Origin of the sequence: Cohnella sp. GCM10027633 (assembly GCF_042675445.1) — a bacterium.
GTDB lineage: Bacteria > Bacillota > Bacilli > Paenibacillales > Paenibacillaceae > Cohnella.
In genome coordinates this window covers 115344-340018 of record NZ_JBHTGV010000003.1, presented here as the reverse complement: position 1 = coordinate 340018, position 224675 = coordinate 115344, and the positions used below count along the sequence as shown (strand labels likewise).

Annotated in this window: 226 protein-coding genes, 4 tRNA genes, 1 pseudogene and 1 riboswitch (1 of these 232 only partly in view); of the genes and pseudogenes, 189 read left to right on the top strand and 42 right to left on the bottom strand. The window is 57.1% G+C overall.

Annotation, left to right across the window (positions count from 1 at the left end; translation table 11 throughout):
- Positions 1–1741, top strand: a 1741-nt coding sequence (locus tag ACFQZG_RS10765) for an S-layer homology domain-containing protein (RefSeq protein ID WP_378152226.1), incomplete at its 5' end; no start/stop codon positions are given.
- A 242-nt stretch (positions 1742–1983) separates the two neighbouring features.
- Here the strand turns inward: ACFQZG_RS10765 and nagZ are convergent.
- Complete coding sequence (nagZ, locus tag ACFQZG_RS10760) at positions 1984–3315, bottom strand: beta-N-acetylhexosaminidase (RefSeq protein WP_378152224.1); 1332 nt, start codon at positions 3313–3315, stop codon at positions 1984–1986.
- An 85-nt stretch (positions 3316–3400) separates the two neighbouring features.
- Entirely contained in the window at positions 3401–5101 is a 1701-nt protein-coding gene (locus tag ACFQZG_RS10755) for a glutamine--tRNA ligase/YqeY domain fusion protein (protein WP_378152222.1), read from the bottom strand.
- A 189-nt stretch (positions 5102–5290) separates the two neighbouring features.
- Here ACFQZG_RS10755 and ACFQZG_RS10750 point away from each other — a divergent pair, with 189 nt between their 5' ends.
- From ACFQZG_RS10750 to ACFQZG_RS10705, 10 genes are all read left to right on the top strand, one after another.
- A complete protein-coding gene (locus ACFQZG_RS10750) occupies positions 5291–6067 on the top strand; it encodes an ABC transporter ATP-binding protein (RefSeq protein WP_378152220.1) in 777 nt (258 codons plus the stop codon).
- Positions 6030–7133, top strand: a complete 1104-nt coding sequence (locus tag ACFQZG_RS10745; RefSeq protein ID WP_378152218.1) for an efflux RND transporter periplasmic adaptor subunit — start codon at positions 6030–6032, stop codon at positions 7131–7133. Before ACFQZG_RS10750 ends, ACFQZG_RS10745 begins: the two co-directional genes overlap by 38 nt.
- A 3-nt stretch (positions 7134–7136) precedes the next feature.
- Positions 7137–10043, top strand: coding sequence for an ABC transporter permease (locus tag ACFQZG_RS10740; RefSeq protein ID WP_378152217.1), 2907 nt, complete (start codon positions 7137–7139; stop codon positions 10041–10043).
- 3 nt (positions 10044–10046) lie between these two features.
- Positions 10047–10937: an ATP-binding cassette domain-containing protein gene (locus ACFQZG_RS10735; RefSeq protein WP_378152216.1), complete on the top strand. Its 891-nt coding sequence runs from the start codon at positions 10047–10049 to the stop codon at positions 10935–10937.
- Positions 10934–12586, top strand: a complete 1653-nt coding sequence (locus tag ACFQZG_RS10730; protein WP_378152215.1) for an extracellular solute-binding protein — start codon at positions 10934–10936, stop codon at positions 12584–12586. The genes ACFQZG_RS10735 and ACFQZG_RS10730 overlap by 4 nt, the downstream gene beginning before the upstream one ends.
- A gap of 158 nt (positions 12587–12744) precedes the next feature.
- The gene (locus tag ACFQZG_RS10725; protein WP_378152214.1) at positions 12745–12909 is read left to right on the top strand and encodes a hypothetical protein; all 165 of its coding nucleotides are present in this window, start codon (positions 12745–12747) and stop codon (positions 12907–12909) included.
- A 109-nt stretch (positions 12910–13018) separates the two neighbouring features.
- On the top strand, positions 13019–13198 hold the full coding sequence (locus tag ACFQZG_RS10720) for a YycC family protein (protein ID WP_378152564.1): 180 nt from the start codon (positions 13019–13021) through the stop codon (positions 13196–13198).
- A gap of 66 nt (positions 13199–13264) precedes the next feature.
- Positions 13265–13341: transfer RNA gene (locus ACFQZG_RS10715), tRNA-Met, on the top strand.
- Between the two features lie 21 nt (positions 13342–13362).
- Positions 13363–13439, top strand: a tRNA-Ile gene (locus ACFQZG_RS10710).
- 206 nt (positions 13440–13645) lie between these two features.
- A tRNA-Leu gene (locus ACFQZG_RS10705) sits at positions 13646–13734 on the top strand.
- Between the two features lie 133 nt (positions 13735–13867).
- Here ACFQZG_RS10705 and ACFQZG_RS10700 read toward each other — a convergent pair.
- The 3 genes from ACFQZG_RS10700 to ACFQZG_RS10690 form a co-directional block, all read right to left on the bottom strand.
- Positions 13868–14530: a DUF4352 domain-containing protein gene (locus ACFQZG_RS10700; protein ID WP_378152212.1), complete on the bottom strand. Its 663-nt coding sequence runs from the start codon at positions 14528–14530 to the stop codon at positions 13868–13870.
- Between the two features lie 335 nt (positions 14531–14865).
- The gene (locus tag ACFQZG_RS10695; RefSeq protein ID WP_378152210.1) at positions 14866–15627 is read right to left on the bottom strand and encodes a sensor histidine kinase; all 762 of its coding nucleotides are present in this window, start codon (positions 15625–15627) and stop codon (positions 14866–14868) included.
- Positions 15624–16403, bottom strand: a complete 780-nt coding sequence (locus ACFQZG_RS10690) for a LytR/AlgR family response regulator transcription factor (protein WP_378152208.1) — start codon at positions 16401–16403, stop codon at positions 15624–15626. The genes ACFQZG_RS10695 and ACFQZG_RS10690 overlap by 4 nt, the downstream gene beginning before the upstream one ends.
- A gap of 338 nt (positions 16404–16741) precedes the next feature.
- Here ACFQZG_RS10690 and ACFQZG_RS10685 point away from each other — a divergent pair, with 338 nt between their 5' ends.
- The 31 genes and pseudogenes from ACFQZG_RS10685 to ACFQZG_RS10535 all read left to right on the top strand — a co-directional run bounded on the left by ACFQZG_RS10685 (position 16742) and on the right by ACFQZG_RS10535 (position 44805).
- Positions 16742–17113 (top strand): hypothetical protein, encoded by a 372-nt coding sequence (locus tag ACFQZG_RS10685; RefSeq protein ID WP_378152206.1) that lies wholly within the window; start codon positions 16742–16744, stop codon positions 17111–17113.
- Positions 17106–17651, top strand: a complete 546-nt coding sequence (locus tag ACFQZG_RS10680; protein ID WP_378152204.1) for a hypothetical protein — start codon at positions 17106–17108, stop codon at positions 17649–17651. Before ACFQZG_RS10685 ends, ACFQZG_RS10680 begins: the two co-directional genes overlap by 8 nt.
- Positions 17652–17667: 16 nt before the next feature.
- The gene (locus tag ACFQZG_RS10675) at positions 17668–18687 is read left to right on the top strand and encodes an SAF domain-containing protein (RefSeq protein ID WP_378152202.1); all 1020 of its coding nucleotides are present in this window, start codon (positions 17668–17670) and stop codon (positions 18685–18687) included.
- Complete coding sequence (locus ACFQZG_RS10670; protein ID WP_378152200.1) at positions 18687–19259, top strand: hypothetical protein; 573 nt, start codon at positions 18687–18689, stop codon at positions 19257–19259. Before ACFQZG_RS10675 ends, ACFQZG_RS10670 begins: the two co-directional genes overlap by 1 nt.
- Positions 19256–20053, top strand: coding sequence for a CpaE/TadZ family protein (locus tag ACFQZG_RS10665; RefSeq protein WP_378152198.1), 798 nt, complete (start codon positions 19256–19258; stop codon positions 20051–20053). The genes ACFQZG_RS10670 and ACFQZG_RS10665 overlap by 4 nt, the downstream gene beginning before the upstream one ends.
- A gap of 18 nt (positions 20054–20071) precedes the next feature.
- Positions 20072–21898 carry a pilus assembly protein CpaF gene (locus ACFQZG_RS10660; RefSeq protein WP_378152196.1) on the top strand — a complete coding sequence of 609 codons (1827 nt, stop codon included), beginning with the start codon at positions 20072–20074 and terminating at the stop codon, positions 21896–21898.
- The gene (locus tag ACFQZG_RS10655; RefSeq protein WP_378152194.1) at positions 21898–23895 is read left to right on the top strand and encodes a hypothetical protein; all 1998 of its coding nucleotides are present in this window, start codon (positions 21898–21900) and stop codon (positions 23893–23895) included. The genes ACFQZG_RS10660 and ACFQZG_RS10655 overlap by 1 nt, the downstream gene beginning before the upstream one ends.
- A gap of 116 nt (positions 23896–24011) precedes the next feature.
- Positions 24012–24596, top strand: a complete 585-nt coding sequence (locus ACFQZG_RS10650) for a hypothetical protein (protein ID WP_378152192.1) — start codon at positions 24012–24014, stop codon at positions 24594–24596.
- Between the two features lie 85 nt (positions 24597–24681).
- On the top strand, positions 24682–25128 hold the full coding sequence (locus ACFQZG_RS10645; RefSeq protein WP_378152190.1) for a hypothetical protein: 447 nt from the start codon (positions 24682–24684) through the stop codon (positions 25126–25128).
- Between the two features lies 1 nt (position 25129).
- Positions 25130–25510, top strand: coding sequence for a hypothetical protein (locus tag ACFQZG_RS10640; protein WP_378152188.1), 381 nt, complete (start codon positions 25130–25132; stop codon positions 25508–25510).
- A 3-nt stretch (positions 25511–25513) separates the two neighbouring features.
- Positions 25514–25951: a hypothetical protein gene (locus ACFQZG_RS10635; protein WP_378152186.1), complete on the top strand. Its 438-nt coding sequence runs from the start codon at positions 25514–25516 to the stop codon at positions 25949–25951.
- 15 nt (positions 25952–25966) lie between these two features.
- Positions 25967–26416, top strand: coding sequence for a hypothetical protein (locus ACFQZG_RS10630; protein ID WP_378152184.1), 450 nt, complete (start codon positions 25967–25969; stop codon positions 26414–26416).
- A 7-nt stretch (positions 26417–26423) separates the two neighbouring features.
- Positions 26424–27407: a hypothetical protein gene (locus tag ACFQZG_RS10625; RefSeq protein WP_378152182.1), complete on the top strand. Its 984-nt coding sequence runs from the start codon at positions 26424–26426 to the stop codon at positions 27405–27407.
- A 31-nt stretch (positions 27408–27438) separates the two neighbouring features.
- The gene (locus ACFQZG_RS10620) at positions 27439–28398 is read left to right on the top strand and encodes a M23 family metallopeptidase (protein WP_378152180.1); all 960 of its coding nucleotides are present in this window, start codon (positions 27439–27441) and stop codon (positions 28396–28398) included.
- A gap of 19 nt (positions 28399–28417) precedes the next feature.
- Positions 28418–29056, top strand: coding sequence for a hypothetical protein (locus ACFQZG_RS10615; RefSeq protein WP_378152178.1), 639 nt, complete (start codon positions 28418–28420; stop codon positions 29054–29056).
- Positions 29057–29078: 22 nt separating this feature from the next.
- Positions 29079–29342 (top strand): hypothetical protein, encoded by a 264-nt coding sequence (locus ACFQZG_RS10610; RefSeq protein WP_378152176.1) that lies wholly within the window; start codon positions 29079–29081, stop codon positions 29340–29342.
- On the top strand, positions 29332–29715 hold the full coding sequence (locus ACFQZG_RS10605; protein WP_378152174.1) for a hypothetical protein: 384 nt from the start codon (positions 29332–29334) through the stop codon (positions 29713–29715). The genes ACFQZG_RS10610 and ACFQZG_RS10605 overlap by 11 nt, the downstream gene beginning before the upstream one ends.
- Positions 29716–29751: 36 nt before the next feature.
- Positions 29752–30210, top strand: coding sequence for a hypothetical protein (locus tag ACFQZG_RS10600; RefSeq protein ID WP_378152173.1), 459 nt, complete (start codon positions 29752–29754; stop codon positions 30208–30210).
- Positions 30211–30230: 20 nt separating this feature from the next.
- On the top strand, positions 30231–34841 hold the full coding sequence (essC, locus tag ACFQZG_RS10595) for a type VII secretion protein EssC (protein ID WP_378152171.1): 4611 nt from the start codon (positions 30231–30233) through the stop codon (positions 34839–34841).
- On the top strand, positions 34834–35085 hold the full coding sequence (locus ACFQZG_RS10590) for a ubiquitin family protein (RefSeq protein WP_378152169.1): 252 nt from the start codon (positions 34834–34836) through the stop codon (positions 35083–35085). The genes essC and ACFQZG_RS10590 overlap by 8 nt, the downstream gene beginning before the upstream one ends.
- Positions 35086–35111: 26 nt before the next feature.
- Entirely contained in the window at positions 35112–35414 is a 303-nt protein-coding gene (locus ACFQZG_RS10585; RefSeq protein ID WP_378152167.1) for a WXG100 family type VII secretion target, read from the top strand.
- A gap of 39 nt (positions 35415–35453) precedes the next feature.
- Entirely contained in the window at positions 35454–35756 is a 303-nt protein-coding gene (locus ACFQZG_RS10580) for a pore-forming ESAT-6 family protein (protein ID WP_378152165.1), read from the top strand.
- A gap of 78 nt (positions 35757–35834) precedes the next feature.
- Entirely contained in the window at positions 35835–36179 is a 345-nt protein-coding gene (locus tag ACFQZG_RS10575; RefSeq protein WP_378152163.1) for a hypothetical protein, read from the top strand.
- A 68-nt stretch (positions 36180–36247) separates the two neighbouring features.
- Positions 36248–36877: pseudogene (locus tag ACFQZG_RS10570) on the top strand (serine/threonine protein kinase); the annotation flags it as partial.
- A gap of 255 nt (positions 36878–37132) precedes the next feature.
- On the top strand, positions 37133–37927 hold the full coding sequence (locus ACFQZG_RS10565; RefSeq protein ID WP_378152562.1) for a vWA domain-containing protein: 795 nt from the start codon (positions 37133–37135) through the stop codon (positions 37925–37927).
- A gap of 2 nt (positions 37928–37929) precedes the next feature.
- Entirely contained in the window at positions 37930–38769 is an 840-nt protein-coding gene (locus ACFQZG_RS10560) for a protein phosphatase 2C domain-containing protein (RefSeq protein WP_378152161.1), read from the top strand.
- Positions 38766–40541, top strand: a complete 1776-nt coding sequence (locus tag ACFQZG_RS10555; protein WP_378152159.1) for a serine/threonine-protein kinase — start codon at positions 38766–38768, stop codon at positions 40539–40541. The genes ACFQZG_RS10560 and ACFQZG_RS10555 overlap by 4 nt, the downstream gene beginning before the upstream one ends.
- Positions 40538–42460 (top strand): hypothetical protein, encoded by a 1923-nt coding sequence (locus ACFQZG_RS10550; RefSeq protein ID WP_378152157.1) that lies wholly within the window; start codon positions 40538–40540, stop codon positions 42458–42460. Before ACFQZG_RS10555 ends, ACFQZG_RS10550 begins: the two co-directional genes overlap by 4 nt.
- 17 nt (positions 42461–42477) lie before the next feature.
- On the top strand, positions 42478–42771 hold the full coding sequence (locus ACFQZG_RS10545; RefSeq protein WP_378152155.1) for a hypothetical protein: 294 nt from the start codon (positions 42478–42480) through the stop codon (positions 42769–42771).
- 38 nt (positions 42772–42809) lie between these two features.
- The gene (locus ACFQZG_RS10540; protein ID WP_378152153.1) at positions 42810–43574 is read left to right on the top strand and encodes an enhanced serine sensitivity protein SseB C-terminal domain-containing protein; all 765 of its coding nucleotides are present in this window, start codon (positions 42810–42812) and stop codon (positions 43572–43574) included.
- 22 nt (positions 43575–43596) lie between these two features.
- Entirely contained in the window at positions 43597–44805 is a 1209-nt protein-coding gene (locus tag ACFQZG_RS10535) for a TNT domain-containing protein (protein ID WP_378152151.1), read from the top strand.
- A gap of 1236 nt (positions 44806–46041) precedes the next feature.
- Here the strand turns inward: ACFQZG_RS10535 and ACFQZG_RS10530 are convergent.
- Positions 46042–46239: a helix-turn-helix domain-containing protein gene (locus tag ACFQZG_RS10530; RefSeq protein WP_378152149.1), complete on the bottom strand. Its 198-nt coding sequence runs from the start codon at positions 46237–46239 to the stop codon at positions 46042–46044.
- Between the two features lie 69 nt (positions 46240–46308).
- Between ACFQZG_RS10530 and ACFQZG_RS10525 the strand changes: the two genes are divergently transcribed.
- The 36 genes from ACFQZG_RS10525 to ACFQZG_RS10350 all read left to right on the top strand — a co-directional run bounded on the left by ACFQZG_RS10525 (position 46309) and on the right by ACFQZG_RS10350 (position 75831).
- The gene (locus ACFQZG_RS10525) at positions 46309–46533 is read left to right on the top strand and encodes an Imm74 family immunity protein (RefSeq protein WP_378152147.1); all 225 of its coding nucleotides are present in this window, start codon (positions 46309–46311) and stop codon (positions 46531–46533) included.
- Between the two features lie 339 nt (positions 46534–46872).
- A complete protein-coding gene (locus ACFQZG_RS10520) occupies positions 46873–47427 on the top strand; it encodes a hypothetical protein (protein WP_378152145.1) in 555 nt (184 codons plus the stop codon).
- Positions 47428–47472: 45 nt separating this feature from the next.
- Positions 47473–47859, top strand: a complete 387-nt coding sequence (locus tag ACFQZG_RS10515) for a hypothetical protein (RefSeq protein ID WP_378152143.1) — start codon at positions 47473–47475, stop codon at positions 47857–47859.
- Between the two features lie 88 nt (positions 47860–47947).
- Positions 47948–48208 (top strand): Imm59 family immunity protein, encoded by a 261-nt coding sequence (locus ACFQZG_RS10510; protein ID WP_378152141.1) that lies wholly within the window; start codon positions 47948–47950, stop codon positions 48206–48208.
- A 42-nt stretch (positions 48209–48250) separates the two neighbouring features.
- The gene (locus tag ACFQZG_RS10505) at positions 48251–48658 is read left to right on the top strand and encodes a hypothetical protein (protein WP_378152139.1); all 408 of its coding nucleotides are present in this window, start codon (positions 48251–48253) and stop codon (positions 48656–48658) included.
- 367 nt (positions 48659–49025) lie between these two features.
- The gene (locus tag ACFQZG_RS10500) at positions 49026–49412 is read left to right on the top strand and encodes a hypothetical protein (RefSeq protein ID WP_378152137.1); all 387 of its coding nucleotides are present in this window, start codon (positions 49026–49028) and stop codon (positions 49410–49412) included.
- Between the two features lie 47 nt (positions 49413–49459).
- Positions 49460–49852 carry a hypothetical protein gene (locus ACFQZG_RS10495; RefSeq protein ID WP_378152135.1) on the top strand — a complete coding sequence of 131 codons (393 nt, stop codon included), beginning with the start codon at positions 49460–49462 and terminating at the stop codon, positions 49850–49852.
- Positions 49853–49871: 19 nt separating this feature from the next.
- Positions 49872–50099, top strand: coding sequence for an Imm74 family immunity protein (locus ACFQZG_RS10490; protein WP_378152133.1), 228 nt, complete (start codon positions 49872–49874; stop codon positions 50097–50099).
- A 52-nt stretch (positions 50100–50151) separates the two neighbouring features.
- The gene (locus tag ACFQZG_RS10485) at positions 50152–50358 is read left to right on the top strand and encodes a hypothetical protein (RefSeq protein WP_378152131.1); all 207 of its coding nucleotides are present in this window, start codon (positions 50152–50154) and stop codon (positions 50356–50358) included.
- A gap of 34 nt (positions 50359–50392) precedes the next feature.
- The gene (locus tag ACFQZG_RS10480) at positions 50393–50800 is read left to right on the top strand and encodes a hypothetical protein (RefSeq protein WP_378152129.1); all 408 of its coding nucleotides are present in this window, start codon (positions 50393–50395) and stop codon (positions 50798–50800) included.
- A 493-nt stretch (positions 50801–51293) separates the two neighbouring features.
- Complete coding sequence (locus ACFQZG_RS10475) at positions 51294–52571, top strand: hypothetical protein (protein ID WP_378152127.1); 1278 nt, start codon at positions 51294–51296, stop codon at positions 52569–52571.
- On the top strand, positions 52561–52899 hold the full coding sequence (locus tag ACFQZG_RS10470; protein WP_378152125.1) for a hypothetical protein: 339 nt from the start codon (positions 52561–52563) through the stop codon (positions 52897–52899). The genes ACFQZG_RS10475 and ACFQZG_RS10470 overlap by 11 nt, the downstream gene beginning before the upstream one ends.
- A gap of 575 nt (positions 52900–53474) precedes the next feature.
- Positions 53475–54626 (top strand): copper amine oxidase N-terminal domain-containing protein, encoded by a 1152-nt coding sequence (locus tag ACFQZG_RS10465; RefSeq protein WP_378152123.1) that lies wholly within the window; start codon positions 53475–53477, stop codon positions 54624–54626.
- 21 nt (positions 54627–54647) lie between these two features.
- Positions 54648–54863 (top strand): hypothetical protein, encoded by a 216-nt coding sequence (locus tag ACFQZG_RS10460; protein ID WP_378152121.1) that lies wholly within the window; start codon positions 54648–54650, stop codon positions 54861–54863.
- Between the two features lie 179 nt (positions 54864–55042).
- The gene (locus ACFQZG_RS10455; protein ID WP_378152120.1) at positions 55043–56182 is read left to right on the top strand and encodes a copper amine oxidase N-terminal domain-containing protein; all 1140 of its coding nucleotides are present in this window, start codon (positions 55043–55045) and stop codon (positions 56180–56182) included.
- Between the two features lie 1227 nt (positions 56183–57409).
- Positions 57410–62257 (top strand): glycine rich domain-containing protein, encoded by a 4848-nt coding sequence (locus ACFQZG_RS10450; protein WP_378152118.1) that lies wholly within the window; start codon positions 57410–57412, stop codon positions 62255–62257.
- Positions 62258–62463: 206 nt separating this feature from the next.
- Entirely contained in the window at positions 62464–63210 is a 747-nt protein-coding gene (locus ACFQZG_RS10445) for an S-layer homology domain-containing protein (protein ID WP_378152560.1), read from the top strand.
- A 24-nt stretch (positions 63211–63234) separates the two neighbouring features.
- On the top strand, positions 63235–64506 hold the full coding sequence (locus tag ACFQZG_RS10440) for a hypothetical protein (RefSeq protein WP_378152116.1): 1272 nt from the start codon (positions 63235–63237) through the stop codon (positions 64504–64506).
- A gap of 17 nt (positions 64507–64523) precedes the next feature.
- Entirely contained in the window at positions 64524–64874 is a 351-nt protein-coding gene (locus ACFQZG_RS10435; RefSeq protein ID WP_378152115.1) for a hypothetical protein, read from the top strand.
- Between the two features lie 214 nt (positions 64875–65088).
- Positions 65089–65340, top strand: coding sequence for a hypothetical protein (locus ACFQZG_RS10430; RefSeq protein WP_378152113.1), 252 nt, complete (start codon positions 65089–65091; stop codon positions 65338–65340).
- Between the two features lie 500 nt (positions 65341–65840).
- Entirely contained in the window at positions 65841–66704 is an 864-nt protein-coding gene (locus tag ACFQZG_RS10425) for a hypothetical protein (protein ID WP_378152111.1), read from the top strand.
- Between the two features lie 3 nt (positions 66705–66707).
- Complete coding sequence (locus ACFQZG_RS10420; RefSeq protein ID WP_378152109.1) at positions 66708–66980, top strand: hypothetical protein; 273 nt, start codon at positions 66708–66710, stop codon at positions 66978–66980.
- A 352-nt stretch (positions 66981–67332) separates the two neighbouring features.
- Positions 67333–67614 carry a hypothetical protein gene (locus tag ACFQZG_RS10415; protein WP_378152107.1) on the top strand — a complete coding sequence of 94 codons (282 nt, stop codon included), beginning with the start codon at positions 67333–67335 and terminating at the stop codon, positions 67612–67614.
- 272 nt (positions 67615–67886) lie between these two features.
- Positions 67887–68099: a hypothetical protein gene (locus tag ACFQZG_RS10410; protein ID WP_378152105.1), complete on the top strand. Its 213-nt coding sequence runs from the start codon at positions 67887–67889 to the stop codon at positions 68097–68099.
- A 100-nt stretch (positions 68100–68199) separates the two neighbouring features.
- Entirely contained in the window at positions 68200–68727 is a 528-nt protein-coding gene (locus ACFQZG_RS10405; protein ID WP_378152103.1) for a hypothetical protein, read from the top strand.
- Positions 68728–68848: 121 nt separating this feature from the next.
- Positions 68849–69211, top strand: coding sequence for a hypothetical protein (locus ACFQZG_RS10400; RefSeq protein WP_378152100.1), 363 nt, complete (start codon positions 68849–68851; stop codon positions 69209–69211).
- Between the two features lie 504 nt (positions 69212–69715).
- The gene (locus tag ACFQZG_RS10395) at positions 69716–70222 is read left to right on the top strand and encodes a hypothetical protein (protein WP_378152098.1); all 507 of its coding nucleotides are present in this window, start codon (positions 69716–69718) and stop codon (positions 70220–70222) included.
- A 117-nt stretch (positions 70223–70339) separates the two neighbouring features.
- Positions 70340–70624 carry a hypothetical protein gene (locus ACFQZG_RS10390; protein WP_378152096.1) on the top strand — a complete coding sequence of 95 codons (285 nt, stop codon included), beginning with the start codon at positions 70340–70342 and terminating at the stop codon, positions 70622–70624.
- Between the two features lie 64 nt (positions 70625–70688).
- The gene (locus ACFQZG_RS10385; protein WP_378152094.1) at positions 70689–70976 is read left to right on the top strand and encodes a hypothetical protein; all 288 of its coding nucleotides are present in this window, start codon (positions 70689–70691) and stop codon (positions 70974–70976) included.
- A 538-nt stretch (positions 70977–71514) separates the two neighbouring features.
- The gene (locus ACFQZG_RS10380; RefSeq protein WP_378152092.1) at positions 71515–71733 is read left to right on the top strand and encodes an NUDIX hydrolase; all 219 of its coding nucleotides are present in this window, start codon (positions 71515–71517) and stop codon (positions 71731–71733) included.
- A 144-nt stretch (positions 71734–71877) separates the two neighbouring features.
- Positions 71878–73428, top strand: a complete 1551-nt coding sequence (locus ACFQZG_RS10375) for an S-layer homology domain-containing protein (RefSeq protein ID WP_378152090.1) — start codon at positions 71878–71880, stop codon at positions 73426–73428.
- The gene (locus tag ACFQZG_RS10370) at positions 73403–73714 is read left to right on the top strand and encodes a hypothetical protein (RefSeq protein ID WP_378152088.1); all 312 of its coding nucleotides are present in this window, start codon (positions 73403–73405) and stop codon (positions 73712–73714) included. Before ACFQZG_RS10375 ends, ACFQZG_RS10370 begins: the two co-directional genes overlap by 26 nt.
- A gap of 150 nt (positions 73715–73864) precedes the next feature.
- On the top strand, positions 73865–74134 hold the full coding sequence (locus ACFQZG_RS10365) for a hypothetical protein (RefSeq protein ID WP_378152086.1): 270 nt from the start codon (positions 73865–73867) through the stop codon (positions 74132–74134).
- Positions 74131–74589 (top strand): GNAT family N-acetyltransferase, encoded by a 459-nt coding sequence (locus ACFQZG_RS10360; protein ID WP_378152084.1) that lies wholly within the window; start codon positions 74131–74133, stop codon positions 74587–74589. The genes ACFQZG_RS10365 and ACFQZG_RS10360 overlap by 4 nt, the downstream gene beginning before the upstream one ends.
- A 70-nt stretch (positions 74590–74659) precedes the next feature.
- Positions 74660–75523: a polysaccharide deacetylase family protein gene (locus ACFQZG_RS10355; protein WP_378152082.1), complete on the top strand. Its 864-nt coding sequence runs from the start codon at positions 74660–74662 to the stop codon at positions 75521–75523.
- A gap of 98 nt (positions 75524–75621) precedes the next feature.
- Positions 75622–75831 carry a hypothetical protein gene (locus ACFQZG_RS10350; protein ID WP_378152080.1) on the top strand — a complete coding sequence of 70 codons (210 nt, stop codon included), beginning with the start codon at positions 75622–75624 and terminating at the stop codon, positions 75829–75831.
- 86 nt (positions 75832–75917) lie between these two features.
- Here the strand turns inward: ACFQZG_RS10350 and ACFQZG_RS10345 are convergent, their stop codons facing one another.
- Positions 75918–76004 (bottom strand): putative holin-like toxin, encoded by an 87-nt coding sequence (locus ACFQZG_RS10345; protein WP_378152558.1) that lies wholly within the window; start codon positions 76002–76004, stop codon positions 75918–75920.
- A 236-nt stretch (positions 76005–76240) separates the two neighbouring features.
- Here ACFQZG_RS10345 and ACFQZG_RS10340 point away from each other — a divergent pair, with 236 nt between their 5' ends.
- From ACFQZG_RS10340 to ACFQZG_RS10330, 3 genes are read left to right on the top strand one after another with little or no spacing between them, the layout of a single operon-like run.
- Positions 76241–76786 carry a GNAT family N-acetyltransferase gene (locus ACFQZG_RS10340; protein WP_378152078.1) on the top strand — a complete coding sequence of 182 codons (546 nt, stop codon included), beginning with the start codon at positions 76241–76243 and terminating at the stop codon, positions 76784–76786.
- The gene (ung, locus tag ACFQZG_RS10335) at positions 76774–77484 is read left to right on the top strand and encodes a uracil-DNA glycosylase (protein ID WP_378152076.1); all 711 of its coding nucleotides are present in this window, start codon (positions 76774–76776) and stop codon (positions 77482–77484) included. The genes ACFQZG_RS10340 and ung overlap by 13 nt, the downstream gene beginning before the upstream one ends.
- A complete protein-coding gene (locus tag ACFQZG_RS10330) occupies positions 77481–78284 on the top strand; it encodes an SPL family radical SAM protein (protein WP_378152074.1) in 804 nt (267 codons plus the stop codon). Before ung ends, ACFQZG_RS10330 begins: the two co-directional genes overlap by 4 nt.
- 12 nt (positions 78285–78296) lie before the next feature.
- Here ACFQZG_RS10330 and ACFQZG_RS10325 read toward each other — a convergent pair whose 3' ends face one another.
- The 6 genes from ACFQZG_RS10325 to ACFQZG_RS10300 form a co-directional block, all read right to left on the bottom strand.
- Complete coding sequence (locus ACFQZG_RS10325) at positions 78297–79232, bottom strand: S-layer homology domain-containing protein (RefSeq protein ID WP_378152072.1); 936 nt, start codon at positions 79230–79232, stop codon at positions 78297–78299.
- 141 nt (positions 79233–79373) lie between these two features.
- Positions 79374–79622 carry a PLDc N-terminal domain-containing protein gene (locus ACFQZG_RS10320; protein ID WP_378152070.1) on the bottom strand — a complete coding sequence of 83 codons (249 nt, stop codon included), beginning with the start codon at positions 79620–79622 and terminating at the stop codon, positions 79374–79376.
- Positions 79623–79757: 135 nt separating this feature from the next.
- Positions 79758–80381 carry an FMN-dependent NADH-azoreductase gene (locus ACFQZG_RS10315; RefSeq protein WP_378152068.1) on the bottom strand — a complete coding sequence of 208 codons (624 nt, stop codon included), beginning with the start codon at positions 80379–80381 and terminating at the stop codon, positions 79758–79760.
- A 181-nt stretch (positions 80382–80562) separates the two neighbouring features.
- Positions 80563–80856, bottom strand: coding sequence for a hypothetical protein (locus tag ACFQZG_RS10310; RefSeq protein WP_378152066.1), 294 nt, complete (start codon positions 80854–80856; stop codon positions 80563–80565).
- Positions 80857–80956: 100 nt separating this feature from the next.
- Positions 80957–81032 (bottom strand) — tRNA-Val (locus ACFQZG_RS10305).
- A gap of 232 nt (positions 81033–81264) precedes the next feature.
- Complete coding sequence (locus tag ACFQZG_RS10300) at positions 81265–82023, bottom strand: MBL fold metallo-hydrolase (RefSeq protein WP_378152064.1); 759 nt, start codon at positions 82021–82023, stop codon at positions 81265–81267.
- A 186-nt stretch (positions 82024–82209) separates the two neighbouring features.
- On the opposite strand from ACFQZG_RS10300, the gene ACFQZG_RS10295 reads away from it, so the two are divergent.
- The 3 genes from ACFQZG_RS10295 (at position 82210) to ACFQZG_RS10285 (ending at position 83643) form a co-directional block, all read left to right on the top strand.
- Complete coding sequence (locus ACFQZG_RS10295; RefSeq protein ID WP_378152062.1) at positions 82210–82407, top strand: hypothetical protein; 198 nt, start codon at positions 82210–82212, stop codon at positions 82405–82407.
- A 231-nt stretch (positions 82408–82638) separates the two neighbouring features.
- Positions 82639–83223, top strand: a complete 585-nt coding sequence (locus tag ACFQZG_RS10290) for a copper amine oxidase (protein ID WP_378152061.1) — start codon at positions 82639–82641, stop codon at positions 83221–83223.
- A 117-nt stretch (positions 83224–83340) separates the two neighbouring features.
- The gene (locus ACFQZG_RS10285) at positions 83341–83643 is read left to right on the top strand and encodes a DUF1292 domain-containing protein (protein WP_378152059.1); all 303 of its coding nucleotides are present in this window, start codon (positions 83341–83343) and stop codon (positions 83641–83643) included.
- 77 nt (positions 83644–83720) lie between these two features.
- Here the strand turns inward: ACFQZG_RS10285 and ACFQZG_RS10280 are convergent, their stop codons facing one another.
- The 3 genes from ACFQZG_RS10280 to ACFQZG_RS10270 all read right to left on the bottom strand — a co-directional run bounded on the left by ACFQZG_RS10280 (position 83721) and on the right by ACFQZG_RS10270 (position 87005).
- The gene (locus ACFQZG_RS10280; protein ID WP_378152057.1) at positions 83721–84140 is read right to left on the bottom strand and encodes a DUF1885 family protein; all 420 of its coding nucleotides are present in this window, start codon (positions 84138–84140) and stop codon (positions 83721–83723) included.
- An 83-nt stretch (positions 84141–84223) separates the two neighbouring features.
- Positions 84224–85396 carry a stalk domain-containing protein gene (locus ACFQZG_RS10275; RefSeq protein ID WP_378152056.1) on the bottom strand — a complete coding sequence of 391 codons (1173 nt, stop codon included), beginning with the start codon at positions 85394–85396 and terminating at the stop codon, positions 84224–84226.
- A 136-nt stretch (positions 85397–85532) separates the two neighbouring features.
- Entirely contained in the window at positions 85533–87005 is a 1473-nt protein-coding gene (locus tag ACFQZG_RS10270) for an aminotransferase class I/II-fold pyridoxal phosphate-dependent enzyme (RefSeq protein WP_378152054.1), read from the bottom strand.
- Between the two features lie 239 nt (positions 87006–87244).
- Here ACFQZG_RS10270 and ACFQZG_RS10265 point away from each other — a divergent pair, with 239 nt between their 5' ends.
- Positions 87245–88429, top strand: coding sequence for an MFS transporter (locus ACFQZG_RS10265; protein WP_378152052.1), 1185 nt, complete (start codon positions 87245–87247; stop codon positions 88427–88429).
- A 71-nt stretch (positions 88430–88500) separates the two neighbouring features.
- Here the strand turns inward: ACFQZG_RS10265 and ACFQZG_RS10260 are convergent, their stop codons facing one another.
- Genes ACFQZG_RS10260 through ACFQZG_RS10250 form a run of 3 tightly spaced genes read right to left on the bottom strand, consistent with a single transcriptional unit; the run spans position 88501 to position 90993 of the window.
- A complete protein-coding gene (locus ACFQZG_RS10260) occupies positions 88501–89184 on the bottom strand; it encodes a TetR/AcrR family transcriptional regulator (protein WP_378152050.1) in 684 nt (227 codons plus the stop codon).
- Positions 89185–89209: 25 nt separating this feature from the next.
- On the bottom strand, positions 89210–90241 hold the full coding sequence (locus ACFQZG_RS10255) for an ABC transporter permease (protein ID WP_378152048.1): 1032 nt from the start codon (positions 90239–90241) through the stop codon (positions 89210–89212).
- Positions 90238–90993: an ABC transporter ATP-binding protein gene (locus ACFQZG_RS10250; RefSeq protein ID WP_378152046.1), complete on the bottom strand. Its 756-nt coding sequence runs from the start codon at positions 90991–90993 to the stop codon at positions 90238–90240. The genes ACFQZG_RS10255 and ACFQZG_RS10250 overlap by 4 nt, the downstream gene beginning before the upstream one ends.
- A gap of 338 nt (positions 90994–91331) precedes the next feature.
- Between ACFQZG_RS10250 and ACFQZG_RS10245 the strand changes: the two genes are divergently transcribed.
- Both ACFQZG_RS10245 and ACFQZG_RS10240 read left to right on the top strand, forming a co-directional pair.
- Entirely contained in the window at positions 91332–94346 is a 3015-nt protein-coding gene (locus ACFQZG_RS10245) for an efflux RND transporter permease subunit (RefSeq protein WP_378152044.1), read from the top strand.
- A gap of 130 nt (positions 94347–94476) precedes the next feature.
- Positions 94477–95022 (top strand): RDD family protein, encoded by a 546-nt coding sequence (locus ACFQZG_RS10240; protein ID WP_378152042.1) that lies wholly within the window; start codon positions 94477–94479, stop codon positions 95020–95022.
- A gap of 55 nt (positions 95023–95077) precedes the next feature.
- Here the strand turns inward: ACFQZG_RS10240 and ACFQZG_RS10235 are convergent, their stop codons facing one another.
- A complete protein-coding gene (locus tag ACFQZG_RS10235; RefSeq protein ID WP_378152040.1) occupies positions 95078–95728 on the bottom strand; it encodes a YktB family protein in 651 nt (216 codons plus the stop codon).
- Positions 95729–95984: 256 nt separating this feature from the next.
- Here ACFQZG_RS10235 and ACFQZG_RS10230 point away from each other — a divergent pair, with 256 nt between their 5' ends.
- Positions 95985–96584, top strand: a complete 600-nt coding sequence (locus tag ACFQZG_RS10230) for a hypothetical protein (protein WP_378152038.1) — start codon at positions 95985–95987, stop codon at positions 96582–96584.
- 120 nt (positions 96585–96704) lie between these two features.
- Here the strand turns inward: ACFQZG_RS10230 and ACFQZG_RS10225 are convergent, their stop codons facing one another.
- The gene (locus tag ACFQZG_RS10225; RefSeq protein WP_378152036.1) at positions 96705–97679 is read right to left on the bottom strand and encodes a hypothetical protein; all 975 of its coding nucleotides are present in this window, start codon (positions 97677–97679) and stop codon (positions 96705–96707) included.
- A 460-nt stretch (positions 97680–98139) separates the two neighbouring features.
- The gene (locus ACFQZG_RS10220) at positions 98140–98670 is read right to left on the bottom strand and encodes a YceI family protein (RefSeq protein ID WP_378152034.1); all 531 of its coding nucleotides are present in this window, start codon (positions 98668–98670) and stop codon (positions 98140–98142) included.
- Positions 98671–98838: 168 nt separating this feature from the next.
- On the opposite strand from ACFQZG_RS10220, the gene gndA reads away from it, so the two are divergent.
- On the top strand, positions 98839–100254 hold the full coding sequence (gene gndA / locus ACFQZG_RS10215) for an NADP-dependent phosphogluconate dehydrogenase (RefSeq protein ID WP_378152032.1): 1416 nt from the start codon (positions 98839–98841) through the stop codon (positions 100252–100254).
- Positions 100255–100307: 53 nt separating this feature from the next.
- Here the strand turns inward: gndA and ACFQZG_RS10210 are convergent, their stop codons facing one another.
- Positions 100308–100607, bottom strand: a complete 300-nt coding sequence (locus ACFQZG_RS10210) for a hypothetical protein (RefSeq protein ID WP_378152030.1) — start codon at positions 100605–100607, stop codon at positions 100308–100310.
- Between the two features lie 127 nt (positions 100608–100734).
- Here ACFQZG_RS10210 and ACFQZG_RS10205 point away from each other — a divergent pair, with 127 nt between their 5' ends.
- Entirely contained in the window at positions 100735–101259 is a 525-nt protein-coding gene (locus ACFQZG_RS10205) for a shikimate kinase (protein ID WP_378152028.1), read from the top strand.
- A 16-nt stretch (positions 101260–101275) separates the two neighbouring features.
- Here ACFQZG_RS10205 and ACFQZG_RS10200 read toward each other — a convergent pair whose 3' ends face one another.
- On the bottom strand, positions 101276–101581 hold the full coding sequence (locus ACFQZG_RS10200; RefSeq protein ID WP_378152026.1) for a rhodanese-like domain-containing protein: 306 nt from the start codon (positions 101579–101581) through the stop codon (positions 101276–101278).
- 95 nt (positions 101582–101676) lie between these two features.
- Between ACFQZG_RS10200 and ACFQZG_RS10195 the strand changes: the two genes are divergently transcribed.
- The 6 genes from ACFQZG_RS10195 (at position 101677) to ptsP (ending at position 107949) form a co-directional block, all read left to right on the top strand.
- Entirely contained in the window at positions 101677–102057 is a 381-nt protein-coding gene (locus ACFQZG_RS10195; RefSeq protein ID WP_378152024.1) for a fluoride efflux transporter FluC, read from the top strand.
- Positions 102054–102428: a fluoride efflux transporter FluC gene (locus tag ACFQZG_RS10190; RefSeq protein ID WP_378152023.1), complete on the top strand. Its 375-nt coding sequence runs from the start codon at positions 102054–102056 to the stop codon at positions 102426–102428. Before ACFQZG_RS10195 ends, ACFQZG_RS10190 begins: the two co-directional genes overlap by 4 nt.
- Before the next feature lie 22 nt (positions 102429–102450).
- A complete protein-coding gene (aroA, locus tag ACFQZG_RS10185; protein WP_378152021.1) occupies positions 102451–103743 on the top strand; it encodes a 3-phosphoshikimate 1-carboxyvinyltransferase in 1293 nt (430 codons plus the stop codon).
- Between the two features lie 32 nt (positions 103744–103775).
- Complete coding sequence (locus tag ACFQZG_RS10180; protein ID WP_378152019.1) at positions 103776–104204, top strand: CoA-binding protein; 429 nt, start codon at positions 103776–103778, stop codon at positions 104202–104204.
- A gap of 104 nt (positions 104205–104308) precedes the next feature.
- The gene (locus tag ACFQZG_RS10175) at positions 104309–106198 is read left to right on the top strand and encodes a glucose PTS transporter subunit IIA (protein WP_378152017.1); all 1890 of its coding nucleotides are present in this window, start codon (positions 104309–104311) and stop codon (positions 106196–106198) included.
- The gene (gene ptsP, locus ACFQZG_RS10170) at positions 106195–107949 is read left to right on the top strand and encodes a phosphoenolpyruvate--protein phosphotransferase (RefSeq protein WP_378152015.1); all 1755 of its coding nucleotides are present in this window, start codon (positions 106195–106197) and stop codon (positions 107947–107949) included. Before ACFQZG_RS10175 ends, ptsP begins: the two co-directional genes overlap by 4 nt.
- Before the next feature lie 99 nt (positions 107950–108048).
- Here the strand turns inward: ptsP and ACFQZG_RS10165 are convergent, their stop codons facing one another.
- Positions 108049–108567, bottom strand: a complete 519-nt coding sequence (locus ACFQZG_RS10165; protein ID WP_378152013.1) for a type 1 glutamine amidotransferase domain-containing protein — start codon at positions 108565–108567, stop codon at positions 108049–108051.
- A gap of 115 nt (positions 108568–108682) precedes the next feature.
- On the opposite strand from ACFQZG_RS10165, the gene ACFQZG_RS10160 reads away from it, so the two are divergent.
- The 5 genes from ACFQZG_RS10160 to ACFQZG_RS10140 all read left to right on the top strand — a co-directional run bounded on the left by ACFQZG_RS10160 (position 108683) and on the right by ACFQZG_RS10140 (position 112072).
- Positions 108683–109108 carry a VanZ family protein gene (locus ACFQZG_RS10160; protein WP_378152012.1) on the top strand — a complete coding sequence of 142 codons (426 nt, stop codon included), beginning with the start codon at positions 108683–108685 and terminating at the stop codon, positions 109106–109108.
- A gap of 74 nt (positions 109109–109182) precedes the next feature.
- Entirely contained in the window at positions 109183–109593 is a 411-nt protein-coding gene (locus ACFQZG_RS10155) for a hypothetical protein (RefSeq protein WP_378152010.1), read from the top strand.
- Positions 109594–109695: 102 nt separating this feature from the next.
- A complete protein-coding gene (gene ytxJ, locus ACFQZG_RS10150) occupies positions 109696–110058 on the top strand; it encodes a bacillithiol system redox-active protein YtxJ (RefSeq protein WP_378152008.1) in 363 nt (120 codons plus the stop codon).
- 129 nt (positions 110059–110187) lie between these two features.
- A complete protein-coding gene (gene ccpA, locus ACFQZG_RS10145; protein WP_378152006.1) occupies positions 110188–111198 on the top strand; it encodes a catabolite control protein A in 1011 nt (336 codons plus the stop codon).
- Positions 111199–111370: 172 nt separating this feature from the next.
- On the top strand, positions 111371–112072 hold the full coding sequence (locus ACFQZG_RS10140) for a 5'-methylthioadenosine/adenosylhomocysteine nucleosidase (protein WP_378152004.1): 702 nt from the start codon (positions 111371–111373) through the stop codon (positions 112070–112072).
- Positions 112073–112293: 221 nt separating this feature from the next.
- Here ACFQZG_RS10140 and ACFQZG_RS10135 read toward each other — a convergent pair whose 3' ends face one another.
- Positions 112294–113484 (bottom strand): acetoin utilization protein AcuC, encoded by a 1191-nt coding sequence (locus ACFQZG_RS10135; RefSeq protein WP_378152003.1) that lies wholly within the window; start codon positions 113482–113484, stop codon positions 112294–112296.
- 20 nt (positions 113485–113504) lie between these two features.
- The gene (locus ACFQZG_RS10130; RefSeq protein WP_378152001.1) at positions 113505–114137 is read right to left on the bottom strand and encodes a GNAT family N-acetyltransferase; all 633 of its coding nucleotides are present in this window, start codon (positions 114135–114137) and stop codon (positions 113505–113507) included.
- A gap of 207 nt (positions 114138–114344) precedes the next feature.
- Between ACFQZG_RS10130 and acsA the strand changes: the two genes are divergently transcribed.
- On the top strand, positions 114345–116072 hold the full coding sequence (acsA, locus tag ACFQZG_RS10125; RefSeq protein ID WP_378151999.1) for an acetate--CoA ligase: 1728 nt from the start codon (positions 114345–114347) through the stop codon (positions 116070–116072).
- Between the two features lie 131 nt (positions 116073–116203).
- Here the strand turns inward: acsA and ACFQZG_RS10120 are convergent, their stop codons facing one another.
- Positions 116204–119299 (bottom strand): transglycosylase domain-containing protein, encoded by a 3096-nt coding sequence (locus ACFQZG_RS10120; protein ID WP_378151997.1) that lies wholly within the window; start codon positions 119297–119299, stop codon positions 116204–116206.
- Between the two features lie 92 nt (positions 119300–119391).
- Positions 119392–121020: a response regulator transcription factor gene (locus tag ACFQZG_RS10115; protein WP_378151995.1), complete on the bottom strand. Its 1629-nt coding sequence runs from the start codon at positions 121018–121020 to the stop codon at positions 119392–119394.
- On the opposite strand from ACFQZG_RS10115, the gene ACFQZG_RS10110 reads away from it, so the two are divergent.
- Positions 120988–121296 carry a hypothetical protein gene (locus ACFQZG_RS10110; protein ID WP_378151993.1) on the top strand — a complete coding sequence of 103 codons (309 nt, stop codon included), beginning with the start codon at positions 120988–120990 and terminating at the stop codon, positions 121294–121296. The two genes, ACFQZG_RS10115 and ACFQZG_RS10110, sit on opposite strands and share 33 nt — an antisense overlap.
- Positions 121297–121380: 84 nt before the next feature.
- On the opposite strand, the gene ACFQZG_RS10105 is transcribed toward ACFQZG_RS10110, so the two are convergent.
- The 3 genes from ACFQZG_RS10105 to rpsD all read right to left on the bottom strand — a co-directional run bounded on the left by ACFQZG_RS10105 (position 121381) and on the right by rpsD (position 122922).
- Positions 121381–121887 carry a ferritin gene (locus tag ACFQZG_RS10105; protein WP_378151991.1) on the bottom strand — a complete coding sequence of 169 codons (507 nt, stop codon included), beginning with the start codon at positions 121885–121887 and terminating at the stop codon, positions 121381–121383.
- A 65-nt stretch (positions 121888–121952) separates the two neighbouring features.
- Positions 121953–122177, bottom strand: coding sequence for a DUF1450 domain-containing protein (locus ACFQZG_RS10100; RefSeq protein WP_378151989.1), 225 nt, complete (start codon positions 122175–122177; stop codon positions 121953–121955).
- A 145-nt stretch (positions 122178–122322) separates the two neighbouring features.
- Entirely contained in the window at positions 122323–122922 is a 600-nt protein-coding gene (gene rpsD / locus ACFQZG_RS10095; protein ID WP_378151988.1) for a 30S ribosomal protein S4, read from the bottom strand.
- 339 nt (positions 122923–123261) lie between these two features.
- Here rpsD and ACFQZG_RS10090 point away from each other — a divergent pair, with 339 nt between their 5' ends.
- The 5 genes from ACFQZG_RS10090 (at position 123262) to ACFQZG_RS10070 (ending at position 128244) form a co-directional block, all read left to right on the top strand.
- The gene (locus ACFQZG_RS10090) at positions 123262–125238 is read left to right on the top strand and encodes a diguanylate cyclase (protein WP_378151985.1); all 1977 of its coding nucleotides are present in this window, start codon (positions 123262–123264) and stop codon (positions 125236–125238) included.
- Between the two features lie 335 nt (positions 125239–125573).
- The gene (locus tag ACFQZG_RS10085; RefSeq protein WP_378151983.1) at positions 125574–126305 is read left to right on the top strand and encodes a hypothetical protein; all 732 of its coding nucleotides are present in this window, start codon (positions 125574–125576) and stop codon (positions 126303–126305) included.
- 43 nt (positions 126306–126348) lie between these two features.
- Positions 126349–127464, top strand: coding sequence for an aminopeptidase (locus ACFQZG_RS10080; protein WP_378151981.1), 1116 nt, complete (start codon positions 126349–126351; stop codon positions 127462–127464).
- Positions 127465–127548: 84 nt separating this feature from the next.
- A complete protein-coding gene (locus ACFQZG_RS10075; RefSeq protein ID WP_378151979.1) occupies positions 127549–127788 on the top strand; it encodes an HPr family phosphocarrier protein in 240 nt (79 codons plus the stop codon).
- 165 nt (positions 127789–127953) lie between these two features.
- Positions 127954–128244, top strand: a complete 291-nt coding sequence (locus ACFQZG_RS10070) for an Fpa/YlaN family protein (RefSeq protein WP_378151977.1) — start codon at positions 127954–127956, stop codon at positions 128242–128244.
- A 44-nt stretch (positions 128245–128288) separates the two neighbouring features.
- Here ACFQZG_RS10070 and cax read toward each other — a convergent pair whose 3' ends face one another.
- The gene (cax, locus tag ACFQZG_RS10065) at positions 128289–129347 is read right to left on the bottom strand and encodes a calcium/proton exchanger (RefSeq protein WP_378151975.1); all 1059 of its coding nucleotides are present in this window, start codon (positions 129345–129347) and stop codon (positions 128289–128291) included.
- Between the two features lie 183 nt (positions 129348–129530).
- Between cax and ACFQZG_RS10060 the strand changes: the two genes are divergently transcribed.
- Complete coding sequence (locus tag ACFQZG_RS10060; RefSeq protein WP_378151973.1) at positions 129531–129908, top strand: Asp23/Gls24 family envelope stress response protein; 378 nt, start codon at positions 129531–129533, stop codon at positions 129906–129908.
- A 79-nt stretch (positions 129909–129987) separates the two neighbouring features.
- Here the strand turns inward: ACFQZG_RS10060 and ftsW are convergent, their stop codons facing one another.
- Both ftsW and ACFQZG_RS10050 read right to left on the bottom strand, forming a co-directional pair.
- Entirely contained in the window at positions 129988–131145 is a 1158-nt protein-coding gene (ftsW, locus tag ACFQZG_RS10055) for a putative lipid II flippase FtsW (protein ID WP_378151971.1), read from the bottom strand.
- 16 nt (positions 131146–131161) lie between these two features.
- Entirely contained in the window at positions 131162–131509 is a 348-nt protein-coding gene (locus tag ACFQZG_RS10050) for a YugN family protein (RefSeq protein ID WP_378151969.1), read from the bottom strand.
- A 376-nt stretch (positions 131510–131885) separates the two neighbouring features.
- Between ACFQZG_RS10050 and ACFQZG_RS10045 the strand changes: the two genes are divergently transcribed.
- The 10 genes from ACFQZG_RS10045 (at position 131886) to ACFQZG_RS10000 (ending at position 141207) form a co-directional block, all read left to right on the top strand.
- Positions 131886–133055, top strand: coding sequence for a M20 metallopeptidase family protein (locus ACFQZG_RS10045; protein ID WP_378151967.1), 1170 nt, complete (start codon positions 131886–131888; stop codon positions 133053–133055).
- Between the two features lie 75 nt (positions 133056–133130).
- Positions 133131–133880: a thermonuclease family protein gene (locus ACFQZG_RS10040; protein ID WP_378151965.1), complete on the top strand. Its 750-nt coding sequence runs from the start codon at positions 133131–133133 to the stop codon at positions 133878–133880.
- A gap of 68 nt (positions 133881–133948) precedes the next feature.
- Positions 133949–135667: a DNA repair helicase XPB gene (locus tag ACFQZG_RS10035; protein ID WP_378151963.1), complete on the top strand. Its 1719-nt coding sequence runs from the start codon at positions 133949–133951 to the stop codon at positions 135665–135667.
- Positions 135664–137616, top strand: a complete 1953-nt coding sequence (locus tag ACFQZG_RS10030) for a helicase-associated domain-containing protein (protein WP_378151961.1) — start codon at positions 135664–135666, stop codon at positions 137614–137616. The genes ACFQZG_RS10035 and ACFQZG_RS10030 overlap by 4 nt, the downstream gene beginning before the upstream one ends.
- A 76-nt stretch (positions 137617–137692) precedes the next feature.
- Positions 137693–138175, top strand: a complete 483-nt coding sequence (locus ACFQZG_RS10025; RefSeq protein ID WP_378152556.1) for a YlbF/YmcA family competence regulator — start codon at positions 137693–137695, stop codon at positions 138173–138175.
- Positions 138176–138206: 31 nt separating this feature from the next.
- Positions 138207–138470 (top strand): YlbG family protein, encoded by a 264-nt coding sequence (locus ACFQZG_RS10020; protein WP_378151959.1) that lies wholly within the window; start codon positions 138207–138209, stop codon positions 138468–138470.
- Positions 138471–138673: 203 nt separating this feature from the next.
- Complete coding sequence (locus tag ACFQZG_RS10015; RefSeq protein WP_378151957.1) at positions 138674–139111, top strand: hypothetical protein; 438 nt, start codon at positions 138674–138676, stop codon at positions 139109–139111.
- 107 nt (positions 139112–139218) lie between these two features.
- The gene (locus ACFQZG_RS10010; protein ID WP_378151955.1) at positions 139219–140121 is read left to right on the top strand and encodes a LysR substrate-binding domain-containing protein; all 903 of its coding nucleotides are present in this window, start codon (positions 139219–139221) and stop codon (positions 140119–140121) included.
- The gene (locus ACFQZG_RS10005; protein ID WP_378151953.1) at positions 140114–140998 is read left to right on the top strand and encodes a PHP domain-containing protein; all 885 of its coding nucleotides are present in this window, start codon (positions 140114–140116) and stop codon (positions 140996–140998) included. The genes ACFQZG_RS10010 and ACFQZG_RS10005 overlap by 8 nt, the downstream gene beginning before the upstream one ends.
- Positions 140995–141207 carry a cysteine-rich CWC family protein gene (locus ACFQZG_RS10000; RefSeq protein WP_378151951.1) on the top strand — a complete coding sequence of 71 codons (213 nt, stop codon included), beginning with the start codon at positions 140995–140997 and terminating at the stop codon, positions 141205–141207. Before ACFQZG_RS10005 ends, ACFQZG_RS10000 begins: the two co-directional genes overlap by 4 nt.
- On the opposite strand, the gene ACFQZG_RS09995 is transcribed toward ACFQZG_RS10000, so the two are convergent.
- The gene (locus tag ACFQZG_RS09995; RefSeq protein ID WP_378151949.1) at positions 141200–142918 is read right to left on the bottom strand and encodes an Rqc2 family fibronectin-binding protein; all 1719 of its coding nucleotides are present in this window, start codon (positions 142916–142918) and stop codon (positions 141200–141202) included. The two genes, ACFQZG_RS10000 and ACFQZG_RS09995, sit on opposite strands and share 8 nt — an antisense overlap.
- A gap of 188 nt (positions 142919–143106) precedes the next feature.
- Between ACFQZG_RS09995 and ACFQZG_RS09990 the strand changes: the two genes are divergently transcribed.
- From ACFQZG_RS09990 to ACFQZG_RS09930, 13 genes are all read left to right on the top strand, one after another.
- Positions 143107–145902 carry a calcium-translocating P-type ATPase, SERCA-type gene (locus tag ACFQZG_RS09990; RefSeq protein ID WP_378151948.1) on the top strand — a complete coding sequence of 932 codons (2796 nt, stop codon included), beginning with the start codon at positions 143107–143109 and terminating at the stop codon, positions 145900–145902.
- A gap of 124 nt (positions 145903–146026) precedes the next feature.
- On the top strand, positions 146027–147187 hold the full coding sequence (gene purT / locus ACFQZG_RS09985; RefSeq protein WP_378151946.1) for a formate-dependent phosphoribosylglycinamide formyltransferase: 1161 nt from the start codon (positions 146027–146029) through the stop codon (positions 147185–147187).
- Positions 147188–147308: 121 nt separating this feature from the next.
- The gene (gene dapF / locus ACFQZG_RS09980) at positions 147309–148142 is read left to right on the top strand and encodes a diaminopimelate epimerase (RefSeq protein WP_378151944.1); all 834 of its coding nucleotides are present in this window, start codon (positions 147309–147311) and stop codon (positions 148140–148142) included.
- 887 nt (positions 148143–149029) lie between these two features.
- Positions 149030–150910 carry a bifunctional homocysteine S-methyltransferase/methylenetetrahydrofolate reductase gene (locus tag ACFQZG_RS09975; protein WP_378151942.1) on the top strand — a complete coding sequence of 627 codons (1881 nt, stop codon included), beginning with the start codon at positions 149030–149032 and terminating at the stop codon, positions 150908–150910.
- 100 nt (positions 150911–151010) lie between these two features.
- Positions 151011–151271 carry an extracellular matrix/biofilm regulator RemA gene (gene remA, locus ACFQZG_RS09970; RefSeq protein ID WP_027084220.1) on the top strand — a complete coding sequence of 87 codons (261 nt, stop codon included), beginning with the start codon at positions 151011–151013 and terminating at the stop codon, positions 151269–151271.
- A 13-nt stretch (positions 151272–151284) separates the two neighbouring features.
- A complete protein-coding gene (gmk, locus tag ACFQZG_RS09965; protein ID WP_378151940.1) occupies positions 151285–151911 on the top strand; it encodes a guanylate kinase in 627 nt (208 codons plus the stop codon).
- A 16-nt stretch (positions 151912–151927) separates the two neighbouring features.
- The gene (rpoZ, locus tag ACFQZG_RS09960) at positions 151928–152125 is read left to right on the top strand and encodes a DNA-directed RNA polymerase subunit omega (RefSeq protein ID WP_378151938.1); all 198 of its coding nucleotides are present in this window, start codon (positions 151928–151930) and stop codon (positions 152123–152125) included.
- 65 nt (positions 152126–152190) lie between these two features.
- Positions 152191–153426, top strand: coding sequence for a bifunctional phosphopantothenoylcysteine decarboxylase/phosphopantothenate--cysteine ligase CoaBC (coaBC, locus tag ACFQZG_RS09955; protein ID WP_378151936.1), 1236 nt, complete (start codon positions 152191–152193; stop codon positions 153424–153426).
- The gene (gene priA, locus ACFQZG_RS09950; RefSeq protein ID WP_378151934.1) at positions 153423–155903 is read left to right on the top strand and encodes a primosomal protein N'; all 2481 of its coding nucleotides are present in this window, start codon (positions 153423–153425) and stop codon (positions 155901–155903) included. The genes coaBC and priA overlap by 4 nt, the downstream gene beginning before the upstream one ends.
- 47 nt (positions 155904–155950) lie before the next feature.
- Complete coding sequence (gene def, locus ACFQZG_RS09945) at positions 155951–156436, top strand: peptide deformylase (RefSeq protein ID WP_378151932.1); 486 nt, start codon at positions 155951–155953, stop codon at positions 156434–156436.
- A gap of 3 nt (positions 156437–156439) precedes the next feature.
- Positions 156440–157393, top strand: a complete 954-nt coding sequence (gene fmt, locus ACFQZG_RS09940) for a methionyl-tRNA formyltransferase (RefSeq protein WP_378151930.1) — start codon at positions 156440–156442, stop codon at positions 157391–157393.
- A 420-nt stretch (positions 157394–157813) separates the two neighbouring features.
- Positions 157814–161620, top strand: coding sequence for a fibronectin type III domain-containing protein (locus tag ACFQZG_RS09935; RefSeq protein ID WP_378151928.1), 3807 nt, complete (start codon positions 157814–157816; stop codon positions 161618–161620).
- 17 nt (positions 161621–161637) lie between these two features.
- Positions 161638–161973, top strand: a complete 336-nt coding sequence (locus tag ACFQZG_RS09930) for a hypothetical protein (protein ID WP_378151926.1) — start codon at positions 161638–161640, stop codon at positions 161971–161973.
- An 11-nt stretch (positions 161974–161984) separates the two neighbouring features.
- On the opposite strand, the gene ACFQZG_RS09925 is transcribed toward ACFQZG_RS09930, so the two are convergent.
- Complete coding sequence (locus tag ACFQZG_RS09925; protein ID WP_378151924.1) at positions 161985–163424, bottom strand: aminotransferase-like domain-containing protein; 1440 nt, start codon at positions 163422–163424, stop codon at positions 161985–161987.
- A 278-nt stretch (positions 163425–163702) separates the two neighbouring features.
- Here ACFQZG_RS09925 and rsmB point away from each other — a divergent pair, with 278 nt between their 5' ends.
- The 7 genes from rsmB to spoVM all read left to right on the top strand — a co-directional run bounded on the left by rsmB (position 163703) and on the right by spoVM (position 170979).
- The gene (rsmB, locus tag ACFQZG_RS09920; RefSeq protein WP_378151922.1) at positions 163703–165091 is read left to right on the top strand and encodes a 16S rRNA (cytosine(967)-C(5))-methyltransferase RsmB; all 1389 of its coding nucleotides are present in this window, start codon (positions 163703–163705) and stop codon (positions 165089–165091) included.
- Between the two features lie 139 nt (positions 165092–165230).
- The gene (gene rlmN / locus ACFQZG_RS09915; RefSeq protein ID WP_378151920.1) at positions 165231–166319 is read left to right on the top strand and encodes a dual-specificity RNA methyltransferase RlmN; all 1089 of its coding nucleotides are present in this window, start codon (positions 165231–165233) and stop codon (positions 166317–166319) included.
- A 5-nt stretch (positions 166320–166324) separates the two neighbouring features.
- A complete protein-coding gene (locus ACFQZG_RS09910) occupies positions 166325–167092 on the top strand; it encodes a Stp1/IreP family PP2C-type Ser/Thr phosphatase (protein ID WP_378151918.1) in 768 nt (255 codons plus the stop codon).
- Entirely contained in the window at positions 167089–169176 is a 2088-nt protein-coding gene (gene pknB, locus ACFQZG_RS09905; RefSeq protein ID WP_378151916.1) for a Stk1 family PASTA domain-containing Ser/Thr kinase, read from the top strand. The genes ACFQZG_RS09910 and pknB overlap by 4 nt, the downstream gene beginning before the upstream one ends.
- A 40-nt stretch (positions 169177–169216) precedes the next feature.
- Positions 169217–170116: a ribosome small subunit-dependent GTPase A gene (gene rsgA, locus ACFQZG_RS09900; RefSeq protein WP_378151914.1), complete on the top strand. Its 900-nt coding sequence runs from the start codon at positions 169217–169219 to the stop codon at positions 170114–170116.
- Positions 170117–170118: 2 nt separating this feature from the next.
- Positions 170119–170763 (top strand): ribulose-phosphate 3-epimerase, encoded by a 645-nt coding sequence (rpe, locus tag ACFQZG_RS09895; protein ID WP_378151912.1) that lies wholly within the window; start codon positions 170119–170121, stop codon positions 170761–170763.
- A 135-nt stretch (positions 170764–170898) separates the two neighbouring features.
- Positions 170899–170979, top strand: a complete 81-nt coding sequence (gene spoVM, locus ACFQZG_RS09890; protein ID WP_019639080.1) for a stage V sporulation protein SpoVM — start codon at positions 170899–170901, stop codon at positions 170977–170979.
- A 146-nt stretch (positions 170980–171125) separates the two neighbouring features.
- On the opposite strand, the gene rpmB is transcribed toward spoVM, so the two are convergent.
- On the bottom strand, positions 171126–171314 hold the full coding sequence (gene rpmB, locus ACFQZG_RS09885) for a 50S ribosomal protein L28 (protein WP_378151910.1): 189 nt from the start codon (positions 171312–171314) through the stop codon (positions 171126–171128).
- Positions 171315–171516: 202 nt separating this feature from the next.
- Here rpmB and ACFQZG_RS09880 point away from each other — a divergent pair, with 202 nt between their 5' ends.
- The 15 genes from ACFQZG_RS09880 (at position 171517) to coaD (ending at position 185650) form a co-directional block, all read left to right on the top strand.
- Positions 171517–171876, top strand: a complete 360-nt coding sequence (locus ACFQZG_RS09880) for an Asp23/Gls24 family envelope stress response protein (protein ID WP_378151908.1) — start codon at positions 171517–171519, stop codon at positions 171874–171876.
- A gap of 69 nt (positions 171877–171945) precedes the next feature.
- The gene (locus tag ACFQZG_RS09875; protein WP_378151907.1) at positions 171946–173763 is read left to right on the top strand and encodes a DAK2 domain-containing protein; all 1818 of its coding nucleotides are present in this window, start codon (positions 171946–171948) and stop codon (positions 173761–173763) included.
- A gap of 31 nt (positions 173764–173794) precedes the next feature.
- Positions 173795–174646: a DegV family protein gene (locus ACFQZG_RS09870; protein ID WP_378151905.1), complete on the top strand. Its 852-nt coding sequence runs from the start codon at positions 173795–173797 to the stop codon at positions 174644–174646.
- A gap of 23 nt (positions 174647–174669) precedes the next feature.
- Positions 174670–176721, top strand: coding sequence for an ATP-dependent DNA helicase RecG (gene recG / locus ACFQZG_RS09865; RefSeq protein WP_378151903.1), 2052 nt, complete (start codon positions 174670–174672; stop codon positions 176719–176721).
- Positions 176722–176822: 101 nt separating this feature from the next.
- Positions 176823–177110, top strand: a complete 288-nt coding sequence (locus ACFQZG_RS09860; RefSeq protein ID WP_378151901.1) for a stage VI sporulation protein F — start codon at positions 176823–176825, stop codon at positions 177108–177110.
- A gap of 62 nt (positions 177111–177172) precedes the next feature.
- Positions 177173–177286, top strand: a riboswitch (TPP riboswitch).
- A 116-nt stretch (positions 177287–177402) separates the two neighbouring features.
- Complete coding sequence (locus ACFQZG_RS09855; RefSeq protein ID WP_378151899.1) at positions 177403–178407, top strand: ABC transporter substrate-binding protein; 1005 nt, start codon at positions 177403–177405, stop codon at positions 178405–178407.
- Between the two features lie 26 nt (positions 178408–178433).
- Positions 178434–178736, top strand: coding sequence for a thiamine-binding protein (locus tag ACFQZG_RS09850; protein WP_378151897.1), 303 nt, complete (start codon positions 178434–178436; stop codon positions 178734–178736).
- Entirely contained in the window at positions 178726–179511 is a 786-nt protein-coding gene (locus tag ACFQZG_RS09845; RefSeq protein ID WP_378151895.1) for an ABC transporter permease, read from the top strand. Before ACFQZG_RS09850 ends, ACFQZG_RS09845 begins: the two co-directional genes overlap by 11 nt.
- Positions 179508–180299: an ABC transporter ATP-binding protein gene (locus ACFQZG_RS09840; RefSeq protein WP_378151893.1), complete on the top strand. Its 792-nt coding sequence runs from the start codon at positions 179508–179510 to the stop codon at positions 180297–180299. Before ACFQZG_RS09845 ends, ACFQZG_RS09840 begins: the two co-directional genes overlap by 4 nt.
- 392 nt (positions 180300–180691) lie before the next feature.
- Positions 180692–181396, top strand: a complete 705-nt coding sequence (locus ACFQZG_RS09835; RefSeq protein WP_378151891.1) for a glycoside hydrolase family 73 protein — start codon at positions 180692–180694, stop codon at positions 181394–181396.
- A 117-nt stretch (positions 181397–181513) separates the two neighbouring features.
- A complete protein-coding gene (locus tag ACFQZG_RS09830) occupies positions 181514–183118 on the top strand; it encodes a Kelch repeat-containing protein (RefSeq protein WP_378151889.1) in 1605 nt (534 codons plus the stop codon).
- Between the two features lie 214 nt (positions 183119–183332).
- Positions 183333–184031: a hypothetical protein gene (locus tag ACFQZG_RS09825; RefSeq protein ID WP_378151887.1), complete on the top strand. Its 699-nt coding sequence runs from the start codon at positions 183333–183335 to the stop codon at positions 184029–184031.
- A gap of 215 nt (positions 184032–184246) precedes the next feature.
- Positions 184247–184555 (top strand): hypothetical protein, encoded by a 309-nt coding sequence (locus tag ACFQZG_RS09820; RefSeq protein WP_378151885.1) that lies wholly within the window; start codon positions 184247–184249, stop codon positions 184553–184555.
- On the top strand, positions 184516–185148 hold the full coding sequence (gene rsmD, locus ACFQZG_RS09815; RefSeq protein ID WP_378151883.1) for a 16S rRNA (guanine(966)-N(2))-methyltransferase RsmD: 633 nt from the start codon (positions 184516–184518) through the stop codon (positions 185146–185148). Before ACFQZG_RS09820 ends, rsmD begins: the two co-directional genes overlap by 40 nt.
- Complete coding sequence (gene coaD / locus ACFQZG_RS09810) at positions 185123–185650, top strand: pantetheine-phosphate adenylyltransferase (RefSeq protein ID WP_378151881.1); 528 nt, start codon at positions 185123–185125, stop codon at positions 185648–185650. The genes rsmD and coaD overlap by 26 nt, the downstream gene beginning before the upstream one ends.
- A 278-nt stretch (positions 185651–185928) precedes the next feature.
- On the opposite strand, the gene ACFQZG_RS09805 is transcribed toward coaD, so the two are convergent.
- Positions 185929–187161: a nucleoside recognition domain-containing protein gene (locus tag ACFQZG_RS09805; RefSeq protein ID WP_378151879.1), complete on the bottom strand. Its 1233-nt coding sequence runs from the start codon at positions 187159–187161 to the stop codon at positions 185929–185931.
- Between the two features lie 90 nt (positions 187162–187251).
- Entirely contained in the window at positions 187252–188508 is a 1257-nt protein-coding gene (locus ACFQZG_RS09800) for a nucleotidyltransferase (protein ID WP_378151877.1), read from the bottom strand.
- A 188-nt stretch (positions 188509–188696) separates the two neighbouring features.
- Between ACFQZG_RS09800 and ACFQZG_RS09795 the strand changes: the two genes are divergently transcribed.
- The 29 genes from ACFQZG_RS09795 (at position 188697) to ACFQZG_RS09655 (ending at position 214891) form a co-directional block, all read left to right on the top strand.
- The gene (locus ACFQZG_RS09795; RefSeq protein WP_378151875.1) at positions 188697–189218 is read left to right on the top strand and encodes a YceD family protein; all 522 of its coding nucleotides are present in this window, start codon (positions 188697–188699) and stop codon (positions 189216–189218) included.
- Positions 189219–189254: 36 nt separating this feature from the next.
- On the top strand, positions 189255–189428 hold the full coding sequence (gene rpmF / locus ACFQZG_RS09790) for a 50S ribosomal protein L32 (protein WP_378151873.1): 174 nt from the start codon (positions 189255–189257) through the stop codon (positions 189426–189428).
- A 155-nt stretch (positions 189429–189583) separates the two neighbouring features.
- Positions 189584–190153, top strand: a complete 570-nt coding sequence (gene fapR / locus ACFQZG_RS09785; protein ID WP_378151871.1) for a transcription factor FapR — start codon at positions 189584–189586, stop codon at positions 190151–190153.
- 15 nt (positions 190154–190168) lie between these two features.
- Complete coding sequence (gene plsX / locus ACFQZG_RS09780; protein ID WP_378151869.1) at positions 190169–191173, top strand: phosphate acyltransferase PlsX; 1005 nt, start codon at positions 190169–190171, stop codon at positions 191171–191173.
- Positions 191170–192156, top strand: a complete 987-nt coding sequence (locus ACFQZG_RS09775; protein ID WP_378151867.1) for a beta-ketoacyl-ACP synthase III — start codon at positions 191170–191172, stop codon at positions 192154–192156. Before plsX ends, ACFQZG_RS09775 begins: the two co-directional genes overlap by 4 nt.
- A gap of 12 nt (positions 192157–192168) precedes the next feature.
- Entirely contained in the window at positions 192169–193098 is a 930-nt protein-coding gene (fabD, locus tag ACFQZG_RS09770) for an ACP S-malonyltransferase (protein WP_378151865.1), read from the top strand.
- A 60-nt stretch (positions 193099–193158) separates the two neighbouring features.
- A complete protein-coding gene (gene fabG, locus ACFQZG_RS09765) occupies positions 193159–193905 on the top strand; it encodes a 3-oxoacyl-[acyl-carrier-protein] reductase (protein WP_378152554.1) in 747 nt (248 codons plus the stop codon).
- Between the two features lie 157 nt (positions 193906–194062).
- The gene (gene acpP, locus ACFQZG_RS09760) at positions 194063–194296 is read left to right on the top strand and encodes an acyl carrier protein (protein WP_378151863.1); all 234 of its coding nucleotides are present in this window, start codon (positions 194063–194065) and stop codon (positions 194294–194296) included.
- 102 nt (positions 194297–194398) lie between these two features.
- On the top strand, positions 194399–195637 hold the full coding sequence (fabF, locus tag ACFQZG_RS09755; protein ID WP_378151861.1) for a beta-ketoacyl-ACP synthase II: 1239 nt from the start codon (positions 194399–194401) through the stop codon (positions 195635–195637).
- A gap of 105 nt (positions 195638–195742) precedes the next feature.
- Positions 195743–196456, top strand: a complete 714-nt coding sequence (rnc, locus tag ACFQZG_RS09750) for a ribonuclease III (RefSeq protein WP_378151859.1) — start codon at positions 195743–195745, stop codon at positions 196454–196456.
- A 395-nt stretch (positions 196457–196851) separates the two neighbouring features.
- Positions 196852–200421, top strand: coding sequence for a chromosome segregation protein SMC (gene smc / locus ACFQZG_RS09745; protein ID WP_378151857.1), 3570 nt, complete (start codon positions 196852–196854; stop codon positions 200419–200421).
- A gap of 38 nt (positions 200422–200459) precedes the next feature.
- The gene (ftsY, locus tag ACFQZG_RS09740; RefSeq protein WP_378151855.1) at positions 200460–201464 is read left to right on the top strand and encodes a signal recognition particle-docking protein FtsY; all 1005 of its coding nucleotides are present in this window, start codon (positions 200460–200462) and stop codon (positions 201462–201464) included.
- Positions 201465–201834: 370 nt separating this feature from the next.
- On the top strand, positions 201835–202152 hold the full coding sequence (ylxM, locus tag ACFQZG_RS09735; protein WP_378152552.1) for a YlxM family DNA-binding protein: 318 nt from the start codon (positions 201835–201837) through the stop codon (positions 202150–202152).
- Between the two features lie 37 nt (positions 202153–202189).
- A complete protein-coding gene (gene ffh / locus ACFQZG_RS09730; protein ID WP_378151853.1) occupies positions 202190–203572 on the top strand; it encodes a signal recognition particle protein in 1383 nt (460 codons plus the stop codon).
- Between the two features lie 94 nt (positions 203573–203666).
- A complete protein-coding gene (gene rpsP / locus ACFQZG_RS09725) occupies positions 203667–203939 on the top strand; it encodes a 30S ribosomal protein S16 (protein WP_378151851.1) in 273 nt (90 codons plus the stop codon).
- 26 nt (positions 203940–203965) lie between these two features.
- Positions 203966–204199 carry a KH domain-containing protein gene (locus tag ACFQZG_RS09720; protein WP_256761457.1) on the top strand — a complete coding sequence of 78 codons (234 nt, stop codon included), beginning with the start codon at positions 203966–203968 and terminating at the stop codon, positions 204197–204199.
- Between the two features lie 114 nt (positions 204200–204313).
- The gene (gene rimM / locus ACFQZG_RS09715) at positions 204314–204835 is read left to right on the top strand and encodes a ribosome maturation factor RimM (protein ID WP_378151850.1); all 522 of its coding nucleotides are present in this window, start codon (positions 204314–204316) and stop codon (positions 204833–204835) included.
- Between the two features lie 3 nt (positions 204836–204838).
- On the top strand, positions 204839–205612 hold the full coding sequence (trmD, locus tag ACFQZG_RS09710) for a tRNA (guanosine(37)-N1)-methyltransferase TrmD (RefSeq protein ID WP_378151848.1): 774 nt from the start codon (positions 204839–204841) through the stop codon (positions 205610–205612).
- Positions 205613–205761: 149 nt separating this feature from the next.
- Positions 205762–206106: a 50S ribosomal protein L19 gene (gene rplS, locus ACFQZG_RS09705; RefSeq protein ID WP_115990952.1), complete on the top strand. Its 345-nt coding sequence runs from the start codon at positions 205762–205764 to the stop codon at positions 206104–206106.
- A gap of 164 nt (positions 206107–206270) precedes the next feature.
- On the top strand, positions 206271–206927 hold the full coding sequence (gene lepB, locus ACFQZG_RS09700; RefSeq protein WP_378152550.1) for a signal peptidase I: 657 nt from the start codon (positions 206271–206273) through the stop codon (positions 206925–206927).
- Positions 206928–206974: 47 nt separating this feature from the next.
- On the top strand, positions 206975–207865 hold the full coding sequence (gene ylqF / locus ACFQZG_RS09695) for a ribosome biogenesis GTPase YlqF (RefSeq protein ID WP_378151845.1): 891 nt from the start codon (positions 206975–206977) through the stop codon (positions 207863–207865).
- 140 nt (positions 207866–208005) lie between these two features.
- A complete protein-coding gene (locus ACFQZG_RS09690) occupies positions 208006–208521 on the top strand; it encodes a thiol-disulfide oxidoreductase DCC family protein (protein WP_378151843.1) in 516 nt (171 codons plus the stop codon).
- Between the two features lie 31 nt (positions 208522–208552).
- On the top strand, positions 208553–209230 hold the full coding sequence (locus ACFQZG_RS09685; RefSeq protein ID WP_378151841.1) for a ribonuclease HII: 678 nt from the start codon (positions 208553–208555) through the stop codon (positions 209228–209230).
- Between the two features lie 153 nt (positions 209231–209383).
- Complete coding sequence (locus tag ACFQZG_RS09680; protein ID WP_378151839.1) at positions 209384–211255, top strand: hypothetical protein; 1872 nt, start codon at positions 209384–209386, stop codon at positions 211253–211255.
- Positions 211252–211548 carry an EscU/YscU/HrcU family type III secretion system export apparatus switch protein gene (locus tag ACFQZG_RS09675; protein WP_378151837.1) on the top strand — a complete coding sequence of 99 codons (297 nt, stop codon included), beginning with the start codon at positions 211252–211254 and terminating at the stop codon, positions 211546–211548. The genes ACFQZG_RS09680 and ACFQZG_RS09675 overlap by 4 nt, the downstream gene beginning before the upstream one ends.
- 49 nt (positions 211549–211597) lie before the next feature.
- The gene (locus ACFQZG_RS09670) at positions 211598–212008 is read left to right on the top strand and encodes a YraN family protein (protein ID WP_378151835.1); all 411 of its coding nucleotides are present in this window, start codon (positions 211598–211600) and stop codon (positions 212006–212008) included.
- Between the two features lie 171 nt (positions 212009–212179).
- The gene (gene hflK, locus ACFQZG_RS09665) at positions 212180–213241 is read left to right on the top strand and encodes an FtsH protease activity modulator HflK (protein WP_378151833.1); all 1062 of its coding nucleotides are present in this window, start codon (positions 212180–212182) and stop codon (positions 213239–213241) included.
- Positions 213238–214104, top strand: coding sequence for a protease modulator HflC (gene hflC, locus ACFQZG_RS09660; RefSeq protein ID WP_378151831.1), 867 nt, complete (start codon positions 213238–213240; stop codon positions 214102–214104). Before hflK ends, hflC begins: the two co-directional genes overlap by 4 nt.
- Positions 214105–214144: 40 nt before the next feature.
- On the top strand, positions 214145–214891 hold the full coding sequence (locus tag ACFQZG_RS09655; protein WP_378151829.1) for a GTP pyrophosphokinase: 747 nt from the start codon (positions 214145–214147) through the stop codon (positions 214889–214891).
- Positions 214892–214939: 48 nt separating this feature from the next.
- Here ACFQZG_RS09655 and ACFQZG_RS09650 read toward each other — a convergent pair whose 3' ends face one another.
- Complete coding sequence (locus ACFQZG_RS09650) at positions 214940–215815, bottom strand: LysR family transcriptional regulator (RefSeq protein WP_378152548.1); 876 nt, start codon at positions 215813–215815, stop codon at positions 214940–214942.
- Positions 215816–215921: 106 nt separating this feature from the next.
- Here ACFQZG_RS09650 and tkt point away from each other — a divergent pair, with 106 nt between their 5' ends.
- Positions 215922–217964: a transketolase gene (gene tkt / locus ACFQZG_RS09645; RefSeq protein WP_378151827.1), complete on the top strand. Its 2043-nt coding sequence runs from the start codon at positions 215922–215924 to the stop codon at positions 217962–217964.
- A gap of 72 nt (positions 217965–218036) precedes the next feature.
- Here tkt and ACFQZG_RS09640 read toward each other — a convergent pair whose 3' ends face one another.
- Positions 218037–219599, bottom strand: a complete 1563-nt coding sequence (locus tag ACFQZG_RS09640) for a YifB family Mg chelatase-like AAA ATPase (protein ID WP_378151825.1) — start codon at positions 219597–219599, stop codon at positions 218037–218039.
- Positions 219600–219876: 277 nt separating this feature from the next.
- Here ACFQZG_RS09640 and ACFQZG_RS09635 point away from each other — a divergent pair, with 277 nt between their 5' ends.
- The 5 genes from ACFQZG_RS09635 to sucD form a co-directional block, all read left to right on the top strand.
- Positions 219877–221190 carry an extracellular solute-binding protein gene (locus ACFQZG_RS09635; protein WP_378151823.1) on the top strand — a complete coding sequence of 438 codons (1314 nt, stop codon included), beginning with the start codon at positions 219877–219879 and terminating at the stop codon, positions 221188–221190.
- Positions 221191–221300: 110 nt separating this feature from the next.
- Positions 221301–222185 (top strand): carbohydrate ABC transporter permease, encoded by an 885-nt coding sequence (locus ACFQZG_RS09630; protein ID WP_378151821.1) that lies wholly within the window; start codon positions 221301–221303, stop codon positions 222183–222185.
- Entirely contained in the window at positions 222182–223021 is an 840-nt protein-coding gene (locus ACFQZG_RS09625) for a carbohydrate ABC transporter permease (RefSeq protein WP_378151819.1), read from the top strand. The genes ACFQZG_RS09630 and ACFQZG_RS09625 overlap by 4 nt, the downstream gene beginning before the upstream one ends.
- A 389-nt stretch (positions 223022–223410) precedes the next feature.
- Positions 223411–224571, top strand: coding sequence for an ADP-forming succinate--CoA ligase subunit beta (sucC, locus tag ACFQZG_RS09620; protein WP_378151817.1), 1161 nt, complete (start codon positions 223411–223413; stop codon positions 224569–224571).
- Between the two features lie 31 nt (positions 224572–224602).
- Positions 224603–224675, top strand: the beginning of a protein-coding gene (gene sucD, locus ACFQZG_RS09615) for a succinate--CoA ligase subunit alpha (protein WP_378151815.1). Its footprint extends 854 nt past the window's final position; the window shows 73 of its 927 coding nt (coding positions 1–73); its start codon is at positions 224603–224605; the stop codon falls past the right edge of the window.

Here is a 224675-nt window from a genome sequence, read left to right as displayed (position 1 = left end):
CAAGACGGAAGGCGAGAACGTGGCATTGACCGTCTCGGCGACGGATGAGGACGACGATACGCTGGCGTACAGCGTGTCCGGCCTGCCGAACGGCGCGAACTATACGATGAACGCCGGCACGGGCGCGTTCACGTGGACTGCTCCGGCAGTAGGTACGCATACGTTGACGTTCACTGCAAGCGACGGAGAAGATGACGGAACCGATTCGGTGACGATAACCGTCACGGTAACGGCAGCGACGTTGCCTAACCACGCGCCGATCATTAGCAGTCCGGCGAACGGTACGACGGTTAGCAAGACGGAAGGCGAGAACGTGGCATTGACCGTCTCGGCGACGGATGAGGACGACGATACGCTGGCGTACAGCGTGTCCGGCCTGCCGAACGGCGCGAACTATACGATGAACGCCGGCACGGGCGCGTTCTCGTGGACTGCTCCGGCAGTAGGTACGCATACGTTGACGTTCACTGCAAGCGACGGAGAAGATGACGGAACCGATTCGGTGACGATAACCGTCACGGTAACGGCAGCGACGCAGAATCCGGATCAGTCGGGTACGGTTGTCGTCATCCCGCAGGAACAACGCCCAGTCGTCATAACGGGTGGCGGGATTGAAGTGAACATAAAGCCGAATAATCAAGGCCAAGCAAGCCTGGAATTGTCCTCGAATGAAGTGAAGCAAGCAGTCGCGAATGCGACTGGCGAATTGAAAATCAACGTAGTCGGTTCGGATGGAGCAGATAGCGTTAGGTTGGCTCTGCCTGCCAAAGAACTGGCGCAGCACGGTTCCGGCGCATTCGCGCTAACGATCGACACCGGACTGGCAGCGGTCACCGTGCCGGCAACGACGCTTGCGAACGTGATTGGCGACAGCGACGCGAAGCTAGAACTGACCGTGTCTCGCATCGAAGGATCACGGCTTCCAGAGGAAGCCAAGCAGCAAGTCGGCAGACATCCCGTATTCGATCTTACGATTACGCTCGGAGGAGTGAAGGTGAGTCGCTTCGGTAACAACGGGGAATCCGTAGAAGTAAGAATCCCTTATCAACCGACGCCTAACGAGGAAGCGCATGCTATTATCGTGTACTACATCGCTGACGATGGCACGCTTACCGTAGTGAACAACGGTAAATATGATGCGACAACCGGAACGGTGACGTTCCATACGAATCATTTTAGCCAATACGCGGTCGCTTACGTACCGGTCTCGTTCGAAGATCTTGTCGGCTCGCAATGGGCGAAGCAGGCGATTGAGGCGTTGGCAGCCCGCGGCATCGTGAAAGGTTTCGAAGAAGGCGAGTTCCGTCCGCAAGGTAACGTCACACGGGCAGAGTATCTTACGATGCTCATCGGGGTACTCGATTCGGTTCAATCGGCAAGAACGAATACCGACGCTGCGTTCACCGACGTAGCTCCAGGTGCATGGTATGCCGAGGTCGTGAACATCGCATCCGAACTCGGAATCGCTAAAGGTCGCGGTGACGGTACGTTCGGTCCGAACGACCGGATTACGCGAGCCGAAATGGCAATCCTGCTCGCGCGGACGCTTAAGCTGTCCGGCGCCGGAAGTTCCGCTACGTTCGCGGATATCGCATCTTTGTCCTCGGAGGCGAGAGAGGCGATTACTAACGCCGTTGCTGCAGGTCTGCTTGAAGGGTTCTCGAACGGCTACTTCAAGCCGGGGGCGACCGCGACGAGAGCGCAAGCAGCTGTCGTCATCTATCGGGTATTGAATCGGTAATTGAATGGCAAGCGACCGTCGGCGTTTAGCCGAACGGTCGCTTTTTCCTTTTGAATGAAATCCCCTTCGCTCAGAACGGCGCAGGTGCCGCATAACTGAGCAAAGGGGATTTCTACATATAAAGAAGAAAACACGTGTTGTACGAACAACTGAGCGAAGGGGATATCGTCAAAAAGGGCGATTATGCGTATCCCAATGCTACCTGAGCGAAGGGGATATCGCCCCAAAAGGCGGGCGCGACCTTACTTCGCCGCCGCCAGCTTTTTCTTCCATTCCCGGATCCGCTCGTTCGGCAAGTCCGCCGCGCTCGGGATCGGAGTCGGATCGTCCGACAGTTCGTACTTGAGCTTCAGCGTCAATATGCGCCGAACGCTCTCGTCGATGCGGCTCTCCTTGATGCGACCGTCCTTGACGGCCTTCAACAGCTGATCGTACACGGACCGCATCTTGTCGTAGCCGTGGGCGATCATCAAGATGTCGCTGCCGGCTTCGACGGACTTGAGAGACGCGTTCACGATGCCGAAGTGGTTGGCGATGGCGCCCATCGTCATCTCGTCGGTGATGACGACGCCGTCGAAGCCGAGAGTGCCGCGAAGCTGATCGCCGATGATGACCTTAGAGAACGACGCGGGAGCATCGTTATCGATTCGCGGGAACAGGATGTGCGCGACCATGACCATGTCGGCGCCTTCGTCGATCGCCGCCTTGAACGGAACCCATTCCATCTGCCGCAGCTGATCCAATGTCTTGCGTACGACCGGAAGCGTCAGATGGGAGTCGACCGACGTATCCCCATGACCCGGAAAATGCTTCACCGCGGTAATCACGCCGCCGTCCTGCATCCCTCTCATCTCGGCGACGCCCATCTCCGCGACGAGCTCGGCGTCGGCGCCGAACGAGCGAACGCCGATGACCGGGTTGTTCGGATTGCTGTTCACGTCGAGTACGGGAGCGAAGTTCACGTTGAAGCCCATCGTCCGTACCTCGGCCGCCAGCAGTCCGCCCATCTCTTGGGCGAGGTCCGCGTTCCCGGACTTGCCGACCGATGCGTTGTCGGGGATCTTCTCGAAGTCTTCCGGCAATCGGCTGACTTTGCCGCCTTCCTGATCGACGCCGAGCAGCAGAGGCGCATCGTTGTCGGCGTTCGCGGCTTTGAGCGCGTTAATGAGCTTGACCGATGCGGACAAGCCGTCGATGTTTTCTTTGTAGAAGATGACGCCGCCGATATGCCGGTCCTTGATGAGGGACGAGGCGGTCTCGTCCAACGTCGTGCCGTCGATGCCGATCGTGATCATCTGGCCGATCTTCTCTTCGAGCGTCATATCGGCCATGAGCGCCGATACCGGATCCGACTCGGGCGATGAAGATGGCGACGGGGTAGGAGTCTCTTCCGGTGCGGTCGTTCCGGAAGAGGAAGAGGTCGGGGACGGAGTCGCGACCGCCGTCTCCGTACCGATCGGCGGCGGGTCGGCCGGCGCGTTGCCGTTATTCCCGTTGCTGCATCCTCCGGCGAACGCGATTAACGCCGTTAAGGCTCCTAGTAAGATGATATTGCGCGAACGAATATTAGTCATGCCATTCACATCCTTTGATCGAAGTAGCAAAGGACGCTCCGGGGACCCGGATGGGTCGCGTGGAGCGTCCTTGCGATGCGAGCGATTAAATTTCGAAAGAGCTCTTAAGAGAGACGATGCGGTTGAGCACCGGTTGCTCCGGCGTAGAATCCTTCGGATCGACGTTGAAGTAGCCGTGACGGAACAGCTGGAACTTATCGCCGCCGGCCGCGTCCTTCAAGCCGGCTTCGACGAAGCCTTCCTGAACCGTCAGCGAGTTCGGGTTAATATGGTCGAGGAACGACTTGCCGTCTTCCTCGTCGCCGTCCAGAATGAGCGGCTCGTAGAGACGGAACTTGGCCGGTACCGCTTGGCTCGCTTCGACCCAGTGGATCGTGCCTTTGACCTTGCGGCCGGTGAAGCCGGATCCGCTCTTCGTCTCCGGGTCGTACGTGCAGCGAAGCTCGACGACGTTGCCGTTCCCGTCCTTGATCGCTTCCTCGCACTTGATGAAGTACGCGCCCTTCAGCCGCACTTCGTTACCGGGGAACAAGCGGAAGTACTTCGGCGGCGGCGTCTCCATGAAGTCGTCCTGCTCGATGTAGATCTCGCGGGAGAACGGAATTTTGCGGTGGCCCATCTCCGGATTCTCGGCGTTGTTCTCGATGTCGAGCCATTCCGTCTCGCCTTCCGGATAGTTCGTGATGACGACCTTGAGCGGCTGCAGCACGGCCATCGTGCGAAGCGCCTTGAGCTTCAGGTCTTCGCGGATGAAGTGCTCGAGCATGCGCTCGTCGACGACGCCGTAGTTCTTCGATACGCCGGTCTCGCGACAGAAGGAGCGGATCGCTTCCGGCGTATAGCCTTTGCGCCGCATGCCGGAGATCGTCGGCATACGCGGATCGTCCCAGCCGTCGACGATGCGCTCGGAGACGAGCTGGCCGAGCTTGCGCTTGCTGGTGACCGTATTGTTCACGTTCAGGCGCGCGAACTCGTACTGACGGGGTACGTTCGGCATTTCGCACTCGCGTACGACCCAATCGTAGAACGGGCGTTGATCTTCGAACTCGAGCGTGCAGATCGAGTGGGTGATCGCTTCGATCGCGTCTTCGATCGGATGCGCGTACGCGTACATCGGATAGATGCACCACGCGTCGCCGGTGTTATGGTGATGGGCGTGAACGACGCGGTAGATGACCGGGTCGCGCATGTTGATGTTCGGCGACGCCATGTCGATCTTCGCGCGGAGCACTTTCTCGCCGTCGGCGAATTCGCCTTGCTTCATCCGTTCGAACAGATCGAGGTTCTCCTCGGCGGAACGGCCGCGGTGCGGGCTCTCGGTTCCCGGCGTCGTCAGCGTGCCGCGCGTCTCCCGGATTTGCTCCGCGTTCTGATCGTCCACGTAAGCGAGCCCTTTGCGGATGAGCAGCACCGCTCTATCGTACATTTCGCCGAAGTAGTCGGAAGCGAAGAACAGTCCGTCCCATTGGAAGCCGAGCCAAGCGACGTCCTGCTTGATCGATTCGACGTATTCGATGTCTTCCTTGACCGGGTTCGTATCGTCGAACCGCAAGTTCGTCTTCCCTTTGAACTCGTCGGCGAGCTCGAAGTTCAAGGTGATCGACTTGGCGTGACCGATATGCAAATAGCCGTTAGGCTCCGGAGGGAAGCGGGTGACGACTTCTTTGACCTTGCCCGAAGCGAGGTCCTCGATCACGATGTTTTTAATAAAGTTTGATGACGGCGTCTTCGTTTCCAATCCGATCAGACCTTCCTCGCAGCGCGTTTTGGTATATCTTCTAATCATACACAAAACAACCCCTTCTTATAAAGAGCTCCGACCAAAAATGTTCGGCGATGTTGCTTCAATCCATCTGTTAAATGAGACTCTTCTCCTATTTCTCTAAAAAAATGATAAAGGTTTAATTTTTATCGTAACTTTTGTTGTCAAACGCTCGTTATAGTTGATGAAGAGATTGGCAAGGGAGGAAATCGCATGCTGTCATGGCTGCGCCGCGAACCGAAGTCCGATTCGCCGCGCGATCCCGCCCAAGAACCGGCCTCGGGGCAGCCCGACGCGATTCCGGCGGCCGCGCCGGGGAAGCCTTTGCTTACCGTACGGGGAGTCGAACGCTCCTTCGACGTCGGCGGCAACAAGCTTCGGGTTCTGAAAGGGATTAATCTATCGTTATATCCGAACCAGCTTATTATGTTGAGAGGCCGTTCCGGTTCCGGCAAGACGACGCTCATGAATCTTATGGGAGGTCTCGATACGCCGTCCACGGGCGAGATCATGTTCCGGGATCAACCGTTCCACGAATGGGGCGACGACAAGCGAACCGAGGTTCGCCGCAAAGATATCGGATTTATTTTCCAAGCGTACGCGCTTATGCCGTTATTGTCCGCTTACGAGAACGTCGAATTGTCTCTCCGGATGGCGAAAGTGCCGCGAGGAGAGTGGAAGTCGAGGGTGACGTCGTGTCTGGAGCTCGTGGGGCTCGGGAAACGGATGCACCATCGGCCTTTCGAGCTGTCCGGGGGCGAGCAGCAACGGGTAGCCATCGCGAAGGCGATCGCGCATCGGCCCAGCCTGCTGCTGGCCGACGAACCGACCGCGGAGCTGGATAGCCAGATGGCGGCCCAAGTAATGCAAGTATTCAAGGAAATCGTCGCCACGCAGAACGTCACGATCTGCATGACGACGCACGATCCTACCATAATGGAGGTAGCAGACCATGTCTATGAAATGGTGGACGGCGTATTCGTCTCCTAACGATTCTTCGCGACACGCGCGCTCTCGCGGTCGACTTCTATCTTCGATGCTAGCGACGCTGGCGTTATCGGTCGCGATCTCCGGCTGCAGCCTGTTGCCGGACGAACCGGAAGAGGAAGATCTCTCCGCGATCGAACTACCGAGAATCTCCGAAAAACCGACATACGAAGTAACGACGAAAACGCTGGAAAGCAAGGTTCAAGGCTCGGGCAAGATGATGTCGCTGCAAGAGAAGACGTTGTACTTCACGCTCGACGGCAGAAGACTCAAGAAGCTGTACATACAGCCCGGCCAAGTCGTCGAGGAAGGCGCGACGATCGCGGAGCTGGATGTCGACGATCTGAAGAAGACGTTGCGGAGCCAGACGCTCTCGTTCAGGCAGCAGGAGCTGCAGATGAAAGAGACGCTGCGCAAGCAAGACGAGATGGACCCGATCGAATTCGAGCAGGCGAAGCTCAACTTCGAGCAAGCCCGCCAAGCGCTCGTCGACATGCAGGAAGACATCGACAAGGCGGTGCTCGTCGCGCCTTACGGCGGCACGGTCGTCGGGCTCGCCGTCCAGGAAGGCGCCCAGATCAAGGCGTACGACGCGATCTGCGTCATCGCCGATCCGAGCAACCTGATCGTCGCCGCCACGCTGTCGAAGGACGACTTGACGAAGGTCGCGGTCGGCATGGAAGTGCAGGTGGACATTAACAACGCCGGCCAGGTAAAGGGCACGATCAAGCAAATGCCGCAAGCGCCGACGACAGGGAACAACGGGCAAGGCGGCCAGAATCAAGGGCCGGAGCGGCTCGACCAGTACATGCTCGTCGAAGTGAAGGATTTGCCGAAAGAAGTCACGCGCGGCACGCCGTTATCGGTGGCCGTCATTACGAATCGCAAAGAGAACGCGGTCGTCATCCCGACCGCCACGCTTCGGACGATCGGCGCCCGCACTTACGTGCAAGTAGCCGAGGCGGACGGCAGCAAGCGCGAAGTCGACGTCGAGATCGGCCAGCAGACGGCGACGGACGTCGAAATCCTGCAGGGCTTAACGCCGGGGCAGAAAGTCGTAGGCCGATAACCGATGGCGCTCATCCGATTCCTATTCCGCAAGATGTGGAACACGCGCTGGCTCACGCTCAGCACGCTCGCCGGACTGTTCGTCGCCGTCGCCTTCACGACGAGCATTCCGATGTACGCTGACGGAGCGCTCAAGCGCGTCGTATCCCAATCGCTCGCAGACAACAGCGAAGGCTTGCCGGCCGGCGCGATGCTGATCAGCTATCAGTCTACCGACGGCAAGACCGACATGAACGGATTCGACAACGTTAACGCCTATATCGAGAACGACGTCAGGTCCGCGATCGGCTTCCCGGTCGACGCCTCTCAGCGCAGCTTGACGCTTCGCAGCGCCGAGGTGTATCCGGAGGATCCGACGAAGGTCGACGCGAGCCGGACGCGCAAGCTTACGGTCGCGGCATTCAGCGATCTGCAGGCGCACGCCGACCAAGCGCAAGGCAAGTGGTTCGCCAACAAATCGGATCCAGACGGAACGATCCAGGCGATCATGCTGGACGAGGCGATGTTCCGCAACGATCTTCACGTCGGAGACGTGCTCTTCTACCCCGTCTCGGGCGGCCGCGAGCTGCGCGTGCAGATCGTCGGCTCCTTCAAGGCGAAGGACGCGACGGACGGGTATTGGTACCAAGGCTTCGAGGGTTTGATGAACAGCTTGTTCGTCGCGGATAACGTGTTCGTGAACGAGCTGAACAAAGGTATGGGCTTGCCGATCCAGATCGCGAACTGGTATTCCGCGTTCGATCTTCGCGAGATCAAGACGAGTCAGCTGTCCCCGCTGTCTAGTACGCTCAATCGCGTCGACATCGAAGCGTTCAAGCGGCTCACAGACACGCATCTGACAATATCGTTCGCCGAGATGCTCAAGGAATTCCGCCGCGACAGCATTCAGTTGCAGACGTTGCTGTTCACGCTGGCGGCGCCGATGATCGCGATGGTCTTTTACTTCATAACGATGAACGCCCAGCAAGCGCTGGAGAAGCAACGCTCGGACATCGCGGTGCTGCGAAGCCGCGGGGCGAGCACGAGGCAGATTTTCCTCTTATTCCTGTTAGAAGGTTCACTACTAGGCATCGTGGCGCTCGTCGCCGGACCGTTCTTCGGCTGGTTCATGGCGAAGAGCATCGGCTCGGCCAGCGGATTCCTCGTCTTCGTAGACCGGAAGTCGATACCGATCGGCTTCTCGACGGACAGCATCATCGCGGGAGTAGCGGCGGTCATCGTCGCGATCGGCGCGGCGGTCATCCCCGCGATCGTGTTCACCCGCACGTCCATCGTCGACTACAAGCGGCAGATGGCGCGGACGGAGCGCAAGCCGTTCTGGCAGAAGTGGTTCTTCGACGTCGTCTTGCTCGGCGTCGCCGGATATGGCTGGTATCTGTTCAACGAGCGCCAGATGGTGTCGTTCGCCACCGGCGTTACGACGGATCAACTGAACGTGCAGCCGTTCCTGTTCTTCGTGCCGGCGATCAGCATTTTCGCGGCGGGACTCGTGTTCCTGCGGTTGTTCCCGCTCATTCTGAGACTGCTCAACGCGATCTGGAAGAAAGTGCTGCCGGTTCCGCTCTACTTGACGTTGACGCAGCTGTCGCGTTCGTCGAGATCGTACTATCCGCTCATGATCCTGCTCATTCTGACGCTCGGGCTCGGCGTGTATAACGCCTCGGCGGCTCGTACGATCGGATTGAACTCGGAAGAGCGAACGATGTACAAATTCGGTACCGACGTCATCGTGAAGTCGGTGTGGGAAGGCACCGCGGAGTTCGCTCCCGTCGACACGTCCGGCGGCGGTCAAGGCGGCGGCGGTCAAGGCGGCGGCCAAGGAGGAGGCGGCTCCGGCGGTGGTCAAGGCGGAGGAGGCTCTGGTGGCGGCGGCGGTGGCGGAGGCGGCGGTCAAGGCGTCGTGCCGACCCGCATCAACTATAACGAACCGCCGTTCGAGGTGTTCCGCACGCTGCCTGGAGTCGAGCATGCGGCGCGCGTCCTGCAGACGAAGGGCAGCCTGACGATCGCCGGCAAGTCGGCCGGCCAAGCGACGATCATGGGCTTCGACAACGTCGACTTCGCCCGCGTCGCCTGGTTCCGCCAAGACTTATACCCGGTTAGTCCGTTCAAGTACTTGGAATGGATGGGCGATTATCCGGAAGGGGCGTTCATCTCCTCCAACGTCGCGAAGAAGTTCGATCTGAAGCGCGGGGATATCGTTCGCACGGTGTTGCAGGAGCAATCGATCGAGTTCGTCATTCTCGACATTCTCCCGTATTGGCCGAGTCAATATCCCGACCAGTCGCCGTTCCTGATCGCGAACCTCGACTATATCTACGATCAAGTGCCGATGATTCCTTACGACGTCTGGCTGAAGATGGATCCGGACGCCAAGACGGCGCCTATCATTCCGGCGCTGCAAGGCGAAGGAATCGAGCTCGCTTCGATCGACGACATGCGCAGCGAGCTCATCTCGCAGAGCAAGCACCCCGCGAGGGGCGGCGTGTTCGGCATTCTGAGTCTCGGGTTCATGGTGACGATCATCGTCTCCTTGTCGGGATACGTCCTGTTCTGGTTCTTCAACCTGTCGAGGCGGGTCGTCCAGATCGGCATCCTGCGCGCGATGGGCTTGTCGCGCAAGCAGCTGACCGGCATGCTTCTCTTGGAGCAAGTGTTCACGGCCGGCTTATCGATCGGGCTAGGGATCGGCATCGGCAAGGCGACCAGCATGCTGTTCCTGCCGTTCCTGCAGACGACGGACAATTCGGCCAACCAGATTCCGCCGTTCCGCGTCGTGTTCGAAGCCGCGGACACGAACCGGCTGTACGTCGTCGTCGGCGTCATGATGTTCATCGGCGTCGCCTTGCTCGTGACGCACATTCGCCGTCTGAAGGTGCACCAGGCCGTCAAGCTGGGAGAGGAGCGCTAACCGATGATCACTTGCGAAGGGTTAGTCAAAATTTACAAAGCCGACGATCTCGAGGTCGTCGCGCTCCAAGGCCTGAATCTTAGCGTGAAACCAGGCGAGATGATGGCGATTATCGGCAACAGCGGAAGCGGGAAGTCGACCTTGCTGAACATTCTCGGCGGACTGGACCGTCCGTCCGCCGGACAGGTGCAGGTCGGCCCTTGGAACTTGCTTAAGGTGAGCGACGAGGACCTCGTGAAGTATAAACGCGATACGGTCGGCTTCATCTGGCAGAACAACGCGCGCAACTTGCTGCCGTTCTTGTCCGCGCTCGAGAACGTCGAGATGCCGATGATGTTCGCGGGCAAGCTGGACCGCCCCTACGCGAAGCAACTGCTCGAGTGGGTCGGCCTCAAGGACCGGATGCACAACAAGCTGCAGCAGCTGTCCGGCGGCGAGCAGCAGCGCGTGGCGATCGCGATATCTCTCGCGAACCGCCCGCAGTTGCTGCTTGCCGACGAACCGACGGGCTCGGTCGACACGCGCACCTCGGACGTTATCATGGATATTTTTCGCAAGTTCAACAAGGAGCTCGGCCTTACGATCGTCATCGTCACGCACGACCTGTCGCTCGCCGGCAAAGTCGACCGCGTCGTCGCGATCCGCGACGGCTTGACGAGCACGGAATTCATTAAGCGCAATCCGAATCTCGATCTGTCGTTGCCGCTTAACCAAGGGGAGTCGCTCGAGGAAGTTCATGAAGCTTACGTCGTCGTCGACCGCGTTGGACGGATGCAAATTCCGAAGGAATACTTGAAGGCGCTGGCGATCGGAGACAAGGCGACGATGGAATTCGACGGCGACAAGATCGTCATCACCGCACCGAAAACATTAGAGGGGGAAGAAACCGCATGAAGATGAGAAATTCGGTTCCGAAATGGGTCAAAATCAGCATGTCGCTTACGCTGCTCGTTCCGATTCTGGCGGCATGTAATTCGGGCGAGGAGGCGGACGATCCGAACAACCGCCACACGCTCCGCATCGGAACGCTGTACGGCAGCACGCAGGACGATCAATACTTCCGCCAGCAGTATACGGACATGTTCGAATTCGACCACGACAATATCGACATCGAGATCGTGCCGGCCATCGATTATAACGAGATGCAATTCGAAGACCAGTCGAAGCCGCAACAGCAACCCGATCCGATGGAGAAGGTGAAAGCGATCATGACCGGCGACAATCCCGTCGACGTCATGATCTTCGATCTGGGCTTGCTCGGCCAGCTCGTGAACGAGAACATGCTGAAACAGCTCGATCCGCTCCTGAAGGAAGACGAGATCGACACGACCGCGTTCGTGCCGACGGTTATCGACGGCATCAAAGAACAAGGCAACAACTTCATCTACGCTCTGACGCCGACGTTCACGCCTTCCGCGCTCTATTATAATAAGAAGCTGTTCAGCGCCCAAGGCGTAGACGCTCCGACCGACGGGATGAGCTGGGAGGAAGTGTTCAACCTAGCGAGACGGATGAAGAAGGGCGAAGGGAAGGACGCCGTGTTCGGCTTCTCCTTGAACCAATGGGGCGCGGGCGACAGCTTCTACGACATGCAGAGCTTCATTACGCCGCTGCAGCTTCGCATGTTCGACGACAAAGCGGAGACGATGACCGTCAACACGCCGCAATGGGAAGCGGCATGGAAGATGATCACCGATCTGAACAAGGATCACATTACGCCGAAGCAAGAAGACTTGCAGAACATGTACGAACAGCCGGCGACGGACGGACCGATTCGCTATAATCCATATCAAGGGCAATTGTTCCTGAACGGCAAAGTCGCGATGACGGTCGGCGATTACAGCATGATCAGCCAAATTCAGCAGATGAACGCGAACGCGGAGAAGCTGAAGATGGATAAGCTGGAATGGGACGTCGTCACGATGCCGTTCTTCTCCGACAAAGTCGGTATCGGCGGCAATATCTATCTGAACCAACTGGCGGGTATTAACGCCAAGGCCGCTAACCCGGACGACGCATGGGAGTTCATCAAGTTCATGAACGGCGAGAAGTCCGCCAAGTTCAAGTCCCGCAGCACATACGAGATGTCTTCTCTGAAAGAGTTCGTCAAAGTGAAGGAGGGCATGGACCCTTACAACATCGATGCTTTCACGAAGATGAAGCCTGCGCCGATGTCCCAATCGTCGCTCAAGGACCAAGCGCTTTACCGCGAGAAGCCGAACCTGAACATGGTTAACGAGTTGGGCAACCAAGCGTACCAGAAGGTCATTCAAGGCACGAAGACCGTCAAGGAAGCGCTCGAGGAATGGCAGACGCGGGGCAACGACCTGCTGCAGAAGATCAAGACGAACCCGGACGGCCCGATCGAGGGCATTTACGACGACGTCTACGGTGGTGGCGGAGCCATCCCTCTCGAGAAGATGAGATTGATGGAAGCGGCCGGAGAATCCGTGACGGTTACCGAGGAGTCCGCGGTTGCGGAAGAAGCGCCTTCGGTAGACGAACCGGCGGAAGCGTCTACCGCGCCGGAAGTCGCGGAATAAGGATAGGATGTTGCAAGGAGGAACGCACCTCGGTAGAACCGGGGTGCGTTTCTTTGCATACGCGGGTCGCTTACGCTTTTCCGGCGGTGTCGAACGTTTCAAATTCCGATCCTCCGTGCATCCTAGAAGCATACACCCAAATAACGGAGGGATAAGCGTTGAAATGGATATACTGGTCCAGGCTGTACGACAGCAAGTTCCAAGCCGGCTGCCTCGTGCAGCGGATGGAGCATGACGGCTGGGTGTTCGGAATCGACCTTCCTCGCGAAATCGAAGTGTATCGCTCCCGCAAAGGGCGCTACGGCGTTCGTTATTTGCCTTGAACAGGTTCTGGTCTTGGGCGGTGCTCTTCTCCGTCTTGGCAATCGTTCGTCGCTGTGATAAGCTGAGACGGACGTCTGCGATGCAAGGAGAGGATTCACCGTGAGACCGATGCCGATATCCGCGGAGACGGCCCTGAAGCTGTCCGCGTTCATGAAGGTGCCGCTGGAGCATCTCATGCACATGCCGCAGCACTTGCTGCTGCAGAAGCTGGGCGAGATGGCGATGGCCGACGCCGGGGGCATGAACGCCGACAACGCGGAGAAAAAGAAAAACGAAGATAACAGTTGACACGAGGCATGTAAGTAAGGTATATTATTGTTTGTCGCCAATAACTGGCACATGCAGATTCAACGACGCGGGGTGGAGCAGCCCGGTAGCTCGTCGGGCTCATAACCCGAAGGCCGCAGGTTCAAATCCTGCCCCCGCAACCAACTTTCTCGGGACCGACTCGAGGGCCTTTAGCTCAGTTGGTTAGAGCGGTCGGCTCATAACCGATTGGTCGCAGGTTCGAGTCCTGCAAGGCCCACCAACCAACTGTAACGAATTGAACTACATACGATAACATCCGCAAGACCCCAACGCTCCTCGGAGCGTTGGGGTCTTTTTCCATGCGATTCGTCCCGCGGGAGTTGGATAAACTGGATAAGTTGACCTTGCTTATGCAGGAGCATCCGTGGTATTATATTATCTGTTGTCACCGCTCGGTGCTCGTATCCGCAGCGCTCAACATAACGTGCCGGGGTGGCGGAATTGGCAGACGCACAGGACTTAAAATCCTGCGGTGGGTGACCACCGTACGGGTTCGACCCCCGTCCTCGGCACCATTACTTACTTAAATGAATGTTAATCCGTTTAGCCTACGTCCAACCAGACGTTTGCAAGACAGCGATTAAAAACGAACAAGGCGCATCCGGTTGGATACGCCTTGTTTTTTTTCAGTAGAGCGTCCAGTGCGCCTTAGTCTACTTTCAACTTAATCTTCTTACCTGTGAAACCGCCTCGTGCTTCCAAGTATAACCCTTTAGCGTCTGTCGGTACATCGAATACGATAACGCCTTGGATTTGGATGCCTGGATTCACTTTCTCTAAGAACAACGCCTTAACATTATCATTGCCCATGAACGCCATTTGTCCATTCGTAGAAGCCGAGAATTCGCGACCTTGATCGTCAAACAGTTTGTAGCTATTCGAATCAACCGTAATAGCGTCTTTCTGTCCGTTCTTGATGCTCAGGGATATGACCTTGAATACGCCTTGAGCTTTAGTCTCCGTAAATTGGTTATCGCCAACCTTATCGGTTGTCTCTACGTTATCGACGCGGATCGCAACGTTAGAAGCGACACCTTCATTACTCAGCGGAACGTCTTCACTCGAACTGGTCGTCGTGCCGTTGCTTGCCGAATTGTCGTCGTTACCGCCCAAGTTAGCTAGAATTGCTATGACAACGATGATTACGACTAAGCCGACGAAAAATTGCATTCCTTTTCCCATATGCAACTTACCGCCGCAATTCGGGCATTTGCGTGCTGCACGAGCTACGTCATGATTACAATGCTTACATTTGACGAGCTTCTTGTTAACGATCGGTTTCTGTTGCGGTTGTGTTGGTTGCGATTCCATTAAAATGAATACCCCTCTCCTATATCACCTATTATATGCCAATTAAGTCTATCATGAGGCGATAGTCACCCACAATGATTTTCCGCAAAAATGCGTATATTTCGTCGGAATAAGACGAAATAGTACGGAATACCTAAGCTTTGTTCAAATCATAGCGCTTGTATCCGGCTCGGATCGTTCAAAAAACCGTCAGTAGTACGACTTAAAACCCGCGGTGGGTGACCACCGTACGGGTTCGACCTCCGTCCTCGGCACCACCTATATAAACGATAAACCTCCTTGTCGCTCGGAACATTCCCAGGCGGCAAGGAGGTTTTTTTGTCATGCTCGCGCTATTAACGAGCGATTAGCTTCATCGGAGCGGCTGCTTGCTGCTTCGACCACGGGATATCTAAATGAAACGTAATTTGACCTCCTTTGTTCCGATAATAAACGCTGCCGCCGAGCTTGCCGGACAGCTCTTGGACGATCGACAACCCGTAACCCGAATGGCTCTGTTTGGTCGTGAACCCGGTATCTAGCATCCGGCTGGCGGTTCTCTTGGGCAGCTTACCGGGATTAACGACGAGCGTTCGAAGCATGCGGGCATCCATGTCGATCTCGACCCGGACCCAGCGCTCGTCGGGCGGACCGGCGGCCGCGCAATCGATCGCGTTGTCGACCAGGTTGCCGATCATTCGCACGAGATCCACGGGCGAGAGCGTGAACTCCGCCGGCTTCCGCCGTTCGATCTTATAGGTCAGCAGCACGTCGCGCCTATCGGCTTCGTCTTGCTTGGTTAGAAGCAACGCGGCTAAGATCGGGTGGCCCGTATCGTCCTTCTCGAACGCGCACGCGATATCTCGCGTCCAGCGTTCCGTATAGGCGCGAAGCTCGTCGTACTCCTTCATGCATGCGAGCGCATGAATGGTGTTAACGTGGTTCAGCAGGTCGTGCTTGTGCGCGCGCAGTTGATATTGTTCTTGCTTCGATTCTCTAATATGTTCCTCGTAGAAGCGAACGCTTCTTCTCAGACGGTGCTCGGAGCGTTTCATGGCGACTATCCACGCGCTCAAGAGGAGCAGAATACCGATTCCGATATAGGCGGCGCCATTCATACCCATTCCCCCCGTTGCCGCTTCTCCAGCAGTTCCGAGAACGGAGCGACCTGCGCTCGTCCGAGCGGCGCGGTTATGGCGCTGTTACGGAACATAATGGTAAATCTTCGGATTAATCCCGTCTTCGGAGAGTCCGCCTCTCGCGAGAAACCGGACACGTGCCTCATATTAACCAGAACGCCACGGATCGTCTCGAACAGGTAAGGCGCCATCATTTCCTTGAGCTGCTGCAGCGTATACAGACTGCGGATGCGTTCTCCGTTCGTCAAGAAGATCGTGACCGACTTCTTGGAGGGGAGCTTCTCGATCATGAGAATCATGCCTTCCGAGATCGCGAAAGATTGCTTGGAGCGGGAAGCTTCCGTCAGCAGATCGTGCGATTCGGCAAGCGCTTGGACTTGAGCCGCGGATGCGAACTTCTCTTTAATCTTATCGATCGCGAGGCTCCACCGGTCGGTCGTTACCGGCTTGACGACGTAATAGGCGCCGATCTCGTTCACCGCCATCATGACGTTGTACGGGTCCGTCGAGCCGGTTACGAACACGAAGATCAGGTCGGTCTCTCCCAATTCGCGCAGCCGCATCGCGGCATCGATCCCCGACATTTCCTCCAATTCGATATCCAGAATGACCATGTCCGGATGATACTTAAGCACCAACTCAACGAGCTCTAGTCCGGAATGCGTCTCGGCAATGACGTCGATCTCGCTGGTTGAACACAAAGACCTAATTTGTTTGCGTACGTGTTGTACGTCTTCCGCGATGATTGTCTTCATGCTACGCCCCATCTTCTTCCTTCTATACATAAGGATTTCCATACCATATTAGCAGAAGAAAGGCATTTTTCACCACCATTCGCCACAAAATTACACAAATTTATTTTGTCAAGCACTTTTCAAGGTCGAAATCTGACGTTTCGCGGCTCGAAAATGCCACTTTCCTATCGGTTCTGCCATTTCGAAGCGGTTATCTTACATTTCGCGGAAACCATATTTCAATGGTGGATGGGCTTCCATATACTTGTAGAAGATTTCCCGTACGAGATTCTAGAGTCGCAGTACGAACTCGTCGTCCGGGAAGAAGGCATATGACAGGAGACATAAGGGGATCGCCCATGTACAAGACGTCAGTCCTTATCGCCTTGATGATCGCGATGCTTCTCGCGGGCTACTGGTGGGGACAAAAGAAGGACGCCGAGATCGATCCGGTTCTCGAGCGCATCGTCGCCGATTATCGGGGAAGCAGCGGAACGATCGAAGACCCGACGAATTCTCTCGGCCTCGAAGGAGCGGACAGCGTCGGTTATTCCTTAGACGGATCCGACATGACCGTATGGTACGGCAAGCAGCAATTCAATGTGAACCTCTCGGCATCGGACGCCAAGGTAACGGAATATTTGAGAGCGCTAGGGTTGACCGTCCGAACGTCTGCGGGCGGAGAGCCGAGACTGTGGTATATGGGCGAAGAGGCGCAGCGCTATGAGTAAGCTCGCGCCGACTCTGTGGATCGCCGCCGCGTTAGCGGTTGCGGCGTTGCTGCTGATCGGATGGAAGACGCTCGAAGACGCCGATCCTTCTCGCGCGGCGGCCGAAGAAGCGGAATCGCCGACGATCGTCATCAAAGAAGCGATCGTGCGCGGCGACGTATTCCGATTGACCGTGCTCGCGACCGAAGAAGGCGCGAAGGCCGCGATCGAGCTATCCATTACGGAACCGGCGGAGTCGTTCGCTTACTTGCCGGACACTACGATCATCGATCCTGCTTCGATCGGAGCGGGAATCGAACCGGACATTCCGTATACCTACGCTTCGGAACTAGAGAAGACCTCGATCTACCTCGCGACCATGATCTCGGACGGCTGGAGCAACATCGGGACGTATCGCGACGCGGCATACGCGGACCTGTATCTCGCCAAGAACGGCATCGTCTGCAGAGTGATCGCGATGCCCGACTTCATGAAAGTGTTATACCCGGTACGATCCGAATTGCCGGATCCCGAGCGGTTCATTAACGGTACGACTTGAGGCGGAGGTTGCGAGCATGCACGTGGAGTGGAATTGGAAGACGATTGTGATCGCGGCGGCGACGGCGCTGCTGTTCGTCGGAACGAACGTCGGACAATATTACGCGATATGGAAGCCGAAGCAAGAGAAGACGCGAACGGAATACGAGGGGCGGATCGCCTCCCTTCAACAAACGATCGACGCGATCGGACCGATGGTCGACATCTGGACGATACGGGAGGGAGCGGCGTTATTCCCCGGCAAAGAGATCGCGTACGAAGATTTGGAGACTCGCCGAATACCGGAATCGTTGCTCGTGCCGAGCTTGGTGCTGGAGCCGGAAACGGTCGTCGGCAAATTCTACCGGGTGTCGCTGGCGGCAGGAACTCCGCTTAGCCTGGATCTGGTCATGGAGGAACAAGTGGACGACACGACGAGGGAATACGACGTCGTCGCGGACATTCTGCCGATCGGCATGCGCGTCGGCGATTATATCGATTACCGCATCGTCTATCCGTACGGCGAAGATTACATCGTCTTGCCGCACAAGCGCATCGAGGCGATCAACCAGAAGACGATCAAGCTGACGCTGAACGAGAGGGAAATTCATTTCTACCAAGCGGCCCTCATCGATTACTTCTTGAATTCGGACAAGGGCGCGACGCTCTATCTGACCAAGTATCTCGAGCCGGGCATCCAGAAGCCCGCCACGCCGTATTACGCGATTCCGAAAAACATCCAGGCGATCATGCTGGCCGATCCGAACATCCTGGAGCGGTTGAACGAACAGATCAACGATCCGTTGCGCTCGATGATCGATACCGGAATATCGGCGGTGACCGAGGACAAGGGAAGCAAAATATCGTCCGGACGGAACGAGATCGAAGGCGTCATCGAAGGCGGCGCGGACGCGGCGGCCCAGAGAGAGCAAGAGGTGCTCGAAGCGCTGGCGTCGGAAGCGTCCGAAATCCAGCAGTCTTCTCCGCCGGCCGTAGACGGCCAGACGCCCGCGGAAACCGGGCAATCATTGAACATCGAGAAAGGTGTCGTGGAGTAATGCGGATCGGGGTGTACGGCCATACGGACAAGCGACCCGTCATTTACGCCTTGTTGAAGCTGCTGCAAGCGACGGGCGACGTCGCGTTGCTGACGAACAATAGGCACTACAATCGGTTGCTGGAGCCGGGCGAGCGGCAAGGACATTTCGCGAACGTCATGGTCGCCGTGACGGACGCGACGCCCGACGAGGTATTCGAAGAGATCGGGTACGCGCCGGACGATTTCGACCATGTCGTCTTCGATCTGCAGGACACGATTCCGGACGAGCTGCACGCGGCTCTTCACGTGAAGGCGTTCCCCCCGTCCGAAGACGAGCAAGCGCTGCTCGGCATGCTGAACGCGCCGGTTACGGTGAAGATGACTTACGACGGCAAGCGCGAGAAGAACGCGATCCATGTCGCGCCGGCTTCGCTCGTATGGAAGACGACGGAACGGATCGAACATTACCGCATCCTCGAGCCGGTACCGTCCAAGGAGCTCAACGTCGGATTCGCGAAGCTTCTCGCGCCGCACTTGAGCATGAAGCCTAAGCAAGCGCTAGCGATATTGACGAGGAGGTGGAGCAGATGAAGATCGCCGTGATTTCTCCGGACCGCAGGCAAGGAGGGACGACGGTAAGCGCGCTGCTCGCCCTCGGCATCGCGCAGACGCAGAACATGACGACTTGCCTGGCTTATACAGGCAACGACGGGCGTTCGATGAGCGGATTTCTTGGTATTAAGCCGCAAGAGGACAAGACGAGGAACTTGACCCAAGTCATCAAGCTGCTGGAAGCGAACGCCATCGCGGGGGACGAGATCGTCGATTATTGTCTTAAGGTACCAGGCGTGCCGAACTTGCAGCTGATCGAGACCGCATCCGACACGATATCCGGCGAAGACAATACGAAGCTGCTGAAGTTCGCGATCCAGAACCTTAGCCACGAAGTCGTCGTGACCGACGTCGCGACGGAAATCTACGACGAAGCCTCTCTAGCCGTAATCGAGCAATCGGACTTGGTGGTCATGGTGCTCACGCAGTCCAGGGACGTCTGGAATAAGCTCAAGGACTGGGATCGGGCAGGGGTGCTCGGCGGCCTGAACGGCAAAGGGCTCGTCTACGTGTTCAACCAGTATGATCCGTACGTCGAGGCCTTCCGGGATACGACCAAACGTCTCGGGCTTCGCCACAGGCGCTGCGCCAAGCTCAGCTATAACCCTTTTATCCGCAAATCGAGCAATACGGGCAAGCTGCAGACGATGTTGCCGTTCATTCTGAATCGCGATCCGCGGGTGATCGAGCTGAATAACGATCTGAAGGAATGTCTGATGGTCGTCCTATCCAACTTGGGAAGAAGAACGGCATGGCCGCAAGGAATGGCATAACGGCTGGAGGGAATCGCATTGAGCGTGAATACATTGCTCGTCGTCGCGACGTTCCTGGGAATCGCGGCTGTCATATCGGCACTGTACTGGAAGGCCAAGCGCGAGAAGCCGGACGCGGAGCAATCGGACAAGCTTACGCTCGACCGGCTGCTGGAGATCGTCAAGTATAGCCTGGCCGATCTCGTGAAGGACGAGAACTTGGCCGGCATGTCCGACGAGGAGTTCGAGTCGATGTACAAGCGGAAAGCCCGCATTCAGGACGCGATGCAGAACTGCGTGTACGGCATCGATTCCGCGAAGCTGATCGTGCAGGATCTCATTCGAAGCATTATCGCCGATCAGCTGAAGACGGAGGAAGAGATCTTGCAGGTGTTCGACTTCCGAGGCTATGTCGAGCCGCGGATCAAATTCGAGATCTTGATGTACTTCTACAAGAAGACGCACGGCAAGGACGCTCTCGCGGAACTCGTTCGCGAATATCGGCTCGATCGGGAACGGTACGAGATCGAAGACAAGTCGCAAGCCTCTTACCTCGTATCCGAGGAAGACATCGATACGATCTACGCGGATAAGGCGTTCGAGCTCGGCTACCATGTCATGCTCGACATTCTCGCGATCATGATCTATCAGCGGTACAAAGGGTTCGGCATTATCGATACGCTGCGCGAAATGAACATCAACGGGTTCAACTGCGGAACGTCGGGCTCCATCTTGAGCGCGCTGCTCAATAAAGAGAAGAAGATCCTGACGGCGCCGAAATCGGTATGGCTGTATCTGAACGGCAGGTACATCCATCTGCGGTTCCTCTCCTTCCATACGGAAGAGGAGCTGCGCCGGGTCGTGCAATTGCTGTGCCGCTATAACAATCCCGGTCCGTTGACGGAAAAGCGCGGTTATCTGGTCAACACGATGTACGACAAATCCCGCGTGCTCGCGCTCCGGCCTCCGGCCGCGGAATATTGGGCGGTGTTCGTCCGGAAGTTCACGCTAAGCGACTCCTCGTTGCCGGCGCTGATCGCCAAGCCGTACGTCAAGAACGCGCATCTCGCGATCGAACTCATCAAGTATCTCATGATGGGACAAGTGACCTGCGGCTTCACCGGACGGCAGGGCGCCGGCAAGACGGTCATGATGACGGCGGCCGTCAAGTACATCGATCCCCGATACACGATCCGGGTTCTCGAGATGGCTCCGGAGATGTATCTGCGCGAGCTGTACCCCGAGCGGAATATCTTGTCCGTGCAGGAAACCGAGTTCATATCGGCGACGCAGCTTCAAGACGCCTTGAAGAAATCCGACGCCGCCGTTTCGATCGTTGGCGAAGTCGCGACGGACGCGATCGCCGCCCGAATGATCCAGATGGGGCAGGTGGCGTCGATCTTCACGATCTTCTCCCACCATGCCAACTTGGCGGATCAGCTCGTGTACGCGATACGGAACTCGCTCGTTAACGCCGGCGGATTCACGGGCAATATGACGACGGCGGAGCAGCAGGTTATCGACGTCATCCGGGTCGATATTCATCTGAACTATACGACGGACGGCCGCCGGTACGTCGAGCGCATATCCGAGATCGTGAAGCTGGACGAGAACGTGCCTTATCCGGATTACGATTCCGGCAACCCCCTGCATTCGATGAATCGGATTACGCAGGAGTACTATTCCCGGATTACGGACCGCAAGACGTTCGCGACGCGCGACGTGCTGAAGTACGACCTCGACACCGACACTTACGAGACGCAGGACTGGTTCACCACGGAGTTGACGCAGAAGATGCTGGGCGTAATGCCGCCGGACAAAGTCAAGGAATTCAAGTCGTTCATACTCGACAACTGGAGGCTCTGATGGTCTTTCTCCTGATCGCGATCGTCTTGACGGCCATATTCGGCATTTCCTGGGTTGTCGTCTCCGACCGCAAAAAGGCGAGGGCGAGAATGTCGGGCATCCGCGTCAAGCGCAAAGGCCTCATCCCGTTGACGACGTATCTCAAGTGGTTTAAACGGCTCGACGACTCGTTCTTGACGAGAGGAAGCTTCAAGAAAGTCAAGACGCGCATCGCCGACCTCTCTGTCTACTCCGCGCAGGAAATCCAAGTGAATTCCGTTCGGGTGTACGCGATCTCGGTCTCTTGCTCGGTCGCTTTGCTGGTCGTCGGAGCGCTCATCTTCAAGGACGTGTTCTCGACGCTGCTCGTGCTGCTGTACGCGCTCGTCATGAACAACGTCATCGTCGGCAAGCAGGTCGACAGCGTGCACTTCCGGTTGCTCAAGCAATTGTCGACGGCGCTGTCTTCCCTGCGCCAGAACTACTTGCGGTTGAACTCGATATCTCAAGCGGTCGCGGAGACCGAGGCGGGCAGCTCGCTTCACCGGGCGTTCGAGGACATCTCGGCGATCTTGTCGGACGTCGACGGGAAGAAGAAGCTCGACGAATTCTACGCCAAGACGCCGTTCAAATTGCTATGCACGCTGGCCGGAGTCTGCTACATCCTGAACAATGCGGGAGATTCCAAGCTGCGCGACGGTTCCTCGAGCTTCTTACAGGCTATGGGGATGCTAGCGGACGAGGTCAACTTGGAAATCCGGCGCATCTCGATGCAGAAAGCCAGATTCGGCATGCTCGAATATTTGCCGATCGCGCCGCTGCTCGCGATCGGGGTGATCGAGAGCTTCTTCACTTCGATCATTCCGGGAACGTCGGTGCTCTACCACGGAACGCTCGGCTACGTGTCGCGGGTCGTCATCCTGCTGGCGTCGATACTCGGGTATACGGTCATCGTACGGGTCAACAGCGCGGTATCGGTCAAGAAGGACGATCGGAACCCGATCGTCATGAGGGCGCTGAAGATGCCGTGGTTCGCGAAGATCGTCGACGATCTGATTCCTAAGAAATCTTACAAGCGAGCCCGCAAATTGCGAACGATCAAAGGCGCGCTAAGCATGACGAACTTACGGCACATGTACGGCAGTAAAATCCTGTACGCCTCGATGGCCTTCCTGTTCGCGATCGTCAGCTTCTTCTTCGCGGTACAGCTCGGGAAGCAGTTCGTCTACGACAACGTGCGCGAAGTATCGCTCGTGGGCGGCGAGAAGCTGACGGCGAAGGACATCCGGATTCGGCAAGAGATGGACCGTTATTACCTGTCGCTGCCTTCGCTGCCCTCGGACAACGATACGAAAGCTTTGATCACGCAACGACTGCCCGATCTGCCGCCCTTCGACCAGGACGCCCAGTTCAAACGGCTGAAGGAGAAGTACACGAGTTATCACGGCGCTTACTTCAAATGGTGGATGCTGGCGATCTCGTTCGGCATCGCGTCCGCGTTCTTCTACTTGCCGGAGCTGATGCTGCGAGCGCGAGCGATGTTGCTCAAGACCGAGAGCGAGGAAGACGTGCTTCAGCTGCAGACGCTGATCTCGATACTCATGAATACGTCGTGCGATACGCTCGAGACGCTCTATTGGCTGATGAAGCAGAGCCGGGTGCACAAGAACGCTCTCATCGACGCGTTCCACGAGTACCCTTCGAATCCGGATCTCGCGCTGCATCGGCTCAAGGCCAAAGCCGTCTTGCCGGGCTTCCGCAGAATGGTGGACAAGCTGTTGCTTACGATTCACCAGATTCGGCTCGACGAGGCGTTCAGCGATCTCGTCACCGAGCGCGACCACGTGCTGCGCATCCGCGAAATCTCGCAGACGACGACGCTCGGCAAGAAGCGGGCGATGGTCAGTCCGCTGGCGATGGCACCGCTCGTTCTGACGGCGATCCTGTATATTCTCGTGCCGCTCGGCATCCTCGGTTTCAGAGAGTTCAAGACGGCGCTGGAACATATGAACATGTAGGGAATCGGATTACATTCCTCGAGGGAGGTGACGCGAGCGGCGAAGCGCTGCCGGAATTGCGCGTCGGGAGATATTGTCTGCAGTCTATTACATTCAAAACGGGGAGTGAGTAAGCAATGGAAGGCGAACTCGGATCAGGCGCGCGAATAGCGATCGCCCTCATCGTCATCGGCGTTATCATTTCGATTATTTTCGTTATCTTGGGCTTTACGCGGGGAACGACGAACCAGGGGATCTCGACGGTATCCGTCTCGATGGACTCGATGTCCCTGGCAAGGTTCGACGACTATGACCAGAAGCTCATCTCGGGCACGCAGGTCGTATCGGCAGTGAAACTGTTCGAAGGACAACCGGTTGCTTCCGTCGTAAGAACGCTGGCTACTTTGGACATCTCCGCTACGGACACGAGCAGTACCAATCAGGGTAACAACTACGGAGCGTTATTGGAAGGTTCGACTAAAACAGGTACGCATGACTACTATGACACAGCCGCAATTGTGCGTAACGCAACTCAAGCCAATGATTCTCATTACACATTGAATCTCAATACGTCATCCGGAATCAAGTACAACATGATCTACACCCCGATGACGGATTCCGGTACGGACACGTTCGTACGCCCGACGGCGAAGTTCCTGGCCGAGCTGATCAAGGACACGACGGGCCAGATCGTAGGCGTCTGCTTCACCCAACAACTTTAATACGTGCTGTTAAGGCCCGCGAGCTGCTTCGCCGCGGCTCGTAGGCACTGCTAGAGTACGGAATTAACGGAAAGGAGAGGGTCCCGTGAACGAATGGTCGGCCACGATCTGGGCGAGCTTGAGCGCGATGGCCGCGGCGATCGTCATCTCTCTCATCGTGCTGCTAGGCTCGATGGCCCGGGAGAGCGCGAGCGTCCTGCATGAGCAGGATACCGCCGTCGCGATCTTGAAGGAGCACCGCAAGTACAGTCCGTACGACGACGCCAGCGGCTTGTACGCGCAGGATCTCGTCTCCGTCATCGCGGAGACGGGCGGGTATCCGGCCATCCGGGTGTACACGGGATTACCTGCTCCCGACCAGGTCTGGTCGTGGGAACGGCAGGCCGGAGCCGGCATTACGCCCGATCCGTTCTCCGTATCGACGCTGACCGAGAAGTTCGACGTATTCCCCGATTCGGCAAGATTCTCGTCGGCCCTCGTTCGAGAAGCGAACGGCGGAATCGGGACAATCGAGTTCAGGAGGCAGCCGTGACATGGACAACGAAGTCAGCACCAGCGTCATGGGCACCGTGCATCTCGTCGTCGTTGCCGTCATTGCCGCCATACTCGTCGTCTTCAGCGTGATGTCGCAGGATTTCGGCAGACGATCGGTGAACGATATCGCCCAATCGCAGGAAGCGTCATACTCGCAAGAGCTCAGAGACGTCGCCGGTTACGGCGCGGTACCGGTGCCGACGCTGTACGCGTTATTGCTGAAAAGCGCGAGCGCCGCGATCGTCGCGGACGTCGTCGTGTACGGAGTGAGCGTGAGGGAAACAGAGGATCTTGCCGATCCGAGGCTGCTCGGCAAGAAAGTCAGAATCGAGCTAACGCCCGAGGCGGATCGATTCGAGGTCGAGATCAAGGAGGCATGACGGATGGAAGAAGCGGAAAGCTCGTTCGATCTCATCACGGTCATTCTCGTGCTCGCGTTATTCCTGCCGATCGGAATTCCGTTCATCGTTCCTTACCTGAAAGGCGACGTCGGCGGATTCGACGTGCAGCTCGAGAAGACGGCGCGAGTTACGGCAAGCGAGCTTCGATCGGAAGACGAGAACGCAACTCAGAGATACGACTCCGGAGACGCACTGCTCATGTTGGTCATTGCGGACGAGAACGTTCCGCAGCCGCGCAAGGTCCGGATCGACGCGAACGGCACGCCGGTCGAAATCGAGCTGGACGAAGATTTCTTCGCGAACAGGGAGTATTGGCTGAATCAGGCGTGGACGGCCATGCCCCTGAACGCGGACGTCGATATGCGGCTGCATGCGGGACCGGACGGCATGCGATATTGGAACTTCGGCTTCGCGCCGTGAGAGGAGCTCTAAGCCTTGACCGATCTGATCAATAAAATACTCGGCGTTCTTCTCGCCTTCGCGCTGCTGATCGGAGGACCTCTCGTCATCAACACGATGAGCGACGATCTCACGATGAACCGCAGCGTGTTGAACGAGATGACGAACTTCATCGACAAGATCACGGATAAAGGAACGCTCTCCGAGCAGGACTTGGCCGACTTCTACATGGGCATCTCTTCCTATGGAGTCTCGATGGACGCGACGATCAAGCGTTACATGAAGGTCGTCAACCCGGACGGAGCCGGCGGCACTTATGCGTCTTACATCTATAGCGACGATACATCGGCATGGAACGCGGGCGACATTCTCCAAGTTACCGTCCGCGCCATCGACTATACGGGAGCGCAGCGGCTTCAGAATCGTATTTTGCGCATGACCCCGTCCAAATTCGATCAGACGCTAGCCGGCATGATCAGGAAGTAGGTGCGAGATGAGCCGTTTTTTCTCCTTGGTCAACTTGGCTTCGCTGTTATTCTTCGCGGCGTTGATCGCCGGATACATGATCTACGCGCAGAAGGAGAAGGACGAGATCGAGCGATTGAAGCTATCCTACGCGATCGATTACTCGACGGACGCGGGCATTCGGGCCATGCTGCTCGAGACGAACGATCTCGGCCTGGATTACGCCTACGAGGACAAGTTCACGCTGGATCCGGACATCGCGCTTGACGCGTTCCTCGACGTGTTCGCCTTCAATTACGACGTGCCTCCGACGGAGGAGCATAAGCGCTTGATCGCGGAATACATCCCGGTCGCGGCGGTCGCGACCTACGACGGCTATTACCTGGCGGAGCATCGCGTGACGGGCAACCGGCCGGGGGTATACGCGGGAGCGGGACAACCGGACGACGCGGATTGGGAGCTGTCGTTCGGAATGAAGCTTCCTTACGCCTACGAGAACGGGACGACGAAATACGCGCTCAATATGGGCATGGCGGACACGGTTGCCTTCGACGGATCGTCGTTGTCCAAGCTGGACGGCTTGCCCCCGACTCCGTCGGGAGCGGCCATGAAGCGGGAGGAAGCGTTCCGGATCATTAACGATGCGGTGTCGAACCACATGGGGCTTGCCATCGAGAAGCTGAACGAAGCCAACTATTCGTGGAGCAACCGCTTCTTCGTTCCGAGCCGGCTCACGGATCGCGTGGGCGTCAACTCGATCGAAGGTCCGAGCTTCCTCGTGCTCGTGCAGAATCTGCAATACTTCTCTACCGCGGGCAAGCTAAGCGGCTTCAGCGTAGCGGGATCGAGCGTCTCGGCCGCGCGGCATGTCGCCGGGTATACGAAAGGCGGTCAACGCTACTATGCGTTCGCGGACAAGCTGCCGGCCTCCGTCGTACCCGAAGCGCTGTTCGAGACGATGGACGAAGCGGCGGAAGCGGGTTACCGGTTCGATGTCGCGTATATGCGATAGACGAACGAACATCCGGAAGGGAGGGAAGTCGATGCGCGCATTCATCAAGCTTGCGTCCGTGTTAACGGCGCTGGCGTTTCCTGCGGCGGTCGCGCATGCGGAGGATGCCTCGGTACTGCTGCGAATGTATGGCGCCACGGTTCTTGATCCAGCCGCGGAGGAAGAGAGGCTCCATCGGCTGGAGGAGCAATACGAATGGGACGTTCGGGACGTTAGCGGCAGAACGATGTTCGATACCGCGAAGGCGCTGGAACGCGCGTACGATCATGATCGGCTGGCGGAAGCCGACCGGATCATCTACGCGTTATCCGATCGTCTGGACGCGCTCAAAGCCGAGATGGTCCGCGAGTCGGGAGCGGAGATCGGAACGATCATGCGGCTTGATGCCGAATACCGGGATACGGCGAGCCTTCTCCTCCGGAACCGGGAGGATCGGAAGGCGATCGCGAGCGAAGCGCCGCCGATACCGGTTCGGGACGCGGAGTTAGCCGGCGACAAGCGTAACCTCGACGACTTGCTACGCGACGTGGAGCGCCAACGGGAACGGGTGAAGACCGCGGCCGAATACGCCGAGCTGGGCGACGTTGCCGGCTTCCGTTCCCCGCTCGCGATTCCGGTACGGATTACGTCCCCCTTCGGAGAGAGGCTGGATCCGGTGACGAGAGACGAGATCACGTTCCACGCCGGTCTCGATATGGAAGCGCCGATCGGCACGCAGGTACTCTCCGCGTTCCATGGGACGATCGCGAAGACGGGCGAGAGCGAGGAATTGGGCTTGTACGTATGGGTCGATCACGGCAACGGCATTAGAACGGTATACGGGCATCTATCTTCCGTGTCGGCGGTCGAAGGTCAAGCCGTGAGGCAATACGAACCGATCGCGCTGTCCGGCAACACGGGTAACCGCACGACGGGCGAGCATTTGCATTTTGCCGTGGCCGTGCACGGTACGGCGGTCGATCCGGCGGCGTTCGTCAAGGAGTCAAGATGATGGAGGAGGCGAATCGCCCGTGATCGTCGCGTCGAAAGAACGTTACTTGCCAACGATGGTCAACACGATCGTATTGGCGCAAGGCGAGTGGTATTACTACATGCACAGGGACGTATACGATCAAGCCGTCGTGCTGACCGATCGATACGATGGCTACGAATCGCTGGCGGAAGCGATCGGATGCGCGCGCGGGGATAACGGCGGCGCCGCCAAATGGTTCTACGATGCCGCGCCGAAGCCGCTTCGCGTGCTGGCTCCTTTCCTGAATCTGGTCGACGGCCCGTTGGAGGAAGACGTCGAGCTATGCTGCGGAGTGCTTCATGTCGTTACGGCGATGATCAACGTCAAGGGATTTCCCGGCAAGCCGCCGGAAGTCCGCAAGAGCGTCGCGTTCTCCCTGACGATCCGCGAAGAGTACGAGTGGGCGTGGGAGCGGTTCTTCCAATCGGCCATCCCTTACGACAGTCGACATACGGCGTTCGGTGCCGGCTTGGCGGAATCCTTGCCGACTCGGCCGGTCGTCGCCGTGACCGACACGGTTCCTTTGTTCCCGTCTTACGCGGCGTTCGAGGAGGATGCGCGTGGGAAGCCGGAATCGGCGCCCAAGAAGGCTTCCACCCAGGAAGAGAGAAGCGCGACGCGCAGCTTGTTGATCTGATCCGAGAGGAGCGATGGAACTCATGGAACAAAGCGGCGGAGAACAACTCGTCAGACGTTCGCTGGACGCGATCGGCGAACAATTGCAGGCGTTGCTGGCCGGCGCGGCGCGGCTTCGCGCGATATACGGAGAAGCCGCGATCGCGAGCGATCTGACGTTCGTCAAAATATTGGAGGATCAATACCGCAAGCTGTACGAGGATCTCGGCGCGTTGACCGCGGAAGTCGGCAAAGCGCAAGCCGGGTTCCTCGAGGTGGAGAAGGAGGCGGTCGCGCATGGGCGGTAAATCGATGCTGCTCGATCCGAAGCTGCTCGAGAAGCTATTCCAGGAGAGCCGAAGCTTCGAACGCGTCGCGGGCGAATGTCTGAACGCGATCCATGCCGAGCTATCGAAGCTGAACGATCTCGCGCTCATTCGGACGCTTCCCGGCGAGCGCGGGGAACAGGCAAGATCGACGATCGTAGGCGTAACCGAAGCGGCGGGTCTGCTCAAGCAGGACCTCGACGAGACGAAGAGCTTCGTCGATCGCAAGCTTGCCGGAGCGGCGAACAGCTTCGGCCATGCCGCCGCGACTCCGGGACGCGGGACGCAGCAGCCGGAGACGGGCTTCGCGGGATCCGTCCTTCGGCAGGCGGCGCTCTCTTCGCTTCGCAAATAAACGAGAGATGATTCGCGAAGGAGGCGGGCGCGACAGGTGATTCTATCAACGATTCTATTCTCCGTATCCGCCTTCGGGCTCCTATGGATCTACTTCTTCATGAAACGCAGGGAGCTGCGCGGAGTCGTCCGCGGAGACATCCCGATGCCGGACGAGTTATACCGGTTTCTCGAATACGCGGACGACGGTTATATGCTGGCTCACGAGACGAATCACATCGAGCACTTCAGTCCGTACGCCTCTCCCGCCGTCTGTCATGACGTATTGGAACGGATGCGCCAATATTCGCCGAAGCTGTTCGGAACGCCTTCGCACAGAATCCGTACTTGGCGCGTCGACAAAGCCGGCGAAGGCTATTACTTGATCGGCAAGCACATCGCGCATCGCGCCGTTTCGGCCGGTTACGGCGTGCGTATCGCGCTCGGCGACGTGATGGAAGAGACATGGCGGGTATCCGTCATCCCCGGCGGCTATCGCGTCGAAGACGTCAAATAAAGTGGAGGTTCGACCGACCGATGCAGCTCTCATTGCTCCAAGATAACGAATTATCGTCGTGCGTGCTTCCCGAGAAGCGCAAAGGGCAGTTCTGGATCACTCATCGCAACGATTACGGCAAGGAAGAACGGCTTATCGGCATCGAAGGCGTCGACGGCCGATGGATCATGAAGTCGAACAGAAACGCGCAGATCGTCGGACCGGACCGCACTCCGATCAAAGAGGTCGCGATCGATGCGCCGAGCTTCTATACGCTGTCGCTCTCGAAGGGACAGCGAACGGCCATGCTGTACGCGGAGCCGGTGTCGGAAGACCGTCGGAGGTTCCGCAAGGTGAAGCTGCCCGCGCACGGAAGCGTGTCGATCGGCCGGGCGGAATCCAGCGATATCCGTTATGCCAGCGCTCACGTATCGTCCAGGCACGCGGAGCTATCGATCGTTCGCGAAGAAGTCTCGATCGAGGATTCCGGAAGCGCGAACGGCCTGTTCGTGAACGGCGAGAGGGTGCGCCGGCGTACGCTGAAGCCCGGAGACGTCGTCTACGTTCTCGGCTTGAAGCTCGTATTGGGCAAGGATTTCATCGCGATCAACAATCCGGACGGTCTCGTAACCGTACGAACGGATCTGCTTCCGCCGTACGGGAAACATCCGGCGTCCGCCGAAGAGGAAGACGACGATCCGGAGGAGTGGACGGGACATTCGTTCTTCCGTTCTCCGCGGTTCAAGCGGGACATCCGTCCCGCGGAGATCAGAATCGATCCGCCGCCGGCCATGGGCAATCACGAGCCGACGCCGCTCATGCTCATGCTAGGGCCGTCGATTACGATGGGCATGTCCGCCGCGTTCGTGGCGATGATTACCGTCCAGAACTCGATGAATGCCACGGGAGGTATTCGCAACGCGCTTCCGTCGCTCGTCATGTCTTCGAGCATGCTAGTAGGCGCCTTCCTGTGGCCGCTGCTGTCGAGGAAGCACGAGAGCAAGAAACGGGATGACAAGGAACGGTTACGCCAATCGAAATACGCCGCGTATTTGAAAGACGTCGGACGCGAAATCGCGGGAGAGTGCGCGAAGCAAAGCGAGATTCTGCGAGAGAACCACGTCGGCGTCGACGATTGCGTCCTTCGCATCCGGATGCGGCAACGAAACTTGTGGGAGAGGGTGCGCGGGCAGAACGACTTCCTGAACGTCAGGCTCGGCATCGGCACGCTTCCGCTTCGGGCGGATATCGATTATCCGGACAAGTCGTTCGCGCTCGAAGACGATAATCTGCGTGAGGAGCTTTACAGGCTTGCGGAAACGCCCAAGCTTCTCGAGCAGGTTCCGATTACGCTATCTCTCGATAACGACTGGATCAGCGGCGCCATCGGCAACCGGAGCAGCGTCGCGGACATGGTCAAAGGCATTCTATGGCAACTGACGGCGCTGCACAGCTACGACGAGCTCAAGCTCGTCTTCCTCTACGACAAGAGCGAGGAAGAGACGTGGAGCTACGTCAAGTGGCTGCCGCACGCGTGGTCCGCGGATTCGGGCTCGAGATACTTGGCGACGGACCCGAGCGAAGCGAAGGCGCTATCGGCCGCGATGGAGAAAGTGCTAGCCGCGAGAGAAGAACGGAATTCGGCCGAACCGGGCGATGCAGGACCTCATTACGTCGTATTCGCGATGAACAAGGAATTGGCCTCGAAGGCGGACTTCCTGCAGCGGATCTACAAGTCGAAGACGAGCTTGGGGTTCAGCGTCTTCCATCTCTACGACGAATTGAAGCATCTGCCCAAGGAGTGCTCGATGGTCGTCGAGTTCGGCGGCACCGCCACGATCTACGATAAGGACGACACGACGGGCGAGCATATCGCGTTCCAGCCCGATTTTTACCTGAAACAAGACGATCACGAGCTGGCCGCATGCCTCGCGAACACGATGCTCGACTCGTCCGCTTCCACGTTCGCTCTCCCGGCGATGATGACGTTCCTGGAGATGTTCGGGGTCGGGAAGATCGAACACTTGAACGTCATGACGCGTTGGAAGGAGAACGATCCGACGTTGTCGCTCGAGGCGCCGATCGGAGTAGGCACGAACGGAGAGCTGTTCAAGCTGGATTTGCACGAGAAGTTCCACGGACCTCACGGCTTGATCGCCGGGATGACGGGCTCCGGCAAGTCCGAATTCATCATGACGTTCATTCTGTCGCTGGCCGTCAGCTATCACCCGAACGAGGTCGCCTTCATTCTCATCGACTACAAGGGCGGCGGCATGGCGAATGCGTTCGAACGGCTGCCTCATCTGGCCGGGACGATCACGAACTTGGACGGCGCGGCCGTGAAGCGTTCGCTCGTCTCCATCCAGAGCGAGCTGAAGCGCAGGCAGGCGATATTCGGGGAGACGGGCAAGAAGGTCGGCGCCAGCAACATCGACATCTATAAGTACCAGAAGCTGTTCCGCGAAGGCCGGGTGCAAGAACCGCTGCAGCATCTGTTCATTATCTCGGACGAGTTCGCCGAATTGAAGTCGCAGCAGCCGGAGTTCATGGAGCAGCTCGTCAGCGCGGCGCGAATCGGGCGGAGTCTCGGCGTGCATCTCATTCTGGCGACGCAGAAGCCGTCGGGCGTCGTGGACGATCAGATCTGGAGTAACAGCAAGTTCAGAATCTGTCTGAAGGTGCAGGAGAAGGCGGACAGCATGGACGTAATCAAGCGGCCGGACGCGGCGGAGCTGTCGGTTACCGGGCGTTATTACGTACAGGTAGGCTTCAACGAGCTGTTCGAGCTCGGACAGTCGGCGTGGGGAGGAGCTCCCTACGAGCCGGCCGATCGGATCGCGAAGAACCGAGACGACAGCGTCTCGATCATCGACAATCTGGGGCGCGTCGTGAAGCAGGCGAAGCCGGACAGACGCAGCAGGGCGATCGCGAATCCGCCCAAGCAGATCGACGAGATCAACAAGTACTTGGCGCAGATCGCGGACGAAGAGAACATCCGCGTCCGCAAGCTGTGGCTGGAGCCGATTCCCGCGATCATCGTCCTGGACGAGGTGCGGAGGAAGCATGGCGTCTCCGGCGCCGGAGGCTCGTGGCTCGAACCGGTCATCGGAGCGTACGACGATCCGGAGAACCAGAGACAGGCGCCGCTCGTCTTCCCGATCTCGCGAGACGGGAACGCGATCGTGTACGGCTCCGCGGGCAACGGCAAGACGACGTTCCTGACGACGCTGCTCTATTCGTTGATCAGCGGACATACGCCGGCGGAAGTGAACTTGTACGTGCTGGACTTCGGGGCCGAGACGCTTCGCGCGTTCGCCAAGGCTCCGCACGTGGGCGACGTTCTGCTCGCGGACGACGGAGAGAAGATCGCGAACCTGTTCAAGATGCTGGCGAAGGAAGTCGACAGCCGGAAGAAGCGGTTCGCGGACTATGGAGGCGATTTCCATTCGTTCTCGAAGTCGTCGGGGCAATCGGTGCCGTCGATCGTCGTGGCGATCCACAATTACTCCGCTTTCGCGGAAACCTATGAATCGCTGGAAGAGACGTTCGCCTACTTGACGAGAGAAGGCGTCAAGTTCGGCATCACCTTCGTCTTGACGGCGTCGGCTTCGAACGCGGTCCGTTACCGGCTGCTGCAGAACTTCAAGCTAACGTACGTGCTGCAGATGAACGACAAATCGGATTATGCGGGATTGCTAGGCAGAGTGGACGGCATCGTGCCTTCGAAGTTCAAAGGCAGGGGCATCTTCAAGTCCGATCAGGCTTACGAATTCCAGATCGCCCATATCGTGCCGGACGCGGAGAGAACGTTCGAGCATGTCCGCGCGATGGCCGATCGGTCGGCCCAGGAATGGACGCAGGCGCCAGCGGCGAAAATTCCGGTGCTGCCGGAACGCGTCGATCCCGAATTTTTCGCGGACGAGCTGCGGCGCGTCGGACCTCGCGGCTTACCGATCGGCATCGAGAAGAGCAGTCTCGCGACGTCCTACCTCGGCCTGGCGGATGCTTATATTCATCTGGCGCTCTCGCAGCGGAACGATAGTTCCGCCTTCCTGCAGGGCTTCGCGGAAGCGGCGCAGGCCGCGTTAAGCGCTGGCGAGACCGTCGTCTTGGATCCGGCCGGGCTGTTCGTCGACGCGGAGCGAGCGGGATATCGGTATTGCAAAGACAAGCCGAAGACGGAAGAGCAGGTCGTTCGCTTGTTCATGGAGCTCGTCGCGAGACACAACGCGTTCAAGGACGCCTCGGACGAAGGTCTCGAACCGCCGCGTTACGAACCGATCGCATGCTTCGTCAGCTCGCTGTCCGGGTTAACGTCGGCGCTGTCCGAAGACGCGCAAGACAAGCTGAAGGTCATGCTGGAGAAGGGACAAGCTTCGTACGGCGTGACGTTCATCTTGGCGGAAGCCGTATCCGCTCTGTCTTCGATCTCCTACGAGCCATGGTTCAAGAAACACGTATCGATCGCGGACGGGATCTGGATCGGAGACGGGATATCGGACCAATACCAAATCAAGCTGTCGAATTCTTCGAGCGAATTGCACAAGGAGATCGGAGACGAGTTCGGCTACCGGATCGTCAAAGGCAAGGCAACGCTCATGAAGCTGTTGAGATCCCGTACCGCCGAGCTGGAGGTCGCCGCGCATGGATAGAATCTTGGTCGAAGTGTACGTCCCCGCCTTAGGCAGGACGTTCGACGCCTACATCCCCGCGGCCAGCAAGCTGCGGGAAGTAGAGTCGTTATTGGCAGGAGCCTTGTCGGAGCTGTCCGACGGGGCCTTCGTGCCCGCCCCGGATACGTCGCTCTGCGAACGCAAGTCCGGATCGGCGCTCGATATTAACCGATCAGCCGTAGAGTTGGGCCTCATGAACGGCACCAGGCTGATGTTAATATAAATTACTTATCGAAGGGAGCTAGCGGCATGGCAAAGAAGATCGTAGTGGATCCGGCGAAGCTGGAATCGGCAGCCGGCAAGATGGAAGAGCAATCGAGGGAATACGAGCAATTGTACAGTCAGCTCTTCAACGCCGTCGACGGACTGGGCTCCGCTTGGAAGGGCAAGGACAACGTGGCGTTCTGCGAACGCATCAGGGAATTCAAGCCGGACATGGACACCATGAAGAAAAACATGGATCTCTACGCCGACTTCCTGAAGAAAAGCGCGAAGCAGTATCAGACGACGCAGGATACCATCGAAGCGAACGCCAAAAAGTTGGCCAACTAGCCCGCGGGGCTTCATTAACGATCATGGGGAGGAAATGGAATGGCAGCTATCGGAATCGATATTACGTTGGATCAATTGACGCAAACCGCCACGAATATCAACAAGCTGAACGAGCAACTGACCGATCGTCTCGAATTCATCCGCAAAGAGATGAAGGACCTGTCCAACAGCTGGCAGAGCGAGGCGGCGGAAGAGCTGCGCAAAGACTTCGAATCTTACGTTCCGAAGTTCGAGGAGTACCGGAAAGTCGTGGAGTCGTACGCGACGTTCCTGACGGAAACGGCGCGTCTCTACGATGAGACGGAGACGCAATTGAAGTCCAACGCCAATCTGTTCAAGTAACGGGAAGACCGGTCTCCGGCGATGGCGGCATGCGCCTAAGCCGGAGATTCGGCATGCCCGGACCGGGAGGGAATGCGCATGGGAATCAGCGTCAGCTCCGCTCAATCGCAAGCGAACAGCTTACGCGCGCAAGCGACGGCGATTCGCGACTTGGCGAACAGCCTGCACAACGAGAAGGGCGATCTGAACGTCGCCTGGCAAGCGAGCGAGATGAAGTACGTGAACATGGCGATCGAGCGCATCGTCATCGAGCTGCGCGACCTGGGGACCGAGATCGATTCGATCGCCGGGGACGTCGTAAGCGTCGCATACGAGATCAAGGCGGAAGAAGACCGCGCGAGGGAAGAAGAGGAACGCAGGGCGCGCGAAGCGCGGGAAGCGGAGGAGCGCGCGAAGGCGGCTTCGAAGGCTTACGGGCGTTAGCATGACCTGACATGACGGCATGACTGGCATGACTGGTATGAAAATTGACGAATGGGACGGGTGATGACGTGCTGCAACCGGGAGATTCGCTAGGAGATCGTTATCGGATCGAGTCGCTGCTGGCGAAGGGCGGGATGGGGGCCGTATACTTGGCAATCGACGAGAAGCTAGGGGCCAAGCCGGTCGCCATTAAGAGGATAACGATGTCCGATACGCGGACGTTCATAGAGGAAGCCCGTATTCTGTCGGCGCTTAATCACCCGAACATTCCGAAGATAACGGATTATTACGAGCCGGACGAGGCGGGAGCTTGCTATCTCGTCATGGATTACGTGCGCGGCTCGACGCTTCAGCAACGATTCGACAACGAAGGCCGCCGTCTTGCGTTAACGGCGGTATTGACATATGCAAGCCAATTATGCGACATCCTCGCGTATTTGCACGGCCAACCGACGCCGATCGTCTTCAGGGATCTGAAGCCTTCGAACTTGATGATCGACGAGCACGATCGCGTGCAATTGATCGACTTCGGCATCGCGAGACGTTACGGGGACGCCAAGTTGACCGATACGACCCAGATGGGCACGATCGCGTTCGCGGCGCCGGAGCAATTCGATAATCGGCAGACCGATGCGAGAACCGATATATACGGCCTTGGATCCTTGCTCTTCTATTTATTGTCCGGAGGTAACTACGTCTATCAGAACCGGGAGCCGATCGCAGCAGCGCTGCCCGGCGTACCGGGGGGCATCGCGAAGGCGATAGAGCGGATGCTCGAACCCGAGCCGGAGAAACGTTATCGGAACGCGGCGGAGGCGAAGGAAGCATTAAGCTTGACGGCCCTCGTCCAGTCTTCCGACGTTCGGGAGGCTTCCTCCTACGACCGGACGGTGAGCTTGAACGGGGCGTCTTGGTTGAACGCGCCGACCGAAGTCACGCCTGTACCGTCCGTAATGGCGACTGCCCATCTCGGCGCGCTATCGTTGGGCGCGAATGCTACGCATACGGCGAAGGCGACGCAATCTCAGCCGGCGCTCATTATCTACCTGCTAGACGCGAGCGGATCCATGGATCTGATGCTTGGAGGGAAGCGGAGGATCGACGTCGTCTCCGAATCGCTGCACGTCGCTCTTCGGCAGATGGTGTTCCGGTCGACGAAGGGAAGCCGGATCGCGTCCCGCTACCGCGTCGCGATCATCGCGTACAGCGACGATACGAGGGATCTGCTAGGCGGACCGAAGAACATCGACGAGATCATGAGCGCCGGCATGCTGCCGTCGCTGGGCACGTTCCGGTTCACGGATACCGCGCAAGCGTTCCTTCACGCGGAGCGCCTGTTGAAGGACGAACTGCCTCGCATCCAGGACGGTCCGGCGCCGCTCGTCTGCCATATGACGGACGGCGTCTACACCGGCGAAGACCCGGAGCCCATCGCGCGACGCATCATGGGCATGAGCGTTCGGGACGGCAACGTGCTGATCGAGAATATCTTCATCTCGGACGATCTTCTCGCGCAGCCGATCGACCAACCGAAACGGTGGCCCGGCGTGCGGGAGGACACGGCGTTCCGGGACGACTACGGACATAAGCTGAAGCGCATGTCGTCCGTTATCCCGGAGAGCTACCGGAGCATGATCCGCGAATCGCAGTACAATCTGTCCGCCGGCTCGCTGCTGATGTTCCCGGGCACGACGCCGGACCTGGTGTCGCTCGGCTTTCAGATGTCCGCGGCGACGCCGATTCACTGACGATGGATACGAGAATCGGATTGCCGCAGGACGCGGAGACGAAGCCGAGGACGATCGAGTGCGGAGAATGGACGTACCGTTACGGCTATATCCGGTCCAGCGATTGCAGATCGTCGGGCGATACCGGCCAAGATTACTTGGCGTTCGCGGACAAGGGCGGCTCTCTTGCCTTCGCCTTATGCGACGGGGTCAGCATGTCCTATTACGGCGACATCGCCGCGAAGTTCGTCGGAGAGAAGCTGCTGGACTGGCTGTCCCGCGAAGAAGACGCTCTCGCGGACCGTATGGATGCCATAAGAGATTCCTTGGAGCGAACGCTGCAAGACATGGCAATAGAAGGTAGGGAGCTGGTCGCGCGGCATCGGTTGCCGGCCGCTCTACCCGAGATGCTGCGTGACGTGCTTGAATCGAAAAAAAAGCGAGGCAGCGCGACCGTGTTCGCGTGCGGGCGTCTCGATCCACCTTGCGAACGGTTCCCGGGGGGAAGGTTGCTGCTTGCTTGGATGGGCGACGTGCGCATCCGAGCGTGGGGGAAGCGAGGCGAGCTGACGTTCCGCGACCCGGGAACGATCGATACCCGGCATCAATGGAACAGCTCGGCCGGACCGACCGGAGGCGGCCCTTGGATACACAGGGAGGAAGGATTGGGCGATGCCGGGCGATACGGCGAGCTGCTCGTCTACACGGACGGTCTAGCCGCGCTGGACGAGTTCGGCAGCATCGACACGCAGACGCTGGACCACGTCGTCGACCGGGAAGCGCGCAACCCCTCCGGCGACGATCTTAGCTTCATGCACGTACGCTGGGCTTTTAATCTGGAACGAGGAGCAGGATCGGCATGAGCTTTCAACCCGAAGCGGGTACGCCAATCGCGATCGGCGGCAACGCGTACGTAATCGGAGCACATCCGAACGCGCCCAGCTTGCCGTACGGCCAAGAAGGCCGGCAAGGAACCGTGTATTTGCTAGAGAGCGAGCACGGACGGAAGAAGAAGGCAATGAAAGTATTTCGCGGATCGTTCGTCAATCCGTCGCTCGCGCACCATTCCCGGCAAATCGCCAAGTTCTCGGACGTCTCGGGATTGTCCGCGTGCGAACGCGTAATCGTGACGCCGCAGAGCGATGCCGATACGCTTCACCGGGAGCCTGATCTGCTATATGCGGTCGTCATGCCATGGATCGAAGGGCCGACCTGGATGGACGTCATGCTGAACAAGCGGGCGCTCGCGCGCAAGCAAGCGTTCTCCGCCGCGTTCGCGTTCGTGCAAGCGCTCGTAGGCATGGAACAGCGCGGACTGGCGCACTGCGACTTATCGGGTCCGAACGTGATGCTGCCGATGCTCGGCGAGCGTTCCATGGGCGTCAAGCCGGTCGATTACGTGCAATTGATCGATCTGGAGCAGCTGTATGCTTCCCATCTCGAGCGGCCGGAGCATATTCCCGTAGGCTCTCCGGGCTACGCGCCGATTCACTTGACGGCAAGCCAGTCATGGAGCAGCCTCTCGGACCGCTTCGCGGGGGCGGTGCTGATCGCCGAGATGCTCTCCTCGTGCTTCGACGCGTTCTACGCGGAAGCGTGGGGTGAAAGCTACTTCGCTCCGGAGGAGCTGCAACGCAATGGAGAACGCATCGCCGCGATGGTCGAACGGCTTCGGCGAGAGTGGGGCGACGGAATCGCCGCGTTGCTGCTGCGCGCATGGGAGAGCACGGAGCTCGGCGCATGTCCGACGTTCGGCGAATGGAGCATCGCGCTGTCCAAGAGCGAGCATCTCGCGGCGCCGACGCCCGTGCCGGTTCGTTCGCCCGATTCTATGGTTGCGCCGCAGGAACATGCTGCTCTCGCTACCCCAGGCTCCGCGGCTTCTGCCGGTAAGGAAGATCGCATTCGAAGAGCGAAGCAATACGAGGATAAGGGAAAGTTCAAGGAAGCGCTGGAGCAGTACCGCGCGGCGAAACGGGAAGGTCTGCATCCGAGCATCTCCCGCGAGATCGACATCGCGATCGCGGAACTTGAAGCGAAGGCCGGGGCAAGCCAAGAGAAACACCGCGAGCAAGTGGCGAAGCTGGGAAGAGCGGCGAAGAAGGGCATCTTGACGGCGACGATCGTCGCCGCCGTCGGCGCGGCGGGTTATTTCGGTTACGTCAAGTTAAAGGATGTCGACTTCGGGGGAGGGGAGAGAGCGGCATCGACGACGCCGGAGCAGTACGAGTCGAAGATCGACGGATTGAAGGCGCAGCTCGCGGAGAAGGACACGAGGATCGCGCAGCTGGAGAAGCGATCCGAAGAGCTGGGCAAGCCGATGGACGAGAAAAGCGAGACGATGCGCGCGAAGCTGTCCGAAGCTTACGAGAACGTGTTGACCGCGGCGTCCGCGGTAGAGAAGGACGTTACCGCGGCGCCGAGCCGCACGTTCAAGGCATCCGAAGCGTATATGAACGCGCTATACGCTTCGCTGGCATCCTCCTACAACCTGGACGAATATTTCGCGGAGCAAACGAAGCTAGTAGCGGCGTACTACTACCCCTATCTCTATAACGAGAATCGGAACGCGCAGTTGAACGTCAAATTTTACGAAGATTATAAGTCTCGATTCGAGGGGGGCGGCGCGGAATGATATTCGGAGCCTCGATCGGACCGTTCCTTAAGAAAGCGCTCGGTGACCGGGCGTTCCAGACCAGCGTCGCCAAAATCGCCGAAACGCTGCAACTGCCCCCGGAACAATCGAACATGGATGCGGTCGTGCTCGGTCCGAAGGACGCGCGCGGCGCCGGGGCGGCCGGATTGCTCGAAGCGCTCGGCAGCAAGCCCGAATCTATCGCCGTCCTCTACGTCTATCAACACGACAAAGAAGCGGATTATGTGCAAGCCGGCAACGTGACGAAGCTTCATGTTCCCGTATTGTCGCCCGCCGCGATCGGCGAAGCGGTGGCGCGCGAGATCGACCTGTCCAAGATCGGAAGCGACGACCGGACGCTCGAATCGACGGACGCGAAGTTCGGCGATCGGAATTGGCTCGATCGCCCCGCCATTGCGGAGACGGCGGCGAGCGCGGAAGCGTCCGTACCGGAGACCGCGGTTCAACCCGCGGAACGGGAGCTGCCGAAGTCGTTGGCGGATCGGTTGCTCGAGCTCGGCAAGTTCGCCGACTACGCTTTTTTCAGAGAAGCGTTGGAGCAAGACAACGTATTGAAGGACCTGTACGAGCAGAACGCGCAGTATGCTGCCGTTATCCGCATGCTGGACGCCCTGGATGCGGACATCGAGCGCGTGTTCTTGGACGGGACGCTGTCGGTCGAGGAACGCTTCGAGCGAGTGAAGGGCATCGGCATCGAACGGGCGACGTATGCCGGGTTGGAGCACTCCCTCATCGCCGACAAGGTGATCTCGCTCATGGACGCGATCGTCGTATCCGTCGAAGCGACGGTCGACTCGCGAATCGAGCGTATCCGGCAGGCGCTCGGAGCCGTGACCGACGCGAAGCTGCTTCACGAGGATTTCGAGCTGCTGCAGAAGCGGGTGGACGCGAGGATCGCCATTCAGGCGGATCTGATGGACATGTCCAGAGAGATTATCGAGCTCTACAAGGCGATGGATCAGACCGTCGGCGACTGGGTCGATCGGATGGAAGCTTCGCATGCTTCGGGGAACGCGTTCGTGAACGAGGCGCTGAAGGAGGCGAAGCCGTACTTCGTTCCGCAGAACATCGCCGCCGTTACAAGCCGGCTGATCGGGGACTTGCAACGCAAGCGCGTAACGATGTCGATCGTGGAAGAGAAGATCAGGAAGCTGATCGAGCTCGTGTTCCGGCTGTGCGAAGAGGACGCGTCGATCATCGATCATCAGCAACGGTTGATTAGGCTGCTGCGAGCGCAGCGAATCGAAGACGTCGTCGTCGTGGACAATCTGATCAAGCATTCGCTGCGAATTTTCGTCGGGCCTTCGGAATCCGGCAGAACGGCGACGGCGTTGATGTGGGCGGGGATGATGTCCAGAAGGCATAATTCGCTGTTGATCGATCTGACCGGTCAATCCAAGGCGCGTCAGTACGGGGTGGAATCGGTTTCTCTGGACGAGTTTCTTACGAACCGAATCGAACGCTCCTTCGTATGCGCGGAAGGAACGATTGCCGCGAACGAAGAAGCTGTTGCTCAGCTCGTGATCGAGCTAAAACGGCGGCTGCACTATTACCCTTACGCGACGATATTGCTGGATACCGAACAACTGGAGCTGCTGAATCTGTTGGCGAAGTCGGCGCTGACCGTGCACTTCGTGTCCGATTGCTCGCCGCGAAGCACGGAGCGGCTCCGGAAGACGATCGAAGCGTTCGAGGAGACGAACGTCGCGACCAAGGTCGTCTTGATCGATCCGCCTCTCGATCCGTTCCGGCATATGGCGGATATGGCTGTCGATCCGTTGCGAGCGAAGCTCGTCCTTTTGCCCAGGATCAATGAGTTACGGGTATGCGCGCTTCAGCACAAGAAACCGTACGAACAGAACGAAATCTCGGCTATCTTCGAGGAAGCCTTTCGATAGCCGGAAGGAGCGCGCAGGTGTCGGAAATCGCAATCGAATTGGATGACGTGGCAAGGAAAAGCAAGGAGCTGTACAAGCTGTTCCGGAAGCTGGACGTGATGAAGCACGAGCTATCGTCGGTCGGTTCGCGAATAGATGCGGGCATCGCCTCTCGCCGAAGCATAGATTGGAGGCTTAGAGACAATCGGGCCAAGCTCAGGATGCTGGAAATCCGGCTATCCGAATTGGAGCAGTTCATGCGCGAGTCCATGGAGAAGTATCGGGAGACGGACTCGGAAGCGCGAGACGGGAATAGATGGATTCAAGTCTAGCGGAATCGACCCTATCGAATACAGAGGAGTTGTTGGCGATGACGATCGCTCAATCGGACCGAATGGATGCGCTTCTATCTGCCGCGATCGAGGACCCGGCGCAACGGTATGCTTTTTACGAGTCGCTGTTGGAACTGGAGCTCGTGGTTATTGGCACGGTAGCGGATGAAGCTACCTTGCATCTGAAGTACATCGAGATGGACGGCGAACGGGTTCTCCCTGTCTATACGAGTTGGAGCAAGTACGATTCGGTCTATGCGTCGCGCTACCCCTATGTCAAGATTCCGGCGCGCATGCTGCTCGATATGGTGGAGTTGTCCGATGCATGGGTTCTGAACCCGGGGTTCGAGCCTTGCAAACGACTCGTTCCCGAAGAGCTGCGATCGCTCCAAGACGGAACGATCCTCGATTATTACTGGGAACAGCTGAGTCCGCAAGAGATGAGAACCAGGCTGGAAGAACAGACGACGGCGATATCCGATCAATCGCTGCAGACGCTTACGCGGTGCCTGCAAGCGTTCCCTTCCATTCGGGCGGCTTACCTCGCGCGCGTCTATAAGCCTTCCGACCCTGACAAGCCATATCCGTTGGTCGGTCTCGAGATGGATGCCGAGGACCGGGAAGCGGCTCGCCTGCGGATCAAGGTGATCTATGAAACGGTCCGGCAGCAGCTTCGGCTTGAACCCGCCATCGAGTTTATGCTGCTCGACGACGCGATCTCGATGTCCCGGTCTATGAAAGAACGTCTTCAACCTTTCTATACGAGATCGCCAGTTGAAGATATAAGATCGTTGTTCCACTAGCCATGGGAGGGAGGTTACCGACTTGTCGCAGATTAGAATCGACGTGAACGGCGTGCAGACCGAACACCGAAGCTTCAAGCGCGCTTATCGTAAGATCAAGGACGAGGAACAGCAATTATCGTCGTCGCGGCAACGGATCGACGGACGCATCTCAGCGCGAAGAAGCATAGACTCGCGGATGGGCCGAGCGGGTTCGAGACTAATGGGGGTAGAAAATCAGCTCGAAGCGTTGTATGATTTTATCGAACATGGATTGCAGTCTTACATACAAGCGGACGACAAAGCCAAGGAGCATCCCTTCGAGAAAAAGAAGAAAAAGTCGATCTGGGACAAGATCGGCGACGGCCTACAGGCAGCGGCGCATGGCGTAACCGGGTTCATGGAAGGCACCGCGGAGGCGGTGATCGGTACCGTCGAAGGACTATGGACGATGGTTACCCATCCGATCGAGACGGTGCAGGGGCTCGTCTATGTCGTGAAGCATCCGCTGCAGACGGCGCAAGGGATATGGAAGGCGGTATCCGATTCCTGGACGAACGAAGTCGTGAACGGAGACGCGGATAGCCGCGGCAGATGGTTCGGACGGATGATCGGCGAAGTCGCGCTATCGGTCGTCGGGACCAAGGGCGTCGATAAGGTCGCGAAGCTGGCGAAAGGAACGAGGATCGTCAGAGAGGGCGGAGGCGTACGGATCGTACGCTTGGACACTCCGGAGAGAGTGCAGGGACAGCCGGATCTTCCTAAGCCGCCGAAGCCGGAAGGGGATACACTGACTAAAGGATCTACAAAAGAACGAAAGCCTTCTAAATGGATAAATGATGTAGAGGGTGCGGCTAATCTTGGGAAAGATGAACTAGTCGTTGCTGATAAATCTTTCCTAAACTCCCAAGGAAGAATTGATTGGGATGCACATGCGCCAAACGGAGGTTATGTAACTGGTACTAGGGTTGACGGGGCAAGACTAGAAGAGGGCACATTAATTGATAGGTACGGTAATGAGAGAGGTAGCTACACTTCACCATTAGGAACAGGCTACGGAGAAAGAGCATTGCCGTATGTCGAAAATTCAAACGCTTATCATCAATACAAAGTTGTTAAACCTATTGATGATGTTAGTATGGGTGAAATAGCCCCTGCATTCAAACAATCAGGTGGGGGAATTCAGTATGAACTGCCGAATTCAATAGAATATCTAAAAAGTAAAGGATACTTGGAGGACTATATTAAATGAACAGAGATTCCTTAAAAGCAATTCTTATAAAGAATAATGTGCCAAGTTATTATTACAATCTTTATGGAGTAGGAGAAACTGACCAACGAGTATGTCTTGAATTTGACAACGGGAATTGGATTGTCTTTTATAGTGAACGAGGTAAAACTTTCGACCTTAAACAGTTTTCTACAGAGGACGATGCATGTCAGGATGTTCTAAATAGATTATCTTAATATCTCGACCTTGATTGGCTTCATGCCAGTCAAAGTTTCCTTTTTTTAGGTGGGAGCTGTGGGGGCTACCCAGTGTCGAATGATCCCAGCATTCAACCAATAACACATCTAATCCATGTAATACCCGTATAAAGATTTCTCGAACTCTCTGTACGCACGTCAATGCTTTAATTTTTTACCTTAAATAACGCTATGCCGATACATCAAACAGGTCGATTATGGTCAGATACCACCACGATTGACCTGTTTTTTGTTAGCTTCGTTTTCTGCGGTTTTTTTCAAAATTCATCGCAACTGAACAATACCCTATCTCGATATAGACACTGAGAAGGCAACCTAAGAAAAGTCATCGAAACTAATCGGAGGGATAGACCGACAACTATACTGTCAGGACTTAATTGAACATTCTATAACGGGAAGGTCATGTGTTAATGGCTAGCCACCTGCCCTCTAATTAAGCCCGAAATTCATCAAAAAGTTCGGGAGGGGGAAAGAGGATTTCAATATCGCATCAGAATCAATACGGGAGAACACTTCCTGCATATCTCCTACAAGCTGATATTCGCTCCGAGAACACATAAGAATACGCTGAGGATTGAAGCCTACCCGAAATCCCTAGTCTACTTCCGTCAATGGCTCGAACAAATCCGAGACTATGCAAAGCAGGTGTTGTTCGTGCGATGCGATGTTGCTTATAACATCCCTGCTCCTATTCAAGAAGTTTTCACAATGTCTAAGACGGTGCGAAGGTTAAGACTGTTAAAAAGCACTCGTTATTACAATGGGAAGCATCAGAGCCAGGAGGACGGTTATTGTCTGACATACGACAAGAAGCGGGAATTAATGGAGAGAAGGCGGCAGACCATCAAGGGGAGCGGACTAGGATGGAGATTGTTTATGCACCAAAGGAAAAGTTGCCGCTCGCTACTTTGGTTCAGCACCCGCCACAGTTTAACAGCAAGTATCTATGTGCGGTTCTGACAGACTCATCCCAGTTTACTACTAAGGTCGAGCTGTTCGTTCAGGAGATTTCAGCAAGGAATGATGCTAAATTCACTCTATCAACCTCATTGGAGCATAGATGGCTAATCGTATTGGGGCGCAAGTCTGTAAGCCTAGCCAATTCACGCTGAGACATGTATTTCTCGGCAAGAATTTCTTTTAATCGAACAACGACATGCAACTTTGAAGAATAGATAGTTTGAAAAATGATGAGCATAAAATCTGTATCTATTATTGATTCAGACGGTCATAAGAACAAAATATATGAAAGGGAGTGAATATTTTGGTGAAAATTACGGGAACAAGGTCATACATCGATGTTGTAATTGATGAAAAGGAAATAAGAATCTTTGGCGAAATGATCGTTGGTGGGTTTGTGGCCTATAAAGATTCTATAAAGGTATGGGATAAACCAACTGGAGAAACTATTGATGAAGATACTAAAAATGATATTATTCGGAAAGTGACTGAGAAAACAAAAAACTCACACATGGTTATTGTTTTTGAATAAAAGGGAATATGTTAGTGAAATCAATTAAAATGAAAGCCGCTTACTCAATATAATTAAAACCATAATACTTTTTAGAACAGATTCACAGGTTCAGTACGGTTAAACTTTGCCGCAGCGGATCTGTGTTTTCATGTTTAATAGTAACCGAAAATAATCATATTGTCTTGCTAACTAGATTAACGAATCGACGTTTTGAGGACTAAGTCTAGGATAATGTAGGAAACCCACTTATAATGGAGATATTTGGTGCATTGTGGAAATCTCTCGAATCATTCTGTAATCGCTTGTGTACCTGAGGATAGTTGTTACCGTAAATAAGCCTGGATTGAGGTGACAAGAATGAGTTTTGAAGAATTCAACTGGGATAGTAAAGCACAATGCGTGTCTTGGCTTTTTGAAGGTATTTTAATAAGTTCGAAGTATCAAGATGCTTATCTTGCCTCTGTAGATATTGTGAATCAGCATGTAATTGTTGAGGCGGGTAAAAACTACTCACAAGATCAAGTTTACTTTTTGACTACATCAGGTGAGCAAATTTTTAAACTCGATAAAATAAACAACATTGTTCTTTGGAAATTACAAAATCAATCAGTAGAGCTAAGCTGTAATAATATTTTGAACGGAAAATTCTACGTACAACATAGGATATGCATCGTTATATCGATTGAGAATGACAGTGAAGTCTTAAAAGGATTCGCACTTGATGGAACTTTATTATTTATTAATCATCCTCCGAAAGGGTTTAAGTTAATATACTTATCAACTTATAATGGCCAACCTTCAGTTGTATGTGATGCAGATGAAGTGAATAGTGATCAATTTGGAAGGAACAGGTGGCACTTGATTATTAATAAGATAACTGGCGCTTTGGTAAAAGCGGATTTAGCTTATTGATGAAGTGGTCCGAAAAGCTGAAAATCTGAGTAGGAGTGTGTTGGTATGATAAGAAGAGGAGAATATGCGGTTTATAACAAGAAAGTATACTCAGTAGGGAAAAAGAGCGATGACTGGGTGAACTTAATTAGCCATGATCCGAATGACTTATTTGATGGATTTAATTCGCACCCATTAGATAGTACTGTATTTGTAAAGAAAGTAAAAACTCAAGATTTAGATCAAATATATTTTATCGAGACTTCTGCGGTGTACCAAGGCGTCCAACTTAGTGTTGGGGATGTGAAAGACGAGAAGGTTTTACTAGGCACAAGTGAATTGAAACTAGTCGAACACTTAGATTTTGATAAGACTGATAAATATTATTACGAAAAATGGGTCGATATCAATGATGTTCAATTTATTGAAGAAAAGAAATCAGCTGTTTTATAGGTCATAAACATTCGGGGTAGGAATCGCACAGATCGAGGTTGGATAATGTGCGGACTCTGGTCGACAATATTATAGGGGGGGAGCCCACATGACAAGAAATGAAGCGATAGAGATTGTGAAAGGTGAACAGTTGAAACATTATAATTGGTACGAAGAACATGATATAAATTCAAATGAAGTTGGCATTAAGGAACAAGTAAACAAATGGTTTGTATATAGTTCGGATGAGAAAGCAAATCTAATTACTGAGAATGAATTCCATTCTGAAAGCGAAGCGCTAGAGAACTTTATCAAACGATTGAGAGCAATGAATAAATTAATTGATTGGACAAATGATGTCTCAAGTTAGTTTTTTGAGTGGGCTACCAAATCAAATTTCAGAAAACATTGCATGCTAAAAAATCGAACAGGGGTTGTTGGTTTGAAAAATGGTTTGTATGCATTACACAACGGACAAGAATTTAAATTAGTGGAAATGTCAGATGGAGATTATGAATTAATATCCAATGACAGTAATGACATTTCTCTAGGATTCTCTTTCTATAAGGAAGATGTATATACTAAGAAGGTATTGAAATATGAATTAGATGAAGTATATATTATCGATACATTTGCTCTGTATTATGAAGTTAAGTTCAAAGTTGATAGTGAGAAAGACGGACACGTTTTACTCGGTACGAGCCAATCTCAAATGGCAGAAAACTTAGGTTTCGAGCGGACCGATAAATATTTATATGAAAAATGGGTTAATATCGCGGACGTTCAATTATTTGAGGAGAAGAAACTATACACAATTTAGTTAGTTAACTAGTTTGCTGAATGAATTTTCCATCTTAAACGTAGCATCCTTCTCATTATCCGCATAATACGTTCCTACATCATTAAAACAGGTCCATACGGCCGAGCATTGCCGTAATAGATCTGTTTTTTCATGTTAAGGACTACTAATTGAGCAAATAGAAACGATTGGAAGTCGAATGGAGATGTTGAGTGGACCTCGACTAGTATGCTGTTGGAAATTCTCATATAATGATGTTTACTGGTTCATTGTGGAAATTGAGTCAAGGATGTTGGTTAATGATTAGAAAAGGTGATTTTACGGTTAACTTTGGAATTTTTCATAATTGTAATGAAAAAAATAATTGAAGAAGGCGGTACAATAGCGGATGGTTGTAATTCGAAAAGGGCGTTATGCCCACTATAAGGGCAAAGAATATAGGGTTTATCCACATCAATATGGTGGCTATAGTCTAGTTTCATGTGACGAAGCAGACTTAGAATTAGGGTTTATTGAAGAAGACCCATCGACTTATACAAAACATGTTAACGAAGGAGAACTTGATGGCCTACACAAGATAGCGTCTTATGCAGAATATAACGGAGAAAAGTTTGATGTCAGCATTCATATTCAAGATGGTAAGGTTAACTTAGGAACATCGAATGCCGCCATTGCAGAATCACTGAATTTTCAAAGGACAGATAAGTATTTCTATGAAAAGTGGGTTTCATTAGATGAAGTGAGACTGATAGAAGAAATAGAAAAAGATACTTAGATTTTAAAGATGAACGTGAAAAGATAAAGCGAGTAGGGGGAAATACTGTGTTAAGAACACTTGGGAAATTCGCAATCTACAATGAGGAAGAATATATTTTTCTGGCACGTTCAGATGACTCATTTGCACTAATCTCATTTGATTCAAAGGATTTAGAAAAGGGATTTAACAAAACCGGAGATACCAATGAAACAAGATATATTAAGGACGTCCAACTTGAAGAGTTATCATTTGTATATCACAAATTTACAGAGGTAACCTATCAAGGAGACGTGTTTATCGGGTCAATAATCGAGAACAATACAATAATGCTTTACACCAGAGACGTCCTATTAGGTAAAAAACATAATATGATCATGAGGGATAAAGACGAATATTATCTTTATGTACACCTTATGGAGATCGATGAGATAAATCAGAAATGGAAACCGTATCGATAAAATAAGAGGCGGTGAATATATGGTGAAGATAACAGGGACACGTTCGTATATTATTGTTGAAATTAATGGGAAAACCGTAAAAATTCCAGGTGAAATGATTGTGGGAGGATTTGTCGCATACAAAAACGCAATAATAGAATGGGAAGAGCCATTCCGCGAGCCTATAGATGAACAAACGAGGGCAGCGTTGATTAGCGAAGTCGTAAATAAGACAAAAGATTCAAGTATGGTAATAGAATTTTTGTAATCAATTCAAAGTTGATGTACTAAGAAGTCGAATATTTCAAAAGGGGATTCTCATGAATAGAATATTTACAGGCAACGGGATTGAGATTGTTATTAGAGATGATAAGTATTTTTTGATTTATGATGCCGGTGAAATTAGCGATCGGATTGAAGAGATCCAAATTACTGAACAGGAAGTGGAACTTGCAAAACAGAGTTCCATGAACGCCTATCAAATTGTTATAAAATACCAAAATGAAGTTAATTTCGGGAGGAAGTAATAGATAATTAAGTATGTGAAAGGGAGATGATTTGTTGCTAAGAACTTTAGGAAAGACGGCAATTTATGAAGACAAAGAATATGAATTTATTGACCTTGATGACGGTACATTCGCATTAATTTCAAATTCAATTGATGATATGAAATTAGGTTTCGAGCAAGTAAATAAGTCTAATAGCCGATTTTTGAAAAAGGTCCGGCTCGAAGAGTTGGCATTCGTATTTCACAAATATACGGAAGTAACTTATCAAGGCGATTTATTCATAGCATCCGTTATCGAGAATAATACTATAATGCTCTATACAAGAGACGTGCCTTTGGGGAAAAAGCATAACATGAACATTAGAGATAAAGACGAATATTATCTCTATGTCGAGTTAAAAGATATCGATGAAATCAATCAGAAATGGAAGCCGCTTACTCAATATAATAAAAAAGAATAATTCGTCCTACAACAGTTAAACAGGTCTATTACGGTTGCACTTTGCCGTAATGGATCTGTTTTTTCATTTCTACTAGTAACCGAAATTGATCGCATTTTCTTGCTAACAGATTAACGAGATTGATGGAAGATCTTTAATTACTGTTGCCGCTAGAAGGTAACGTCTAGTTGCAGATCTGGTCTATTACGGACTTCATTCGCCGTGATAGCCCTCTTTTTGCTACGATCTCCCTTACCACAAATCTTGATCATTGTCCAAATCATTTTGAGGCGAAAAACTCACATTTCGAAGCCTATGAATTGACACTTTAGAGCAATAGTGACGTTTCGCGGTCGAATACCGACCTTTCGCGGATGATGCCTAGGATACTATCGAAAAATCTATTAATATGGGCATAAATGGTTCATCGAGGCCGATTGTCGATACGCTTATTTAAATTGTGTTATGTGGTGGATTGATGGACATACATGCATGGAAAGGGGAGGTTACCGACTTGTCGCAGATTAGAATCGACGTGAACGGCGTGCAGACCGAACACCGAAGCTTTAAGAGCGCTTATCGTAAGATCAAGGACGAGGAACAGCAACTATCTACGACGCGGCAACGGATCGACGGACGCATCTCAGCGCGAAGAAGCTTAGACTCGCGGTTGAGCCGAGCGGGTTCGAGACTAATGAGGGTAGAAAATCAGCTCGAAGCGTTGTATGATTTTATCGAACATGGATTGCAGTCTTACATACAAGCGGACGACAAAGCCAAGGAGCATCCCTTCGAGAACAAGAAGAAAAAGTCGATCTGGGACAAGATCGGCGACGGCCTACAGGCAGCGGCGCATGGCGTAACCGGGTTCATGGAAGGCACCGCGGAGGCGGTGATCGGTACCGTCGAAGGACTATGGACGATGGTTACCCATCCGATCGAGACGGTGCAGGGGCTCGTCTATGTCGTGAAGCATCCGCTGCAGACGGCGCAAGGGATATGGAAGGCGGTGTCCGATTCCTGGACGAACGAAGTCGTGAACGGAGACGCGGACAGCCGCGGCAGATGGTTCGGCCGGATGATCGGCGAAGTCGCGCTATCGGTCGTCGGGACCAAGGGCGTCGACAAGGTCGCGAAGCTGGCGAAAGGAACGAGGCTCGTCAGAGAGGGCCGGGGCGTGCGGATCGTTCGCGTGGACGGGCCGGAGAGAGTTCAGGGACAGCCGGATTCTCCAGATCTGCCGAAGCCGGATGGGGATACACAGTCTAGAATATCGACAGAAGTGCATGTGCCCCCAAACCGGAATAGAGAGGGGGAGGGGACGGGAAATGTTATTGATGGACTTGAGGTTATTGACGGCAAGGTATTAGGTAAAATTCCACTAGATGAATTTACAAGAATTAGAATAGAATCAATTGCTAATCCAAATGCAGATTCAATTGTATTGGGTAAATATACTCCCACATTTCAGAATGATGTAGCAAATTGGACAATTCCTGGGCCTGACTCATATGTTTCAAGAGCGGGCGGTGAATCAAGCTACTTCTCATTAGGAAGCGATTGGGATAAAATCAAAAAAACTTATGAATTAATGGACAAAGATATGTTCAAATTATTTAATGTCCCTGCACTTGATGATGCTGTTTTAAGTGGAAAGACTATTAAGTTTTCTCATGATCCTTCTCTCGAAATATATGAAGGAAGTGCATTAGCTGATGAATGGATTTATTTGCAAATGAAATTTGGATTTTCAAGACTAAATCAAATAGGAGGTTTTTGGATTGCAAAATAACGCGGAAAATATTGAAGATTTTATAATAACTGAGCTTAATAATCGTTTTATTGGAAAAGTGGAAAACTTCGTAGTGTCAGGAAGTACTGACACTCCTTATACCATGACGAGTATAGTTTTTAGAATGTATAAGTATTTCCATGTCAGGTTTAACTACGATAGAGGAAGATTTGGTTGCGCGATAATTAATGGTGAGTATGGAATTAGTATTGAATCAAGCGAAAAATGGTATGAAGAAGCGGACTTCGATAAGTATTTCAAAGACCTGCAAGAACAAATTGAACTAAGAATTCCAGATAAATTTCTGGAGTATCATGGTTGGAAATAGCTCTTAAGGTCTTGATGATGTGGTGCAACTAAGGGAGATTTAGCGAAAATTCCAATTCGTTGCTATATAGGGGATGTGCTCTGAGGAAAAGCATAGCAATCATGAGAGATAAAGACGAATATTATCTCTATGTCGATTTAAGAGATATTGATGAAATGAATCAGAAATGGAAACCGCTAATTCAATATAGTAAAAAGCACAATACGTTCCAATAACAGTAAACAGGTCCATTACGGTTATCTTTACCGTAGTGGATCTGTTTTTTCATGATTGCTAGTAACCGGAATTGATCGTATTTTCTTGTTAACAGATTAACGAGATTGAAGTACTTACTATCACAAATCTAGATCAATGTCCACATTATTTCGAGGTCGAAAACTCACATTTCGAGGCTTGTTAGGAACCAAGATGGAGCACTAATAGCAATTGGAGGTCGAAAACCGACGTTTCGCGGACTTAGTCTAGGATACTGTCGGAAACTCACTTATAATGGAGATATTTGGTGCATTGTGGAAATCTCTAGATTCTTGAATTCTGTGATCTCTAGTTCACATAACTGAGGAGAAGATAATCCAATGATCAAGCAGCCGATGGTATCCATCTTAGCAGCAACAGTGCTACTCAGTAGCGTATTTACGAGTCCCGTGTCCGCAAAACCTGGAAAGGATCTAAAGATCATTCCGGTAATCGTAAACGGACAAAAAGTTCGCTTCCCCGATACCGAGCCTTATATTAATACGGATGGCCGCACAATGGTCCCGGTACGATTCGTCAGTGAGAAACTTGGTGCGAAAGTAGATTGGGAACCGGATACCGAGACAGCCGTCATTCGGTATGGCGAGAAGGAGATACACATGCCCGTTGGCTCCACTATGGTAGAAGTCAACGGAGAATCCGTCGAATTGGACACGGCAGCCGAGAAATATGATGGCCGCACGATGGTTCCTCTACGATTCGTCAGCGAAGTAATGGCATCCAAAGTTGAATGGGATGAAGATGCTCATGCAGTTAAAGTAACAGATACAGCGTATCAAGCGAAGATTGACGCTGGCGAAGTAACCCTAGACCCTTGGGGGCGCGAGTATAGTAAGAAGCAAGATGAGTATTGGATGAGGTTAACTGATCTTGAGAGCACGAAGTTCTATAGCTTCTACAAGAATAGTCCAAGCAGGGCTTTCCTTGAGCCAAGGTATTATGATGATGTTGTTGTTAGACTTCATAGCGATAGCATGGCTCAGAAGATTCGTAATTATTATGAAGCTCAGCTAAATATTGATTATAGGACTGTCGATGCGGAACAATTTGCTAAAAAGTTTATTGAAAACTCTTATATGATCGATGACCTTTTTAGAGTTGGTCAACAGAAGGCTCTGATCAAAGACTACGTTGCATGGGTGAAGAAGAATAAAGTAATAGCCAAAGGCTATGCAGATCCGGAACTGTCTACATTGTATAGATCTGGGGATCTCATGTGGGTACCTACCCGGTTTAAGTTTATGATAATCTCTGCAGAGGATACCTCACAGACATTCTTTGATAATTACAATGTATCTGAAGTAGCTGATTCATTCAAACTTAAGAAAGGCATTTGGTACGATGGCTACTCAGAAGTGAGCATGACTTCAAATGTCGCTAACCAGGCTTGGGGAAGGTACTACGGAATTCGCCATGGTGAAAATATGTTCTATAAAAACTCATATTTTTACAACATTACAACTAATCAATAAGTTATTGAAGGTGGCTTCATTGTGAAGAGATGGTCAATGTGTGTTTTAGTATTGCTCTTATATGTTACCGGAATTCCAAACTTGCAAGTCCGCCATGCTCAGGCAGCAAATAATCCAAACGATCAATATACATACCGAACGGGCGCATGGGTTGAGGATGGAAAAGTAGTCTTTGTTGCGCGTAACAAAAAAGCAACCGCCAATATTCGCTATGGTACTAAAGCATTCTTTATATGAAAAGATATGACAGAGATGTAGGAACCAATAAGCTAGTGGATCCGAACTCCCCCTATACCATGCTAAGTAACTAATAGACTAGTACATTTATTTCCTCTTAACTTACTTTGTATTTCGTTGTTAATCATTAGGGAGGACATAAATAGTCACATACTAATGGCTGAGGAGAAGATTAAAGAATGATTAAGAACTCTATGGCATTTATCTTAGCTATAACTGTACTACTCTGTGGCGATTTCACTACTTCAGTATCCGCAAAACCCGGTAAAGATCTTCGCATTATTCCGGTAATCGTTAACGGACAAAAAGTTCGTTTCCCCGATACCGAGCCTTATATAAACACGGATGGCCGCACAATGGTCCCGGTACGATTCGTCAGCGAGAAGCTTGGTGCGAAAGTGGACTGGGAGCCAGCGACTGAAACTGCCGTCATTCGGTATGGCGAGAAGGAGATAAAAATGCCCGTTGGCTCGACTACTGTAGCAGTCAACGGAGAATCCGTCGAACTGGATACTGCTGCCGAGAAGTTTGAAGGGCGCACGATGGTCCCGTTGCGATTTGTAAGCGAAGTTATGGAATCTAAGGTCGATTGGGACGAAGGAGCTCATGCGGTTAAAGTTACCGATGCTAAATACCAAGCGAAAGTGGATGCCGGCGAGGTGAAGCTCGACCCTTGGGGACGTGAGTATAGTAAGAAGCAAGATGAATATTGGATGAGGCTAACTGATCTTGAGACTACAGGATTTTACAACGTCCATTATAAATCTAGTAATAGAAAGTTTTTTGAAACGAGGTTGTATGATGATCTTGGAAAGACGTATGTCGACGAGTGGGCGACTCACATTCGAGATTATTATGCAGCTCAACTTAATGTTGATTATCGGACAATAGACGCAGAGAAGTTCGCTAAGACTTTAATTGCAAATATGCGAGGCATGAGCACTTATGATAGGCAGGGGTTTTACGAGTGGTTCTTATATTATGTCGAATGGGTCAAAAAAAATAAAATTATTGCAAAAGGCTACGCAGACCCGGAAAATTCGCAAGTAATGGGCGGTTCAAGCGAAACTGCAGAAATGAGAGTTTACTTTAAATTTATGATTATCTCTGGTGAAGATACTTCTCAAACCTTCTTGGACAACTGGCAAGTATCCAGAACTTCAGACTCATTTAAGTTAAAGAAGGGCGTATGGTATGGAGGATATGCATCCGTTGTTCTGAATACAAACATAATTAATGCGAGATTTTCTGGGTTTGCAGTGGATCATTATGAAAATATGTTTGGAAAGATGTCGTACCAGTATAAAGTGTTGAATTAATACGCGAACATTGTTCGCGCAAGGGGTAATTCAATGTCACATTTCAGAATTATACTGCTAGTTTTATTGATATTTATCATAGGTATACCGTCTGGTCTGAATGTAAAATCATATGCTGTACCTGCACCAACCGAAAAGAAGGATTATGCAACAGGTGCTTGGTTTGAGGATAAACAACTTATATTTGTAACACCCAATAAGAAGGCAAGTTCAAGTATTCGTTATGGAACGAAAGCATTCATTATTAGACTGGATCAAACATGTACGGATAAGAATGCAGCAGTGCAGGATCCGCTTGGGGCTGAGTGTAGACCGACTTTAGGAACTTCAGAAAATGATTATGTGCGAATTGATCTCTATAATAGTTCAGGTACTTATAATAGAGATATGTGGGATGTTGATGATATAGCGGAGTGCGAGTACCTCAGCGATAATAGTACAAAGGCAGCATATAGAGGTATAGAACCAGAGACACTTCTTAAATGGGGTGCCTGTGATGAGTCTGTTGTGGTCACTAAATTTATAACTAAGGAAAAATCTTTTACGAATAAACTAGTTGATCATCCAAACGAGAAGTTTCAGAACATTCAAGATGGAGCTACCGTTTACTTAAACTCAATTTTTTTGGTTAAAAGCGGAAATGAGATCTATCTAACACCTGAATATGAAACATTGGATAAGATCAGGGATGCGAAACCATGGGCGAATAAGTCCTATTTTCGGCGATACTATGACGTTTCGCTAGAATATAAAGGGTCATTCCCTGTTTACGTACAGTATTTAAACCAATCAACGAGATCCTCCATTAAAGCTCAAGTACAGATAAAAAGTACATACGGTCCTAAAGAAAAAGACGGCTATGAACTAGGGATGTGGCCGGCATGGAACTACGATGCATCGAAAACGAAAGATGGCAATGGTATTTTGCTCGATGAAAAGATTACTGGGACTGACGGCAATACCTATTATTTAACATGTTCTTATATTACAAGATATGAGGATCCTAAGACAAAAACTTGTAACGATACCGGAAATGAGCCTCACTGGGTCAGGGGAGTTGAGTTAAAAGAGCGTAAACCTGCCGTCTATGTAGGCGGTACCTATGTAATCGCTTTGTATACGGACAAACCCGACTGCAAATGCTTCACCAGCGCTACAATCCCCAACAAAGAGAAGATCGAAGGCGAGATTCCCGCGGATAACACCGTCATCGGACAGAAGGTTACGATGCAGGTAGATCTGCAGCAGACGGATCAGAAGGATATCGCGGACTGGGAGAAGTGGGTCGCCGACAAGACGGATTTCAAAATTCGGATCAAAACGTATCGATCCGATCAGACTGATGCCGGACTGGATAATACCGGGGCGAAAGCGATATGGACCAAAGGTAGTGCGCTGGAACCTGCGCCGGATGCAAACCCCAATCTAGAGAACGCGGTTACGAAGAATCAACTGTTAGCTTACTTGAAAGGCGGAGCGACGAGCAAAGTTCTGTTTCATGACGATCTTACGAACTATGCGATTCCCGAAGGCGGCAAGGTGAGCTTCAAGTACAATGCAGACGTGAGCATTATCGCTAAGGATAAGTCAGGTAATATCATGGAAAAGAAATGCGGACGTTCCGATTCCATCGAAATGACCTGGTTCCGCCCTATGAAAGAGAAGGAGAACATAGGAACCTACTTCAGCGTGCCGAAGTATTTCTCGGAGATCAAAGAAGGTTCACCGCAGCTATCCGGCACCGGTTCGAACGAAACGTTCGACGCCATGTCCGGAACGCCTACGACGAGGAGTCTGTACTTCGCTTCCGGCGGTTCGGAGTTTATCGTGGACATCGAGACGGAATACGTGCCGAAGGTTACGCAAACCCGGACGTATACCTCTGAGTATAACGCGGTCGTTAACGGATGGGCGATGAGTCCGATTACCGGCGGCGTAGGTCATGATAGCGTCCCGTCTCGACCGTCGGCGAGGACGAAAGTCGACGCATCCGGAGCATCGTACACGGAAGTCGTCTCGCAGAAGTCATCGAAGCACGTCACGAAAGCGGCAGTCCCTTGCAGCGGTACTCCCTGCACGGGGGGATCCCCGGAAGAGTCGCATACCGACTACTGGTGGGTTCAGGAAGGATACGACTCCCACACGGTCGGAGGCTACGTCGACACTTGGACGCAGACGGTAACCTTCGATTATATGCGAATCAACAAAGCCGTCGTATGGAAGCTCGATCGCTCCAAAGTTAACGGCATGGCGACGCTCGTGGGGACGAACGAAGTAACCGCAACGGTCACGCAAGGCGATCCGAATGTGTTCTATAACTTCGCTCAATCCAACACGAGCGCCGCTGGCCGGCTCCGCTATTCCCTGGAGACGAATCAGCACGATCATGTCTATTGGAACGAAGGCAATTCGGACAACTCGTTATCGAACTCGAAGATCGGTCCGGTCAACGAGCAGCAGAAATTCGACGAACGCAGAGCGATGACGACGAACGTGACGGCGATATCCGATTTTCTAATCTTACAGACGTCTCAAGGCGATCAGTCCGTCATGTACTTCCAGAAAGCATCGAATACGGCGAAGGTGACGGAGCAGTTGGACGTGCCCACGACGGACTTCGATACGATGTGGACGAACAATCCGCAGTCTGCGGCGAAGTGGGATCCTAAGGATACGATTCGCGTCGGATCGTACAACGGCAACTTCGGCTCTCCGACCTACAAGTATTCGGGCGGATCAACGGGAACCGTATCGACGATCTTCGATTCGATGCCGGCCGGACTGAACCGACCCGCTCGTCCGGCTCCGTTCATGAGAGTAATGACGACGGGATTGGATGTTCCCAACGCACTGCCGAACGGGGAGTACGTGACGGGTTCATCTTCGGTCTTCTATCGGCTGATGTTCAGTCCTTACAATCCGTTGAGTCGGCCTGTTACGTACAATACCGGATCCAATAGCAAGTATGGGCTGCAAGGTCAGGAATTCGCGTCGGCATACTCGAGCATCCATCAGAAAGTCAACGACGTCGTCATCCATAATCCGGTCTCGGTAGAGGACGCCTTGGTGATATCGCTGCCGAGCGCCTTGGATCAGCGGACACCGGCTTCTAGAGCGCTCGGCGGCAACAAGCAGGAAGGAATCGCGGAGTACGAGCGCGTACTTGATCCCGATTACCGGCAGAACATCATCCCGAATCCGGATGCGGAGATTGTCAACGCCGACGGTACGGTGGCCGGGTGGAATACGTGGGTATCTTCGGGAAGCGCGTCTAACCTAACGTTTACTCACCGATCGGGCGATACGTGGGTAATCGGACCCGGAGCCAAGACGTTCGAAGTGCGTTCGGCTGCCTCTAGCGGCACGACGGGCGGGTATTGGCAAGACATTCCCGTTAAGCCGAACACGCAATACCGATTCGAAGGAGATATCAGCTGTCACCGATGCGTCGGTTACTTCTTGCTCGACTTCTATTCCGCCGGATGGTCTTCGCACTTAGGTTCGGTTGGATCCGGGGATCCGAGTAACAACGCCGGAATTCAGCATAAGACGATCACCTTCACGACGCCGGCGAATACGTCGTACGTGCGAATTCATCTCAAGAAGGGCAATAATGTCTCGACTTCTAACGCTTACGACTATTTATTCGTCGATAATCTCTCATTGAAAAATATGAGCGTGCAGGAATTCGTAGCGGTTGCGCCTGTATCCGTCACGCAAGAGGTTCCGAATCCCGACTATATCCCTTCATCGACCGGGGCGTCTCTCTCGTTCGATTATACCGGAAGCGAGCAGACCTTCACGGCGACGACTAACGGTACCTATACCATTGAAGCTTGGGGGGCGCGGGGCGGTATCGGCGGAGACTCGACGGTGCCGAATCGAGGAGGTTACGCCAAGGGCTCTATCTCGCTTAATGCCGGCGATACGCTGAAGCTGTACGTCGGAGGCAAAGGCGGGGATCGTACCGGCGGAATCGACGGCTGCGATTGTTACAATTCCAATGGAGGATTCAATGGCGGAGGCTCCGGAGTAGGAACGGCTGGGCCGGGAGGCGGAGGCGCGTCCGACGTCAGAGACTCTACGGGCGGGACCTCGAGCAGAATGCTGGTAGCCGGGGGAGGCAGCGGGGCGAGGAGCGCCAGCTACCCGAGCTGGGGCGGTACGGATCAGTCGACGAGCACGCTCTTCCAAGGCCAGAACGGCGATACAGGGAGACACTCCAGTTCGTATCCGAACGACGAGGGCGGAGGCGGAGGCGGATACTATGGAGGAATGGTTATCCACGGCGATGATCCGGGAGCGTCTTATGGCGGGACATCGTATGTATCCGGGACCTTATCGGGCGCACAGACGATCCCGGGGAATCAATCTATGCCGGCGCCTGCCGGCGGAACGCAGACCGGCCAGGACGGAGACGGCGCGATCCGTATAACGGTTCCTCCGCAAGCTGCGGTAGGGAGTCCGACTCGCATCATCACGACGCTAGCCGGCGGTTCCGATACGTCGCCTCCGTCCGAGGCGTATATTCTGATTCCCAAGCAGACGAATCCCGCCACGCCGGCGGGAGGATACTCTCCGGGCAACTTCGTACTGCTAGATCATGGCTTCCAACTCTACTACCCGAATACCGGCGACTTCTACGGCAACGGACAATGGGGATGGGCGCAGACGACGAGCCTTAGAGGCAAGGGTTTCATCGATAACATGGACACCACGGAGTGGACCAAAGAGAAGTACGTAAAGTTCGACTTCAATGTCATCTACAACAATGTCTTATACTTGGCTAACGAGTGGATACCTCTCAACGTTGCGCAGACGGCGTTCGACTTCTATGTACCGCTTGCGAACAGGGAAAAAGTAAGCGCGATGGTAGAGTGGAAGAGCATTGCGATCAACGCGGTATCCGAAGATAGCGATATGCCGACCAATAGGGTTCGCTACGGCAATTATGCGGCCAATCATAGTACGTTGAAGAAGTATCAGGTCGACGTCGTAGGGCGTATCGGGAACATGATCATCGAGGACACGGGCGACTTCAGGTTCTCCAACTTGTTCAAGCAGCCTCTCACGCCGACCGAGTGGCTTGTGCCGAACGTCGTTAGACGGGTGAACCCGAACGTACAGAACAAGATCATGGGAGACTTCTTCACGATTCGCGGCGACGCCGTTACCGCAGGAACGAACTACTTGAATACATGGGGAATGCTGGGACACTTGGAGCAAGATCCGATTCGGTTCCCGCTCGTACCGTCGAAGAATAATATCCCGGCTCTTCAGAATCAACCACTGCGTTTAGGTTATGAAGTGCTTACCGACATTCAGACGATGGGCAACTACTACGGAAACCTGCAAGTCATTCCCTACTACTACCATCTTAATCTGAAGAACGGCTCGATTACCCCAGTGGACCTGTACATGAAGTCCGACGGGGGTTATAAGCTCATTAACAAGAACGGCGGGGTTTTCCCAGGTTGGAATCCGGCATCCGTGTACGCGAATTCCGTAAGTCTGAACTGGGGCGAACAGGCCAGACGCCGCAACGTGACTTCCGATGAGAGCGGACAGACTTCCAGAATTGCCGCGTTGTTCGCGGAATCCGGAGGGGATAGCGCGACAGGCAAGGCGGCCGAACCGTTCGGCAGCTATCCGTATGGCACATCTCAACTGTTGCAACTGACGGGAAGGAATCGGACGTACATCGGCAGGGACGAGACTTACGGCACGGACAGAAATCCGGGCAATAAACTGTCCATGCTCGAATACGCGATGCAAGCGCAAAGATGGCATTATTCGTACGTAATGCCGTCTTCGACCGTGGCCGTTCGATCGGGACAGCCCGCCACGAAAGCCAATATCGACGCGCTTCGGACGAACACGGGAGTAATCGTATTGGCTGCGGACATTAAGGCCGTAGGGGATACGTATACGCTTCAGTACGACAACGGAGGAAACGGTACGGTAAGCATTGCCGGCACGTCCTGGTCGTTGGCCGGTATTCCGCATCCGGTCGTTGCCGTCTATTCGGCATCGAAGTCTTCCGCGGACGATCTGGATATTTCCGGGACTCATTAGCAGCAAGGATAACATCGAGGGAAGCCGATTGCGCTTCCCTCTGTGTTTTTCAACCGAAGGGGAGGATGCAGATGTTGGTTGGATTGTCACGAATATCGATCGTTAGCGTTCTCTTAGTAGCTCACTTAAGCTTAGGAACTAGCGTCCAAGCCGCAGAGCCGTCCCGAGAAGGTCCTTCCGGTTGGGCGAAGAACGACGTGGCCTACATGATTAAGCAAGGGTTAGTGCCGGAGGACCTTCAGCAAGGATACAAGTCCAATATTACCCGGGCCGAATTTACGAAGATCGCGGGGCTCGTACTCTCGGCGATCGTCGGGAAAGCCGCAGACGAGAAGCTTCCGATCGTACTGACCGAACAGCGGTTCACGGATACGTTCGAAGAGCATGTATACAAGGCATACAACTTCGGCATCGTGAACGGCGTGTCGGATTCGTTGTTCGAGCCGGATCGCCCCATCGTACGCAAAGAAGCCGTCGTCATGATGGCGAACATACTCACGACTTTAAAGGTTAACGGCTTAGCAACGGACAAAGCCCCATACACGGATTATGCCGCCATACCTTCGTGGGCGAAGAGTTCCGCCAATCTGACTTATCATGCCAAGATTTTCACGGGAAGCAATGCCGGCATGGAACCCGATAAGCCCTATACGCGCGAGCAATCTATCGTCACGATGAGGAGACTATTGAATTATGCGAAAGACATCAAAGGGATCTCGTATAGAGGCAAGGTGCATATCGCGTTCGAGAAGATCGACGATGTAAGGGTAGGGAAAAATTACGTCAAGCTTGGATCCCCTAAGCGGGAAGCGGATTTCTTATCCATGTGGAATTCCATTGCAAGCAACTTCCCGAATATTGATCTTCCGGTCGAAGGTTCGCAATCGGTGACGAGCGGCGAATATCGGATTCAAACGCGCGGCGAAGATTATTTGATCCAAGTGAGTTGGTAAGGGGAGAAGAGGAGGTTATCCGGCATGTCGCAGATTAGAATCGACGTGAACGGCGTACAGACCGAATACCGGAGCTTCAAGAGCGCGTATCGTAAGATTAAGGACGAGGCACATCAACTGTCGTCGTCGCGAACGCGAATCGACGGCCGTATCGCAGCGAGAAGAAGCATAGACTCGCGGTTGAGCCGAGCGGGTTCGAGACTGATGAGGGTAGAAAATCAGCTCGAAGCGTTGTATGATTTTATCGAACATGGATTGCAATCTTACATACAAGCGGACGACAAAGCCAAGGAACATCCCTTCGAGAAAAAGAAGAAAAAGTCGATCTGGGACAAAATCGGCGACGGCTTGCAGGCAGCGGCGCATGGCGTAACCGGGTTCATGGAAGGCACCGCTGAAGCGGTGATCGGTACCGTCGAAGGACTATGGACGATGGTAACCCACCCGATCGAGACGGTGCAGGGACTCGTCTATGTCGTGAAGCATCCGCTGCAGACGGCGCAAGGGATATGGAAAGCGTTGTCCGATTCTTGGACGAACGAAGTCGTGAACGGAGACGCGGATAGCCGCGGCAGATGGTTCGGCCGGATGATCGGCGAAGTCGCGCTATCGGTCGTCGGGACCAAGGGCGTCGATAAGGTCGCGAAGCTGGCGAAAGGAACCAAAATCGTTCAGGAGGCCGGGGGTGTAAAGATTGTACGCGTGGACGCGCAGGAGAGAGTGCTGGGACAGTCGGAACCTCCTAATATGTCTCCGAAGCAGAAAGGGGATACACTGCCTAGAATATCGACAGAAGTGTATTTGCCTCCAAAACTGAAAATAGATGGTGATGGGCCTGTAAAAGATAGATTACCTGACAACCTGTTAGGAAAGAATGATGCTGATCCGTTTAGGGAAATTTATGGTCCAGGTCGTCTCTCTCATCCCGAAGAATGGAATAGTATTATTAAGCGAGCTCAAGAAGCAGGAGTTGAAGTAAGAATCCTGGATCGTGATATTATGGCATATGCACCTAGAGGAAGTAATCCAGGGCAATTGAACATATATGAAGATGCTTCAATAAGTGCGCTAAGACATGAATATCAACATTTCCTAGATGATAAGGCAAGAGGCTATCCCAAATTGGATGTTACTTATGAGTTCAAAAATAGAATTATTATGGAGCTCAGAGCGTACATGGTTGAAATTAAAGAGGCTGATCGAATAGGTAACAAGGCTCTTGTTGAGCAACTGTGGAATAACTATAGAGCAGAACGGCAGTATCTGATAAATACCTTTGGGCCTGTAAATGAATAATGGAGAGGTGATAAGAAATGAAGCCTTTAAGTTTATCGAAGGAAATAAGAGAAGGAAAATTAAACGATCTTGAACTTATCCAGTGTCTAAATATTCATCATAATCAGGTCTTAGTCAGTGCTATGAGTCAGATTGTCAGCAGAAAACTCTGTAACGAAGAGATTATTTCTAAACTTTCTTACATCAGTAAATTCAGGGACCCGAACGTAAATAAACTCTTTGGGATTGACACTATAGGGCACTACAGTATAGCGGCACTTATGGTTATTGGTACTCCCGAATCGATAAGCAAGTATGGAGAATTAATGGCTAATCTTGATGATTGGGATAAAGAGATTGTAGAAAGAATTGCAGAAGGCATGAGTTAGTTATGACCAGTGGTGGGTTGGATAACGAAGCCAAGCATATTCAATTTTTCATGCCTGAGCGAAGATTTATCCGAATGGGTAAATCATCCAAATTGAGTGGCGAGATGCGTTAATATTTGAATCCAAGTTTGAAGGAATATTAAAACGTATTATAGAACGGCACATGATCCAACTGAAAAACAGGTAGAATTTGGAGGCCATAGGAGGAGTATAAATGGCGTCTTTTGTACTTTTACTTAAAGAATTTGAAGATGACGAAAAGGTTGTTTACAGATTCGGACCGAATGAAGATTTAATGGGGAAAATTGAATTAAATAAAGAGAAAGAGACAATTCAAGAAATCGAGCCAGTTCTGGATGCTAATAATGAATCGAAATTTTACTTCGATAGAGCAGCACAAAAATTAGCTAGGTGTTTATACAATGAGGGGGGACAGTTTCCTGCAGTCACTACTTTCGAATCATAGTAACGATTTCTAATATTATTTATCCTCTCTGCGGTAAACAAATTATGTTTCAAGGAAATCTGACTTCATATAGAAATTCATATGAAGATATAGATTATATTAGCATGACGGCTAGGGGTACGTTTTTCAATCAAAGAGGAGGTCGCAGCTGATGTATGGAACATCAGCTTTTTGATAATTATCGTGATTTTCTCTTTCGTTCTTTTCTCCTTAGCCGGCGTCCATGCCGCAGAGCCGTCCCGAGAAGTTCTTTCCGGTTGGGCGAAGAACGACGTGGCCTACATGATCAAGCATGGGTTAGTGCCGGAGGAGCTTCAGCAAGGATACAAGTCCAATATTACCCGGGCCGAGTTTACGTAGATCGTGGGGCTCGCACTCTCGGCGATCGTCGGGAAAACCGCAGATGAGAAGCTTCCGATCGTACTGACCGAACAGCGGAGAAGAAGAAAAAGTCGTTCTGGGATAAAATCGGCGACGGCTTACAGGCGGCGGCGGACGACGTGACCGGGTTTATGGAAGGCACCGCGGAAGCGGTGATCGGTACCGTCGAAGGGTTATGGACGATGGTAACCCATCCGATCGAAACGGTGCAAAGGCTCGTCTATGTTGTGAAGCATCCGCTGCAGACGGTGCAAGGGATATGGAAAGCGGTGTCCGATTCTTGGACGAACGAAGTCGTGAACGGAGACGCGGACAGCCGCGGCAGATGGTTCGGACGGATGATCGGCGAAGTCGCGCTATCGGTCGTCGGGACCAAGGGCGTCGACAAGGTCGCGAAGCTGGCCAAAGGAACGAGTATCGTTCAGGAGGCCGGGGGCTTAAGGATTGTACGCGTGGACGCACCGGATAAAGTGCATGCTCAGCTGGATCCTCCTATGCGGCTGAAGCAGGAAGGGGATTCACTGCCTAGATTATCGCCATTAGAATATTTGCCTCCAATACTGAAAAATGATGCTGAGGGTGCGGGAAATGCTCTAAATCGAATAGATAGCGGTTCGGGGCACATCCCAATGGACGCAAATAAGTTCAATGCGATGAAAAATGCTTTTGAAAAGCAAGGTGGTCTCATAGTAAAGGAAGAAGAAGCACTTCCGCTATTGAATTATCATGGTGTTGAAGCATCAACTTTAGATGCAACAACAATAGCATTTAGATCGAATCCTTCAACTTCTGCGGTATTTGAAGAATTTATACACGCAACTCAGTATAGAACTGGGAGAGCGAACGGCACTAATATTATCGAAATGGAGATTGAGGCTAAGGAAAAGTTGATTAATTTCAGAAAAGCGTATGGTATCCCGAATTCTGAGACTAGAGATACAATTCAGCAACTTAGAGAATATAGACAAATATTGGAGAAATAAAAGGTGGTGAAACATATGTTTTCTATAAATGTTGAGTTTTCGATGTATGTAGGGAGTGCCAATGTTGTAGTAATAACTGGAAAATATTCAGGCGTACTTACAGGCGATTTACTAGTAGACTCAAATGATATTACAAGGGAATTTGTGATAAATAATGTGGTGCATATGGGATATAAAAATCCTCAAATGAATAAAAATACTATCTCCTTAAATCTTAAACCAAACGGATACAATGCAGAAGAATTAGTGGGTAAATGCTTGATAAGTCTCGATTGACTTTCCAAGAGCTATCATCATTTAACTATTTGTAATCTTCGCGAGCACGTTACCATTCAATATCCATAGTATCATCGCGAGTAATTGGTCCTCGTATGGATTACAATTCCATTTGGGGCTTTTTTATTTTCAGAACTCTAAGTACTAAGGCTGGGCCAAGCTCCAGGGGAAATATTAGAAATCAAAAGATGCATTTCAGTATACGAGGTAGAGGTGTCAGCCGGACACATCCCATTACCTACCGCATCGCGGCCGCCCTTCGGGCTTAAGGTTGTAAGACGTCGTGAATACATGAACGCTCTGTGCAATTCATACAAGGACATAAAGATTACTTAATAAAGGGGGATAATAAATGAACTATCGAGACTATAAACGAATTAAACTAGGGCAATATCAAAGTGTCGGAATGTTTTCTGAATATTATGCTTATGAGGTGCTTACGGGCTTTGCAGATGTTCCGGAGTATTATCAAATTACTAAAGATGAGTTTGAATCTTTTGAACTGTGGCAGAATAGCGAATCCTTTGTAGTTGGTAAGATTAAAAATCGAAAATGTATTTGTAGTGCATATAAAGATCATGCAGACATCAAGATGGAAGATTTTTTATCAGAGGAAGAACTATTAAAAGCTTAATGGGTAAAGTTATTCCTTTTGGACAAGACAAAAAAGAATAATAGAGACTTTTTGTAAAGCAGGATATCTTTAGAGGTCTTCGTTCGGCGCTACTATAATGGAAGAAATATAATATCACGCATCGGGTATTCACCCCTCGGTCCGACACCGGCTAATTGCATCGTGTCCGGACTCTGGCGGGTCCTTAAGTCGGTGGGACGTATAACGTTTCATTATGCCCGTTTCCTGGACGAAGAGAGTCGATACATAGTAAGCTCGGAGGGAGATATCACATGGATGCTAATAAAATAGATGAAGTTCTTGATGATGGAAAAGCGGAGATGGATAATGTAGATAGAGCAGCGGAGGATTATCTAGAATATGGGGCCACAGACAGGCGTTGTTTGCGTTGTGGAACAAAGCTCATTCTTGATGATCACGGCTCCGGATATATAATTAAATGTGAAACAACTGATTGTTTATATGTTACATTTAGAGGCATTTAGACGGTTAAAAGGTTGTTGATTGCATCTGAATCGTTAATAATTCGTTGATGCTGAGTTTTGGCGGAATTAGTGACACTATGTAGGAGGCATCAGCTTAAATATGGATACTAAAAAACATATTTATATATGGGTAACAAAAGCCGAACCATTTGAGGGTGCAAATTTTTTATTGGATGGAATAGCTTTTGATGGAGATTTTGGTTTTGGCGATAAAAATTCTAGGAGTTATTCTGGACAAATTATAATGATATCATTTGATGAGTCAGTGATTTCGAAAGGCGAAATTAGTACCATTCATATTTCACGAAAAGGGTTTAAGTGGGTACTAGAATCAAATCAAACGGTTGCTACGCCTTTTTTATTAACGAATAATCTTACTTTGAAAAAAAGCTATTCTGGCATGGTTAGTGCAAGATTAACTGATTTTTTCAAAATGGTATTTGAGAGAGCGGGTACGGGGGTTTACCCTGTCATTGCTTCGAATTTCCTAGGTATTCTTCATTATGATAACGCCTCATTATACTTACGAGCATATTCTGCAGAAGATCTAAAGATTAAAAATGAAAAGCTCTTTTTTAGCGAGTGGGATATGGAAATTGGAATCGTAGAGGGTTACTCAGAGAGTTAAATGTACAACTTGCTTTGTAACAAGAATTACTTTTTTAGATTCGGACCGAATGAGATTTTATGGGAAAAATTGTAATGAGTAAAGAGTATGCTGGACGTTGAAATTCTGGGGAGGTAAGTGCATGGACGATATACAACAGACAATTAATAAGATAAAAAAGAACGAAATATCAAAAAAAGAACTAATTGAATGTTTGGATGATTCTAATATATTAATTATAGCTAATGCGATTTTTCAAGTTGTAAAGTTGAAAATACATGATGAGATCACTTTGGATAAATTGGTTCATCTAGCTAAAGGAATTGAAGATAAGCCTAAGGTTCTAGGGCAATACAATAATGCCCACTTCGCCTTGGCAGCATTATTTTGGCTAGATACAGAGAAATCAGTGAAAAAATTTGACGAAATTGCAGGTCATATTGCAACAGAGAAGTGTATTATATTAACAAAACTTATTGAGGAAAGGCCGTATCTATATTTATAAAACAAACTTACCTTAAATGGCTAATGCCTTTCAAAGATGTCCGACTTATCTGTGTTCTCCGCAAATTCTGTTTACATGCCGTTTTGCCTACGGTGCAAAAACAATCTGGGCGGGGATGTCTAGATGAGAAGGATGGTATTTTCCTGATAATCTGACATTTGAACCTTTAAAAGTTGAACCTTGATTGGCATTTTGCCTCTCAAGGTTTTCTCTTTGGTGGGGGCTACCTAGGGTCGAACGAACCCACCATTCAAGCGATAACACCTATAATATCCATATCATTTAAAGGTCAAAAACTCTCATTTCGAGGTTTGTGAGGAGCATTAATTGAGTATTAGTAACGATTCGAAGTCGAATACCGACGTTTCGCGGATGTTGTCTTGGATACTGTTGGAAATTATCATATAATGGATGTAATTGATTCGAAGTGGAAAACTCTTGAACATTTCCCGGATACGAGGAATAGTACTTTAAAAATCTATTTCAATAAGCGAGGTGGCAAGTTTGGGCGCATTTTTGAATCATGCTGTAGATCGCATTTCAATAATAAAGTTTGAAGATGCGGGGAGTAAGTCCGAATCTCATCATATTTTGATAAGTGAGTATTTTAGAATAATTAACAACTTTCTAGATAAATTATCTGTTTCTGTTGAAAATTATCCTATTGTTCGTGTTGCTAGTGTACTTGGAAAAGTTACAGCTATAGATATTATTAAGGCTTGTCCTGCACTAAAAAATATTCAAAATGTGTACATTAAAGCAATATGCTACAGTTATTTAGAAGTATCAGCATTAGCAGATGAGGGAGTAGTAGAGGTAATAGAATATATGGACTTGTACGAACCAATGTTAAAGTTTCTGGAAAGAGGCGGTAGGTTTAGACTTATTCAAGGCGAATTGCTTGTTGAATTATCTGCATATCCTCTGAGCTATTGGCGTGGGCTAAAAATCGCAAAACAAGATATCAGTGATGATCATCTAGACATTATAGACCGAGATACAAATTATTGAAGAGACGGGTTACCACGCGGTTATCGTGAAGCCCATGGGTTACACTGACGGACAAAAGTTCTGCAGTGCTCTTATTGCTATATCCCCAAGACAACTTCTATGAAAGGTAGGGTATTAATGAATTATGAACAGATAATGCAGGTCGGCTTAACTTTAAATAATAATTTGGGTTCTATAATCATTGGAGCCAATCCCAAGATTTCGCTCAATACAATGAACAGACTTGACGTAGCTGATAAAGAGATAATGGTGAAAACATTTTCAGAAGAACTTAAGTTCAAAGTCAAGAAAGTAGATATTTCAACTTCGATTTCTGGCAGCATTAGTATCGGTATGATTATCTATGATTCAGATGACTTTATCAAAGTAAAAGCAGGAGATGAGGTATATAAGATCGTGTGAGTCTAATTTCTGTGTCTTCGATCTTTTCTCATGTATATAGTTCAAGATATCAGGAGTGATATGTTTGAAGTTATTCACGATTACTGGTTATTTCAAAGTCGAGAACATCGGCATCGTAATAGGTGGAGTAAATCCAGAATTTGATCATATGAGTCATAGGGAAATTAAAGCGTTAATCGGAACGTCGATCCTAGTGATTGATTCTGATAATAACAAACATATTTTCGATGTTGTATCTTCTCAAATATCTACTTCAATCGTAAATAAAAAGAATATAGGTATATGTGTTGGATTCCCTGATCGAATAGATTTCTTAGAAAAAGGCGGTATTGTATATCGTAGTTCATCTTAGAAAGTAGATTCATTGATATAGGTGACAAGCTTAATATCGCAGGTATTGATTACAGGATCATTAAGTTCTGACTACCTAAGTGAGAGGTCCTAAAATAGTATATGAAAGAGATGGCGCATGGGTTTACCCTGTAAATATTTTGTATTTCGTAGATATTTTCGAATATGATAACGTTTATTATTTCAAAACAGATTATTTTATTTGGAGGATATAGTATGGGTACAAATAAGCAAGTAACAAATGAGAATGAACGCAATTTATTATACAGGGCTGTCGAAGATTATATTGAAAACGGAAGTACAAAAATTGTATGCCCACGATGTGGAAAACAACTAAACTTTCAAGGGAGTTTGACTACATATAGGATAGCTTGTGAAGATAGAGATTGTATTAGCCTATCTGCTAGAGGGATATAGGTTTTATAATGAATCTAACTAACCTTGATTGGCTTATGCCTTCAAGGTTTTCTTTTAGTTACATTATCAACAAGATGGAGTTATGAAAAGAGTTATAATAGGGATATAGAGGAGGCAATATCTTGCAACTACTCAGAAGCATCACGGACCACGACGTCCAAGGCGGTCCGCCCGAATATATACGCAAGGTATCCCGTTATGCCGCCAGAGGCATTCTGCTCAATGAAGATAACCAAGTCGCGATGATGGAGATGTCCGCGCTCGGCCTGTTCAAGTTGCCTGGAGGCGGCTTAGAGGGAGCCGAGGAGAAGGAAGCGGCTTTCGTGCGCGAGATTCGCTAAGAGACGGGTTACGATGCGATTATGCAAGTGCAAAGATGGCATTATTCGTACGTATTGCCGTCTTCGACCGTGGCCGTTCGATCGGGACAGCCCGCCACGAAAGCCAATATCGACGCCCTTAGGACGAACACGGGAGTAATCGTATTGGCTGCGGACATTAAGGCCGTAGGGGATACGTATACGCTTCAGTACGACAACGGAGGAAACGGTACGGTAAGCATTTCCGGCACGTCCTGGTTCGTGCTCTCGGCGATCGTCGGGAAAGCCGCAGATGAGAAGCTGCCGATCGTACTGACCGAACAGCGGTTCACGGATACGTTCGAAGATCATGTATACAAAGCATACAACTTCGGCATCGTGAACGGCGTGTCGGATTCGTTGTTCGAGCCGGATCGGCCTATCGTACGCAAAGAAGCCGTCGTCATGATGGCGAACATACTCACGACTTTAAAGGTTAACGGCTTAACTACGGACAAAGCCCCATACACGGATTATGCCGCCATACCTTCGTGGGCGAAGAGTTCCGCCAATCTGACTTATCATGCCAAGATTTTCACGGGAAGCAATGCCGGCATGGAACCCGATAAGCCTTATACGCGCGAGCAATCTATCGTCACGATGAGAAGACTATTGAATTATGCGAAAGACATCAAAGGGATTTCATATAGAGGAAAGTCGATCTGGGACAAGATCGGCGACGGCTTACATGCGGCGGCGGACGGCGTGACCGGGTTTATGGAAGGCACCACGGAAGCGGTGATCGGTACCGTCGAAGGGCTATGGACGATGGTGACCCATCCAATCGAGACCGTGCAAGGGCTCGTCTATGTCGTGCAGCATCCGGTGCAGACGGCGCAAGGGATATGGAAGGCGGTGTCCGATTCCTGGACGAACGAAGTCGTGAACGGAGACGCGGACAGCCGCGGCAGATGGTTCGGCCGGATGATCGGCGAAGTCGCGCTAGCGGCCGTCGGCGCCAAGGGTGTCGACAAGGTCGCGAAGCTGGCCAAAGGGACTAGGATCGTTCAGGAGGCCGGGGGAGTAAGAATCATACGCGGGGACGCACCGGTGAAAGCGCATGCTCAGCCGGATTCTCCTAAGCTTCCTACGAAACCGGTAGGGGATACACTGCCTAGAATAACGCCAGAAGAGTACTTGCACCCAAAACTAAAAACAGTCGGTGCGGGTTCGGAGAATTATCGTCAAATCTCTTCAGGTGGATTAAGAAATGAAATGGAATTAACCAATGCACAAAGAAGTGAAATGGTTAATTATGCGAAAAGTTTAGGATTCTCTGAAGATAATATTGTATTCAGGGACGGTTGGAATACGGGGATGATGTATGATAGGCTTTATATAAATACAGATGTACTACCTGCTAAATCCCCCGGAATCGGAACTTTAAGTGCAAATAGTCGTGTTTCAGGTAAGGCGACTATCGCCCATGAAATTGTTGGACACTATGAGGCGTATATAAATGGAAAAGCATATATTCTTTATGATGTTGATCCTGCAACATTAGCAAGAAACTTTGCTTTAGATGAAGCTCAGGCTAGTATTAGGGCGGCTAGGTATGCTCCCGACTTAACTTCAACTGAAAGAATGACATTACTAAGGGATGCAATTACTAGATTGAAGAACGGTGGGCTTCGTATTCGAGACGTTAGGGATGAATTATTTATTCAAAGTAGATAATAAGGGAGCCATTCCATTGCAAAAAATTATGGAAGTTGAGGATGTGTTTGAATCCAAAGAATATGGGACGATTATAGTTGGACTTAATCCTACTCTCGACTCATTAGACAGGATTGGGGACAATGTTGTTGTTCGGACACCTGAATACAATGAATTAGATTTAAAAGTTGTTTCAGTTCAAGTATCTAATTCACCCACTGATAAAAAGATGGTAGGCATATGTCTTGGAAAATCAATAAATCCCAAAGATATACCCTTAGGGTCGGTAGTATATACTAATTCATAGTTTTCTATAATTCTTATCGTGAAAAAAGAACCTTGATTGGCTCAGCCTTTCAAGGTTTCCTTTTGGCTGCACTACCAACAAGATCGAGCTGGGGGGAGCTTTAGTATGGAACGGTTAGGAGGCAGCTCATGCAACTCCTGAGTAAGCATCATGGACCACGACATCCAAGGGTATATCGACGAGCACAAAGTGAGCAATCGCTTCATGCAACGTTCTTACTGCTATATCGCGAAGGCGACGTCCGGACGAGACAATCTCTCTTTATCGGATAACGAACTGGAGCTTGGCATGCGGATGAGGTGGATGAACATGAAATTCTCGTTAGACCATTGCACGGATTACTCCGACAGATTCATGCTGCTACGGGATCTGTCGATACTCGAGCACGCGGTACCGCTCATCCAAGGAGGCGGCATATGAACATCCGACAAGCTGCGGAACACGATATCGAGGCGCTTACGCTCATGCGCTGGGAGTTCACCCTCGAGCATCAGCCGGAGGTGCGGGAAGATTACGAGCTCTTCGCAACGGAGTGTCGAGCGTTCCTGGAGCAAGCCATTCGCGGGGAACGTTGGCACATTTGGGTCGCGGAGGCGGACGGGGTCATCGTATCGCATATATACATACAGTTGATCGACAAGGTGCCGCGCCCGGGGCGGATTACGTACCCGTTCGCTTATCTGACGAATGTGTATACGGATCCGGCATACCGGTCCAGAGGGATCGGCACCCAAGTGCTCCAAACCGTACGCGGATGGGCGATCGAGAACAAGTACGAATTCATTATCGTGTGGCCAAGCGAGGAGAGCAGAACGTTCTACGAGCGCAACGGCTACTCGACGTGCAACGACCCGATGGAGCTTCGCCTGAACTGATTGATATTCCAGGAGATTATTGGAGAAATTAACCTTGATTGCGGTACGCCGCACCAAGGAGGGTATTCTCATGTACAAGCTCCGACTATTGCTCCTATCGTTCGTATGCATGATGCTGGTCTCCGGCTGCGGAGGACGATCGGCGCCAGAGGCGAGGTCCTCGGAACCGTCGACCGCGCCGCTCAGAGCGTTGACCGCAGGCGATCCCGCCGCGGCAACCGCAGCGGGCGAGCAGTTGGCCGGAGGTCCCGAATCCGCCGGGCGCAGCCTGAAGCCGGAAGATAACTACGTCCTGCAGAAGAAGTACCCCAACGTTCTCGCACTGGACGGACCGCCGAAGGATAACCGGATCGCGTTCACGTTCGACGATGGGCCGGACGCGAGGTTCACGCCGCAGGTGCTGGATATTCTCAAGAAACACGGCGTCAAGGCGACGTTCTTCGTCATGGGATCCCGGGTAGCCGGTCACCCCGACATCGCGAAGCGTATACACGAGGAAGGCCATCTGCTCGCGAACCACACCTATTGGCATCCGAAGCTGTTCAAGGAGAACATCGACCGAATGAAGTGGGAGGTCAAGGAAACGGACAAGCAGATCCAAGCGGTAGTCGGTTACTCGCCGAAGCTGTTCCGGTCTCCGTACGGCGGATTGAACGACGAGCTCGTGAAGACGCTCGGCGAGCTGCATTACAGCGTCATCGGCTGGACGGTCGACTCGTTGGACTGGACGCAAGCCGATTCGGAATCGGTCAAGAACAACGTAAGGAGCCGACTGCATCCCGGTTCCATCGTGCTCTTCCATAGCGGGGGCGACTGGACGCAGGACTTGTCCGGCGGGATTCAAGCGCTCGACGAGCTCATTCCGCAGTTGAAGGAAGAGGGGATGCAGTTCGTTACGGTATCGCGGCTGCTCGGAATTCCGGATAGCAAGTAAGAGGAAGCTCCGCTTGCGGGGCTTTTTTTTCATGCACATAGAGGGCTCTTGTCCGACGTACTTATGTAATAGGTACGCATGAACGGAGGGGCTCTTATATGGAAAATATGACCATTCTAACGGTGTGGCTGATCGGCTTGTTCGGCATACTCGGCATTGTATTGGCAGCGCTTACGAAGATGGTGAAGACGGATACCACGACGTACGACAAACAGTTCACTTGGAAGACGTACCCGCATTGGGAGCAATACGCTCGCGCCGCGGAACGAACGGAGTCCGTGCGCCCCGGCGCAGAAAAAATGGATTAGATCATAAGGCGATCTAACCCAGCAACTTGATTCGGCGGCTCTTTGTCAGTATGGTTCACCGCGACATGAACCGATCGGCTTACCGGTTACTTCCTCTTTTCGATATACGTAAGCAAAGAAATGAGGAATAAACCAAAAGCGAAGATGACTGAAAGAGCTTGAAACACTTCCATCACAGACTCCTCCTTTCAAGGAGATCTGTCCGCCTTCCTGCAAGTTGCCTCTTCAATATATAATCGTATGGGTATTATTGTAAGTTGATAGCGCACTATTTTTCCCCCGGCATTCGACAGGTATTGGAACTCGGATATCCCGAGAATGTTCCCGTTTCCCTGCCCGAAAATGCGATTGTCACGCATCTGTTCATCTGGTAAGCTAGTCAGAATAGAACGGGCAGGGGGACGCGCTTATGGTACTTGAGACCGATCGGTTAATCTTGAGAGATTTCGTTCTCGAGGATATGGCGGATGTGCATGCGTACGCGTCGAACGAGGTTGTCGCGACCTATATGATCTGGGGCCCGAATACGGAAGATGAGACGCGGGCGTTCATCGGACTTACGATTCAGATGCAGCAACAAGAACCGCGCGTTGATTACGAACTGGCGGTCGTCTTGAAGGAGAGCGGCAGGCTGATTGGCGGCTGCGGGTTGCGAGTGACCGAGCCGCTTACCGGCGAGATCGGTTACTGCTTCAATCCGTCGTATTGGCGGCAGGGCTACGCGTCGGAGGCGGCGGCCGCGATGCTCCGGTATGGATTCGAGAAGCACGGGCTGCACCGCGTCTACGCGACGTGTCGGCCGGACAACGTCGGCTCGGCGTCCGTCATGCGGAAGATCGGGATGAGGTACGAAGGCCATCTGAGAGAGCATATGCGTTATAAGGACAAGTGGCACGATTCGTATGTGCACGCCATATTGGAAGACGAATGGAGAGCCATCGCATGCAAGCCGTGAAGCAAGTGAATTCGCTCGATCGCGAGTGGCAAGAGGTAGTGGAGGCGGAACATACGCAACCCTATTATGAAGCGTTAATGAAGAAGCTCGACGAAGCTTATGCAGAGCGAACTGTCTATCCGCCCGCGGACAGCGTCTTTCGCGCGCTCGAGTTGACGTCGTTCAACGACGTGAAGGTCGTCATTCTTGGACAAGACCCTTATCACGGAGCGGGACAAGCGCACGGGCTCAGCTTCTCGGTGATGCCTGGCGTGAAGCTGCCCCCTTCGCTGCGGAACATCTATAAGGAGCTGCAAGAGGACATCATCGGATTCGAGCCGCCTTCGCACGGCTGCCTCGCGCACTGGGCGAGGCAAGGCGTGCTGCTCCTCAACAGCGTGTTGACGGTCGAGGAAGGGCAGGCGAACGCGCACCGCAAGCTGGGCTGGGAGACGTTCACGGACAAGCTCGTCTCCGCGCTCAGCGCCCGCGAGCGGCCGATTGCGTTCGTGCTCTGGGGCAAACAGGCGCAGGAGAAGGGCCGCCATATCGATCGATCCCGCCATCTCGTCATCGAAGACGTCCATCCGAGCCCGTTGTCCGCGTACGCGGGCTTCTTCGGAAGCCGTCCGTTCTCCCGTTGCAACGAGTTTCTGGCGAGCCATGGCATCGCGGAGATCGATTGGCGATTGCCCGAGCGGGAAGACGGCGGGCTATGAGCGGGACGAGGTGGCTGACGCCGACTTCCGGTTTCCTGTCCGGCTATTCGCACACGCTTAATCCGTACGTCGGGTGCACGTTCGGCTGTTCTTATTGTTACGTGAGGCGGCTGCCGGTCGGCTTGTTCCGGGGAGAGCCTTGGGGAACGTGGGCGGAGCCTAAGCAAGCCGACCCGGGCAAGCTCGCGAGAGAGATCGCCGCGGCGAAACGCAAAGGGCCCGTAACCGTCTTCTTCTCGTCGGCTACGGACCCTTATCAGCCTCTCGAAGCGAAGGCTGGCTTGACACGCGCGTTGCTGGAGGCGATGACAACGGAAAGACCGGACTTCGTGCTGCTCCAGACGCGCAGCCCGCTCGTGATGCGCGATGCGGACGTGCTCGCGCGCTTGGGCGATTCGGTGCGCGTCAGCATGACGGTCGAGACGGACCGCGACGAGATGAGGCGCTTGTTCACCCCGTCGGCGCCGCCGATCGCGGCTCGCTTACGCGCGCTTCGGACGCTGCGCGAAGCCGGTATTGCCACCCAGGCGGCGGTATCGCCGCTCCTGCCGCATACGCCGGAATTCGCCGAGCTGCTCGTCGATGTTGCGGCTCGAATCGTCGTCGACAATTATTTTCAAGGGGACGGCAGCGGCGGTAAGAGGAGCGAGTCGCTTGGCATGCGTCGAATGTACGCCGAGCACGGGTTGTCCGAATGGTACGATCCCGCGGCTAGCGAACGTCTGGTCGACCGACTGCGGCACATCGCTCCCGGACATAAAATAGGCGTGAGCGCCCAAGGATTCGCGCCCACGCCTTAACGGCAAGCTGTGTTATTGAACGGGAGACGATGCCGCGCCGTCATTGCCGCTAGTTCCGCCGCCGGCGCTATCCGCTCTCGGCTCGGAGAGAACCTGTTCGCCGAGCATCGCCTTCGAACCTGTGGGAACGTAGACGTAAGCTTTCACTTCCGTGACGACTTGCGCGTAGAAGGCTGCCGGATCAGGCTGCACGACGCGGTAGTCCACGACGGCAACGCCCTTCACGAACCGTACGCCCGCGATATCGAGGCCGTAGCCGCGATGCGGCACGAGCGCCTTGACCGTCAAGCGGTCAACGCCTTCCGCCCAATGCTCCGAGCTCAGCTTCACTTCCGACAGAATGCCGATTTCCGGATTTTCCGGTTGCGTCGGATTGTTTTGCGCCACGAATTCGGCCGCCTTCTTCACCATTCTCTCCGCTTGCGCCTTCGTTACGTTCATTTTCGGCCAGTACCGGTTGTTGCTATCCATCGAAACGATTTTCGAGATCAGCAGCTTCTGGATGCTGTCCATATACCCCTTGGATACTTTGTTCGCATCCTTCACCTCGATATACAGCTCGATCCATGCGTAATTCCCCGTCGAGTTAAGGCCGCCGTACAGCCATTTCGCGAACTGCTCACGATTGACGGTCGCGTTCGGGTTAATATCCTTCGGCAGCTCCAATCCGTTGAACTGCGCGATGATGAAGTCGCCCGCGTAAGGCGCCGAATCTTTTACCTTCGTGTAATAGTCGCTCGCCTTAGGTTCCTTGAAGAAGTTGATGTTATCGATGTTCAGCTTCAATCCCTTGACGATCATCGTGACGGCTTGGGCGACGGTAATCGAGTTCTTCTGCACCGGCTTGCTAGTTGCGGCCGATTGCGCGTAGACGGCACCGCTGGCCAGCATGCTGAACATCGCGATCATGGCGAGCAGCAGCAGCGGTTTCTTCATTGCTTGTTTCATTATTATTTCCTCCCGTGTTTACGTCTTATGATTCGCCTTTCGTACCCCCTAGACGTCACCGTCGTGGAAAATGTTGCACCTGTCCGCATGTCAAACAAAAAACGGCCGCCGACATTCGTCGGCAGCCGCTTGCTTTGCCATTCAGCGTCCGTATCGGGAATTGCCGGCATCGTTGCGGATGAGCAAGTATACGATAAGGCCGAGCACCGGGAAGAAGAACAGGGCGATGAGCACGAGCAGCGCGAACTCCGGGCTTCTCCCTTTGCGCGTCGCGTCGCGGTAAGCCCATACGCACAATGCGATATGCAGAACGAACAGAACAACGGAAATGAGCAGAAACACGATAATGAGGCCGCCGAACCCGGCGCCAACGTCGTCGATCGTAACCATGATTACACTCCCTTTATCTGGAACGGCGTACATTAGATTGATACGCGGGAGGAGGGCGGAGGTTGCGGTCGGCATCGGAAAAAGCTCCCCGCATCCAAAAACGATGCGAGGAGCTTCAACGGAGATCAACTTATCTTAGAAACCGCTAGCGGCTTTCGCCGTCGCTTCCAAGCCTTCGGCGAGAATTTGAGCCGTCCGGTCTTTGAATTGGTTGTGGCCTTCGATAACGAGCTCTTGCGGCTGGATGCCGAACATGTTCAGCGTTGCCCGGATCGGACGAACCGCCGATTCCTTCGCTTCCATCGGCTCCACGGAGTAGACGCCGCCGCGCGCGGACAGCAGCGCGACCTTCTTGTCGCCGGCGAGGCCGACAGCGCCCTCCGCCGTATATTTGAAAGTCTTGCCCAGTTGCGCCAAGTAGGAGATGTAGCTGATGAGCGGGGAAGGGGCGGTGTAGTTCCACAGCGGGAACGCCATCACGACTTTGTCCGCAGCCAGGAATTGGTCGAGATAACGGGCCGCGACGTCCGCCGCGCTCTGTTCATCTTCGGTAAGCGGGAAGCCTTGGCTCGCCTTATATAGAGCGGTCATCGTGGTGCTGCCGTAATGCGGGATGTTCTCGGCGAACAGGTCAAGCTCGACGATCGTATCGTTCGGGTTCGTTTCTTTATAAGCGCTTAGGAACGCATCGTACATCTGTACGCTTACGGCTTGGTCGGCGGGGCGGTCGTTGGCTTTGACGAATAGAATCGTGCTCATGTTGAATATTGCTCCTTTTCGAGTGGCTTGGATTACTTACTGTGACATTATTGGCACAGTAAGTTGGAATAAAAGAGTTGCAACGCTTATGGCTAATTGCAACTATCATGGGCTCAATTATATTACAAACCTATTGGTTTGAAAAGTGGTAATTTATAAAATCGATCAAAAGTCCGATACGTTAGATTGTGAAGCCTTTCAGCTTATCGATATCCGCCTTCGAATTGCCTAGCTTCGGAGGAGAGGAGGGGGGCGCGTTCTTGAATACTTCTCTCTCTATCGCGCGCACGCGTTCCCACGTATCTTGCGCGTATTCGAGAATCAAGGATAGCGCATAGAACAATACGGCCGCTATCGCGCCGCTTACTAGCCAGGCGAGCGCGAATCCATATTCGTCCCTCGCGAATTGAACGACCGTTCCGATTAACGCGACGAAGGCGTTGAAGTAAGAGATGCCTCTAAGAATTTGTACCATGATGATCCTCCTTAGCGATTCGGTTGCGACTGTATATAGAAGTGTAACGGAAGATACAACAAAAAAGAAGCCTCGTTAAAGGCTTCTCTAGATCGCGTTATGGTGATCTGAACAGGGATCGAACCTGTGACCCCCACCCTGTCAAGATGGTGCTCTCCCAGCTGAGCTATCAGATCAAGTAGACCAATTCGTTAACAGCGACATTTAATATCTTACCAAGATCGTTCCGAGAAGTCAACACTTTTTCTCAAACATTTTTATTTCGTGTCTTCGTCGTCTTCCCACTTGCGGGAGTACGCTTTCTTCGTGACCGCCAGCACGAGCCAGATCATGATGACCGCGATAATGCCGGCGATGATGAACGTAGTCAACAAGGCTGAACATCCTCTCTTGCGCGTTGCTCATTCATTATAACCGCTTCAGCTCGAAAGTAACAGGATCGATCTGGTAATTCACGTGCTGTTCGACGAATTGCATGAGTCCGGTGCGACCGACGAACTCCGGGTGGTCGTCCCCGTAATGCATCAAGTGCGTGAGACGCTGGACGGAAGGAGGCAACGTCAGCAGCTGGGACAGGCTGGCGTGAACGACGCCCGGGGGATGCAGCTGGCAATCGTGGAATATGAGGCCGATGCGCTGCTCCTCGACGAGCGACAGTAGAAGATCCTGATCGAACACGGTATCGCCGGAATAGAAGAAGCGATCGTTGACGATCAGCGAATAGTTCGGCTTGTTCGGGATGTGCTTCGTGGCGAGAAGCTTGATTCGCAGCCCTGGCAACACCTCGACGTCCGTTCCTTCGGCGATCGGATGCACGTCGAAATAAGACGACAGCGTCGGGTTCTCGTCTTGATACAGGCCGCCCTTAAGAGACGATTCCCATAGCGTGTCCGCGAGCGTGTCCGCGATATACAACCTAGGCTTGCGCCCGTAGATGAACTTCATCTGGAACGCGAACTCCTCGAGTCCGCCGATATGGTCGGCGTGAATATGGGTAATCAGTACGGCGTCGATCTCGTTGAAGGTACGTCCGAGATCGTGCAACGCTCTCGGTGCCGTAATGCCGCAATCGACCAGCAATGTCTGGCCGCCCGTAGTGAATAATGCGTTATTATTGTAATTCGCTTTCGCGAACGCGCTACCGGTCCCCAGCATGAATACGTTCAACTCAGTATGCCTCCCCAAACGGCGCCGATGGTGCAATCGTAGTGTTACGTAATCATTAATGTACCATAATTTACCGCGGTTTTAAAAGCAAATTCTTTCATTCGGCGCCACCGGCGAGTGGCGTCCCATACGGTTGTCGCATAGGCTGTGGGAAGTCTATCGCAGGGCAACTGGAGGGTGCTATGTATGGCGAAAGGGAAATTGAAGAAGAAAACCTCGGCTTCGGATTCGAAACGGCCTCAGATGAGAATCGTAACGTCCGACGTATGCGCGGTATGCAAAACCCCATGCGCGAGAGGGCTCGCGTACTTGGAGAAGATGAGCCGGCCCGGCGAGCAAGGGACAGGCGTACCGTGCGTTCTAACGCTGCCGGCGCGCAAATAAAGTAAGGTAGGGCGCGCGACGATCGCGAGGCGGCACGAACGCCGATTTCCCGGGCAAGCGCAAGCTTCGCCACGTTACGACAGCACGGCGCGAATCGCGCGAAACGTTCGATTACGGACAACCGCTACGATGCAAGAAAAAAATGCCGCGCGCGCGCAACTTTCCGTTCGAATGTCGGTATAACCAAATACAGACAGGAAAGCGAGTCGGAAGGGGCGGCGATGGGTAGCGATGAAATTACGCAAAATCATGATCGCGACGGTTATAATTGCTTTGCTTGGCGGTACCGCGGCGTACGCGGCGGATACGGGGCTGCAGAAGCTGCGCGTCTGGATCAATAAGAAGGAAACGGACGAAGCCGGCGTGCTCGTGGACGGCAAACCGTACCTTTCGTTGAAGGCGGCGAGCGAGAAGCTTGACGGCATATTCATCTATGACGATAGCACGAACCGCGCGTCCGTATATAAGCCGAACGTAAACATGTTCACGTTCCGGAGCAACGATATGTTCAGCTACGTGCCGAAGGGCTCGAAGGTGAAGTTCAACGTCTTCTCCCAGATCGACAGCCTGAAGATCGATATCAGCGCGTTCAAGGTGACGATCGACGATCCGTACGGAGACAGTACTTGGATCGACGGTCGCGACAGCGAGGATAAGGAGTTCTCGGACGTCGTCAAGGAGGACTTCACGTTCGGTACGAGGGAGATTACGTATACGTTCGAGAGCACGGGCAGATACGTCATTCGCTTCTGGATGAAGCCGGCCGGAGAAGGCAGCTACCAAGCCGTAGCCGAGAAGATCATCAACTCCAAATAAGCGTGATCCGAAGCGCCTTCGTCCCTTGGGACGGGGGCGCTTCTCGTTTGACCGGCGAATAGGGAAGTGATACGATACGTGAGTAGGAAAATTCAACCGATTGAACGGAGGTTGTCCATGAGCGACCATATCCATGACGAGAATTGCGACCATGATCATGACGAGATGGTATTCGTCGTAACGGACGAAGACGGCAACGAACACGAGATGGTGCTTGTATATTCATTCGAGTCGGACGGCAAAGCCTATGCCGTATTGCTCGACCGCAACGATCCCGAGGATGACGGCGTCATCTTCCGCGTCGAAGAAGAAGGCGACGAAGAAGTTCTCGTGAACATCGAGGACGACGCGGAGTGGGAGAAAGTCATGAAGGTGTACGAGGAGCTTGCGGCGCTTGAGAACGAGAACGGACAAGGCTAACGTCCTTCCGATCGCGCATGCAATAAGGGGCTCGTCCGCAGGTGTACGAACACCGTCGGACGAGCCCCTTCGTCTTGTTATTTGCGAGGATTGAAGTAGATCGTTCTTCCGTTGAACATCTTGACTTCGGCTAGCAGCTTGCGACCGATCCACTTGCATAGCTCGTTCGCCTTGGCCTTATCGCCGTGCGTCGAGCCGTCCGGCAGAACCACTTGTATGTAGGGAACGGAAGAGCCGTCTTCCTCCCGCTTGCCGGTGCCGAACACGATGTATCGATAGCTTGGGTTGTTGCCTTTCAAGTAGAACCATTGATCTTGAGCTTCGGGTTTCGTCTCAATGCCGTATGGGAACGCCGCTTCCGCGTAATCCCAGCCGAGCTGTCTGCCGGTGAGCGACACTTGCTCCTTATAATGAAGCAGTTGCTCCTTGACGCCGTTCAGATCGATATCGGCCAACGCGGAGCCTTGAACAAGACTGATGTAAGCGCTTTGACTCATCGGATCCACCCCCACGCCCATCATAGCATCCGGCCGTTGCGTTGGCAACGATTGCCTGTGCAAGGCGGACCGGCTGCGGATACTCAATTCGTTGCGTTCGAGGGCTCAAGCTCGAAGCGGTGAATGACCATGCGCTGTTCCTCCGAGACGTACGGAGCTTCGTTGCGGAACAAGAGGGCGTCTCCTTCGCGTTTCACGAAGGTTAGGTAATCGCCGGCGCCGACCATCGGTTGCGTGTAGGTTTCCGTAATTTCGAACAGACTCGGGTTGAGCAGTTCCTTGTACAACAGCACGACTTCTTGCGTACGCCGGTCGTACAGCTTCAGCATGCCGGACTTGTTCGCCCGCAGCAGCAAGAAGTCTTCGTCGATTCCTTCCACGAAGTAGTTATCGTTCTCTCCGCCGATCTTCGTAAGATCGATCTTCTCCAGCACGTTCCCCGTACCGTCCTCGATCAGTCGCAGTTGCTTGCCATTCGTCAATACGATCGTGTTGCCGTACGAGATATCGATTCTCGGACCGCGTTCATGGAAATAGGCGGATGATTGGCGAATAAGCCCTCCGTTCTTGAGCACGATCTGGAACAGTTGATTATGGATATGCGGCTCGCCGTAATCATCCATTATCGTGAGCAACAATAGGCCGCCTTCGGTTCGACGGAACTCGTAGGACATGCTACCGCGTATCGGCATGCCGAGCTCGGCGAGCTTACGTTCGGACCCGTCGGCGTTATTCCCTCTCGTTAGCGTGCCGGTCTCGTAATCGATCGCGATGCCGTAAGCGATGCGGGCACCGGCATCCTTGCGCAGACCGGTCGCCGTAACGACGCGTAGCTTCGGGTCCCAGGCCAACTTCGTTCCGCGAAGCGCTTCGAGCAAGAACGAAGCCGGGACGTAGATGTCCTCGCCGATCTTGAACGGAGCGCCGGCAAGCGTTACGGGCTTGCCCCCGATATCGGCGGCCAGCTTGCCGATCGAGATCGTGAAGTCCGTTCGGAAGCCGTCGTACTTGACCTTCCGCTCGTTCAACCAGATGACGCGGCTGAAGATCATGGTCTGAACGATCGCTTCCATGCCGATGTAAGAGACGCCGTTCTTGACGGCCGCGGCGCCGGTCAGCACCGTGCCGTCGGTCCACTCGAACCGGTACGTCGCGGCGGACGGAGAAGTCGAAGCGTTATTCGCGGCGGAAGCCGTTGCCGGCAGGGCAACGAGCGAAGCCAATATGAGCAGGACTAGCGTACGTAATGGTTTCATAAGAGGGCCTTCATCCTTTCAAGCGGGCAGCAGAGAATCGTTCGTTATCAGTTAGACGTGCTTAAGGAGGGGAAGTTGCACGATAAGGCAAAAAATAGCCCCGTTTCCAAATTAACGGAAACGGGGTTGCTGCCGGTCAAGAAATCGCGGTTTCTTCCACGATAACCTTCACGTATTCGATCGAGCGGTCTTCCGGTCCCTTAACCGGCAAACCAACCTCGATATGGTCGATGATGTAGTCGATGTTGTCCTGCGAGATAACCTCGCCCGGGAGCAGAATCGGAATGCCCGGCGGATACACGTAGATGAACTCGGCGATGATTCGATCCGCGGAATCCCGGAAAGGCACGAGCTCCGTCTCGCCGTAGAACGCGTCCCTAGGTGTAAGCATAAGGTGCGGGATTTCCGGAATCTTCACGACGACTTCCTGCACTTCCTTCGCTTGCGCCAAGTGCTCGTCGGCCAACATCCGCAGCGCGTCGATCAGGATGGCGATCGTGCTCTCGTCGTCCCCGGGCGTAATGAGGCAGAGGACGTTGTACATGTCGCTCATCTCGACCTCGAGGTTATAGCGCTCGCGCAGCCAGTTCTCCGCGTCGTAGCCGGTAATGCCCAGCTTGCGAACGTGAACGGTCAGCTTCGTCGGATCGAAGTCGTACGTCGCTTCCTCGCCGAGCAGCTCCTCGCCGAACGAGTACAGCCCTTCGATGGCGTTGACGGCATCCCGGGCCTTGCTCGCGAGGGCGACGGTGCGCTCCGCCAGCTCTTGTCCGCGCAGCGCGAGCTGTCGGCGCGCCGTGTCCAGGGAAGCGAGCAGCGGATAGGACGTGGACGTCGTCGTCAGCAAGCTCAGAATCGTCTGCACGCGCAGCGGGTTCACGAGTCCCTTGCGCAAATTCAGGATCGAGCTCTGCGTCATCGAGCCGCCGAGCTTATGCACGCTCGTCGCCGCGATGTCGGCGCCAGCCTGCATCGCGGACAGCGGGAGCTGGTCGGAGAAGTGGATGAGCGCGCCGTGCGCTTCGTCCACGAGCACCGGAATGTCGTATTCGTGCACGAGGTCGACGATTTCCTTCAAGTTCGTGCAGATGCCGAAGTACGTCGGGTTGATGATGAGCACGGCGGCCGCATCCGGATGGCGCTCGAGCGCGCGGCGCACGGATTTCGTCGTGACGCCGTGGTCGATGCCGAGGTTGCGGTCGCGCACCGGAGACAGGAACACCGGGCGCGCGCCGGCGAAGATGATCGCGGACAGCACCGATTTATGCACGTTGCGCGGGACGATGATTTTATCGCCGTTGCTGCAGACCGACAAGATCATCGCCATGATCGCCGTGCTCGTGCCTTGCACCGAGAAGTAGGTGGCGTCAGCGCCGAACGCGTCCGCCGCCAGGCGCTGCGCTTCCAGGATGACGCCAACCGGCTGGTGCAGATCATCGAGAGGCGCGATGTTGATGAGGTCGATGTTCAGTACGTTAGGGCCGATATATGCGCGAAATTCCGGGTCCATGCCGGATCCTTTTTTGTGCCCGGGAATATGGAATTGTACGGGGTTGTGCTCCGCGTGCTTGCGAAGAGCGTCGAATAACGGGGTACGCGAATGATCCAAGTTGATGCCCCTGCCTTTCCTCTCGACTTCTATAGAAGAGAACGATTGCTGTAATTGCAAACAAGCATGAGTATAACAAAAATAGGGGGGAAATCAATGTTTGTCTATCCGAAGCGGGACTTGTCACCAAAACGTCATCGAATCGCATTTGGAACATCGGTTCCCGTGTGCTACCATCTAGTATATATTGAGGCGCCGCAAGCGTGCCTGTTACCGCCCGCACAGAGGAGAGAACAGCTTTGAAAAGCAAATTGGCAATCGTCGGACTCATGCTCTTCACGATATTCATCGGCTTCGGCATCATCATTCCCGTACTGCCCCAGCTCGTGTCGGACGTCAGCGCCGACTCCGATCTGGCGAAATGGCACACGGGCGCGATGCTGGCGATCTACTCGCTCATGTCGTTCCTGCTCAGTCCCCTGTGGGGCAAGCTCTCGGAATCGGTCGGCCGCCGTCCGGTCATCATGACCGGGGTGCTCGGCTTCAGCCTCAGCTTCCTCTTGTTCGGACTGTCGGGGGACAACCTCGTACTTATGTATGCTTCGCGCCTGCTCGGAGGGTTATTCTCCGGCGCCGTCGTCTCTTGCATCGTCGCCTATGTCGCGGACGTGACGACGGAGAAGGAACGCACGAAGGGGATGGCGGTCGTGGGCATGAGCATCGGGCTCGGCTTCACGTTCGGACCGGGCTTCGGCGGCCTGTTGAGCGACATCTCCCACCATGCGCCGTTCTTCGCGGCCGCCGCGCTGTCGTTCATTGTGTTCGTCGCGGCGTTCCTGAAGCTGGAGGAGTCGCTGCCTCCCGAGAAGCGCGCGAGCAGGGACCGGGGAGCGAAGCCGTCCCGCTGGATCGCGTTCCAAGGACCGCTTAAGGCGCTGTACGTTCTTGCGTTCTTCGTCACGTTCTCGCTCGCCATTCTCGAGTCGACGCTGCAGCTGTACGGCATGGACAAGTTCGACGTCACGCCGAAGCAGATCGGACTCATGTTCTTCTTCTGCGGCATCGCGGGCGCGCTCGTTCAGGGCGGTATCGTGCGCAGACGCGTGAAGCAAGGGCAGGAGGGCGCCTATATCGCGCTCGGACTCGTCATCTCCGCGCTCGGCTTCTTCCTGCTGCTGACCGCGAACAGCTGGGGCATGGCCACGGTGTACTTGTGCGTCTTCGGCATCGGCAACTCGCTCATCAAGCCGTGCGTCACGTCGCTTATCACGCAGAAGACGACGGTCGGCCAAGGGCTCGCCTCCGGGCTCAGTTCGTCGATGGACAGCTTAGGCCGTATCGTCGGCCCGCTGCTCGGCGCCGGTTTGCTCGCGATCACGGGCTGGCTGCCGTTCGTCGTCTCCGGCGCCCTGTCGCTCGCGGCGCTCGGTCTGCTCGCTCAGTTCCGCAACATGGACAAGCGCGCGGCGAAGGCCGCTTCGTAATACGAATAACTAAGACGAAACCTCCGGTATCCCCTTCGTTCAGGAAGGGAGTGCCGGAGGTTTATTGTTGCCTACGATTCGGCGGGGGAAGGCGTCCCCGGATCCCTGTATCCAAGTCCGCGAAGCAAGTATCGGATCGTCGCTTCCCGTTCGACGGCGTCGTCCCATCCCTCTGGCGCGATCAGGAATCGCGCGATCAAGTAGCCGAACAACGCGGAGCCCGCGAGCCGAATCGTCGTCATCGCCGGCAACGGGTCGATCTGGCCTTGTTCCCGGTAATGCTCGAGCGCCCGAGTTATGCGGGGCAGCATTCGCTGCGAGACGATCCCCAGGAACCTTTCGCGCAGCTCGGGGTGGAAGGGTACCTCCTGCAGCATGATCCGCAGCACTTTGATGTTCTTCTCGACGAAGGCGATCCGGTTGTTCAGAATCGATCTCACGAAGCCTTCGAACGTCGGATGAGGCTCGTCGAATAACGGGTATAGCTCGCGCAGCACGAACGGCTCGACGAGCCGGGCGACGAAGGGCGACACGATCGCGTACAGCAAGTCCTTCTTCGTCTTATAGTGCCGGAATATTGTTCCCTCGGCCACCTCGGCGCGCTGCGCGATCTCGCTCGTCGCCGCGCCGGAGTAGCCTTTCTCCGCGAAAACCTCGATGGCGGAGCGCAGGATCCGGATCTGTCTCTCGGTCATCCGCCCGCCGTCGTCTTGCTTCAGCAATTGTTCCATCCAAGCTTCAATCGGGTCTTTCATTTCGCGTCACGCTCCAATCGGATACCTATATTCTACGATGTTTGCGAAGCGCGAGCACGTTCAATGCCGCGAACAGGGCGGAGAATCCGACCAAAGCGAGGGCGTCCGTCCATATCTCGCTCCAACCTGCGCCGCGGAGCATGACATCTCGAAGCGCATCCGCGCCGTAGTAGAGCGGCAAGGCGTGGCCGACCGCTTGCAGCCATTCGGGCATCGATTCCAATTCGATCAACCCGGCGAAGAAGATCTGGGGCACGACGACGAGCGGGATGAATTGGAAAATCTGAAATTCGTTGTGCGCGTACGCCGACATCAGCGTGCCGAGAGTCAACGCCGTGATCGCGAGCAGCAGGTTCATGAGGAGCACGAGATAGAGCGCACCTTCGAGAGCGATGCCGAGCACGCTTGTCGAGTACCAGGCGATGAGCGTCGCCTGCAGCAACGTGAAGATGCCGAAGCCGAGCAAGTAGCCGACGACGACTTCCCAGCGGCGAAGCGGCGTCGCGAGCAGCCGTTGCAGCGTGCCCGTCGTCCGCTCCCGCAGGAAGGAGACGCCGGCGATCAGGAACACGAAGAAGAACGAGAAGAAGCCGACGAGTACCGAGCCGTAATAGTCGAAGATGTCGACGTCGCCCGTTCCGTGCAGGAACGCGATCTTGGGCTGCGCTCCCGCGGCGGCTATTCCGCCGAGCTGCTTGAGCGCCTCTTGGATGGCGGACATCGCGTTCCGGTTATCGGTCGGGCTGCTGCCTTCGAGCATGATGCTCGGCCGTCCGTCCCGAAGCGATACGATCGCATCCAATTCGTCGTCTCGGAGGGCGCCGATAGCGGCGTCCGCATCCTCGTATGCGGTTACGTCCGCTCCGGCAGACGACAAGGCCGCGATTACGGGGGCGGGCACTTGTACCGTGCCGATCCTCGGATCGACGGATTGACCGTCGAACACGAGCTTCATTAAGGTAAGCACGAGCAACGGCGCGACCAGCATGAGCGCCAGCGTGCGTCTGTCTTTCGCGAATTGCCGGATAATCCGGACCGCGAGCGCGCGAATTCTCATCTCGAACCACCTCCGTAAGCGACGAACGCGTCTTCCATGGTCGCAGCCCCCGAAGCCCGCTTCAATTCGTCCGGGCTGCCCGAAGCGATGACGAAGCCGTCGCGAATCATCGCGAGCCGGTCGCACTTCTCCGCTTCGTCCATGACGTGCGTCGTCACGAGTATCGTTACGCCTTGCTTGCGCAGGCCGTCGAGCTCTTCCCAGATCGACTTGCGCAGCACCGGATCGATGCCGACCGTCGGCTCGTCGAGCACGAGCACCTCCGGCTCGTGCATGAGCGCGATGGCGAGAGACAGCCGGCGCTTCATGCCGCCGGAGAACAGGCCGACCGGCTTCTTCAGCTCGCCGGACAGGTTCACGAGCTCGGCGACTTCGTTCATTCGCCGTTGCAGCTTCTCGCCCTTCATGCCGTACAACGACGCGAAGAAGGCCAGATTCTCCCGCGCGGTCAGCTCCCCGTACAACGCGTCCGATTGAGCCATGTAGCCGATTCGGGATAGCAGGCTCAGCTTCGGCATCGGTTCGCCGAGAAGCGTAACCGAGCCGGCGTCCGGTACGTCGAGGCCGGTAATGAGTCGCACGAGCGTCGTTTTCCCCGATCCCGAAGGACCGAGCAAGCCGTATATTTCGCCTTTCCCGACGGAGATGGATACGCGGTCGAGTACCGCGCGCTTGCCGAATGCCTTGGAAGCCCGGTCGACGAGAATGCACGTATCGTGCGGCGCGACGGCCGCGATGTCCGATATGGCCATGCGGAACATCTCCTTTATCCATTTTATTCATAATGAGTGATTACTCACTTACATTATAGAGCATCCTATGGCCGTGTAAATATTAAATAAATCTAAACGTGTCCAAACTTTTACGAAATATGGTAGTATAGTTTGCGCTCTGTTCATTTTCCGTTCATATTGGTGCATTATCGTAGCTCTAGGGCCTATAGAGAGACTTCAGCCGTAAACGGACTCAGACCTGAGTCTAGGTACAAATCCGGTCTGGAGCCGTTGTTGCGCCGATCGTTCGACCCGTAATATTAGGAATGTGAGAATTTACAGCAGAAATCAAAGGTTCGGAAGGGGAAAACATTACTGTGAGGTCATTCATTCAAGGAGCATTTCGCAATAAGTCGGCCATCAGCATCCTGATCGTTATGGTGCTCGGCCTAGGGATCTTCAGCTACTTCAAGCTCCCGATGGAGCTCGTGCCGGAGGCGGATAATCCGCAGGTAACGGTGTCGGTCATCGGGCCGGGTTACGACGCGTCTTCGATGGAGCAGTCGGTTACGAATCCGCTCGAGCAGGCGCTGTCCGGCATTAAGGGAAAGACGAACACGTTCTCGACTTCCGGGGACGGCTTCTCCCAAGTCAACCTGAACTTCGATTCCAGCACGAACATGAAGGAAGCGAAGCTCGAAGTCGAGCGCGCGGTGAACGCGGTTCCGCTTCCGGAGCGCGTATCTCCTCCGTACGTCATCCAATTCAACACTTCGATGATCCCGATCTCGTTCGTGACGTTGACGTTCAACGACGGCGTAACGGAATCGCAAAAAGAAAAACTGGAGCAGCTCGTCGGCGATACGTTCCGCGGCATCGACGGCGCCGGCGAAGTCCAGCTGTCCGGTAAGTCGCAGCCTAAGATTACGGTAACGCCGGATCTCGCGAAGCTGTCCGATAAGGGCGTGCCGCTGCAAGCGTTGTACGGCGTACTGCAAGGGCGCAGCGCGTCCGCTTCGGTCGGCGAAAGCACGATCGACGGCCAGATCGTCAATCTGAACGTGCAAGGCAACCTGAGCGACGTCGAGTCTCTGAAGAAGCTGCCGGTCGCCCAAGGCGTCGCCCTTAGCGACGTAGCCGAAGTTCAGCTGCTCGACAACAAAGAGAGCGTGAACCGGATCGACGGCAAAGACGCGCTCATGCTCGTCGTCTCCAAGAGCGCAAGCGCCAATGCCGTTAAAGTCGGCGACGGCGTCCAAGACGCGATCGATAAGCTCAACGCGGAGAATAAAGAGATCGACTTGCGCATCATGATCAGCACCTCCGAGCAAGTCGTGCACTCCGTTAACAGCATGATGCAAGAAGTGCTTATGGGCGCGTTGTTCGCGACGATCGTCATCCTATTGTTCATGCGCAACGTTCGCGCGACGCTCGTGACGATTATCTCGATTCCGCTGTCGCTCGGCATGACGCTCTACTTGCTCGACTTGTCGGGCATCACGCTCAACATTCTCACGCTCGGCGGCGTCGCGGTAGCCGTCGGCCGTCTGGTCGACGATAGCATCGTCGTTATCGAGAACATTTTCCGCAGGCTTCAGAAGGAGAAGTTCTCCGTAGACGTCGTTATCGACGCGACGCGCGAAGTGTCCAGAGCGATTACGGCGTCCACGCTGACGACGGTTGCCGTATTCCTGCCGATGGGCTTGCTGCGCGGCGGTCTCCAAGCATTCCTGTTGCCGTTCGCCCTTACCGTTACGTACTCGCTTCTGTCCTCCTTGCTCGTGGCGCTGACGGTCGTACCGTTGCTTAGCGCAGGCGTGTTGAAGAACTCGACGATCAAGGAACATAACCCGAGCCAACGCTTCATGAATTTCCTGGCTTGGAACTTGCGCCACAAATGGCTGCCGATCCTCGTCGCTTTCATTCTCCTCATCGGTTCGATCGGTACGTACATGTCGATGCCGAAAGGCGCGCTCGATCAGTCCAGCGCGGAGACGCTTACGATCACGCTCGAATACAAGCCGGATACGCCGGTAGACGAAGTGTTCGAGAACGGCAAGAAGCTCGAAGCGTTCCTCATGCAGCAAGAGGAGCAAGAGTGGGTCAACATGTCGATGGGCAATAGCGCGGACGCGGCCAAATACGGCTCCGTGCAATCGCCGACGCTCGTATCCTACATGGTACAGATCAAAGACGGCGCGGATGCCGAGAACATCATCGACGCGGTGAAGGCCGAGCGCGCGAACTATCCCGAAGCGGATCTGAACGCCGGCGCGGGCAACTTCTTCGGCGGCAGCGGCGGAACGCAAGTATTCGTCGACGTTACCGGCAGCGATCTCGAGCAAATCTCGAAGACGTCCGAGGAAGTCATCGCGAAGATCAAACCGATCAAAGACGTCCTGAAAGTCGAGAGCAATCAAGACGAGAAGAAAACGAGCTACACGCTTCAAGTCGATCCGACCCAAGCGAAGGCGGGAGATATCTCGACCCAGCTCCAAGGCATGTTGAACCCGATGCCGATCGGCACGATCAATAGCGGCGGTCAATTGCTGTCCGTCGTGCTCGAGCCGGCGCTGAAGCCGCAATCCGAGAGCGATCTCGCGAACTTGACCGTCATGACCGACGATGGACCGAAGTCGGTGTCCAGCATCGCGGAATGGGTGAAGGAAGAGAAGGCCACGCAATTCTTCCATAAGGACGGCAAGAGCTATGTACGCGTATCGGCAACGGTCGATCCTGCTCAACTCTCGATCGTAGGTACCGAGATCGATAAAGCCATGAAAGAAATTACGCCTCCGGAAGGCGTGAAGCTGAACGTCGGCGGCGCGCAAGCCGACCAAGCCGCGGACTTCATCGATCTGTTCATCATGGGTCTCGTCGGCATCGCCGTCGCGTACCTGATCATGGTCGTCACGTTCAAGACGCTCCGCGCTCCGCTGGCGGCGCTCTCCACGATCTTGTTCGTTCCGATCGGCGCGGTGCTCGGCCTTATCATCGCCGGCATTACGCCTGACTTTACGGCCATCTTCGGCGTCGTTATGCTCATCGGCGTCGTCGTCACGAACGCGATCGTATTGCTCGACCGCGTCAGACAGAACGAAGCGAACAACATGACGATTCGCGAATCGCTCATCGAAGCGGCCGGCACGCGCATGCGTCCGATTCTGATGACCGCGATCGCCACGATCTGCGCGATGCTTCCGCTCGTGTTCGGATCGTCGGAAGGCGGCAGCATCGTCTCGCAAAGCCTTGCGGTCGTCGTTATCGGCGGTCTGGCCGTCGCGACGTTGCTCACGCTCGTCATCGTGCCTTGCGTATACGAGCTGCTGTTCTTCCGCAAGTCCCGCAAGCAGCGCAAGGCCGCGGCGGCTCAAGCGAACGCGGCAGCGTAATCGCGCTATAAGTTGATCGAACGGCGCCCCGGATGGGGCGCTGTTTTTTTGCATTCGACGGCAATGAACAAGGAAATCGTTAGGAGGCGAGAGAAGTATAATAGAACAAGACGAAACGGGAGGTCATACGATGGAGTGCGAACGCTGCGGAAGGAAGAACGAAGACGACGCGCGCTATTGCAACGGTTGCGGAGCCGCGTTGAAGGGAGCCGGCGGATCGGAACGTCCGGCTACTTACCGGGCGTTCAGTCCTTACGAATCGGGGGACAGGAACGACAGCCTGTTCATGCCCGATTACGCCGGATTCTGGAGGCGGGCGTTGGCGGTGCTCGTGGACGGTCTTATTCTGCTATTGCCTATCATGCTGCTCTCGCGAATATTGCTCGGGCCGGATGCCTCGGACGATAACAACTGGGTCGAATTCATCGTCATGTTGCTGTACAAGTCGCTCATGGAATCGTCCGCCAAGCAAGCGACGCTCGGCAAGATGCTCATCGGAATCAAGGTGACGGACGAAGACGGAGGGCGCATCTCGTTCGGACGCGCGGCAGGACGCCATCTCGCGTCCATCCTCTCCGGGATCATCCTGTTCATCGGATTCATGATGGCGGGATGGACGGAGAAGAAGCAGGCGCTCCACGATCTCATCGCCAAGACGCTCGTCGTCAAGTCTTAACGCGTCAACGGCCGCGACTCCCGAGGAGACGCGGCCGTATTCAATCGTTAGCCTTTTACGCCCAGGCCATCTTGTACAGCGGCATCAACGTACGGAACGTGTCTTCCGCCAGGCGGACGAACGCGTCGCCGTCCATGCGCAGCGTGTCGTCGCGCTGGATGTGGATGCCGCACGTCAATTCGGCCGCTTTGACCGTCTTCAGACGGTCGAACAGCTCCGCAAGCCCGGCATCGGGCAAGTCGCCGTGGACGATGCCGGCCGGCACCATATGGTCCTTCGACCAGACGTAATGCGCGGGAACGGACCGGCGGACCGAATCGAGCTCCGTCAGTGCGCGCTCCGCGAAAGCCGACTTGCCCGGGCATTCGTAGATGATGGCGAATTGAACGAATACGTGTGTCGACCATAGTCCGATCTGGAAGTGCGGATACGCCTTGTATCCGCGCTTATTGTTCGCATAGGCTACCCATGTGTCGTGGGGCGGATTAATCGTCCGTCTGGCGTGCTTCGCGACGTGCGGGAACATCGGTTCCCCGCACAGTCCTTCGAGATATTCGGCGACGAGGTCGCCGAGCTGATGAAGCTTGGGGCGCACGGTCGCGATGAGCGCCTCCATGCGCGGCTCCAAGCCTTCGATTTCGAACACCGCGAAGTCTTCCTTCGCGAACCCCCGGAACGGGGACGTGGCGGTACTGGTTGGACTCATCCGGTTGGTGTCTCCTTACGTTCGCTAATATTGTCGAAGATAGCAATGAACTCATTATACCATTGTTGCCCGCACGGCTGTCACCTTCGGCGTCGAACGGCCATTGGGTAAAAATGGCCGTCCGCTTCCTCGAAAATAGTCAAGAAACCAAGTTGCCATAACATAAGATGGAGTATAAGATAAGAGTAAGTAAGAATATTCAGACAATTCGGTCAACAACTCAAGCCGTGCGATATGCGCAGGAGGGGGGATGGCCGTGAACCGCAGTCACGAAGTGGAATATTGCAATCTCGAGCTTCGATTCGACCGTCGCCAAATCCAGAATCTGATCCGCGAGCTGATCCAGCAGGGGTATTCGCTGTATTGGAACGAGAGCGAGCACTTGTTCGTCGTATCGGTGCGAACCGGGCGCAAGCTGCTGAAGCTGAAATTCCAGCGGGTGCTCAACCGTTACAAAATGATCGGGGATTACTTGGTCAAGGATGAGAAGTTGGCGCAGTGGATCGAGAAGCTCATCGGCGATTCCCGCGGTCACGCCATTGTGAAGAGGTTCCGCGACCGTCAAGTGCTCGTCATCGAGAACATCATGTTCGGTGAAATTATCCGTCTCGTGGAGGTGTCCGGCATGGAACATCGGATTATTTTTCAGAAAAGGCCTCAGATTACGGTAGAAGACATGGTTCAAGCGTTCAAATCCAAGCGGGCCGAGCATCGTGCGGGCGTGCTTCGCTTAGAAGTGGACTATGAGCTGGCCGTGCTTCACGAGGCGCTAACGGAAGGGCGTACGGAGGACGCGGAAGCGTCCAAAGAGAAGCTGAGGGGCATGCGAGTCGAAATGCTGCTGTTGGAGCTGTGAGCTCTGCGTCGTATAGAAAAGAGTAAGAAGCATCCTTGCCGAATCGGCGGAGGATGCTTCTTCTATGTAGAGCGTGCCCGAAGGCACGCTTAGGAATGGCGAATGTCGGAGACGGATGATTCACCGCATTCTCATGATGATGATCGACGCGCTTTCCGTCGGCGTGCCTCCGGCGATCTCGCTCCTCAGCAAGACCGCGCCGTTGTTGTCGTCGATCCGGTTCAGCGACAAGAAGCCGCCGTTCGCTAATCTCGTTATGACTTGGCCTTGATAGGGAACGTCGCTCTGGACGGATCCGTAATTGCTGCCTTGGATAAGCGTCGCGATACCGGAACCGGGAGGCGTGAAGAACAAGCCGAAAGCGGTATCGCCCGCAGCAGGAAACACTTCCCAGCTGATATAGTAGATGCCGTTGTTATTAATCCGAATGAGCGACGGATCGTCGACCGTAACGTTGCCGCCTTCGATCATGGATTGGTTGAACAGGACGGCGCCGCCTTGAAGACCCGGTGCAGCCGCGCTGTCGACGAATTGTTGAACGGAACTGCCCACGTAGCTAATCTCGTTCCGGCCTCGGGGACCGCGTCTTCCTCTTCTCCCGCGATCGCCTTGTTCTCCCGTTCTGCCTCGCGGACCTTGCGTTCCCGGAGGACCTTGCGTGCCTTGCGGTCCTCGCAGCCCTTGAGGACCTTGCGTGCCTTGGCCTTGCGCGCCTTGCTGTCCTTGAGGACCCGGAGGACCTTGCGTGCCTTGCGTGCCTTGCGGACCTTGAGTGCCTTGAGTTCCTTGGGGACCTTGAGTGCCTTGACCGGCAGCTCCTTGGCCGCCTTGCGGCCCCTGAGGACCCTGGTTGCCTTGGCCGTAAGCGCCTTGCGGCCCTTGCGGTCCTTGAGGTCCTTGAGGTCCTTGCGGTCCCTGAGGACCTTTGAAGCCGTGACCATGGGCGCCTTGCGGACCTTGCGGACCGGCCGCGCCAGCGGGGCCGGGCGTACCTACCACCCGGTCGTCATGATGCGCATGGCTGAATTCATGGAACCTGAAGCGCCTGACGACTTTTTTTCGCTTCTTGCGGACGACGCGCGTTTTGCGGCACACGACGATTTTGCATGCGATTTTCCGTTTGGGTTTGCATTTCGGAGCCGCTTTCTTCGCGCATTTTCTAAGTCGACGCTTCTTGGGCTTCTTCTTGCACGCCGCAGTTTTCGGGGTAGACGGCTGACCGATGGCGCGGATCGTCGGCTGCTTCGGGTAGAAGATGGTCGTGCATGTTTTCGGAATATAGACCGTCGATGTTCCCGTGGACGTTTCGCACGATTCTTTCGCGCGGATTAACCTATCGATTGTACCCACCTCCCCTGAAGATAGACTACATCTTACGCCGCGGGTGCATTTGGCGGATGTACATACGCCTAGCAATCTATTGGACGAACGTCTATTTTGTCAAAAAAAGGCAGTAGCGGAGCAGTTCTTGTCCATGTCCATCCAATCCAAACGAAAAAACCCCCGATCTCTCCCTAAGGAAGATCGAGGGTCCGTATGGATGATATCGCGGGAATTACGCTTGCGCGAATTCGAGCTCGATGTGCACTTTGATCGCGTCGCCGACGAGCAAGCCGCCGGTTTCGAGCGCCGCGTTCCAAGATAGCCCGAATTCGGAACGCTGAATGACGCCGTCCGCGACGACGCCGAGCTTCACGTTGCCCCACGGGTCTTTGGCCGGTCCGGAAATTTCCGTGTTCAGCGTGACGGATTTCGTGACTCCCGCGATCGTAAGGTCGCCGGTCAGCGCGTAGTCGTCGCCGCCCTTGGAGACGAGGGACGTCTTAGCGAACGAAATTTGCGGGAATTGCTCCGCGTTGAAGAAGTCGGGGGACTTCAAGTGGCCGTCGCGGCCCGCGTCCTTCGTGTCGATGCTGTTCACGTCGATCGTCAACGTCGCCTCGAGGCCGGCCAGATCGGCAGAGTCCGCCGATAACGTCGCGCCGAATTCGTTGAAGCTTCCCCGTACGTTCGTGATCATCATATGGCGCACGCTGAACGTAATTCCGCTGTGCGATTTGTCCAAGTTCCATTGTGTTGCTGCCATGTCATCCATCTCCCTTAAAGTTTTATAGTTACTATTAAACAGTAAGTAAAATGAAATTGCAAGCATTTATTACGACATAAATAAAATTAAAGGTGGTTTTCTTATTCGCGGAAAAAGAGTACAATAGGTTTATTGTGTAAAATTTCGTATTAAAGGATGAAGAAAACCATGACTACTGCAAACATCGGCGTCGTCGGTCTAGCCGTAATGGGACGCAACCTCGCTCTTAACATCGAAAGCCGCGGATTCACCGTAGCGGTTTACAACCGTTCCGCGGAGAAGACGCACGACCTGCTCAACACGGACGGCCAAGGCAAACGCCTCGTCGGCACGTTCTCCGTCGAAGAGTTCGTCAATTCCTTGGAAAAACCGCGCAAAATCCTGATCATGGTACAAGCCGGCGCGGGCACGGACGCGACGATCGAGTCGTTGATCCCTTACCTCGACAAAGGCGATATCATCATCGACGGCGGCAACGCCTACTTCCCTGATACGCAACGCCGCAGCCGCGATCTGACGGCTCAAGGCTTTAACTTCATCGGTACCGGCGTATCCGGCGGCGAAGAAGGCGCGCTGAAAGGCCCGTCCATCATGCCGGGCGGCCCCGAAGAAGCTTATCGTCTCGTAGAACCGATCTTGACGGGCATCTCCGCGAAGGTGAACGGCGATCCTTGCTGTACGTACATCGGACCGGACGGCGCGGGCCACTACGTGAAGATGGTTCACAACGGCATCGAGTACGGCGACATGCAGCTCATCTGCGAAGCGTACCAATTGCTGAAAGACGTGCTCGGCGTCTCCACGGACGAGCTGCACGAAATCTTCAAAGAATGGAACAACGGCGAGCTCGACAGCTACTTGATCGAGATCACGACCGACATCTTCGCGCAAAAAGACGCCGAGACCGGCAAGCCGATGGTCGACGTCATTCTTGACGCCGCGGGACAAAAGGGCACCGGCAAATGGACGAGCCAAAGCGCGCTCGACCTGGGCGTACCTTTGTCCATCATTACGGAATCCGTCTTCTCGCGTTTCCTGTCCGCGATGAAGGAAGAGCGCGTCGCCGCGAGCAAAGTGCTTAGCGGTCCGAAGACGAAGCCGTTCCAAGGCGACAAAGCGGCGTTCATCGAGAGCGTGCGCAAAGCGCTGTTCGCTTCCAAGATCTGCTCTTACGCGCAAGGCTTCGCGCAAATGCGCGCCGCTTCCGAGGAGTACGGCTGGAACCTGCGTTACGGCGACATCGCGATGATCTTCCGCGGCGGCTGCATCATCCGCGCCCGCTTCCTGCAGAACATCAAGGACGCTTACGACCGCGATCCGGAGCTTCGCAACCTGCTGTTGGACGAGTACTTCAAAGGCGTCGTCGAATCGTACCAAGACGCGTGGCGCGAAGTCGTGCAGACGGCCGTCGCTTACGGCATCCCGGTTCCTTCGTTCGCCAGCGCGATCGCGTACTACGACAGCTACCGTTCCGCGCGCTTGCCGGCGAACCTGCTTCAAGCGCAACGCGACTACTTCGGCGCCCACACGTTCAAGCGCGTGGACAAAGAAGGCACGTTCCACCACAACTGGCTGAACGGCTAATCGCGTCCCGCCGTGCTTCCTGTTCGGAAGCGTGGCTGAACGGCTAATCCATTTTATCGCCCGGAGGGCGGCTTCTGCGGAAGCAGCTCTCCGAGCATCGACCGGAAGCAGGCGGTTTCCTTGTCGCTCGGATTGCGGCGATGCAGGAGCAACAGCGCCATGTCCGCGAAACATACGAAACGCGCAAGCAGCTGTGGCCGATCGAGCCCCGTCCATTCGGGTGCGCCGTCGGCCACTTTTTTCTTCATATAGCCGAGCGCGGACTTGACGTCGTCCCTGCACAGCGGATAGGCGGGGTCGAGCAATCGTCTGAGCGGTTCGTCGGCTTGGGTGGGAACGAGATCGGGATTCAAATGGAACCATCACCTTTGGCTGGAATGGCGTACACTATCAAACTTACGGTAAAACGCGTCGATTTATACCCTCGAGCCATTTGTGATATAGTAGAACAAGCGGAATGCCAAGGAGTGGGAACCGGGAGTGGACGGACGGGACACGAGCCGCAACATCGTCATCGTGGGATTCATGGGGACGGGAAAATCGACGGTTAGCCGGTTGTTATCCGAGCAGCTCGGATGGGACCGGATCGATACGGACGAAGAGATCGAGAGGCGAGCCGGCAAGCCGATACCGCAGCTGTTCTCGGAAGAGGGCGAGGAAGCGTTCCGCGACTGGGAGAGCCGGGTGCTGGAGGACGTGCTGGGCGGCAGCCGCCGGGTCGTCGCCACGGGCGGCGGGGCGGTGCTGCGAGAGCGCAATCGCCGCGCGATGCTGCGCGGCGGCTGGGTCGTCTCGCTTACGGCCGATCGCGACAGCCTGGTCCGCCGCGTGACGAGCGCCGCCGCGGCGGGCACGAGGCCGCTGCTCGCGGGCGACGCCGAAGCGAAGGTCGCCGCGTTGCTGGAAGCGAGGAAGCATGCGTACGATTTCGCGCACGCGACGATCGACACGAGCCGGCTGGCGCCGGCCGACATCGCCAAGCTGATGCTCGGATGGATGCGCTGATCGGCTATCGCGGGGGTTAGGGCAGGCTCGCCCATGCGAGCATGCCGCCCACGAGGTTCGTCGCGCCCTTGAAGCCGAGAGCGGACAAGTATTGGCAGGCATTGTCGCTGCGGTACCCGCTGCGGCAGATGAAGATGACTTCCTCGTCGCGAGGAATTTCGTCCAGCCGTTGCGGCACTTGTCCGAGCGGCATATGGATGGCGCCTTCGATCATGCCGTGCGCGACTTCTTCGTGCTCGCGGACGTCGATCAGGAGGGGCGTCTCCCCGGCATCGAGTCTTTGTTTCAATCGTTCTACGGTAATGGTCGCTGTCTCGCTCATCTGGGGCAACATCCTTATCTATGGAATGATAGGTCCATCATAAGGAACGGCATGTACCGCTGTCAAATGGACGGCGGGACTGCGGGGAGGCGCTTATGATTATCGCAATCGCGGTCGCGGTCGCCGGGTTCGCCGGCGCGGTGTCGCGCTACGGGGTGGGACTTGCCATGCCGGCTTACGACGATTCGGCGTTCCCTTGGGCGACGCTGTGCGTCAACCTGGCGGGCAGTCTGCTGCTCGGCTTGTTGATCGGTCTCGCGGCGAGGCGCAATCTGCCGAGCTGGTTCAAGGAAGCGGCGGGAACGGGCTTCCTGGGCGCGTTCACGACTTTCAGCGCGTTCAACGGCCAGCTGTGGGTGCTCTGGAAGCACCACGCGTACGGCGCGGCGATCGCATACGCGCTCGTCAGCGGCATCGGCGGCTGGTTGATCGCGGCCTCGGGCGTCGCGGCGGGAAGCGGGAGGAGAAGCGCATGAACGTGCCGACGGTATTGCTCATCGGGCTTGGCGGAACGATCGGGACGCTGTTGCGTTACGGCGCCGGCGTATGGGTCGCCAAGCAAGGGAAACCCGGGTTCCTCGCCACGCTGGCCGTGAATCTCGTCGGAAGCTTCGCCATCGGACTGTTGCTCGGTCTCGGCTGGCCCGACCGGCACGAGGAGGCGTACGCGTTCGCTGCGACCGGAATACTCGGCGGATTGACGACTTATTCGACATTGAACGTACAGAAGGCGACGCTGCGCAAGACGGCGTCCCGCAAGACGATCGTTACCTACTTGATCGCGACGTATGCAGGCGGAATAGGCTTCACCGCGGCGGGCGTAGGCGTCAGTTATCTCATTACATAGATTCTAGGAGCGTGCTTACACAATGGATATGATCGTAACGCCGACGGGCAGGCTGCAAGGCGAGATCCAGGCATTATCTTCGAAAAACTATACGACGCGCTACTTGCTCGTCGCCGCGCTTGCCGAAGGCACGAGCACGATTCTGCATCCGGCGCACAGCGAGGACGGCGAGGCGATGCGCCGTTGCATCCGCGATCTCGGCGCCGTCGTCGAAGAGGACGACGAGAAGATCGTCATTACCGGTTTCGGGCGCAACCCGCATCCGGCGAAGGAACTGAACGTGGGCAACGCGGGCGCGGTGCTGCGCTTCGTGATGTCGATCGCCGCGCTGCTGCCGGAAGTGCGCTTCGTTAACGCGTATCCGCAATCGCTCGGCAAGCGCCCGCACGACGACCTTATCGCGGCGCTCGAGAGCATGGGTGTGCAGATCGACCATGAGCAAGGCAAGCTGCCGATGACGATTCGCGGCGGCAATCCGCGCGGCGGCAAGATCCAAGTGTCCGGCAACGTCAGCTCCCAGTTCCTGAGCTCGCTCTTGTTCCTGACGCCGCTGCTCGACGAGGACAGCGAGATCGAAGTGTTGCACGACTTGAAGTCGAAGGTCGTCGTCGGCCAGACGCTCGAGGTGCTCGCGCAAGCGGGCATCGTCATCGAAGCTTCCGACGATCTGATGCATTACCGGATTCCCGGCAAGCAGAAGTACCGCGCGCAGACGTACGTCGTGCAAGGGGACTACCCGGGCTCGGCGGCGATTCTCGCCGCGGCGGCCGTGACGGATTCCGACGTCGTCGTCCACCGCCTGATGGAGAACAGCAAGCAAGGCGAGCGCGCCGTCGTAGACGTGCTGAAGGCGATGCAAGTGCCGCTGACGCACGAGAACGGCATCGTTCACGTGAAAGGCAACGGCAAGCTGGTCGCCGGCGAATTCGACGGCGACGAATTCACGGACGGCGTTCTCGCCATGGTGGCGGCGAGCGTGTTCGCGGAAGGAACTTCGCGATTCTATAATGTCGAGAACTTGCGTTACAAGGAATGCGACCGCATTACCGATTACTTGGCGGAGCTTCGCAAAGCGGGGGCGCGAGTCGAGGAGAAGCAGGACGAGATTATCGTTCACGGCCGTCCGGAAGGCGTCGAGGGCGGCGTCGAGATCGACGCTCACTTCGACCACCGCGTGATCATGGCGCTGACGATCGTCGGCCTTCGCTCGAAGCAGCCGATCCGAATCAAGGACGCGCACCACGTCGCGAAGTCGTATCCGCATTACTTCGATCACCTGAAGGCGCTTGGTGCGCAGGTGGAATGGGTAAGCTAAACGATCCGATACGTTGAAGGAGAGTGGCTCAATTGGCATTCGAGAATCCGTCGCGCGAGCAGATCAAGGAGATCTTGCAAGGCGCGAACAATATCGCGGTCGTCGGCTTGTCCGACGATCCGTCCAAAGTGTCGTACATGGTATCCGAAGCGATGCAACGCAAAGGCTACCGGATCATCCCGGTTAACCCGAAGGCGACGAGCATCCTCGGCGAAACCGCTTATGCGTCGCTCGCGGACGTTCCCGACCCGATCGACATCGTGAACGTGTTCCGCCGTCCGGAGCACACGCCTCCCATCGCGCAGGAAGCCGTGGCGGCCGGCGCGAAGGTACTGTGGCTGCAGCTCGGCATCGCGAACGACGAAGCGGCGTCGATTGCCGAGGCAGGCGGGTTAACGGTCATCATGGACCGCTGCATCAAGGTGGAAGATTCGATTCTGTTGCCTCACGGCAAGCAATAAGCACGTTCGCGGAATAGTAACGGTCCTCGCGCCGTTACTATTCTCTTTTTGACAAAAGACGCTGGTCGGGCTTACCATCGAGAGAGAGGAGGGGGAACGGACGTATGTTCGGTGTCGGCTATCTCCAACGGCTAGGACGGGCGATGATGCTGCCGATGACGGTGCTGCCCGCGGCCGCGGTATTCATCCTGCTATCGAGATTGCCGTGGGACGCGATCGGCTGGACGCAGGCGCAAGAGGCGCTCTACGCGGCGGGAATCGAGATTTTCGGGTACGTGCCCTTCGTGTTCGCGGTCGGCATCGCGCTCGCCATGTCCGGACAGACGGCGGCCGCGGGCATGGCGGCGCTTACGGGCATGTTTATTTTCCATGCGGTCACCCAGGCATACGATCCGAACGGCGTGCAATCGTCGATGTTCGCCGGTGCGGTCATCGGGATCGCTTCGAGCTGGGCGCATGACCGGTTCAAAGGGATACAGCTGCCTGAATCTCTGCAATTTTTCGGAGGCTCCCGGTTCGTGCCGCTGTTCATGAGCGTCTTCTCGCTCTTGTTCGCGTGCCTGATGATCTTTACGGGAGAGAGCATAAGGAGCTTCGCGGAATCGTCGGGGACGATCGTCGTCTCCGCGGGCGGCTTCGGCATTTTCCTGTACGGCTTCCTCCATCGAATTCTCGTCGCGTTCGGGCTGCATCATCTGCTGAACCATCTGTTCTGGTTCCAGATCGGTCAGTACGAGGCGTCGGACGGGTCGGTATACTTCGGCGATCTGCCGAGGTTCTTCGCGGGAGATCCGACGGCGGGCTCGTTCATGGCGGGACTGTACCCGACGATGATGTTCGCGCTCCCCGCGATCGCGTTCGCCATCATTCACGAGGCGCGCGAGGACTTGAAGCCGAAGACGCGCAGGCAGTTCCGCGTCGCGGCGCTCAGCTCGTTCCTGACGGGCATTACGGAGCCGATCGAATTCGCGTTCCTGTTCGTCGCGCCGTATTTGTTCTTGGTTCACGCGCTCATCTCGGGCGGCATCATGTGGCTCGTCTTCGAGCTCGGCATTCATCACGGTTTCACGTTCTCGGCGGGCGCGCTCGAATATTTGGTCAACATGCCGCTCGCGACGAAGGGCTGGCTGCTGCTGCCTCTGGGTATGGCGGTCGGCATCTTCTACTATATTTTATTCCGTTGGAGCATTCGCCGCTTCCAGCTCACGACGCCGGGACGCGAAGACGCGACGAAGCTCGACGACTGGGCCGGCGACATTCCGTACCGCGCGCCGCTCATTCTGCAGGCGCTCGGAGGCAAGGAGAACATGGTTCGGCTCGAAGCCTGCATTACGCGGCTGCGGCTGACGCTCGAGGACGACGATCGCAAGGTCGACGTTCAGGCGCTTCGCCACCTGGGCGCCGCCGGCGTCATCCGCCTCGGAAGCGGTCACGTGCAGGTCGTGTTCGGCACGTATTCCGAGCTCATCCGGGAAGAGATCCAGAAGCTCATGCAGCAGGACGTCCAACAGGTGCAATTCCATGCGCCGGTGCAAGGCCGGATGATTCCGCTCGAGGAAGTCGACGATCCGATCTTCGCCCAGCGGCTCGTCGGCCGCGGCGTCGCGTTCATCCCGGAGAGAGGCGAGCTCGTCGCGCCGGTGAAGGGCACCGTGATACATATTCATCCGTCGTTGCACGCGATCGGCCTGCAGACGGACGATGGACTCGAGGTGCTGCTGCACGTCGGCATCAATACGTCGCAGATGGAGGGCAAAGGCTTCACCGCCCTGGTGAAGCACGGCGACGAAGTGGCGCCCGGCCAGCCGTTGCTCAGGTTCCATCTGCCGACGCTCAAGCAGCATGCGAAGTCGCTGGCAACCCCGATGGTCATCACGAATTCGGATATCGTGAAATCTTGGCGCTTCGCGCCGTTCAAAGCGGTTAAGAAAGGTCAAGCGGCGGTCATGTCGGTCGTCGTTCACGAGAGAGAGAACAAGGGGGCGGGGAAATGATACAAGCTTTGGGAGCATCGGACGGCATCGCGATCGGCAAAGCGTTCGTTCTGCCGCATTGGGAGTGGGAGCTGCCCGATCAGAAGCTGGACGTCGCGGATCTGGCCAAGGAATTCGACCGGCTCTACGAAGGCATCCGGCGCTCGAAGACCGAGATCAACCGGATGAAAACGGAACTGGACGAAGCGGTCGGAGCGGAAGAGTCGAGCATATTCGACGCGCATATCGCCATCCTGGAAGATCCGGTATTCATGAACGAAATCCAAGGGATCATCCAGCGGCAGTACAAAGTCGCGGAGGTGGCGGTCAAGGAAGCGATCGACCATTTCGTGACGATGTTCGACCTGCTCGACGACGAATACATGAAGGAGCGGGCGCTCGATATCAAGGACGTCGGCAACCGGCTCTTGAAGCATTTGCTCGGCGTGCCGGAAATCGCCATGCCGGAAGATTCGCAGCCGTTCGTGCTCGTCGTTCGAGAATTGTCTCCGTCCCAGCTCGTCCATCTGAAGCCGGAGCTCGTGCTCGGCGTCGTGACGATGATCGGAAGCCCGACGTCGCACGCGGCCATCATGGCGCGCGCCTTCGGCATTCCGATGGTCATGGGCGTGGAAGGCAAGCTGGAGGAGCCGATCGCGACGGGCGACCTCGTCATCGTCGACGGCGGCGGCGGACTGCTGCACGTCGATCCGCTGCCCGACACGGTGTCGAGGTATACGGAGATGCGCAAGCGGCAGTCGGAGGACAAGGAACGGCTCCAGACGTTGGCGGAAGTGCCCGCGATTACTCCCGACGGCGTATCGCTCACGCTCGCCGCGAACATCAGCTCCTACAAGGAGCTGCAGGCCGCGCTGGCGAACGGTGCGGAAGGGGTAGGCTTGTTCCGCACGGAGTTTCTGTACATGGACCGCGACCGGTTCCCGTCCGAGGAAGAGCAATTCTCGGCGTACAAAGCCGTCGCCGAGAAGCTGAACGGCAAGCCGCTCATTATTCGCACGCTCGATATCGGCGGGGATAAGCAGCTCGACTATTACGAGCTGCCGTCGGAAGAGAATCCGTTCCTCGGCTTCCGGGCGATTCGGTTCAGCTTGGACCGCAAAGACTTGTTCAAAATCCAGCTGAGAGCCATCCTTCGCGCGTCCGTCTACGGCGACGTGCATATTATGTACCCGCTCATCGCGTCCGTAGAAGAGTTCCGCGAGGCGAACGAGGTGCTCGATTCGGCTCGCCGCGAGCTTGAAGCGGAGGGGCAGCCGTTCGCCGCGGACATTAAGGTCGGCATCATGATCGAAGTGCCTGCGGCCGTCGCGATCGCGGACTTGCTGGCGGAGGAAGTGGCATTCTTCAGCATCGGCACGAACGATCTGATTCAGTTCACGCTCGCGGTCGACCGGATGAACGAGAAGATTAGCCATCTGTACGAGCCGTTCCACCCCGCGGTGCTGCGCATTCTGCGCACGGTCGTCGGCGCCGCCCATAAGCGCGGCATTCCGGTCAACGTCTGCGGCGAATTGGCCGGGGACGTTCGCGCGCTGCCGATCTGGCTCGGTCTGGGCATCGACGAGCTGAGCTTGTCCGCGCAAGCGATCTTGCCGGTCAAGGAGACGATGCTGCGGACGAAGGCGACCGACAGCCGCAAGCTGCTCGAGGAGCTGTTCGCTTACCGTACGGCGGGAGAGATGAGGGCATGCGCGGAGCGGTTCCACGCGGCGCGTCTGATGACGTCCAGAGCCGACCGCTTTCAACCGTAACGCGCTCGGAACGAAGAAGAAGGATACCCCGCGAAGAGGTATCCTTCCGTTCTGTTGCGATATGCGGTTAGAAGGCTCGTCGTTCAGTCCTCTTCGGCATTAACGGCCGAACAGCAGGTCGCAGAACGCCTTCGCGTAAGGCGGCAGATCGGGCGGCCTGCGAGCGGAGACGATGTTCCGGTCGATGACGACCGCTTCGTCGATCCACTGCGCGCCAGCGTTCTCCATGTCGTCGCGGATACCCGGCGTCGACGTCACGAACCGGCCTTGCAGGATTTTCGCGGAGACGAGCACCCAGCCCGCATGGCAGATCTGGCCGATCGGCTTCCCTTGCTCGTCCATCTTCCGGATGAAATCGAGCACGCGCGCGTCGCGCCTGATCTTGTCCGGCGCCCAACCGCCCGGAACGAGCACGCCGTCGAACCGATCCGCGTCCAAGTCTTCGTAGCCGATGTCCGCGATGGCAGGGACGCCGTATTTGCCGATATGCTTGCGGCCCTTCTCGGGTCCGGCGTACAGCACTTCCGCGCCTTCTTCGCGCGCGCGGTAGACCGGATACCAGAGTTCTAAATCTTCGAATTCGTCGTCTAGCAAACATACGACGCGTTTCAATGTCATGGGGATCGACCTCCGATTCGTAATGGCTTGTCATCGTAACGTTGAATTCCTCCGTCATTGTATCAAATCTTGGCCGATCATTCACGCGGATAGGCCGCGAAAGGCGTGTATTCTCATGAAATATTGGCGCTATGTTCCCGCAGTCGCGATCATGGTCACCATCTTCGTCCTCTCGTCGCGGACCGGCGATCAGATGGACAGCTGGCTCCCTTGGGCGCAGCGTTATGCGCCGTTCCTGAGCGACTTCAATCCGATGCATTACGTCGCTTACTTCGGCTTGGCGCTGGCGATCGCATTCGGCCAGGGCGCGAGCGCCCTGACGCTGGGAGGCGCGCTGCTGAACGTCACGATCTGCGTCGCGTACGGCCTCTCCGACGAATGGCACCAATCGTTCGTGCCGAGGCGTTCGCCGGACGCCGACGACCTGCTGCACGACGCGATCGGCGCTGCCGTCGCGGCGGCGCTCGTCTATGCGATCGGAAGCTGGTTCGTTTACCGGAGATCCCGCCGCTCCGGCGGTTCCAGAATTTACACCCGTTAACGAAGAAGGAATTCAAGCCGCATAGGCCGAATTGAGTAGGGCAAGCTCTTTTTTTTCGTAAGGAGAGAGACCCGTTGCTTAAAATGTGCTCATGCGGCGAACAGATGGCTTTATCGCTGCGTACCGTTATTTTCGCGAAAAAAGTGAATATCACGAACGTCCCCGTCTACAGCTGCTCCCAATGCGGACGCAACGACGTGTTCCACGGCGTGAAGGACGACGTCGGACGGCTCATCAGCCAGCTCGGAGCCGTGTCGGATTCCCGAAGCATTCCGTTCGACGAAGTGCACGAGTGGGCCGGCGTGCTGACCGGCATGCGGACGCAGTTGAAAACGCTGCAACCGTCCGATGTCGCGCGGGCGACCGAGGAACGAACGAACCAGCTATTGGATTTGCTTAACTTGGCGACGGCGCTCGGCGACGAAGCGTGGAAGGAAGAGCTTCGCTCCCGTCTGTCCCAGCTAAGCGCGCAATACATATCGTAGCACCGGTCGGGAAGGCGATACGCGCCTTCCCTTTCGTTTTGCTTCGCTGCTTCTTTTCTGCTACGATTGTTGAATACGAACAGTTCAGAGGAGGTTGCCGACATGGCAAGTTTGCAGCAGTTGACGAGCTTGGAGCAATGGGAGCAAGCGTTGCAAGGGACGTCGGGATCGGGGAAGCCGCTGCTCGTGTTCAAGCACAGCACGACCTGTCCGATCAGCGCGGGCGCCCATGAAGAATTGACGAAATACGTCGAAGACGCCCATGGCGGACCTGTCGATTTCGCGCTCGTGCGCGTCATAGAGGAGCGGCCGGTGAGCAACGAGATAGCCGAACGGCTCGGTGTGAAGCACGCATCGCCGCAGGCGATTCTCGTGAAGGACGGCCAGGCGGTATGGAACACATCCCACTGGCACATTACTTACGCGGCGCTGTCGGAACAGCTCGGCGAGCCGAAGCAAGGCTAATCTAGCGATTTACATCTATTGAACCTCATGTCAGATTGCTAAACATGAGGTTTTGTCGTATGATTACCTTATTAATCCACGATCGGACAAGCGTTACCCCTCCGGTCCCGAACATTGGAGCGAATACTTGTGACGGTAACCATTTACGACGTAGCGCGCGAAGCCGGCGTATCGATGGCGACGGTATCCCGCGTCGTCAACAACAATCCGAACGTCAAACCGCAAACGCGCAAGAAAGTATACGAAGCGATCGAACGGCTCGGCTATCGGCCTAACGCGGTCGCGCGGGGATTGGCCAGCAAGAAGACGACGACCGTCGGCGTAGTCATTCCCGACATCGCGAACGCGATCTTCGCGGAAGTCGCCCGCGGCATCGAAGATATCGCCAATATGTATCACTACAATATTATTCTCTGTAACGCCGATAAGCGGAAGGACAAGGAGATTCGCGTCATCAACACGCTGCTCGAGAAGCAGGTTGACGGACTCTTGTTCATGGGCGGCGCGGTGACGGACGATCACGTGCAAGCGTTCAAGACGTCTAACGTGCCGATCGTTCTGTGCGCCACGACGGACGAGAAGGGCGTCATCCCTTCCGTGGACATCGACCACGAAGCTGCCGCGTTCGACGCGGTGAACCGGTTGATCGCGGAAGGACACCGTTCCATCGCGATGATCAGCGGCACGCTGCAGGATCCGGCGAACGGCTACGCGAGATACCAAGGCTATAAGCGCGCCCTCGATCAAGCGGGCATCGCTTATCGCGAAGATTACGTGCGCGTCGGCAACTACCGGTATGAATCCGGCATCGACGCGACGCAATACTTCCTCGGCTTGTCCGACCGTCCGACGGCGATCTTCGCCGCGACGGACGAGATGGCGATCGGCGCGATTCACTGCATCCAGGACTCGGGCTTGTCCGTCCCAGAAGACGTATCCGTCATCAGCGTCGACAACAGCCGCATCTCTTCGATGGTGCGTCCGCTGCTGACGACGGTCGCGCAACCGATGTACGACATCGGCGCCGTGTCGATGCGTCTACTGACGAAGCTGATGAAGAAGGAAACGGTCGAGAACGCGAAGGTTACGTTGCCGCATGAGTTGATCTTGCGCCGCTCAGTCGCCGCTCCGAGAGCGTAATGTAATTACGAACATGCCCTGCGCCGGATTAACCGCCGGCGCGGGGCTTTTGTATGAAGTTAAGTCGCGTCCCGCGGGGTGCGGCATTTGGGATTCATGCAGTGAGAGTTAGTCTAACTGCAGGCGAGGAATACTGATAGGGGTTCGTCATATAAGGGGAAGGAAGATCATCGTGTCTTACGCAACGATCGGCATCATCGGTGCCATGCAAGAGGAGATCAAGCTGTTGCTCGCGCACATGGGCGACTCGCAATCGGAGCAGCGCGCGGGCTTGACGTATTATCGCGGTACTTTCCACGGGCGCAATGTCGTGTTGACGCAGTCCGGCGTCGGGAAGGTCAACGCGGCGGTATGCACGCAAATCTTGATCGATAAGTTCGGCGCGGACGTCGTCTTGTTCACCGGCGTCGCCGGAGCGGTCGATCCTGAGCTGAACATCGGAGATATCGTCATCTCGTCGAGCAGTCTGCAGCATGACGTGGACGTTACCGCGCTCGGCTTCCCGCGCGGGACGATTCCGTACCAAACGGTGTCCGAATATGCCGCGGACGAAGGACTCGTGAGGCTCGCCCAAGCGGCGGGAGAGAAACTGTTCCCGGGACGGCTGCGTACGGGCAAAGTACTGTCCGGAGATCAGTTCATCGCAGACCGCGAGGTTGTAAGAGGATTATACGAGGAATTAGGCGGCGCATGTACGGAGATGGAGGGCGCTTCGGTTGCCCAAGTGTGCCATATGAACGGGATTCCTCATGTCATCATCCGCTCGATGTCGGATAAGGCCGACGGATCCGCGCACGTAAACTTCTCCGAGTTCACCGTCGAAGCCGCTGACCGGTCGTTCGCGATCGTCAGCGAGATGGTACAAGGGATGTAAGATACATAGGAACGCAAGACAAGCTGCCCGCGAGGGCAGCTTGTTTGGATTCGCATATGATTGCTGTTTGCGATAGAAGTGACTCGCCGCGACCGCGCTACAACGTGTCTCGATCGTAATTTCGCCTCAGCAACTCGCCTCCGCGCTACAACGCGCCTTGATCGAAATTCCGCCTCAATAACTCACCGCCAACGCCCTATTGCGCTGCAAACCGCCGCATGTCACCCCAGATGCTGAAGCGCGATGTCCAACATCGCCTTGTTCTTCTCGGTAATCTCCGTCCGACGGGGCATCGGCGTCCAAGCCGCGACGTCGTCGAGCCACGTGCCAGGCAGGTCGCGAGGGCGGCTCGGCCCGTCGATCGACGGCCAGCCGTCCGGCAACCGTCCGCCCAGAGGCGACCGGTCGATCTCCTCGAGCAGCGGATGCTCGGACATCTCCAGCCACAGCAAGCTCCACGCTCGCGGGACGACGCGCCAATGGTCGTATCCGCCGCCGCCGAGGGCGATCCACTTGCCGCCTGCGTGCCGGTCGGCCAGCTCGCGGATGAGGCGAGGCATCTCCCGATAGATGCGCATGCTGCAATGGACGTGGGCGAGCGGGTCGAACGCGTGAGCGTCGCAGCCGTGCTGGCTGACGATGACGTCCGGCTTGAAGGCGCTTACCGCTCGCTCGACCCCGATGCGGAACAATTCGAGCCACGAGTCGTCCTCGGTGTAAGGCTCGACCGGCAAGTTCAAGCACGCGCCGTAGCCGGACGAATGGCCGCGCTCGTGATGGAAGCCGGTGCCGGGGAACAGGAATTTGCCCGTCTCGTGGATCGATAGCGTGAACACGTCGGGATCGTCGTAATAGAACCATTGCACGCCGTCGCCGTGGTGTACGTCCGTATCGATGTACAAGACGCGGGCCCCGTAACGTTCGCGAATCCGCGAGATCGCCGCAGCCGCGTCGTTGAACACACAGAAGCCGGCTGCCTTGTCCGGGAACGCGTGATGGAGTCCGCCCGCGAGATGCAGCGCCCTGTTCGTCGCGCCGGACATGACGGCCTCGGCCGCCGCGAGCGAGCCCGCGACGACCTGAAGGGACGCGGCCTCCATGTCCTCGAAGGAAGGCGTGTCGCCGTCTGCGTCTAAGCCGTACTTCGCGGCGTCGCGTAACGCTTCTGCACTAGGAGAGCTTGCGCTCAGCGCCGCGACGGCGTCGACGTAGTCCGTCCGATGAATGCGAGAGACGATCTCCCGCGCTTCTTCGATGCCGGCGGGAGCCAGCGCCCGCGAGACGTCCAGAGCGCCGCTCATGCGCAGCAGTTCTTCCGCGAGCGCGAGACGAATCGGGTGGAACGGGTGCTGCTCGGAGAAACGATAACGCCCGGAGGCGGTGTTGTCGATCCATAAGGCTCTGGCACTCAAGTGTGTCGCCTACCTTTCCGTTAATACATGAAGCGCTGGCGGAACCGGACGCGGTCGAACTTCTCCGCGGAGGAGAGCGGTACGTCCTTGCCGATCCGCACCATAAGGCAGTTCGCTGGATGCGCGCATATTTCCGGGTCGTCCGTCGCGAACCAGACCATGCCGACGGACTTCATCAGCTTCTCCATCATTTCGCGGTATTGCCATACGTTCAGGCCGCTGCCTTCAAGGTCCCAATGCCAATAGTACTCCGTCGTGTACACGATCATATTGTCCAGCTGGCCATGCTCGAAGGCGGACATGATCATCGTCTTGCCGAGGCCGAAGCCGCGGTAGGCGTCGGCGACTTCGATGGCGCCGAGCTCGACGAGATCGTCCATGCCGCCTTCGGACCAGCGTTCCATCTCGTCCGGGTAATGGAACGTGACGTAACCGACGATCAGATCGTCCTCCCGGGCGACGATGATTCGGCCTTCGGGCAATTCGGCGATCTCGATGAGCGCCTTCTTCTGCTCGGCCGGCCTGCGGAAGGCGTCGAGATCGGGATGCATCTTCCAGTCTGCGAGCGTGCCGGCGGGGACGGGGCCTTCGACGACGAACGAGCGCCCGTCGCGTTCGATCTGGAGCCGGACGTATCTTTTGATGTGTTCCATGCCGAGCTCCTTTCCGTATAACCGGTCGTTGATACGTCAATTGTAGCATATTTTAACCCTAGATTTGCTTAATTTCCCCGATATGCGCTATGTAGAACGACGGTTGTCTATGTTATAATGACTGTGGCAAAGGGGAACATCGCGATTCTCCGATTCATGTAAGCGCATTCGTTATCGAATGTCTGCAACCCAATGGGAAGGTGATGGATGGTGACACTGCAACAAGACGAGAAGTTGCCGGTAACGGCGACCGTATCCAACATGCAATCGTACGAGGAAGCAGTAAAGACTTTTTCATGGGCAGACATCGAGAAGCAGTTCTCTTGGGCGACGACCGGCAAGGTGAACATGGCTTATGAAGCGATCGACCGTCACGTCGAGAACGGCAAAGGCGACAAGATCGCGCTCCATTACAGCGACAACAACAGAGACGAGAGCTATACGTACGCGGAGCTGTCGAAGCAATCGAACAAGTTCGCCAACGTGCTGCGCGGACTCGGCGTGAACCAAGGCGATCGCGTCTTCATCTTCATGCCGCGCACGCCGGAGTTGTACTTCGCATTGCTGGGCGCGCTGAAGATCGGCGCCGTCGTCGGGCCGTTGTTCGAAGCGTTCATGGAGACGGCGGTGCGCGACCGACTGCAGGACAGCGGCGCGGTGGCGATCGTCACGACGCCGGCTCTCGTCTCGCGCGTACCTCGCGCGGAGCTTCCCGAGCTGAAGCACGTTATCGTATACGGCGACAACGTGGAGGCGGGTGAAGGCACCGTCGACTTCCGTCAGGCGATGGCGGGCGCTTCCGAGGTAGCGGAGCTTGCGTTCGTAGGTCGCGAGGACGGACTTATCCTACATTATACGTCGGGTTCCACGGGCAAGCCGAAGGGCGTATTCCACGTGCAGAACGCGATGATTCAACATTATCATACGGGACGCGTCGTGCTCGACCTGCGGGAAGACGACGTCTACTGGTGTACGGCCGACCCGGGCTGGGTTACGGGCACGTCCTACGGCATCTTCGCGCCATGGTTGAACGGCGTGACGAACGTCGTGCGCGGCGGACGCTTCAGCCCGCAAGATTGGTACGCGACGCTGCAGAAGTACAAGGTTACCGTCTGGTATAGCGCGCCGACCGCGTTCCGCATGCTCATGGGCGCCGGCGACGACGTCGTGAAGGGCTTCGATCTGTCGAGCCTGCGCCACGTGCTGAGCGTCGGCGAGCCGCTGAATCCGGAAGTCGTCCGTTGGGGCAACAAGGTGTACGGCCAACGGATCCACGATACGTGGTGGATGACGGAGACGGGCGGTCAGCTCATCTGCAACTATCCGAGCATGCCGATCAAGCCGGGCTCGATGGGCAAGCCGATTCCGGGCGCGCAAGCGGCCATTATCGACGATCAAGGCAACGTTCTGCCGCCGCTGCGGATGGGCAACCTCGCCATTCGTACGCCATGGCCTTCGATGATGCGCAAGATCTGGAACAATCCGGCGAAGTACGAGGAGTACTTCCGAATCCCGGGCTGGTACGTCTCCGGCGACTCCGCGTACATGGACGAAGAAGGCTACTTCTGGTTCCAAGGCCGCATCGACGACGTCATTAACACGTCCGGCGAGCGCGTAGGGCCGTTCGAAGTCGAGAGCAAGCTGGTCGAGCACCCGGCCGTAGCCGAAGCGGGCGTCATCGGCAAGCCCGATCCGCTTCGCGGAGAGATCATCAAGGCGTTCATCTCGCTTCGCGAAGGCTACGAGCCGTCCGACGAGCTGAAGGCCGAAATCTCGAAGTTCGTGAAGGAAGGGCTGTCCGCGCATGCTTCGCCGCGCGAGATCGAATTCAAGGATAAGCTGCCGAAGACGCGCAGCGGCAAGATCATGCGCCGCGTGCTGAAGGCTTGGGAGCTGAACCTGCCGACCGGAGATCTATCCACGATCGAAGATTAAGGCATATTCCATTCCGATAACGCAGCCAAGGAGCAGGGCCTAAGGGCTCTGCTCCTTTTTTACCTGCCATCTCTACGAACAAGGGCTGCCGCCGGTCGATACGCGACCGGGCGACAGCCCTATACGACGTTCTATTCCACTTTGGCTTGCACCGCGCCGGACGGCGCGGACGTTGCGCCCGATTCGCTTACGGCGGTAATATAATACCAGCTGTTCGCCATCGGGGACAGGAGCTCGAGTCCCGTCGAGTCCGTCGTTCCGAGCAGCTTGTATTTGCCGTCGGCGGTCGGGCTGCTCCACACTTGGTACTGCACGATGTTGTCGCCGGACGGATTGGCGTTCCACGTCAACGTGACGGTTACCGCAGTCCCTTGCGCTTGAAGTCCTGTCGGCGCCGCAGGGGCCGTCACGTCGGGGTCGGTACCCGGCATCGGAATGTCGCCAGGATCGGTCTCGTCCGGCGGCAGGTTCGGATCGACCTCCGAAGGCAGTCCGTCCGCCGTCTGCGGTTCGCTCGGCGCCGATTCGTTGCCGGCGACGTCGACCGCGGTGACGTAATAGCTATAGCCGATGCCCGGCGTAATGTAGTTGATGAACTTCGGTTCTTCTCCCGTCGGAACGGAAGCTTCGACCTTAGCGTAAGGTCCGCCGTTCATCGAACGGTACAACCGGTAGCCCGCGACGTCTTCCTGCTGGCTCGGCGTGAACGTCACGCGGACCGTTCCGTCGCCGAGCGACTCGACCGCGATTTGCGAGACCTGCGCCGGCGGAGCGCCGTCGTCGACCCGAGGGTCGGTCTTCGAAGGCGCGCTCTCCGATGCATCCTTCGGCAGGTAGTATCCAAGCGGCTTGCGGGTCGCCTTGTCCGTCTTCTCGATCTTCACCTTCAGATCTTCCATCAACGCGTCCAACGGCACTTCGCGTTTCACCATGACCGCTTCCCGAAGCAAGTCTTCAGGCGTCGTCGGGAGAGGCAAGTAATTGACGCCGTTATACGAGATGTACTTCAGCTTCACGAGCGCGTCGTCTTCTTCGGTCGGAAGGAACTTCCGGTTGAAAATATCCGAAACGAGCTTGCCCGCCTCCTTGGTCAATTCGGTCGGAAGCTTGCCGCTGACGCTCGAGACGGTCATCGTCACGAGGCCGTCCGGCTTCTCGAACGCTTCCGTCTTGAGTAATTCGGGCTTCTTCTCCATGACGGCGTTCATGATGTCCGCCCAGATGACTCTCGCGCGGCTGCGGCTGTCCTGGGACAGCGCGTTCGTCGCTTTCTCGTAGCCGATCCAGACGCCGAGCGTCACGTCGGGGGTATAGCCTTCGAACCAGACGTCGCCCGCGATCTGCGTCGTACCGGTTTTACCGACGATCGGAATTTTGCCGTAACCCTTGAATTGGGTTTTGAGCGATTTACCGGAGCCGTCCTTGACGACCGTTCGCATCATGTCCGTCATCTGGTAGGCCGCTTGCTCCGAAGCGACGCGCTGCGGATCCGGCTTGTGCTTGAACACGATTTCGTCGTTCGGGTCGCGGATTTCCTCGATCAGATACGAATCGTTGAATACGCCTTGGTTGGCGATCGCCGCGTAGGCGTTCGTCAGCTCCTCGACCGTCGTTCCGTACGTCAGACCGCCGATAACGCCGGTCTGGGCCGAGTTGTCTCGATCGACGAGAGTCGTGATGCCGAGCTTGCGGACGTACTCCCAGCCTTCCTGGATCGTCAGCTTGTTCAGGAAGATCTTGATCGCGGGAATGTTATAAGAGTTGTTCAGCGCGTCGCGCGCCGTTACGAGACCCGAATACTTGTCGTTGAAGTTTTTCGGAATATGATAGCCGCCCGTACCCGTCGACAAAATGACCGGCGAGTCGTCGATAATGCTGGCGGGTTGAATCAAGCCTTTGTCCAGCGCCGGCAAGTAGGCGGCCAGCGGCTTCATCGCGGATCCCGGCTGGCGCGTCATCTGGGTCGCGTAGTTCATCTGCTCGATATGGAAGTCGCGGCCTTCGATCATGCCGAGAATGGCGCCCGTCTTCTGGTCGATCATGACGCTGGCCACTTGCTCGACGCCCTTGGTCTTATGATCCGGCGCGAAGTTGTCCGGATTCTCCGCGATTTCGTGCATGAGATCGTACACTTTCTTGTCGATCGTCGTCGTGACCTTATAGCCGCCGCGAAGAAGTTGGCCGCGCGCGTCCTCGATGAGGGCGGCGTTCTCTTTGTCCTTCAGGTCTTCCTTCGTCAGCTCCGGATTTTGCAGCAGGACGAGTTGCTCCGCCGCTTGGCGCTCCGCTTCGAGCATCAAGTACGGATACGTGTTGTAGGCTTTCTCCGTCGGCTTGGCGAGAGAGCTGTACAGATCGAAGGCGAGCGCTTCCTCGTACTCCGCTTTCGTGATTTTCGATTCCTCGAGCATCCGGCGGAGGACGAGCTTCTGACGCTCGACGGCGCGCTTGAAGTTCCTCTCGTTGAATTCTCCCTTGCCGTTGAACGCCGAGTAGACGGAAGGGAGCTGCGGAACGCCCGCGAGGTAAGCCGCCTGCGCGATGTTCAGGTCGTCCAGCTTGTCGACGTCGAAGATGCCCTTCGCCGCCGATTTGATGCCGTAGACCTGATAGCCCGACGAACCGTTGCCGTACGGAATTTTATTTAAGTAGGCCGTTAGAATTTCTTCTTTGCTAAGGAACCGTTCCAAGCGCATCGACAGGAAGATTTCCTTCGCCTTCCGGCTGGACGTCTGGTCCAGGCTCAGGAAGACGCGGCGCGCGACTTGCTGGGTAATGGTGCTTCCCCCGGTTTGGACGCTTTCGTTCAATAGCTGTTGCTTGACCGCGCGGAACAAGCCGTTCGAATCGACGCCGTTATGGGTGAAGAAGTTTTTGTCCTCGATCGCGATGACCGCGTCTTCAATCGTCTTCGGAATTTGATCGTACGTGATCGGGGTCCGATCTTCTTCCGTGCGCAATTGGCCGACCGGCGTGCCGTCGTTGAAATAGACGTATCCGGTTATGGCGTTCTCGGAAATTTTCTGTTCGATGATGCTGCGCGGCCGAACCGGGTCGTCTTTGACGAGCGAAGCGATATATCCGGTTACCGCGCCCGCGGCGACCAAGCCGCCGAGCAAGCCGAAGAACACGAGCCATAGCACGGTGAAACCGGCGATTTTGCCCGCTGTCGCGAAGCCTTGTCCCTTGCGAGGCGACGGTGGCGCATGTTGTTTCGTATCTGACATTCGGGTAGCCTCCTTCAACAAACAGAACTATTATAGCACATTTACCCAACGTGTGAATTGTTCCGAGGGGAGGAGGGACGTACGCGAAGGCGCTAACGGTTGTCTCCGTAAGCGAGCTTCCGGTATTCGTTCGGCGAATGATCGGTCAGTTTCTTGAACACTTTGCTGAAATATTTCTCGTCCTGGAAGCCCAGCCTCTCGGCGACGAGCGAGATCCGGAGCTGCGTGTCGGCAAGCAGCCGCTTGGCTCGATCGACTCGGACGCGCGTAATGTAATCGGTCAGATTCTCGTTCATCTCTTGCTTGAATTTCCGGGAGATGTATTCCCTGCTTAGGAAAAAACGGTTGGAGATGTCCTGGAGCGACAGTTCCTCGTGAAGGAATTGTTCGATGTACTTGGCGATCGCCCGCATCGCGCTCGGCTGGTTCCCGTCGTCCGATGCGAGCCGCTCCATAAGCAATTCGGATTCGTCGAGGAAACCTCGCTTCCATTGGACAAGGTTGAAGTCGAGACTTTCGTTAAGCACGGCCGGCATGTTCCATTCGTCGGCATCCCGGCGGGAGACGTCGCCCGGCGACGTATCGTTCGTCCACATCCTGCCCGCCAGCCGGAATTCCTGCCACCATTGGCGCAGTTGGTCGAGCGTAATGGATTCGGCCTGTTCGATCGCCTTGAACCAAGGCTCGTAGGCGCTCGCCAACTGGTCCTTGTCGCCGCTCTGAACGGCATAGCGCACGCGCTGCTCGTACTCGGCGAAGAAGACGGCGCTTCTGGCAGCCCCGTCTTCCGACGGAAGGGATACGAACGCTTGCACGAGGCTCCGACTCTGCAGCAGGTTGCGCTGCCGGATGCTATGTCTCGCGCTTCGATATGACGCGTCAAGCTGCGCGGGGAAAGCCGCCTCCTCTCCGAGGCCGATGGCGAACCGGGCATTCAGCGCCTTATGGATGCCTTCGTTGATCTCGTGCAGCAGCGCTTCCGCTCGGTCGAGCCGGTCCCATAGGACGATGGCGATCTCGTTATCTTGTCCGCGGTAACGGAACGCGTAGCCCGCGTTGACGGATCGAAGGAACTCGTTGCATACGTTCGCCAGCGAATAGTAGAGCAAGTCGCGGGAAGACGAGAACTTGGCGCGAATGGACGGAGGGCCGAGCTCGAGACTGAGCACGGCGACCCTTGCGCGCGCGACCGGCTCGCGAATGCCGAAGTGCTGCTCGAGCGTCGCTTGAATCGAGGCGTACTCGGCCGGCTCGCCGATCAGCTTGGAGAAGTATTGATCCAAGTAGACGGGCTTCAGCCGGTTCATCTCCATGTTCCGGTTGCGTTCCGCGCAGCGCGCTTCTTCCTCGGAAGTCCAGTCGCGGATCGCCTTCGTCAGCGCTCCGAGCAGCTGCGATTCCTCGATCGGCTTGAGCAAATAATCGCGGCCGCCATACTTGACGGCATGCCTGACGTACGCGAAGTCGTCATGGCCGCTGATCACGATCACCTTGCTCGAAGGCGCGTGGAGCGCCGTCCATTCGAGCAGTTGCATGCCGTCCATGTTCGGCATCATCATATCGGTGAAGATGATCTCGGGGCGTTCGGCCCGGATGAGATCGATCGCGGATAAGCCATCCGTCGCTTCCAGCACGAGCGCGACGCCGAGCCGCTCCCAGGGCACGAGCAGCTTGATCGCCTCGCGAACGTGCCATTCGTCGTCTACGAGCAGTACCTTCATGATGTCGTCAGCTCCTCTTCGAGCGGGATGCGCAAGCTGACGCGCAAGCCAGTCGGTTCGATGTTGGCCAGCACGATCGGCGCGATCGCGGGAGACTTCTCGTTGTTCGCTCAAGCGAATCCGGCGCAAGTCAAGGGCTGGCATTGGGATCGCTTCCCGGACGGCATCACGCAGCAATGGGGCGTCGCGATGCAAGCATATCTCGGCAAGCACTCGTCCGCCGACGATCTGCTCGGCAAGCTCGACAAGGCTGTGGCGGACATCGTGAAGCGTTAAGCTAAGCGATACCCCGATTAACGCAACGAAGGCTCTCCCCGTCATCCAAGGATGAAGGGAGAGCCTTTACTAATAGAAGTAACGTTATTCGGCCGCCGGCGGCGTGAAGGTGCGTTGGGCGAATTCGGCGTCGAGCATGAAGAAGGCGTTGCTGTCCTTGTCGATGCGCTTCAGCTTGTTGATGATGCTATCGAACATCGCTTCTTCCTCGACTTGCTCGTCGACGAACCACTTCAGGAATTGCATCGTCGCATGCTCGCGGTCGTTGAGCGCGAGGTCGGACAGGTGATAGATGCGCTTCGTAACTTCTTTCTCGTGCTCGTAGGCGTGCTCGAACGCGTCCAGGATGGAGGCGTATTCGTTGTTCGGCGTCGGCATGCCGTCCAGCGTCGCGCGCTTGCCGCGATCGTTCAGGAACTTATAGATCTTCATGCCGTGGAATTTCTCTTCTTCGGCTTGAACCATGAAGAAGTTGGCGAATCCGTCGAGGCTCTCGCCGGAGCAGTAGGCCGCGATCGCGAGATAGACGTGCGCGGAGTATAACTCGAAGTTCATCTGTTCGTTCAAGGCTTGGCTTAACGAATCTTTCATGGTACGTGCACCCCTTCGCGGATATTGTCGGAACATCTATCCGCATTGTACCATAAATCGCCATGTCATCCTATTCGCTGCTTCAGCTTCTCGTACAGCGCGTCGGGCGTCGGGGCGACGATGACTTCGGCTTTGCCGATCTTGACGATGCATTGTTTCGTGCACAGCCTGCATTCTCCCAGACAATCTTTCTTCTTCTGTTTCATCTCGGGGAACTCGGACTTCAGCGTCTTATAGACCGCCTTGGATCCGTGCTTGAAGTTCCTGCAACAGAACTTGATCTTCCGCACGGGCGCACCTGCTTCCGGGTCGAATTTGCATTCCATTGTCAATGATAGTAATTCTCATTCTCATTGTCAACGGCCGAACGAGCCGGATAGCAAAAAAAAACCACCCCGACGGCGTCGGGATGGTTTCTCGGAATGACGGTTGCGATTAACGGCTGTAGAATTCGACGATTTGCTTCTCGTCGATGTCTTGGGACAGCTCGCCGCGGTCCGGCAGGCGAAGGAACGAGCCTTCGGAAGCGTTCGCGTCGAAGCTCAGGTAGCCCGGCAGGTGATGACGGCCTTCTTGCGCTTCTTTAATCGATTTCATCGCGCGGCTGCGCTCGCGCAGACCGATCTTATCGCCGACTTGCACCGTGTAGGACGCGATGTCGACTTTCTTGCCGTTGACCGTTACGTGGCCGTGGGAGACGAGCTGGCGCGATCCCGCGCGGGAGTTCGCCCAACCGAGACGGAACACGAGGTTGTCCAGGCGGCTTTCGAGCAGGAACATGAAGTTCTCGCCCGCTTTGCCTTCGAGCTTGGAAGCACGATCGAACAAGTTGCGGAATTGTTTCTCGTTCAAGCCGTACATGTGGCGAAGCTTTTGCTTCTCGGCGAGCTGCAAGCCGTAGCCGCTGATTTTGCGACGCGTGTTAGCGCCGTGTTGTCCCGGAGGGAAAGGACGTTTCAGTTCTTTGCCGGAACCGCTCAGGGAAATGCCGAGGCGGCGGCTCAGTTTAAACTTAGGACCTGTATATCTTGACATGTTAGAAAGCTCCTTTTTCAAAACGAGTTTGTTTTTTGAAAATGGGGTTCCATTGCGCGAATTTCTCCATAACCGATCGGGATCGATTCCTGGCAGGGATGTTCAGCCGCAGCCCGCAGGCGGGAAATTCGAGAGGGTGTCACAAAGTCAAGACCCGCAATAATCAACAACTAATATTATAAGAAATTACGGGCTGAAGTCAAGTGAAAACGTTCCGAGACGACGACTGAAAAAATAAGCCTTTTGACCATGGACTTACGATCTATTTAGTGCAAAAATCATGATTTCATTGTATAGTTAAAGTAATTAGGACATCGGTATCGGCTGGAGGTGTCGGGATTGGCCCATAATCGCAAATCTTCTCAACTTACTGGTCTGGCGCAACTCGACATTCCATCCCGCACCCGGCAACAGCTGCCCGGCTGGCTGCAAAAACAAGACTTAACCGAGGCGGACATGCCTTATTCGCACGCCTTGCTCGCCGGCAGCTTCGAAGATTGGCTCGAAGAGGTCGACGGTTTCCCTTGGCTCGGAGGACAGATCGCCTTGATTCATCCGGACGGGACGACCGTTCACGTTATCGGCGACGAAGAACAGGGGACCCATCCATTCGCGCGCCGCGCGGACGCGCACGGCACGAACGCGGCGACCGTCGCCATCGAGACGTGCCGCCCGACGCTCATGCGCGGCGAAGAGCATACGACGAGCGCGCTGAAGCCGTACGACTCCATCGCGGTGCCGATCTTCACTCGCTCCACGGGCATTCCTTGCGCTTTGATCGCTTGCTTGCTGCCGGCGGGAGAAGCGCACGCCGGAGAGCTGAAGCTGCTGCAAGCGGCCGCGCTTCATTACCGCAATTGCCTCTACCGGCGGTTCGAGAACATCTTCGTCGGCGGCATGCTGATCGAGCAGAAGCTCTCGCAGAAGGAAGAACGCAGGCGCGATATTCTATTCGACGTCATGAGAAGGCTCAACGACCATATCGACGTCGAGAACGTGCTGTCCGAGGTGCTGGACAGTCTGGAGCAATTGTACCCGATCTGCAGGGCGGACCTGTTCCTCTCCCAAGATTATAATAGCCATAACGAGAAAGTTAAACCGCTCGCGTTCCACCTCACGAACATGGATCTATGCAAGCAGGCGTTCCTGGAAGGGCAGATTCGCGATTCTGTAGCGGACGGGCGCCATCAGCTGGCGATCCCGTTATCGGGCAAGCAGGGCGTCTACGGCGTCCTTCGCCTGGACTTGCCGGAGAACGAATTCGACGATGCGGACATTCGCTTCCTGTCGCTGCTCGCGGCGGCGGCCGGCACGGCGTTCGAGAAGGCGAAGCTGCACGAGCAAGCGAACGTGCTGATCGGAGAGCTGCGGCTTATCAACGAGCTGACCCAGCGGCTGAACCGAAGCTTGAAGCTGACGGATACGATGCAATTCGCTTCGACCGAGCTGCTTAATATTTTCCAATCGGACTTCTGCTGCATATACCAGTACGATATGGCGAGCAACCGATTCGTCGTCATGTCGTCGAACGTGCCGGAGATGACCGGGGAGTCGTATCCGATCGATAACGGCTTCTGCGGCGTGCTCTGGTCGACGAAGGAGCCGATCATCCTGTCCGACTACCGGTCGGCGACTCCGGTCAGCTCGCAGCTGATGGAGTTAACGGGCTCGCGGTCGCTGCTTGCGTCTCCGCTGCTGCTCAACGGCGACGTTATCGGCGCGGTCATGATCGCGAAGCGGGAACCGAATCATTTCTCGTACGACAACTATAAGCTGCTGCAAGTGTTGTCCGCCCACCTCGGTCTGGCGATGTCCAACGCGACGTTGCACGCCGAAGTGCGCAGGATGGTCATTACCGACAACTTAACCGGCTTGTTCGCTCGCCATTACTTGAACGAGCGGATAGGCCGCAAGCAGCTTCGCGATCATTCCGGCTCGCTCATCGTCGTGGACATCGACCACTTCAAGCGGGTGAACGATACGTACGGCCACCAAGTCGGAGACGACATTCTTACGCAAGTAAGCGGCATTATCCGCTCCTCGATCAGGGATAGCGACATCGCGGCGCGGTGGGGCGGCGAGGAGCTGGCGATTTACTTGCCGCTGCTCAGCCTGGAACAGACCGAGCGCGTGGCCGAACGCATCCGTCATAGAGTCGAGAGCGAGACGAACCCGCAAGTAACCGTCTCGTGCGGCATCGCCGAATGGCGGTCCACGGACGATAAGGTCAGCGTCGAGTCGCTGTTCTACAAGGCGGACATGGCGCTCTACGACGCGAAGCATCAGGGCAGGAACCGGATCGTGGTTAGCGCGTAATATGGATTAGATTGTAGGCCGGGCGGCGTAAGCTGCCCGGTTTTTATCGTCGTTGGGGGGAACTCTGTCGCCGCTCGCGGGTTCGCGGCCGGAATAACGCCATGACATAACGCTAATTCGCCGCTCGCGGGTTCGCCGCCGGAATAACGCCATGACATAACGCTAATTCGGCGCTCGCGGGTTCGCGGCCGGAATAACGCTATCACATAACGTTAAATTGCCGCTCGCGAGTTCGCCGTCGGAGTAAAGTCGGTTCGTGCAGTTCAAAGACGCGCCGCTTCCCTTGCATAACCCCCCGACGCCGGGACACGATACGTGACAGGAGGTGATCGGCCATGCGCCATCCCGTAATGTCCCGCCTTGCGCTCTCCGGAGCGGCGCTCCTCTGCCTGCAAGGCTGCCTGGCCGCCGAGCCGGGCAACATGCCCGCCGACGAGGCGTTCGCCTTGTCCGCATCCGCGCTGTCCGGGAGCGAGAGATACGGACTGTCCGGCGAAGTGTCGGTGCTCGACGCGAGCGGACTCGTCGCGAATCGCTTGTCTTACGAAGGCGAAGTGACCGAGCACGACAATGTCACGGTGCAATGGAAGAACGTGAACGCGAAGTCGGCCCAAACCGGCCAAACGAACAGCTACGAGCCGCTTGAATTGTTGGAAGCGATCAAAGGCAAATCGGCGTCGATCGCTTACCGGAAAGCCGAGGTCGGCGGCAACGCGGACGAAGTGAGGTTCGCGATCAAGCTGGACGGCGACGTCGCCAAGCGCCGGATCGCCGATCAACTGCGCAAGGAGCTGACCGCGATAGGGGAAGACAAGATGCTGCTGGGCCGCAAGCCCGAGCAGTCGGCGAACGTGTTGAAGGAAGCGAAGGCGACGCTTGAGAACGTCCTCGGCGGCTTGAAGGTAACGACGGAATGCCAGTGGACCGCGAACAAGCGCACGTGGTTTCCGACGCGGCTTCAGGAAGATACGTTGCTCGAATACGAGTGGAAGGGAAAGCCGTACAAGGAGAAGCGGCTATCGGTTACGAATTTTCGCGCGGGCTCGCGAAATGGTACAATGGATTAGCAACTTAGATTAACGATAGATGACGAGGAGATGGATTGATCCCATGCGCGATCCGCGATTCCAGAAGCTGGCGGCCAACTTGGCCGGATACTCCGTCAAGGTACAACCCGGAGACAACGTGCTGATCGAGATGATCGGCTCCGAGAGGGAGCTGTTGAAAGCCCTTATCGAGGAAGTCGCGAAGCTCGGCGGCCGTCCGTACGTCGAGATCGAAGACCGTTCCGTGCTGCGCACGCTGCTTAACAACGCGACGCCGGAGCAGATCGAGACTTGGGCGGCGTACGATCTGGAACGAATGAAGCAGATGCAAGGCTATATCGGCATTCGCGCCGGCGAGAACGCGAGCGAGCTCTCGGACGTGCCGTCCGACAAGATGAAGCTGTACGACAGAGGCCACCGTCATCCGGTACATATGGAGCAACGAGTCAAACGTACGAAATGGGTCGTCCTTCGCTATCCGAACACCGCGATGGCGCAATTGGCGAATATGAGCACGGAAGCGTTCGAAGACTTTTACTTCGACGTGTGCAATCTCGACTACGCCAAGATGGACAGGGCGATGGATCCCTTGCAGGAGCTCATGCAGCGGACCGACAAGGTTCGTATCGTAGGGCCGGGAACCGACCTGTCGTTCTCGATCAAAGGCATCGGCGCGCAGAAGTGTTCCGGCGAGCGCAACATTCCGGACGGCGAAGTATACTCTTGCCCGGTGCGCGACTCCGTCAACGGCAAGATCTCGTACAATACGCCGAGCGTCTACAACGGATTCACGTACGAGAACATTTCGTTCGCGTTCGAGAACGGCCGCATCGTCGAAGCGACGGCGAACGATACGGACCGCATCAACTCGCTGCTCGACAGCGACGAAGGCGCCCGTTATATCGGCGAATTCAGCCTCGGCTTCAACCCGTATATTTTGCATCCGATGAAAGATACGCTGTTCGACGAGAAGATCGCCGGCAGCCTTCACTTCACCCCGGGGCAAGCGTACGAAGTGACCGACAACGGCAACCGTTCCTCTATTCATTGGGACTTAGTGCTAATCCAACGACCGGAATACGGCGGCGGAGAAGTGTACTTCGACGACGTGCTCATCCGCAAAGACGGCCTGTTCGTCGTGCCCGAGCTGGAAGGACTTAACCCGGAAGCATTGAAATAAATGGCTTCTCCCCCTTGCACGAGTTCGCCTGATCAAGGTATGATGGGGAAGAGATCGAACAGCCTATATCCTGGAGGGATTCCCATGTCTAACAACGCGGCAATTGTGGAACTGTCCCAAACCGCTAACAAGTTCCGTTCTTCCATCGTTCTGCAAGCCGAGAACAAGTACATCGATGTGAAGAGCATCCTCGGGTTGTTCACGACGCTCGTAGGCAATCTCGCTTATGAACTGCACGTTCACGGGCCGGATGCGGAAGAAGCGAAGGAAGCGCTCGGCGCCGTATTCGCGAAGCATAACCTGAACGTTAAAGTCGTGGAATAATAACTACGTTCGGATACGAACCGGAAACCCCTCGTCCAATTCGGGCGAGGCGGTTTTTTTCGTTGTATGGATGAAAATAACGGATATGCTCCACCTGTCCTTGTGCTTCCGCTCAATATCGTCTAATATGAAAGGGATGGTAGTTAGGGCACAGGGGGAGTGGGAATGGCTTCATCGGACACTATGATTCACCTGAACCAGAAGGCGCAGCGTCTGCTTCAGGAAGATGCCGACAAAATCGAAAAGTTGATCGCCATCCAGATGGAAAATCTGGCGACCCGCAAATGCCCGCTGTATGAAGAAGTGCTGGACACCCAAATGTACGGCTTCTCGAGGGCGGTCGATTTTGCGGTGCGCACCGGATTGATAGAGGAAGGCGCAGGCAAGCAATTAGTTAGCCAGCTCGAACGTAACCTGGCTCTGCTATACGAAGCGATGGAACGCAAAGAAGAGTAGCTCGCGCTACTCTTCTTTTTTTTGCCTATGGGGCGGTTCGCCGGTTAGACGAAGTAGAACGAGACGCCGAGTATGGCGTATACGATCAAGAGCAGCTTGCCCTCGTACCAGGTCGTCGAGCCGTCCCTGGAGATGGAAGTCGCGATGAACGCGGCGACACCGATCGCGGCGAGCTCGATCGTCGTGAAGATGAGGTTCATCTGGTCCTCGAACAGCAAGCTGACGAAGACGAGCACCGGCGCGACGAACAAGGCGATCTGCAGGCTGCTGCCGACGGCGATCTCGACCGCCGCGCCCATCTTGTTCTTAAGCGCCAACATGACGGCCGCGCTATGCTCCGCGGCGTTGCCGACGATCGCGACGACGAACGCGCCGACGAACAAGTCGGACAAGCCGAAGCGGGACGAGAACGTGTCGAGCGTATGGACGAGCCATTCGCTGATGAAGGCGACCATTACGGTGGCGACGACGAGCAGGATGATCGACATGCCCTTCGACCATTCCGGCTCTTCGCCGTGGTCGGCTTGCGTGTCGACGTGATCCTCGAGCATGTCCTTGTGCGTGAACATCGAGTAGATGAGCCAGCCGATGTAAGCCAAGATCAAGAAGCCGGCGACGATCAGGCTGAGCGTCATCGTGTTGTCGTCGGAGATGTGCTCGGTCTTCACGAAGATCGCCGGGATGAACAGGGCGATGACGCCTAGCAGCATCAAGGAAGCGTTCTGGCCGGCCAGATGGACGTTGAACTTCTGCTCCTTGTACTTCAGGCCGCCCGCGAACGCGCTGACGCCGAGCACGAGCAACAGGTTGCCGATGATGGCGCCCGTCAAGCTCGCCTTGACGATCTCGAACAACCCTTCCTTGATCAGGAAGATGGAGATGATGAGCTCGGCCGCGTTGCCGAACGTCGCGTTCAGGAAGCCGCCCAGACGCTGTCCGGCGTAATGCGCGACCGACTCGGTCGCCTTGCCGAGCAAGCCGGCCGCGAATAGAATCGCCAAGCCCGCGAAGCCGAACTCGACCGCCGCGCCCCAATGCGCGTAATGGGAGATGGCGCTTAGCAGGAAAGTCGCGATCAATAGCGGGAAGAACAGTTTTTTCAAGTGCGTGCACCTCGACCGTTAGAGTGTAATCTTCATTATTTCCAATCCCTACTATAACTAATAGGGCGCGATTCGTAAACCGAATCTGAGCCGAATGGGGATAGCTGGAAACGCAGACGGTTGATTTATTGCGTGGACTTCCATTACAATGTAAGCATTACAGGTTCGGGAGAGTGGGCCGCCATGACGGAAGAGCAGCAAGGATTAATACGGATTTCGGACGACGTAGTCGCCACCATCGCCGGGTTAGCGGCACTGGAGACGCCGGGAGTGGCCGCGATGTCGGGCGGGATCTCCGAAGGGTTGGCCAAGCGTCTGAGCGGGCGCAACGCGCAAAAAGGGGTGTCCGTCGAAGTCGGTCAGCTCGAAGCGGCCATCGACTTGCGTATCGTCGTACAATACGGCATTCCGATCCAAGAGGTCGGTCGCCGTCTGCAAGATAACGTTCGCGAAGCGGTAGAGAACATGACCGGCCTTCGCGTCGTCGAAGTGAACGTGAAGGTGGAAGGCGTCGCGTTCCGCGATGAAGAGACGGAAGAAGCGGCGCATCGCGTCAAATAATGAAGGCATTAAGACCAAAAAACGTGATCGGCGATTGTGCGCCCGAATCACGTTTTTTTGGTCTGTAGCGATAATTATACTAGGATGCCTTGTGAACGCGGTTATATTCCCTGGAGATGCTAAGCAGAACGCCCATCGCCATCAGCATCATGAGCATCGACGATCCGCCGTAACTGATGAACGGCAACGTAACGCCGGTGACCGGGATGGCGCCGCTGACGCCGCCCATATTGATGAGCGCCTGAATCGCGATCAGCGATACGATGCCGATGCCGACGAGCGTACCGTAGATGTCCGGGCAGCGCAGCGAGATGATCAGCGCGCGCCATAGGAATAACAAGTAGAAGAGGACGAATATCGTCGTTCCGATGAAGCCGAGCTCCTCGCCGATAACGGCGAATATGAAGTCGTTGTATGCGTAAGGCAAGTAGAACAGCTTCTGCACGCTGTTGCCGAGACCCTGGCCCGTCAGGCCGCCGTGACCGAACGCTTCCAGCGAGCGAGTCAGGTGGTAGCCGATCCCTTGCTGGTCCGCCAGCGGATCCATGAAGGAGAGGAAGCGGTCGAAGCGGTAGCCGCCGTCGAAGTCCGGGTTGAACAGCAGGTACACGCTTGTCCCTAGCGCGGTCAGACCGAGCATGATCGCGGCCGACATCATGATGTGCTTCAGGTTCGAGCCTCCGGCGATGACGATCGCGGAAGCGCATAGAACGAGGATGACGCATGATCCGAAATCCGGCTGGAGCATGATGAGGAAGGCGAAGAAGCCGACGACGATCATGACCGGAAGCAGCCCTCGCTTGAATTCGCGGAATTTCTCGTCCTTCTTGGCGATGATCGCCGCGAGGTATAGAATGACGGCGAGCTTGGCGAACTCCGTCGGTTGGATGCCGAAACCGCCGATGCCGATCCAGCTGCGCGCTCCGTTAATGTTGTCCGCGGTGAAAGGGACGATCATGAGCAGCGCGAGCGTCCCGAAGAAGAGGAGAACGAACAGCTTCTTGTAGCGTTCGTAATGGATGTTCATCATGATGAGCATCAATAACGTTCCGAGTCCGGCCCACATGAGCTGTTTCTTCGTGAAAAACAAAGCGTCGTTGCCAAAGTCCTTGTCAACGACGGTCATGCTGGAGCTCGCGCTGAAAACCATGACTAGGCCGAAGCCTACGAGCAGGAGCGTAAGTATGAGCAGCAAAAAATCTGGCGTGCCTCGCGTGCCGCTGGACGGGGTACTCATCCCTGTCTCCCCCGAATCATTTGGATAGCAGCGTCTTCAAGTCCTGAACGCGTTGCGTCGCGACGTTCAGAATCGGTTGAGGAATCGGCGACTCGTAGTCGAGTCCGTGCGGGAACGTCGCGCGTCCGATGTAGACGTGCTCGATCTCGAGAATCGCGTCGGGGTTCTCGAGCTTGCCTTCGATCGCGCGCGTCGTGATGCGCAGGAAGTAGTCTTCGCCTTTGGCGCGGTCTTGCAGCTTCAGATCATATGTAGCGCGATAATATTCCCACTGCCAACGCACGAAGCCGAGCTTCTCGGTCGATTCGTCGAGGTGGCCCAAATCGCTGCGTACGCCGATTAATCCCGTATTGTCAAGTAACATCTGTAAATCCTCCTTCGGAAGGTCGCAAACAAGCTTTATTCCCTTCCATGATAGTCGGTTTGCAAGTCTTCTGCAAGCCCGCCGACGGTCGCAAGTTCGAACGTTCATTGACAAAGTTCTCCTGCGCGCCCAATCCCGCGGTTACGGAGGAGGCCGCTATCTGTTACAATAGTACAAATGGTTAGAGTTCAGAAATCCGGTTATCAGCACCGAGAAGGTTGAAAGAAGCCAGGGAATGAGGATCGGAGCGTAGGCAAACCTACGTGAGAACCGGAAGGCCCGGCTGAATTCAAGATTCGATGTCGAGTAACTTCCTGTTATACTTCGTGATCATAACCGGACGATAGAGATTACGGATAGGGGGGGCGCCTACGCGATGCTTAACGATCAAACGCTGCAGTCGCTCTATGGAGATATGGTCGAATGGCGCCGTCATTTGCACGCCAATCCCGAGCTTTCCTTTAAAGAATTCGAGACGTCCAAGATGATCGCCGGCCTGCTGTCGTCCTGGGGGCTGGACGTGCGAACGGGCGTCGCCGGCACGGGCGTCATCGGGACGCTAGTCGGCGGCAAGCCCGGCAGAACGATCGCGATGCGCGCGGACATCGACGCGCTGCCGATCCAAGACGAGAAGGACGCCGCGTACAAGTCGACCGTTCCCGGCGTCATGCACGCTTGCGGCCACGACGGCCATACGTCCGAGCTGCTCGCGGTGGCCAAGTATTACAGCCTGCGCCGGGATGAAACGGAGGGCACGCGCGTCTTCCTGTTCCAGCCCGGAGAAGAATTCCTGCCGGGCGGCGCGACGGCGATGATCGCGGACGGCGCGCTGGACGGGGTAGACGCCGTCTACGGAGTCCATCTATGGTCGCCGATGCCGTACGGGTTCGCCGGAACGAGGCCCGGGCCGTTCATGGCATCGCCGGACGAGTTCGAGATCGAGATCGTCGGACGCGGCGGGCATGCGGGCTTGCCGCACGAAAGCAAGGACGCTCTCGTGGCGGGAGCGGCGCTCGTATCGGCGCTGCAGACGGTCGTGTCGCGCAACGTGAATCCGCTCGAATCCGGCGTGCTGTCGATCGGCAAGTTCAATTCCGGCACGGCGTTCAACGTCATCGCCGAGCGCTGCCGCATCGGCGGGACGATCCGCACGTTCACCCCGGAGCTTCGCGCCTTCATGAAGCGGCGGTTAGAAGAGATCGTCAAGCATACGTGCGAGCTGTACGGCTGCGAATACGAATTGAACTTCGTCTTCGGGTATCCGCCCGTGGTCAACGACGAAGCGGAGACGAGGAGATGGTTCCGGGTCGCCGGAGAGATCATGCCCGAAGGCGTCATTCGCTCGGAGATGATCATGGCCGGGGAAGACTTCTCCTACTACCTGCAGCATAAGCCGGGATGCTTCTTCTTCGTCGGGGCGGGAGCGCCGGACCGCTCGTCCGCCCAGCACCATCACCCGCGGTTCGATATCGACGAGCGCGCGATGCTGAACGCCGCGAGGCTGCTCGTATCGGTTGCGGACGACGCCGCGGCGGATCGATCTTAAGAGGCGAGGGCTCGCGTTCGGCGTATGCCGAAGGCGGGCTTTTTTAATGCGATGGCAGTGGGGGGTATCATGAATATGCGTTATTCGACACTAATTCGAACGAGGCTCGTCGGGCTATTCGCGCTATTGCTGCTAATCTCGACGGGATGTTCGAATCGCGCGGCGCCGGCGAACGCGAACGCCGATCTGGAAGCGATCTATGCGAACTACCCGGAGCTGGCGGGGCGAACGGTCGAGCAAGCCGTCGTTATACGCGTGGTGGACGGCGATACGTTCGAGACGGACGGCGGCGACAAAGTGCGGCTCGTCGGCGTGAACACGCCCGAGAAGCACGGCCAAGCCGAATATTACGGCGTCGAGGCAAGCGCCTTCTCTGAACGGATGCTGAAGGGGCAATCCGTCTATCTGTTCAAGGACGTCAGCGAGACGGACAGATACGGCCGACTGCTCCGATTCGCGTTCATCCGGGGAGTGACCGAGATGTACAACGAGAAGCTGTTGCGCGAAGGATACGCGAACGTCATGACGTATCCGCCCGACGTCACGTTCGCCGGCAAGTTCCTGAAGCTGGAGCGCGCGGCCAGAGACGGCGGCGTCGGCTTATGGAACGAAGGCGGCGAGAGCGGATCGCCGGGGGACGTCGTACAGGAAGATACCGCGCCGGGCTGCGCCGATCCGACGATCAAAGGAAACGTGAAGTCGGACGGCAAGGAGAAGATCTATCACGTGCCCGGCGGCGCGAGCTATGAGCAGACCAAGGCAGAGGTCATGTTCTGCACGGAAGATGAGGCCGTCGCGGCGGGCTTTCGGAAAGCTTCGAGATAACCGCGTACGGCGCCGAGTCATGAAACGCGCCGAAGAAGGGAACGCTGTACAGTCAAGGAGGGCTGTACATGACGATATCCAGACCGCTATTCATTCAATCCGACGGGACGCTGCTGCTCGACGAGCGCCATCCGGATTACGCGGCGACTCGCAATATGGTCCGGGAGATCGCCGAGCTGCGCAAGCGGCCCGGCTTCTTCCATACGTACCGGATATCGCCGGTCACGCTGTGGCATGCGGCGGCCTCGGGATGGACGGCGGAGCGGGTCGTCGAGCGGTTGGCCGCGCTCTCGCGCTTCGGCCTGCCGACGTCCTTGGAGGATCGGATCCGCTCCCAGATGGGCCGTTACGGCGTCCTGCGTCTTATCCAGGCGTCCGGAATGTTGCTGTTGGTTAGTAAGACGCCCGGATTGCTGACGGAGCTGAATGGGCGCGCCGAGGTGGCGCAGGCGTTCGAAGGACGCCCGGCGGACGATTCGGTCGCGGTCAAGCCGGAGGCGCGCGGCTGGGTCAAGCGGAAGCTGGCGGAGCTCGGGTATCCCGTCGTCGACGAGGCCGGCTATCGCGACGGGAAGGCGCTGGACGCGCGGCTGCGGCAGCGATCGGCGACGGGCGAGCCGATCCGGCTCAGGGACTATCAGGCGGAAGCGGTGGAAGCGTTCCTCGGCGACCGAAGCGACGGCGGAGGCAGCGGCGTCGTCGTGCTGCCGTGCGGCGCGGGCAAGACGTGGGTCGGCATGGCCGCGCTCGCGAAGCTGAAGCGCGAGACGCTTATCTTGACGCCCAACCGCGTATCCGTATCGCAATGGATCGAGGAGATCGTCCGCAACACGACGCTGACCGAAGCCGACATCGGGGAATATACGGGAGAGACGAAGAACGTGCGTCCCGTCACGGTGGCGACCTATCAAGTGCTCACGCACCGCCGGTCGAAGGAAGACGATTATCCGCATTGGCAGCTGTTCGTGAACCGGGAGTGGGGCTTGATCATCTACGACGAGGTTCATCTGCTCCCCGCTCCCGTGTTCCGGATGACGGCGGACCTGCAGGCGACCCGAAGGCTCGGCTTGACCGCTACGCTCGTGCGGGAAGACGGCAGGGAGGAAGACGCGTTCGCGCTCATCGGACCGAAAAGGTACGAAGTGCCTTGGCGGACGATGGAGGAGAAGGAGTGGATCGCCGAAGCCGTCTGCACCGAGGTGAGAGTGCCGATGGACGAACGATCGTTGGTCGATTACGAAGCCGCGCCGAAGAAGCATCGCCATCGCATCGCGGGGCAGAATCCGATGAAGACGGCGGTCGTACGCACGCTGCTGAACCGCCATTCCGGCACGCCCACGCTGATTATCGGCCAGTATCTGGACCAATTGCACGAGCTGGCGGACGAGCTGTCGCTGCCGCTCATTACCGGCGAGATGCCCCATCGCAGCCGGAAGCAGCTGTTCCAACGGTTCAAGGACGGGGAGATCGGGGTGCTCGTCGTCTCGAAAATCGCGAATTTCGCCGTCGACTTGCCCGATGCGGCGGTCGCGATCCAAGTGTCTGGCAGCTTCGGTTCCCGGCAGGAGGAAGCGCAGCGTCTCGGCAGAATCCTGCGGCCGAAGGCGTCGGGAGTTACCGCTTCGTTCTACTCCGTCGTGAGCGACGGGACGGACGAGATCGAGTTCTCCCGCAACCGCGGACGGTTCTTGCTGGAGCAAGGCTACCCGTATACGGTGGACCGCTGGGGACTCCAAGAATCGCCTTCGCCTTCGAAGCGGGCGCACGCAGAGAAGGTGAGCACGTGAACGTCCGCGATTCGGTAGCGAAACTGCCCGAACCGATCTACGGCCTGATCGCCGCGTCGCCTTGCGTTCGCGAGCATCTCGACGCCGGCGTCGGGCTGGCGGACGTTCTCCGCTCGCGAGGGTGGGCGTCGCGCTTGAGCGCTTCCGCGGATGCGGATACCGTACGGTTGCTGCGAGCGATCGTCTTGCGTTACGCGAGCGCGCCGTTCGAATGCGAGCAGCTCCAGAAGGCGCTCTCGCCAGACGGATTCACGGGCGCGGAAGTTCGCGTAGGCATCGCCAAGCTGCGCCGGGACGGGGCCCTGTTCGCCGTCCGCAAAGCTTGGGGGGACCGGATGTACTACGTGCCGACGGACGCGGTGCCGGTCTGGCAGCCGCTACTGTTGCCCGTCGCCGTCGATCCGTTGCCGATGGATTCGGAGCGCCGGCCGATCGCCTCTGATAAGTCCTACAGGCTATCCTTGTCGCTCGAGCTATTGCTCGCCTGGCATTCGCTTCGGAATCGGCCGATCGGCTTCACCGGGAAGGGCGCGCTGAACCGCGCGGCGATCGCGAAGCTCGTCCAGCCGATGCGCCTGAAGCCGGAAGAACTCGAGCCGCTCGCCTTCGCGTATCCGGACGCGGAGCATCTCCCGCGTCAAGCCGCCTTCGCGATCGATATGGGGCTATGCGCGGGAGTGCTTCTTCGCGCTGACGATTCGATCCGCATAGACGAGCGAGGCTTGCGCAACTGGTTAGCCTTATCGGTGGGCGAAGCGGACGCTCGGCTCCATGAAGTGCTATTGGAACGATACGCTTCCGCGAACGCGCGGTTGCACCTCGTCGCTTCGGCGTGCGCGCGCCTGCCGGGCGAGACATGGTTGGCCGAGCGAGTCTTCGCCCCGCTCGCGCCGGAGCGGGAAGTCGGCGCTTGGCTCGGCTTGCTGGAGAGCTTCGGTTGGCTGGAGCGAAGCGAGGCTGCGGGAGAAGCCGTCTTTCGCAAACGGCCGGAATATCCGTTCGGCGAAGAAGACAGCCTAATCCAACGGGAGACGGAAGAGGGCATATTCATCGTGCAGCCGGACGGAGAAGTGATCGTCACCCCCGAAGTAGGACTGGCCGCGAGATGGACGCTGGAGCTCGCGGCGGAGCGCTGCGTCGCGGACACGCTGTTCGTCTATCGGCTGACCCGCCGCGCCTGCGCGGAAGCCTACGATGCCGGATTAACGCTGCAGGCGATGATCGAATTTCTAGAGCAAGGCTCGGCTGATCGGCTGCCCGAGCAAGTCGCGGACGCCCTGATGGATTGGTACGGCCGACTGGGGATGGCGAAGCTCGAGGAAGCGTTGCTGCTTCGCGCAGCAACCCCGGAGCATGCGAAGCTGCTGCGGGAAGATCCGGAGCTCTCCGCTTTGAAGCTCGAGCAGGTCGGCGACCGTGACTTCATCGTCGAGGCGTCCGCGCGCCGAACGGTCGAGGCGAGAATGGCGAAGCTCGGGTACCCGCTATCGAAACGCGGCGGGGGAGATGCCGTTCCGTCCGCGGACGCTTCTGACGGAACGGCATCCGTTGCAGCGGGCAATCGGGAAGATCCGGGATGGATCTATCGCCCGCATTCGCTGCGCCATTACGATACCGAGCCTTCGATTCCGGAGCTGGAGGAGCTGTTCCCGGGCGTGTCGGACATCCCGGCGGCCTGGCTGCGGGAGCCTCGGCCGTATCATGCTTCCACGCGGGAGGCGCTGTTCCGGCGCGCGATCGACTGGCAAGCTTCCGTGCTCGTCAAGCAAGAAGGACGGGCACGGCAATTCGTGCCTAGCGCAGTCGAACGCGCGGGTCCGGATTGGAACGCGATCGGCCATTGGCGAGAAGAATGCGGTTGCAACCCCGAGCCGGCGAAGATCGGCGGCGGAACGTTCGCCGAAGTGATGATCGTCTTGCCGCGGATGGACGAGGACGCGACGAATTGACGACTTGTCGCCATTGTGTGGTATGATAGATGAGGATCGCATAGCCGAAAGGTGAGGTGAAGCCAGGATGGCTGGCATGGTAGACACGCTCCCTGCGGCGCAAGGCGTTACGGCGAATGATGCGCCTGCCGATCTGGCATCGCTCATATCCCGCGCCTTCGAGCTGGGGGATTGCATTAAGCATTCCGCTTACGCGGCGGAATACGCGTATTGGAAAGAGCAAGTTCATCAAGACGAGGAAGCGCGGCTACTGACGAAGCAATTCGCCAAGGCGAAGGAGAAATTCGCCGAGTGCGAACGGTTCGGACGGTTTCACCCGGATTATAACGCGGCGCTGGAGGAAGTGTACGCGGCTCAAGCGGCGCTAGACCGATTAGAGTCCGTCAGCCGCTACAAAGCCGCGGAAGCGTCGCTAGATGAGCTGTTGTACGATATATCCCGAACGCTTGCCCATGCGGTGTCGGACACGATCAAGGTGCCCGACAACGATCCGAATCCGAAAGGATCGGGCTGCGGAGGCGGCGGAAGCTGCTCCTGCGGAAGCGGCGGGTGCGGGTAAGTTCACTAAGGTTGAATCGCGGAGGTCAGTCATGTTTGCCGAACGGACAGGTTATATCGTATGGTTTAACGACGCCAAGGCGGCGAGAGGCTTGGACAAATACGGCACGCTCCATTATTTGTCCCGGAAGATGCAGTACGCGGTCATGTACATGAATGCGGACGTTGCCGAAGAAGCCGTTCGCAACCTCCAGCGGCTTCCGTTCGTCAAGAAGATCGAACGTTCCTACCGCAACGAGATCAAGACCGAATACGAGAAGAACGAGCCGGATAAAACCCGGTTCTATAGTCTGTAGTCGCCGCGCGCAGCCTACATCCGACAAGGATGTAGGCTGATCTTTTATGGCGATACGGACGAGTTTTCGCACATACATTATATGGTATTTGAGGAGTGTTTTTATTTTTTTGTTGAATCGTCGGGAATGATTGCGTTAGAATGGACGTAACTACCTAGTCATGAATAATCTTCTAGACCTATAATCGGGAAGGGGATAGCCCGGTGAAGGATAAACATACGGACAGATGGAACACGTACGAGCCGTTCCATGTCGTACTCGGCGACAAGCGCGTCGCGGACATCATCATAACGAACCATGCGCGGACCCGTTGGACCGACAGGGTGGAGAGCGACAAAACCGGCTATTCCGATATCGCCCAGTTCATGTGGGAATGCCTGAAGGAAGACCGCATCGTCTCTTACTATCGGAACGAACAAGACGTGTACACGATCGACGACGATCTCGTGTTCGTCGCGGAGTTCGCCGTGAGCGAGACGGATACCGACCTGCTCGGCAATCCGCTGCATAAGATGATCGTCGTCACGTTCCTCGGCCGAATGTCCGAGACGATGGAGCTGCGCGACTTGAAGACGTACTATTCCTGGCTGAGACATTCCAGGCGCATGACGTTAATTAAAAACAATCGCAAGCGCCGGTAATCCGGTCGCGAGGCGATATGCGGAGCATGCCTGCCGGGCATGCTCTTGTTATTGCGCGCCATGTGGTATAATTCGGACATTAAGCGGCCCGAGGAGGAGCTAGTTTCATGGCGCTCAACGTACATCAGCTTCATATCTTTTACACCGTGGCCGAGCGAGGAAGCTTCTCGGCGGCCGCGCAGGCGCTGCATATGACCCAGCCCGCCGTGACGATGCAGGTGCAAGCGCTCGAGGAACGGTTCGGCACGAAGCTGTTGAACCGGACGACGAAGAAGCTCGAACTGACGGAGGCGGGCCATTGGCTGCTGCCGCAAGCTCGCAAAGCCGTCGAGCTGATGAGAGAAACGGACGCGCTCATGGCGCGATTCATCGAAGACTTGAAGGGCCGGCTCGTGTTCGCGGCGAGCTTGACGTTCGGGGAATACGTGCTGCCTCGTCTGCTGGGCACGTTCCTGCGCAAGTACCCGGAAGTCGCCGTCAACATGAAGGTGATGAACACGACGGAGATCATCGACGCGATCGGCAACCACGGGCTCGACTTCGGCATTATCGAAGCGCCTTGCGAGGTGCCGGGCTTCGACGCGGAAGCGGTCATGAACGACGAGCTGACGCTCGTCGTGCCGTCCAGCCATCCGTTCGCGCAGCGCGACGAAGTCGAGCTGTCGGAAGCGATCCAAGAACCGATGGTACTCCGCGAGAAGGGATCGGGAACGCGCCAGATCATGGAGGAGGAGCTGCTGCGTCACGGCGTGACGGACGGACAGCTTCGCGTCTCCAGCGAATTCGGCAGCACGGGCGCCGTGAAGTCGGCGGTCGAAGCCGGACTCGGCTTGTCGATCATCTCCAAATGGACGATCAAGCACGAAGTCGCGCTCGGACTGCTTAAGCCGGTCCGCATCAAGGGCGTTTCGTTCATCCGGCAATTTTACGCGGTGCGGCTGCAATCGTCGCTGCTTCCGATACCGGCCGCGGCGCTGCTTCACGACCTGAGGGAGCTTAGCCATGAATGATCGCGCGGATTTGCATACGCATACGACGGCATCGGACGGGACGAACCGTCCGGCGCATAACGTTCGGCTCGCCGCCGAGGCCGGACTCGGCGCGATCGCCATTACCGACCACGATACGGTCGCAGGCATAGCGGAGGCGTTGGCCGCCGGCCGGGAAGCCGGCGTGCTCGTCGTGCCGGGGGTGGAGATCAGCACGGTGGCAGGCGGCAAGGATATCCATATCCTCGGTTACGGCATCGATTACGAGGACGGGATGTTCATCGGGCGGTTGCTCTCGCTGCGGGATACGCGCAACCGAAGGAACGAGCTTATTCTGGCGCGGCTAGCCGAGTTAGGAATGCCGATCGCGCTCGAGGAGGTCGAGGCCGTCGCGGGCAAGTCGAGCACTGGCGGCGGTTCCGTCGGACGGCCTCACATCGCGCAGGCGCTCGTCGACCGCGGCTTCGTCTCGGACATTCGGGACGCGTTCGATCGTCTGCTTGCCGACGGCAAGCCCGCCCACGTCAATCCGCCCCGAATCGATCCGCTGACCGCGATCCGCTGGATTCACGATGCCGGGGGGACGGCGGTCGTCGCGCATCCCGGCTTGTACGGCGCGGACGAGCTCGTGGCGGAGTGGCTGGACGGCGGCGCGGACGGAATCGAAGCGTACCATTCCGACCACGACGAAGAAGCCGAACGGAGGTACGTTCGAATGGCGGAAGAGAGAGGGAAGCTCATTACCGGCGGTTCGGATTATCACGGCTTGCGCGAAGGGGTCTTCTTCCATGGACCGATCGGCAACCGAACGGTGGCGCTGTCGGTCGCGGAGCGACTGCTCGGGCGGCGCGGCGGCGAATCGGGGGCGGGGACGAGAGCGGAGTTAAGCGAACGATGAGCGGGGCCGCGAATTGTCCGCTCTGCGGACGTGAAGGTGAGTGCGGCGTCGCCTCCGGGAAGCTGATCGAGGATTGTTGGTGCGCCAAGGCAAGCTTCCCGCCCGGTCTCCTCGCGCGCGTTCCCGCCGAATCGCGGGATCGCGCGTGCATCTGCCAAGCTTGCGCGGAGAAGCATCGGGAGACGGGTGCGGATACGGAAGCTATTTGATGGCGGACGGCAAGCTTAGGACGAGCGCCTCGTCCGGATTCACGTACATCGTCGTCTGGTTATCGTAGGTGACGTAGCCGGGCTTCGCCCCGTTCGGCTTGCGCACGTTGCGAATGCGCGTATAGTCGACCGGCACGTTGCTCGATTGCTTCGCCTTGCTGTAGTACGCGGCGATCGTGGCCGCCTCTCGCAGCGTCTGCTCGCCGTACGTCTGCGATCGGATGAGCACGTGCGAGCCCGGGATGTCCTTCGTATGCAGCCACGTATCCGTCGGACCCGCGAGCTTGTTCGTCACGTAGTCGTTTTGCGTGTTGTTTTTGCCTACATAGATCGGTACGCCTTCGCTGGACGTGTAACACAGCAGGGCGGGCCGGTCTTTTTTCTTCTTCCGGAACCCTTTCTTGACGCCTCTGGCGCGGATGTAGCCTTGCTCCGTCAGCTCTTCGCGGATTTCCTCGATGTCGCTCGGCGTCGCCGTCTCGAGACCTTGGAGCACGGAAGCCAAGTAGACGAGTTCGCCCGCGGTCGCTTCCATCTGCTCGACGACGACGGAGCGGCTGTTCTTCAGCTTGTTGTACTTGCGGAAGTAACGCTGCGCGTTCTCGTTCGGCGTAAGCAGCGGATCGAGCGCGACCGACATCGTCGCTTGGTTCTCGTCGTAATAGTCGACGATGTCGACCTTCTTGTCCCCTTTGGCCATGATATGAAGCTGGGCGGTGAGCAGCTCGCCGATGCGCCGCAGACGGTCCGCGTCCTCCGCTTCCTTCAGCGTCTCTTCGAGCTTGACCAGCTTCTTCTCGTTCTTGGCGGTCTCGTTCGTCAGGAACCGGCTTAAGTCCGACGTCCGTTGCCGGACGAGATCTCGAACCGCCTTGTCTTGGTAATAATGGTCGATGCATTCGTGGATCGACGGGAACGCGGTCGCTTCTCCGGCTAGATGAGTCAGCGACACGGCGGAGAAGTGCGTTTTGCCGTCCGGCGTCAGCACGAGCGTCGGTTCGTACCGGTGCTCGGCCACTTGCTTCATCAGCGCGTCGAAGGCTTCCCATAGCGTCGAACCGGACGTCGCGGCGCGATGCCGGAGCTCGGTCGCGACGAGCGGGCCGATGCCGGTGTAAGCGCCGGCGAGCCAAGAGGCGTCGACGCCTCCCGCCTGCGCCATCGCGGACGCGAACCCGCTCTCGGACTCGGTCAGCGGATCGGCTTTGTCCTGCGACGGAGGGGCGACGTACGAGCTTCCGGGCAGCACGATCCGGTAGCTGCTGATGGCGGGAGTGACGTGGCGAATGCCGTCGTGGATGACGCCGGATGCCGGGTCGAGAAGGATGAGATTGCTGTGCCGGCCCATGATCTCGAGCACGACTTGCTTGAGGGAGTAGTCTCCGAGCTCGTCGCGGTGCCGGATGTCGAATTGCACGATGCGTTCCATGCCGACTTGACGTACCGCTTCGATGACGCCGCCTTCGCAATATTTGCGCAGCAGCATGCAGAACATCGGCGGTTCCGGCGGATTGTCCCAGGATTGCCCGGTCCAGTGAAGACGGGGCATGGAAGGATGGGCGGACAGCAGCAGCCGGCCGTTCACGCCTTGGCCGCGAATATGCCATACCATTTCGTTATCCGTCGGTTGATAGATTTTATGAATACGCGCGTTGACGCAGCTTTGCAGCTCGCGCACGAGCGCGCGGACGACGATTCCGTCGAGTGACATGGCGGGATGCTCCTCATTGGCTATAGTATCGTTACCTATGATGCCATAGTTCGGGGCAAAGGGAAAGGGCGCGGGGGATGCCGCGGCCCGTCCGAATAAGCGTACAACCCCGGGATATTTCCCTGCTTGTCTGAATACATATAGGACGTAAAGCGGATAAGCGGATAAGCGGGAGGGAGATGACCGTCGTGGAACGGAAGTCATGGCATCAGCTAAGCGAGGGGCAACTGCAGGGAGAGCTCCATACGGATTTCAAAAACGGGTTATCGGCGGAGGAGGCGGCGAAGCGGCAGGCGTCGGTCGGTCCGAACGAGCTGCAGGAAAAACGCGGGGAATCCCCGATCAAGCTGCTTCTGAACCAATTCAAAGATTTCATGGTGCTCGTGCTCGTCGGCGCGGTCGTCATCTCCGGTCTGCTCGGAGAGATGCTGGACGCGCTCACGATCATCGCCATCATTCTCATTAACGGCATCCTCGGTTTCTACCAGGAGTTTCGGGCGGAGCGCTCGCTGCGCGCGTTGAAGGAGCTTTCGGCGCCAAGCGCCAAGGTGCTGCGGGGCGGCACGTTCCACGTCGTTCCCGCGAAGCAGCTCGTTCCGGGCGACGTCGTCCTGCTCGAGAGCGGCGACCGCGTTCCGGCCGATCTGCGGTTCATCGAATGCAACCAATGCTCCGTCGACGAATCCGCGCTGACGGGCGAGTCCGTGCCGGTCGTCAAGGAGCCGGGCGTCATCTCGGCCGAAGCGCCGCCGCTCGGCGACCGCAAAAACTGCGGCTTCCTCGGCACGATGGTGACGCGAGGCACGGCCAGAGGCGTCGTGACGATGACGGGCATGCAGACGGAGATGGGCAAGATCGCCGACCTCATCCAAACGACGGAGGAGGCGGATACGCCGCTGCAGCACCGTCTCGAGCAGCTCGGCAAAATCTTGATCGTCGTCGCCATCGCGCTGACGGTCGTCGTCGTCATCGCGGGCGTCCTTCACGGGCAACCGATGTACGATATGTTCCTAGCGGGCGTTAGCCTCGCCGTCGCCGCCATTCCGGAAGGGCTGCCGGCGATCGTCACGATCGCGCTGGCGCTCGGGGTGCAGCGGATGATCAAGCGCCGGGCGATCGTGCGCAAGCTGCCGTCGGTCGAGACGCTCGGCTGCGCCTCCGTCATCTGCTCGGACAAGACGGGGACGCTGACGCAGAATAAGATGACGGTCACCCAGCTATGGCTAGGCGATCGCAAAATCGAGGTAACGGGCGAAGGCTACGAGCCGATCGGGCAATTGAAGGAAGCCGGCAAAGGGATCGACGCGAAGGGAGACGCGTCGCTGCGCAGATTGACGCAAATCGCGGCGCTGTGCAACAACTCGGAAATCGCGCACGTCGATCCGGTCGACGAACCGAAGAAACGCAAGTCCGGCAAAGGCGCGGTAGACGAGAAGCCGGAATGGCGCGTGAAGGGCGATCCGACTGAAGGCGCGCTCCTCGTGCTCGCGGCGAAGACGGGACTGAGCAAAGGCTCGCTCGAAAGCTTGTATAAGCGGGAGAAGGAATTCCCGTTCGACCCGGATCGGAAACGGATGTCGGTGCTCGTCTCGCATCAGGGAGGCAAGCTCATCTGCACGAAGGGCGCGCCGGACTTGCTCGTCGAGCGTTGCGCGTACGTGCTGTGGGGCGACCACGTCGTGCCGTTCACCGGCACGCTGAAGCTGAAGGTGCTGCAGGCGAACGAGGCGATGGCGAAGGACTCGCTGCGCGTGCTCGGTCTCGCGTTCCGCGAATTGAAGGGCGCGGACGCTTGCGACTCCGACGCGCAGGCGGAGAACGGCTTGGTCTTCGTCGGCCTCGCCGGCATGATGGATCCTCCGCGCAAGGAAGTGAAGGATGCGATCACCAAATGCCGCCACGCCGGCATCAAGACGGTCATGATAACCGGCGACCACGGCGTAACGGCGGAAGCGATCGCCAAGACGCTCGGCATCATGGGCAAATCCGGCCGCGTCGTCACCGGCACGGAGCTGGCGGCGATGGACGACGCCGCGCTCGAGCAGATCGCCGACGACGTCAACGTGTACGCGCGCGTATCGCCGGAGCACAAGCTGCGCATCGTGCAGGCGCTGCAGCGCCGCGGCCACGTCGTGGCGATGACCGGCGACGGGGTCAACGACGCGCCTGCCGTGAAGGCTGCCGATATCGGCATCGCGATGGGCGTGACCGGGACGGACGTGACGAAGGAAGCGTCGGCGCTCGTCCTCGCGGACGACAACTTCTCGACGATCGTCGCGGCGGTCGAAGAGGGGCGCGGCATCTACGAGAATATCCGCAAGTTCATTCGTTATTTGCTCGCCTCCAACGTCGGCGAGATCATGACGATGTTCCTGGCGATGATGGCGGGCTTCCCGCTGCCGCTCGTACCGATCCAGATTCTGTGGGTCAACCTCGTCACCGACGGCTTGCCGGCGATGGCGCTCGGCGTAGACCAGGCGGAGAGCGATCTGATGCAGCATAAACCTCGTTCGGCGAAGGAAAATATTTTCGCGCGGCGGCTCGGCTGGAAGATCGTCAGCCGCGGCATTCTGATCGGCTTGTGCACGCTCGGCGCGTTCGTGTTGGCGCTGAACGCGGGCAAAGGTCTCGTCCACGCGCAAACCGTCGCGTTCGCGACGCTCGTCATGGCGCAGCTCATCCACGTGTTCGATTGCCGGAGCTCGCGCTCGATTTTCCATCGCAACATGCTGGAGAACAAATTCCTCGTGCTGGCCGTCCTCTCGTCGCTGCTGCTCATGCTGGCCGTCCTGTACGTCGAACCGCTCCAGCCGATCTTCAAGACGGTGCCGCTCGGCATCCGCGATTGGGCTCTCGTCCTTGTCGCTGCCGGCATTCCGACGTTCGCGATGGGCATCGGCAGCGTGCTCGGCACGTCGAAACCGAAGAAAGGCCGGATCGCGTACGGAGGCGGCGGCGCCGCTCCGCGCCAGGTTGCCCGCTAATCGTACGAATGCAATCGAAAGCCGCCATCAGTGGCGGCTTTATTGCGTCCGCGGCAACGTTCCGCCCCTGTCGGAAACGTGTATAATGGACATGAATATCCATAGATTTCGGGGGGACACGTTCATGCATCAGACCAGAAAGTTGCTCATGCTCGGCTCGGGAGAGCTCGGCAAGGAAGTCATTATCGAGGCGCAGCGGCTCGGCGTCGAGACGATCGCGGTCGACCGCTACGCGGGCGCTCCCGCGATGCAGGTCGCTCACCGCAGCTACGTCGTCGACATGCTGGACCGCGCCGCCGTACGCGAGATCGTGGAGCGGGAGAAGCCGGACTTGATCGTGCCGGAGATCGAAGCGATCGCGACGGCGGAGCTCGTGAAGCTGGAGAAGGAAGGGTTCCGCGTCATTCCGACCGCTCGCGCCGCGCAGCTGACGATGGATCGCGAAGGCATTCGGCGCCTCGCGTCGGAGAAGCTCGGGCTGCCGACGGCGGACTACCGGTTCGCCGACGACTTCGATTCGTTCGGCCAAGCGGCGAGGGAGATGGGCTTCCCTTGCGTCGTAAAACCGCTCATGAGCTCGTCGGGCAAAGGGCAAAGCGTCTGCAAATCCGAGGACGATCTGACGCGCTGCTGGCAGATCGCCATGGAAGGCGGACGCGTGCAGCAGACGCGCGTTATCGTCGAGCAGTTCATCCGGTTCGAATCGGAGATTACGCTGCTTACCGTCCGCTCTAGCAGCGGCACGGCGTTCTGCGCGCCGATCGGGCATATCCAGCAGGACGGAGATTATATCGAGTCGTGGCAGCCGCACGCGATGAGCGAAGCGCAGCTGGAGGAGTCGAAGCGGATTGCCAAAGCGATCACGGACGAGCTTGGCGGCGCGGGTATTTTCGGAGTCGAGCTGTTCCTGGCGAAGGACAAAGTATACTTCAGCGAAGTGTCCCCGCGTCCGCACGATACCGGTCTCGTGACGCTCGTCAGCCAAGACTTGTCCGAATTCGCGTTGCACGCGCGGGCGATACTCGGTTATCCGATCCCGGAGATCAACGTCGTATCGCCGGGCGCGAGCCGTCCTCTTAAGGCGACGGCCGAGCTGACCGATTATCGGATCGACGGCGTCGGCGAGGCGTTGTCCGTGCCGAAGACGCAGGTTCGCGTATTCAGCAAGCCGGTCACGAAGGTCGGCCGCCGCATGGCGGTGACGCTTACGGCTGCCGCGACGGTCGAGGAGGCTCGCAAGCTGGCCAAGGAAGCGCTGGACAAGCTGAGCATTCGCGGGGAGTAAGCCGGCGGACTGTCGGAATCGTGCAAACAAACGAACAATTGCTGTATGCTCTTGGCGGCTTTTTCCCGGTATGATGAGGGGAGAAGACGAAGCGGACTGGCGCTTACAGGAGGCTATACACATGCAATTCACGAAAATGCACGGACTCGGCAACGACTTCATCGTCGTCGCGGGAGAGCAGGCGCTGCCCTCGGGCGTGGACGAGCTGGCGATCAAGCTATGCAATCGGTTCTTCGGCATCGGCGCGGACGGACTCGTCTACATTCTTCCTTCCGAAGTCGCGGACTTCAAGATGAGAATCATCAACTCCGACGGCTCCGAGGCGGAGCAATGCGGCAACGCGATCCGCTGCGTGTCGAAGTACGTGTACGATAACGGCTTGGCGAGCAAGACGTCGCTGACGATCGAGACGCTCGGCGCGGGCGTTCAGCCGGTCGAGCTCGAGCTCGGCGCGGACGGTCAAGTCGCAAGGGTTACGGTGGACATGGGACGGCCGGTGTTGAACGGGCTCGACGTGCCGACGACGATCGACGCGAATCCGGTGCTCGGGCATACGGTGACGGTCGACGGGCGCGACTTCGCGTTCACGGCCGTATCGATGGGCAATCCGCACTGCGTTATCTACGTCGACGACGCGGCCGGCTTCGACCTCGCGACGTGGGGACCGAAGCTGGAGAAGCATCCGCTCTTCCCGCGCAAGATCAACGTGGAATTCGCGACGGTGAACAGCCGCGACCAAGTCGATATGCGTGTATGGGAACGCGGCGCTGGCCCGACGCTCGCATGCGGCACCGGCGCTTGCGCGACGCTCGTATCGTCCGTCCTTAACGGACTGACGGGGCGCAAAGCGACGATCTCGCTCGCGGGCGGCGACTTGCTTATCGACTGGAACGAGGATAACGACCGCGTGTACATGACCGGCCCGGCGGCCGCCGTCTACACGGGAACGATCTGATCGCATTCGCGACGCGCCTTGCGCACCGCGCATAGAAGAACCCGGCCCTTGGGCCGGGTTTTGTTCGTTTTGCGCCGTTGTCGGTGAGTGGGAGTAGAAGTAACTCGGCGTTACCGCGATCGTGCGAGATGTCGCTTGCGCGTGCGGCAACTCGATGCCGCCTTGCTATTTCGTGCGTGGTGTCGCTTTCGTGCGCAGAAACTCGATGCCGCCGCGCTATTTCGTGCGAGGTTTCTCTTTCGTGTGCAGTAACTCGATGCCGGCGTGCTATTTCGTTCGAGGTGTCGCTTTCGTGCGCAGTAACTCGATGCCGCCGCGCCCAGTAACCCGGAATACCCGGGCTATCGCGCGCCAATCCACCGATCTCGGCCCAGTAACTCGGAATACCCGGGCTATCGCGAGCCAATCCACCAATCTCGGCCCAGTAACCAGGAATGTCCGGGCTACCGCGCGCCAATCCACCGATCTCGGCCCGGTAACCCGGAATACCCGGGCTATCGCGCGCCAATCCACCAATCTCGGCCCAGTAACCCGGAAAAGCCGGGCTACCGCGCGCCAATCCACCAATCTCGGCCCGGTAACCCGGAATACCCGGGCTATCGCGAGCCAATCCGCCGATCTCGGCCCAATAACCCGGCAAAGTCGGGCTACCGCGCGCGAATCGCTCAAACTCGGCGCCGCAACCCGGGTAAATCGGGCTAAATTCCGCCCATGCGCCTCAAATCACTTCACAACCCGGAAAAGTCGGGTTAACGCGGCGTTTCTACCCTTTTACCGGGCGGAAATCCCCTGTTTTTCTTGGGTCAGAGACGATCTGCGAGTGTTCTAGAGCGACAATATGTGCTACAGTAGTAATACTTTATGATGGGATTGGATGGGGAAGGTTCATGAAACCGGAATTGCGCGCCGCGCTCGCACAGCGTCCGTACGTCGGGGACGGAGCGATGGCAACTTACTTATATCAGCTCGGGCTGCCGGTAGGCGTCTCGTTCGAAGAATTCAATCTGATCAAGCCCGACGTCATCGCCGACGTGCACCGCCGCTACGCGGCCGCGGGAGCGGAGATCATCGAGACGAACACGTATTCCGCGCAGCAGAACAAGCTCGCGAGGTACGGCCTCGAGAAGAAGGCCGAAGAGATCAACGCCGCGGGCGTCGCGATCGCGCGCCGCGCGGCTCCCGAAAGCGCGTACGTCGTCGGCTCCATCGGCGCCGTTCGAGGCGGCGCGGGCAAGAACGTGCGCACCGCGATCGTGCGCCGCGACTTCGAGGAACAGATCGGAGCGCTCCTCGGCGCGGGCGTCGACGGTCTCTTGCTCGAGACGTTCTTCGATCTCGAAGAGCTATCCATAGCGCTGGGCATCATCCGTAAGAAAAGCGACATCAGCGTCATCTGCCAATTCGCGGTGGAAGACCCGTACCGGACGCACGACGGCATCCCGCTCGCAGACGCGTTCCGCCGGTTGAAGGGCGAGGGAGCGGACATCATCGGCTTCAACTGCCGCAGCGGACCGAACGGCATCCTGCGCGCGGTCGAGACGCTGCCGGCCGATCTCGGGCTGCCGCTCAGCGTGTTCCCGAACGCGGGCATCCCGGATTACGTCGACGGCAAAGTCGTCTATTCCGCTTCGCCGGAATATTTCGCGTCGTCGGCGATCCGGTTCGCGGACGCGGGCGTGCGGCTCATCGGCGGCTGCTGCGGCACGACGCCTGAGCATATCGCCGCGATCGCGGGCGCGCTGAAGTCATACGTGCCGCAATCGGCGGACGTGGGGCAAGCGCCGGCGAAAGCCGAACCGGCCGAGTCGATCGCGGTCGCGGAACGTGAACCCGAAGCGACGCCGCCGGCGATACCTGCCGAGCCGAGCATCGTCGACCTCGTGCGCGAACGCCATACTGTCATCGTCGAGCTGGACCCGCCGCGCGATCTCGACATCGCGAAGTTCATGGCCGGCGCGCAGGCGCTCAAGGACGCGCAAGCGGACGCGCTGACGATGGCGGACAACTCGCTCGCCGTCACGCGAATGAGCAATATGGCGCTCGCCGCGCTGCTGAACGAGCGGATCGGCATCCGACCGCTTGTTCACATCGCGTGCCGAGACCGTAACCTCATCGGTACGCAGTCGCACATGATGGGCTTCGACGCGCTCGGCATCGACCACGTGCTGGCCGTTACCGGCGACCCGGCGAAGTTCGGCGACTTGCCGGGCTCGAGCTCGGTATACGACTTGACTTCGTTCGAGATCATCCGCATGATCAAGCAGCTGAACGAAGGAATCGCCTTCTCCGGCAAGCCGCTTAAGCAGAAGGCGAAGTTCATCGTCGGCGCCGCGTTCAACCCGAACGTCAAGCACCTGGACAAGGCGGTGCAGCGTCTCGAACGCAAAATCGCCGCCGGAGCCGACTACATCATGACGCAGCCGGTTTACGACGCGGCGCTGATCGATCAGATCGCGGACGCGACGCAGCATTTGAACGTGCCGATATTCCTCGGGATTTTCCCGCTCGCGAGCGGGCGCAACGCGGAATACTTGCACAACGAGGTGCCCGGCATCCAACTGTCCGACGAGGTGCGCAGGCGCATGAGCGGACTCGAAGGCGCCGAAGGGCGCGCGGAAGGCGTCCGGATCGCGGAAGAGCTGCTCGACGCGGCGATGGCCCGGTTCAACGGCATCTATCTGATGACGCCGTTCCTCGCTTACGAGATGACGGTCGCGCTCACGAAGTACGTGAAGGAGAACAGCGCGAAATACGCCTCCAAGAAGTAGGACGGGGCGTTCCCCTTGTCCCTCCTATGGATTTGAAGTACAATAGAATATTATCATCGGTAGTTGAGAAACGCGGTTATGACCGGAGGAATGTGTAGCCATGGCGATTAAGCTGATTAATATCGGATTTGGCAATATCGTATCTGCGAATCGGATTATATCCATTGTCAGTCCGGAATCGGCACCGATCAAGCGGATTATCCAGGAAGCGCGCGACCGGCACATGCTGATCGACGCGACGTATGGCAGACGCACCCGCGCGGTTATCATTACGGATAGCGACCATGTCATCTTATCGGCCGTACAGCCGGAGACGGTCGCGCACCGGTTGTCTACCAAAGACGACGAACATGACGAATGAATCGGGGATCGCAATGAACAGAGGATTGTTATTCGTATTGTCGGGACCGTCCGGCGTAGGCAAAGGCACGGTGTGCGCGGCGTTGCGCGCGAAGATGCCCGAGCTCGTCTACTCGGTGTCGGCGACGACCCGCACCCCTCGCGAAGGCGAGCGGGACGGCGTCAACTATTTCTTCAAGTCGCGCGAGCAGTTCCAGGATATGATCCGGAACGACGCGTTGCTCGAGCATGCCGAATACGTCGGCAACTTCTACGGCACTCCGCGCGAATTCGTAGAGAAGACGCTGTCCGAAGGCAAGGACATCATTCTCGAGATCGAAGTGCAAGGCGCGCTGAAAGTGAAAGAGAAGTTTCCGGAAGGCGTATTCATCTTCCTGATGCCTCCGTCGCTTAACGAGCTGAAGTCCCGGCTCGGCGGTCGCGGCACGGAATCGCAGGCGACGATCGACCATCGCATGTCCGTCGCGAAGGACGAGATCAATCTGCTCTACCATTACGATTATGCCGTCGTGAACGATCAGATCGATCTCGCCTGCAAGCGGATCGACGCGATCATTACCGCCGAGCATTGCAAGCGCCAGCGGTTCCTGCACGAATTGTGCAACGAGCTGGACGCGATATCGACCGCCGAGAACGCGTGAGAGAGGTGAATAACGAATGTTGTATCCATCGATCGATGAATTGGTCAAGAAGGTAGACAGCAAATATACGCTCGTCGTAGCGGCTTCCAAGCGCGCGCGCGGGCTGCGCGAAGGCGAACTGTGCGGCATCGGCGCTCCGAAATCGCACAAGCAAGTCGGCGTGGCGCTCGAGGAAATTTACCACGAAGCGATCAAAGTCGAGCATTTGAAATAAGCGCATCCAACGAAAAGGACAACCCCAGCGGTTGTTTTTTTTCTAATCAGAGAAGAGGGGAATCCATGGTCAAGTCGCTATCGGGCAAAACGATATTGCTCGGCGTCTCCGGCGGCATCGCCGCTTACAAGGCGGCGACCCTCTGCAGCCGGCTCGTCGGCTTGGGCGCGTCGGTTCGCGTCATGATGACGGAGGGCGCGACGAAGTTCATTACGCCGCTCACGCTGCAGACGATTTCCCGCCATCCGGTGGCGACCGACGTGTTCGACGAACGCGACGCTTCGATCGTCCAGCATATCGATTGGGCGGACGCGGCGGATCTCGTCGTCGTCGCGCCGGCGACGGCCAACGTGCTGTCCAAGATGGCCAGCGGCCTCGCCGACGACATGCTAAGCACGACGCTGCTCGCCGTAACCGCACCTGTGCTCGTCGCGCCGGCGATGAACGTACATATGTGGGAGCATCCCGCGGTCGTCGACAACGTCAACAAGCTCGCCTCGCGCGGCGTCACCTTCGTGGAGCCAGGGACGGGTCAATTGGCGTGCGGTTACGTCGGCAAGGGCCGGCTCGCGGAGCCGGACGAGATCGTCCAAGCGGTCGTCGACATGCTCGCGGGTCCTCGCCCGCTCGCGGGACGTCGCGTGCTCGTTACGGCCGGCGGAACGTTGGAGAGAATCGATCCGGTTCGTTATATCACGAACGATTCGTCGGGCAAGATGGGGTTCGCGTTCGCGGAAGCGGCGCGCGATTGGGGAGCGGACGTGACGCTCGTCTGCGGCAAGACGGACGGAGCGCCTCCAGTAGGCGTCGAGACGATCCGCGTGGAATCCGCGGAGCAGATGAAGGAAGCGGTCATGGCGCGGCTGCCCGGCACGGACATCGTCATTAAAGCCGCGGCGGTCGCCGACTATCGGCCGGAGCACCGGGAAGAGCATAAGATCAAGAAGAAGGCCGAATCGCTGACGCTGTCGCTCGTCCGCAACCCGGATATTCTGCAGGCGATCGGCGAATGGAAAGAAGCCCGCGCGGATGGCCGCGGACCGGTCATCGTCGGGTTCGCGGCGGAGACGATGGAGCTGGAACGCAACGCTCTGGACAAGTTGACCCGCAAGAAATGCGACTTCATCGTTGCCAACAACGTCTCCCAAGCGGGCGCCGGGTTCGGGACGGACACGAATATCGTCAGCGTCTACGGCGCGGACGGTTTCGCGGAGCATCTGCCGCTTATGGCGAAGAAAGCGGTAGCTCAGCGCGTGCTGGAGCTGGCGAATCGTCGCCTCGGTCAAGGGGACGGAGCATGACGGTCGCGAGAGTGATCGTCGACGTGCCGAGCCGGGAGACGGATCGCACGTTCGATTATTCGATCCCGGCCCAGCTAGAAGGTTGGGTCGGAATAGGAAGCCGCGTCGCGGTCCCGTTCGGCGGTCGCGCGCTGCAAGGCATCGTGACGGGGTTCGCCGCGGACGCGGAAGTCGAGGCGGCGAAGCTGAAGCCGATCGCGGACTTGATGGACGCGGTGCCGCCGTTGTCGGCCGAGCTCGTTCAGCTCGGCGAATGGATCAGCAAGCGCTGGTTGTGCCCCCTGACGATCGCGCTGCAGGCGATGCTGCCCGCCGCGCTGAAGGGCAAGGCGGAGAAGTACGTGTTCCCTGCGCCGGGCGCAGAGTGGACAAGCGAAGAGACCGCCCGCAGCGGCGGTCTCTTGCATGCGCTCGGACGCGGCGAGCCGCGGAAGCTGGCCGCGTTGCTGCAGCAATATCCGGAGCAGGGAGATCAGATCCGCAAGTGGCTGCGCGAAGGAAGGCTCGAGGAACGGCAGCGCGTCGAGAACCGGATGAACGTGAAAACCGTACAGACGGTGTTCGCGCCGGATGCCGATAAGCTTCGCGAAGCGATGTCCGGTCTTCCCGCGCGGGCGCGCAAGCAGCACGAAGTGCTCGCTTACTTGGCGGAGCATCCGGAGCCGATCGCCGTGGAGCGGCTGTCCGAGGCGCTCGGGACGACTTCCTCGACCGTGCGCGCGCTCGCCGAGCGCGGGTTGATCGACATTCGTCCCGTGACCGAAGACCGGGATCCTTACGCGAACCGGGAATTCCCGCCGTCGGCGCCGATGGCGCTGACGCCCGCGCAAGCGGAGGCGATCGCGCCGATCATCGCCTCGTTGGACGCTCGCGACCATGCTTCGTTCTTGCTCCACGGGGTGACGGGAAGCGGCAAGACGGAGCTGTACTTGCAATCGATCGACCGCTGTCTGTCGAGCGGCCGCGAAGCGATCGTCCTCGTGCCGGAAATTTCGCTGACGCCGCAGATGGTCGAGCGCTTCAAGAGCCGCTTCGGGGCGAAGGTCGCGGTGCTTCATAGCCGGCTGTCGAACGGAGAGCGTTACGACGAATGGCGCAAAATCCGCGAGGGCCGCGCGCTGGTGGCGGTCGGCGCGCGTTCCGCGATTTTCGCTCCGTTCGAGCGCATCGGGCTTATCGTCATCGACGAGGAGCACGAGACGTCTTACAAACAAGAGGAAAGCCCGAAGTATCACGCCCGCGACGTGGCGATCGAACGCGCCAGGCAGAACGGCGCTGTCGTCGTGCTCGGCTCGGCGACGCCGTCGCTCGAGACGTATGCCGCGGCGAGAAGCCCGAACCATCCGATGGGGTATATTTCGTTGCCGCAGCGGGTCGCGGACCGGCCGCTTCCGGGCGTTACGATCGTCGACATGCGCGAGGAGCTGAAGCTCGGCAATCGCGCGATGTTCAGCCGCGCGCTGCACGAAGCGATCACGGAGCGGCTGCGGAAGGGCGAGCAGATGGTGCTGCTGCTCAACCGGCGCGGCTACGCGACGTTCGTCATGTGCCGCTCGTGCGGCTATACCGCGCTGTGCCCGCATTGCGAGATCGCGCTAACGTACCACCGAGGCGCGCAGAACATGCGCTGCCATTATTGCGGTTACGCGGAGGCCGAGCCGAAGACGTGCCCGAGCTGCGAAAGCCCGCATATCCGGTACTTCGGCACGGGCACCCAGAAGGTCGAGGAGTCGCTCGCCGAGACGTTCCCCGGCATTCGCGTCATCCGCATGGACGTCGACACGACGACGGAGAAAGGCTCGCACGAACGATGGCTGACGGAGTTCAAGGAACGCCGGGCCGACGTGCTGCTCGGCACGCAGATGGTCGCCAAAGGGCTCGATTTCCCCTACGTGACGCTCGTCGGCGTGCTGGCGGCGGACGCGGCGCTACGGCTGCCCGACTTCCGCGCCTCGGAGCGGACGTTCCAACTGCTGACGCAGGTGGCGGGGCGCGCCGGACGGCACGAATTGCCCGGAGAAGTCATCATCCAGACGTACGATCCCGAGCATCCGTCGATCACGTCCGTGCAGGGACACCATTACGAAGGCTTCGTCCGTCAAGAGCTGAAGCTTCGCAACGTGTTCGGCTATCCGCCTTACGGCCGCTTGATCGGCATTACGCTGTCCCACGAATCGGTGCCGATGCTGCTGTCCGCCGGTCAACGGCTCGTCGCGCGAATCCGGGAGGCGGCTTCGGCCGAGCGGATCGGGACGGACTTCTCCGGAAGCGTCCGGGAGGCGCTCGAGGTGCTCGGGCCGGTCGCTTCGCCGATCGCAAGGCTGAAAGATCGCTACCGTTTTCAATGTATGGTAAAATATCGGGGAGACGTGGACGCGAGCCGGCTCGTCGCCGGAGCGCTTATGGAACTGAACGATGCCGCGAAGAAGAACGGCATGCAGATCAGCGTCGACGTCGATCCCCAAATGATGCTGTAAGTGGAAGGCTTTTTGAACACGGACTTTAAAAGAAGGATGGTTGCCTTATGTCGATCCGATTCATCGTGAAACACCCTGACGACGTGCTTCGGGAGCAAGCCAAGGAAGTGACGAAGTTCAACGCCAACCTGCACAAGCTGCTGGACGACATGGCGGACACGATGTACGAAGCCGACGGCGTCGGCTTGGCCGCGCCGCAGATCGGCATCTCCAAGCGCGTCATCGTCGTGGACGTCGGCGACGACAACGGGTTGATCGAGCTGGTGAATCCGGAATTCGTGACGATGGAAGGCGAACAGCTCGGGCCGGAAGGCTGCCTGAGCATTCCGGGTCTCCAAGGAGACGTGAAGCGGTCCAACCACGTCGTCATCAAAGGCTTCGACCGCAACGGCAAGCCGATCCAATACGAAGGCACGGAGCTGCTGTCCCGGGCGTTCCAGCACGAGGTCGACCATCTGAACGGCATCCTGTTCGTCGACTTGGCGGAATCGGTGTACGAGGCGCGCAGGGAAGCGGAGCAGGACGGAGAATAGAAGATGAGAATATTGTTCATGGGGACGCCGCAATTCGCGGTCCCTTCTTTAACGTTGTTGCTCGAGCAAGGCTACGACGTCGTAGCGGTCGTTACGCAGCCGGATCGTCCGGTCGGGCGCAAGCGCGAGCTGACGCCGCCGCCGGTGAAGGCGTACGCGCTGGAGCGCGGCCTAACGGTGCTGCAGCCGGAGAAGCTGCGCTCGCCGGAAGGCGTCGCGGCGGTAACCGCGCTCGCTCCCGACTTGATCGTGACGGCGGCTTACGGTCAAATTCTGCCGAAGTCGGTGCTGGACTTGCCGAAGCACGGCTGTCTCAACGTTCACGGCTCGCTGCTGCCGAAGTATCGCGGCGGCGCGCCGATTCAGCGCTCGATCATGAACGGCGAGCCGGAGACGGGCGTTACGCTCATGTACATGGCCGAAGGACTCGATACCGGCGATATGATCGCGAAGGTCGTCGTGCCGATCGGCGACGAGGACACGGCAGGCTCGATGTTCGAGAAGCTGAGCGTCGCGGGCGCGCGTCTGCTCGGCGAATGGCTGCCGAAGATCGTCCTTGGAGAAGCGCCGCGCGTGCCGCAGGAGCACGAGCAGTCGTCATACGCGCCGAACTTGTCGCGCGAAGACGAGAGGCTCGATTGGAGCGCCCCTTCACGGGAGCTGTTCAACCGCGTCAGAGGGCTTAATCCGATGGCGGGCGGCTTCACGCAGCTCGACGGCGAAGTGTTCAAGATATGGCGCTGCGAGGCGCCCGGCGTCGCCGACGCGTCGCTCAAGCCGGCGTGGTCCGCGATGCCGCCAGGTTCCGTGTTGGAGACGGGGGCGAGCGGCATTCGCGTGCGTACCGGCGACGGCAGTCTGCTGCTCGCGGAAGTTCAGCCGGCGGGAAAGAAGGCGTTGTCCGCCGCCGAATACGCGCGCGGCGCCCGTCTCGAGACGGGCAAGCAATTCGGTTAAGCGTCCATATAGGCAAGAACGGCGATATCGCCGCGGTGAATAGACCGTGGCGATATCGCCTTTTTTATATCCAAAGTATCTAATTATTTGCGCCAAAATATCCAAAATATTATGAAGATTATTATATGTAAATGCTCATGAAACATGCCCAAACAACGCATTTATCCGTAATAATTCTTATTAATAACTGGCAATTGACCAAAATGCTTTGTATATTCTATAATTATCCATAGTTTGGGGAAAATTATCCGCAAATATTGTCCTCTATTTAATCCAAATTTTCATTCCTTTTCCCTCCGCTGACTTTCCGCACTTTCTTGCCGCATCATGCTTACGATCTTCTTCGAAACGAGGTGATCCGTCCGTCGTTAGGCGTTCGTGGCAGTCATAACCTTCATTCTTATTAGGAGCGTGGATGATTTGAGTACAAAGACGAATCCGCTAGGCCGAAACGCGTTAAGTTTAATGCTGGCGATGCTAATGATGCTGTCGGCAGCGATTCCGCTCGCGCCGCGGCATGCGCATGCGGCGATCGGGAAGGACCCGATATACGGCAAGGTGCCCGGACTGAACGAATATTCCCGGGTGATGATCTGGTACGGCACGAACGCCGCGACCCAGACGCAGCTCGATACGTTGAAGACGTACGACCTCGTCATCCTCGAACCGACGATCCGCATCATCAACGTCGCGAACAACCAGTTCTACTTCGAGACGTTCCAGCCTAACCAAGTGAACGAAGTGAAACGCGGCGTCGACGGCGTGCTCGGCACGGCCGACGACGTCTACGTGCTCGCCTATATTTCAGTAGGGGAGCTGGCGACGTCCAGCGTGTTCACCGGCTTCACCGGCAACATGACGATCCAGAACGGGAAGGACGTCGGCCTGCTGCCGGCGAATTATAGCGGACCGAGCGGGCCGTTGCACGGGCCGAACCCATGGAACTACAACGCGAGCGGCAATTACGTCAACGTAGAGGGGGGCGCGACGCCGGACGGCACGTACAACTCGGGCTACAACGGCTACGCGAACATCTCCATCGCCAACGATTATAGCTCGACGGGCAGCCTGCTAAGCTGGGGCAACGCCGGCCTGATGCCTTGGTACCTCGACCAACAGGGCACGTGGGTGAGCGACAGCAGGTATTTGTACGGGGGCTACTGGAAGAACGGAGACGGCGTCGTCGATAAGAACAACACGTACGGCGGCGGGTACATCAACGGAGGAGACCCGACGTGGAAGAAGCTTATTACGTTCATGACCGACAAGCTGGAGCACGACGCGGGTTACGACGGCGTGTTCCTCGATACGGTCGATACGCCGGATCCGGTCGGCGGCGCGGGGCCGACGACGTCTTGGGGGCCGCGGGGCAACTTCGGATTCACGGCCAAAGGCATGGTCGAGCTCGTAGAGGCCGTCAAAGCGGTCGATCCGACGAAGATCGTCGCCGCCAACCGCGGGTACTGGTACTTTAATCCGGACGAAGGAACTTCGCAGTTCGCCGCCAGGTACCGCCACGCGATCAACATTTTCCTGACGGAATCGTGGTATCACAATCCATACATCACGTCGGGCTCGAAGTTCTACGACGAGAACCCGGCGTTCGCGGACAGCTGGAACACGAATCCCGCTTCGCCGACGTACCGGAACAGGGACAACTTCGGCGGCTTCTGGAAGGACTACATGAACGCGCAGGCGAATCAGCCGGACGGCTTCAACATCATCATCTGCGATTTCACCGTTCCAGCCGCGAGCACGAACAAGTGGATGAACGAGGTGGTGACGAACAGCGACTACCTGGCGTACTCGGTCAGCGGTGCGACCCACTTCTCGAACATGTATCACGACGCGAAAAATTGGCTGGATTCGAACGGTTACGCCGGCGCTTCGCTCGCGGGCGCGCATCCGACGGACTTGCACGGCGGCTTCAACGTCGACGGCAACTTCTCCGACTGGGCAGGCCAGACGCCGATCTTCGACGATCCGCTCGGCAACAACGGCAAAGGAATCACGAAGGTGTACGCGAAGTTCGCGGGCGACAAGTTCTTCATGAAGATCGACGCCAAGACGACGCTTAACCTGCAAAGCGAAATGATCTATTTCGATTACGACAAGAAAGGGACGACCGGCTGGCAAGGCGTCGCCTGGCCGATCTCTCCCGATTCTCGCATCTATCTCGAGAACCTGAACAAGGTGTATCTCGCGCCGCACGTCGCCGGTCAGGGGGACGTGTTCAAGTTCCCGACGACGACGATCAGCAACAACGGCTGGCCGGTTCAATACAAGCAATCCGGAACGTCGGCGGAGCTTATGTTCGACGCGGATTATATTTTCCCCGGGGCGCTTGCCGGACAAGAGATATGGACGTGGTTCCGCGTCGCGAACTTCGGCGGTTCGTCGGTGAAATTCACGGTGCCGGGAACGCCGGCGGTTCCGGCCGTTCCGTCCGGTCTAGCCGCGGCGGCAGGCAACGGTCAAGTTTCGCTCAGTTGGGCGCCGAACAGTGAAACGAATCTCGCGGGTTATAACGTGTACCGCAACGGAACGAAGGTCAACGGTTCGTTGATTACTTCCCCGTCTTATACGAATACCGGATTAACGAACGGTACTTCGTACGGCTTCCAAGTGACGGCGGTCAATACGGGCGGGGCGGAGTCGGCGAAGAGCGCGACGGTATCCGCGACGCCGCAGGCGCCGGCGCAACCGACCGCGCCGACCGGGTTGACGGCGACGCCGGGCAGCGGGCAGGTGGCGCTGAGTTGGACGGCGAACGCGCAGACGGGCATCGCCGGCTATAACGTCTACCGCGACGGAACGAAGGCGAACGGCTCGCTCGTTACGGGCACCTCGTTCACCGTCTCTGGCTTGACGAACGGAACCTCGTACGCTTTCCGCGTATCGGCGGTCAATACGGGCGGTACAGAGTCTCCGCTTAGCGCAGCGGTGAACGCGACGCCGACCGGGTCGTCCTCCGGCTCCTCCATTACGGTCGACGGGACGCTCGGCGATTGGGGCGGCGTGCCGGCACTCGTGACCGGTACTTCCGGCGTGCAGTCGCTGAAATCGACGAATAACGGAAGCAACTTGTACGTGGCGGTATCGGGCTCGGGGTTGAACGTCAAAGGGCAGTTGTTCCTCGATACCGATAACAACCGGTTGACGGGCTACAACGCGGCCGGCTGGACGGCTAGCGGCTTCGAGAGCGGAGCCGAGTACATGATCGAGAACAACACCGTATACCGGAACAACGGAGCGGGTTGGTCGTGGACGAACGTGCGCACGCTCGCCGCGTCCGAGTTCGTTCGCAACGGCTCCGCCGTCGAGCTCTCCGTGCCGCTGGCGACGCTGAATATCGCGAACGGCAGCACGATCCGGGCGGGATTCGTCCTGAACGACTCGACGACGAACCGGCTGCCGGCGCAGAACGCCGCGTTGCCGAGCTATACGTTGGGCGGCGGAGGAACGACTCCGCCGGATACGACGCCTCCGTCGGTTCCGTCCGGGCTGGCGGCAACGGCGGGTGACGGCCAAGCCGTTCTGGGTTGGTCGGCGAATATGGACGCGGATCTGCTCGGGTATAACGTGTATCGGGGCTCGACGAAACTCAACGCGACGCCATTGTCGTCGCCCGCTTATACCGCGACGGGATTGACGAACGGAACGAGCTACTCGTTCCAGGTGTCCGCCGTCGATACGAGCAATAACGAGTCCGCCAAGTCGAGCGCGGTTAGCGCCGTGCCGGTCGCCTCCCAGACGGTGACGGTCGACGGCAGCGCGGCCGAGTGGGGTTCGGTACCGGCGCTGAACGCAGGAGCCGGCGGCACGGTCCAGACGATCAAAGCCCGCAACAACGGCACGAACTTGTACTTGCTTGTCCAGGGCAGCGGATTGAACGTCAAAAGCCAGTTTTACTTGAATACGGACAACAACGCGTCTACGGGCTTCAATCCGACGGGATGGGCGAGCGGGGGCATCGATTCGCTGCTCGAGAACCAGAGCCTGTTCGCATACGCGGGCAGCGCCAACAGCTGGAACTGGACGTTAGCCGCGACACTTGGAACGGGTCAATTCGCAAGGAACGATTCCGTCATCGAGCTGGCCATTCCTCTGTCTTCGCTAGGCCTGTCGGCAGGCAACGCGATCAAGATCGGCTTCATTAGCAACGATTCCGCGACGAACCGGCTTCCCGGCACCTCCGGAACGCCTTACGCCTATACGTTGAACTGACCTCCGCCGCAACGCGAGTGGATGGGCCAATCGGCCGGCAACTGGATGGTGATCCGGGAGCCGGCCGATTCTATAATGAAGCCAGCTTGGAGGGCGCGGTTATCCGCGCCGAACCGGGCAATTCCACGGAACGGGTGATGACCATGAACACGACTTGGATGCTGGCGCTCGTCGTCATCGTCATGGCGACGGGCTTCGTCGCGACGCTCGCGATCGGCATGTCGCGCAGCAACAAAGAAGAGAATGCCGCTTATTTCAAGCACACGGGGCGCAAGCTGGCCCGATTGTCCTATCTATACGCCTTCGTCGTCCTGCTCGCGATCGTCTACTTCATCATCGCGCTTAGGGGATGACGCCGCGGTCTTCAGCGCAGCAGCCGCCGTACCGCTTCGGCGAAGCGTGCCGCGCCTTCGGCGAGGTCCCCCGCGGACGACGGCCTCGCGAACGCGAAGCGGGCGAAGCCCGGACGCGAGCCGTAGATCGTGCCGGGCACGTAAGCGACGCCGAGCTTGATGGCCTCCTCTAGCAATCGGCCTTCCGGCAAGTCCGCGGCCAGCTTGCACCATAGATGCAAGCCGCCTTGGGGCAGCTCGAACGAGAGAGCTCCTCCCAGCTCGGCGCGCAGCGCTTCCGCGAGCGCGTCCCTGCGGAACAGCAGCCGCTCGCGCAGCCGTTCCAGATGGGGGTCGAGCACGGACGGCTCGAGCAGGCTAACCGCGAGCTGCTGCGGAATGACGCTCAGCCCGAAGTCGATCTGCCTCCTGGCGTCGGCGAGCCGCTCGACGACCGCGCTCGGCGCTACGAGCCAACCGACTCGCAGGCCGGCCGCGGCGATCTTGGACAGCGAGCCGACGTACAGCGTCGTGCCGGCGCGGTCGATCGCTTTAATCGTCGGCGGCGGCGAGCCGTCGAACGCCGTCAAGCCGAACGGATCGTCTTCGACGATCGGAAGTCCGAGCTCGCTGGCGACGTCGAGCAGTTGCTCCCGCCGCCTGTCGCGAAGGACGCCGCCGGTCGGGTTGTGATAATTCGGATTGAGGAAGAGCATGCGGATCCTGTGCTTGCGGTACAACTCCCTGACATCGTCCGGACGAAGTCCCTCCCGGTCCACGGGAAGCCCGAACAGCCGCAGACCGGCCGACTGGAACATCGGCAACGAGTATGCGTACGACGGATCTTCGACGGCGACGGCGTCTCCCGGGGAGAGCAGGCATTGCGTGATCAGGAACAGCGATTGCTGGGAGCCGGACGTCACGAGTATGGACGATTCGGTGGCATGGATGCCGCGATACCGCTTCAGGTGACCGACGAGCGCCTCCCGAAGCGGAGCGTAGCCTTGCGGGTGATCGTATCCGAGATGGGCCGGCAGCGCGCCTTCCCGGAGCAGCGCCGCGATGTCGGCGGACGGGCTAAGCTCCTCCGCCAATTCTCCGCTGGCCATGTCGATCAGCGATTCCCGGGTTCCGATCGCCTCGCGGATGCGGCGCATGATCGGCAGATTGGGCTGGAAACTCCCGCCCTCCGCGTAACGATGCCAGTTCGGCGTGCGGCGGGGGGCTATTCCCCATTTATGCAAGGCAACCTTCGTTCCGCTGCCTGCGACGCTGTCGGTAATGCCAAGCGAACGCAGCTCCGCGTAAGCTAGCACGACGGTGCTCCGGTTCACGTCCAATTGCTCCGCTAGCTTCCGCTCGGAAGGCAGCCGGCTGCCCGGCGGAAACTCTCCGCAGGCGATCCTTCTCTCGAGTTCGTCGGCGATTTGCCGGTAGATCGGCCGATCGTCTTCCCGGTTAGGTTTCCACATCCGTATCCCGTCCTCCAAGTCTTCCGCGTTGCGATGGCGCATTATGTCTATCATAAGGAAAGAGTCGGAATATAGCGAGGAGAGAACGACGCGAACGCGAAACCCGCTCACGACGCGCGGCGCGGGAGATTAGGCGCCCGGCGGCTTCGTTCTGGTATAATCCCGGGTTTTGCCGTACAATACAGGTCAAGAGGCGGGGCCGCCGTGCGGCCCCGTTTTGGCATTGGATACTTGGCTCGCGGCCGTTCGTAACGGCGGGCCGGAGAAGGAAGCGAACGATGAGCAACGTATTCAGAAAAGGCGGCAAGCCCCAAGGTCCTCGCGAAGTGGCGCTGCAAGTGCTGCTGAAGGTCGAGGTTAACGAGGCGTTCAGCGGACTGGCGCTTAACCAGGCGCTTAACGCGGCGGCGATGTCGCGGCCGGACGCGGGACTCGCGACGGAAATCGTCTATGGCACGATTCAGAGAATGAACACGATCGATTACGCGCTCGGCGCGCGCGTCAAAGGCTGGCCGGCCAAGGTCGAGCCTTGGGTGCGCGTCTTGCTTAGGTTAAGCTATTATCAATTGCGCTGGCTGGATCGCGTGCCGGCGCACGCAGCGGTCGCCGAGGCGGTGAACATCGCCAAGCGCCGCGGCCATTCGGGCATCGCGGGCCTCGTCAACGGCGTGCTGCGAGGCGTCCTGCGGGACGGCGTCGAGACGCCGTTGCCGCGGGACCTGCCGGAGGCGAAGCGCATCGCGCTGACGCACAGCCATCCGGAATGGCTCGTGGAGCGTTGGATCGGCGCGTTCGGAGCGGAGACGGCGGAAGCGATATGCGCGGCGAACAACGAGCCGCCGCATGCGTCCGCTCGGGTCAACCCGATCCGGGGGACGCGGGAGGAATTGCTGGCGGCGATGAACGAAGCCGGAATCGGCGCGGCGCCTTCCCCGTTATCCGCGCAAGGCATCCTGACCGATAAGGCCGGCAATCTCGTGCATACGCAGCTGTACCAAGACGGGCGCTTCTCGATCCAGGACGAGAGCTCGATGCTCGTCGCGGCAGTCGCCGACCCGCGTCCGGGGATGAACGTGCTCGATTGCTGCGCGGCTCCGGGAGGCAAGTCCACCCATCTCGCCGAGCGGATGAGCGACAAGGGCAAAGTGCTCGCGAACGACGTTCATTTCCATAAAGAAGCGCTCATTCAGCAACAAGCCGACAGACTCGGCCTTGCTTGCATCGAGACGATGGTGTCTGACGCCCTCGAGCTGGCGGACAGGCTGCCCGCGGCTTCGTTCGACGTCGTGCTGCTCGACGCGCCTTGCTCCGGGCTCGGCGTCATCCGGCGCAAGCCGGAAATCAAGTGGAACAAGACGCAAGACGACGTAGACAGCTTAGCCGAGCTGCAACGGCGCTTGCTCGACCAAGCGCAATCGCTCGTCAAACCGGGCGGCACTCTCGTGTACAGCACGTGCACGATCGCGCCGGAGGAGAACGAGCTCGCGATCGATCTGTTCCTGCAGCGCCATCCGGCGTTCAAGCTGGATCCGGCATGGCCGGAGGAAGCGTTGGCTCCGATTAAGGACGCCGGGCTGCTGCCCGATTCGTTCGCCGGCTCGCTCCAACTGCTCCCGCACATGTTCGGAAGCGACGGATTTTTCATCGCGAGGCTTCGCAGGGAATAATCGCGCAACGAACGGCCGAATTCCGCGTCCAATGACTTGTGAATGCCGCGCAGGGCCGCCCTTACGGGCGAGTCCCGGTCGTTAGGGTTTATGAGGCGAGGGCGTTTATGGTAAAATAGAAAGAACGGTGGTGACTCAATTGGATAACGAACATAATCAACCTTTCATTTACGACCTGTCGCTGGAAGAAATCCAGGACTGGATCAAACAAAACGGCGAACCCGCGTTCCGCGCGGGACAAATTTACGATTGGCTGTACGTGAAGCGCGTAGCGGCCTTCGAAGAGATGAGCAACTTGCCGAAACCGCTCAGGGATAAGCTCGCGGCGAGCTTCCGGTTCATTACGCTGACGGAGATCGCGAAGTTCGAATCGAAAGACGGAACGGTCAAATTCCTGTTCGAGCTGGCGGACAAAAACGCGATCGAAACGGTCGTCATGCGCCACAACTACGGCAACAGCGTCTGCGTCACGACGCAGGTCGGATGCCGCGTCGGCTGCACGTTCTGCGCCTCGACCCTCGGCGGCCTGAAGCGCAGCTTGACGTCGGGCGAGATTATCGCCCAAGTCGTCCAGTCGCAGCGGATGCTCGATCCGATTAACGAACGCGTATCGAGCATCGTCATCATGGGCATCGGCGAGCCGTTCGAGAACTACGAAGCCACGATGAGCTTCCTGCGGACGATGATTCACCCGAAAGGGCTCAATATCGGCGCCCGGCATATTACGGTGTCCACGAGCGGGATCGTGCCGAACATGCTTCGGTTCGCGGACGAGGACACGCAGATCAACCTGGCGATCTCGATTCACGCGCCGAACGACGCGCTTCGTTCGAAGCTGATGCCGGTGAACCGGCGGTTCCCGTTCGTCGACGTCATGAACGCGTGCAAGTACTACATCGAGAAGACGGGCCGGCGCATTACGTTCGAATACGCGCTCATCGGCGGCGTGAACGACCGGCCGGAGCACGCGGAGGAATTGGCCGACGTGCTGCAAGGCATGCTCTGCCACGTCAATCTGATTCCGGTTAACTACGTGCCCGAACGGAACTACGTCCGGACGCCTCGCGACGATATTTTCGAATTCCAACGCATTCTGCAGAAGCGCAACATCAACGCCACGATCCGCAGGGAGCAGGGCCACGATATCGCGGCCGCTTGCGGCCAGCTGCGGGCGAAGCACATGGAGAAGACGGAAAAGACGGAGAAGCTGGAGAAGACGACGGGGTGATCGATGTGAGGACGGCATTACGGAGTCATGTGGGGAAAGTACGGCAAGTGAACGAAGATCAAGCTTGGAGCGGGACGCTCGGCGAAGGGCTCACGGCGGCGATCGTCGCCGACGGCATGGGCGGACATCGCGCCGGCGAAGTGGCGAGCGGTCTTGCCATCGACAGCCTGGTCGCGTCCCTGCAAGCCTGGAAACGGGACGATGCCGGCGCGGACAAGACCGAGCTGCTTCGCGAATGGATTCGCAAGGCGAACGACGTCGTGTTTGAAACGGCATCCTTGAACGAACAATACCACAACATGGGCACGACGGTCGTCCTTGCCTTGGTCGAGGGCAGCAACGGTTGGATCGGTCATATCGGGGACAGCAGGGCGTACCGGTATCGGGACGGCAAGCTGTCGCAGTTGACCGAGGACCATACGCTCGTCAACGAGCTGACGAAATCCGGCCAGCTGAGCGCGGAAGAAGCGGCGCGTCACCCGCGCCGCAACGTGCTGACCCGCGCGCTCGGAACCGACCGCGACGTGGAAGTCGACGTCCAGTCGTTCGAGTGGCGATCCGGCGACCGGTTGCTGCTCTGCAGCGACGGATTAAGCGGATTGGTCGGGCATTCCCAAATGATCGGGACGCTCGAAGCCCGCGGCGCGGATCTGGAAGCGCAGGCCGACAAGTTAATCGCTCTCGCGCTCGACGCGGGCGGCGACGATAACGTGACGGTCGTACTCGTAGCAGACGACGGCGCCGCGGGCGCTACTGGAGGAGGTTCAGCATGATCGGACATACGTTGAGCGGACGTTACGAACTGCTGGCTCGTATCGGTGGCGGCGGCATGGCGCTCGTCTATAAAGCCAAGGACTTATTATTGAATCGATTCGTAGCGGTTAAGGTATTGCGTCAGCAGTTCACCCACGACGACGACTTCGTCAAGCGGTTCCGCCGCGAGGCGCAAGCGGCCGCGTCGTTGTCGCATCCGAACATCGTGAGCATCTACGACGTCGGGCAAGTCGAAGACACGTATTATATCGTCATGGAATATATCGACGGCGCGAACTTGAACGAGATCATTCGCGACCGGGCGCCGCTGCAGGTCGACGAGGCGATTCGGATCGCCGCGCAAATCTGCGACGCGCTCGAGCACGCCCATCATAACCAGATCATCCATCGGGACATTAAGCCGCACAATATTCTGATCGGCAATAACGGCCGCATCAAGGTGACCGACTTCGGCATCGCGCGCGCCGTGACGTCGTCGACGATTACGCAGACGGGTTCCGTCGTCGGTTCCGTGCATTACTTCTCCCCGGAGCACGCCAAAGGCGTCGCGACCGGCGAGAAGTCGGATCTGTATTCGCTCGGCATCGTCATCTACCAGATGCTGACGGGTAGATTGCCTTTCCTCGGCGAGAGCCCGATCAGCGTCGCGCTTAAGCATCTGCAAGAGCCGTTCGAGGAGCCTCGGTCCGTCAACCCGTACATCCCGCAGAGCGTGGAGAACATCATCCTGAAGGCGATGCGCAAAAATCCGCAGGAGCGCTATCAATCCGCGGCGGCGATGCTGCGGGATCTCGAGACGTGCCTGCAGCCCGCGCGCATCCACGAACCCGTCGTCCGCTTCAGCAGCGATGACGACGAAGAGGCGGATAAGACGCGCGTCATTCCCGCCATTCGTCCGGATATGCGCCAGACGTTGGAAGTTCCCGTCCCGGCCGCCGCGACTGCGGGAGATACCGACGTGCGGTGGAATTCGGAAGGACTGAACGAGCGCAAGCGCACGTGGGTGCTTCCGACCGTGCTCGGCGTGCTTGCGGCGATACTGATCGCGGTGCTCATCTGGGCGATCAACGCGCTCGGCGACATCGTGGACTCCCCGGACGTCAAGGTGCCGGACGTCATCGGCGAGACGTTGAACGAAGCGCGGAACTTGATAGAAGAAGCCGGGCTCGTCGTAGACCCTATCGTGCTCGAGGAGCAGAGCAAGGAATACGCCGAGGATATTGTCATGAAGCAGACGAAGCAAGGCGGCACCGTCGCCAAGGGCGCGGTCATCCAACTGACGGTCAGCATCGGCGAGCAGCTGCCTTCGATGCCGGATCTGGCGGGCAAGCCGTTCGAAGATGCCAAACAGCAACTCGTCGAGATGGGCGTCGCCGCGGACAACGTGCTCCCGTCCGAAGTGTTCGACGACAGCGATCCCGGCACCGTGCTGAGATCCAATCCGAAGCCGAACGAGGAGTTCGATCCGGCGGAGACGACCGTTACGCTTACGATCAGCAAAGGCCGCGAGGCGTTCGCGATGCCGAACCTGATCGGCCGCACGGAAGGCGAAGCGAAGGCGCTCATCGAGAAGAACAACCTGAAGCTGCCGGAGAAGAACATAACGAGAGCGGCGAGCTATACGCCGAAGGGAACGGTGTTCAAGCAGTTCCCGGCCGAGCAGAACGAGATGGTGTCGGAAGGCGCGGAAGTGCAGATCTGGATCAGCACCGGCTATCCGGCCGACGCGCGCGAGGAATCGGTCATGGTAACCGTGTCTCCGGCCGAGGAAGGCAAGGAGAGCACGATCAAGATTACCGTATCCGACGCGCGCGGAGACAATGTCGATCTGCCGGACCGCAAAATCACGGCGACGACGTCCATCCCGGTAACGTTAGTGCTCGCACCGGGCAAAGACGGCAAAGTGATGATCTACCGCGACGGCCAATTCTTGTCGGAGCAAGTGATCCCGTACGCGGACATTCCGGCGTCGGGCGGAGATCCGGGCACGGACCAGCCGGTCGATCCGCCCGCGGATAACCCCGACGAAGGCGGAGACGGCGGAGACGCCGGGGCCGGGGAAGAGCAGGCGGTTACGGAATGACAGTCACGATCAGAGCGCACATCGAAGGAGCCGTAATCGCATGCCCGAAGGTTTAATCACGAAAGCGCTCAGCGGATATTATTACGTGAAGGGCGGCGGTACGCTCGTCCAATGCCGCGCGCGCGGCATCTTCAAGAAGAGGGGCGAATCCCCGCTCGTCGGAGACCGCGTCGAATATAGTTTGACCGAGAACGGAGAGGGCACCGTCGACCGGATTCTGGCGCGCGAATCCGAACTGATTCGTCCGCCGATCGCGAACGCGGATCTGGCCGTGCTCGTCTTCTCCGTCGTTCGGCCCGAGCTGAGCTTGGCGCTGCTCGACAAGTTCCTCGTGCATACCGAGCACGCGCGCATGGACGCGCTGCTCGTATTCACGAAGATGGACCGGATTCCCGAAGGGGATGAGGAAGATCGCATTCGCGGAGACGTAGAGACGGCGCGCAAGCTGTACGAATCGATCGGTTACGACGTGCTGTTGACGAGCGCCCGCGAAGGGGAAGGCATCGAGGCTCTGCGCGAGGCGCTGGCCGGCCACATTAACGTGTTCGCCGGACAGTCCGGCGTCGGCAAGTCTTCGTTGCTGAACGCGCTCGTTCCCGGCTTGACGCTCGAGACGAACGAGATCAGCGACAAGCTCGGCCGCGGCAAGCATACGACGCGCCACGTCGAGCTTGTCGAGCTCTCCGGCGGCGGATACTTGGCCGACACGCCGGGCTTCAGCCAGCTGGACTTCGCGGAGCTCGGCATCGATCAGATCGGCGATTGCTTCCGGGAATTCCGGGAGCTGTCGTCCGGCTGCAAGTTCCGCGGCTGTACGCATATCCACGAGCCTTCCTGCGCCGTGCGGGAAGCGTTGGAGCGGGGCGACGTGGCGAGAAGCAGGTACGACCATTACGCGAGCTTCATGACCGAATGGAAAGAGACAAGACGGAGGTACTAGAGATGACGATTATAGCCCCATCGATATTGGCATCGGATTTCTCGAAGCTGGGAGAGGAATTGCGCTCCATCGACGAGGCGGGAGCGGATTGGGTACATATCGATATTATGGACAACCACTTCGTGCCGAACTTGACGTTCGGTCCGCCGATCGTCTCGATGATCCGCGGTAGCACGAAGCTGATGTTCGACGTGCACCTGATGGTCGAGAAGCCGGAGACGTTGTTCCCCGCGCTGAAGGCGGCGGGAGCCGACCGGTTGACGGTCCATCCCGAAGCTTGCGTTCACTTGGACCGCACGCTGACGCAGATCGCCGAGCTCGGCATGAAAACGGGCGTCGCGCTGAATCCGCATACGCCGCTATCGGTGCTTGAGTACGTGCTGGACAAGGTCGATCTCGTGCTTATTATGACGATCAATCCGGGCTTCGGCGGCCAATCGTTCATGCCTTCCATGCTGCCGAAGCTGCGCCAGCTTCGCGATATGCTGGAGCGGCACGGCCGCGGCGACGTCCATATTCAGGTCGACGGCGGCATCAACCGCGAGACGGCGGCGCTCGTGAGGGAAGCGGGAGCGAATTCGCTCGTCGCAGGCACTTATATATTCGGCCATCCGAACCGCGCCGAGGCGATCGCTTCGCTGCGCTGACCGAAGTTCGAAGTTCGGCCCATTTTCCTATTCGACCTGGAATAGGACAAAGCGAAATCCGCATACATTGAACCATTAGCTGCGTTGGAACCGTGACGCCGGATAGGGTTCAGCCTGCGGAGGAGGGATGGGACGATGAAATTTTATACCATCAAGCTGCCGAAATTTCTGGGCGGCTTCGTCAAAGCCATTTTGAACACGTTTCACAAAAGCTGACGAAGCACGTCGCGGGCTCTGGATGCGCAAAAAAACCGTCAGATTCGTCTGACGGTTTTTTCTTCTGGCGGCACAAACGAAAAGCCGCCTCCCGTAAGGTTGGCGGCGCTCGTTTATGCATGGGCGGCGAAAGCACCCTTATTCCCTTATACGCGGGTTACGAGACCGGATTTCAGGGCGCGAGCGCTGACGAATACGCGCTTCGGCTTGCCGTTCACCAGAATGCGAACTTTTTGTACGTTAACCCCATAAGTACGGCGGGTCGTGTTATTCGCGTGAGACTTGTTGTTGCCGGAACCCGGCTTTTTCCCTGTGATATAACATTTACGAGCCACTAAACATACACCTCCCTGCCACGTCCATACAAACACTACACTATAATAGCATAGGGAAAGTGGCGTTGCAATGCTTATTAGGCGCATCAACGGGAGACAACGCGAAGAAACGCGATTTCGCGAGAAAACGGCTTCATTCTGCCGTTTTTTTATAGTACAATGAAGTATGGTCCATAATACAGGCATAAAGGAGTGAATTTCCATGCCTATGCAACTGGCCTCGGAAAACGGAAAAATAGATGTAGCCGATCAAGTGATCGCGGTCATTGCGGGTTCGGCGGCACTCGATTGTTATGGGCTTGTCGGAATGGCTTCCCGTAAAGGCTTGAAGGACGGCATCGCGGAACTGCTCGGACGGGAGAACTTGTCCCGAGGCGTGGAAGTGCGCCATGAAGCGGAGCGCGTTCATCTCGATCTGTACGTCATCGTCAGCTACGGAACGAAGATCTCCGAAGTCGCCCACAACATCCAGTCGAAGGTGAAGTACGTGCTGGAGGAAGTCGTGGGTCTGAAGGTCGATTACGTGAACATTAACGTTCAAGGCGTCCGCGTGATGCGCTAGAAGGACCGGAGGCAGCGCCTCTCGAGGGCGGCTGCTTTCGATCGTAGAGACAGGAAGGGGAATTCATCATTGAGCAAGCGCTACTTGAACGGATTCGAATGGGCGGCCATGGTCGTGAACGGCGCGAATCGGTTGTCCGCCAACGCCGAGCGCGTTAACGCCCTGAACGTGTTTCCCGTGCCGGACGGCGATACGGGAACGAATATGAATTTAACGATGTCGGCCGGCGTGGCCGAATTAACCAATAAACCGACCGACGATGTCGGCAAGGCGGCCGAGGTATTATCCAAAGGTCTGCTTATGGGCGCGCGAGGCAACTCCGGCGTCATTCTGTCGCAGCTGTTCCGCGGGTTCTCCCGCGCGGTCGCGGGCGGGCGGGAGCTGAACGTCCCGATGTTCGCCAACGCTTTGCAGCAAGGAGTTGATACCGCTTACAAAGCGGTCGTCAAGCCGGTCGAAGGGACGATCCTGACCGTCGCGAAGGAAGCCGCGCGCCACGGGCTGCTCGCTTCCCGCCGCACTTCGGATATCGTCGAATGGATGGGCGAGGTGCACGCGAAATCCCTCGAGACGCTCGCGCGCACGCAGGAGATGCTGCCGATCCTGAAGCAAGTCGGCGTCGTCGATTCCGGCGGCCAAGGCTTGGTGTACATCTACGAGGGCTTCCTCGATTACTTGCGGTCGGGCGCATCGCCGGATTCGGCCGGCGAGCCTTACGTCGCGGCCCCGACGCCGCAGGCCGCGCCTACGTTCGCGGCTAAGCCGGCGATACCGGCCGCGGCGGTCAACGCATCCGCGCAGTCGAAGATCGCGACGGAGAGCATCGAATTCCCGTACGACATGGAATTTTTCATTCAACGTTACTCGACCTCGGCGCCGTTCCCGGAGCGCGCGTTCCGTCAAGCGCTCGAGCGCGACGGCGATTCGATCATTCTGATCGAGGACGACAACATCGTGAAAGTCCACGTTCATTCGCGCCGCCCGGGCGACGTGATGAACGCGGCGATCGCTTACGGCCACATTACGCACATTCATATCCTGAACATGCAGGAGCAGCATCGCGAGCTGCTGCAGCCGCAAGCCGAGCAGGCTGCGCCTCATCAGGCCGCGCCGAGCGCGGCGGCCGTCCAACCGACGGTCGATTACGCGCTGCCGGGCGTCGTCGCTCTGCCTTCGATTGCTCCTTCGCCGGAGAGCGAGCAGCCGAACCCCGACGCCTACGAGATGGCCGATTACGGCGTCGTCGTCGTGAGCGTGGGAGAGGGCAACGCGGAGCTGTTCAAGAGCCTCGGCGTCGATATCGTCTTGTCCGGCGGCCAGAGCATGAACCCGAGCACCGAGGATTTGCTCGGAGCGATCGCGTCCTTGTCGGCCCAGCACGTCTACGTGCTGCCGAACAATCCGAACATCGTCATGGCTGCGAAGCAGGCGGCCGAGCTGGCCGAAAGACCCGTAACGGTGCTGCCGACCCGCACGATACCTCAAGGCTTGGCGGCGATGCTCGCGTTCCAGGAGAACGATTCGGAAGCGACCAACACGGCGCGCATGACCAAGGCGGCGCAACGGGTCGTCACGGGCCAAGTGACGCAAGCGGTCAGAGACACGGTCATGGACGGCATCGACATCAAGGACGGCCAATATATCGGCATCAAGGACAAGACGATCGTCGTATCGTCCGCTTCGCTCGAAGACGCGTGCCGCCTATTGGCAGCCGCGCTTCTCACTCCGGACAGCGACATGATCACGGTTCTTACCGGCGAAGGCGCCGACGAAGAGACGACGGATCGGCTCTGCGAATGGTTGGCCGCGCAATATCCCGACGCCGAGGTCGAAGTGCACGAAGGCGGACAACCGCTGTATCCGTATTTGTTCGCGGTAGAGAATTAAAGATCCGAATACGCGAATGGAGGACGAGCACATGGCTAACGTTGCACTGGTAACCGACAGCACCGCGGATATTCCGCTCGCGGTGCGCACCGAGCTGGATATCGCGATGGTGCCCTTGAGGGTCATCATCGGCGGAGAGACGTATCTCGACAATATCGAGCTGACGCCTAAGCAATTTTACGAGAAGCTGACGTCTTCGAACGAGCTGGCCAAGTCGTCCCAGCCATCGCCTTCCGACTTCCTCGAGACGTTCAAGAAGCTTCTCGAGCAAGGACGCCCTGTCGTATGCGTATCGCTCTCCTCGGTACTCAGCGGCACGTACCAATCCGCGCTCATCGCCAAGTCGATGCTCGACGACGACGCGGACGTTACGATTATCGATTCGCGGTCCGCGTCCTACGGCTACGGCATGCTCGTCGTCGCGGCGGCCAAGATGGCGCAATCCGGAGCGTCCAAGGATCAGATCGTCGCCGAAGTATTGAGGATGCGGGAGTCGATGCGCCTCTATTTTCTCGTCGATACGCTCGAGTACTTGCAGAAGGGCGGCCGCATCGGCAAGGCATCGGCCGTCATCGGCACGCTGCTGAACATCAAGCCGATCCTGTCGATCGACGACGAAGGCTACGTCTACCCGTTCGAGAAGGCGCGCGGACAGAAGCGGGCGGTCGCCCGAATCGCGGAACTGCTCGAGGAGGAGTTCAAGGGCGATCCGGTCAATCTGACGATCGCCAAGACGCCGGGCTTCGAAGCGGGCGTGGACGACATGGCGGAGCTGCTGAAGGGTAAGCTCAACGTCGCGCAATATCAAGAAACCGAGATCGGACCGGTTATCGGCGCCCATGCCGGACCCGGGACCCTCGGCCTATTCATCATCCGGGCATGAAGTAACGTAAAGAGGTTGGTCTTATGACATCCCCATTATTCGAGACCCCACTGGTGAAACTTCAAGGCGTGAGCTCCAAGAAAGCGGAGGAGCTTCACGCCTTAGGTATTTCATCGGTAGGAGAGTTGATCGAGCATTACCCGTTCCGCTACGAGGATTACCGGATCCGTTCGCTCGCCGAGGTGAAGGACGGGGAGAAAATCACGGTACAGGGCACGATCGCCGCGATGCCTACGCACCAGCGGTACGGAGGTAAGTCGCGGCTCATGTGCAGAATGACGGTCGAAGGCATGCTGCTGACGGCGGTCTGGTTCAATCGCGGATTCCTGCAAGAGCAACTGACCGTCGGGCGCGACATTATCGTGTCGGGCAAGTGGGAAGGGCGAAGGCGGCAGATTACGGTCGCGGATTCGGAATTCCCGGATCGCGGCGCTTCGAAGTCGGGTACGCTGCAGCCGGTCTACTCGATCGGCGGCACGATTACGCAGGCTTACATGCGCAAGGCGATCGACAAGGCGCTGACGCAATACGGAGCGCTCATTCCCGAGCTGCTTCCGGCGGAGCTCGTCGACCGTCACGGGCTCATCCCGCGGAGAGAAGCGATCATTCGCATCCACCGGCCGGAGAACACCCATGAGGGGCAGGAAGCGCGCCGACGCATGGTATACGAGGAGCTGTTCCTGTTCCAACTCAAGCTTCAGGCGTATCGGGTGACGCATCATAAGCAACAGGTCGGCATCGTCCACCCGGTCGACAACGACGATATTCGAGGCTTCGTCGGGCGGCTGCCGTTCGCGTTGACCGATTCGCAGAAGCAGGTCATCAACGAAATCTTGCACGACATGAAGCAGCCGTTCATGATGAACCGGCTGCTGCAGGGCGACGTCGGCGCGGGCAAGACGGTGGTGGCGGCGGTCGCGCTGTACGCGACGGTGAAGGCAGGTCATCAAGGCGCGCTGATGGTGCCTACGGAGATCTTGGCGGAGCAGCACGCGCGCTCGCTCGGCAAGATGTTCGAGCCGCTCGGCATCCAAGTCGGTCTGCTCACCGGCAGCATGACCGACCGCAAGCGGAGGGACGTGCTTGCCTCGCTGCAGATGGGGCTGCTCGACATCGTCGTCGGGACGCACGCGCTTATCCAGGAAGACGTCTTCTTCCGCAGCCTCGGGCTCGTCGTGACGGACGAGCAGCACCGGTTCGGCGTTAACCAGCGCAGCATTTTGCGTCGCAAAGGGATGAGTCCCGACGTGCTGACGATGACGGCTACGCCGATTCCGCGTACGCTCGCGATATCGGTATTCGGCGATATGGACGTGTCGACGCTCCGGGAACGTCCGAAGGGACGTCTGCCGATTCGGACGTTCTGGGTGAAGAAGGAGATGATGGACCGCGTGCTCGGCTTCATCCGCAAGGAAGCGGAAGCGGGCCGTCAGTCGTTCTTCATCTGTCCGCTGATCGAGGAGTCCGAGAAGCTGGATGTCCAGAACGCGATCGACCTTCATATGCAACTGCTGCAGTCGTTGCCGGAGCTGACGGTCGGCTTGCTCCACGGGCGTATGTCCGCCGCCGAAAAAGAGGCGACGATGGGCGCCTTCGCCGCCGGAGAGACGACCGTGCTCGTCTCCACGACGGTTATCGAGGTCGGCGTCGACGTGCCGAACGCGACGCTCATGATCGTCATGGACGCCGATCGGTTCGGCTTGTCCCAGCTCCACCAGCTGCGCGGCCGCGTCGGCCGCGGCGCCCACCAATCTTATTGCATTCTGATCGCCGACCCGAAGTCCGAGAACGGGCAAGAGCGTATGAAGGCGATGACCGATACGGACGACGGCTTCGAGATTTCGAGGCGCGACTTGGAGCTGCGCGGTCCGGGCGAGTTTTTCGGGACGAAGCAGAGCGGCATGCCGGAGTTCCGGCTCGCGAACTTGCTGAACGACTTCGAGGTGCTCGAGCAGGCGCGTGACGACGCGGCCGAGCTGACGGCGAAAGAATCGTTCTGGAGCTCGCCGTCTTACCAACCGCTCAGGGATTACTTGCAGCGGGAAGCGGCGGAGCAGTCCGAGCCGCTTGACTGACGCCTCTAAGCGTAAGAACCGGGCCGATGCCGCTGTCATGATCCGCCAACCCTCGGCATAAGATGAACGGAATAGCTGCCGAAAGGGGGCATACCGGGCAAATGAGCTGGCAGAAGCACGGCATACGGCCGGATTTCGTGGAGCGGGTCAAGACGAAGATGAAAAATCCCGCCGTCAAGGAACGGATCAAGGCGCAGTTGGAAGGCGTGACGAAATACGATTTGCAAGACCGCGTGAAAGTGCGCAAATGGGTCAAGTCGTTCGCGCGCATCTTGAACGAGCCGCTTACGGACGCGCTGGAGGAGCAGTTGGTCGGCTTCGTGATCTCTCAGAAGATCGACCCGAACAATCCGCTGCACTTGATCAAGTTATGGTCGATGTTCCGATAAAGGATAGACAACGCGGGATCCTTTGTTATAATAAGGGAGATAGTCGATAGGCATTATAATCGAATAAGCCCCGGGGGAGCTGGAGCAAGGCCGGCTGAGAGTGCATCCCAATGTAGATGCAGACCCTTATACCTGATCTGGTTAGTACCAGCGTAGGAAGGTGGGAGCATGGCGGTTCAACCGTCGTGCTATACGTCGTTGTCATTGAGACGCCCTCCGGAATCGGGGGGCGTTATTTTGTTTATCGTGCCGCTCGAACTGTCTGAATCGCAATCGGGAGAGGGAGAGAAGCATGTACGGAACGAAGAAGAGTTGGACAAGGTTAGGGGTGCTCGCGATCGCGGGGACGATGCTGCTGGCGGGCTGCGGCGGCAACGACAAAGAGACGGCGGAGGGCGAGCTGCAGAAGGTGACGCTCGTGCTCGATTGGACGCCGAACACGAACCATACCGGCTTGTACGTGGCGCAGGAGCAAGGCTTGTGGAAGAAGCACGGCCTCGAAGTCGAGATTATCCAACCGCCGGAAGCGGGGGCGAGCGCGCTCGTCGCGGGGGGAACGGCGGAATTCGGCATCGGCGCGCAAGAGAGCATGATTCTGGCGCGGGAGCAAGGGCTGCCGCTCGTCTCGATCGCGCCGATCATCCAGCATAACACGTCGGGCTTCGCTTCGCCGGTCGACCGCAATATCAAGGAGCCGAAAGACTTCGAAGGCAAGACGTACGGAGGCTGGGGATCGCCGGCAGAGGAAGCGGTCATCGGCTCGATGATGAATGTGCAGGGCGCGGACGTGAAGAAGGTGAACTTCGTTAACGCGGGCTCCGCGGACTTCTTCACGGCCGTGAAGAAGGACATCGACTTCGAGTGGATTTTCTACGGCTGGACCGGCATCGAGGCGGAGCTGCGGGGCGAGCCCGTCAACATGGTGTATCTGACCGATTACAGCAAGCAATTGGATTACTATACGCCGCTTATCCTGACGAGCGAGAAGGTCATCGAGGACAAGCCGGACGTCGTGCGCGCGTTCCTCGCCGGCGCATCCGAAGGGTATCAATACGCGATCGACCATCCGAACGAGGCTGCGGACGTGCTCATCAAGGCGGTGCCGGAAGTTAACGCGGAGCTCGTGAAGGCCAGCCAGAAGTGGCTCAGTCCGAAGTACAAGGACGACGCGCCGCGCTGGGGCGAGCAGAAGCTGGAAGTATGGTCCGGTTACGGGGACTGGCTGATGCAGAACAAGCTGATGGAGAAAGACCTCGATTACGACGCGATGTTTACGACCGAATTTTTGCCTAAATAAACAAGAGCCGAAGGAGCTGTTCTCAGATGGCGCAAGCGATGTTAAGCATTCAGATTTCGCCGCGGGTCAATCCGGGCGAGGAAGTGATTCCGTACGTGGATCGCGCGATCGAGATTATCAAGTCTTCGGGCGTCGTCTACCGCGTCGGTCCGATGGAGACGACGATGGAAGGCGACGTCGACGAGCTGATCGGCATCGTGAAACGGATGAACGACGCGATGTTCGAGATGGGCAGTCCGCAAGTCATCTCCCATATCAAGCTCGCGATCAACAAGGCGGGAGAGGCGTCTATCGCCCGTCAACTGAAGAAGTATCCGGATGGGCAATAACGCGCTGCGAACGATCGGGCTGCCGGTCGCGGCGCTGGCCGCTTTCATCGGCATCTGGCAATTGTATTGTTATTTATCCGGTATTGCCGAGTACACGCTGCCTTCGCCTTCGGACATTGCCGTCCGAATGGCAGAGGACCGCGAGCTGTTATGGATGCATTTCAAAGCGACGCTGGCGTTGGCGCTAATGGGGCTGGGCCTAGGACTCGTCGTCGGCGTCGCGCTCGCGATGATCATCCATGTCGTCCCGCTGCTGCGCGAGGCGCTTGCGCCTCTGCTCGTCATCTCGCAGAACGTTCCGCTTATCGCGCTCGGTCCGCTGCTCATGATCTGGTTCGGTTATTACTTGACGCCGAAGCTGATCTTGCTCGTCATCGTCACCTTCTTCCCGGTGACGTTGTCGATGCTGACGGGACTCGGGCAAGCCGAACCGCACTTGCGCGAGTACCTGGGGATGATCGGGGCGACTCGCTGGGAGAAGCTGAAGCGGCTGGAGCTCCCGGCATCGCTTCCCTATATGTTCTCCGGGCTGAAAATCGCGGCCACGTACGTCGTGTCCTCCGCCATCGTCGCGGAGTGGCTCGGCGCGAACAAGGGAATCGGCTATTACCTGCAGTTGAAGTTCAAAGGGTTCGACATGCCGGCGATGTTCGGTTCGATCGTCTGCATCGTGGCGCTAAGCATCGCGTTCTTCGGCGTCGTCGCGCTGCTCGAGAAGCTCGTCATCCGGTGGCGCCCGCGCTCCCGGGGCGGATGGAAGGCGGTGTCGAGATGATCGGATCTTCGAATGATATCGCGGGTCGGGCCGACAGACTCGTCGTCGAGCGTCTGTCCAAGGCATACATGCGCGGCAAAGAGAAATTCCCCGTATTGAACGAGTTGTCTATTCGAGTCGGCGCGGGAGAATTCGTAACGCTGATCGGACCTTCGGGCAGCGGCAAGTCGACGCTGTTCCGCTTGATCGGCGGCGTCGAACGGCCGGACGGAGGGTGCGTGCTCATCGACGGCAAAGAATCGACCGGCAAGCGCGGCCTTATCAGCTACATGCCGCAGCAGGCCGCGCTGTTCCCATGGTTGACGGTCGAGGGCAACGTATCGTCGGCGCTCGTCACGTCGGGGACGCCGAAGCGGGAAGCGAAGCGACAGGCTGCGGATTGGCTGGCGCGCATCGGCATGGCGGGCGTCGCCGGGGAGTATCCCCACGTCCTGTCGGGCGGCATGCAGCAACGCGTGTCGTTCCTGCGCGCGCTGCTCATGAAGCGGGACTTGATGTGTCTCGACGAGCCCTTCGCGGCGCTCGACGCGCTGACGCGAGCGGACATGCAGAAGTGGCTGCTCGAGCTGTGGGAGGCGGATCGCCGGTCCGTTCTGTTCATCACGCATAGCATCGAAGAGGCGCTGCTGCTGTCGGACCGCATCTACGTGCTCTCGCCCGCTCCGGCTCGCGTCGTACGCGAAATCGTCGTGCCGTTCGAGAGACCGAGGCGCGGCGACGTCTGGACGGATCCTGCGTTCATCTCGCTGAAGCAGGAAGTGTTGGCGCTGTTGGAAGGAAGGCATTAGAGGTTTTTTATGAACAACACCCCCGCTTGGCTTTTGCCGGGCGGGGGTGTTCGTTGTTATGCGTTACTGGTACGGATATGAAAAAAGCAATGTCAGAGGACATTGGCTTTGTCTTCTTCGATAATCGGCTCTTCGTAAGGTTCGCGGTCTTCATCGTAATACATAGATTCACCTCCATAGGATAGAGTGTAACGGCGCAGCGTTAAGGGGAAATGAAGCGGACGTTTCGGGGCGGTTAAATATAACGGGACGGGCACTAGTGTTTATACCCTATACATATGCGAATGAACCAAGATATTCGTCATGGAAGTAGTAGAACTCGTAGAAGAAGCCGTTACGCATTCGGACAAACTTCCATATGATGAATGAAAGAATAGTAGGGGAGGTGGAGGATGTTGGCGAGTTATACCAAGTACGGTTCGGCTACGTTCGTAGAGCTTGTTGCTCCCGTCGTGCGGCGGGTTCGCCTGGAAGGGGGGACGTTGTTCCCCTCCGTCTCGATCGCTCAGACCTGGTTGGAGACGGGAGGCAGCGTGCCCTCTTGGAACAACCTCGGCGGATATAAGGTCGGCAGCGGCAGGTTGACGCCTTACTGGGACGGAAGCAGCGTCAACACGGCGACCCGAGAAGTGTACAACGGAGTTACGGTGAACACGACGGCGAACTGGCGCGCGTATGCGTCGGCGTATGCTTTTTTCAAGGATCAGGCTCTGTTGTTCAACGCTCCGCGCTATGCGCCCGTTCGCGCGGCGCAAACCCCATCGGAGCAGGCGAAGGCGCTGCAGGTCAGCGGTTATGCCACGGATCCGCGCTATGCGGACAAGTTGATCAATATCATCGCGAATTTCGGATTGACCCGATACGATGCGCCTTTGGTGGCGGAGGAGGATTTACCGATGACGAAGGAAGAGAAGGCCGCGTTCGATGCGCTGGCGTCGCGCGTGGCCAAGTTGGAACTGAAGGGGCCAGCGCCGGATTGGTTCATCGCGGAGTTCGGCAGTACGGACTTGGGCGGGTTGATAAAGGATCCCCGGTTCAGCGAGGAAGGTTGGCGGGCGATCGCGGTGGTGCTTAGGGCGATGAAGCGGGGGGCGTAAATGTTGTTGTAGGGGGACAATAAATTAACCCGGGGCATTTGTTCTCGGGTTATTTTTGCATGCGCGAAAAGCCCAAATAACCACGACAACGATATTTATCTGCGGAATAGGCTGAACGTGGAGTGGGCAAAGAAAGAAGGTGTATTAGCTCTCGTAAATTATCTAATCTTCAATTTTAATGCAGAAAAATGTGGAAAAATAGACTGTTTGTTTCCTGTCGATTACGTTACGATTTTGATTGATTATTTCACAACAAACGGAGGATACAAAATGAAAAGGTATTCACTGGCTCTTAAAGTCATTTTGAGTTTCGTCATCATGTTTAGTTCTTTGCTAGTTTCAATTACATCCGCAAGCCAAACCTATGGATGGGCTAATAAGGCGAATATGCCTGTAGCTCTAGCCGGAGCTGCGGTGGTGGAGCATGGTGGAAAAGTATACGTGTTTGGGGGATCATACGGCAGTAGTGCGGTAGGAGCAGTTGACGGAACGAAATCTGACAAGACTTACGTGTACGATCCATCGAATAATACTTGGACTGCAAAAACAAGTATGAGCAAAGCACGAACAGCTGCGAGAGCTGTATCACTAAATGGTAAGATTTATGTAATCGGAGGGTACGATAGTAATCTTGCCTACCTTCGTTTAGTTGAAATTTATGACCCAGCAACGGATGCATGGTCATTAGGACAGGAAGTCCCGTCAGGGCGTGCATGGGCTGGAGCTGTTGCATCGGGGGGAAGTATTTACTACTTTGGCGGACAAAACTATTTATATGAAGGCTCAAAAGAAGCGTATAGGTATGATCCGGCAAGCAATACTTGGACAGCCCTTCAAAACATGCCATTTTCATCTAAAGCTACTGGTGCAGCAGACGTCAATGGTAGAATCTTCATTATTAGCGATACAACAGATAGGTTAGTATGGGAGTATGTGCCTGGAACAAATTCATATACGACCAAACAATCCTTACCTGCTTTATATGGCGGTTCTACAGCTGTATTAGGAAATACGATTTATACGTTTAGTAATGGACCTTCTGGGGCTGTTCACTTATACGATATAGCAAACGATACATGGAGCACTTCGTTCAATATGAAGAATAAAATAACCTCCTTCGGAACGGCGACTATAGATGGGGAAATCTACGTAGTTGGGGGAGGCACTGTAGTAGCGGGCGAAATAACAAACGAGACATTATTGCTTATTACGCTCGATGGTGTGTCACTGACTGCTACAGGTGCCGACAATAGCAATATCTTGACTTGGACAGTCTCGCCTAATGCTACTTCCTACGTCGTAAAAAGATCTACACAATCGGGAGGGCCGTATACTACACTTGCTTCCAATTTTAGTGGAAGTACTCTTACGGATAATGATGTGGAAGTGGGAGTAACCTACTATTATGTGGTCACAGCTACCAGTTCCGGTGTCGAAACCGAGAATTCGAATGAAGCATCGGCAACGCCTACTTCTGAAGGTAGAGCACTTCTTACGATTTATATATCTGGAGGTCAGATTAAGGAGTATGACCTGTCAGAAGTTGAATTGAATGCATTTTTGAATTGGTACGATGCTAAAGATTTAGGTGCCGGCCCGGCGAAATATGCATTCACAAAGACATGGAATAAGGGGCCATTCAAGTCGCGTACCGAATATGTGATCTTCGATAAGATCCTTACGTTCGATGTTGATGAATATGAAGCGCCAGATGAAGAGTAGGAATAACGCCCAGGGGCCTAGGCTCTTGGGCGTTATTCTTTTATCCGGTTCTTAGGGCTTGGTATCGGGAAGGAAACAAACCTCCTTGATACCAATGTTTCCATAATTTTGATTTCAACCTTCCAGAATAATGTAATTAATTGTCGAAAAACAGTCTGTAAATGCTTGTATTTTCATCTTATGATGTAGTCACTACGTTATAGGAGGGGTTCAAATGAGAAAGATATTTAGTTTTGTTTTATGCTTTTCTCTTATTTTTTCGCTTTTCACATTCGGGGACAAGGCTTCAGCTTATGAAGGAGGGTTAATTGCACCCAATCCGCTGAAAGATTATGTAGATACCATCACTGATGAGTATACAGACAATAATGAAAACACTAGTGCAGGAATACATGGAAGCAACTACGTTTGGTATGAATTTGCCTCTGCAACTACAATTACTGCATTTAAAATGAAAGCAAACTACGATGTAGATCTATTGTTGTATGATAGTCAAAATCTATTAATTGATACCGTCCATTTTCTATGGAATAACAGTACTGCTACTCAACATGTTTCGCTTCCTCAACCTATAAATAGCGTTTACAAAGTAGTATTCAAACCGAAAGTAGCAATGACGATATGGGAATTAGATGTTTTTGGTTATCCTACTCCGACAGAACCGGATACGGGACGCGTTATCCTGACGATTAACATCTCCGGAGGACAGGTCAGAGAATACGACCTTTCAACTTTAGAATTGAATGCCTTCCTCAATTGGTACGATGCAAAGGATGCAGGAACCGGGCCATCTAAGTATGCGTTCACGAAAACATGGAATAAGGGTCCCTTTAAGTCGCGTACAGAATATGTAATCTTCGATAAGATCCTTGCTTTCGATGTTGATGAATATGAAGTGCAAACTGAAGAATAATGAAATCGCCCAAGGTCTCGGCACTTGGGCGATTTTTATATGTTGCTGGAGATCTAAAGATAACAAATGGTTCCTGAGGGTCATATTTAACTCGCGGGAGAATGGGTTCGACCTAGCGGATATCGTGAAGGAAGAGGATAGTAACTTGCCGATACGCCCCGATTTATATGGGTTTAAAACAAAAAGTCGAGCCCCGTATCGCTACGGGGCCCTTCATGGGAGAGGAGAAACCGGACGAAGAGCTTATGGGGAAACGTAAGTCTTCTCCGCGGTTATCCCCGACGCCTCTCGGCGCCGGTACTATCATTGTGACCCGGGCGGAGGAAAATATACGTAACGGCGGAAAAAAAGTAACGGATGCGCGCTTGCGGGACGCGCGACTTCATATATCGATCTTTTGCGCGGCGGCGGATTATGGTAACATTACTGACAGCTATGAAAGCGCATTGCAAGACGCAGCGCAGAACGATCAGGGGTTGAATACGTGCGAGTCATATCCGGACAAGCCAAAGGGCATCCGCTGAAGGCGGTACCGGGCAACAATACCCGTCCGACGACGGACAAAGTGAAGGAATCGATGTTCAGCATCATCGGCCCGTATTTCGACGGGGACCGCGTGCTGGACTTATTCGCGGGTACGGGCGGACTCGGCATCGAGGCGCTAAGCCGAGGGGCGGACCACGCGGTATTCATCGACGCGAACGCGAAAAGCATCGAAGTAGTTAAAGGAAACTTGGCATCGACTCGGTTGGCCGGCAAAGCGGAAGTGTATCGCAACGACGCGAGCCGGGCGCTGAAGCTGCTTGAACGACAGGGCAAACCGTTCGATCTGCTGTTCCTCGATCCGCCTTACGCGATGACGAACTGCGGGGAGTTGCTGCTCGAAGCCGCGTCGAGAGGCCTTGTCGCCGATAGGGCGATCGCAGTCGTCGAGCACAGCCCTGAAGTGAAATACGAAGAGAACTACGGTCGATTCGAGCGGACGAGACACGTCGTGTACGGCGATATCGCATTGTCGATCTACCGCTATATCCATGAAGCCGAGACGGAGCATGCCGACGTCGACACGGCCACGAAGGAGGAAGTATCGGATGAGTCCCCATCAGACGAATCATGAGCCGGAGCATCGCATAGCGGTTTATCCGGGCAGCTTCGATCCGGTAACGTTCGGCCATCTCGACATCATTCGAAGGGCGGCGAAGCAATTCGACCGTCTCATCGTCGCGGTTCTCAATAACACGTCCAAAAGCCCGCTGTTCAGCGTGGACGAGCGCAAAGAGCTGCTCGCCGACGTCACTCGCGATCTGCCGAACGTGGAGATCGACAGCTTCCGCGATTTGCTCGTGAGATACATGCGGTCGCGCAGGGCGCAAGTGATCGTGCGCGGCATCCGTTCGGTGACCGACTTCGAATACGAGCTGCAGATGGCATCCACGAACCGGCAGCTGGACGAAGGCATCGAGACGGTGTTCATGATGACGAATCCGAAGTATTCGTACCTAAGCTCCAGCATCGTGAAGGAGATCGCCAAGTTCAACGGACCGGTGCAAGACCTCGTGCCGCCGGCGATCGAGGCCGCGTTACATAAGAAGTATGATGCGGGTACGGTCAAGCCGTAAAGAGCTCGCGCGAAAATACAAAGCTGCCCATTCCGGCGATCGAGCCGGCGGGGCAGCTTTTTCGTCTGTTCGGCGGACAGGAGGGGCGTTATTCGTTGATAGTCGGCTGGGTTGGGGGTTGTCGCGGACTCAGGAGCCCTTATTCGTAACGCACCAGTCGTTGGCTAACGCTTTCTAGGCGAATAGGATCTCTGGTGTCCGATAGCATGGAGAAGATGGGTGTTTTGCAAGAAATAGAGGCTTCCGTGTCCGCACGGAGTCGGTTAATAGAGAATGAGTTACTTCTCCCGCCTCTCAGGCTTCCGCGGACGAATGAGCGCGGCGGTCAGCGCGAGCAGAAGGAAGATCGCGAAGCTGACGAGCGTGACGGCGATCGTATCGGGCAACCGTTCCCAACCGCTAGGCCAAGGAGCGGCGGAAGACCACGCTTCGAGCGAGGCCCAGCGGGTCGGCCATAGCGCGTACAGGAAATCGGACACCGGCTTGGACGTGAGCGTCAATGCGATTCCGTACGTGAAGAGCAGCGCGATCGCGCCGTGCAGCAGCCTGCCGCAGATCAGTCGGGCCCAAGGGAACTTGTCCTTCAATCCGAAGGCGGCGCGCGCCTGCAGCAAGCCGCTCCAGCCGCTCCAGGCGAGCGCCGCGGCGAGCAGCGCGGCAGCGGACACGGGGGCGGCGGAGAATAGGGCGGATCGGCTGCTCTCGTAGGCGCCGAGATGCATCTCGTATAGTCCGGGGAAAGCGATCCAGAGATCACTGCCGGGAATCCAAGTCTGAATAAGGCGGATAACGACGGCGCTCATCATCATGAGTCCGCCGATCGTCATCAGCGTCGCGACGGTGTGGGTGACGGAGTCGGCCAATTGCTTGCCGAACGGCCGACCGTCGTCTTGACGGGCTTCCAGGGCGGCTCGGAACGCGCGCCGCAGCAACGCTCGAGGTTCGCGCACCGGCGACGAGGGGAGCTTCGGCGACTTGGGCTTGGCGATTCTCGCCCATAGAACGCCGGAGACGATGGCGGACAGCCATAAGCCGAGCGCGATCGACCAGCCGAGCGGTGCGGAATGAAGGAAGCCGCAGCCGACGACGAGGATGACGAGGAACGGATTGGGCAGGTGGGAGACGAGCAGTACCGTATCGACGTCCTCGTCCCGAAGCATGCCGCGCTCCTTCAGTCTCGCCGCTTCTTTCGCGCCCGCGGGTATGCCTGCCGACCAGCCGAAAGCGATCGCCCAGCCGGACGTTCCGGGAAGCCGGAACAAACCGCGCGTGAGCGGTTCAGCCATGACGGCAACGCCGTGCAGCAATCCCGACGCGGCTAGCAGGTCCGCGAGCATGAGCGGCGGGAGCAAGCCGGGGAACACGTTCTGCCACCAGATTTGCAAGCCCGTCAAGGAGGCGCGGAACGCTTCCCCGGGCGAATAGACGATGCCGGCGACGACGAGAAGAGACACCAAGCCCATCGCCACCGATAAGGCGGCGTAACGTCTGCGGTTCGTAGGCTTGTCCATGGACGCAAAACTCCCCTCGGGCGGAAATACATTACAATGTACGTACCGAGGGGAGAGGATAGACCAACATGTCCCGATTTCGCCTAAGCGTCAGCGAACTTGAATCGGCGGCTTCTTATAGTCCAGCAGCGGATCGGCCGCGCTCGCGTCCCGATACGCGAGAGCGTACATCGCCGAAGCGCGAGCGTCGAGCGCCAAGTAGGGCCATTCGCCGCGGGCGGCCGAGTCGACGACGGGCACCGAGGCGGACTTGCGCATTCTCCCGAGCAGTTTGCGGCCACGGTCGGTGAAGCCGAGTACGCGCACATACTGCACGCCCGCCGCCAACCGGTCCGGCGCGAGCAATTCCTTGCCGTGCCCGAGCAGAATCCGAAGCAGCGTCCGCTGCAGCTTCGTTCGCGTGTACCGCTTCGTCTTCAGCGCGTCGAGCAGCGCCCCGACGGACAGCTCGCCTAGCTCCGGCAACGCGCCGCGAATGCGATGCTCGAGCCCTTCGGTCACTTCGGCGAATTCGCCGAGCGCCGCCGCATCCAACCCGTACAGCCGGTGGAACAACGGCCGGGCATAATGCTCCCAGCTCAAGGGAGCCCTTCCCGCGTCGATCTCCCGGCGCAGCACGCCGAGCGTCGTCTCGGGCACGTAGGGCGCCAACTCGTCCAGCGAACCCGCAATCATACCCGCGCCGGGATCGCCGAACAACACTTTGCGCAGAGCAGTGGCGCTGGCGATGCGAACGTCGGTAATGTCCGTCTGTCCGTATTCGGATTTCTCGCGGCGGACGCTGTAAGGAACGATACGGCTGCCGAGCTTCCGAAGAGCGATTAAATAATGAAGGCCGAGCGTATGATTCGGCTGTTCGAGCGAGAAGGCGAGATGAGACAGCCCACGATCGCGCAAATACGACTGCGCCGCTTCCGCGAACGCCGTCGGATACGGCAAGCCTTGCTTGAGCCGCGCGCCGAGCTCGTCCGAGAACGAAGCAGGCTCCTCCGCGAGCAGCGACGCCACCGCGTCGAGCGCTTCGATGTCCCCGCTCTCGCTGCCGAAGCAGAGCGAATCGACGACGCCCGTCGCTTCGAGCGTCGCGACGGCGCCGTAGGCGAACCATTGAGCCGGCTGCGCGCTATAGGCGACAGGCAGCTCGAGCACCAGATCGCACCCCGCGAGAAGCGCCATTTCGGCGCGCGCCCACTTGGAGGCCATCGCCGGCTCCCCGCGCTGGAGGAAGTCGCCGCTCATGACGGCGACGACGGCGTCCGAGCCCGTTATTTTCCGCGATTGCTGTAAATGATAGAGATGACCGTTATGAAGCGGATTGTATTCTACGACTATGCCTACGGTTGACATGCGGGGCTCCTTTGACGCGATAATGGTAATGCCGTCTGCCACAATATAACACGGGGCTGTCAAATAAAGAAACGAACCGCTCCGCCAAGCGGAAACGAAGATGCGGACAAAGTTCTGTCGCGCTGAAATTGTTGACAAAAGTACGGGAAACTCGATATAATAATTTTTGTTTGTTTGGAGTGATAACATTGTTGCTTAACGTACAAGAGCTCGTAGCCCGGCAATTGCCGGTTCAACTGCAAGGGACGCTCGACGCGGCGGACATCTTGCGCGGCAACGCGGATTACGTTCCGCTCGGCCCGCTCGAGTTCAAGCTGACCGCGCAGCCCGCTGACGACATCATATTCGTCAACGGACAGCTCTCCTGCAACGTACGCCTGCAATGCTCGCGCTGTTTGGATCAGGCGGAGAAGCGGTTCGTCCTATCGTTCGACGAACAGTACAAGATCGTCGAGGATCCGGAAGCCGAGTTCGATGAGGAAGACGAAGCCATTCCGGTAGCGGCGACCGATCGGATCGACCTTGCGCCTTTCTTGGCCCAGGAGCTGATCGTCCAATTGCCGTACGCGCCCCTGTGCAAGGAAGATTGCCAAGGGCTGTGCCCGGAATGCGGTGCGAATCGAAATGAACAATCGTGCGGCTGCAACACGGAGAAGATCGATCCCCGTCTCGCGGCGCTACAAGATTGGTTTAAACCCCAGCAAGAGTAGTCGTAAGCTCAGGACTCTGATAAGGAGGTGGGAACAATGGCAGTACCTTTTGGAAAAACATCTAAATCCCGCAAAAACAAGCGTCGGACGCACTTCAAATTGGTCGTTCCGGGCATGGTGAAATGCGATAACTGCGGCGAACAAAAATTGGCGCACCGCGTTTGCAAAGTATGCGGTACGTACAAAGCTCGCGAAGTCATCAAGCAATAATGCTTAAGCGCGTCAGGAGCGGCGGCGGAGAAAACGTTACCGGCCCATAATGGGCGGGAAGGCGATCTCCTCGTTGCAACCGGGCGCGTTTTTCTTTATACTCTTTTTGGCACCAGGTATTAGAAGCTATACATAATGGAAAGCGGTGGTGAGCGTTGGAACGGCTTCCGAAACGACAGCGTCACCAGGAGCTTAGCCGGCTGCTGGACGATAACCCGTTCCTCACCGACCGGGAGCTGACAAGGCTGCTGAAGGTCAGCATCCAAACGATTCGATTAGACCGGCTAGAGCTCGCCATACCCGAGCTTCGGGAAAGACTGAAGCTGATGGCCGAGCGATCGCACGACTCCGTCCGGTCGTTGCCTCTTCACGAGGTGATCGGCGATATCGTCGACCTGCAGCTCGACAAGAGCGGTATCTCGCTGTTCGAGATGAACGAAGAGCACGTATTCTCCCGCAGCGGCATCGCCAGGGGCCATCACGTATTCGCGCAGGCGAATTCGCTGGCCGTGGCGGTCATCAACGACGAGATCGCGCTGACGGCTTCCGCCGACATTCGCTTCGTCCGTTCGGTCAAGCTCGGGGAGAAGTGCATCGCGAAGGCGTACGTGAGATCGAGCGGCGGACAGAAGGCCAAAGTAGACGTATTCACTTACGTCGGCGAAGAAATGGTATTCCAAGGGAATTTCGTTATATACCGATCCGCGGGGGAATCGAAAACATAAGAGGAGTGACCTGCATTGCGGATTGCGATAGATGCGATGGGCGGCGACCACGCCCCCAGGGCGCAAGTCGAGAGCGCTCTTACGGCCGCGGCCGAATGGCCGGACACCCAATTTATTCTTGTAGGCAAGCCGGAGGCGCTGACCCCGCTGCTCGGATCGAATCCGCCGTCCAACGTGACGGTAGAGCCGGCCGAGGAAGTCATCGAGACGGGCGACGAGCCGGTTAGAGCGGTCAGACGCAAGACGAATTCGTCGATGGTCGTCGCCGGCCGCCTCGTGAAGGAAGGCAAGGCGGACGCGATGATCTCCGCCGGCAATACGGGCGCGCTCATGGCGGTCGGCCTGCTCGTGCTCGGACGGATGAACGGCATCGATCGTCCGGCGCTATCCCCGATGTTCCCGTCTACCGACAACGTCGGCGTGCTCGCGCTCGATATGGGCGCGAATATGGACGCGAAGCCGGAACACTTGTTACAATACGCGTTGATGGGGACAATCTATAGGGAAAAGGTGCACGGCTTGAAGCGGCCGCGCATCGGGCTGCTGAACGTCGGCACGGAGCAAGCGAAGGGCAACGAGCTGACGAAGGCGGCGTTCGACCTGCTTAGTCAAGCGCCGATCAATTTCGTCGGCAATATCGAAGCGCGCGACGTGCTCAGCCGCGCTTGCGACGTCATCGTCTGCGACGGTTTCTCCGGCAACATTATGCTGAAGGCGTTCGAAGGCGCCGCGACGACAATCTTCTCGTTGCTGCGGGAAGAGCTGACGTCGTCCTGGAAGTCGAAGCTCGCCGCGGCGATCTTGAAGCCGAGCTTCCGCCGGGTCAGAGACCGGATGGATTACAACGAGTATAACGGGGCGCCGCTTCTCGGCGTTAACGGCCTTGTCGTGAAAGGCCACGGTTCGTCGGACGCCAAGGCGATGAAGACGGCCATCCGTCATACGCGCACGGCGATCGGCAACGGCCTGATCGCGGCATTATCCGAAGAATTCAGCGGAAAGCGAGACGAACGCGCATGAAAGACCTATCCGTGGGCATTCTCGGCACGGGCAAGTACGTGCCCGACAACCGGCTGACGAACGCGCAACTGGAACAGATCGTAGAAACGAACGACGAATGGATCGTCACGATGACCGGAATCAAGGAAAGAAGGATCGTCTCCGAAGGGCAGGCGACGTCCGACTTGGCTTACGAAGCGTCGGTGCGGGCAATCGCCGCGGCCGGCTTGACGGCGGCGGACATCGACCTGATCATCGTCGCGACGATAACGCCCGACATGTTCTTCCCTTCGACGGCTTGCCTGCTTCAAGAGAAGCTGGGAGCCAAACGAGCGGCCGCTTACGACCTGTCCGCGGCTTGCTCCGGATTCATATATGCGCTAGCGAATGCAACCGGATTCATTAAAATGGGCATGTACAAGCACGTTCTCGTCGTCGGGGCGGAGTCCCTGTCGCGAATTACGGACTATAACGACCGCAATACGTGCATTCTGTTCGGCGACGGAGCCGGAGCCGTCGTGCTAGGCGAAGTTCCGGAAGGACGCGGCTTCAAGTCGTTCGAACTCGGCGCGGACGGATCCGGCGGCGAGCTGCTGCGCATCTGCGGCGGAGGTTCCCGTCTTCCTTCCACGGAGCAATCGGTTGCCGATCGCCGGCACTTCATCGAGATGAACGGCCGCGAGGTGTTCAAATTCGCCGTCCGCATCATGGGCGGCGCGGCGGAAGAGGCGCTGGCCAAAGCCGGCCTCGGGAAGGAAGACATCGATCTTCTCATTCCGCACCAAGCGAACATCCGCATCATTCAATCCGCGCTCGATCGTCTGAATCTGACGAGAGACAAGTGCATGGTTAATATCGACAAGTACGGCAACATGTCCGCCGCGTCGATTCCGGTCGCGCTGGCGGAAGCCGTAGAGGAAGGCAGAATCAAGGAGGGCGATCGTCTCGTCTTCGTCGGCTTCGGCGGCGGATTGACGTGGGGCGCGTCCGTAATGATCTGGTAGGGGGAATCTAGCTTGGGTAAAATCGCATTCGTGTTTCCCGGCCAAGGCGCGCAAGCGGTCGGCATGGGACGGGACGCCTACGAGAGCAACGCGGAAGCCCGCGACATCTACGAACGCGCGGACGCGGCGCTCGGCTTCCCGATCAGCAAGCTGAGCTTCGAAGGTCCGGAAGAGGAGCTTCGCCAGACGGCGAACACGCAGCCGGCGCTGCTCGCGACGAGCGTGGCTCTGCTGGAAGCTTACCGCTCGCAAGGCGTGAAGCCGGACTACGTCGCGGGACATTCGCTCGGCGAATACAGCGCGCTCGTCGCGGCCGGCGTGCTCGCGTTCGAGGACGCGATCCGGCTCGTCCGCGCTCGCGGGCAATTCATGGAGCAAGCGGTGCCTAGCGGGCAAGGCGCGATGGCGGCCGTGCTCGGCGCGGAGCGCGATGCTCTCGCGGCGCTGTGCGCGGACATTACTGCAGGAGCGGGCGTCGTCGAACTGGCGAACGTCAACTGCCCGGGGCAGATCGTCGTATCCGGCTCCGCGGAAGGCGTTGCGGAAGTCGTAGCCCGCGGCAAGGAAGCCGGCGCGAAGCGCGTCATTCCGCTCGAGGTGAGCGGACCGTTCCACTCCAGCCTGATGCGCCCGGCGGCGGACAAGCTGTCGGCGGAGCTGGTGAAGGTCGCGTTCGGCGACGCTTCGGTACCGGTCGTGGCGAACGTGCACGCGAAGCCGGTCACAAGCGGCGACGAGCTGCGCGGCTTACTCGTGGAGCAGGTCGTATCGCCCGTGCAATGGGAAGACACGATCAAGTTCCTGATCGCGGAAGGCGTCGACACGTTCGTCGAGATCGGCTCGGGCACGGTGCTCGCCGGCTTGATCAAGAAAGTCGACAAGTCCGTTCAAGTCGTGTCGGTCAATACGGCCGCGGCGGCAGCGGGCGCGATCGCGCAATAAGCGAAGCTAGGCCAGGCGCCGCGAGGCGACGATGGAGGAGAGGGTGAAGGGACGATGGCAATGTGGGACTTGAGCGGCAAGAGCGCGCTCGTCACCGGAGCTTCCCGCGGCATCGGCCGCGCGATCGCGATCGGGCTCGCGGAAGCGGGAGCGGACGTCGCGGTCAACTATTCCGGCAGCGAAGCGGCCGCGGCGGAAACCGTGAAGGCGATCGAAGCGCTCGGACGCAAGGCGATCATGATCAAGGCGAACGTCGGCAAGACGGCGGAATTCGAAGAGATGACGGCCAAGGCGCTCGAAGCGTTCGGCAAGCTGGACATTCTCGTGAATAACGCCGGCATTACCCGTGACAACCTAATCATGCGCATGAAGGAAGAAGATTTCGACGACGTCATCGAGACGAACCTCAAAGGCGTGTTCAACGGTCTGAAAGCCGTGACGCGGCCGATGATGAAGCAGCGTTCGGGACGCATCATCAACATTTCGTCCGTCGTCGGCGTGCTCGGCAACGCCGGGCAGGCGAACTACGTCGCCGCCAAAGCGGGCGTCATCGGATTGACGAAGTCCGCCGCCAAGGAGTTGGCATCGCGGGGCATTACCGTGAACGCCGTCGCGCCGGGCTTCATCGTGTCGGACATGACCGACAAGCTGCCGGAAGAGGCGAAGAACAAGATCGCGGGCGACATTCCGCTCGGCCGTCTCGGCCGTCCGGAGGATATCGCGGCCGCCGTCGTCTACTTGGCTTCTGACGCGGCATCGTACATGACCGGCCAGACGATACACGTCGACGGCGGAATGTATATGTAAGACGTAAGACTCACGGTTCCCGGAGGGGCGCGCAGGCGGTGTCGATGCGCGATAGCGTGGAGCTTGCTTTTGCCTTACGGTTCGCGCGGTTCAGCGCGAGAGCGTGCTGGCTTTTTGTCCATGTATCACTTATAATACGTTAAGGGAGGTGAACCGGATGTCCGATGTTTATGATCGCGTGAAACGCATCGTTATCGAACGCCTGGGTGTTGAAGAGGCGGAAGTAACCGCCGAAGCATCCTTCAAAGACGACTTAGGCGCTGACTCTCTCGATGTGGTAGAACTCGTAATGGAACTCGAAGACGAATTCGACTTGGAGATTTCAGACGAGGATGCAGAGAAGATCACAACGGTGGGAGAAGTCGTTAAATACATATCATCTCATGCGTAATGATCGATCGGGTCCCGTTATCCTAACGGGACTTCTCCACATTCAAGCGTCTATTCTCGTAAGCGAGTAGACGAGCGAAATACCCTGAAGAGGTGAATCTGTTTGAAGCACCGCGTCGTGGTTACCGGTATGGGAGTCGTTACGTCTCTCGGATCCGATTTACCAACGTTATGGAACAACCTATTAGCCGGCAAATCAGGCATTAGCCAGATTGAAGCTTTCGATACATCCGAATATACGACCAAAATCGCGGCGGAGATCAAGGATTTCGATCCGGCCGCCTATATCGACAAGAAAGAATTGCGCAAGATGGACCGGTTCGTCCAGTTCGGCGTCGCGGCCAGCAAAATGGCCGTCGAAGACGCGGGACTGCGCATCGGCGAGAACGCGGATCCCGAGAAAGTCGGCGTCGTCGTCGGCTCCGGCATCGGCGGACTCGGCACTTGGGAAGACCAGCATACGATTCTCATGAACAAAGGCCCTCGCCGAGTTAGCCCGTTCTTCATTCCGATGATGATCGCGAACATGGCCAGCGGCCAGATCTCGATGATTACCGGCGCGAAAGGACCGAATACGGCTGCCGTATCGGCTTGCGCGACGGGCACTCACTCGATCGGCGACTCGTTCAAGATGATTCAGCGCGGCGACGCCGACGTCATGATCTGCGGCGGCGCGGAAGCGACGATCCGTCCGATCGGCATGGCGGGCTTCTGCTCGATGAGAGCGATGAGCACGCGCAACGAAGAGCCCGAGAAAGCAAGCCGCCCGTTCGACATCGACCGCGACGGTTTCGTCATGGGCGAAGGCTCCGGCGTCATGGTGCTCGAGTCGCTCGAGCACGCCAATGCGCGCGGCGCGCGCATCTATGCCGAAGTAATCGGTTACGGCATGAGCGGCGACGCTTACGACATGGTCGAGCCGGATCCGGAAGGCGCGGCGCGCAGCATGAACAAAGCGCTCAAGGACGCGGGCATCGCGCCCGAGGAGATCGATTATATTAACGCGCACGGCACGTCGACGCCCGTCGGAGACAAATCCGAGACGACGGCGATCAAGAAAGTGTTCGGCGAACACGCTTACAAGTTGGCGGTCAGCTCGACGAAGTCGATGACCGGTCATTTGCTCGGCGCTGCGGGCGGCGTAGAAGCCGTCATCGTCGGTTTGACGCTGCAGAACGGCGTCATCCCGCCGACCGCGAACTTGGACAATCAAGATCCGGAGCTGGATCTCGATTTCGTTCCGAACGTGCCTCGCGAAGCCGACGTCAAGATCGCGCTGTCGAACTCTTTCGGTTTCGGCGGACACAACGCGACGATCATCTTGCGTAAATACGAAGACTAGTTGTACAACGAGCGCGTGAACGTCGACGCAGGCGGCTTATGCCGTCTGCGTCGGTTTTGTTTTACGCCGCTTGCTTCACGGAAGTAACGTACGCGAGGTGACGACATGAGCGAAAGTATAGACAGATTGCAGGAACGGACGAAGATTACGTTCGGCGATGTCGCGTTGCTGAAGCAAGCGTTCACGCACACGTCCTACGTGAACGAACAACGGGGCGCGCGATTGCCGGACAACGAGAGGCTGGAATTTCTCGGCGACGCGGTGCTGCAGCTAACCGTGTCCGAATATTTGTATCGCCGCTATCCGGATCGTCCGGAAGGGGAGCTTACGAAGCTGCGGGCCAGCATCGTCTGCGAACCGTCGCTTGTCCGTTTTGCCGAGGCGCTCGATTTCGGGCAAGTCGTGCTGCTCGGCAAAGGGGAGGAGCAAACGGGCGGCCGCACGCGGCCGTCGCTCTTGGCGGACGCGTTCGAAGCGTTCGTCGGAGCGCTGTACTTGGATCAGGGACTCGTTGCCGTTCGCAAGTTTCTGGAGAGCCACTTGTTCTCGCAGTTGCCGGAAGACGGGGAAGCGCCGCGCAAGGACTACAAGACGGAGCTTCAGGAGAAGGTGCAGCAGCTGGCGATGGGGCCGCTCGATTACCGGATCGTCGAGGAGCGGGGACCGGCGCACGACCGCGAGTTCGTCGCCGTCGTCTTCATCGGCAAGCAGCGGCTAGGCAAGGGTTCCGGTCGCTCGAAGAAGGAAGCGGAGCAACAAGCGGCTTCCCAAGCGATGCGGCAGGTGCTTCGGCAGCCCGCGCCGGGCGAAGTCGAGTGAAGGTACGCGGCGAAACCGCGCTCTTTCGCGCAAACGGGCGACGCAGAGCGCACTAACACGATAAAACCGCGTTATTTCACCGAAACACGCCCCGCGAAGCGCAGTAACACGATAAAACCGCGCTATTTCGCCGAAACTCGTGCCATGGAGCGCAGTAACACGATAAAACCGCGCTATTTCGCCGAAACACGCCCCGCGAAGCGCAGTAACACGATAAAACCTCGTTATTTCACTGAAACACGTCACACGGAGTGTAGTAACACGGTAAAACCGCGCTATTTCGCCGAAACGGGTGCCGTGGAGAGCAGTAACACGATAAAACCGCGTTATTACCGGCGCAACCGCCGGCGAGGCAAGATCATGGACCGACCGACTCGAGAGGAGTAATTATCCTTATGTTTTTGAAAAGAATCGAGCTGACCGGGTTTAAGTCGTTCGCGGACCGGACGGAGCTGGAGTTCGTGCGCGGCATTACGGCCGTCGTCGGACCGAACGGAAGCGGCAAGAGCAACATCTCCGACGGCATCCGCTGGGTGCTCGGCGAACAGAGCGCCAAGTCTCTTCGCGGCGGCAACATGCAGGACGTTATTTTCGCGGGCAGCGATTCTCGGAAGGCGGTTAACTTCGGCGAAGTGTCGCTGACGCTGGACAACGCCGACAAGGGGCTCCCTCTCGACTTCAGCGAAGTAACCGTCACGCGTCGTGTGCACCGGAACGGGGAAAGCGAATATCTCATCAACAAGCAGCCGTGCCGTCTGAAGGACATCACCGAGCTGTTCATGGACACGGGGATCGGCAGGGAAGCCTATTCGATCATCGGACAAGGACGCATCGAGGAAATTCTCAGCACGCGTTCGGAAGACCGCCGCGGCATCTTCGAGGAAGCTTCGGGCATCGTCAAGTACAAGAGCCGCAAGAAGGAAGCGCAGAAGAAGCTCGAAGATACCGAGAACAACCTGCTGCGTATCCACGACCTCGTGAGCGAGCTGGACGGACAGATCGAACCGCTCAAGGAGCAATCGGCGAAGGCGGAAACGTATAAGCTGCTGAAGGAAGACTTGAAGAACAAGGAAATCGCGCTCTATGTTCACCAGATCGAGGGCGTGCACTCTTCATGGACGCAAACGAACGAACGGCTGGCGTCGCTCCGCGAGGAGCAGACGGCGTTGTCGACGTTCGTGAGCAAGCACGACGCGCTGCTCGAGGAAGAGCGGCTCGCGCTTCAGCGCTCGGAGGAAGTGTTGGCGAAGCTGCAGGACGAGCTGCTCCATTGCTCCGAAGAGACCGAGAAGTCCGAAGGTTACGGCGAGTTGCTCGGGGAACGCAAGGCGAACCTGGAGCGCAATCGCGAAGGGCTCGCCCAGTCGATCGCGTCGGCTTCCGAGCGTCATGCGGAAGCGACCGCGGAAGCCGCGGCATTCAAAGCCAAGCGCGACGCGCTGGACGCGGAGCTGGCCGGGCTGCAAGCAAGGCTGGCGTCCGAGGAAGAGAAGCTGGCGCTTGCCGACGGCAGCACGGAAGCCGAAGAGAAGCTGAAGGCGGAGTTGTTCGATACGCTGAACGCGATGGCGCAAGCGCGTAACGACATTCGTTACGGCGAAGGCCAGCGCGAAGTGCTAGAGCGCAGAATGGCGCGCATCGCCGAGGACGAAGCGAGACTGGCGGAGCAGCATGCGGGACTTCTCGCGAAGCGAGTCGGGCTCGACGAGCGGTTCGCGGCCGTATCCGCGGCGCTCGAGCAAGTGCGCGACCGGTACGTCTCCGAAGGCGCCCGGTCGGCCGAGCTGCAACGGAAAGTCGACGAAGCGCAAGCGGCCGTCCGCCGTTTCGACCAGAAACGCGAGGCGCTCGTCTCCCGCCGCGATACGATCAAGGAGCTGCAGGACGACTACGACGGCTTCCAGCACGGCGTTCGCGAAGTGCTGAAGGCGTCCAAGCGAGGCAACCTGCACGGCGTGCACGGCGCGGTGGCGGAGCTCGTCAGCGTTCCCGCGCATTTGGAGACGGCAATCGAGACGGCGCTCGGCGGCGCGTTGCAGCACATCGTCATGGAAGACGAGAAGTGCTCCCGCGCGGCCATCGCCCACTTGAAGCAACGGCAATCGGGACGCGCGACGTTCCTGCCGCTCGACGTCATCCGTCCGCGGACGTTGCCGGATAGCGACCGCCGCCAGCTGGAACAGCTGGAAGGCTTCATCGGCGTCGCTTCGGAACTCGTCGGCTCGGAGCCGCAATACGCCGCGATCGTCGGCAGCATGCTCGGCAACGTGCTCATCTCCGAGACGCTGGAGCAAGCGAACCGAATCGCCTCGCGCCTGCAATACCGGTACCGCGTCGTTACGCGGGAAGGCGACGTCGTTAATGCGGGCGGCTCCATGACGGGTGGCAGCCAGCAGAAGAAATCGTCGAGCTTGCTCGGTCGCCAGCGTCAGCTGGACGACTTGGCTCGCGAGATCGCGGACACCGAAGCCGCGCATCGCACCGCGAGAGCGGAAGTCGACGACTTGAAGAAGGAGATCGCGCAAGTCTCGCAAAATATCGAGCAATTAAGGGAGCAAGGCGAGAAGGAGCGGCTTAACGAGCAGCAAGTCGGCGCGGAGCGGTCGCAACTGAAGAGCGAAGAGCGGCAGCTCGAGGAGCAGCAAGCCGCGTTCGCAGGCGAGAAAGCCGCGTTCGACGCCGAAGCCCGCAATCTGTCGTCCACCCGCGAGGAAGCGGACGCCAGGTTGGCCGCGCTCGTCCTCGAGGAAGAACAGATTCAGGCGCGCATTCGCGAGGCGGAGGAGCTGCGCAAGCGCAGCGCGAGCGCGAAGGAAGAGCTGCAATCGTCGCTGACCGATCTGAAGATCTCGATCGCGCGTCTCGAGCAGGATCGCGGCGCGATCGAAGAGCAATCGGCGCGCGGACGTTCAGAGCTCTCGCGGTTGTCCGCGGAGCTGAAGCAACTGCAAGAGGCGCTCGCGGGCAACGCGGAGGAGTCGGCACGCAACGAAGAGCAGCTCGTCCAGCAGAAGGAACGCCTGAACGAGCTTCGCATCGAGAAGAAGCGGCTGACCGAGACGATCGATCTGGGCCGCGCGGACCGCGCGGACAAGCATCGCGAGCTCGAGCGCAAAGAGAGCGAGACGAAGGACCAGCGCTCGAAATTGCGGACGGTCGAGGAAGGGCTGCGTCAAGCCGAGATCGCGGTCAACCGGATGGACGTCGAGCTCGACAACTTGCTGCGCAAGCTGACCGAGGAGTACGAGATCGGCTTCGAGCTCGCGAAGGAGAGATATCCGGTTCCCGAGGACGTCGTGTCGACCCAGCACGAGGTGCGCGACATGAAGCGCAAGATCGCGTCGCTCGGCGACGTCAATCTCGGCGCGATCGAGGAGTACAAGCGCGTGTTCGAGCGCTATCAGTTCCTATCCGAGCAAGAGAACGACTTGATCGAGGCGAAGACGAAGCTGCATGGCATTATCCGAGAGATGGACGAAGAGATGTCGAAGCGGTTCCTGACGACGTTCTCCGAGATTCGCAAGCATTTCGTCGTCGTGTTCTCCCGGATGTTCGGCGGCGGACGCGCGGATCTCGTGCTCGCCGAGCCGGATAAGCCGCTCGATACCGGCATCGACATCGTCGCGCAGCCTCCGGGCAAGAAGCTGCAGAACCTGCAGCTGCTATCCGGCGGCGAACGCGCCCTGACGGCGATCGCGCTGCTGTTCGCGATACTGAACGTGAAGCCTGTACCGTTCTGCGTGCTCGACGAAGTCGAAGCCGCGCTCGACGAAGCGAACGTATCGCGCTACGCGCAATACATGCGGGAGTTCTCGGATTCGACGCAGTTCATCGTCGTTACCCACCGCAAAGGGACGATGGAAGAAGCCGACGTGCTGTACGGCGTCACGATGGAAGAAGGCGGCGTATCGAAGCTCGTGTCCGTAAGGCTCGAGGATACCGAGGAAATGACCGCCACGGCATAACGCCGACGAATTGAACGACGGGTTGGAGGAAACAAGCGATGAGTTTTTTTAAAAGGCTGAAGGAAGCGATCTCTTCCAAGACGGAAGCGGTGACGAGCAAGTTCATCGGCGGTCTCGCGAAGACTCGCGACGCGTTCGGTAAAGTCGCCGAGCTGTTCTCGCGCCGCCAGAAGATCGACGAAGCGTTCTTCGAGGAATTGGAAGAGATCCTGATCGGCGCAGACGTCGGCGTGAACACGGTCATGGCGCTCATCGACGAGCTGCGGGACGAAGTGAAGAAGCGGAAAATCGAAAATCCGGCGGAGCTGCAGCCGATCTTGTCGGAGAAGCTGGTCGACATGCTGCGCGGAGGCGGGGAAGACGCCGGGTTGCGCGGCAATCCGAACGGCATTACCGTCATCCTGTTCGTCGGCGTGAACGGCGTCGGCAAGACGACGACGATCGGCAAGCTGGCATGGCGTTACAAGCAGGAAGGCAAGCAGGTGCTGCTGGCCGCGGGCGACACGTTCCGCGCGGGCGCGATCGAGCAGCTCGAAGTATGGGGCGAGCGCGTCGGCGTCGACGTCATTAAGCAACATTCGGGCTCCGACCCGGCCGCGGTCATGTTCGACGCGGTTCAGGCGGCGAAGCAGCGGAACGTCGACGTGCTTATCTGCGACACGGCCGGACGTCTCCAGAACAAGTCGAACCTGATGGAAGAGCTGGCGAAGATTCACCGCGTCATCCAGCGGGAAATTCCCGGCGCGCCTCACGAGACGCTGCTCGTGCTCGACGCGGCGACCGGCCAGAACGCGCTCTCGCAGGCGAAGCTGTTCGGCGAGAAGAGCGGCGTCACGGGCCTCGTATTGACGAAACTGGACGGCACCGCGAAAGGCGGCATCGTCATCGCGATCCGCAACGAGATGTCGCTGCCCGTCAAGTTCGTCGGTCTCGGCGAGAAGATGGACGACCTGCAGGAGTTCGACGCCGAGCAGTTCGTGCACGCGCTGTTCGCCGGGCTCGTCCAAGGCGACGCGGCGGGCGGGGAAGAGAAAGCCGAATAAGCGGCCTTTGATAGGAACATAGAAGAAGATACCGAACGTGCCGTAGGCGCGCTCGGTATCTTTTTTTAGCGGAAGTACGCGTTATCGGGGGGTGTCACTTATGGTCACTATCCCTTTACGTCAGAAGCTGCTGGAATTCGCATAAGCGTTACGATCCCGCCTGACGCGAAGGGATAGTGACGATAACACCGGTGCCGGCGAGCAATCGAATCGTCATCCTTGCGATGTTAAGGAAAACACCTTGACATCCTTTTGGCGTTTGCGTATGATTAAGAACGTGGTTGGGCTGTAAAGGTATTTGCCTTGACTGGCAATAACGAAAGGGGCAGCCGACGTGCACGGACAGAACGCGCTGGAGAAGACGAACCGCATGAACGTGCTGTTCGATTTTTACGGACCGTTATTGACGGAGAAGCAGCAGACGTTCCTGAAATGTTACTTCCAAGACGATTACTCGCTCGGCGAGATCGCCGCGGACTTCGACATTAGCCGCCAAGCGGTGTACGAGCATCTGAAGCGGGCGGAGCAAGCGTTGGAGGATTACGAATCGAAGCTGGGGCTAGCCGCCAGGCACGATCAACTCCAAGCCGGGCTCGACAAGCTCGAGCGACAGATAACCGGACTGCAGCCGCAAGCCCGCGAGGACATTCAACAAACGATCAATATGCTCAGGAGAGCAGAAGCATAGGCAAGGCAAGTATCCGTTCCGAAGGGGGGATGGGAATATGGCGTTCGAAGGATTATCAACGAGACTCCAGAACGTATTCGGCAAGCTGAAGGGCCGAGGCAAGGTCACGGAGGACGACGTTAACGAAGCGATGCGAGAAGTTCGCTTGGCGCTTCTCGAAGCGGACGTGAACTTCAAGGTCGTCAAAGATTTCATCGCCAAGGTGAAGGAGCGCGCGATCGGCCAAGAAGTGGTGAAGAGCTTCACCCCGGGCATGGTCATCATCGACATCGTCAACAAAGAGCTGACCGAGCTCATGGGCGGCGAACAAGCGAAGCTCGCGAAGGCGAACAAGCCTCCCACGGTTATCCTGATGGCCGGTCTGCAGGGCGCGGGCAAGACGACCCTGACAGGCAAGCTGGCGAAGTTGCTGCAATCGCAGAAGCATAAGCCGCTCCTCGTAGCGGGCGACATCTACCGTCCGGCGGCGATCAAGCAGCTCGAGGTGCTCGGCGGGCAAATCCAAGTGCCGGTATTCACGCTCGGCGATCAGGTTAGCCCGGTCGAGATCGCGAAGCAAGGCGTGCAGCGCGCGAAGGACGAAGGCCACGATTACGTGATCATCGATACGGCGGGCCGCCTGCAGATCGACGAAGATCTCATGCAGGAGATCAAGGATATTCATGCGGCCGTCGATCCCGACGAAGTGCTCCTCGTCGTCGACGCGATGACCGGTCAAGAGGCGGTCAACGTCGCGAAGAGCTTCCACGAGCAGCTCGCTCTCACCGGCGTCGTGCTGACGAAGCTCGACGGCGACACGCGCGGCGGCGCCGCGCTGTCGGTCAAGGCCGTCACCGGATGCCCGATCAAGTTTGCTTCCACGGGCGAGAAGATCGACCAGCTCGAGGCGTTCCATCCCGACCGGATGGCTTCGCGGATTCTCGGCATGGGCGACATGCTGTCGCTCATCGAGAAGGCGCAGACGAACATCGACGCGGACAAAGCGAAGGAACTCGAGCGCAAGATGCGCACGGCGGAATTCAGCTTCTACGACTTCCTCGAGCAGATGGAGCAGGTACGCAACCTCGGTCCGCTCGAGCAGCTTCTCGATATGATGCCCGGCATGGGCAAGCTGAAGAGCAATCCGAACTTCAAGATCGACGAGAAGCAGATCAAGCGCACGGAAGCGATCGCGAAGTCGATGACGCACGCCGAGAAGCTCAAGCCCGACATCATCAACTTCAGCCGACGCAAGCGGATCGCCGCCGGCAGCGGCACGACCGTCGCCGACGTCAACCGTCTGCTGAAGCAATTCGAGGACATGAAGAAGATGATGAAGCAATTTTCCGGCATGATGGGCCCGAACGGCAAGCCGAAAGGCGGCATGGGCGCGCTGAAGAATATGTTCGGCGGCAAGAATAAACCGAGATTCCCGTTCTAACCAAGCATAGAATCGATTCCCCATTTTATTTCATCAAGGGCGAGTTAGTTCGAGCCTGACGAAGATTCACTATATCAAGGAGGTGAAAGTTAACATGGCAGTTCGTATCCGTCTGAAACGTATGGGCGCTCACAAAGCTCCTGTATACCGCGTAGTCGTATCCGATTCCCGTTCGCCGCGCGATGGCCGCTTCATCGAAGAGATCGGTTTGTACAACCCGGTCGCTGCGCCAGCGCAAGTGCAAATCGACGAGGAAAAAGCGCTTAAATGGCTGCAAAACGGCGCGCAAGCGTCCGATACCGTTCGCAACCTGCTGAGCAAAGCCGGCGTCATGAAGAAATTCCACGAATCCAAGCTCCAGAAGTAATCGTCCTAATACCGGAGGGTTGAACCATGGAACAATTGATTCGGGTCATCGCCCGAGCACTCGTGGATCATCCGGAAGACGTGCAAATTCAGGTCAAGGAAGACGCGAGAGGCCTGGTGTACGAGCTTTCCGTTCATCCCGACGATGTCGGCAAAGTAATCGGCAAGCAGGGGCGGATCGCGAAAGCGGTACGCACGGTCGTCTCTTCCGCCGCCGTTAAGGAGCGGAAGCGCGTCATCGTGGATATTGTTTCTGAATAACGGCGGAACCGGGCGCAGCGATGCGGTCCGGTTCTTTTTTTTTCGATTTGCGGGAATAACGGGCGTACGCTATGATAAAAGCTGAAGTTTTTTTCCCGAAAGGAGCTGCTTCCATTGTCGGAAGAGCGCTTGCTGAACGTCGGCAAAATCGTCAACACGCACGGCATCCGCGGCGAAGTGAAAGTATGGCCGCAGACGGACTTCCCGGAGGTACGATTCAAGCCGGGCACCAAGCTTATGCTTCATCCGCCGGAATCCGGCGATCCCCTCGGCGTCGAGGTCGTCTCCTCGCGCGAGCAGAAAAAAATGTACGTGCTAAAGCTTAAAGGCTTCGACGATATTAACGTGGTCGAAAAGTACAAAGGCTGGGAGCTTAAAGTGTCCGAAGCCGACCGGGTTCCGCTCGAAGAGGGCGAATATTACGTTCGCGACATCATCGGCTGCGAGGTCGTCACCGAGGACGGCGAGACGCTCGGCACGATTACGGACACGATGTCGCCCGGAGCGAACGACATCTGGGTCGTCAAGATGGCGAAGGGCAAGGAGTTGCTGCTTCCGGTCATCGACGACGTCGTGCTGGACGTGGACATCTCCGCGCGCAAAGTGAAAGTGCATCTGATGGAAGGGCTGCTGTAACGAATGCGTATCGACGTATTGACGTTATTCCCGGAGATGTTCGTCGGCGTGTTCGGGACGAGCATTCTGGGCAAGGCGCGGGACAAGGGCATCGTGTCGCTGAACACGGTGAATTTCCGCGATTTCTCGAACAATAAGCATAACACCGTAGACGATATGCCTTACGGCGGCGGCGGAGGCATGGTGCTGAAGGCGGAACCGATCTTCGGCGCCGCGGAGCACGTCGTGGCGGAACGATCGGCTTCGGGCGAAGGCGATGCGGCCAAACCGCCTCGCATCATCCTCATGTGCCCCCAGGGCGAGCCGCTGTCGCAGCGCAAAGCGCGCGAGCTGTCCGAAGAAGACCATCTGATCTTCGTCTGCGGCCATTACGAAGGGTATGACGAGCGTATCCGCGAGCATCTCGTGACGGACGAGCTGTCGATCGGCGATTACGTGCTGACGGGCGGCGAGCTGCCGGCGATGGTCGTCATCGACGCGGTCGTACGTCTGCTTCCTGGCGTCCTCGGCAACGAGACCTCGGCCGTTACCGATTCGTTCAGTGACGGGTTGCTCGAATATCCGCACTATACGCGACCCGCGGAGTTTCGCGGATGGAAGGTGCCCGATGCGCTGCTATCCGGCCACCATGCGGAGATCGGGAAGTGGCGCCGGCGGCAATCGCTGTCGCGCACGCTCGCGCGACGACCGGAGCTGCTCGACGCGGCAGAGCTGACGGCGGAGGAACGACGCTGGCTGGAAGCGGAACGAGCCCGCGCGGAAGCGGACGGCGAATAAACTTCAGGTTGTTTTTTGGCCTCGTTTATGATAGAATTTCAAATGTTGTTCTGTTTGTTACGTAGGACGGTCCTCTGCACGCCATGATCCGAATGAGAGCATTCGGGGAGCGGGGTACGAACGTCTGTTATGGAAGGAGTGAAGACCCCATGAGTAACCTTATTCAAGCGATCACGCAAGAGCAGCTTCGCAAAGACGTGCCTAACTTCCGTCCTGGCGATACGCTGAAAGTACACGTGAAAGTCGTCGAGGGTTCCCGTGAGCGCGTCCAGCTGTTCGAAGGCGTTGTAATCAAACGTCGCGGCGGCGGAATCAGCGAAACTTTCACGGTCCGCAAGATCTCTTACGGCGTCGGCGTCGAACGTGCTTTCCCGGTACATTCCCCGCGTCTCGAGAAGATCGAAGTGGCTCGCCGCGGTAAAGTTCGCCGCGCGAAACTGTACTACCTGCGCAACCTGCGCGGTAAAGCAGCGCGTATCAAAGAAATTCGATAATGGCGTCAAAGGGGGGCTTGGCGATGTTCAAGTCTCCCTTTTTGCATTTTCTTCTAGAAGAATCGAGGCGATAACGAATGGATCAGCACAATGCCAAACCGGACGAGCAGGCCACGCAACCGGGCCAATCATCGGACAACGATCCGGCGTCGTCGCAGCGTCCGATGATCTCGATCGACGAAAGGACGGAAGGGCCGGAGACGGGAAGCGACGCGGACAACGCGGGCGCGCCGACGAAGCCCGGCAACGCCAAGGCGAGCAACGAAATTTTCGAATGGATCAAAGCGCTGGCGATCGCCGGCTTGCTCGTGTTCGTCATTCGTTGGTTCCTGGTCAGCCCGTTCATCGTGGACGGACCGTCGATGCAGCCGAACTTCAAGGATCGGGAGCGCATTATCGTCAACAAAATCATATACGACATTCGCAAGCCGAAGCGCGGCGAGGTTATCGTGTTCCACGTGCCTGAAGAAGGCCGCGACTTCATCAAGCGCGTCATCGGAGTGCCGGGAGATACGGTCAAGGTGGCGGGCGATACGATCTACATAAACGGTCAGCCGATTGAGGAATCCTATCTCGAAGAGGCATATGAGACCGAACATGCGCAGAATCAGTTATACAACCGAGACAAGCCGAACAGCAACTTCCCGAACAACTCGTACCCGGACGGCAAAGTGCCGGAAGGCACGCTATTCGTCATGGGAGACAATCGCTCGAACAGCGAAGACAGCCGCATGATCGGATATATTCCGATGGACCGCATCGTCGGACGCGCGGATCTCGTGTTCTGGCCGCTCGGGGATTTCCACTTCGTTAAGCACTAAGCGGGAATCGGGAGCTCGGACATTACGCAATCGAACGGGGAATCAAGATGACGATACAATGGTTTCCGGGTCATATGACCCGGGCCAAACGTCAAATCGAAGAAAAGCTCAAATTGATCGACGTCGTCATGGAGCTGCTGGACGCGCGCATTCCGCAAGCGAGCCGCAACCCGATGATCGACGAGATTACGGGCTCGAAGCCGAGACTTATTCTGCTGAACAAAGCGGACTTGGCCGATCCCGAGAAGACGGTTGAATGGAGCCGGTATTTCCGGGATAGAGGCCATGCGACGCTGGCGATCGACGCGAATTCCGGCACGGGAGTGAAGGAAATCGCGGGAAAAGCGAAGGAGCTGCTTCGCGAGAAGATCCAGCGACAGATCGATAAGGGCATGAAGCCGAGACCGCTTCGCGCGCTGATCGTCGGCATTCCGAACGTCGGCAAGTCCACGCTCATCAACCGCATCGCGGGCCGCAACATCGCGATCACGGGCGACCGTCCGGGCGTCACGAAAGGCCAGCAATGGATCAAAACCGGAGGAGAGCTGGAGCTGCTTGATACGCCGGGTATTCTCTGGCCGAAATTCGACGATCCGATCGCCGGATTCCGCTTGGCCGCCACGGGCGCGATCAAAGAAGACGTGCTCCATATCGACGAGGTAGCGTGTTTCGTGCTGCGGGACCTTGTCGCGAATTACGGCTCTGTGCTGTCGGAACGTTACGGTCTTACCGACCTGCCGTCGCAGTTGCCCGACATGCAGTCCGCGGTCGACGTGCTCGAGCAGATCGGGCGCCGCAGAGGCTGTCTGACGGGCGGCGGCCATGTCGATTACGAGAAAGCCTCGGGCATGCTGCTGCGCGATTTGCGAGCGGGCAAACTAGGCCGGATGACGCTGGAATTGCCGGACGACGAGCCGGGTTCTGCACCGGGAAACTAGATTCAGATTCGATGGACCGTCGGGCGACGCGTGATGACGCGTTGGCCCGGCGGTTTTTTATTTTCGTTCGCGGAAGGGGCGAAAGTCGTCGAGGAAGCCGGCTGAGCGTGGTACAATGAGACGTAAGGGCGGTGATCGGCATGGAGATTTACAGTGCTGGAGCGCAGGGCAATGACGTGGGCAGAGTGAATGGCAAAAGTAAGGTAGGCGCGAAGAGCCATGACAACGCAAGCCATGACATCACCGGCGTCATCGTGCTGATCGACGGGGATTGCGGCATGTGCAACAAGTTATCGCAATGGATTATCGCGCGAGACGCTGCCGGGACGTTCCGGTTCGCGTCGCTGCAATCGCCCGTAGGGAAGCGCCTGCTCCGGGAGGGCGGGTTGTCCGAGGAAGGCTTGAGTACGTTCGTCTTGATCGAAGAGGGACGTTATTATACGAAGTCGACGGCGGCGCTGCGCGTCGCGCGCAAGCTGGGCGGGAAGTGGCGGTTGCTGTACGGGTTGAGGGCGGTACCGAGAAGGTTGCGGGACGCGGCATACGATTATGTCGCGAGGCGGCGGTACCGCTGGTTCGGACAGGCGGATAGCTGTCCGTTGCCGACGGCGCAGCTGCGCGCAAGGTTCCTCGATTCGGGTGCGCAAGAGTCTTAAGCAAGGTTACGGGAGCGGGAGGAACGGGACGTTGGGAAGAACAAGGAAAGCAGAAGATCGGATCGAGGCTAACGGCGCGGAAGAAACGCCGATTAATCGGCTCGCGTTCGAGTCGGAGTTGTGGGCGCAAGGGCTTACGGCGGTTGTCGGCGTGGACGAGGTCGGAAGAGGCTGCTTGTTCGGGGACGTCGTGGCGGCCGCGGTCATCTTGCCCGTCGGGCTCGTGCTCGAGGACGTGAACGATTCGAAGCAGCTCAGCGAGAAGAAAAGGGACATGCTGTACGACCGGATCGTCGCGGAAGCAATCGCCTGGTCGGCGGCGCGAATCGAAGCGTCCGTCATCGACGAGATCAACATCCGGCAAGCGTCGCGTCTGGCGATGAAGCGCGCGGTCTTGGGACTCGGCGTCGCGCCGGAGCACTTGCTCGTCGACGCGGAGACGGTGGAGATGGACGTGCCGCAGACGGCGATTATTAAGGGCGACGCGCTCAGCCAATCGATAGCGGCGGCATCGATCATCGCCAAGGTGACGAGAGATCGGCTATGCACGGACGTATGGGAGCAGTTGTATCCGGGTTACGGCATCGCGGGCCATAAAGGCTACGCGACGAAGACGCACCGCGAAGCGATCGCGGCGCTTGGTCCGACGCCGCTGCATAGAAGAAGCTTCCTCGGGAACATTCTCGCGGAGCAGCAGGTGTTGTTCTAGGGCGGGGGAGAGCGTCGGGTGAAGGATCGCGAGATGGTTCCAAGGTAACGAGGGAACGGTCGCGAATGAAGGATGAGAGATTGTTCATTCATCTCTCTTCGGGCGAATGCCGATACATAGAGGTATAGGAACGTTGCTGCGGGAGGAATCGGCATGAGCATGAACATCGGATTGATCGCCCGGGCGCTGCTCGGCGACGCGCAGCCGTCGGCGGATAATGCCCGCGCGCTCGAGCTGCGGATCGGCCAAATCGTGCGCGGCGTCCTGCTGGAGCTGCTGGACAACCAAGAGGGCTTGCTGAATATTAACGGCATGCAGGTGCGCGCCAAGTTGGAGGGCGAGATGCCGGTCGGCCGCAGCATGCTGCTTCAGGTGCAGCCGGGTTCCGGCGGAGGATTGCCGATGCTGAAGACGTTGGCGGACGCGACCGACGCGATGCCTGACGAGGTGCTCAAGGATGCGCTCAAGTCGTTCGGGTTCGCCGAACCGAAGGCGGGAATGGAAGTGCTGCGCGGGTTGAAGCGCGACGGCTATCCGATCTCGAAGGAGACGGCGTCTTACTTCAATAACGCGATGGGCATGAAGCCGGCCGGCGTCGACGCGCAGTCGTGGATGGGGGCGGCGGACGTGGCGTTCCGGCGCGGCTTGCAGCCGACGGAGACGACGCTTGCCTCGCTGAGGCAGGCGTTGTTCGGGCAGCCGCTTGGCGAAGGACTGGCGGAGCTGGAGACGGCGGTCGCCAAATGGCTGAGCGGCGAAGGCGGACCGAAGGCCGGCGCGGCCGGCAAAGACGCAGTCGCTATCGGCCAGCGGCTGCAGCAACTGCTCGCGCAAGGCGCGGCGCTCGTCGCCGAAGGCGAAGCGCAGCTGTCCGGCGAGGCGAAGCCCGCCGCCGGCCAAGGCGAGCCTGCGCCGAGCCGCGCGGCAGCGGCTGCGGCAGAGCTCGCGCGCCCGGTCGGCGGCAATGCCCCGGCCGGCGCGAACGCGGACGCGTCCCGGGCATCCGCCGGGGCCGCGCAAGGGCAGGCCGCCGCAAGCTCGGCGGCCGAAGAAGATGGCGCGCGCGCAGCGGCTCCGCGCGCCGACAACGCTCGCGCGGCGGACGCTACAGGCGTCGCCGCGCCGCGGCAGAGCGCGGCGGGCGTTGCGGCGGATGCCGCCCGCCCGCAAGCGGCGGCGCTGCCGCAGGCAGCGCCGGAGGGCGCGCCGCGCGGCGATGCGGTGCGCGCTCTGGCCGCGGGGGCGGACGAGCCCCGCGGCAACGCGCCTGCGCCGGCCGGAGCGCAGCCGGCTGCGCCCAAACTAGAAGCGGCGTGGATCGGCCGCTTCCTGCAATGGCTCGGCGCCGGGCACGAGCATAAGCTGCTGCACGACGCCGGAACGGGCGCCGGCGCGCCGCCATTTCCGGGCGCGGACAGTTCCTCGCCCGGGCAAGAGCCGCGGCCGGCCGCGGATTCGCTCAAGAGCGCGCTACTCGCCCTCGCGACGCGCGAGGACGCGCCTCCGGCGCTGCGGGAGGCGGCGCAGAATCTGGCCAACCAGGTGACCGGCCAGCAACTGCTGCTCACGTCCGATCGCAACCCGAACGCGCCGCTCAGCCATATGACGATGTTCGTGCCGATGAAGAACGGCGACGGGGAGACGACGGCTACGGTTCATGTCCAGTCGCGCCGCAATCGTCGCGGGGAGTGGGACGCGGACAACTGCAGGCTGCTGTTCGATCTGCGCATGCGCCATCTCGGAGACACGGTCGTCGACGTTCAGGTCGTCGACAAGATCGTCTCCCTGAGGCTGCTATGCGACCATCCGGGCTTGTCCGGCATGATCGAGCAAGCGAGGGACGAGCTGAGCGCGGGGATGGCCGACGCGGGCTTCCAGCTCTCTTCGTTCACGACTTCGCCGCTGCCGGAGTGGAGATCCGGATCGGGCTCGGATACATCCGGAGGCGCAGCGGCGCCGGAACGGGCCGCTCCGGCTGGCGCTTACGCGGCGAAGCCTTACAAGGGAGTTGACTTCCGCGCATGAACGATCAGAGCGCGCAGCAGAGAACGCTGCCCAAGAAAGCGGTCGCCCTCAAGTACATGCCCGAACAGCGCACCGCCCCCGTCATCGTCGCCAAGGGGCAGGGCGTCATCGCGGACGAGATCCTGCGACGCGCGCAAGAGAACGGCGTCCCGATTCAGGAAGATTCGTCTCTCGTCGAGGTACTGTCCAAGCTCGATCTCGAACAGGAAATTCCGCCGGAGCTGTATAAGCTCGTCGCCGAAGTGCTCAGCTTCGTCTACCGTTCCGATAAGAAGGCGTCATCTCGAGATTAAGCTATTACACGCACTTACCGATTACGACGAACGCGAGGAGGCGGGAGAGATGAACGAACGGGAACCATCTTCGCGCGCCAGACATGCTCGGTCCTCGGTCGATCGCGCGGCGGTAGGACGCATGGGCGAAGCCGCGGCCGCGGATTACCTGACGCGGCTCGGCTATCGCATGCTCGAGAGGAATTGGCGCTGCCGCTTCGGGGAGATCGATCTGATCGCAGACGACGGCGGTACGCTCGTGTTCGTGGAAGTGCGTTCGCGCACGAATCCGACTCGCTTCGGCACCGCCATCGAGGCCATTACCGATCGGAAGCGCCGTCAAGTCCGGGAAGTCGCCGCGTACTACTTGATGAAGCGCCAAGCCGGGAAGGATACGTCAGTCCGCTGCGACGCGGTGGCCGTTACTTTTCGTTCGGACGGCACCGTAAGCGATTTGAAGCACGTTCCGGGTGCTTTTTAGCGCTGCCCGATCGACTTTCCCTCTCCCTAAGACCCCCATTCCCCGCGACATTATCCGACAATTCTCCTACTCGTTTTCCGAACCGAATGAAACCGAATCGCCCGCAATTCCGTATGAACCATCGTAGGCAATGGTAATCGTTTCTATCTTACGAAGGAGGCAATTCATCGCATGGATGTGATCGACATCGGTCGTAAGCCCCAAAGACCGAATCAAGTGGAAATTCCGCCCGGCTTGATCAAGAAAATCTTGATCGGCGTCGGAGCGCTCGTTCTCGTGCTGCTCGGGTATTCGTCGTTCTACACGGTGCAGGAGCAAGAGAGGGCCGCGATACTCACTTTCGGCAAGTACACGGAGGAGACGACGGCAGGCTTGCACTTCAAATGGCCTTATCCGATTCAGCAAGTCGTGAAGGTGCCCGCCGAGCTGACGCAGGTCATTACGATCGGCTACACCCAACGCGGCGATATCGTGACCCCGAACGAGCAGGAGGCGCTCATGATTACGGGCGACGAGAATATCGTCTCCGCCGACGCCGTCGTGCAGTGGAAGATCAGCAACATCCGCGATTACTTGTACAACATCGACAATCCGGAGCAGTTCCTGCGCAACGCCGCGAGCTCCTCGATCCGTTCCGTCATCGGCTCCACGAAGCTCGACTACGCGATCACGGACGGCAAGACGGAAATTCAGGAGAAGGTGCGCGAGCTGCTTATCGAGTTGCAAAATAAGTACAACACCGGCATGCAGATCGTCGGCGTCAAGTTCCAAGACATCGAGCCGCCGGACGGTCTCGTATCCGACGCGTTCCGCGAAGTCACGAACGCCCGCGAGGAGAAGAACACGAAGATCAACAACGCGTCCAAGTACGAGAACGACCGTATTCCGAAGGCTCGCGGCGAAGCGCAAGCGCAGCTCGAGAACGCGGAAGCGTTGAAGAAATCCCGGATTCTGAACGCGCAGGGCGACGTCGCGCAGTTCAACGCCATCTATTCCGAATACGCGAAGAACCCCGAAGTTACCGAAAGCCGGTTAATCATCGAGACGCTGGAGAAAATATTGCCGAAAGCCAAAATTTTCATCTCCGATTCGAGCGGCGACACGGTTAAATATTTGCCGATCAACGAGCTGCTGCGCGGTACGGGAACGTCCGCTCCTAACGCGAACGCGCCGGCCGGCGCGTCCGGCGCTTCGACGCCGACGGGCACGGCGCAAGGAGGGACTGCGAAATGAACAAACGCGGCATTCTAACGATCGTTGGCGTAATCGTGCTGGCGATTCTCGGCTTCGCGTCGATGTACATCGTCAAGGAAGGCGAATACAAAGTCGTCCTGAAGTTCGGAGAAGCGGTCAGAGTCACGGAGAATCCGGGCCTGCACTTCAAGCTTCCGTTTATCGAGAGCGTATCGGTGCTTCCGAAAAACCAAATGATGTACAGAAGCCAAGAAACGCAAATACTGACCAAAGACAAGAAGCCGATCATCGTGGACAACTACACGGTATGGCGCATCGAAGATCCGGAGCAGTTCCTCAAGACCGCCAAGTCGGTCAGCGCGGGCATGCAGCGGATCGACGAAACGGTGTACAACGCCGTTCGCGCGAAGCTACCTTCGATTAACTACGAGGACATCATTAGCGAGAACACCGAGCGGGGCAACCTGAACGACGAGATTACGCGGGAAGTCGCGGAGACGCTGCGCGGCGACAATTACGGCATCGAAGTCATCGACGTTCGCATCAAGCGGACCGATCTTCCGGAAGCGAACAAGGAGAGCGTCTATAACCGGATGATCTCCGAGCGCCAATCGATCGCCGCCCGTTACTTGTCCGAAGGCGACGAGGAATCCCGCAAAGTCACTTCGAAGGCCGACCGCCAAGCGACGGAGCTCATCGCGCAGGCCGAAGCCGACGCGAAGAAGATTATCGCCGAAGGCGAGCAGGAAGCCGCCAAAATCTATAACGAATCGTACGGCAAAGATCCTGCGTTCTACAGCTTCTACCGGACGCTTCAAAGCTACGTCACGACGCTGAACAACGAACCGGTCATCTTGCTGCCGATCGACTCGCCGTATACGAGAATACTGCTAGGCCAATAAGCTTGGAAGCAAAGGGTGATTCCATCTGAACAATTCCATCATGCCGCTTGAACAGCTGAAGCGCTTCAAAGACGAAATCACCCGGTTCATGATGATGTACAAATTCGCGCTCGACTCGTTCGAGACGAAGATCGAAATCCTGAAGGAAGAGTTCCAGTTCCTTCACGACTACAATCCGATCGAGCATACGAAGACGCGGCTGAAGTCGCCCGAGAGCATCTTGAACAAAATCAGCCGCAAAGGCTGCGAGATCAGCCTGCCGAGCATTCGAGAGAGCATTAAGGATATCGCCGGACTTCGCATCACGTGCTCGTTCGTATCCGACATCTATCGGATCAGCGACATGCTGCAACGGCAAAGCGACCTGAAGATCGTCGAGATCAAGGACTACATCCTGCATCCGAAGCCGAACGGCTATCAAAGCTTGCATATGCTCGTCGAAGTGCCCGTCTACATGTCCGACCGGAGCGAGAACGTCTGCGTCGAAGTGCAGATTCGGACGATCGCGATGGATTTCTGGGCGAGCCTGGAGCACAAAATCTTCTACAAGTACAACGAATCCGTGCCGCCGCGGTTGCTTCAGGAGCTTAAGGAAGCGGCAGATTCCGCCGCGGCTCTCGACAAACGGATGGAGCGCTTGCACAAGGAGATCGAGGAGATCAAGGAGAGCCGGAACGACGCCGCGGAGGACGGAACGGTCATCAGCGTCCGCAACGAGCAATTCGCGATTCCGGCGGCTCTGCTCGAATTGATCGACGTCGGTGGAAACGGCAAGAACGAAGAGTAATCGAATCGAAGAGAAGGCGACGGAGCAAGCTCCGTCGCCTTTTTGTTGTCATTCAATCGTTGCCATGAACTGCCGTGCGGCTTTGGAGAGCGGCATGTTGCGGAGCGTCATGAATCCGACCTGCGAAGGAGGCACCTTCACGTCGAGCTCTATCTCGAACAACGCGCCGGTCTCCAACGACTTCGCGGCGAATTCGCGCGTAACGAAGGAGATGCCGAGACCTTTGCGTGCGAATTCGAGGAGCAGATCGACGCTGCCGACTTCGATCTGCGCCGTGAGCTCCAGGCCGTGGTCCCGGAACAACTCCGTTATCGCCGTTCTGGCGCGGCTGTTGCGGGAGAACAGAATGATCGGGTGCGCGAGCAGTTGTTCCATCGATAAGCGGCGGTTCGTCAAATGCGAGAATTGAGGTCCGGCGACGAAGCAATCTTGCAGCTCTATCCCTGGCTTCACTTCGACTTGCGGGTCGGCCAGCGGAAGCCGGACGACGCCGAGGTCGATCGCGCCTTCCTTCAGCGATGCGATCAGCTCCGGCGTCGTGCCGTGCACGAGACGGATCGCGATGCCGGGATGCTCCGAGCGGTAAGCTTCCAAATACGGGAGCAAGTAATGTTTGAACAGCGAATCGCTGCCTCCGATCCGCAGCTCGCCGCTCTCGAGATTGCTCAATTCGGCCATCTTGTCCTCGGCCAGCGCGATGAACGTGTGCGCCTGCTCGATGTAGGCGTACAACACGGCGCCTTCCTGGGTGAGCGCGACGCCTTTGGCGTTGCGGTAGAACAGCGTCGCGCCCAGACTCGTCTCGAGCTGCTTGATCGCGTGGCTGACGCTAGGCTGGGTGAGGTAGAGTAAACGTGCCGCTTGCGTCAGGCTGCCGGTCTTGGCGGCTAAGTAAAAGACTTTATATAGTTCATAGTTAATCATAGACACGATTAATGACTCCTAGTCGATATATTGATTTCATGTATGTCATTCGACTCCATTATACTGAGAACAACATGAAGTTACTAGTTGGGAGGCAATGAATACGATGACGCAATCCGTTTTGCAATCGATTCCGCAAACAATAGAGCAACTAAGCATCAATACGATCCGGACGCTTACGATCGACGCCGTCGAGAAGGCGAACATGGGGCATCCGGGCATGCCGATGGGCGCCGCTCCTATGGGATACGCGCTATGGACGCGCCAACTGAAGCACAATCCGGCGAACCCGGAATGGTTCAACCGAGACCGGTTCGTGTTGTCGGCCGGCCACGGCTCGATGCTGCTGTATAGCTTGCTTCACCTGAGCGGCTACGACTTGACGCTCGATGACTTGAAGGAATTCCGCCAATGGGGCAGCCGCACGCCGGGCCATCCCGAATACGGACATACGCCGGGCGTCGAAGCGACGACGGGACCGCTCGGGCAAGGCTTCGCGATGGCCGTCGGCATGGCGATGGCGGAGGCGCATCTGGGCGCCGCGTTCAACCGGGACGGCTATCCGGTCGTCGACCACCATACGTACGTCATCTGCGGCGACGGAGATCTGATGGAAGGCGTATCCGGAGAATCGGCTTCGTTGGCCGGTCATCTGAAGCTCGGCAAGCTGATCGTGCTGTACGATTCGAACGACATCTCGCTCGACGGAGAGCTGAACATGTCGTTCTCCGAGAACGTTCAAGGCCGGTTCGAGGCTTGCGGCTGGCAATACTTGCGCGTGGACGATCAGAACGACGTGGACGCGATCGCCGGCGCCATCGCCGCGGCTAAGCGGGAGAGCGGGAAGCCGACGCTCATCGAGATCAAGACGACGATCGGCTACGGCAGTCCGAATAAGGCGGGCAAGGGAGGACATGGCGGTACGCACGGCTCTCCGCTCGGTAAGGAGGAGCTTCGCCTGACGAAGGAGGCGCTCGGCTGGCCGCTGGAGCCCGACTTCTATGTACCGGACGAAGTGAAGGCTCACTTCGCCAAGTTGCAAGTGAACGGCGAAGTGGCGGAAGCCGCTTGGCTGCAGCTGTTCGGAGATTATAAGCAGTCGTACCCGGAGCTCGGGGAACAACTGGAGCGGGCAATGCGAGGGGAGCTTCCACCGGGATGGGAAGCGGGAGTGCCGACGTTCGAGGATGCTGCCGCGCAAGTATCGACTCGCACGGCGTCGAGCAAGGCGATCAACGGCTTGGCGGACACGCTGCCGCTGCTCGTCGGCGGCTCCGCGGACTTGGCGAGCTCGAACATGACGGCGATGACGAAGCAGGCGAACTATTCGTCCGCCAACTACGCGGGCCGCAACCTCTGGTTCGGCGTAAGGGAGTTCGCGATGGGCGCGGCGCTGAACGGCATGATGCTGCACGGCGGTCTCCGCGCGTACGGCGGAACGTTCCTCGTGTTCAGCGATTATCTTCGCGGCGCGATCCGGTTATCTGCGCTCATGAAGCTGCCCGTCGTCTACGTGTTCACGCACGATAGCATCGCGGTCGGCGAAGACGGACCGACCCATCAGCCGATCGAGCATATTCCGTCGCTTCGCCTTATTCCGGACTTGACCTTGTTCCGTCCCGCCGACGCGAACGAGACGGCCGCGGCTTGGAAGTACGCGCTGCAAGCGAAACAAGGACCTTTCGTGTTCGCGTTGACGAGACAGAACCTGCCCGTGTTGCCGGGCACGAGCGAGCTCGCGGAGGAAGGCGTCGCGCGCGGCGGGTATATCGTCTCCGGCCGCGCCAATCTTCGTCCGGACGTGCAGATCGTCGGGACCGGCTCCGAAGTGAGTCTCGCGCTTGCCGTTCGCGACCTGCTCGCGGAAGAAGGCGTTAACGTCCGCGTCGTCAGCATGCCGAGCCGAGAGCTGTTCGAACGACAACCGAGAGATTACCGGAACGGCGTAATCGATCCGTCGGTCTCGTCGAACGTCGCGATCGAGATGGCCTATCCGTCCGGCTGGGAAGACGTCGTCGGCCGCAAAGGCATCGTCATCGGCATCCGCACGTTCGGCGCCTCGGCGAAAGCCGATCGGATCATGCAAGAATACGGGTTCACGGCGGCAAGCGTCGCAGAGCAGATTCGCGAGAAATTCCTGCGCAAGTAATCCGAACGTCCTCAACCACTCCGATCAGGAGTGGTTTTGTCGTAATCCCGATCCGCCAATCCGCAGATCGGCTTACCCGACCGTCTCGACGTCCTTGTCCAAGCACCGGTAGCTGATCGCCTCGGCGACGTCCTCGGAGCGAATCGTCTCGCGTCCCGCCAGATCGGCGATCGTGCGGGACATCTTCAGGATGCGGTCATGCGCGCGATAGCTTAATCCCAGCCGCTCATAGACGAGTTGGAGCAGTTGCTCCGCGTCGGACGCCATGGCGGCGGTCGCATGCCGGTGCAATAAGGCGCCTTGCAATTCGCTGTTCCAACGAATCCCGTGCCTCGCGTACCGGGATTGTTGGCGCGCCGCGGCCTCCATGACGATCGCCCGCGCCTCGGCGGAAGACAAGCCGCTTCGTTCGTTCAATCGTACGGCTTGGCGCGGCAGCTCGACCTGCAAGTCCAGCCGGTCGGCGAGCGGACCCGACATGCGAGCCCGATATCTCGCGATCGCTACGGGGGTGCACGTGCACGGACGATCGTCCTCGGCGCCGCCGGCGTATCCGCAGAGGCAGGGGTTCATCGAAGCCGCCAACATGAATCGAGCGGGGAAACGACAGACGCCCCGCGCTCTGCCGATCGTCACTTCCCGATCCTCGAGCGGCTGGCGCAGCGCTTCCAGGCTCGCCCTCGAGAACTCCGCCAGCTCGTCGAGGAACAGAATGCCGTGATGGGCGAGCGTCACTTCCCCCGGCTTCGGCATCGAGCCGCCGCCGATCAGTCCGGCCATAGAGATCGAATGATGGGGCGAGCGGAACGGCCGGCGCCGGATCAAGCCTTCCCGTCCGTTGCCCAGCTTGCCGCTGACGCTGACGATCTTCGTGACCATGAGCGCTTCTTCTTCCGCAAGCGGCGGCATGATCGTCGGAAGCCTGCGGCAGAGCATCGTCTTGCCCGTTCCGGGCGGGCCGACGAACAGCAGATTGTGCATCCCCGAGGCGGCGATCATGAGCGCGCGCTTCCCTTGCATTTGTCCGACGACGTCGGCGAGGTCGAGCTCGCCTTCCGGACCATCGATCGTCGAGCCGAATCGGGCGGAACCGGCGGCGTGCGCGTCCGATGAAACCGGCTCTCGATCGTCGAGGAATCCGCCTACCCAATCCGCCAACGATCGAATGCCGAATACGTCGATCCCCGGGATGAGCCGCGCTTCCGCGACCGCATCCTCAGGCACGATAATGCGCCGAACGCCGGCGTTGCGCGCAAGCTCCGTCATCGGCAGCACGCCGGGAACGTTCCGTACCGATCCGTTCAGCGATAATTCACCGATGAACAGCGTATGCTCGAGGAGCGCGGGATCCACTTGGCCGCTCGCGCATAGGATTCCCGCGGCGATCGCGAGGTCGAACGCGCTACCTTCCTTGCGAAGGTCCGCGGGAGCAAGGTTGATCGTAATCCGATCCATCGGAAACTTCATCCCGCCGTTCTTGATCGCCGCCCGTACTCGCTCGACGGACTCGCGCACCGCGGAGTCCGGCAGGCCGACGACGCTCACCTGGGGCAACCCCGAGCAAATATCGACTTCGACCTCTATGAATCTTCCTTCCACGCCGAGCACGCTGGCGCTCAATAAAGTAACGTACATAACGAAAAAGCACCTTCCTCCGACGTTGATTAACGTGTCGGGAAGGTGCTTCCTTCCGATCTGATTCCATTTGCGTACAGTCTATCTTGCTTTGGATGCCGTGTCAATCCCGGCTCTGGAGCGTGGGTACAAAGTCGTGAACTTCATGACTGTTTTTGTCAAAGTCATAAGACGAAATTATCCCTAAATAATGGAATATGGATCTTACCATAATTTACAATCGATCCTATACTTAGTTTTGAAAGCGATACCACATCTAATAGGAGGCTAACCATCAATGAAGAAAAGTCTTCCGCTCTTCGCGCTCAGCGCGATCCTCGTGGCAACGACTGCGGTAGGATCGGCCGGCGCGGCAAAAACGACTACGATTAAAGTGCGTCATACGCAATTGGGAGAGGCGAAACAACAACGTCTCAATATACTTAACGATGTGTTGAAAAAGGTTCAAAAAGAAGTTCCGAACGTGCAATTCAAGCTGGACGGCGTCGATTCGGACGTTAACCGCAAAGAAAAACTGCGTTCGGAAATGGTCATCAACAATCCGCCTCCGATCTTCGACCTGTTCGGCGGAGCCGATACCCAACTCTACGTTCAGGCAGGCAGACTGCTGGATCTTACGCCGATTCTCAAAGAGCTCGGCCTGACGAACAAGTTCATTTCCTTGGGCGAGTTCACGGTAAACGGCAAAGTCTACGGCTTGCCGATCGGCGGCTACCAAGAAGGTTATTTCTATAATAAGGAATACTTCAAAGCCAAAAACTTGAAAATCCCGACGACGTTAGACGAGCTTGAAAAATTGGCCGACACCATCAAGAAAGACGGAAAAACGCCTTTCGCGCAAGCGTCCAAAGCCGCATGGGTACCGTTAATGGCAGCCAATACGCTGTGGTCCCGTTACGCCGGTCCGGATATTACGGCCGGATTCAAAACGGGCAAAACGAAATGGAACAGTCCCGAAATGATCGCCGCGTTCTCCAAATATCAAGATTGGGTGAAGAAAGGTTACTTCAAAGAAGGCGAGCTCGGCCTGGAATACGGAGAACAACGCAACCAGCTCATTCGCGGCGAAGCGATCATGATGTACGACGGATCGTGGGCTTCCAGCGTATTCAGCGATAAAGCGCAAGCCGGGGATATGACGAACAAAGTCGGCTACTTCCCGATGCCGGGCGTCAAGAACGGCAAAGGCAGCCAAACGGCCGTCAACGGCGGCTTCTCGAACGGGTACGGATTCTCGGCCAAAGCGGCCAAAGACAAAGTTCAAATGGCCGTAATCAAATCCTTCATCAAGAACATGTACAATGACGAAATGCAAATTCGCGGTCTCGAAGCGGACGGCGTCCTGCCTTCCATGAAAGTAGACGCCAAGAAGCTGGCGGCAGCCAAGGTATCCCCTTTGGTGAAAGAAATCATCGCCGTGGGCAACAAATCGAGCGGCGCATTCCCGGCATTCGATTCCTTGGTTCAAGCGGACGTCAATACGGCGATCAGCGAAGGCATCCAAAAGCTGATCGGCGGCAAAACGACGGCAAAAGCGATGTTGGACGGCGTTCAAAAAGTTCAAGCGGCCGCGAACAGCGCGGACGACTAGAGCGAATTCGGACGAGTAACGACAAAGGTACCACCCGCCAGCGAGTGGGTGGTGCCTTTTTATAAGAACGCGACGCATGGAGCAGATGTCTGATCATCCCGGAGGTAACGATGAATAAAGCGCTAAGAACCCCATGGACGTACGCGCTGTTTTTGCTGCCCGTCCTCGTGCTCTATGTCCTGTTTTTCATATATCCGATGTTCGCCGCCTTCGGCAAAGCCTTCACGGAATGGAACGGCATCGAGGCCGCGGAATTCAACGGATTGACGAACTTTACGAATGCGTTTACGGACGCGAAGATGTGGAGCGCCGTATTGAACAACGGATATTTCATTCTGTTTTCGATCTTCGTGCAAGTGCCGATCATCGTCTTCTTCTCGCTTCTGATCAGCAACGTCAAGAAGCTCAAAGGATTATATAAAACGGCGGTATTCGTACCCGCCGTCATGTCCACCGCGGTGATCGGCATCCTGTGGAGCTTCATCTACGAGCCGGATATCGGATTGTTCAACTTGATACTGACGAAACTCGGACTTCAGCCGGTCATGTGGCTATCCGACACGAACTGGGCCATGCTGTCGATCTTGATTACGAACGCCTGGCAATGGATGGGCTTCTATATCGTTATGGTGCTAGCGGCGATATTGGCGATTCCGAAGGAAATCAACGAAGCCGCGATCGTCGACGGAGCCGGCGGTTTCAGGCGAGCGACCCGAATCACGGTGCCGCTCATCATGCCGATCATTTCCGTCGTCATCATGCTCTCCATCGCGGGCGCGATGAAAGCGGCCGACATCGTCATCATCATGACGAGAGGCGGCCCCGGAGGCGCGACGGACGTCATGGCAACCTATATGATCAAATACGGGATCACGAATATCAAATACGGATACGGCAACGCCATCGCGGTATTGATATTCGTATTCACGTTAATTCTTACCGCGCTATATCAATTGTTGGTCGTTAGAAGAATGGAAAGGGTCGAGTACTCATGACGATGACGCTAAGTTCGGTGAAAAAGAGCATCAGCCACATTATTCTGCTAGCGTACGTGATCGTGATCCTTTACCCGTTCGTGTTCGTCGTCTTCTCGTCGGTGAAGTCGGATAACCAGGCGATCGCCAGCAATCCGTTCGGATTCCCTTCCTCGTTCCACTTCGAGAATTTTCACGAGGCATGGGTAAACGCCAGCATTAGCGTGTACTTCATGAATAGCTTGTATATCGCCACCCTCTGCTCGATCGCGACGATCATCTTCGCGGCCATGGCATCCTTCGCGATTACGAGGATGAGATATTCGAAAATGAGCAAAGGAATGTATCAATTCATTCTGATCGGCATGCTCATTCCCGGCAACGCTTTATTGCTGCCCGTGTTCATTATGCTAATGGACGCAGGGATCTTGGACACCCATCTGGCTCTCATCATCCCGTATACCGCGGGCGCGATCCCGTTGAACGTCATCATCCTCGCGGCGTTCATGCGCTCGATTCCGAGCGAACTCGAAGAAGCCGCCGTCATGGACGGATTAAGCGCTAAAGGGGTGTTCGCGAGAATCATACTGCCCCTTACGATTCCGGCGGTCGTGACCGTGTTCATCTTGAACTTCATCGGTAACTGGAACGAATTCCTGCTCGCGAACTTCTTCATCTCCACCGACGAACTGCGCACGCTCCCCGTCGGGATGGTCGGATTCCGCGATACTTATAATACGAATTACGCGCAAATGTCGGCGGGAATCGTATATAGCGTCGTTCCGGTCATGATTATTTACGCGGTGCTGCAAAAGCAGATCATCGAAGGATTGACCGCGGGCGGCGTGAAGGGCTGAACCCGTTCGTTAGTCGTACGATCGTTCATCGATCGACATTCGACGTACCCTCGCGGTACGTCTTTTTGTCGGGGGCCGAAGCATGATTTAGCCGATCGAAGCACATCCTAGATATGTTTCCCCTATTTTCATCTCGGGATTAGATTAAACCATTGCCAAATTGAACTAATAAATAGATGAAAAAAGTGAGGAACGATAAAACAATTAGTGTTACAATGATGGAGGTTTTGTTAACCATTCGGCATGAATATTCTGACGCGTATTCATTACGGAACGGTTGTCGACATAAACGTTAACTCTTTCCAACGCAGGGAAGACCGTCGTTTATGCTTACATAGGTGCAAAACGCGTCACGATATATTGCGTACAAACGGGAGGATGCTTGGATCATGAATATTCATGAGTATCAGGGCAAAGAAGTATTGCGGCAGTACGGCGTCGCCGTACCGCGCGGCAAAGTGGCGTTTACCGTCGAAGAAGCCGTAGCCGCGGCGAAAGAACTCGGCAGCGCGGTAACGGTCGTCAAAGCGCAAATCCATGCCGGCGGACGCGGCAAAGCCGGCGGCGTCAAAATCGCGAAGAGCGAAGCCGACGTAGCCGCTTACGCGAAGGAATTGCTCGGCAAAGTGCTCGTTACGCACCAAACCGGCCCGGAAGGCAAAGAAGTGAAGCGCCTGCTGATCGAAGAAGGCTGCGACATCAAGAAAGAATATTACATCGGCGTCGTCGTCGACCGGGGAACCGGCCGCGTCGTCATCATGGGCTCCGAAGAAGGCGGCATGGATATCGAGGAAGTGGCCGCTCACTCTCCGGAGAAAATCATTAAAGTCGTCGTCGATCCGGCCGTCGGCCTGCTGCCGTTCCAAGCGCGCGCGCTCGCGAACGACATCAAGATCCCGGGTCCGCTCGTCAACAAAGCGGTCGGCTTCATGCTCTCGCTGTACAAGGCGTTCGAAGAGAAAGACTGCTCGATCGCGGAGATCAACCCGCTCGTCGTAACCGGCGACGGCAACGTCATGGCGCTCGACGCGAAGCTGAACTTCGATTCCAATGCGCTGTTCCGCCACAAGGACATCGTGGAGCTGCGCGACCTCGACGAGGAAGACGCGAAAGAAATCCAAGCTTCCAAATTCGACCTGAGCTACATCGCGCTCGAAGGCAACATCGGCTGCATGGTTAACGGCGCCGGCCTTGCGATGGCGACGATGGATATCATTAAATACTTCGGCGGCGCACCGGCCAACTTCCTGGACGTAGGCGGCGGCGCGACGAAGGAGAAGGTTACCGAAGCGTTCAAGATCATCCTGTCCGACGCGAACGTCAAAGGGATCTTCGTCAACATCTTCGGCGGCATCATGAAGTGCGACATTATCGCGGAAGGCGTCGTAGCCGCGGCTCGCGAGCTCGGCCTCGACCGTCCGCTCGTCGTGCGCCTCGAAGGCACGAACGTAGCCAAAGGCAAAGAAATCTTGAACGCGTCCGGCCTGAACATCGTGGCCGCGGACTCGATGTCCGACGGAGCTCAAAAAATCGTCGCGCTAGTGAAATAACTAAGGGAACCTACCGGGGAGTGTATAAATCATGAGTATTTTGATCGATAAAAACACCAAGGTGATCACCCAAGGTATCACGGGCGCGACGGGAGCGTTCCATG

Bases quoted from the DNA above. Each gene is read 5' to 3' on its own strand.
- ACFQZG_RS10275 (WP_378152056.1), bottom strand. From the start codon at position 85,396: ATGAAACCATTACGTACGCTAGTCCTGCTCATATTGGCTTCGCTCGTT.
- acpP (WP_378151863.1), top strand. From the start codon at position 194,063: ATGTCCGATGTTTATGATCGCGTGAAACGCATCGTTATCGAACGCCTG.
- dapF (WP_378151944.1), top strand. From the start codon at position 147,309: ATGCAATTCACGAAAATGCACGGACTCGGCAACGACTTCATCGTCGTC.
- tkt (WP_378151827.1), top strand. From the start codon at position 215,922: ATGACGCAATCCGTTTTGCAATCGATTCCGCAAACAATAGAGCAACTA.
- ACFQZG_RS10290 (WP_378152061.1), top strand. From the start codon at position 82,639: ATGAAATTACGCAAAATCATGATCGCGACGGTTATAATTGCTTTGCTT.
- ACFQZG_RS09655 (WP_378151829.1), top strand. From the start codon at position 214,145: ATGCCGCTTGAACAGCTGAAGCGCTTCAAAGACGAAATCACCCGGTTC.
- pknB (WP_378151916.1), top strand. From the start codon at position 167,089: ATGATCGGACATACGTTGAGCGGACGTTACGAACTGCTGGCTCGTATC.
- ACFQZG_RS10040 (WP_378151965.1), top strand. From the start codon at position 133,131: ATGCGTTATTCGACACTAATTCGAACGAGGCTCGTCGGGCTATTCGCG.
- rpsD (WP_378151988.1), bottom strand. From the start codon at position 122,922: ATGTCAAGATATACAGGTCCTAAGTTTAAACTGAGCCGCCGCCTCGGC.
- ACFQZG_RS10450 (WP_378152118.1), top strand. From the start codon at position 57,410: ATGCAGGTAGATCTGCAGCAGACGGATCAGAAGGATATCGCGGACTGG.
- ung (WP_378152076.1), top strand. From the start codon at position 76,774: ATGCAAGCCGTGAAGCAAGTGAATTCGCTCGATCGCGAGTGGCAAGAG.
- ACFQZG_RS10175 (WP_378152017.1), top strand. From the start codon at position 104,309: ATGTTCGGTGTCGGCTATCTCCAACGGCTAGGACGGGCGATGATGCTG.
- rpe (WP_378151912.1), top strand. From the start codon at position 170,119: ATGACGATTATAGCCCCATCGATATTGGCATCGGATTTCTCGAAGCTG.
- ACFQZG_RS10610 (WP_378152176.1), top strand. From the start codon at position 29,079: ATGGAACAAAGCGGCGGAGAACAACTCGTCAGACGTTCGCTGGACGCG.
- ACFQZG_RS10745 (WP_378152218.1), top strand. From the start codon at position 6,030: ATGTCTATGAAATGGTGGACGGCGTATTCGTCTCCTAACGATTCTTCG.
- ACFQZG_RS10405 (WP_378152103.1), top strand. From the start codon at position 68,200: ATGGATACTAAAAAACATATTTATATATGGGTAACAAAAGCCGAACCA.
- ACFQZG_RS10620 (WP_378152180.1), top strand. From the start codon at position 27,439: ATGCGCGCATTCATCAAGCTTGCGTCCGTGTTAACGGCGCTGGCGTTT.
- ACFQZG_RS10080 (WP_378151981.1), top strand. From the start codon at position 126,349: ATGCGCGATCCGCGATTCCAGAAGCTGGCGGCCAACTTGGCCGGATAC.
- gndA (WP_378152032.1), top strand. From the start codon at position 98,839: ATGACTACTGCAAACATCGGCGTCGTCGGTCTAGCCGTAATGGGACGC.
- ACFQZG_RS10565 (WP_378152562.1), top strand. From the start codon at position 37,133: ATGGCGACTGCCCATCTCGGCGCGCTATCGTTGGGCGCGAATGCTACG.
- ACFQZG_RS09975 (WP_378151942.1), top strand. From the start codon at position 149,030: ATGAAACCGGAATTGCGCGCCGCGCTCGCACAGCGTCCGTACGTCGGG.
- ACFQZG_RS10240 (WP_378152042.1), top strand. From the start codon at position 94,477: ATGGAGTGCGAACGCTGCGGAAGGAAGAACGAAGACGACGCGCGCTAT.
- ACFQZG_RS09870 (WP_378151905.1), top strand. From the start codon at position 173,795: ATGGCTAACGTTGCACTGGTAACCGACAGCACCGCGGATATTCCGCTC.
- ACFQZG_RS10260 (WP_378152050.1), bottom strand. From the start codon at position 89,184: ATGAAAGACCCGATTGAAGCTTGGATGGAACAATTGCTGAAGCAAGAC.
- ACFQZG_RS09850 (WP_378151897.1), top strand. From the start codon at position 178,434: ATGGCGCAAGCGATGTTAAGCATTCAGATTTCGCCGCGGGTCAATCCG.
- ACFQZG_RS10430 (WP_378152113.1), top strand. From the start codon at position 65,089: ATGGCGTCTTTTGTACTTTTACTTAAAGAATTTGAAGATGACGAAAAG.
- ACFQZG_RS10505 (WP_378152139.1), top strand. From the start codon at position 48,251: ATGCTAAAAAATCGAACAGGGGTTGTTGGTTTGAAAAATGGTTTGTAT.
- ACFQZG_RS10330 (WP_378152074.1), top strand. From the start codon at position 77,481: ATGAGCGGGACGAGGTGGCTGACGCCGACTTCCGGTTTCCTGTCCGGC.
- ffh (WP_378151853.1), top strand. From the start codon at position 202,190: ATGGCGTTCGAAGGATTATCAACGAGACTCCAGAACGTATTCGGCAAG.
- ACFQZG_RS10075 (WP_378151979.1), top strand. From the start codon at position 127,549: ATGTCTAACAACGCGGCAATTGTGGAACTGTCCCAAACCGCTAACAAG.
- ACFQZG_RS10685 (WP_378152206.1), top strand. From the start codon at position 16,742: ATGTACAAGACGTCAGTCCTTATCGCCTTGATGATCGCGATGCTTCTC.
- acsA (WP_378151999.1), top strand. From the start codon at position 114,345: ATGGTGACACTGCAACAAGACGAGAAGTTGCCGGTAACGGCGACCGTA.
- remA (WP_027084220.1), top strand. From the start codon at position 151,011: ATGGCGATTAAGCTGATTAATATCGGATTTGGCAATATCGTATCTGCG.
- rplS (WP_115990952.1), top strand. From the start codon at position 205,762: ATGAGTAACCTTATTCAAGCGATCACGCAAGAGCAGCTTCGCAAAGAC.
- ACFQZG_RS10520 (WP_378152145.1), top strand. From the start codon at position 46,873: ATGAGTTTTGAAGAATTCAACTGGGATAGTAAAGCACAATGCGTGTCT.
- ACFQZG_RS10010 (WP_378151955.1), top strand. From the start codon at position 139,219: ATGGCGCTCAACGTACATCAGCTTCATATCTTTTACACCGTGGCCGAG.
- ACFQZG_RS09680 (WP_378151839.1), top strand. From the start codon at position 209,384: ATGAGCATGAACATCGGATTGATCGCCCGGGCGCTGCTCGGCGACGCG.
- ACFQZG_RS10740 (WP_378152217.1), top strand. From the start codon at position 7,137: ATGGCGCTCATCCGATTCCTATTCCGCAAGATGTGGAACACGCGCTGG.
- ACFQZG_RS10005 (WP_378151953.1), top strand. From the start codon at position 140,114: ATGAATGATCGCGCGGATTTGCATACGCATACGACGGCATCGGACGGG.
- ACFQZG_RS10350 (WP_378152080.1), top strand. From the start codon at position 75,622: ATGGAAAATATGACCATTCTAACGGTGTGGCTGATCGGCTTGTTCGGC.
- rnc (WP_378151859.1), top strand. From the start codon at position 195,743: ATGAGCGAAAGTATAGACAGATTGCAGGAACGGACGAAGATTACGTTC.
- ACFQZG_RS09640 (WP_378151825.1), bottom strand. From the start codon at position 219,599: ATGTACGTTACTTTATTGAGCGCCAGCGTGCTCGGCGTGGAAGGAAGA.
- ACFQZG_RS10560 (WP_378152161.1), top strand. From the start codon at position 37,930: ATGGATACGAGAATCGGATTGCCGCAGGACGCGGAGACGAAGCCGAGG.
- ACFQZG_RS10400 (WP_378152100.1), top strand. From the start codon at position 68,849: ATGGACGATATACAACAGACAATTAATAAGATAAAAAAGAACGAAATA.
- ACFQZG_RS10280 (WP_378152057.1), bottom strand. From the start codon at position 84,140: ATGAGTCAAAGCGCTTACATCAGTCTTGTTCAAGGCTCCGCGTTGGCC.
- ACFQZG_RS09805 (WP_378151879.1), bottom strand. From the start codon at position 187,161: ATGGACAAGCCTACGAACCGCAGACGTTACGCCGCCTTATCGGTGGCG.
- purT (WP_378151946.1), top strand. From the start codon at position 146,027: ATGCATCAGACCAGAAAGTTGCTCATGCTCGGCTCGGGAGAGCTCGGC.
- ACFQZG_RS10720 (WP_378152564.1), top strand. From the start codon at position 13,019: ATGCCGATATCCGCGGAGACGGCCCTGAAGCTGTCCGCGTTCATGAAG.
- ACFQZG_RS10415 (WP_378152107.1), top strand. From the start codon at position 67,333: ATGAACTATCGAGACTATAAACGAATTAAACTAGGGCAATATCAAAGT.
- ACFQZG_RS10625 (WP_378152182.1), top strand. From the start codon at position 26,424: ATGAGCCGTTTTTTCTCCTTGGTCAACTTGGCTTCGCTGTTATTCTTC.
- ACFQZG_RS10465 (WP_378152123.1), top strand. From the start codon at position 53,475: ATGATCAAGCAGCCGATGGTATCCATCTTAGCAGCAACAGTGCTACTC.
- ACFQZG_RS09855 (WP_378151899.1), top strand. From the start codon at position 177,403: ATGTACGGAACGAAGAAGAGTTGGACAAGGTTAGGGGTGCTCGCGATC.
- ACFQZG_RS10130 (WP_378152001.1), bottom strand. From the start codon at position 114,137: ATGGAACACATCAAAAGATACGTCCGGCTCCAGATCGAACGCGACGGG.
- ACFQZG_RS10315 (WP_378152068.1), bottom strand. From the start codon at position 80,381: ATGAGCACGATTCTATTCGTCAAAGCCAACGACCGCCCCGCCGACCAA.
- ACFQZG_RS10370 (WP_378152088.1), top strand. From the start codon at position 73,403: ATGAATTATTTATTCAAAGTAGATAATAAGGGAGCCATTCCATTGCAA.
- ACFQZG_RS10455 (WP_378152120.1), top strand. From the start codon at position 55,043: ATGATTAAGAACTCTATGGCATTTATCTTAGCTATAACTGTACTACTC.
- ACFQZG_RS09820 (WP_378151885.1), top strand. From the start codon at position 184,247: ATGGGAGAGGAGAAACCGGACGAAGAGCTTATGGGGAAACGTAAGTCT.
- ACFQZG_RS09825 (WP_378151887.1), top strand. From the start codon at position 183,333: ATGAGAAAGATATTTAGTTTTGTTTTATGCTTTTCTCTTATTTTTTCG.
- ftsY (WP_378151855.1), top strand. From the start codon at position 200,460: ATGAGTTTTTTTAAAAGGCTGAAGGAAGCGATCTCTTCCAAGACGGAA.
- ACFQZG_RS09720 (WP_256761457.1), top strand. From the start codon at position 203,966: ATGGAACAATTGATTCGGGTCATCGCCCGAGCACTCGTGGATCATCCG.
- ACFQZG_RS10045 (WP_378151967.1), top strand. From the start codon at position 131,886: ATGCTTAACGATCAAACGCTGCAGTCGCTCTATGGAGATATGGTCGAA.
- ACFQZG_RS10680 (WP_378152204.1), top strand. From the start codon at position 17,106: ATGAGTAAGCTCGCGCCGACTCTGTGGATCGCCGCCGCGTTAGCGGTT.
- ACFQZG_RS10440 (WP_378152116.1), top strand. From the start codon at position 63,235: ATGTCGCAGATTAGAATCGACGTGAACGGCGTACAGACCGAATACCGG.
- ACFQZG_RS10675 (WP_378152202.1), top strand. From the start codon at position 17,668: ATGCACGTGGAGTGGAATTGGAAGACGATTGTGATCGCGGCGGCGACG.
- ACFQZG_RS10755 (WP_378152222.1), bottom strand. From the start codon at position 5,101: ATGATTAGAAGATATACCAAAACGCGCTGCGAGGAAGGTCTGATCGGA.
- ACFQZG_RS10340 (WP_378152078.1), top strand. From the start codon at position 76,241: ATGGTACTTGAGACCGATCGGTTAATCTTGAGAGATTTCGTTCTCGAG.
- ACFQZG_RS10540 (WP_378152153.1), top strand. From the start codon at position 42,810: ATGACGATCGCTCAATCGGACCGAATGGATGCGCTTCTATCTGCCGCG.
- ACFQZG_RS10250 (WP_378152046.1), bottom strand. From the start codon at position 90,993: ATGGCCATATCGGACATCGCGGCCGTCGCGCCGCACGATACGTGCATT.
- ACFQZG_RS09840 (WP_378151893.1), top strand. From the start codon at position 179,508: ATGATCGGATCTTCGAATGATATCGCGGGTCGGGCCGACAGACTCGTC.
- ACFQZG_RS10515 (WP_378152143.1), top strand. From the start codon at position 47,473: ATGATAAGAAGAGGAGAATATGCGGTTTATAACAAGAAAGTATACTCA.
- ACFQZG_RS10530 (WP_378152149.1), bottom strand. From the start codon at position 46,239: ATGCTCATCATTTTTCAAACTATCTATTCTTCAAAGTTGCATGTCGTT.
- ACFQZG_RS10590 (WP_378152169.1), top strand. From the start codon at position 34,834: ATGGATAGAATCTTGGTCGAAGTGTACGTCCCCGCCTTAGGCAGGACG.
- ACFQZG_RS10640 (WP_378152188.1), top strand. From the start codon at position 25,130: ATGGACAACGAAGTCAGCACCAGCGTCATGGGCACCGTGCATCTCGTC.
- ACFQZG_RS10085 (WP_378151983.1), top strand. From the start codon at position 125,574: ATGCGCCATCCCGTAATGTCCCGCCTTGCGCTCTCCGGAGCGGCGCTC.
- ACFQZG_RS10735 (WP_378152216.1), top strand. From the start codon at position 10,047: ATGATCACTTGCGAAGGGTTAGTCAAAATTTACAAAGCCGACGATCTC.
- nagZ (WP_378152224.1), bottom strand. From the start codon at position 3,315: ATGACTAATATTCGTTCGCGCAATATCATCTTACTAGGAGCCTTAACG.
- ACFQZG_RS10580 (WP_378152165.1), top strand. From the start codon at position 35,454: ATGGCAGCTATCGGAATCGATATTACGTTGGATCAATTGACGCAAACC.
- spoVM (WP_019639080.1), top strand. From the start codon at position 170,899: ATGAAATTTTATACCATCAAGCTGCCGAAATTTCTGGGCGGCTTCGTC.
- ACFQZG_RS10050 (WP_378151969.1), bottom strand. From the start codon at position 131,509: ATGTTACTTGACAATACGGGATTAATCGGCGTACGCAGCGATTTGGGC.
- ACFQZG_RS10650 (WP_378152192.1), top strand. From the start codon at position 24,012: ATGGAAGGCGAACTCGGATCAGGCGCGCGAATAGCGATCGCCCTCATC.
- ACFQZG_RS10435 (WP_378152115.1), top strand. From the start codon at position 64,524: ATGAAGCCTTTAAGTTTATCGAAGGAAATAAGAGAAGGAAAATTAAAC.
- ACFQZG_RS10235 (WP_378152040.1), bottom strand. From the start codon at position 95,728: ATGAGTCCAACCAGTACCGCCACGTCCCCGTTCCGGGGGTTCGCGAAG.
- ACFQZG_RS09800 (WP_378151877.1), bottom strand. From the start codon at position 188,508: ATGTCAACCGTAGGCATAGTCGTAGAATACAATCCGCTTCATAACGGT.
- ylxM (WP_378152552.1), top strand. From the start codon at position 201,835: ATGAACGTGCTGTTCGATTTTTACGGACCGTTATTGACGGAGAAGCAG.
- ACFQZG_RS10025 (WP_378152556.1), top strand. From the start codon at position 137,693: ATGGTAGACACGCTCCCTGCGGCGCAAGGCGTTACGGCGAATGATGCG.
- ACFQZG_RS10295 (WP_378152062.1), top strand. From the start codon at position 82,210: ATGGCGAAAGGGAAATTGAAGAAGAAAACCTCGGCTTCGGATTCGAAA.
- ACFQZG_RS09995 (WP_378151949.1), bottom strand. From the start codon at position 142,918: ATGTCACTCGACGGAATCGTCGTCCGCGCGCTCGTGCGCGAGCTGCAA.
- ACFQZG_RS10160 (WP_378152012.1), top strand. From the start codon at position 108,683: ATGAAATATTGGCGCTATGTTCCCGCAGTCGCGATCATGGTCACCATC.
- trmD (WP_378151848.1), top strand. From the start codon at position 204,839: ATGCGTATCGACGTATTGACGTTATTCCCGGAGATGTTCGTCGGCGTG.
- ACFQZG_RS10190 (WP_378152023.1), top strand. From the start codon at position 102,054: ATGAACGTGCCGACGGTATTGCTCATCGGGCTTGGCGGAACGATCGGG.
- def (WP_378151932.1), top strand. From the start codon at position 155,951: ATGTCGATCCGATTCATCGTGAAACACCCTGACGACGTGCTTCGGGAG.
- ACFQZG_RS09635 (WP_378151823.1), top strand. From the start codon at position 219,877: ATGAAGAAAAGTCTTCCGCTCTTCGCGCTCAGCGCGATCCTCGTGGCA.
- hflK (WP_378151833.1), top strand. From the start codon at position 212,180: ATGGATGTGATCGACATCGGTCGTAAGCCCCAAAGACCGAATCAAGTG.
- ACFQZG_RS09670 (WP_378151835.1), top strand. From the start codon at position 211,598: ATGAACGAACGGGAACCATCTTCGCGCGCCAGACATGCTCGGTCCTCG.
- fmt (WP_378151930.1), top strand. From the start codon at position 156,440: ATGAGAATATTGTTCATGGGGACGCCGCAATTCGCGGTCCCTTCTTTA.
- ACFQZG_RS10105 (WP_378151991.1), bottom strand. From the start codon at position 121,887: ATGAAAGATTCGTTAAGCCAAGCCTTGAACGAACAGATGAACTTCGAG.
- ytxJ (WP_378152008.1), top strand. From the start codon at position 109,696: ATGGCAAGTTTGCAGCAGTTGACGAGCTTGGAGCAATGGGAGCAAGCG.
- sucC (WP_378151817.1), top strand. From the start codon at position 223,411: ATGAATATTCATGAGTATCAGGGCAAAGAAGTATTGCGGCAGTACGGC.
- ACFQZG_RS10555 (WP_378152159.1), top strand. From the start codon at position 38,766: ATGAGCTTTCAACCCGAAGCGGGTACGCCAATCGCGATCGGCGGCAAC.
- ACFQZG_RS09845 (WP_378151895.1), top strand. From the start codon at position 178,726: ATGGGCAATAACGCGCTGCGAACGATCGGGCTGCCGGTCGCGGCGCTG.
- ACFQZG_RS10345 (WP_378152558.1), bottom strand. From the start codon at position 76,004: ATGGAAGTGTTTCAAGCTCTTTCAGTCATCTTCGCTTTTGGTTTATTC.
- coaBC (WP_378151936.1), top strand. From the start codon at position 152,191: ATGGTCAAGTCGCTATCGGGCAAAACGATATTGCTCGGCGTCTCCGGC.
- ACFQZG_RS09835 (WP_378151891.1), top strand. From the start codon at position 180,692: ATGTTGGCGAGTTATACCAAGTACGGTTCGGCTACGTTCGTAGAGCTT.
- ftsW (WP_378151971.1), bottom strand. From the start codon at position 131,145: ATGAGTACCCCGTCCAGCGGCACGCGAGGCACGCCAGATTTTTTGCTG.
- ACFQZG_RS10035 (WP_378151963.1), top strand. From the start codon at position 133,949: ATGACGATATCCAGACCGCTATTCATTCAATCCGACGGGACGCTGCTG.
- ACFQZG_RS09775 (WP_378151867.1), top strand. From the start codon at position 191,170: ATGAAAGACCTATCCGTGGGCATTCTCGGCACGGGCAAGTACGTGCCC.
- ACFQZG_RS10700 (WP_378152212.1), bottom strand. From the start codon at position 14,530: ATGGAATCGCAACCAACACAACCGCAACAGAAACCGATCGTTAACAAG.
- ACFQZG_RS10070 (WP_378151977.1), top strand. From the start codon at position 127,954: ATGGCTTCATCGGACACTATGATTCACCTGAACCAGAAGGCGCAGCGT.
- ACFQZG_RS10510 (WP_378152141.1), top strand. From the start codon at position 47,948: ATGACAAGAAATGAAGCGATAGAGATTGTGAAAGGTGAACAGTTGAAA.
- ACFQZG_RS10255 (WP_378152048.1), bottom strand. From the start codon at position 90,241: ATGAGAATTCGCGCGCTCGCGGTCCGGATTATCCGGCAATTCGCGAAA.
- aroA (WP_378152021.1), top strand. From the start codon at position 102,451: ATGGATATGATCGTAACGCCGACGGGCAGGCTGCAAGGCGAGATCCAG.
- ACFQZG_RS10690 (WP_378152208.1), bottom strand. From the start codon at position 16,403: ATGAAGACAATCATCGCGGAAGACGTACAACACGTACGCAAACAAATT.
- coaD (WP_378151881.1), top strand. From the start codon at position 185,123: ATGAGTCCCCATCAGACGAATCATGAGCCGGAGCATCGCATAGCGGTT.
- ACFQZG_RS10575 (WP_378152163.1), top strand. From the start codon at position 35,835: ATGGGAATCAGCGTCAGCTCCGCTCAATCGCAAGCGAACAGCTTACGC.
- ACFQZG_RS10410 (WP_378152105.1), top strand. From the start codon at position 67,887: ATGGATGCTAATAAAATAGATGAAGTTCTTGATGATGGAAAAGCGGAG.
- rpsP (WP_378151851.1), top strand. From the start codon at position 203,667: ATGGCAGTTCGTATCCGTCTGAAACGTATGGGCGCTCACAAAGCTCCT.
- ACFQZG_RS09860 (WP_378151901.1), top strand. From the start codon at position 176,823: ATGAGCTGGCAGAAGCACGGCATACGGCCGGATTTCGTGGAGCGGGTC.
- ACFQZG_RS10365 (WP_378152086.1), top strand. From the start codon at position 73,865: ATGGACCACGACATCCAAGGGTATATCGACGAGCACAAAGTGAGCAAT.
- ACFQZG_RS10195 (WP_378152024.1), top strand. From the start codon at position 101,677: ATGATTATCGCAATCGCGGTCGCGGTCGCCGGGTTCGCCGGCGCGGTG.
- ACFQZG_RS09925 (WP_378151924.1), bottom strand. From the start codon at position 163,424: ATGTGGAAACCTAACCGGGAAGACGATCGGCCGATCTACCGGCAAATC.
- rsgA (WP_378151914.1), top strand. From the start codon at position 169,217: ATGCCCGAAGGTTTAATCACGAAAGCGCTCAGCGGATATTATTACGTG.
- ACFQZG_RS09880 (WP_378151908.1), top strand. From the start codon at position 171,517: ATGCCTATGCAACTGGCCTCGGAAAACGGAAAAATAGATGTAGCCGAT.
- ACFQZG_RS10665 (WP_378152198.1), top strand. From the start codon at position 19,256: ATGAAGATCGCCGTGATTTCTCCGGACCGCAGGCAAGGAGGGACGACG.
- ACFQZG_RS09625 (WP_378151819.1), top strand. From the start codon at position 222,182: ATGACGATGACGCTAAGTTCGGTGAAAAAGAGCATCAGCCACATTATT.
- ACFQZG_RS10390 (WP_378152096.1), top strand. From the start codon at position 70,340: ATGAATTATGAACAGATAATGCAGGTCGGCTTAACTTTAAATAATAAT.
- ACFQZG_RS10320 (WP_378152070.1), bottom strand. From the start codon at position 79,622: ATGGTTACGATCGACGACGTTGGCGCCGGGTTCGGCGGCCTCATTATC.
- lepB (WP_378152550.1), top strand. From the start codon at position 206,271: ATGATCTCGATCGACGAAAGGACGGAAGGGCCGGAGACGGGAAGCGAC.
- ACFQZG_RS10220 (WP_378152034.1), bottom strand. From the start codon at position 98,670: ATGGCAGCAACACAATGGAACTTGGACAAATCGCACAGCGGAATTACG.
- ACFQZG_RS10670 (WP_378152200.1), top strand. From the start codon at position 18,687: ATGCGGATCGGGGTGTACGGCCATACGGACAAGCGACCCGTCATTTAC.
- ACFQZG_RS10605 (WP_378152174.1), top strand. From the start codon at position 29,332: ATGGGCGGTAAATCGATGCTGCTCGATCCGAAGCTGCTCGAGAAGCTA.
- ACFQZG_RS10115 (WP_378151995.1), bottom strand. From the start codon at position 121,020: ATGAAGGTACTGCTCGTAGACGACGAATGGCACGTTCGCGAGGCGATC.
- ACFQZG_RS10285 (WP_378152059.1), top strand. From the start codon at position 83,341: ATGAGCGACCATATCCATGACGAGAATTGCGACCATGATCATGACGAG.
- ACFQZG_RS10750 (WP_378152220.1), top strand. From the start codon at position 5,291: ATGCTGTCATGGCTGCGCCGCGAACCGAAGTCCGATTCGCCGCGCGAT.
- ylqF (WP_378151845.1), top strand. From the start codon at position 206,975: ATGACGATACAATGGTTTCCGGGTCATATGACCCGGGCCAAACGTCAA.
- ACFQZG_RS10120 (WP_378151997.1), bottom strand. From the start codon at position 119,299: ATGTCAGATACGAAACAACATGCGCCACCGTCGCCTCGCAAGGGACAA.
- ACFQZG_RS10655 (WP_378152194.1), top strand. From the start codon at position 21,898: ATGGTCTTTCTCCTGATCGCGATCGTCTTGACGGCCATATTCGGCATT.
- ACFQZG_RS10635 (WP_378152186.1), top strand. From the start codon at position 25,514: ATGGAAGAAGCGGAAAGCTCGTTCGATCTCATCACGGTCATTCTCGTG.
- rpmF (WP_378151873.1), top strand. From the start codon at position 189,255: ATGGCAGTACCTTTTGGAAAAACATCTAAATCCCGCAAAAACAAGCGT.
- smc (WP_378151857.1), top strand. From the start codon at position 196,852: ATGTTTTTGAAAAGAATCGAGCTGACCGGGTTTAAGTCGTTCGCGGAC.
- ACFQZG_RS09650 (WP_378152548.1), bottom strand. From the start codon at position 215,815: ATGATTAACTATGAACTATATAAAGTCTTTTACTTAGCCGCCAAGACC.
- ACFQZG_RS10310 (WP_378152066.1), bottom strand. From the start codon at position 80,856: ATGGTACAAATTCTTAGAGGCATCTCTTACTTCAACGCCTTCGTCGCG.
- rsmB (WP_378151922.1), top strand. From the start codon at position 163,703: ATGAGCAACGTATTCAGAAAAGGCGGCAAGCCCCAAGGTCCTCGCGAA.
- ACFQZG_RS10020 (WP_378151959.1), top strand. From the start codon at position 138,207: ATGTTTGCCGAACGGACAGGTTATATCGTATGGTTTAACGACGCCAAG.
- ACFQZG_RS10730 (WP_378152215.1), top strand. From the start codon at position 10,934: ATGAAGATGAGAAATTCGGTTCCGAAATGGGTCAAAATCAGCATGTCG.
- ACFQZG_RS10695 (WP_378152210.1), bottom strand. From the start codon at position 15,627: ATGAATGGCGCCGCCTATATCGGAATCGGTATTCTGCTCCTCTTGAGC.
- ACFQZG_RS10200 (WP_378152026.1), bottom strand. From the start codon at position 101,581: ATGAGCGAGACAGCGACCATTACCGTAGAACGATTGAAACAAAGACTC.
- ACFQZG_RS09675 (WP_378151837.1), top strand. From the start codon at position 211,252: ATGAACGATCAGAGCGCGCAGCAGAGAACGCTGCCCAAGAAAGCGGTC.
- ACFQZG_RS10445 (WP_378152560.1), top strand. From the start codon at position 62,464: ATGATTAAGCAAGGGTTAGTGCCGGAGGACCTTCAGCAAGGATACAAG.
- ACFQZG_RS09630 (WP_378151821.1), top strand. From the start codon at position 221,301: ATGAATAAAGCGCTAAGAACCCCATGGACGTACGCGCTGTTTTTGCTG.
- ACFQZG_RS10485 (WP_378152131.1), top strand. From the start codon at position 50,152: ATGAATAGAATATTTACAGGCAACGGGATTGAGATTGTTATTAGAGAT.
- ACFQZG_RS10490 (WP_378152133.1), top strand. From the start codon at position 49,872: ATGGTGAAGATAACAGGGACACGTTCGTATATTATTGTTGAAATTAAT.
- ACFQZG_RS10550 (WP_378152157.1), top strand. From the start codon at position 40,538: ATGATATTCGGAGCCTCGATCGGACCGTTCCTTAAGAAAGCGCTCGGT.
- ACFQZG_RS10500 (WP_378152137.1), top strand. From the start codon at position 49,026: ATGGTTGTAATTCGAAAAGGGCGTTATGCCCACTATAAGGGCAAAGAA.
- ACFQZG_RS10585 (WP_378152167.1), top strand. From the start codon at position 35,112: ATGGCAAAGAAGATCGTAGTGGATCCGGCGAAGCTGGAATCGGCAGCC.
- fabG (WP_378152554.1), top strand. From the start codon at position 193,159: ATGTGGGACTTGAGCGGCAAGAGCGCGCTCGTCACCGGAGCTTCCCGC.
- priA (WP_378151934.1), top strand. From the start codon at position 153,423: ATGACGGTCGCGAGAGTGATCGTCGACGTGCCGAGCCGGGAGACGGAT.
- ACFQZG_RS10000 (WP_378151951.1), top strand. From the start codon at position 140,995: ATGAGCGGGGCCGCGAATTGTCCGCTCTGCGGACGTGAAGGTGAGTGC.
- rpoZ (WP_378151938.1), top strand. From the start codon at position 151,928: ATGTTGTATCCATCGATCGATGAATTGGTCAAGAAGGTAGACAGCAAA.
- hflC (WP_378151831.1), top strand. From the start codon at position 213,238: ATGAACAAACGCGGCATTCTAACGATCGTTGGCGTAATCGTGCTGGCG.
- ACFQZG_RS10165 (WP_378152013.1), bottom strand. From the start codon at position 108,567: ATGACATTGAAACGCGTCGTATGTTTGCTAGACGACGAATTCGAAGAT.
- ACFQZG_RS10060 (WP_378151973.1), top strand. From the start codon at position 129,531: ATGACGGAAGAGCAGCAAGGATTAATACGGATTTCGGACGACGTAGTC.
- essC (WP_378152171.1), top strand. From the start codon at position 30,231: ATGCAGCTCTCATTGCTCCAAGATAACGAATTATCGTCGTGCGTGCTT.
- ACFQZG_RS10355 (WP_378152082.1), top strand. From the start codon at position 74,660: ATGTACAAGCTCCGACTATTGCTCCTATCGTTCGTATGCATGATGCTG.
- recG (WP_378151903.1), top strand. From the start codon at position 174,670: ATGACATCCCCATTATTCGAGACCCCACTGGTGAAACTTCAAGGCGTG.
- ACFQZG_RS09690 (WP_378151843.1), top strand. From the start codon at position 208,006: ATGGAGATTTACAGTGCTGGAGCGCAGGGCAATGACGTGGGCAGAGTG.
- ACFQZG_RS10360 (WP_378152084.1), top strand. From the start codon at position 74,131: ATGAACATCCGACAAGCTGCGGAACACGATATCGAGGCGCTTACGCTC.
- ptsP (WP_378152015.1), top strand. From the start codon at position 106,195: ATGATACAAGCTTTGGGAGCATCGGACGGCATCGCGATCGGCAAAGCG.
- ACFQZG_RS10325 (WP_378152072.1), bottom strand. From the start codon at position 79,232: ATGAAACAAGCAATGAAGAAACCGCTGCTGCTGCTCGCCATGATCGCG.
- gmk (WP_378151940.1), top strand. From the start codon at position 151,285: ATGAACAGAGGATTGTTATTCGTATTGTCGGGACCGTCCGGCGTAGGC.